Source organism: Dictyobacter sp. Z7_2, assembly GCF_057551105.1.
Window position 1 is genome coordinate 2,883,575 of record NZ_BAAJPE010000002.1, and the last position, 230,686, is coordinate 3,114,260.

Below are 230,686 nucleotides of genomic sequence, written 5' to 3' on the forward strand. Positions count from 1 at the left end.
GCCTGGACAAGTTGGAAGCTGGCATTTACATTTCCTGCGACTGGTCAATCTGTGACGCAGGGATGGACCGGTGCATTTGCTCAGTCAGGTCAAAATGTGACGGTTACTAATTTAAGTTATAATGCGAACGTTGCTGTGAATGGTTCTGTGAATCCAGGTTTCAATGGTGCCTGGACCACAAGCAATCCGGTGCCGACCAGCTTTACCGTCAATGGCAATGCCTGTAACGGCTCAACGACCTCGCCAACTCCAACCCCGGGTACGACTCCGACCCCAGGTACGACTCCGACCCCGAGTACGCCCACGGCTACTCCGACCCCGAGTACGCCCACGGCTACCCCGACGCCTGGTACTCATGTCGATAACCCCTATGCCGGAGCCAAGGGTTATGTGAATCCTCAGTGGGCTGCTGAAGCCAATGCTGACGGTGGTAGTGCGATCTCCAAGATTTCTACTGGGATCTGGCTGGATCGTATCGCGACGATTGCCCCGACCGATGGCACTATGGGCGTGGCCGCTCACCTGGATGCTGCCCTTGTCCAGGCTGCCGGACAGCCTCTGACGATTGAGTTTGTTATCTATGATCTGCCAAATCGTGACTGTTCCGCATTGGCCTCCAATGGTGAGTTGCTGGTCGCTAATGATGGTCTGAATAAGTACAAGACGCAGTACATTGATCCGATCGCCGCTATTATGGCGAATTCCAAGTACAGCAGCCTGCGTATTGTCACCATCATTGAGCCTGACTCCTTGCCGAACCTCCTTACCAATCTGAGCAAACCATTGTGCGCGGAAGCTCAGTCGAGTGGAGCTTATGTTCAGGGTGTGCAGTACGCTTTGAACAAATTGCACGCTATTCCCAATGTCTACACCTATATCGATGCAGCTCACTCTGGCTGGCTCGGATGGGATACCAATTTCCAGCCGGCTGTCAATCTTTGGGCTTCGACCATCAAAGGGACAACTGCAGGCGTCAACAGCGTTGATGGTTTCATCTCGAACACCGCCAACTATACTCCTGTGACGGAACCGTACCTCCCTAATCCAAACTTGACCGTTGGTGGTAACCAGATCCGCTCGGCCAACTTCTATCAGTGGAATCCCTACTTCGACGAGCAATCTTACGATAACGCTCTGTATAGCGCTCTCGTCGCGGCAGGCTTCCCATCTAACATCGGTATGCTTATCGACACCTCCCGCAATGGTTGGGGTGGCACGGGTCGGCCAACCGCTGTGAGTACCTCAACCGATCTCAATACCTACGTCGATCAATCTCGTATTGACAAGCGTCCAGGGCGCGGCGACTGGTGTAATCAGAGTGGAGCGGGTCTGGGAATTCGCCCGGTGGCCAGTCCAGCAGCGCACTTTGATGCGTATGTATGGGTCAAGCCTCCCGGAGAATCTGACGGCTCTAGCTCGTTGATCTCCAATAATCAGGGCAAAGGTTTCGATCAGATGTGTGATCCAACCTATGGTGGTAATTCTCTTAATAACAATCAGCCCAGCGGAGCTCTGCCAAATGCACCGATCTCCGGCGCATGGTTCTCTGCTCAGTTCCATCAACTTATGCAGAACGCGTATCCTCCACTGTCATAATCGTATCATCACCTCCCGGTGAGAGCAGTGCCGTCGTCCGTGCTGTAATCTATAGTAGATTGCAGAGTGGACGACGGCGTTTTCATGACAATATACTGGTGTTGCTTGACATTTTACGATATTTATCTGGTTAAAAAGATATTGCTTTATAGAAATAGAGGATCTTGACCGTCTATCTGTTGGTGAAAAGAATTGCTGTGACATGGAAAAGTACTAGATCCGATGTGATTGTGTTGCATTTTTAGTTCTCTGACGATGTGTCTGACGAGATCTCAAAAAAACTCTAGAGGACGCAATGGACGACTATGTGTTAAAACAATCATCTTATGATGAACTTTATACAGAACTTTATCAACGTTATGCGTTGATACTCTTTGCCTATGCGCATCAACGGCTTTCCTCGCGTGAGGATGCAGAAGATATTGTGCTTGAAGTATTTCTCTCTGTGCTGAAGAATCCACGCTTTCCTGACTTCGATGAGAAAAAGCAGGAGGCGTGGCTCTGGACTATTCTACGTAACAAACTGGTTGACCATTTTCGGCATGTGAATCGACGACAACAGGTCTCCATTGAATGGCTGGAGGAGGTGCTCCATGCCAATGAGGAAGATAGCCCGGAGGAGGTTAGCCTGCAACGTGATGAATATGCACGGCTTGCCAGTACTGTGCAAAAGCTGCCGCAGCTTCAACAGGATGTGTTGAAGCTGCGCTTTGTTTATGGCTTGAAATGTGATGAAATATCGCTGATTCTTGAAAAAAGTGGGTCAGCCGTGAGAATGTTGCTAACTCGAACCTTACGACAGTTGCGTAGTCTCTACAAAGATCAGGCGGAAGGTGGTCAATGATGAAAGAACCGAAGGATAGCTTACAAGCAGACATAATAGATCAGGTGATCGATGGCGATGGGCTGACACCTCCTGATCGCCTGACATCTCGCATGATCCAGCAGTTACACCAGGGTTCTCAAGAGGCTGCCCGTGAGAATGAGTACTCGCTCGATCGTATCTGGGAGCGTCTGGCTCAAAGTCGGGAGCATCCCATCATCCTACCAACGCAACGGACAATGCCTGATGAAAAGCGCAACGTGAAAAAGGTAAAATCATCATTAAGAACTACGCCGTCGATCAACTTCTCCGGGAGAAAATATCCTTCATCTTCCATGGCGCCGTCCAAAAAAAAACGTTCACTGCTGGGTGTGATAGGTATCAGTCTGGTGGCTGCGGTGGCCGTCATAACCATGATGAGTCTGGCGATCTTCTCGCACCTGCCGCATTCCGTCTCTTTAACTACGAACAACAAAATGGTGACGGCCAGTGCGAGCCAGACTCAACCAGTGATAAGCAAGGGGAAGCTGGTATGCAGTGCTCCTTTGAATAAGCTGCTGAGTTCAGATCGGCCATCTGGTGCACCTTTTCTAAACTGGTCGAAGCAGGGAAGTATCGATGTGGTAACCGCCTCGGATTTTGCAGCCTTTTCTGCACAGAGTTGTGAAGCTACCCCCTCTCCTGTGCCCTCTACCTTGACTGAGCCCTCGACATCGATACAGAGTTCGTTCTCTGCCTGGTCGTCTGATGGTCAGGAATTGGCGCTGGTCGATACACAAAATAGTATCCTGGACGTGCTGAATTATCAGGAAAACAAAGTAGTGCGGTTTCCTTTCGAGGATCTAGGAGCATACTCTCTCGGTCCAGTGCATTGGTCATCTGATAACCAGCAGCTTACATTTGTCTCCCTTGGCAAGAGCAAGCAAACGATGATTATGAGCGTCGACGTCGTCAGCCAGGCCAAACCTACGATTTTGATGACTCTTCCCTACACGAGCATCCAGGACATTACCTTTTCGTCCGATAGCAAGAGGATCGCACTTACGAGGTTGAATGAGCAGCAGCAGCAAGATGAGCTAGAAATCTGGAATATCGAGAGCGGAAAGATGCTCACGGATCTCTTATTTCCTTTGCAGAGCGTCTATACTCAGGTCTTCTCACCCGATGCCTCTCTGCTTGCCGTGGGAACGATCGCAGCAAGCAACCAGATACAGATTTATTCCACTACGACTGGCGGGCTTGTGAGCTCGTTTGAGGATCGCTCTGAGACCCTACAAGCCAAGAAGATCCTGAGTATAGAGGATGATGGGGTAGACCTTCCTGCGCAGAACGGTAAAAATCTTGTCTGGTCACCCGATGGTCGCTATCTTGCCGAGGGCACAACAGCTATCCAAATTTATGCTATGAGTACTCACAGTATCGTCACGACATTTGGCAAAGTAGACGATGCATCCTGGATTAACTCCTTAGCCTGGGATACCAAGAGCAAAGGATTGGTCTCTGCGACCGCTCGTCTGGGTGATAGGTCTTCTGTGGAAACTGTAAGCGTGTGGCTGCTCAATTGAAGCAGCCACACATTTTGAACGAAAGCAGAACACTATCTTTAGATGAAGCTTGCAGTGATATCTGGCATTATGACAAGATAAGCAAGATAGCGTCTTTCTCTCGTCGGATGCTCTCTCCTTTAACGTATTGACAGGAAGGTTTGTCTCTATGCAACAGGCAAGCAGTGCATCACAGAAGCATGGTCTGATGTCATTTCGGGATCGCTTTAACCATTTGACTGATCGTCTGAGTAGTTTTCTTGTACGTTATCTGTGCCTCATGTTCACTATTCTTATGGGAACTATTTTGCTTGTAGCAATTCTAGACCCAATCCTTTCCTATCTCGGATTGGATCGTATAGCCAAGGTCATCTTTTTTTGCATGCATGTGCTTTGCGCTCAGACACCGTCGCATTCTTTTTATATTTTTGGTCATCAGTGTTGCTTATGTGCACGATGCTGCGCTATCTATGGCTCAATTACGCTCTATGGCTCTCTTTTCGTACTCACAAAGAAAAAATTGCCTGCGCTTCCCTGGTGGGGCTGGGTCCTCCTCAGCTTGCCGATGGCATACGATGGACTGACGCAGATGTTTGGTTGGCGCGAAAGTACCTGGGAACTGCGTCTGATCACCGGGGCGCTTTTTGGCTTCTCAGCCTGCTGGTTTCTACTCCCACGTCTGCAAAAAGCGCTGGATGTGGATGTAAATTCTTAAGCAGAAATATTCACATATTATGCAGTCCTGTTAGATATTGAGAAAAGATCTCAGATCCTCTATGGCTATTTATATTCTCCAGACAGCCAGGCAAATTTTGCTACCCATGCTCGTTGCTCTTCTGTCTCTGGTACTGAACATCCTCTCGCCTGGCTTAAAAGCTCGAACGCTCGCTCTGGCGAGAGACCGCTTAGTACGAGCAGGCTAGCGGCCATTAGGATCGATCGGCCAAGTCCCTGACGGCAATGTAACCCAATATGCTTTCCATTGGAAAGATGCATGTGTGCTTGCGTCAGGAAGTTGTAGGTTTGGTTTGAAGCTGATGGCACACTGCGATCTATGATTGGGAACGAAAGGTAAGTTATCCCCTGGCTTGTACAATATATAGCCTCTTCTGTGAGATTCAGCTCTGCTTCTTCCTCGGCCGTCAGGCAAGATATGATAACGTCAACACCAGCCTCACGAATAGCCTGCATTTCATCAAGCAGCCAATCGCCACCTCGTGGGCGGGCCAGGATGCTGATCTTTCCATCAGAAAGTCCTTGAATAGAATATAATGTGGCACGCATGCTTCTAGCTCCTTCTTAGATTGTTTGTCTATTTGAGATGTAGATGGGGATATGTGAAGTGTATGTGGAGATGATAAGAGGTCTGGGTTTAGTTTAGCACGTATTTTTTGTGTATACAAGCATAAAATCTTCGAAAAGTTGAGATGAAGAGATTTGTCGTAAGGTTTGAAGTGAAGGGAGTCAGGCGGGGGGGTAAAGGGCATGGATAGGAACACCTTGGGTTTGTGCCGTGGTGATAGCAACGGTACGTTGCAAGGGATCAGTGTGACTTCGTCTGGTATGCAGTCTGGTCACAGCGAGATTACAAGCCGGACTCCCTACTTTTAGTGTAATCAATAAAGCAAGAAGCAAGCGGTGGCAATACCGCTTGCTTCTTGCTTTATTAAAGTTCATCTGCACCTTTAGACGACCCTTTTTCTACGTGATGAGCGAGGAATCAGTAAAAAGGATATGATCATGCCTGCAACGAGCCCGCCTATATGTGCCCAGAGGGCTATATTTGAGCCGGGGGCCAATCCGAAGAGCAGGTTAAGCACGAGCCAGAAGATCCACTGGCTGATCGCGCCTGTACCGTAGGCACCGAGGGCGCGTCGATTGATAATGTAGAAGACGCCCAGGGCTCCGAAGACGCCGAAAATGGCTCCAGAAGCTCCGACAGCTGCCTGATTGGGATCTAAGAACAGGAATGTGACTCCACCGAGAATACCTGACACCAGATAGATTACCAGATAGCGCCATTTTCCATAAAAAATCTCGACGCCTCGCCCGACAAAGTAGAGGGAAAACATATTCAGTGCAATGTGATAGATGTTGTCTGGATCATGTAAGAACATGGCGGTAAAGAGACGCCAATATTCTCCATTGTGCAGAATGGCAAAATTATCTTGTTCGCCAAAAGCGAACACCGCTGGATCAAGTTTCATCCAGATGTAGACCAGGATATTGATGGCGATCAGGATTGTTGTGAGCAGGCTCGGATATTGGCTTAAGACAAAGCGTGTTCGTATTACCTGTCGGCGCATCTGATTTGGTGGTGTCCAGTTTGGCCCTGCATCGCGCTCGGACTTTGGTGGGCTGCCCGCACTTTTGACTTCTGCTTGTTCCTGCGGCTGATCGCTGGGGGCCGCTTGCAGGATTGGGCTCTCAGGCGCTTTCAAGGGAGGAAAACAGTTTTCAAAGCGGCCTCCATAGGAGAGACGTGTTGCACGTGCGCGTGCCAGATTGGCATCATAATCCTGTCCCGTTGCGCGCAGCAAATAGGAGCGCAGTGCATGCAGGTAGCCGATGGTTGGATCGATTTCAATGGCTTTGTCGACGCTTTTGAGCGCGCGCTCATAACGCTTCTCCAGCAACTCCAGGAGTGCTTGTGCTGTCCAGCCTTCTATGCCCCCTTCGGGCTGTAATTCTTGTACGCGTCGACAGGCCATCTGCACGACTTCATTGTTGCCGAGCGCCAGGTTGGCTTCGGCCAGGCCTATATGGACCTGTGGATTATCAGGTTCAAGTTGGGCTCCATGCGCGTAGGCGATGGCCGCTTCTCTGCCTTGCCCTTGAGAGAGTGCCGTTTTTCCCTGCTCCAGGTAATTCTGGACTTCCATTTGAGCTTCCAAGAGGTTTCCTCCCCATATTGCGACCGTCGGTCTAAGCATATCTCGCGTGCCGACGATTAGTGTCCTAAATATACAGCTAAACTAGCAAGTAGTAGTGTACCTAACATTGTCAAGAGTGCCAAGGGCCAACGATATGCCAGCCCATGCATATCAACCAGTTTATTTTCTGCCGTGATCTGATAACGGGGAGCGAACTCCCAACCGAGTAGTAGACCGCTCATCAGCCCACCAATGTGTGCATAATTGTCGACATCGGTGATCACCAGCCCCGCTCCCAGATTGATGCCTATGATAAAGATCAGCCAGAGTAATACGAATAATCCGCCATACGGGAATGCGCGTCGATGAGTCAAGACAAAAATGCAGTAGATTCCTATCAGTCCAAAGATAGCTCCTGATGCTCCGACGCTGATAACCTCTGGAGCAAAAATAAAGCTGGCAATCACGCTAATTATTCCAGTGATCAGGTAGATTAAAAGAAAACGCATATGTCCGACGATGCGTTCAATGTATATCCCCACAAAGATGAGATTAAACATGTTGAGTCCGACATGAAGCAGGTTGACGTGCAAAAAGATTGGCATTACGAAGCGCCAGTATTGTCCTTGCTCGATCAAGCCATTCTCTTTGGCACCATAGCGCAGCAGGATGGTCGCAAGTGCGTTGTCGCTGGCCGGTTGCGTTGAGATTGCGTTGTTGAGTACGTGTGCGATGATCGCCGATGCACTCTGTGCTCCCGTGCCCCGGGCCACTTGATAGGCTGTAAAGCACCAGAAAAGTGTTGTCCCACTGACAATAATCCAGGTTCCCCAGGAGATACGAGCCAGGCGAGAAGCGACGCGATCCCTTGACAGGGCGGCTTGATAACTCAATTTCGCGCTCGATATACGGGACGCTGCGCGATCCTGGCCGGGAAAATTTTGCACTATTGCCTCGCTCTTAAACATACCGTTTTTATCGAAACTTTGCATCTACTCCTTTGTATCAGTATAAAATACCTCTGGTGATCTTTCACTGTTGGACTTCTTTGTATTTATTACGTTTGACTCTGGCGAAGGTGGCAAGGTCTGCTCTTTTTGAGCACTGAAGCGCGTAGGTAGGTTCTTCATTGCCTGCGTCGCTTATTTGATAAATCCGTTTGTATGAATGAATGTCGCAATGCCATTGAGTATGAATTGAATGGCAAGTGCCGCTAACAATATTCCTAATATGCGTGAGAGCACGAGAATGCCTGTTTTTCCTACATATTTGAGGAGCCAGGTTGCGCTACGCATTGCCAGCCAGGCGAGTAGTAACGCTCCTGTGATAGCGATAGCGACGGCGATTAAGTCAATGGGATGAACTGCCGCTTGCCCAACATACAGTATGGTCGTTGCAATCGTTCCGGGACCTGCGATCATAGGAATGGCCAATGGGAAGACGCTGATATCTTCACGTGTCATTGCCTCTTCTTCTTCCGCTTTCGTCTCGCGCGTTCCCGAGGGGCGTCCGAAGAGCATATCGACGGCGACGAGAAACAGCAATGCTCCGCCAGCGATATTAAAAGCATAGAGAGCAATCCCAAGACGGTCGAGCAAGAATCTGCCCACGACGGCGAAGAAGAGGATGATGCCACCACTGATTAAGCTGGCACGAGCTACAATTTCGTTGCGCTGCTCATTTGTGAAATGAGAGGTCAGTCCCAGAACGACGGGAGCGAGTCCGACCGGATCAATCACTGTCAAAAAGGTCACAAAAGTGCTGAGAGTAAAAGTGAAAATGATATCCAAAATGAAGCCTCAATACTGTGGAACAGAGTAGAATAGTCTCAGTATATCACACCGCAGAGAAGTCGAGGATTTTGCGCGTTTTGTCTGTTCTGCCTGGCGTTCTGAGCAGCGCAGATAGGATATTAGTTCTATTCGGGCAGAGCCTAATGGCTCGATTTTTCTAGCTCTGCTATATATAGTACGTAAGAACTGGTAGAATGTAATATCTTGAAGTACAAATTTCGTTACAGGTATGCAAATCAATTTTTTATCATCCTAATTTCATAGATTTTGTCGTCTTATCAGGCGACCTCTACGTATTAAAAAAGTAAGGGCACTTTCTCGCTCTCCTCTGCTTGGATAATAATGGGTTTCATCAACGATTGTGCTGTGATTGTGATTGTCCAACAAGACCTATAAGTGTCAGTATTCATGCCTATGAGTTATAATGAAACTGCAATAATAACAGAATTGTATTGGGAGGCATTTTATGCAAAAGGCGAAGCGATTTGCCATTATCGTCGGGATAATTGTCGGGCTGATTATTGTCCTTGGCATTGGCCTGGCGGCATTTTTTGGTAGGTTACCTGAATTACTCTATAGCTGTTTGATCATATTGGCACTGTTATTAGTTGCTGGTACTGTCTATCAGCTCTATTCCGTCTATAAAGTTGTGCGTGCGATTAAGACTGTACAAGCTGAAATGAAGCCATTACTCAGTTCTGTCAATGAGACATTGGTAATTGTCAAAAATACAGCTCAGACGGCCGGGAATACCGTCTCAACCATTAGCAATGCAACCAAATTGACTTCGGAGGTTGTGCTTGCTCCTGGTATTCGCGCAGTCGCATCGGTGGTAGCGGTGCAGGAGATGGCTCGTGTCTTCGTTGGGAAGGGACATGCCAAAAGTCGCGCCGATGTGCGTCGTAAACAGCAAATGGAGGCCATGTCAGCCGCGCAGGCGGCTTCTACTGATGGAGGTGGGAGATGATGGCTGCTCTCGTCCTGGCAGTGAGTCCTTTGCTGGCTGGTGCTGGTCAGATTGCTGCGATTGTGATCTGCCTGTTTGCCTTTCCTTTTGTGGTGATCGTGGTAGGTTACCATCTCGCCATGAGCTTTTTAACCTCCTTGCTCAATGAAAAAGCCGAGCTGATTAAGATATTTCGCCCATATGTGGAGAGTGTCAATACCTCAAGCTCGGAGGCTGAGAAGGGAATTATGCCTGCATCCAATGAGCAGCCAGTAGTACGAATTGCGGCTCAGATTCCTCTACGTGTCAACGCGGCTGATAAGAAGGTTGAGCAGGTCTCTGATAACGTTGTGAGCAAAGTGATCGAAGTCCGTGCTCGCTCGCTTCAGGTCAAGCAGGTGGCAAAAGCCTTTTTCCTGCCAGGTCTGACGCGCAGAGCCGCAGCGTCGGCGTCTGCACTTGATGATGGAAAGCAATTTGCGAGTCCCGGCTATCAAGCGTTAATGAATGAGCGTCCTGGTGTTGTGCCCGGACCCGATCCGAAGCCTTCACGTCGGACTCCTGAGTCACCACGAGAACAGGTCATGCGTAGTCAAGGGTAGCAAATTGTCTCTCTTCCAATACTCTCTGCAACAATTCGGGCGTTTCAGACGAAACGCCCGCTTATATTTGATCAGCAATGCCTTAAGCGGCGTCACATTGGGGATTATCCAGATCCTGTATAATCTTTATCTGGTCGCGCTGGGCTATCATACAGATTTTATCGGCCAGATCCTGTTTGTTGGGACGTTAGGAGCTGGCCTGGCGATCTTTCCGGCGGGTATCTGCATTGATCGCTTTGGCGGTAAGAGCGTGCTTATCTGGTCCAGTATCCTGATCGGTATCGCGGGCGCGGGACAGATCCTGTTTCATACACCGCTTCCTCTGCTGATTAGTTCGTTTATTGTCGGCATCGGCGGCGCTTTCGTACTGGTGCTGAACATTCCTTTTCTGGCACTGAATAGTAGTGAGGAAGAGCGCCCACAGCTCTTTAGTTTAAACATCGTGCTCTCATTGATTGCTATCGTCATTGGCGAGGCGGTTGGAGGTGTTCTACCGATCTGGTTTCGTGCCCTACCGTGGCTGATGGCTCCGCTGCCAGCCTGGGCAAGTTGGATACTGGTCTCATCATCTCTGGCGCGATCATATCAGCTAGCGCTCCTCCTGGCGGGCGTGATCGCAGCTCCGAGCTTTATCCCGCTTTTTCTGATGCAGAATGATCGCCCTCAGCAGCCAGAACAGACAGCACCTATCTCTTCTTTACGGATCTCATTACAGAAGATGCTAGCCCGTGTCTCCACATGGAGACGTATCCCGGCTCGCACGCTCCTTTTTAGTCCCCTGTCAATCATGGTATATGTGCAGATGCTGATCGGGACAGGTGCAGGTCTCTTGCTCCCCTACTTCAATGTTTATTTTGTCCAGCATCTAGGAGCGTCCTCGGCGCTATTTGGGGCCATTGATGCTGCGGCTAATATATTGAACGCCATCCTGACACTCCTGGCTCCCTGGCTCGTGCTACGCCTGGGAAAGGTGACTGCATTGATCCTACCTCGACTGCTGAGCTTGCCGATTATGCTTTTGATCGGTCTGACTGGTTCACTCCCTTTTGCGGCGACCCTTTATCCCTTACGGCAGGGCTTAATGGATATGACTCAAGGGATTCTACAAGTCTTCTCGATGGAGGTTGTGCCTCAGCAGCGTCGTGGCTTAGCCAATAGTAGTTATCAGGCCGCCTATCAGGTCATGTGGGCGATCGGAGCTTCGGTGGGAGGTGTGCTGATTGCCTGGGCAGGTTATATACCCGTCTTTGTTGGTACAACCACCCTCTATACGCTTGCCCTCGTCCTCTTATGGAGCAAATTTAGACCGACGTAGCGTCACTGATGTGGCATTGGAGCCGCGCATCCCAATAGGATGAGATGCACACCAACGTAGCGGCGCGGCTCCGCCGTGCTGTCAATGGCTCGTATGATTCGGCCTGGGGGCGTCTCGCAATGGAACGCCATGGGCAACGTGATCGTACGAGTTACAGACAGCACGGCGGAGCCGCGCCGCTACGTTTGCTGACTTTTCCCTTTGAGGGACACGATTCATTTTTTAGGCAACTTCTTCTTCGGGTGCTTTTTTGACGACGAAGTGGATCAAGATGATGCTGAATTCATACAGGATCGATAGTGATACACCGATGAAGACCGGACTGTACAGGTCTGCCCCTGGAGTCAGTACGGTCGATGCTGCCCACATGGCGACATGGGCGACGGCTCGTTTGGACTTGAGGAAATCCTCAGTCACAATATGAATCAAGGCGAGAAATGTGAGCACCAAAGGCAATTCAAAGATAGCTCCAAAGACCAGCAAGAAGTACGTGATAAACGTGAAGTAACTATCTGCTGAGATTAATTCGTTGAAACTAGACTCTCCAAATTGAACCAGAAAGCTGACTGGAAATTGTAGAATAAAGTAGCCAAGTGTTAGTCCCACTGCAAAGAGCAGGATACCCAGAACAATAAACGGTACAGCATGCTTTTTCTCTCTATCATACAATCCAGGAGCGACAAAGGCCCATGTTTCGTAAAGGATCACTGGCAGTGAAGCGATAAGCCCAAAGGCAAGTGAGAGCTTGATTGCTACTGTGAACCCTTCACCCAGACCCATCACTGTTAAACCATGCGGTAGTGCTGCGAAGATCCCACCGGATTGCTTATTTGGTAATGGTGCAGTGAGAAATGCTATGAGTTGTGTTCTGAATATGAAGGCAACCACAGTGAAGATTGCCACAAAGATCAGGCAGACAAAGATGCGTTTGCGCAACTCTTCCAGGTGATCTACCAATGACATCGCTGATTCATCGTTGTCATCATTATCATCGGAGCTCGTGAATCGGTCGTACAGGCTCTGCTGTTCGACATCGCTGGTAGCCATGAACTTCCTCTCTACTAGTTCAGCCATTGATGTTACTCAGTAGCTGAAGAGGTCCTGACCTCGGCCTGAGCAGCCTCTTGCGCGGCGAGGGCGGCTTTCTTGGCGGCTAGTTCACGCTCGATGACTTCCAGCTCTAAACGTGCTGATTCTGCTGCTGACTGCTTGGCCTGTGTCTCATGATCATCATCTTTTGGCTTGGTGAGTTCGCTCATACCATTCTTGAATTCTTTGATACTTTTACCAATGGCTGAGCCCATTTCTGGCAGTCGCTTGGGACCAAACACTAACAGCGCGATTACTATAACGACGATAAATTCGAAGCCGTGTCCACCGAGTAAACCCATGATGTTATATCCTTTTCAACTTTGTGCTTACAGCTATGTCGCACGTGAGAGATAAATAGATGTTTCTGGCCGTGTGCCAGGGTCACAGAATCTATGTGGCGCTCGTTTGAGTGCCATCGTCGCTACATTAGGACGAATAAGCTGGTTGTGATCCATCCTGGTTTGTCAGGAGTGTCTGGACGCCGCTAATGCTTGCGCTCAGTAGACCAAGACCCGCGGAACTGATTGCTACTAGTTGGATGGCTCGCCGACGGCTGATGCGTTGTTCGCTCAGACGTGTGGCGAATGCCTGCTGCTGTTTTTTCTCTCTGACTTGCTGCTGGACAGAGGCGTATAGACGGTTTTCTAATGCCTCTGGTGTTGGACTATTCTTTCCATAATGGCGTAAGAGCAAAGTCTCGATTGAGTCGTTATGCATAGCCACTCCATATCGATGGTGCCTGGGTCGCCAAAGATAAACGTTGATGCCTTTCGGACTGTTGTTTTTCAGATTGCTTTTGCTCGCGTTCCTGGCCTCCATGGTGGGCCTGTGAGTCTTGCGACTGTGAATGTATCAACTCCTCACCGGCATCCTGCGTATAGATCTCCTGGAACTGTTTACGAGCCCTGGCCAGACGTTGCCGTATGGCTGCTTCTTTCACATCCAGCGTGCGTGCGATCTCTGCTGTCGAGAGCCCGCCAATGATCGATAGCAAGAGACAAACGCGTAAGTTTTCCGGTAACTTCGCCATTGTCCGTTGGACCGCATCCTGTTCGGCTACCAGTTCAGCAGGATCATCTGTTCCCGCTGTTCCATAGCCAGTAGGTTGCACCGGCATCGCCTGCTCATGCAGTGCATCTTCATCTGGTTTTGTCTCATGCTTTCCCTCTGCCTGCGTACGCTCGTGCATACTAGAGAAAGGAATGAAACTGAAAAGAGCTCGTCGTCTCCTCTGCATGCGCACTGTATTCAGCGCGATACGGAGCAGCCAGGCCTTCGCCTGGAAGTGACTTCCACTACTGGCCCGCGCAGCATCAATACCCTTTAAGGCTTGATGAAAGGTATCCTGAGTCAGGTCCTGGCTCTCCTCCCAATTATTGGTCAGACCATAAATGGTATGGAACACCAGTTTGTAGTATTCATGAATAAGGATTTCGACAGTCTCTGCCGCAGGCATCGTGTTCACACAATAACTCTTTTCATGTTGTCGCCGTGGACTTCAAGCAGAGAATCCCGACTACAATAACAAAGATGCATGACAGTAAGGATTTGTGACATTACCAAGATCGCATAAAAATATTCGTTTCTTCCAGTGATCTTACCACGCCGAGTTGATGATCTGACAATCTGCCATTAGTGTAAACACGGCGTTGAAGATTGCTTTTTACAGCCTTCTGTAATAAAAAAAAGACGCTTGTTGCATAAAGTATATCAATATGAACAAGCGTCTGAGATGATGAAATAGAATTAGCCGCGCGAATGCTCTTCGATGTAATCCTCTGCCTCCTGGACAGTGGTGATCTTTTCGGCGTCTTCATCAGAGATCTGTAATTTGAATTCCTCTTCGAGGGACATGATAAGTTCTACCAGATCGAGTGAGTCGGCGTTGAGATCTTCAACGAATGATGCACTTGGGACGACTTCGCTTTCATCAACGCCTAGTTGATCAACGATGATCTTCTTCAGGCGATCAGGTGTTGGGGAAGATGTGGACATTAGTTCACCTCGCTTTCCTCTTTAGGAGTGGGCTGTTGTTGGGCCCGATTAAATATTGTACCGAGGACGCCATTGACGAAACGGCTGGACGTTTCACTTCCGTAGGTCTTGGAAAGTTCGACCGCCTCGTTAATAGCTGCCTTGGCTGGTACATTATTATTAAACAGAATCTCGTAGATTGCAAGTCTAAGAATATTTTTATCAATACGCGCCATCTGTTGTAGCGGCCATTCGCGTGCCGCGCTCTGGATGTGAGCATCGATATCTGCGAGTTGGTTGTACGTTCCCAGAACCAGCTCGCTAGCGTATTCTACTACCTTGGGGGGCAGATTGCGCTCTTCGGCGTGACGCTGCAAGACCTCTTCTGGGACGTGATCGGCTATATCATATTCGTAGAGTGTTTGCAGTGCGATCATTCGCGCTTGTCTGCGTATCCCTGGCATAGTATCCTCAAATGCTGACTCGCTGGTGTCTGGTGGGCTCTCAGAGGCTTCTCTTTAGCTTCTCTGATGCCGCCGGACGTTTGTTTCGACTTATTATATACGTTGCTATGCAACGTCCTGGATGTAGACATTGACGTTCTGAACTTGCATGCCGATCATATTTTCTATGGCGCTTGCAACTTCTTCTTGCACGGCAGTTCCTACCTCCACTATGTTACTGCCTGACTCTACGATCAGGTAAAGGTCGGCAGAGACAGTGTTATCTTTGATCGTCAGGTTGATGCCCTGTTGGGGGACATCACGTCCTAACAGACGCGTCCATTGATCACTGGTGTGGGCCATACGGACAACACCACGGATTTGCAGGGCTGTACTCCGCACAATGGTTGTGAGCACTGGTCGTGCGACACGTACCACTCCAGTCGGTTGTGATTCGATAGCCATAGTGCTTGATCTCCTCTGACTACAGTGATAAGGATCACTAACTTTTAGATGCTTGCTCGCAGGCTTGCTCGAAATGGCTCTTCTTGAGATTGGCAGCTGCTCTTTGGTGATACGACCTTATTTTAAGGCTTTTCTCATCATTCTGCATTGCTGCTTTACTGCAAAGATAGGCTCTTTTTAGCTTTGTGTCAAGTACATTATGCCACTCATCTGGCTGGAAATGTGCTATAAGCTCTTGATGGTTCTGAAAAAAATTGCCTATCTGCACGAAATATTACGCTAATAAATCTAGCTCTTGTATTTTTGCTTGTGCTTTTTCGATCTCGGCCATGCTGCCAATATTAATGATCGTGGCCCCTTTGACGATGCGTTTGATCATGCCTGCCAGCGCCTGTCCAGGACCAATCTCGAAAAAGGTGTTGACACCCTGACTGGCGAGGTATTCGATTATGCCGATCCATTGCACCGATTCCGCGACTTGTTGTGACAATTCTTTACGCAGTTCGCTGGCATCAGTCAGGGGCAGCGCTGTGATGTTACTGATGATGGGATAGGCTGCGTTTTGTAAATGGATTTTTTCAAGTGCCTGATTTAATTTTGCCACGGCGGGCTGCATAACTGGCGAATGAAAGGCTCCACTGACTGTTAGCGGGATCACACGTTTGGCACCGCGCTCTTTAGCCAGTTGACTGGCGAGGGCTAAGGCCTGTTCCTCTCCTGAAATGACCATCTGACCCGGTGCATTGTAGTTCGCCAATACTACCTGTCCTGTGCCAGCGTGTCGTGCTGTGCCTGTCTGGTGTGCTTGAGATTGCTGTGTCGCTTCCAGACAGATCTGTTGCACGTCATTGATCTCCAGGCCAATCACTGCAGCCATACCGCCGGGACAAGCCTCTTCTTCTTCGTGCATCACACGACCACGCTCACGCACCAGATACGCTAGCTCGGATAGGCTCAATGAGCCGGTTGCGAACAGCGAGGTGCATTCGCCGACACTATGTCCCGCAGTATAAGCAGGGATCAGTGGTGCTGGTTGGGCTGAATTCTGGGGGGCGATGGCTTCCTGGAAGGCTGCTAGATAGGCAAGACTGACTGCCACGATGGCGGGTTGGGCATTGATGGTTGAGCGTAGTGTCTCTTCTGGTCCTTGAAAGCAGAGGTCGCTAAGTGAGAATCCTAGAGCATCATCGAAGGCTGCGAAGACCTGTCTGGCGGCCGCAGAGGCTGCGAAGGCATCGGCTCCCATGCCAACTTTCTGGCTTCCTTGTCCCGGGAATAAAAAGGCAACTTGTGTCGTCATTGTTGTTCACTTCGTCTATGAGGTTGAATAGCGAAGCAGCTCTCTATAAAATGAAATATGCGGGAATGTGAAAGACAACTGAACATTCTTACGAGAGAAGTGCACGCAGTCCGTATACTCATATGTGGCGGATACCGTTGTATCCTGCACTTGCTAACTCTGACCATACGGTTTGGCGTGCATGCATCCATTTTAAAAGAGCTGATCGCTCTCGATTATTTGTTGGTCTTTGGCAAGAATACTTGACGACCACGATAGTAGCCACAGTTGGGGCAAGCATGATGCGATAAGCGTGGGCGCTTGCACTGAGGACATGCCACTAACTGAGGCAATGTAAGACTGTGATGGGCTCGTCGCTCTCCTTGACGGGCATGCGATATACGTTGTTTTGGTAAGGCTCCCATGACGTTTTCTCCTCTTCCACCAGCATTATGCCTGAGCGTTTCTCGGCTCAGGCATGGCTATGCGTGTTGCTAGTGTGGTTATGATAGTTGTTCGTTTTTCAACAATTGTTTTAGTACATCCAGGCGACTATCAATCTCAACGGGCTGACAGGCACATTGGCCAAGATTGAGATCCTGACCACACTGTGGACAGAGGCCCGCGCAATCTTCTTGACATAGAGGTACCAACGGGACCGCGAGCAACACGGCTTGACGGATTGCTTCGGTGAGATCAACCTGATGGTGTTCATCGATGGCAAAGATGTCATCTTCTTCAACAGGAGGAAGAGGTGCACCTGTCATCACATCCACTGTTGGATAGAAGCGCTCTGTAAACGTAACGTGCGTCGGCTGCTCAATTGCTTTCAAGCAGCGGGCACATTCCAGGCCCAGGACGAGATCAACCCACCCATCGATCAGGAGGCCTTGATTGACCCGGCGCATGCGAACATGGCCATTGATTGGTCCAATCAGCTTGAGATCGTCATCGAGCTGGACCTTTTCTTCATGAATATCTGCTTCATTTGAGGCCCCAGAGCCAACTGGTTCCTTCATTAACTGCGCCACATTAAAGATCATGGAATATTTTCCTTCCCCTCGAAACTCCAAAAAGAGTACAAAATTATTGCCGATAAAATACATTTTTGGCGCAAGGCGGTATTATCCCCTACTCTTCTCTGGCGCCTGCTCATTATAGACAAGGCATGAGAGGGTGTCAAGTCCCAGTGTGAAAGCGTCGGAGGAATCTCTGCGTCATTTCTGAACGATCGTTGTTTGGTTGTAGTGGAACCGTGCTAGGCTGGATAATTTGGTCCGCCCATTGTATCGGCCGCCAGCGAGGCTCGCCGTGGCAGAATGTGGGAATGAGGTGTGGCTTCATCATCATCGTCGTCTAGCGTAGATAGATTTGCAGGTGTCTCATCATCGGGACGTCCTTCCAGGCTATCCAGGCCGCGTTCAATACTCATTACGGTGCGCTCGATCTCCATCTCCACATTCAGGAGATGCTCGCGGAGATTGCGTAACGTCTCAGAGGCATAAGTATCCGCCTCAACTTGCATCTGTTCCGTATGTGTTTCCGCTCGCCTGACGATCCCTTGTGCCTGATCAGTGGCGCGGCGCAGCATATCTTGCGAACGCTCCTCCGCCACCTGGAGCAGACCCTCATGCGTCATCACGCGCTCTGTCTCTTCGCGGCTGCGAGCCAGTATCATCGAAGCATCGGACTGCGCCTGAGCCAGAATGCGGTCTTTTTCCTGGATAATCCGTCGAGCCTGCTTGATCTCTCCAGGAATCGAGGAGCGCATCTGCTCGATAATCGCCAGGAGGTCGGCCTCCTTGAGGATAATCTGGTTGACCAGAGGCATCCGCTTACTATTGGAGACAAGGTTCTCCAGTCGATCTACAAGATAGAGAATATCCATCGTATGCCTTGCCTCCTTCCCCGTGATGCCTCCACCGGTTACCGTCTTGTTATTCCAGGCAGTAGAGAGAAGATCGTAATAGAGTTAGTATTGTAATATACGTTGAGAAGGCCATCTGTGTTGCATCTCTGCCAATGATTATTTAGACTGCCCTTGTTTTAAACGCAGGGCGCGCTCGACAGAGGCCGGGAGCATATCAGTCACATCGCCGCCCAGGCCCGCGACTTCTTTGATCAGGGATGAGCTGACAAATAATTGCTCCAGATTGGTAAACAGGCAGACTGTTTCGATCTGAGGTGCAAGCTTATGATTCATCAAACCTTGCTGAAACTCTGCTTCAAAATCATTGGAAGAGCGTAGCCCCTTGATAATTGCCTGTGCCCCGGATTGGCGCACATACTCAATCGTCAAACCTGTATATGTTTCAGCCCGTACGTTATGTAAGCCCTCATCTGCAATCACCTCTTGCCACAGCGCCACCCGCTCATCTGCCGAAAAAAGTACATTCTTCTGCGGGAAGGCATATACCGCGACGACCACCGTATCAAAGAGTTTGGCCCCACGCCGCACAATATCTAGATGCCCATTCGTGAGTGGGTCGAAACTGCCTGGATAGGCAGCTAGACGGTGAAACGATTCCTGCTGGCTCACAAAAGCTCCTTTGCTAACGTCTTGCAGAATAAACATTGCCAGTAGCAATGTTTGGAAAAAGATATGCACATTAAAACACATTCATCACCGTTCGGCAATAGCCGCATAATGGATCATCCATGCGGCTCCCGACACGGCAAGAGAGACCTGTTCTCCAGGCTGATAAGATGCGGAGAACAGGTCTCTCTTTTAGGCAAGCTTATTCTGGCGCTTGTAGCGGGCGGAGATTGCTTCTCCGATGCCGATAACGCTCAGGCCAAGCAGGAGGTGGATGATCTGAATGACGATGTGTGCGTTACCCAATGAGAGCCAGTTGAGTTGTCCCAGTCCAACGATCGGTAGGAGCAGGCCCAGGACAAAAGCTCCAATGGCTAATCCCAGGCTACGTCCTTTAGGAGCTGTCCCGATGCCAAAAGCGAGCAGCCATAAAGCTATCACGGCGAGCAGACCAATGGTCATATGGGCCATCACGCCCCAATCTGGAATGGCGTTGACCCAGAGTAAAATACCAAAGATAAGTGCAAGTAGTACGCAGAGGCGTAGTGCCATAATACCAATACGAACAATCACGATGTTTCTCCTTCATAGACATGAAAATAGTGTATGCTTTGTAGCCGTTGCTTATCACATACTACTATATAATACATCGTGGGGAATGAAAAAAACACGCCGTTCTCGGCCAGTCATAACGCACAGGAGCCAAAAGTGTGAGCTACTCCATAGTAATTTTATGGGGATTCTTCTAACATAAAAAGTATGATGGAAGCATATGTTCAATTTTGGCATGTGAACATATGCATGCGTGGCCCAGATCGACTAAATAGTTGAGAATATATATAGGTATATGGTGTATAATTGTCATTATATATATCGTTGCATGTCTAAGGAGCTTGGCTATGGAGAATGATGCAGGCTTATTTTGTGTCCAGTGTGGATGTGCTAATCCATTGCACGCCAGGTTTTGTCGCTTCTGTGGCCATCCTGTGCAGGCGGCGTCAGATGATGTATCGTTATCCGCACAAAAATCCTCACCAGATATGAGCTCATCAGCACGTATGCCCGCCGTTGCTCCATCAGCACCTGTGCCAGTGCCTACCACCTCGTCTCATCCAGCCCAGGCTGGTCGCTTACTGAAGCAGCGCTATCGTATTGTGAAGCAGGTGGGAGCAGGTGGCTATGGCAAGGTATATCGCGCCGTCGATACCGAGTTTATGGATCGTCGGGTGGCGGTAAAAGAGATGATCCAGCAGGGATTAAGTTCCTCAGAATTGGCCGATGCTTCGGAAAGTTTCAAGCGTGAGGCTGTCTTGCTGGCTACATTGACGCATCCCAATTTGCCGAGCATTTATGATTATTTTTCTGAGAACGGTAATTGGTATCTGGTGATGAGTTTTATTGAAGGGGAGACCCTTAATAGTTATATGCGCCAGCGTGGGCCAGTGCTGCCAGTCGAGAAGGTCTTGCCGATAGCCATCCAACTGGCAACCGTGCTGAGCTTTCTTCATACGCGTAAGCCCATGATTATTTTTCGCGATCTCAAGCCGACCAATGTGATGCGTACTCCAGAAGGCCAATTGTATTTGATCGATTTTGGTATCGCTCGCCATTTCAAATGGGGGCAGGTAAAAGATACCATGGTTTTAGGCTCACCGGGTTATGCGGCCCCTGAACAATATGGACGTGCCCAGACGACTCCTCAGACGGATGTCTATAGCCTGGGTGTCTTGCTGCATCAGTTACTGACGGGATTGGACCCGGCGCTCTCTCCCTTTCGACATCCGAAAATTGACCTGCCACACTATCCCCAACTGAGTATCCTGATCCATTGCATGCTTGAACTGGATGCTAAAAAGCGTCCGGCCAGTATGGGCAACATCCAGCGTGAACTACAGCGTATCTTGACTGGACACTCAAATCATACGCATTCCACACATCATCAAGCGCAAGTGCAAAAACGTTTTTTTCATGCCAGCCCGCTTCATTCTCCTCAGATCGTCGTTGCCAGTCCACCTCCTGCTATCGCAGTTCCGGCCTGGAATGTTTATCAATCGCATGGTGTACATGCTGAACCAGTCGCTGCATTGCCGTTTGGGCCAATTGTTGCGCCCACCTTTGCCGATGCCCAGGTGCCAGGACCCAAAATCTGGACAAAGCTTAATGCTATGGGGACGATGTTGACTCAGGCTATCAAATTGCGTTAGCTGGTTCGCGTCGTTGCATCACTGATAGAGAACATCGACTCTCTTTTTCGTGATAGAATAAAGAGAATAGTCTTGTCGCTTCATATATATGGTAGACCTTTCTCTACTTAAAAAGAGGAGTTTTTTATGCCCAAAGCAACCTGGAATGGTGTAACGCTCGCCGAAAGCGATAAATGTATCGTGATTGAGGGAAATCAGTACTTTCCACCGGATGCTGTGCAACGCGATTACTTCCAGGCAAGTGATACTCACACAACCTGCCCCTGGAAAGGGCTTGCCAGTTACTATAGCGTTGAAGTTGATGGTAAGGTCAATAAAGATGCTGCCTGGTATTATCCTGCGCCCAAAGATGCGGCCAAGGAGATCAAAGACTACATCGCTTTTTGGCATGGTGTGACGGTAGAGGTTTAACCGCTCAGTTACGAACGTCTCATCACAACTGAGAAAAGTCAGGCCGACAGTTAAAAGAGATTCAAACTGTCGACCTGACTTTTTTGTGTATGCGTGATTGTGTCTTATGCCCCAACCAGTTCTTCATCTCCGGGCTGCTGGAGCGGCTTGGCAACTTCTGGAGCCTTCCCTTTTAAGGGATGCAGCCAGGCTTTGACGCGTAGATAGAGTGCCATAATGCCGCTGAACCAGAGTCCGCCATAGATGTAGCCGGCCGCAACGTCGCTGGGCCAGTGGGCACCGAGGTAGACCCGCGATGGTCCGATGCAGGCGATCAAACCGGCGAATATGCTGATGAGAGAATTACGAATACGCCCTGAGCGCCAGTTGGTGGCCAGGAGATAGATCAGTAATCCGTAAAAGTTCGTATAGTACATGACATGTCCGCTGGGGAAGCTGGGCTCGTTGATCACTTTGACGACCGTTACCAGCTCGGTCGTTGGACGCGGCCTCTTGATGACGCGCTTGACGATCGCGTTGAGCAGCGTGGCTGATGATGTTAATAAGATGAAGATAGCTTCCAGACGGAAACGTAGCGCCCAGAAGATGCCAGCAGCTCCCAGTGTTTGCGGGATCGCGTAGGGAGCGAAGCCGATCTCTGATAATCCGAAGAAGAAGCGTCTGAGCCAGGGCTGTTTATGCTTTTGGAGGTTTTCGGTGATCGACACATCTCCAGGGAAAAATTGTGTGCGGCGGGCGATGATGGAAAGGATCACAGCACCCGAAAGCATCCAGAGGTAGAATGCCATAAACATGGTGCCACGCGAGACGGCTCGGCGTCCCGAGACCGATGTTTCGGCGGCGACGCGCTGTACTTCGTTCACGACGGGGGCTACTTCTGGTATGATGGGCAGTGTTGGTGTGACGTTATTATTAGCATCAAGATGAATAGGACTACTGGTAGATCCATTGGTTGGCTTACGTTTAAACATTCACAGGGCCTTTCTCTGGTTGTTCTGCGCGGGTGGCTTTTTGATAGATCGTCCTTTTTTTGCGCTCCGGGGTTGTGATATTCGGTCCTTGCGCCAATTTTTTCGGTACTCTAACCTTCAACACTCCGGGCAGGACGGTAATTGTGGCCGGCGTAAAGCCTTGCGCGACTCCGTCGGCGTGCAACTCTACTGGATGCTCAGACTCAATACGAATCGTTTTGACTTTTCGGCGACTGATCCGAGGGGCCAGATCTCGTCGCCCCTTACTGATCGAGAGGGCGTGCCGAAAATAATCAAATTTACTAAATTTGCGATAAATGAGTACATTGAGCAATCCATCGTCCATCATTGCTGAGGGTGCAAATTGCAGCCGTGCCCCATAATAAGGAGAGTTACACACACTAATCTGGATAGCTTTTACATGACGAGGCTTCTTACCGTCAAATGTGACGGTAAATTGAGTGGCTGTGAAGGAGATAATGGTTCGTAATCCATGTGCAACACCATTGAATGTTGACCAGATGCCCTTACTTTTTACCTCTTCTGCTGCCGGGAAAAGGGCGGCCTCCAGACCAGCTCCGGCTACCTCCAGAAAGATAGTGTCGTTCAATTTCCCGACGTCAATCTGACTTGTCTCGCCTGTGGCGATAATCGCGCACGCGCTCTCAATATCCTCCGGGATTTTCAGGCTGCGTGCGATATTGTTCATTGTGCCCATTGGCAGAATGCCGAGTGCACTATTTGTATTGATCACGCCACTTGCTACCGCATGGAGTGTCCCATCACCGCCAGCGGCAATAATAATCTCAGCCCCATCTCGAGCAGCCTGCTGAGCCATCTCTGTACCGGGATCTTCAATTGTTGTATAGAGAACGGTTGGCTCTATATTATGAGCACGCAGGGCAGCAAGAATCAGTTCCTCGTTTGAGCCGGTCTCACTGTGAGTCGTTGCCAGGGCCGACTCCCCAGAGGTTGGATTAAGAATGAGTACGGTGCGCATCAGCATGGTTCTCCTGATTATGTGTGGCTTTGGTGGACATCCTTGTGTCTGTCGCTCTCACGAGATCTTCCAGGGCACGTCCACATGCGTAGATCGCTAAAAAGGGATTAGAGTCGGTCTTGCTTGATCGCTGGCTGTTAGCTCCAGCTGTTTTGTCACACTATACTACACGTGCAAACTGTCGAGTTAGCCTCAAAGAGAGCCTGATTGTCTGTTGACTCTCTCTCTTCCTTGATTGATACTCGTCTTAGCTATGGTAGAAACTTTTTGCGCAAAAGAAGCGTACGAAAAAGAGTAGGCAAGCCGCATTTTTATTGAAATCGCTGGTTGTTGACGATGATAAATGTTGCCACTGTATATATATACGAAGCAGTATGTATAAAACAAGAAGAGGGAGTCGTATGCTCAGTAGTGACGCGTCTTTGCAACAAGATCATTCATTTGAGAATCCATTCCATATCGACGATTTGAGCGTCTTTGATCCTGAGGCTATCCATAGCATGCTTGCCTATGACCATACGTCATTGACGATGTCCTTGCTGGCAGACAGTATGCATGATGTTTCGCCCGCGTTGAGGACACGTATCTATCAAAGCTTATCTGTCGAACAGCAGTCATACTTTCGGCAAGAACTTCAGCGCTCACTTTCTTCAGAGGAGATTGTTGAGGCTCAGCAGCGTGTGCTAAATGATCTCTTTTGGGAGCTGATCTATTGGAAGAGACCCGAGTCGTATGAGATGTTAACTGAAGGCGAGCATTTACATCAAGGAATTTTTAGGGCGATCGAAGCGGATCTGCGCGATAAAGCCGTGCTGGACGCTGGCGCTGGCAGCGGTCGTGCTACCTTTGATTGTCTCCGTTTTGGTGTCGCTCACATCTATGCAGTTGAGCCTTCACCCGGTTTGTTACGCCTGTTGCAGCGCAAAATTATGGCACGTGATGAGCAACAACGCATTATTCCTGCTGCTGGTCGCTTTGATGCCTTGCCTTTGCCCGATCGTTGTGTCGATACCGCCGTGTCTTGTTCAGCTTTTACTGCCCTCGATGATCAGGGGGGAGAGCCGGGACTGGCGGAGTTGAAGCGTGTGACCAGGCCGGGAGGTAAGATTATTATTATCTGGCCTCGCACCGATGATCATGACTGGTTTGTGGCACATGGTTTTCACTATGTCTCATTGCCATGCACAGATGAAATGTCAGTTCATTTCCGCTCCATGGACGCTGCTCTGGCATGCGCGCGTCTCTTCTATGCACATAATCCTGCCGTTGAGCAGTACTTACAGCGTACGCGCCAGCCACACATTCCCTTTTCTGTGATTGGCCTGAATCCACCTCGCGATTATTTCTGGCTTACTAACGTGTAAAGCGTATATAGTGTATATGACTCACGCGCTACAAACCGCGTTGCAATGCGTGAGGAAAAAGGAAGGAATTGAAACATTATGGCTTCAGAGACGCTCTCGACGAACTTACCAACCACGAGTTGGATGGACACACCGCCACGTTCACCTCTACTGCGCCATTATAGCGCCGGGCTGATTGCTAAAATGCCCTGGCTGGATACGATTTCTTCATCGCTACAAAAAGTCAGTCATGATGTATTTGGCGAACCGAAAGATTTCTCTTATCGTATCAAAGACTTTCTGGCGGGCGTCTGGGCGGGTCATCCAATTCATCCTGCGCTGGTCACTATACCGCTTGGATCGTGGTCGGCATCACTGATCCTTGATCTGGCCTGGCTGGCTAATGAGGATGATGGGGTTGCTCGGAGCTCGGATCTGCTGATGCTGGTCGGATTGCTTGGAGCAGCTGGCTCTGCGGCAACTGGTCTGGCCAATTGGGTCGATACCGATGGACAGGATCAACGTACCGGTATCTTGCACGCCATGATTAATAGCGGCGCTACCGTTTTAAATTTATCATCTCTGCTGTTGCGTGTTGCGGGACAGCGGCGTACGGCCATTGCTTTCGCCGGTACCGCATTCACGCTGTCGCTCTATGCGGCTTATATCGGCGGCGACCTCGCGTATGCCGATGGTGTGGGCTTTAATCGTGTGATTCCAGAGGGTGGATCAGATGATTTTGTGCCTGTTATCGCCGAGCAAGATCTGGTTCCAGGGAAACTAACACGGGTTGATGCGGCTGGTATTGCGGCTGTACTGCTCAAAGATAAATCAACTATTCATGCAATCGCTGCCACATGCTCCCATCTTGGTGGTCCGCTGGATGAGGGAACGTACGAAGATGGCGTGGTTTATTGTCCCTGGCATAACTCGGGATTTCGCATGTGTGATGGTAGTGTCGCAAATAGTCCCGCTGTGTATGCTCAGCCTACCTTCGCTGTGCGTGTCCGCAATGGGCAAGTGGAATTGCGCCGTCTTGAACACGCTTAAACTCGAAATATTCCAGATACATCTTTTTATGACAGCATAATCCTTCACAATCCATCTTTGCCTCCGATAATTCAGGTTGCTGGTTACATGGTAAGTTGTATAATCTGGCGCTGTACAGCTTACCACGTATCAGCAAACCTTTCCTCCACGAGAAAAAATTGTGCGAATTGCAATGAGTGCGATTTCTTATGCTCAAAAAAACCTGCTGAAATATGATTAAAAATAGAATTGTTGCGCTTGTTTTCATCATACTGCTATTGTAATTACTGTCAAGAATGTATATGCTAGTAACTATAAAAATAAATAAATGGTAAGATCGTGATTCTATTCATAGATGAAGAGGTTACCCGTGCAAACTCAAAAAACAATGAATGATCCAGCGTCAGAGCAACCGGATGGTTTGCTTGCTCAGATTGTTTTGGATGGCGATCAGAGTGCTTTTGAGCTGCTCGTACAACGCTATCAGACTCCCCTCTTTAACTTTGTTTGCCACTTTCTGGGCGATTATGATCTGGCTTGCGATGTTTTACAGCAGGTGTTCTTGCGCTTTTATACCTCGCTCCCAAAGCTGAGCACCACTGAACCTTTTAAAGCCTGGCTATTTCAGGTGGCTCGCAATTGTTGCGTCGATGAGCTACGTCGCAGGCATCGTTACGCGATCCATTTTTCTCAATTAGAAGTGGAAAACGGCGATGGCGAGCTCTCTGTGCTGGGCGATATTCCTGATCCTGGACCGTTGCCCGAAGAGTTATTTGAGCGGCGGGATCTGCAAATCCATCTCTGTCAGGCTATCGAGTCGTTACCTCCCAAGTTTCGTGCCGTTGTCGTACTGCGCTATGCATCGCAACTGAGCTTCTCCGAGATCGGCAGAACTTTATCTATGCCGGAGGCCACCGCAAAGACCTATTTTCATCGAGCAAAGGTGCTACTGCGGAAGATTTTGAATGCTCAAGCACAGGCATCCTACTCGTAAGCATCTTTTTGTGACACGAATCAGTGATAGAAGTGGAGTGCTATCAGTACTTCGTCGGCTTTTTATAGCTGAGAATTATGTGATGTAGAAAAGAGGAGTGTTATGAGGCATGATCTGGCAATAAAAGGTGTCATCTTTGATGTGGATGGGACTTTAGTGGATAGCAATGATGCCCATACCCATGCCTGGATAGAGGCGATGCAGGCGTTTGGTCATACTGTTCCATTTGAGAGGGTTCGACCTTTGATTGGCATGGGTGGAGATAAGGTGTTGCCTGAGGTGCTGGATATTTCAAAAGATAGCGAGCAAGGGAAGCAGATCAGTCAGCGGCGGAAAGAGGTTTTTAAGCAAAAGTATCTGTCGACTTTGAAAGCTTTTCCACAGACAAAACAACTGCTTGAACGTATCCATGGACAGGGCCTAAAGATGGTGATTGCGACATCGGCCGAGCCTGAAGAGTTAGAGGCTCTCTTGAAGATTATTGGTCCTGGAGTCGATCAGCTCTTTGAGGGTGTCACCACGGCGCAAGACGCTCCACAATCCAAGCCTGACGCTGATATTATGCATGCCGCCATCAAGAAAGCACAGCTAGATTCTCATGAATTGGTGATGCTGGGTGATACGCCTTATGATATTGAGGCAGCCACTCAGGCGGCGATCGGTACTATCGCTTTTCGCTCTGGCGGCTGGGAAGATAAAGATCTGAGTAAGGCGATTGCGATCTATGATGGACCAGCAGACCTGCTGGCTCACTATGATCAATCTCCGCTGGTGATGAGCCTGAGCAGGTCATGAGTAGGTCCATCATCGGAGTGTGAGCAACAAACAGGAGGCCGAACTTGTCCAGCCTCCTGTTTGTTGCTCGTCAATTTGAGGATGCGTTACCATCTCGTGTCAGTCTCTGGGAAGTTAGAGCCCAAAATATGAGCGATACTGCTCCCACTGAGCTGCGATACGAGCACGTACTTCTGCACCTGTCAGTGGAGTCAAGAGCAATGCAGCTACAACGCCTGCGACGATTCCAACGCGGAATAATGTTCTGGCACGTTTGCGCTTGTTCTGATAGTGTTCGTATTGTTCCTGAACGCTTGCGCTGGCTTGCTGTAAGTTCTTGTTGACCTGTTTTGCCTTTTTGTTCAGGCTATCCTGTGTCGAGACCAGTGTTGAACCGACATTGCTTTGTACGTCGTGCTGCAAGTGACTCAGCTGTTTCTGAGCCTTTTTCAGTTTTTTCTGAGCCTGGCGACTATTTACCTTGTAGGCATCCTGTGCCTCTGCCTGTAAGGCGCTCAGCTGTTTCTGCGCTTTCTCCAGCTTCTTGTTACTGCTTTTCTGACCCTGCTGGAGGAGTACTGCGGCTGTGCCTGCTCCCGCCACCAATGCGCCCTGCGTCTTTGTGACACCGGACTTTACACCATGCTGGACGTTGTCATACGTAGACTGAGCAACATCTTTGGTTGTCTCCAATGTTGATTTGGCAGCGTCCTTGGTTGTCTCCAATGTTGACTTGGCAGCGTCCTTGGTCGTTGCGTAAGTCGATTGTGCAGCATCTTTTGTGGCCTCATAGGCAGATTGAGCGGCGTCCTTGACATTTTCATAGGCGGACTGGCTAGCATCTTGAGCCTGCTTATATTTGGCTTGTGATGAAATGCGATCTAATAGTTTTGGCATTACACCCTCCTTCTTTAGCAATTTATTTTGAATATAGTGTATTAATAATGGTTACTGCTCACTATATTCACGCTTGAACAACTCAGGTAGTTTCATTTATGTGCCATGTAAGTACCAAAGTAGCGTCGGACGCTTGCGTACGCTGTCCCGGTGACGCGTATGACACACTCGATCCCGGCACTCTACGATTTCCTTACGAGGCTAGCTATGGTATACGATGGACTGGAACAGCGTACGCAAGCGTCCGACGCTACTTTTGGATAAGCTGCCAGCATTCTCTGGCAATCTCCCAATCTTCCTCTGTATGAACTACCAGGACACGCACTGAGGAGTCGGGCGTTGCGATATCCTGATCGATTGGCCTGGCGTTATTGGCCTGCTGATCCAGTGCGAGATTAAGAAATCCAAAGTTCTCACAGACTCTGGCACGTATGATGGCATCATTTTCGCCGATCCCGCCGGTAAATGTCAGGACATCGACGCCGCCCAGGGTTGCCAGCATTGCTCCTATAAAGTAGCGCAGGCGATAGATAAAGATATCCAGCGCCAATTGAGCTCGCTCGTTGCCCTCCTCGATTGCTTTGTGGATGGAGCGCACATCGCCAGAGATCCCTGAGATACCTTTTAAGCCTGACTCTTTGTTAAGCACCTGATCCAATTTATCTGCGGTGTATCCCTTTTCGCGTTCGAGATAAAGCAGGATGCTTGGATCGATCGAGCCAGAGCGTGTGCCCATCATCAAACCTTCGAGAGGTGTAAAGCCCATCGTAGTGTCGATGCTATATCCGTTGTGAATGGCCGCCAGTGAGCAGCCGTTGCCGAGATGACAATTGATCAGGCGGATCTCGCCTGGATCTTTGTCGAGCAGTTGGGCGCTCCTGCGTGTGCAGTATTGATGACTGATGCCATGGAAGCCATAGCGCCGTATGCCTTGCTCATACCATGCGTAGGGCGCCGGATAGATCTGGACTTCACGCGGTAAGTGGCTATGAAAGGCAGTATCAAAGACGGCGATCTGTGGGATATCTCTATTCATCTGTTCAATAGCTTTGATGCCCGCAAGATTGGCTGGATTATGTAAAGGTGCAAAATCGCTGAGTTTGTCGATTGTATCTTGAACATGCTGATCTATGCGAACACTTCTGCTAAAATCTGCGCCTCCGTGCACGACGCGATGTCCAACGACGGCGATATCGGTCAGATCGTTGATGACCTTTGTCTCGCCGGTCCAGAGCGTTTGTAGCATCTGGTGAATGACTTCGGCGCGATCGTCGGTTGCCAGTTCACGTGTGATCGTTTGTCCATTGGCCTGAATCTTCAGGGATGTTTTCCCTTGCTGCTGCGACCAATCGGCTTGTGCATCCCATAGGGGCTCCGGTGGCGCATCGTGTAGCGGATTGGCCACGTCGTATAAGTTACTTTTATGACTACTTGATCCAGCATTGAAGACCAGTATTTTCATGAAACGAATCCTTTCCTACCAGGTAAGCATCCTTATCATGAACTTTGTGAGCAAGAACACCTACGCTATTTATACTATATAGAGTACATCACAATTTTGCCACGCCATGTCCATTGTGTCCATCAATCACCTCACAAAAACGATTTTACCTGTCAGCGCAAACGCTCACCGACGTAGCGGCGTCGGCTTGCTTGACCTCTTCGGTGGATACGTATTTCTCTTTGAATGTATGGGATCAATGTGGCTAGTGTGCCATATAGTTGTACCAGAAAAGATGCATCCGTTCTCGTAATGCTGCATGGGCGGGTTGAAGCAGATAAGGATCACTCTGCCAGAGACGTTCCGCAGCTCGTCGGGTCTGCTCGATTAACTTTGTATCGCTCAAATTGGCGATGCGCAGCTCGGGCATACCGCTCTGGCGCACACCAATAAAATCGCCTGGGCCGCGCAGGCGGAGATCTTCTTCCGAGAGTTTGAAGCCATCATCGGTATCCTGAAAGACGCCTAGACGATCCTGGGCCTGGATACTCGCTTCCGCGCTCAAGACATAGCAGTAGGATTGATATTTGCCACGTCCGACGCGTCCGCGAAATTGATGCAGTTGTGAGAGTCCGAAGCGGTCGGCGTCCTCGATGACCATCACGGTGGCGTTGGGGATATCGATGCCGACCTCGATGACGGAGGTCGCTACCAGGATATCCAGTTCATGATCGCGGAAGCTATGCATCACCTGATCTTTGTCCGCAGGTTTCATCGCGCCGTGCAGGAGACCGATCCGTAAGTGTGGAAAGACCTCGCGCTGTAAGCGCTCATACTCGCTGGTGGCAGCCTTGGCTGTCAGTGTCTCTGACTCCTCGATCAGAGGGCAGATGATGAATGCCTGACGCCCTTCTGCGACCTGTTGCTCGATCATAGTGTTCGATTCGCTGCGCCGTGCGCCTGTGCGCCAGCGCGTGATGATTTTCTGACGTCCCGGTGGTAGCTGGTCGATCACTGAAACATCAAGGTCTCCATAGAGCGTCAGAGCCAGCGTACGAGGAATAGGAGTCGCTGTCATGACCAGCATATGAGGATGCAATCCTTTTTTTCGTAAGGCATCACGCTGCTCGACGCCGAAGCGATGCTGCTCATCGACGATCACCAGTCCCAAGCTGTGGAATTTGACATCGTCCTGGATTAAGGCGTGAGTTCCAATTGCTATCGCCGCCTGACCGCTTTCCAGTGCCTGACGAGCGGCGGTGCGTTCGCGCTGTTTTTGACTGCCTGTCAGAAGCACTGCCTTGATGCCAAAGGGGTCGAGCATCGCGCCGATACTGCGTGCGTGCTGCTCGGCTAACAGTTCTGTGGGAGCCATAATCGCTCCCTGATAGCCGTTGAGCGTGGCAAGCAGGAGGGCAGCGGCCGCGACAGCAGTCTTACCTGCACCGACATCACCCTGGAGGAGCCGGCTCATGGGCCTGCTACGCGCTAGATCCGCAAAGATCTCATGGATCACTCGCCGCTGCGCATCGGTAAATGAATAGGGAAGTGTCGCCTCAAATGAATCATCGGTGGCGATCACGGACCAGAGCGTTGCTCCGAGTGCCGGTGTGGCCTGTGGTTTGAGACTGTTGCTAACTTTGCCATTGGTGCCTGGATCGACGAATATCCGATGATCATAACGTGTAAAGGCATTACCATCCTTGGCCTCTTGCTGCCAGCGCGAACGCCGTTCCTGCATGCCGAGTTGAAGGATGAAGAGTTCGTCGAAGGCGAGGCGATGATGCGCTGTGGCTCGTAGCTCCTCATTATCGGGATAATGGATCTGCTCGATGGCCTTCGAAAGCATCATCAACTGTCCCTCCGCGAGTACCGAGAGCGGAAGATGATCCGGGAGCATTTTTGCGTAGCGATCGATCACGTACTTGGTGAAGCGGCGCAGGACCTTGGCGCTCAAGCCCTCCGTCAAGGGATAGATTGGTACCATGCGTCCCGTGTTGAGGAGATCGCCCTGTTCTGGTAGCTCATGGCTGCGCACTGAAAACTCAACTTTATTGCCGAAGCGCTGCTTGATGCCGGTCACAACGATATAGTTGTTCTGGGCCGCCTGGAGCTGCTTTTGCAGGTATGGCTGATTGAACCAGGATATATAGAGCTTTCCCGTCTCATCTGAGATCGTCGCGATGGTACGCGTGCGCTTGTTGGCCGTGTGGACAGTTTTGACATCCCAGATCATACCCATGGTGGTCGTGATCTCGTTGAATGGGATCTGCGCAATCTTTTCCAGCTTGCTATAGTCGCGATGCTCGCGTGGAAAATAGAAGAGTAGATCTCTGACCGTGCGGATGCTCAGCGTGTTGAGGCGCGTCGCGGCCGTTGGACCAACACCCGGAACAGCCGTGATGTCGGCACTGAGCAAGGTCAATGCGCTATGCCCCTGAGACATCCCAGCCTCCAGGCGGATCGGATCAGGCTTCTCCTGGACCACACTGGCAGGCTTTACCTGCCTGGGAGCCTTGACTGGCTCGGGAGCAGGAAGATCCTGCTGGAGCCTGGATCTTGTCGCATTGTCTCTCTCATTTACGCTTTCTTTTTGAACGATTGTTTTGCTTGCATCGCTCCCCTGACTGGCTGTTTTTGTCGCAACTGATGAGCTTTCTCCTTTATCGAAGGCTTCCAACTCGTTGAGGGTCGAGAGCGCTGCCCGCAGGCTGGCCGCTCGTTGTACCGGATCTTGTTGATGATAGCTGTTGAGGTTTGTGACGAAGCGCTGGAGAAGATTAACATCCTCTTCAGGTGCTCGATAAACCGCGCTGGCATCGGCGTACCAGCGTGTGATAAACGCCTCCACACCACCAGGCTTGATCGCTTGATCTTGATGATTTAGACGCTGCTCATAGAGGAGCACTTTTCGTGCACGTTCCACATAAGTTGTAAGCGTTATTGTCTGATTATTTGCCATAAATACGTTTTGTTACTCACTACTATGATGTCCGACATCCAGTGTCCATCATAGAAGGTATATGGAACAGGTGTCAAGTAGCAGAGATACTCTCTTGCAATCCTCTCGATCCTTGCGTAGCGCCTTCCAGGCACCTCATTGCTTGCTCATACAATTTTTTGCATACCCCGGTAGATACATAAAGATGTATCAGGCTTTCTTTTTGTCCAGTGGCGTATACAGAAGCTCGATCTTCTGATAAGCTCTGCCGTTAAAGCTCACTGCTTTCATAAAGCTAGCACCTATCCGACGGCTGTCACGAGCATCTATAGTTATGATAGTCAGAAATGTTTGATCAAGGTGGTCAATCCGAATTAAACGTGGACGCTGGGTTATGGTGCCAATGGCAATATTACCTTCAAGATGTATGCTGGAGCTTCCACCTTCAATGCTTCGTATACCTATACATAGTTGCCTTTACGGCATTTCGCTTGAAGTTGAACGAGGATTTCTCATTGGCACAAATGTCTCAGCCAGGATATGTAACTGGTCTCTCTTTTTTATTACAGTAGTAAAAGACTGATTATAGTACAAAAGGAATTATTGATAGTTGTAGCATCAAAAATTAAATAAATCATTCAAGAAAAAGGTAATATTATGAATCAGCTACTTGGAAACGTTAAGAAGCTATCAAGAGTTGCATATACAATTTGGTTTGGAACGTTATTGGCATATGTAATATACGGTCATGCAAGCCCTGATCGTGCGTTGAATGCGGGACTTTTCGATGTACTGTTAATCTCTGGTTTTATCGGAGCACTTTTAATTGTGTTCAAAAATTCAAGGATCTCGAATCGTCCACAGAAATTAAAATGTACTGTTGCAGATGGCCTCATCTCAGTGATTCTGTTGGCATTAATCTATACTATACCCGATGTAATTGGATTAATAAAAGCTGCAATCATTCTCATTGTGATGTGTATTTATTTCGTTATTTACTATCGCTTATGCGATAAAACTATCTTTGAAGATTGACTTTGAGCAGACCTGAATAGTTACAAATTCTCTTCTTATGGGAAACATAACAAACTTGCAACAAATAATATGCTTTTGCTTGGAGAATTAAAATATGCGATGTTATTGATATAGATAACTTGAGATGGCTTCAGCAAATAAAAAAGGAGATTCATGGAAAAGATTTCTTCTCGACAACTTGTTATATGTGTGCTATTTCTCATTGTTGCTTTATTATGCGGAAATCTGGTTGCCTTTGCTAACCTGGCACACATTCTGAATGTAGCGCTAGAAATTGTTGGTGTTGTCAGCTTTGTGATGGCTATTTTTCTTTTGATACGTAATGGTCTTTTTTATGGGCGACAAAGGCAATGAAATCCCACTGTTGATAACACCTTGCTTTCTATTATTTATTTGTTGTAAAAAACGCAATTGGCGAAAATAGAATGCCTCTATATAAGCGTCATGAGAGTATATGATGGAGAAATAAGTATGGGAAATTCAATTATTTCGCTTGAAAGAAAACCAACCTATTCAGATTATTTGCGCTCTTACAAGATTTTTATTGATGGTAAGCAAGTGGGTGATATTCTTCATGGAGAGAAGTGCTCGTTTGCGGTCGATCCAGGATATCATGACATTTTTGTAGCTGTTGGCTGGTATTCTAGCCAGCATTTATCTCTCAAATGTATCAGTGGGGAAAATTTAAGATTAATTTGTCAGGGAAGCAATTTTCTGTTTACTCCCTACTATAGTATTACTGGTTCTGATCGCTATATTAAGTTGTACCGTGCCCCTTGGATGCTGCAGGGAGATACTTGAAAAAGTAGGGAGTAAGGATGCTCAAAGGAATTTTAAAACGAAAAGATCGGGGTCACACTTTCCGCGTCACAAACGTGGCTTGGGCTCCCGATAATCTTCATCTGGCGACAGCAAGTGGGGATCAAACTCTCCCGGTCTGGAAAAAACCTTGAAGCATGCGCTGGTAATGGTATGATTGAGGGCTTAATCATAAATGAAAGTTGATCAAACGTAGTTCGTATGGACAAGCGGATATCCCACTGCTTTAACGTCGTAGGCGGTTGGAGCGTATGACCGGAATGCCCGCCCTTTTCAAGAAAAGTAAAGCAATGTCCGTATTTCTTTATCATTACGAAAGGGCAACATACAATGGACACAATTGCTTTTGCCTGGAGGCGCATCGATGCCTGGTTTGAGACCTTCGCACCTTCACATGTGCATGATCTCCTTCCGGGCGCTACGGAAAAAGAGTTGGCAGAGGCCGAAGCGATCCTTGGCATCGCTTTGCCGGCAGATGTGAAAGCTAGCTATCGGATTCACAATGGGGTTTCAACCTTGAACGAGGGCTTCCTGTATGGCAAAAATTTTTATCGGTTGGAGGGGATGATCGGAGTGTGGAAAATGCTGCAAGATCTCTGCAAGAGCGATCCAGCGTGGCCACGCCGTGTGCCTATCTGGGTGAGGGAGAGCATCTACTCATCCCAGCCAGTCCAACCTGTCTGGTGGCATCAGGCATGGTTGCCCTTTCTGGGCTATTCTGGCAACTACTGGTGTCTTGACCTGGCCCCTACCTCGGCTGGTCAGCTCGGCCAAATTTTGGAGTGGGACCATGAAGTGGGTCCCTGGGAGGTCCACTTTCCCAGTATTGAAGTATTTCTATCGACCTTTGCCGATCAGTTAGAAGCGGGCCTTTATGTCCAGAATGGCTCCCCGCTCATTGCCCTGGAAGAGATTACTTATCTCAAGGATCGGCAGGCAGCGTTCCAACAGCGATCGCCAGCCAAGCCGGCGCTTGAGCAAGCCATCAAAATCGCCTGGAATTTACATTTAGAGAATGAATCCAGTATCACTGCCTACGACCCGACCTTTCAGGAAAAGCCTTCTTTCTACGAGAAGGATTTAAACGACTGTGGCGCTCTCTACAGAGGGGTATTGCAGATGCCCGAAGCAACTTCAGACGACCACTTCTTCGCCTATTATGGGCTTATCTCTCTCATAGAGAGTGAGATAAGTTTTTTCTATGATTCAACCTCATCGCTTTTTGAGCAGTGGGAAGTTGAAGCATCGAACATGCCCACTGCCCATTGGGTCCATAAGGAAGTTGCCTTATGGAAGAAAGAGCTAATAAAGGGATTGTCTATATCATTGATACCTATCCTGCTGCTGTCTTACGCGGATTTATCCGTCTGCGTGACCGGCGCTGTGAAATGAATCTCCAGGGAATTATTGACGAATTTGGCCACGGTCGCTTCCTGATTTGCCAGTAGCGCTGGTAGAGAGATGTCGCGCTTGAAGTTCCCAATTTCAACCACCATCTCATCGCCTTTTTTGCTCATGCTGACTTTATTCATTTCGACGTGCGGCAGGGGTAAGCGTAGGATGTAGATATCTCCTTCGTGTATAATCTCCTGCACAGGACCTCTATGGAAGACCTGCGTTGGATCTGTTTCGCCAAAGATGGTATTGGCGAGTTGCCCAAGTGCGTCGATGCCCAGTATCTCGCGTGAGTTATATGGAGCTTCCCAGACTGGCAGGGGAGCGAAGGTTTGATGGATGTTCTTACGGAGTTTTTCCTGCGTACGATAGATATCCTGCATGAAGGCGTCTTGATAATCTCCTGGCTGGATTACTCTGTTGCAGACCACAGCATCAATGGGATAGCCAAAGAGTGCCAGATAGGTCTCTGCGCGTAGGGCTTCTTTGATTACCATGCGCTCGGGATTGAGAACCGGGCGATATGAGCTTACTTCAGGATCGCTGAGTACTTCTCGTAAGGCTTTGACGCGCTCACTCAAGGTTTTCATCGCTTCGAGTGCCTGCGTGGTCGAGACTGGCAGGAAGGCTTTGAGCAGCGGACGGGCCAGATTAAAGCCTGCTCCCGATTGCATACTCATGAGGCGACTGGCGTACCATTGGAAGGTATCCGGCATGCTCAGGAGGCGCACCGTTTCGCCGGTTGGAGCGGCATCAATGATCACAGTGTCGAAGTTTCCATCGCGGGCGTTGCGATAGATGTTGATCAGGCTGACGATCTCATCCATGCCTGGGATCAAAGCGAGTTCGTCGGCCATGACTGCGTTTATCCCTTGCTTGCGCAGTGTCTTTTTCATCGATTCCTGGACTTTTCCCCAGCCTTGCCGCATTTCGTCCAGGGCGTTGATCTCCTGCGCCCAGAGGTTGGAGGCCAATTCCTGTGGCTCCGATGTGAGATTGGTCTGTAAGCAATCCGCGAGGCTGTGAGCAAGATCCGTACTTACCACGAGCGTACGTTTTCCATCCATGGCGGCCCGCACCGCTGTCGCTGCCGAAATGGTGGTTTTGCCCACGCCACCTTTACCGAGATAAAGAATAATACGCATAGAATTCCTTGTTCTAATTTCTTTCGTTCTGTGAGGCTTTGACTGTATTTACAGTCTATCACTTACGCGTTCTTCAGTAGTATGTACGTAAACTCTATCCTCTAGGTTTTATGCTGCGTTCTGACAACCACATCCACCAGATGTTACCCATTTCTATCAAGAACTTGCATCTATGTTATTGATATCATCGCTTTAAGAATCGTGCCATCGCTCATTTGAGGTATGGCACAAATACTGGACAGTAGGTGTATCTGTGATTGTAATCCTGGATGTGTTATGCAGGTGATATTCTTTATTTTTACCTATTGACAGGACATATTCTCTATTTGTTTATCTTCGCCGTTGAAGGTACGTATCCGATGAAAAAATGAACAGGAGATATATACATGCGTCAGGTACCGCAGGTGACAGATGCTTATGAATACTGTCGTCAAGTGACGCAACGAGCATCTAAAACCTTTTATTGGGGCTCGGTCTTTTTGCCGTCGGCGAAAAGACAGGCTATCTGGGCGGTTTATGCCTTTTGCCGTAAGGTCGATGACCTGGTTGATGAGGCTCCCCAGCAGGATGCTTTGCGCATTGGACATCTACAAGGATCATATTCGCCTGCGCAGGCCATTGATAGTTGGCGTGAGTCGTTGACGCGTTTGTATGATAAGGGCGTTGCCGGCAGCGATCCTATCCTTGTGGCCTGGGAACATATGTTGCAGGAGTATGCTGTTCCTCTGGCACCAGCGCTGGAACTCCTTAACGGTGTGGAGATGGATCTGACTCAGACCCGCTATCAGAATTTTGATGAGCTTCGCCTCTATTGCTATCGCGTTGCTGGTACAGTCGGACTTTTGACGTCGGCCATCTTTGGCTATGAGCATGAGGAAGCGCTTGATTATGCCGTCGATCTGGGGATTGCTCTCCAACTGACCAATATTTTACGCGATGTGGGAGAGGATGCTCGTAACGGTCGTATCTATCTTCCCCTGGATGAGATGGAGCAGTTTGGCTATAGCGAGGCTGATCTGATGGATGGGGTGGTCAATGATGCTTTTTGCTCTCTGCTCGCTTTTCAGATGCAGCGTGCCGATGAGTATTATCGCCGTAGTTTGCCTGGCATCGATCTTCTGAATGCCGATTGTCGCCTGGCCATTCGCTTAAGTAGCACGCTCTATCGGCGTATCCTGGATCGTATCTGCGCCAACCATTTCGATGTCTTTACGACGCGCGCCAGCGTGCCTCTGCCTACCAAGTTGATGACTGCTTCATCTCATTGGCTGATGCAGCAATTTGAAGTTTGCACGAAAGGATTTCATAGCTCGCGCAGTCAGAGTATTGTCACGACGCCTCGCTAACAGTAGAAGAGACATGGGATGGGATGTGTAGAACAAGAAAGCCTGATACAGGTGATAGTATCAGGCTTTCTTGTGTTTAAATAGAGCTTCAACACATAAATAAAAGGTTTTTGGAGACGCCGAGGCGGCTTGAAAATTAAAGATCTACTTTGCCATTCACTACTAACAATTTCAAAAATTCGAAATGGCGTAATACTTCTACGCGATCACTGCCGCCGTGTTGGTACCACTGCCGAAGCCAGAGGAGCGAAATAATCTCATCCGGGTTAAAACCACGCTGAGCTAGAACATCTGTCTCGGTTTCTGTACTATTCAGGCCATTTATCATCTCTAGAGGTTGTGTATTCATGATCGTATCCTTCCACCAACGCCAATTATAGGCTCTCACCGCTGCCTTGTTCCGCTTCTATCAAGGTTTCCATTGTCTACAACTAAGAAGATAAACCTAACCTTCATATGGTAAACGTCAGATATGGGTCTTTTTTAAATACTGGTTTCCTTCTATACATGTACTTTGAATGTACCTTTTAGCAATCCCTACTATCTTTATTCCCATCTGACCTAGTATAAGCGGAAAAAGTCTCTCTTACTATCTATATTTTGACATTCAGAGTGTGAAATAGCTCACATTGGTAGGTTTTTTCTCATCCATTCTGCCTCTGCTATGGTCGAGGTGTCTAGATGATCTATCTGCCCTATATACGTTCGACATCTTGGAAAGGTTCCACATACTCTGTCCTGTACCCTTCAATCCTATCCCTGCTGACCAACAAATAAAAATCCTTTGCGTATGTGGGATTGTGCCGATGTTCTACTTCTTATACGTGTAGACGTTACACGCTAAAAAAGAGGGGCATTACAGAAAATATGTGCCTGATTATTCTGATTATCAGGCACATATTTTACACGAATGGGGAGCTCTATTTTTTCTTGATTTACGGCTTTCTGGCGAGCAGAGCAACGAAAGCCTGCTCTAGAATTTGTTGCGGCTCGGATAGCATGGTCTTCGCACGGTAAGCTACAAAACCGTCTGGTCGAACCAGCAAGGCGCCAGCGGGATCAATGCCCGCGAGCTCCGTCCAGCGTTGTTCTGGATCGCTGAATTCGCTATCGGGAGCGATGCGATAGGCTTGCAACTCAATGTGCAGCTTCATAGCTGCTGCACGCGCAGCAGTACACCAGGCATCACCGTTGGGACCGGCTAGCAGAACCAAACTGCCGCTGGCTAGATCGATGGTTGAGAGACGTTCTCCCTTGTGAGAGAGCCACAGATGAGGGACACGGGTACCAGGCTGTCCATTGATGTTTACGTTTTCAGCATCGATAGCTTGTTCGGCTAGAATTGACTGAGAGGTATATTTGTAACCAAAACCACTTACCAGTTGTGCACCTAACCCCGACAGCATGGTTATAGCGTATTCTGAAGGTCGCTCAAAGCGTACCCTGCTAGCTAAGCCATCTTCAGCGGTCTGGGAGTAAGCGAATGTGACGGCTGCTCTACCTGCAGGTTGGCGCTCACCGTTATACGTATCGAGCAGTGCAGGACCTGCTATACCCTTAAGGACTGCGGCTAGCTTCCAGGCTAGATTGTGCACATCGGCAATACCAGTATTGGCCCCGAGACCGCTCCAGGGTGTCACCTGATGGGCGGCGTCTCCAGCCAGAAAGATACGGCCCTGTTGAAGGCTATCCGCAATACACGCTCTGGCAGTCCAGGGGAGTATGCTTTTGACCTTGACTTCAATATTGGGCAGCCCGATAGCTTGCGTGATAAGAGCCTCGCAGCGCTCATAAGGAAAGTCCTTCGGTCGCTCCCCACGCTCGGGATGGTAGGAGAGTTGCAAGGTCCAGCGATCGCTGTTATTGACTGAGAGCAGCACTCCGACCATTTCCGGGCGCTCAATCAGGCATTGACTGAACTCTCTGCCTTCCACAAAACTGCGCAGATCTGCATGAAAAAGGATGTTAAGCAGAGTACCAAATTCTTTGCTTTCACTTGATGCAATGCCAAGGGTGCGTAAAACAAGGCTATTGGCTCCATCCGCGCCGATCATATACTCAGCGCGGATCATCCTTTCTTCTCCACTTACCCGATCGCGCACGTGCGCGATTACTCCTTGCTCATCTTGCTCAAAGGAGAACAACTCAGTCGAGAAGGAGACAACGCCTCCACGCTCACGCGCCTCTTGTAGTAGGAACGGCTCGACGAGATCCTGTGTGCCACGGCTTGATTTGAATGGTGAAACATCCAGACGCATGAACAGACGCGCCATCTGCTCATCTTCCTGGTGCTTTTTGCCTTTCTGCTGGTTTTGGAGAGGATCAGCTCCTTCCAAAGCCTCACGCAGGGTTGCCCCTTTAAAAATTCCTATCGCAGGTTGCAGGTCTTTGCCAATCTCGCGTATCTTTTCTTCTAATCCCAGGCCTCGATAGATCTCCATTGTGCGTGCATTGACGCCGCGTCCGCGTGGGTGAATCGAAGTGCCAGCATGGCGCTCAATCAATAGTGAGCTGACGCCGTACTGGGAAAGGAGGATAGAGGCAGAGAGACCGACGATTCCTCCTCCAACAATTAGAACAGGGGTTGTAGCTTGTAGCATGTTTTTATTTACTCTTTCTATCTTGATAAAATTTCATATCATTCTCCTGAGCAGGGGATGATGTAGCTCTTGCTCCGTTACGGCCTGCTTGAGTGCTACAAAATTAGTATGGTCCAGATCAGCCTGTATTCCCTCATCCATGTGGATAATTGTTGAGGACGATAGAGGCTCTGGGTCAATCTGTTGGGGAATAAATGTTAGAGGAGCTTGATCTGACGTGCGAGCTCGCTCGCCTCGACGCGGTTCTTGACATTAAGCTTCTGGTAGATACTGCGTACCTGTGCTCTTACTGTATTAACTGAGACGACCAGTTCGTCGGCGATCTCTTGATTACTCTGGCCAGTAGACAGCCTTTGTAGTACACGCTGCTCCTGTCGGGAGAGCGGTTCAATCAGTACTGTCTGACCAGGCACGCCTTCCACTGCTCGTTCCTGAGCGAAGGCCCGCAGGATCTGACGAAGATAAGTTACCTGTGTTTCTTCACGCAAGGTAGGAGCAAGGGCCTGGAGCAGTGTCTGCATGGGCTCGCCTTCGTCCAGAAAAAGGCGCATATACCCCTCAGAACAGGCTTGCGCTATGACCAGATGCAGGTGCTTTCTGGCCTCTGGAAGACGCTTGGTAGAGGCGTTAGCCAACGCAAGGAGAAGATGCGCTTGCAAGGCAACGCGCCGACGACCGCCAGCGTTGGCTGATGCTGCCACACGCTCGCTTATCTCCCGTGCGCCCTCAGGCTTCTCCTGCGTTAGCAACAGGCGTGCTAGTAGTAAGTTATCCCTCTCGTTCTGTGCTAACCATCCGTGTGCAGGTTGACTCTGACTCGCCCATTGCTCAATGGCAGAGAGATTCCCGCTCTTGAGCCAGAGCCAGACCAGAGTTGCCTGGATCTCCAGGTATAGACGATGGCGGAGTGAGAGACTAGATGAGGAGGGAGGATACGTGGTCAATAACGTTCGGCAGAGTTGCTGTGCTTGCGCATGCTGGCCCTGGACCAGCTTGAGGCGTGCCAGGACTAACATGGCCTGGACATGCATCTCCTCATTGGCCAGACGCTGGCCCATCTCAGAGGCTTCCAATGCCTGTTGCTCGGCGTCCTCCAGATGGTTTCTCTCGTAGGAGATCTGAGCCAGACCCAGCTGCGCGTCGCCGATATCATCAAAGTCCTGTTCCTGTCTGGCCGATGGCAGTATCTGTCGAAAATACTCGGCAGATTGGTAGACTTCTCCATGCTCAAAATAAGCTCGGCCCAGCAGAACAGAATTTGAGCGCATAATCGGTGTGCTGCCCAGTTGCTCATAGAGCCCATGCGCCTCCAAAAAGATCTGGATAGCCTTTTCAACCTGACCTGTTAGCAGTTCTTCGGTTCCCAATACATGCAGGTGTAAACCGAAACTGCTTATTGATGCCGAGTCCGATCCTAGTTGTCTGACATAGTCAGCAGCCTGCGTAATGTTGCCGGCGTTACGCTCAACAATGGCACGCGTAAAGAGAATCTCCCTGAGCAAGGTTTCATCCTCTTGAGGGCGAAGACCATCTTCAGCCAGACGTAACATCTCCTCTATTTGAGCTTTGTGCTGTGGCGAAATCGGTTGTTGCTCCAAAATAGAGGTGGAGAGCAATCCTTTTGCTCGATTCAATGCGAGCAATGGGTGATGACGTATAAGATCAGGCGGGAGCGCTTCCAGCCAACGCTGAAGGAGATACGCCTTCTGAAGAGACCAGATGGCACTCTGAGCATGTTGGATCTGGATACTTTGTTCGATCAATGCTACTGCTCGCGAGCTGTCTCCAACCATGAGCGTCGTTTCAATCGCGTCTGGAAGCAAGCCGTGTTGTACATACCATCTACTAGCCTGCTCTGCCCCGATACTCAGGCGCTGCCCACCGAAGCGTTGCAGCGCAATGTGCAGTAGCGCTTCAGCAAAGAGAGGATGGTAATGATACCACTGTTGTATCCCCTGAGATGGCTGAAGCTCGAGAGGTCCATCAAACTGGTCCAGATAAAGGTGAGAGCGTTCCAAGGTATGGAGATGGCTCGCACTCTCGCTTCCCCCGAGCAGAGCATCGCACAGGGCGCTATTTAGACTCCCGAGTAGACACGTCTGCAGTAGGAAGTCTTGCAGCGGTGGTGGCTGGAGCAGAAAGACTTCTGAGACAAAATATTCCAGGAAAGGATGGCGCCTGCCATCCAGCAGAGTAAGTAATGACTCTCTATCCTGTGGCTTCTCAGATCCCTGAAACATTGATGAGAGCAGGCGTAATCCAGCAGCCCACCCCTGAAGGCGAGCTTCGAGGTCGTATAGTAGTCGTTCCGAAAGAGGCCATGGGATGACATGTTGCAAAAAGGTTAACGTCTCCTCCCGCGAGAAACGTAGCTCTGTTTCGGTCACCTCGCACAGCCTGCCGCTGGCACGCAATTGCGCCAACGGCAAGGATGGCTCGTTGCGCGTCAGGAGAATAAGATGGAACGATGCTGGTAAATGAGCGAGAAAAAAGGTCATACTCTCGTAGATCTGTGGCGAGCTAATGGCTTGATAGTTCTCCAATACCAGGACGGCCTCTCCCGGTAGGCGAGCCAGCGTGTTCAGAAAAGTGGTTAGCACATCCTCCAGGGTAGTTGGCTGGATGCATTGCCGGGTATCTCCGAGCAACTGCGCAAAAGCTTCCTGGTGGCTCTGACCGAATTGGCAGGCGGTCAACACGTAATTCCAGAAGCGTACAAGCTCATTATCTGCCGCTTCCAATGAGACCCAGGCCACTGGTGGAAATTGGCCGCTCGACTGAGTGGCACGTTCTTGTATCCATTGACGTACTAACGTTGTTTTGCCAGAGCCAGGAGATGCCACAAGTAGTGTTAAAGAAGACTGGCGTGTAGTATCGAGGAGGGTTAGTAGTCGCTCACGTTGAACAAGAAAAGCAGGCAAAGGAGGTGGCTGAAGCTTTGGTAAAAGAAAAGATACAGGTGGCTCATGCCTGCCAGAGTCTGGCGCAGTTTCTGTGGTGAATCTTTCCGCAAGTGCTTCCAGGCGCTCTATGGTAAGGGTAGCGCTGCGACCCGCATATTTTTTTGTCGGGCGTTTCCCCTGAGAGCGATAGGCATACCAATATCCCTCTTCGCCACGCAAGCGGGCTTCTTTAAGTAGATTGAGGTGTCCATGTTGTCCCTGAAAAGAGAAAGAACGATGAGTGCTGAGCCAGCGAAGCCACGCATCAGTATCTTGATACCAGAGTGGATTATCTATCTCTTCATCGTGCTGCCAGAAATAGGTATTATCCTCTCCTGACCAGATCAGTGCAGGAGGCGCCTGTCTTTTCATGTTTCCCTTCGTAATGGCATATTCCCCAACACGTTTTAGCAAGTAGTATACGCCTGAGGATGGGAAAAGACAAACATTCCCCAACAGGGGACAATGTGGAACAGAATATATACTACCTGGATAAGTAAAGTGAAATCACTAAACATCTGAGAAGCTACCAGAGCTTCCAGATGTTTAGTGATTTGAAAAATGAAGGATTTGACTATCTCTCAAGCAGCAATCAGGCTGGGCGAATGACGATATTAACCAGACGCCCTGGCACATAGATGACTTTTACTACTTTGGAGTTACCGATAAATGATTGGACGCGCTCATTGCTCAGTGCCAGCTGACGTACTTCCTCTTCGCTGATATCGGCAACCACCTCGATGCGTTCACGGACCTTGCCGTTGATCTGCACGACCAGTGTAAAGGCCTCATCCTGGATCATCTCCTCGCTATACGTGGGCCAGTCCGTCGTATGGATGCTTGCTGCGTGATTGCTTTGCTGCCATAGCTCTTCTGTGATATGCGGCGCAAAGGGTGCCAGCAGCTGGAGCAATGTCTCCAGAGCTTGCTGATACGTGATGCTGTGAGCGACATCGCTGTGTTGCTGTTTGATCAGAGCATTATTAAATTCCATCAAAGCTGCCAGAGCAGTATTGAAATGGAAGTTATTCAGATCGTCCGTGACGCGCTTGATCGTTTTATGGCGCAGGCGCTCAATCGCTTTCGTCTCTGCTGTATCCTGTGCGATGGCATGATCCGTCGCGGTATCGTTGATCAAGCTCCACACGCGATTCTGAAAGCGCCAGATGCCTTCCAGATTGTCAGCTCGGAAGAGTCCGCCGGCTTCGAAGGGACCGATGAACATCATATAGCAGCGGACCGTATCAGCTCCATATTTTTCAACATATTTATCTGGAGCCTCAACATTGCCGCGTGATTTCGACATCTTCTGGCCATCGGAGCCCAGGACCATCCCTTGATGGAACAGACGCTGGAAAGGCTCGTCGAAATTGATGTGTCCCATGTCGTGCAGCGCCTTGGTGAAGAAGCGCGAGTAGAGCAGATGCAGGATAGCATGCTCGACTCCACCGATGTACTGATTCACGGGCAGCCATTCCTGGATCTTTTCAGTGCTCCAGGCCTCTTCGCTATTCTTCGGATCGGCGTAGCGCAGATAATACCAGGACGAATCGATAAAGGTATCCATCGTATCGGCTTCCCGCGTGGCCGGACCGCCGCATATAGGACAGGTTGTATTGACAAAGTCAGGCTCGTAGCGCAGTGGCGATTCGCCCGTGGCTTTGAATTGGACATTGTCAGGTAACCTGACAGGCAGCTGATCCTCTGGCACCGGCACGGTACCGTGCTCTGGACAGTAAACAATCGGAATTGGAGCGCCCCAGTAGCGTTGTCGACTGATCAGCCAGTCGCGCAGACGATAGTTGATCGTACGCTTGCCAATGCCTTTTTCTTCGATCAAGTCGATCACACGTGCCTTTGACTCCTCACCAGGAGTGCCATCCAGAGGACCAGAGTTGACCAGCAGGCCCAGAGCTTCTTTGGCCTCTTTCCAGGTGGCAGGATCGCTTGGCTTGTCGCCTTCCGCACGGATCACTTCGCGTATGTTGATGCCAAATTTGCGCGCAAAGGCGAAGTCACGCTGATCATGAGCAGGCACGCCCATGATAGCTCCCGAGCCATAGCTCATCAGCACATAATCGGCGACCCAGACAGGAATCTTTTCTCCACTGACAGGATTGACAACATAGCTGCCTGTGAAGACGCCTGATTTTTCTTTGTCGCTACTCATGCGTTCAATTTCAGTCATACGACGCGCCTGGTCCACATAGGCTGTGACCTCGGCCCGTTGCTCTGGAGTCGTGATCTTGTCGACCCAGGGATGCTCTGGTGCCAGCACAAAGAAGGTTACGCCGTAGATGGTATCTGGACGTGTCGTAAAGACAGGAATCTCTTCCTGCTTGCCATCGATAGTAGCCGCGAAACGAATCTCGGCACCCTCGCTGCGACCGATCCAGTTGCGCTGCATCGTGATCGTCTTCTCGGGCCAATCAGTCACCTCAGAGAAGTCCAGCAGGCGCTCAGCATAAGAAGAGATCTTTAAGAGCCACTGATCGATCTCCTTACGAGCTACCGTGCTTCCACAACGCTCACAGGTGCCATCGGCCAGTACCTGCTCGTTTGCCAGCGTCGTATTGCAGCCTGGACACCAGTTAGCGGGCGCTTTGGTGCGATAGGCCAATCCCTTTTTATAGAATTGCAGGAACAGCCATTGAGTCCACTTGTAGTAGTCAGGCAGACAGGTGATCACCTCTCGTGACCAATCCCACTGTGCGCCCATTGCACGTAGTTGTCCGCGCATATTCTCGATATTCGCCAGCGTCCACGTGCGAGCCTGAATGCCACGCTTGATCGCAGCATTTTCAGCGGGCAGTCCAAAGGCATCGAAGCCGATCGGCTGCATGACATTGTAGCCCTGCATGCGCTTAAAGCGTCCATAGGCGTCAAACGGGGAATAGTTATACCAGTGGCCCATGTGTAGATCGCCAGAGGGGTATGGGAACATGACGAGATGATAGAAATTTGGTTTGGTTGACTCGTCGGATGTGTGATAGAGATGATCCGCTTCCCATTGCTGCTGCCATTTGTGCTCGATAGCTTTGGGATCGTATTTGGTGCGCGTAATCATTGGGCCTCCCCCGGGTTTATGAGCGATAATGTTTAGTGTACAAAACAGAAAAAATGAAACTGTGATCTATCATCAGAGAACAGAAAAAAACCTTCCATCCCAAGGGACGAAAGGTTTTTCCGTGGTACCACCCTGATTTTCGATCGCTGGCGGTGCTTGGTGGACCTGAGGAGACTCGAACTCCTGACCTCCTCCATGCCATGGAGGCGCTCTACCAACTGCGCTACAAGCCCATATCACAAAAGCGTATTGGGTTATGCAACCGACCAGCATCTACTCTTAAGTATACGCGATAACGGACGCTCCGACAAGTGCTACTGATCTGCTTCACACTTATTGCTCACAGGCGAGTTCAGTCTTCCATTGCAGCCTCACACCAACCGGCTACTCTCTGAGGTAAGATGACTTACTACTCCTGCTCAAAGCTTTCTTCTCTTGATAAATTAAACGTTGGCAACAACGATATTTGACTATCCAGATGCCATGTTTAAGTGGAGACGAGGGGGCTCGAACCCCTGACCTCGACAGTGCGATTGTCGCGCTCTACCAGCTGAGCTACGTCCCCATGTGAGGTAAATAATAGCATACTTCATCTGTGTTGTAAAGCCCCTTGTAGCGTCGCACGCTCGCATGCGATGTCCCACTCGACGTACGATCAGGCAGGCTACCGTGGCACGCCGAGATCCAACTTTCTCGTACGAGTCACAGGGACATCGCACGCGAGTGTGCGACGCTACGTCTTCGCTTCGCTCGACCTTTTTCGGCGGGAGCGCGTCCATATTACCTAACATATATGTATGTGCTATACTACGCTGCGTAGAGCTTGTTAGGTAATATGCATATATCTCTCAGGGCGAGGAGGCACATGTCCAGGCACGCAACCTATATGCTGAGATGGTCAGAGGAGCAGCAGGGCTATCAGATGATGGGGGGATCTGATGAAGAGATTCCGCAACCGGTCAGTCAGGAATGGTTGAACTGGCTGAATAATCTGAGCTCATTCGCGTTTGTCTGTCGCTCGGGAACATACTATACAGCACGAAAAGAGAAACTACGACGTGGCGGAGTATATTGGTATAGCTATCGCTCGCATCGAGGCAAGACCCTCAAGTACTATATTGGCAAACCTACCGATATTTCGCTCGGCCGTCTGGAAGAGGTCGCAGATCGTTTGACGCGTGAGCATCTACTCTCATCTTCAGAGGCGCTCCTGCATGCACCAATAACTAACGGCGCAACAGAGAGCAAGGCACTGGAGACCAGACAGCCTACGACACTCGCACAATGGGACAACGATGATGCACCTGAGTCGTTTGCAGTGCCGATAATGCCACTCCTGATCTCGAAGCTGCATCCGCCACATCTTCCATCGCCCCTGATCACGCGCCCAGATGTCTTTGCCCGACTCGATACAGGGATGGCGTACAAGCTTACTCTACTCTCAACCCCGGCCGGCTTCGGCAAAACGACTGCTGTCAACCATTGGTTGACTGAGCGTGCAACACATAGTGCCTCAACCGTGGTTGAAGAGACGAGCCATGCTATCACTACGCATACCTGGGTGACGCTGGATAGAGGAGATAACGATCCTACACGTTTCTGGCGCTATCTCATCGCAGCTTGCCAGCGCTTGCATTCTGATATTGGACATCGTACCCTGTCCCTGCTGCTCTCTGCTCTTCAGCCGCCTTTTATGCTTCCTTCGCAGGAGATGATGCTGACTTTTCTGCTCAACGACATCGCTCACTATGTCAGCAATGGATTGCTCATCCTTGACGACTATCACGTCATCACAGAACCAGGTATTCACCATATGATGACCTTTTTCCTCGATCATCTGCCCACCTCGCTACACATACTTATCCTGACACGCAGTGAACCTCCATTACCGCTGGTCCGTTGGCGCGCCAACGGCGAATTGTACGCTATCCAGACCGCTGACCTACGCTTCTCACCTGAAGAAACGGCTTCTTTCTTGCACATGGCCCTCTCGCCTGTACAGGCCCGGACACTTTCAGATGAAGCGATCAGATATATAACCAGAGGTATGGAAGGTTGGGCCGCTGGCCTGCGCCTACTGTTGCTCACGATGCCAGGACAGGCGGAACGTGGCGAGATTAAGCAGAATCAAGCAATCTTTTTGCGTAGTCCCGAGCACCTCAATGAGAATCCATCCCCTCATCCTCAACGCGTCATTGTGGAGTATTTTATTACGGAAGTGCTCAACGCTCAGTCTCAGCCTCTCCAATATTTCCTGCTTCAGACCAGCATCCTCGGCCGTCTCACTGGTTCGCTCTGCGATACTCTGACTGGGCAACAGAATGGTGCCGAGCTTCTCAGGATGGTGGAACGGGCCGGGCTCTTTCTTGAAGCTCTAGATGGTGCCGAGCAAGGATTGCAGTGGTATCGCTATCATAACTTCTTTGCCGAAGCAATGTATCGTGAAGCTCTCGTACGTCTGGGTGAAGCGCAGTTGCGTCTCCTGGCGCAGTCAGCCAGCCACTGGTATGAGCACCATGATATGTTAACGGAAGCAGTAGATTCAGCCTTGAGTGCTCAGGATTTTAACCGTGCTGCCGTTCTGATTGAGCGTATTTATGAGACAACAAATTTCTATGAAATGCAAACGCTCTTGCATTGGATAGAACGCATCCCAGAAACAGCCCGGTCCCAGCATCCTGATCTCTACTTTTACGAGGCATTGTCGCTTCTCTTTACTCATGCCGATAATGAAGCCATTCCTCTTAACCCAAGCCGCATAAATGAGCGGCTTCAATTGGCCGAGGATGGCTGGCAAGCCAGCAGAAATCAGGCCAAATTTGGGGAGGCCTTTGCCTTTCGGGCTCTGCTCCTGTGGTGGCAAGGGGAGGCCGGTCAAGCCATAACATATGCAAAGCGGGCGCTTGACTTGCTGTATGACGTACCCTTATTGTTACAAGAACGCGTCGTACAGCGGGCGCAACTAGAGAAGATGATGTGGCGCAGTATCTGTCTGGCTCATATTGGCATGGAGATAGTAGGAGGAGGTGGCAGCCTGGATGAGGCTCGCCAGATGCTTCAAGAGGCTCGCATGTATAGCGATCATTCAGGTAATAGGAATTTCACTCGTGCGGTAACTCTTATGTTTTCTTCAATCCTCCTACTCCAGGGTGAATTATCCCTCGCAGCTCAATATAGCCAGCAGGTGCTCTCTGAGGCCAGAGCAACGCAAGATTGGGGCGATAGTATCAATGCGTTACATAAATTAATGGGTATCGCATATGAATGGAATGATCTGACGACATTGGAGCAGCAAGCAAACGAGATAGAAGAGCTAAGCATGCATCCAATCAAGGAAGTATGGCGTAAAGTGACACAGATCTACTTCGCACTGTTGCACCATCTACGTGGTGAGACGAAAGAAGCTCTACAGCAGTTAACAACCTTGCAGGCGCAAGCAGACTTAATCCCTTCATCTACTGTGTTGCCACTCCTGTTCAATGTATACAGTTGGCAGATTCGACTCTATCTTCTGCTTGATGATCTGCCAGCAGCACAGCGCAGCCTGCAAGCACTGAGCCGTCACGAATCTCTCTTTTCCACGCTCTACCATGAGCAATGGCAGTTATTACAGGTTCGTCTCTTATTGGCGCGGGGAGAGACACTAGATGCCCTTGCGCAGCTTGAGTCCTTGCTAACTATTACACGCAACAGGCAACGTATACGTGAGTCGTTGGAGATCCAGGTGCAAATGGTGCTGGCCTATGCCGCCTGTAAGCGTGGACATGAAGCTCGACAAATGCTTCGTCAGACACTGAAGCAAGCTCAGAGCGAGAATTATATACGCCTCTTCCTTGATGAGGGGAGGCCATTGATGGTTGTGCTGCGCTCACTGCTCCCTACAATACAGGAAAAAGGGTTGCATGCCTATGCACAGCATCTTCTTACGGCAGCGGAGACCTCGCTACAGAGCACTCAGACAGCTCTTCCTGATGAACTGCTTTCCATACAGGAGCGGCGAGTATTACGGCTCCTGGCCGCTGGACAGACTAATCCTCAGATGGCGAATGAACTGGTCGTCTCGGTGAATACAATCAAGGATCACATTAAGAACCTGTATCGTAAGCTTGAAGTAAACAATCGCCTGGAAGCGAGCGAGGCAGCTCGCCGCCTGAAACTCTCCTGATCTTCTTACTTGCCTTTCCAAAAACCACCCGTTACAACCACCTGCATGGATGGTGCCTCATACGCCACTTACCTTCTATACTTATGCCAGATCAATAAAAAGGTGCAATGAGAATAATATAAACCTTTTGTAAGAGCCTGGTGGGCGGTTACGCCTACGATTTTTCACAGTTACTACAAGAATTCTAAGAGTATGAATTCTATCTTTTTCGGCGGAGAGCATAACGCTTACTCTGGTAAGTGTGGTAGCGCTTGCTTGAACCGTCTGCATTTTAGGGAGAAAACAATCATGATGACAACGAATAAAAACCCTCGTATCGCTATCATTGGTGGAGGCCCTGGAGGCTTGACGCTTGCACGTGTACTTCAGACACGCCATATGAGCGCCACTGTTTTTGAACGAGAGAAACACCCTGATGAGAGACCACAAGGTGGAAGCCTAGATCTACACCCCGATTCTGGTCTTCTCGCTGTCCATCTAGCCGGACTGGATGAGCAGTTCCGTTCCATTGCACGCTACGAAGATCAGGGATTTCGTATCATCAGCAAAGAGGGAACGATTCTTTTCAATGAAGAACAAAATGAGGAGCCGGGAGACCGTCCTGAGGTGGATCGTACTGCCTTGCGCAAGATGCTGTTAGACTCATTAGCTCCAGGAGTAGTGCGCTGGGGACAGAACCTCCGCTCTATTCATCAAACCGATGATGGAACGTATGAGTTGCTCTTTGAGAATGGTTTGAGCGAAACATTCGATCTGGTCGTCGGCGCGGATGGTGCCTGGTCACGAGTGCGTCCACTCGTATCGAGTGCTACACCTTACTATGCGGGCGTGACGTTTATTGAGGTCGGACTAGATGATGTAGATAACAAGCATCTCGAACTGTCTCGACTTGTCGGCCATGGCATCATGTTTGCGCTGGGCGATCAGAAAGGCATGATTGCCCAACGCAATGGGCATGGACACATTAGAGTCTATGCAACCCTACTTATTCCTGAAAATGAGGGGGCCATCACAGGTTTTGATGCCAACAATTCCCAGATGGCACGTACCTGGCTGCTTGACCAATTCTCTGGTTGGGATTCTAGTCTGCTGGATTTGATTAAAGATGGAAACGATCATTTTATCCGCAGGGGTGTGTACATGCTTCCTATTGGGCACCGTTGGGATTTTCGCTCTGGAGTGACTCTGCTCGGCGATGCAGCTCATTTAATGTCCCCATTTGCCGCCGAAGGCGTTAACTTGGCTATGTTAGATGCCGCCAATCTTGCCTGTGCACTCAGTGACTCTCAAAACTTTGACGATGCGGTGCGTAGCTATGAGCAAACAATGTTCCCACGTGCAGAAAAGGCAGCAAAAGATGCTGATGATGGCCTTAAGCTAGTCACTTCTCCAAGCGCAGCCACAGATATGACCGCTGTCTTTAGTCAAATGTCCTCTTTCGAGCCTGCTTCATAACATAAAAAAAGATTATACCGAAGGTGAATTACATGAATACTAATGCTTCTTCCGCCACAACGCGAAGAGAATCTTTTACTAATGATTTAACCGTACGTATCGACGAGCAAGGGAACGGTCGCCCCATAATTATCCTGCACGGTGCTGCCGGTCCACAAAGTGTGTCCAGTCTGGCCGAAGCCATGGCGAAAAACGCTCACGTGCTTACAATCACCCATCCAGGCTTCGCGGGAGAGCCGCGCCCGGAATGGTTCACTGGCGTTGACGATCTTGCAATTACCTATCTCAACCTGCTTGAACGTCTCGACCTGCGAGATGTTATCGTCATCGGTTTATCCTTTGGAGGCTGGATTGCCTCTGAGCTAGCTGTTCTAAGTGAGCGCCTGAGTGGTCTTATCCTCATTGATGCAGCAGGTATCCAGGTCGAGGGGATCGAGATCCAGATGCCTACCAGAGCTCCTGGCTCCCCCTCGGCCCCCGATGTTTCTCAGCCAGGTCCCGATTCTGCTCCTCGTAATCCTGGGCAGGATGCGCCACGACCCGCAGGTCGCCCGGCAATGGCGGTATATACGCAAAATGGCCTGATTAATCCGAAGTTACAGCGCCGTCTGGCCAGTGTAAAAATACCAGCCCTTGTTGTCTGGGGAGAGAATGACCCTATTCTGCCTTCAGACTATGGACGTGCCTATGCCAATGCATTTCCCCACGCACATTTTGTCCTCATCCCAGAAGCTGGACACTTTCCCCAACGTGAGCAACCTGAACGCCTCCAGGCTATCGTACAAGAGTTCATCAACGGTATCGAGGCCTCACCGATCGTAAAATAATTCCTGGTGCGATTCATACACAGTAAGGTCGAGCGAAGCAAAGGCACCGTAGCGTCGCTCGACCTCTTTCTGCCTTCTGTGCCAATTTAAAAGTCCTATGAGTGAAACATCTTTCTATGCATCGACGTAATATTGTTTGTGTACATCCGAAAAAGTATCGGGCCTCGCGTATAGTGAATGTATACAACAAAGATAAGTTTGATGTGGCAATTTTTTTAAGCCTGGGGCGTTTAGATATTCAGAGGGAGGTAGGAAAAATGATGCTTTATCGTATCGCATTTTGTATTGAGCAGGTACAAACTCCGGTTTCACATAAAGAGCAGAATACTGGTAACTGTCAGGCGTTGACCCAACAAGTATTTTGGATCTGGCGCTCGACGATACTGATGTCGCCGCATGCACTCTTGACCTTGCTGCGTGCGTACCGCTATGTGCCGCATAATCAGATCCGCATATTTTTTGCCTCCTCGGAGTCTGAGATGGATGAGATGCTGGTTCGTCAGAATTCGGGACAGATCTCTACGTCGGTGACGGCAGATCAATTTCTCACCGGCAAGTATATTAACACGATCGAGGTACGACGACTGCGCTGCGAGTTGAGCCTGGGAGACGATCATGATGAACCTTATGTCTTTGAGTTGCCGCCATCCAGTGCTTTACGCCTTGCCTGGACAAATCTGCTGGCACGCAGACAACGAGGCGAATTAGAAAGCTAAAATAGCCCTGCCATTTCCGCCTCGAACTCTGTGATGGTTTCACTTCCCTGCACGCGGATGCGCTTGAGATCAAATGGCTCTGTATTTGTCTGTTGCGTCGTGTTGATGACTGGATCATTGCTTGCTCCAACATAGCCAGTGGCGTTGAGGAGCTGAAAGACGTTTTGTACTTCGATCTGTGTCGTGATCAACGCTGTGTTTTTGTTGAGTGGATCACCGGATGGATAGCAGAATTGTTGGATGATGGTGTGCAGATGATTTTCAAGCGTCTGTTTTGATTGTGTGAGTTCATGTTGCGCGTCTGCTGGTGATGATTCCCAGACGTCACCAAGTGCTCGGTGATCGATAGTATGGGAGCCTATCTGCATGCCGTTCGCGAGCATTTCTCGTAGCTGTGTCCAGTCTGCCTGCCCTTGCCACCCCACTTTTCCTGTAATGATATAAAACATGCCCGTGAATTTGTGTGCCTTCAAAATTGGATAGGCATGGGTATAAGCATCGACGTAGCCATCATCGAAGGTGAATATGATAGGTTTTGTGGGGAGGGGGCCATGATAGTAAAGTGCGTCAAAGAGCTGATTGAATGTGATGCTGTGATATCCCAGTGATTGAAAATAGTCCATTTGCTGTGAGAAGACGGTAGGTGTGACTGAGAGGCCCGGCCTGTAACTGTAAGGATTGTCTTTGTCGGCGGCTGGCACTTCTGAAATGTAATGATACATCAGAATTGGCACATCAACTGTTTGGACGGCCGGGGCGGTTGGTGGTAGGATGGGTGCCTCCAGATCAGCTGGTCCTCCGCTCAGAATGAGCCATTGCAGGCTTTTATCCGGTCCGATCCCGATAGAGGTTTGTTGCACGATAAAGGGCACATTGCGATACAGCCTGCTGGCATGCTGGCTGGCCTCCGAGATAGACTCTGCTCCATTCCCGTTTTTCGGCGTTAGTTGTAAGGAGATGGGAAGCTGGAGCACTTGATGATACTGTTTCATTGTTTCTGGATTTGTCCAGGATGATTGTGTCGTGCTGTTGCCGAGCGAGAAGCCTTTGAGCGAGAAATCATTGAAGCGATTGTGCCAGTATGTGACAAAGGCTGCTTCGTTGGGCCACATGTTCTGGACATCAGGATGCAGCATTGACCACATGTTGTCGTAGTGTTTGCTGATCAAGGCTGTCATGTAGCGTTGTGCCAGGGGAACTGCGGCTGATTGAGAGACAGTAAGCGGCTTTTTGTGCTTGTCGTGAGGTGCGGCATCTACTTTTGTCGTGCTTGATGGCGGCTGATTTAATCCAAATAACGAGTAAGATCCGCTTGCGCTGGTCATGATCAGCAAGATGAGCGCTCCCCACATCACTATACGTGTGCTCCAGAGGCGTATCTGCGTGGAGTTTTTTGTCCTGACAACACTCATCATTTCCTCCTGAAATAGAATCCTTCCGTGCTTTTGTCTATGAAAATCATACTATAATCACATCCATATATTCCATTTTATGTACATTCCTTGGCTAAATATCCTATTGCGATCAAGCACATGTGCAGTATTTTAGTAAATCCATCTGTGATCAGGCGCGTAAGCTTTATCTTTGACATATGTCATATATACAAAAAAGCTGTATGGCACTTTTTTAAGATACCATACAGCTTGATAGACGTATTGATGATTACTATAGATAGTTGCCAGCGTTCAACCAGCACTATATCTTTAGACGTGTTACTGCTTACGACTTAGCGTGCGCGTGCGGCGACTTTCTGTTTTGGGGGAATGTGGATGGGATGCCCTTCAGCTGCCAGCACGGCTTCACGCAGTCCTTCGCTGAGCGTTGGATGCGGATGGATGGTCTCAGTGAGCTCATCGACAGTTAACTCGCCGCGCATGGCCAGCGAATATTCTGTGATCAGATTCGTGGCGTCGGGACCAATGATATGTGCTCCCAGGAATTCTCCGTATTTGCCGATGATGACTTTGGTAAAGCCCTCGGTCTCGCCCATCGCGACCGCTTTGCCGATGGCGGCCCAGGGGAAGCGCTCAACGCGTACCTCTGGATATTTTTCGCGTGCCGCTGCTTCTGTCAGGCCAACGAAGGCGATTTCTGGAAAGGTATAAATTGGATTAGGGATGACATCATAGTTCATCTTGAGCGTATGACCGGTAGCGTTATCGGCTGCAATTTCGCCTTCGGTTGAGGCAACATGAGCCAGTCCCGCGCCATGGATCAGATCGCCAATGGCATAGATGCCAGGAAGATTCGTCTCCATGTGATCATTCACCAACACGCGTCCACGATCGGTATTCAGTCCCTGCTCCATCAGCTGTTCGAGACCACCTGTGCTCGCACGACGGCTGACCGCGATCAAGACGTATTCAGCGTTGAAGTTTTCCTGACCTTTGGCGGTCGTTGTGATGACCTTTTTCTGGCCATTCTCTTCTTCAATACCTTCGACTTTAGCGTTGGTAACGATGTTGATGCCGCGTTTGCCCAGGATACGGACGAGGAGTTTGCGTACTTCTTCGTCGACGGGAGCCAGGACGTTCGGGAGCATTTCCAGGACGGTTACTTTTGTACCCAGTGCGCTAAACATGCAGGCAAGTTCAATTCCAATCACACCACCGCCGACGCAGATCAGGCTTTCCGGTGTTTTTGGCAGGTTCCAGCACGTATCGCTATTCATGACCTTGTCGCCATCGATCCCCGGCATCGCTGGGATGAATGGGACCGAGCCTGTAGCCAGGATGATTTTGTCGGCGCTGAATTTCTGTTGCTGACCATCTTTTGTCACTGTGACATTTTTGGATGCATCAACACTGCCAAAGCCATCGAACACATCGACATTATTGCCCTTCATCAGGAGGCCGACGCCGCCGGTCATCCTCTTCACCACTTTATCTTTAAAGGCGACCGCTTTCGGCATGCTAAAGACTGGAGCTTGCGGTAGCGTGATACCTAGCTCTTCGATGCTGTGGGACATTTGATAGAGTGTTTCGGCTACGTGGAGCATGGCTTTGGATGGAATACATCCCACATTCAAGCATGTGCCACCAAGGTATTGCTTTTCAACAATCGCAACTTTTGCACCTCGTTGGGCTGCTCGAATGGCAGCTACGTAGCCGCCAGGACCAGAACCAATGATCGCAACGTCATAATGAGTACTCGTCATGAATTTCTCCTCTAATTCGTATGTTCTCATTCATCTTGCAGCAGGTAGGACCTACGTAGAAGCAGAAAATTTGTCACCCTCTGATGGAAGGTGTGCCTTCGCTCATTACATTGTATGCATATGCGAAGCAATACTGTGCGTGGAATGCACATCTCTTCTGTAAATGAATGGGTACAGATGATTGTGTTGTTATTCGTCTTTATTTATATCCAGGATAAAGAATATGTTTCGTTATCCCTTGAATACATTGTCAGGTTCTTCGTCAGTATATCACTTTTCTCTCTATCTCGATATAAGCGCCCGACGGCGTGCAAACGCTATCACCTTTTTGGCCTATTGCAATGACGTAAAAGAAAATGGAACGTATGAATAATTGCAGGGAAAATTTCTTCTTTTTCTGCTTACGTTCGATTCACATTGACTGTCTGGGAAGAGAGCAGGCATATATACTGGTTGACGAATGCCTGGATGGGTGGAAGTGAATACATTTCATACGGAATTATATGACCGGGGGTTGTACGATGGCAACAACAGGTGAATTGCGTGCAATTATTGAGGATTTAGAGTTGGTTGATGTTGGTGATGCGGCGATCTATTTGGGCGAGGACGCTCTCGACGAAGATGGAGAACCCGATATGACTGCGTTAACTCTAGCCAGCTGTTTAAGCTATATTGCATCAAATGATGAGAGCGTTTTTTAATTTTTTTAGTGCATGTTCAGCTATCATTTTCTTTTTATAAAATTTATGCTGAGTTATGATGACCGGAGCCTGCTTCCATCCAGTGAAGTAGTTCCGGTCATTGCTGTATACATCCTACTCAACAAAGCATCAATATTTAGCCGATGTCAGAATTTTGATACGCCTATCTGCTGTTGGCATCTCATACTGTCTAATCTGTTTGACGACCGCTTTGATATCATAAGGGATGCGGCGATGTTCAACCTGCCAATTGTTGTTCTGCCAGCTCAGGATAGCATACGAGGCACGTATATCGCCATCTCGGGGCAGACCACAACTTCCGACATCCACCAGTAACAACTTTCGCCATTGTCGCACATAGGCCACATGATAATGTCCAAATGCCAATGTACTAATGGTTGGAGGCAACTCCTGGCACATCTCTTCGATTCTGCTATCGGTAGTGGTGGGAAAGATGGCTTCATCCTGGTTGAGTGGATTGGCATGCACTACCAATAGATCCTTTCCCTGCGGGTTTGAGACAAGATGGTAAAAGGGTAATGATGCCAGATAATCAATGCCATCAACGCCGATCTGCTCGCGTGTCCAGACGATCACGCTCTGCTTTTTGGGACCCTTTTTGGACGTCTGATTGACGATATCCAGATCAGTGTTTCCCTGAATCACGGGACAGCGCAGGCTTTGGAGCGTTTCTAAAACTTCTTTGGGACGGGGACCATTCAGGCAGAGATCCCCGGCGATAACGATCTGATCAATCGATGCTTGTTGGGTGAGGTCTTCAAGGACGGCATCGAGTGCAATCTGATTGCCGTGTATATCAGATAGGATTGCAATACGCATGTGATATCCTGATTTGAGACATTATTTTAAATGCCTCTCCTCTCTAAATTGGTGTAACTCATTAAATTGGTACAACTCATCCAGTCAAGGTCTTCAATGCTCTGAGTGAAGCGGCTATGATTCAGCTTTAGCTTAGGATTAATCTAGATTGGCCGACGTGGATAGATACCATCTCTAATATATCTCAAAATGCTGGAGGAAACAAAGATGCAACATCGAATCGGAGTCATATCGGATACCCATCTGCCCAGATTCAAAAGCATCCCGGAGGCTGTCTGGGAGCATTTTGCCGACGTCGAGCTGATTATCCATGCAGGAGACTTATCTGTTCTCTCAGTCGTGACCCAACTGGAGACTCTCGCGCCGGTCGTAGCCGTCCAGGGCAACGTCGAGCAAGATGAAGTGATCGCCACGCTACCGATCAAGAAAGAGATACAGGTCGGCGGCTGTAGAATCGGCATTGTCCATATTCTCGGCGAAGCTCGTCATTATCCTCAGACCGCACGACGCGAATTTCCCACGGCGCGCATCGTGATCTTTGGTCACAGCCACAATCCTTACAATCAGGAGCATGATGGACAACTCCTCTTCAATCCTGGCAGCGCCACCGATCGCCGACGGCAGCCCACATGCAGCATTGGATGCCTTGTCATCGACGACGAAGAGCAGTCTGTACAAGGAGAGATTATACCTTTGTGAAAAAGGGGATATTTCTTTAATATCCCCTTTTTGGGACAAGGTTATATGGCTGAAAATTACGCACCCTTAATTAAGCGCTGGACCTCTTGTTCTGACCACGGAGTAAACTTTGAGGCTTGGAGGGGATATTTGTCTTTCAATTCATATTTATTGTCTAGCACATTTCTTCCCACATAAATGTTTCGGCGCTGAAAAGGTGCCAATGCTTGCATATCGGGCTGGTTAGCGGCAGAAGGAAGAATCCAGGGCTCTTTGAGGAAGTAGACGTCCTGATTGACCCATTTCGGACAAGGGAATGATGTTCGGATGCATAATTCCTCTACAGTTGCAGCACAGAATGCAGCCCATCGCGGCTGCATTTGGATGTCATGCTCCGTAGGAGGCTCCGTGATCAACTCGTGCCGATGATCTTTTGCATAACTCCACCAATCGTGTAAAAAGTTCCCAATTGCAATCCATGGATCATCATTATTATCCTGGCTGATACTTTCTAAAACTTGTTTAATGGGATGAATGTTATAAGGAAGTGGCGATTTCATGGCGTTCTCCATGCATATGAACATCTTCTCCTACTATTATACTTTAAAACAGTACTCAATTGCATTTTTCATACGCAGACGTGCTGACTGATCTTGTAAATGTTGTGGTATATAAGAGTTTACAACCTTCCAGCATTGCTGTTGAGTCGACAATTTTAGGATCGGTGCCAGGGCCTGGATGTCTCTATAATCCTGAGCTCTGCCGGAGAAAACCTTTAACGCCATCATATAATTCAAATCTGGCACATATATTGTGAGATGGGAAAGTTGTAACCATGGCTTTAACTGTCGAGGTCGCCCTACTTGATCAGTAATAATGCTAACATCATCATTGAGCCATTGATTTGGTAAGCTCTTTTCTTTCGCTGTCGCTGCGATTGCGTTGAGAACTGACGAATATATCTTAGAGTTTGATGCAATGATTGACACATCAATGTCCTCAGTAGCATCTCGATTTCTTACCTGAGTAACCATAAGTGCACCTCCCAGCAGAAGCAGTTGGCCATGAATATTTTTCCTCTTTTAGCTTCTCATTAAGGAAACCCAGGTTTTGTGTGATCTGTTGGCTGTCCATCGTTGACTCCTTTTCACTGACATAAAAAAGGAAGCGGGAATATATTTAGTGCAGAAACGAGAGGGTGTGCTGGCTCGATCACAATCATAACCGAGCCAGCTGGCATACTAACGACCAATATATTCCTGTCCGCCCATAAATGGACGCAGGGCTTCGGGGATGCGAATGCTGCCGTCGGCTTGCTGATGCGTTTCCAATAGCGGAATCAAGATGCGTGGCGAGGCGATGGCGGTGTTGTTGAGTGTGTGGACAAATTTGACTTTGCCATCTTCGTCGCGGTAGCGAATATTGGCGCGTCGAGCCTGCCAATCGTGCAGGTACGAGCACGAATGGGTTTCGCGATAGCGATTCTCGCCGGGGACCCAACATTCGATATCATACATCCCGACCTTGCCGTCGCCCATGTCGCCTGTGCAGACGTTGACGACTCGATAGGGGAGCTCGAGTGCCTGGATCAGTTCTTCGGCGTTCTGCAAGAGTTGCTCGAACCAGTAGACCGACTCGTCGTGGTCGGCTTTGCTGATGATATACTGCTCGACTTTGCTGAATTGATGGATACGGAAGACGCCACGTGTATCCTTGCCATACGTGCCAGCCTCCTGGCGGAACGCGGGACTATAGCCAACGAACTTCATCGGCAGCTCGCTGGCTTTGAGGATCTCATCCTTGTACATACCGGTGATCGAGACTTCGGCTGTGCCGACCAGAAACAGATCCTGATCCTTGATTTCGTAGACTTGATCGCGACCTTTGGGAAACTGTCCATTGCCGACGAAGCAGAAGTCGCGAGCCATAGCGGGAACGATCAACGGTGTAAAGCCTTTGCGTGCCATTTTGTCCATGGCGAAATTGACCAGAGCCAGCTCCATGCGTGCGGCATCGCCGCGCAGGATATAGCTTCTCGATCCAGCGACTTTGACGGCGCGTTCGATGTCTACCAGATTATGCTTGAGCATCAGGTCGTAGTGATCGAGAGCCTCGAAGTCGAATTTGGGTTTGTCGCCCCAATACTTAAACGGCACGTTCTCGCTGTCGTCTTTGCCGATCGGAGCGCTTGGATCGGGGATGTTCGGTACGAGTAAGAGCAGTTGATAACGTTCTTCGATCAACTGATTGAGTGCTGGCTCCTTGGCTTTAATCTCGTCGGCCATCTTTTTGCCTTCGGCGATGAGATTGGTGCGCAGCTCGACATTCTTTTCTTTGGCGGCCTGCTGGATGCCTTTCGAGAGCTGATTCTGTCTGGCGCGTGTCTCCTCCACCTCGTGCTGTAGCGCAACGACCTGCTGATCCAGAGCCAGTAGGGCATCGATATCGATCGAGTTATTTTTTACGCGTGCGGCCTCTTTGACCACGCCTGGATTATTGCGAATAAATGCCAGATCAAGCATGTGTTTTTTCTCCTCTTCTTTTTTTCTGTGTCTTCCTGCTGGGATTGAAAAAAACTCTTTATGCCATAAAAAAACGCCGTGTCCTTCATTCAAGGACGACGACGCAGGATGCGTGGAATCGTGGTACCACCTTACTTTTTCCAATACTTTTCTCTACGAGAGCAGCTTGGAACTCTTTATACCCGCTAACGGAGGCAACCGTTGACGCTTCACGCGTAGGCTCCAGGGTGGATTTCTCTCTTGCGCGTACTGCGTTGCACCGTCCCGCAGCTCTCTGTACGCTGATGACAAGAGATACTTATCCCATTCATAGCCAGGCTATATTCTATCTGATCTGTATTTCAGCATAACAGTGCCTCTAGCATTTGTCAATCCCTGAAGTAGCTGGCTTTCAAAAATCGGGTAAAGGCTTGCATTTCTTCCTGGTACTCAATAAGCTTTTGAGCCTTCACTGATGAAAACTCTTGATAGTCAGCCCCTTGGCTTTGGAGCAAGATACGGCCTGTCCACAGTCGATTATCTAGCACAAGATGACGATCATAGACCATCGAGTGCGCCTGATAAAATCGCTCAAGAAGCGCAAACAGATCTGGAACATAGGATTGATGAAGGCGCTTGCAATCATTTGTAATGCTATCGGCTTCTTTCATCAATGCACGATAGTGATCTGGCGAATGTTGCGCCTCATGTAATTTTGCATTTGCCTGGCTTTCAAGCATAGCCGCATCTGGAGATGAAATCTGGACCCAGGGATATGCATGCCCATGATCAAGATGCCCCTCACATGACGATGACGTAGGGATGCCCAAGGCGTTGAGCACAATAACCGTTTCCAGGATACCCTCGTCGATAGTACGCCCAACTTTATCCACAACACGTGAAAATTGCGTTATTAATTCTTGCCAGGATTGTTCTTTTGATGTCTTTAGCATATACTTTAAAAAGGGAGATGGAGTCGTGCCATTGCATGTTGAATATCCATGTGTATCACCTCTCTCATGCCGTTTCTTTTTACTATACCTGATATACAGGTAATTTTCAATATGTATCGATAATAAAAAGTCTAAAAGAAGTCTATCTCTTACAAGGGATAGACTTCTTTTATGCTTGTCAGTTGGAATGTTCGACATGACTGACATTTTTAGTGAACCGGAAAGGATGACATTTCAATGAATGTTGACCTTCCTGAATGACTTTTTAGCGGACCTGCTTTATCGGAGTTTCCATACCTGCACATTCGCGAATGTGGCGTCGATCGGTGTATTGTTATCAATGACGCCAACTCCTATCTGACCTGCTGTTAATGTGCTATCGCCGATGGCTCCGAGATAGGTACTGTTGACGAGGATCGTGATAGTTGTCTGGTCGGCCATCACCATCAGCTGATTCATCTGATTGACTCCGACGTTGATCGCTGCGCTTCTCCCCTGAAGGAGCGTGGAGGCTTGATTCGCTCCGTTATAGAGATCGAGTGCATATGAGCCATCAGTGCCTACGTGAAAAAAATAATAGTTTGTTGCACCATTCCCAACGCGGAAAAGCAGTCCGGCTTGTCCCTCGTCGCCCTTGAGGATGGTCACATTGGCCTGATAGGCAAAATTGGAGACATTGGTAGCCTGCGCGATGCACGGTTGGAAATACGTCTGCTGTTCTTCCAGCGCATGATACATACTGTTAGTGAATGCGCAGCCTGTATGTGTATCGGCGCCGCCGGTATCCCAGCGATTGGTGCTGGTGTTGTCTGTGAGAGGATCGTCGATGCTCGGAGTATTAGTGGTCAGGGCCTGATATTGCGATGTGCTGGCCTGGGCCGTGGCTGTGGCGTCGTTAATGGATTGCGTGGCCTGAGCCGTTTGCATGGCTTGCGTGGTGGCTGTGGCTTCGATCTGGCCTTGCGCTTTGTTGATGTATTGAGCTGTTCCTTGTACCTGTGCCTGTCCTGTATTCTGTACGCTGATCGTTTGCTGGACCTGTGCTGTAGCTACGTGACGGATCGATGAGCGATAATTCGTTGTCGTCTTGATGAGCAAGAGGCTAATCGCTCCCAGTACAAGTACGATCGCCAGGATTGCTGCCAGGATCAGGCTGGTTGTTTTAATGGCCGAGCGACGTTTTCTCGGACGCGGAGGAGGAGGCCAGGATGGTCGAGTTGAACTGGCTGCTATCTGTTTTATCGTGGCCTCTTTGGCTAACTGTTCAGTTGGAGCGTCAGCTAGCGTATCCACTGCCAACTTCTCGGTTGGAGCGTCAGCCAGGAGATCTGCGTTTATCTGCTCGGTTGGAGCGTCAGCCAGGAGATCTGCATTTACCTGCTCGGTCGGAGCATCGGCCAGAGTATCTACTTCTAACTGTTCAGTTGGAGCATCAGCCAGAGTATCCTTATTTGATTGGGTGTAATTTAACTCTTTTTTGACCATATTATTTTCTGTCTCCCGCAAGAACTTTTAAATCAGTAGATAGAATAACATAAAAATGCCCGGCTTGCAGATAAAGCGACAAATGGCGAAATTATTTAGGACCCTGCTGGCAGAGATTCCTGCTGGGGAGGTCTATGAAGTCTGGATTATAACTTCCAGACGCGCAGATTGTTGAAGGCGACGTCGGTATGATTTTTTCTGTCGACGGCCATGATGCCAATTGAGCCAGCGCTATAGGTGTTATCGCTAGCACTGCCTACATAGTGCTTATTCATGTAGAGATAAAAGATATTATCACGGGCAATAATCGTCACAATATTTGTCTGACCGGTGCCTGTTTTGATCAGGTTGCTTTGATCGTATATCAGCGGAGTTGTATGCCCATCGCTTTGGGTCAGGATCAAGCCATAGGTGCCGTCGCTGCGGATGCGAAAGCTATAGAAGTTCTGATCGTGAGCACTGGCGCGGAAGATAATTCCGCCTTCATCGCCTTTAATGATCTTCATATTTATCTCCAGCGCAAAATTGTGGAAGCGTGTGGCGTGCGCGATGCAGGGAGAGTAGTAATTGGTCTGATAGGCTCGACTGTGAAGCGCGTTTTCATTAAATGCGCAGCCGCCTCCGTCTTTGGTTGGATAGATATCCCATTTGGCACCGGTGTTGTAGTACAGAGATGTGTCCAGGATAGGATGTCCGCTGGTGCTGCGTGTGTAAAGGTTCTGGAGGATGGTTGATGTTGCTTGTGCTTGTGCTGTATTCTTTTGTGACTGTGCTGTGCTCTGTGCAGCAGCTTGTGTTGTCGCCTTGCTCTGTGTCAGAGCTGACCGTGTGCTATTGATCCGAGCAACGGCTGTATTATGGGTATTGGCTCTCTGCATCATGTATGCTGTGGTAGTTGATTGGGCTCGCGACTGCGTAGGATGTGAAATCTCTGTATAGTAGAACATCCCTGCCATACTGATCAGCAGCAGGAGCGTTAAAACCAGGATCGCTATGATGATAATCGATGACCAGATCTTGTGTCGTTTGAGCACTCTTGCGTGAGCCGGCGTCGCTGTCGCAATCATAAGGGAGCGTTTCAGCGTAGGTTGTGTGCCTGCGTTCGTAAGATTTCTCGTAATGCGCCTATAGGCGGGTATCTGTGTCGAGCCAGTGGCGGAGGTCTGATAGCTAGGATGTGTCTCCAGAATCGGAGGAATGCTTTGTCCACAACTGGGACAGACCGTCATGCCTGGTGAAAGCTGTCTTCCACAATGTTTGCAAGGTTGCATCTCCGACTCCTCTTACCACTTGTCGCCACTATCACATCATCAGCTTATAGCTTCCATATTTTGGCATGCGTGTAGGTAACTTCTGTTGAGCTCTTATAGTTATTGGCAAGCAGGCCAATCTGTCCTGTAGTCATTGTGGCATCGGCGATGCTCGTGACGTATTTTTGGTTGATATAAAAATCGAGTGAGCTACCACTGGCCAGCACTCCGAGCGTATTTACATGGTTGTAGCCTGTTTTGATCAGGTCGCTATAGCCATCTGTCAGAGGCTGAGCAGCTTTCTGTGCGTTGCCCGAATAGTAATAGAGGCTGTAACTACTATCCTGTCCCACCACAAAGATGTAAGACTGTGTGTTCTTCTGACTGGCTCGTACAATGATCCCACCGGCGTCGCCGCTCAGGATATCCATATCCACCTGATAGACAAAGTTGTTGACGTGAATACCTTTCGCCAGACAAGGCAAGAAGAAGCCCTTCTCGCGCACGCTCGCTGTATAAGTGGAATGTGTAAATGAGCAACCGGAACCGGTCTCCCAATTGTTCGTATCGGGAGCGTGAAGTTCGTCGCTGATCGTGGGAGTAGTTTTAGTCATTTCATTGTAGCTATGCTGAAGATGCGCGACTATCGTGGCCGTTGCATGTGTCTGGAACGTCATTGTCGCCACCACCTGAGCTGTTTGTGTCACTTTCACCAGAGCCGTTTTTTCTATTTGAGCATCTCTAGCGATCGTGCGCTCCAGGCTCTGCGCATATGGTTGATAAAATCTGCTGTAGCCGATACTGCCGCCAGCCACAATCAAGATGAGGAGCACTATCAGTATGCTTGCCAGGCGCACCGTCATACGTGGCCTGTTCCGTTTTTTGTGGCGAGAGCTTGTTATTTGAGCTCTCGCGTTATCGTCGTCCTGAACTTCCATCATCAACCTCCTACCGATATTGTACCGCTAGCACATAATTCGGGTAGAAGATCGATGCAGTAAAGTAGCGTCGTATGCTACTTTACATCATACCCAGTTCCCATTTTGCATCTTCGGTCATGCGGTCGGCGGACCAGGGGGGATCAAAGGTCAGATCAACTTTGCAACTCTTTACGTTTTCGACTTGTCCAACGCGCATCTCAACCTCTGAGATGACCTCGCCTGCCATCGGGCAACCCAACGCAGTCAGGGTCATCGAGACGTCGACGTGATTGGTCTCATTATTAATATCCAGATTATAGACCAGGCCCAGGTCAACAATGTTCACCGGGATTTCTGGATCGTAACACTCACGAAGTGCATCCATGAGTTCTGCTTCATTTATTTCTGCCATTGCGTGCGGCTGCCTTTCAACTTGTGGTAGATCGCTTATCTCCCCACATGCTCTTACATATTCAAGAGGCGTTGCAAGCTCTTTTTCTGTTCACTATTAATCCGAGTAAATTAGTAGGATTACCTTTAAATGTAATATATCCCATCGCTGATAACTTGTCAAAGCCCCCTGACGTATCCGGATCATCCGTGCGCCACATGTACTTGATTTGTTGATGGGAACGCTTTTTTTGCCGCTTTCACTGGCTATCTGTGCCATTGTATAAGTAGGATGATGCTTGTGATGCTGGCATGTGTGCTGTGCTGTCCGGAGATAAAGAAAGAGGAAAAGCAATGTTCTATCAAGACGCAGGTCTAACCACGCGTGAACGCGAGTTAGTAATCTTAATCGCGCAGGGAATGGTTGTCAAAGAGATAGCTCCCATGCTCAAAGTCACTGAAAAGACTGTCCGGAACCATCTTCGTAACATTTATCGTAAGCTAGCCGTATATGATCGCTCGCAGATAGTCATCTACGCCTTAAAGAAAGGTCTGGTTGATCTCCAGTCGCTTTGAATACTGATTGTGAGCTTAGCTACTAATGTATGCTGGTTGTCATGGCCGTGTTGGTTTCTGCTACAAGCAATGTCTGCATGCTACGACAGTATTTGATCAGCCGATCAAATGTGGGTAGAGGTTCCAGTGCAGCGACGCATCCAACCAGGATGAGTTTGCGCTGGGCTCGGGTGAGCGCAACATTGAGGCGATTGGGATTGATCAGAAATTCGCGGCGTGGACTCTCCGCTTCCGGCTCGGAGGTGGTGGCGAAGGAGATGATCATGATCAGGCGTTCGCCGCCCTGAAAGCGATCAACGGTATCAACGCTGAGTGGTGTTTCAGCCGGGAGAGCCTGCCAGTTGCTGTCGGGATCGCTGGCAAAGAGATGGCGGCGGATGTTGGCCACCTGAGCGCGATAGGGAGCGATGATACCGATCTCCTGCTGTTGAATGCCACGTGCGAGCAATTCCGCCACGATCGCACGTACTGCGCGAGCCTCGGCGTTACTCTGTTTGGTGCCAGTCAATTCCTGTGGATCTTTGATATCCAGAAACACCAGCGGAAATTTGGGATCAAGCGCAGTATGGATGTTGCTGGTGAGCGCAGATGATGGAGCCTGGAGCACTGGTTTTCGTGTGTACTCGACGCGTCGATTAGCAACGGATGCGTGAGCCAGGAGTTTCTGGTCGTAGAATACCGTCGATGAAAAGTTGGAGATCCATTTGTTCATGCGATATTGCGTGCGCAGTGGCACGCTGGCGCTGATCTCCAGGGGATAGCGTTGATGATGTGTTTCGTCAGCTTCTTTGAGCAGACTAAAAAGCGAGTCTGATAGGCCATCGGCGGCCGCCTCTTTGCTCAATACCAGAGGAGGTAGCTGCTTCTCGTCGCCAACCAGTATGAAGCGTTTTGCGAAGCGCAGCGCACCGAGAATTGCCGGTACTGTCAACTGTCCGGCTTCATCGATAATCGCAACGTCGAAGATAAAGCCGTTATTATCGACCGCCTGCGAGCCGGGAAGGGCCGTGTGGGGAGCATATTTATCCGAAGACCAGGTAGCGGTCGTAGAGGCCACGACGGGCGTTGTATACAGAATCTCAAACACGTGATCCTGGTAGGATTTATCCTGATGATAGGGATCGGGACGCAAGGGGATGATTGGATGCTGCTTGTCTAATTCCAGTCGGCGTGCAATCAGCTCTTTCAGGAGCCACGGCCTGACCGCCTCATCGACACTTCTCTCGCTCCCCAATCGCAGATAATTGTTGAAGCCTTCTTTGGAGAGTCGCTTAAGCATGTTGTCGACCGCTTGATTGGTAAAGGCGGCCAGCATCACATGCTGTCCCTGATCCGTCAGGCGTTTCACAATCTCGGCGATCACGCTTGTCTTGCCGGTGCCTGGAGGTCCCTGAATGAGTAGATAATCTCTCATCTGCACTGCGCGGGTGAGCGCTAGATTCTGTTCGGCATTAAAATCTGCGCGTGGCACGACGGCCTCGCCGATAAAGCGTGGGCGGATTTTGCTCTCGACCAGATCCTGTATGTGCGCGGGCGCGTGATACCAGCGTAAGAGATTTTGGAGCGTGCGTACGTGGACCAGATCGTTATCATAGCGATCGATCAACTGTGGCTGAGCAATCAACTCTCTGGTCCAGACGGTCATGTATTTTGAGCTAATGACCGTGATTGTCCCGCTGACAACTTCTCCTGTGATTGGACTGCTATCGCTGAGCAGGATCTCATCGCCCTCACGTAGCTCTGAGGTGTTGGTGCAGCGAAAGGTCAGAGACCAGCCCTCATTCTGGATTGTCGGCTCGCCTTCCAGCTCAAGTCCTCGCAGAGCGCTTCCACGCTCGATGCGTTCCGTTACAGGAGTATTCCAGAGTTGCGCCTGTTGCTGCTCGCCAGCTCGTCCCTCGATTTGCAGTAAGCGATAATATCTGGCGAAAAAGGTCTCATGCTGCTCGGAAGAGGCTTGAGATACTTGCTGCTCTGGAGTCTCAGACTCATCTGTGTCATCAGGCTCTGCGGACGCGACAGGCGCAGGCTGTATGGATGCTTTCGTGAGTTGTTCTGTCGTTGCTGGCGGCTGCCATTGTAGTAAAGACGAAATGGTCTGACAATGGGTCAGCATCGAGCATTTGTTGCAGCGCGAGGGTCCTGGAGGTGCTGATGGGATGCCCGTGACGCGGTTCAGCACGAGGATACTGCGTGTTTCGTTGACACGTTGAATATCGCGAATGGAGGCGCGAATGCCAAAGGCTTGAGCCTGTCCCGGGGTGCCACTGTAGAGTAGCGTGGCAAAGGCTCGCTTCATTTTCGATTGACGCCGCACCGCCAGCAGCGCATGATAACCCATGACTTGCCAGCGATGATCTCGTTTGGGGAGCTCGCCGCTAGCGCCGCCTGTTTTCAACTCCAGCAAACGCTGCTGACCTGTTTGTTGCCAGAACAGATCGAGACGTCCCCGTAATCCAATCTCGGGAGCCAGTAAAAACGTTTCTGCGCGTACCTGATTGCCATCGGACCCCGCTTGATCATCGTCCCTGACCCCGGGCAAGGTCCAGAGCGTATTGCTTTCGCTCTGATACCAGCGTGCCAGACTCTCCAGATGGGGCATGACTTTTTCCCGCATCTCCTCCAACGAGACATCGGCCAGAGCGATATCGATCGCGTTGAGCTCCATGGCCTGCTCCAGATGATATTGCATCGCCTTCAATGGCGCTGCTTGCTCTCCTGCTGCTCCTGAGAACTTTCCGCGATCATGCTCTTTCAGCAATTCTTTGAAGCAATGATGGACAATGTTTCCGCGTATCGTGGCTTCGGAGGCCGATGACGGCACTAATCGATTGAGCAGATATTGACGCGTGCAATATTCGGCCTGATTGAGATCAGTAATGTTGAGCAGAATATCCGGTTCCAGCACGGCCATCGTATAGGCATTGCCCTGATAGCGTAAACGTGTCTGAGTTTTGTACTCGATACTGACCGGCTCCGTGGGCAGATGATAGATGCGCATCGTCAGATGATGCTGGCTGAGAACTTCGCTTCTGGCACTGATCTCTTTGATCAGGCTGCGGTAATAAGAGTTCTCAAGCTGGATCTCGACACGCCCGCTGGCGGTGTCAATGATGATTATGGGGATGCGCTCGCCATTGTGCTGACGTTCCAGTGCTGCCACCAGACGCCCCTCAAGTTGCGCGGTATGGCACGGAGGTTTGGGATCGAGTGTACAGAGAAAACATTCGTGTAGCCTGGGCGTTTGTTGCCCCTGAGAAGCAGGATCATTTACGTTTGCTTGCATAGTTATAGCTGTACACCCCCACAATTTACTTGGCTGTGTCAAAGTGTACGGTAAGGGGAAAACATTCGTCAAGAGATTGTTGATTTATAGCGCATTTGGTTAGCCATTTGCCCCAGACCTCTTGCCTGCTTGTAGATGTTATAATGCTCGTTAATAAGCGCGTTTCTATTGCTCTGTCAAAGGTCATTGAGCTGTGGATTTTCTGAAAATAAATGAAGCGAGGAATACATATGTCATTGCCCACCGTCCGTACCCTGACATTGGGTTTATCTGATCTCCATCCGCTTTCTGGCAAAGCGATTGAGCAGGCGCAGCAGCTATTGCAACAGGCGGCCAGGCGCTACGAGGATGCTGGCTATACGCTTCAAACGTTGCGGCTTTCGACGCGCCCCATCCTCGATGATCTTGCTGATTGGTCTCCCGCGGCGCTGATGGCATATATATTGGAGCTACAACGCATCCTGGACGATGTTGGGCTGGAATATTGTTCTCTGGGCACTGTTTTTGCAGCTCGATCAGATTTTGCTCTTGAGCGCGTACAACTGCTTGCGGATGCTTTGATTGCTACCACTCATCTGAGTGCGACCGTGAGTCTGGCTGATGCGCAACATGGTTTGCGTTTTGAAGCAGCTTTGCCGATTGCTCAGCTTATATTGCGTCTGGCGCATGAAACTGCTGAAGGATTTGGCAACTTCCGTTTTGCTATGCTAGCTTGTGTCGAGCCGGGAGGACCATTCTTTCCGGCCGCGTATCATGCTGGTCCGACCAGCCTATCCTGTGGCTTGCAGGGAGTCTCACTGGTGACAGAGGCACTTCAGCGGCTCGACGCCGATGGCAAGCATGCCTTAGATCTCAATCAAGTTACCAATCAGGTGCGTGCTCTATTGCAGGAGCAGGGCAGGCCAGTCGTCGCGTTGGGACAGAGTATCGCCGACGAGCATGCGATTCTGTTTGGCGGCATCGATCTCTCTCCGGCTCCCATGGGAGAGGCGAGTATTGTCCAGGCGCTGGAACTCTGTGGCTACGGATTGTTGGGCTCGGCCGGGACGCTGGCAGTGGCTGCTGCGCTGACCTCTGCCCTGAAAAGCACTTCTCTGCCCACCTGTGGCTATAATGGTCTGATGCTGCCTGTGCTGGAAGATAGTGTGTTAGGACAGCGTTGGGAAGAGGGAAGAGTCAATGCTCACCAATTGCTGCTATATTCGGCAGTCTGTGGCACTGGACTTGATACTATTCCTCTGCCAGGAGATAGCTCTCCTGAAAGTATAGCTCACCTCTTGCTTGACGTTGCAACTCTGGCTGTGCGTTATCAGAAGCCACTCTCGGCCCGCCTCTTCCCCGTACCGCACCGACAAGCAGGAGAGCATACCCAATTCACATCACCGTATCTGACGAATACACGTATCTAGCGCTCAGAGGATACGCTATGGATGGTCCATGCCTTCTTCTGAGGCGGGTGGATGTCCTGTGTGGGGTGTATAAAATGTCATACTCTGACGCCACAAAAAGAGCTGAAGCGTAGGATCATTTTTAGAGGCCCCAGAAGGCATTCATGACCCCATGATATGTACTTTTCATACTCTCATAGAGGCGTGCGTTTTCAATTGCCAGAGCTGCCAGGCTGGCCAGCACAGACATAAACTGAATATCATCCTCCATGAATTCTGTCAACGTTTTGGTGTAGACGCGCAATACGCCAATGGCCTTACCGTGCACTTCGAGGGGGACACATAATACGGAGACGAGCCCTTCATGGCGGGCGGCATCTTTATATTGGAAGCGGGGATCGACGCGTACGTCGGCAATGTAAATAGAGCTTCCTTTCATCACCTCGCTGTCAATATGGCTATTGACGAGGTTAATCGGCCCTTTGGCCAGATATTCTTGACTTAATCCGTGGACAGCACTCAAACGCAGTTGACCAGATTCTTCATCCAGTAGTCGCAACGCACAAGCTGCTACCTGCATCGCTTCTGTGGTGCTGGTGACCACGCTTTGGAGGACTTGATCCAGCTCAAGGCTTGACGAAATCGTCAACGCGGTCTGATAGAGTGCCTGATAATAATCTCTCTGAGGAAGTTCTGCTTGCTTCTGGACAATCGAGTCACCTGTCATCATAATCTCCTCCCATAAACTAAACATCGTCATGAGGCTTCGCTATGAACAACTGTCAGCTACACTTAGTAATACGTATGTGCGGGGCGATATGTAGCAGTTCCCGCAGGGAAAAGTCCGCATGTTTGTGCGTTCAGATGGCTTCTCCCTGTACCTGTTTGACTGACAATCGAGAAATTATGATGAAGAGAAACTTCTTGTTACATCTACATTAATTGTTGAATGGATACCACTAACGTGTACTTGGCACGGGGACTGGAACCGGATCTTGCACCAGCCAGACTCGACAAGTGGAGTTGGCTAAGACGTAAGAAACGGTCTTATTTAATTCGCTCTGGCTCTTGTTACTATTGCGTACCAGGCCAATCAATAATAATGCGCAATTATGGTCCCTTGCCTCATCGACAATCGCAGTCCCCGCATCGCGTGCCTGTACAACCTCAGCTACGGCGTCGCAACCCACGCGTTCCGCAATACCGATGGCCGTGTTCAACATTTGATCAGCGCGCTCAGATTCCTGCGTGAGGACGGCTTTGAGTGGCAATGCACGAGGCACTTCAATCACATGAACAAGATGGACCTTACGTTTGGCTCCTTTTGCCATCTGGCAACCAAGATAGACCAGGTTGGTATCAAGTTTTTCACCAGAAATGACGACCGCGATATCCCCAGCGGCACATTCTCCTAAAGCTGATTTACTTATTTCAGCATCCTCTTTGGTCTTGGAACCCCATAAGTGAACCATGATTTCTCCCCTCCTGATGGAGCGTGATAAACAGTATCTGGCACCTTCAGTTTATAGTGTCAGGTAGTCACAACGAACGCCTAAAAGCTGACATCCGAGCGATTTTTTGAATTCTATCCTCTTGGATCAGCGGCGTCAATAGCGCAAGTATACATAAAGATTACAGCACTACCAGGACGTTACTTACATAACCACACTATTACTCTCAGATTTTTCTCTATATATATGGTGGATGCTTGCACTTTAATCCGCTGTTATATTTCTACTAGTAATACGAACGACATGTACCAACGGTTATGGAACAGCCAAGTCTTTTCTGCGGGCATTTTTCCTTGCCCATATAAAATGAGGAAGCGACTCAATTGCCGCTTCCTCATTATTCTGGTTCAATCGTTGCCGTTAGATGGTAACTTAACAAACGTTCCTGGTAATATTCCGCTACTTCTTTGGGGCAAACCGCCACAATGGCTCGCCCGGTCGAATGGGCTGTCAGCATGATAAGTTCTGCTTCCTGCATGGTCAGCGTATTGACCGCTTGGACCAGGGCAAAGACAACATAATTCATTTCGTTGTAGTCATCATCATGCACAATAACCTTATAAGGCGGAAGTAGCTTGGTTCGATCGAGCACGACCTTGTCTGGTTTTACCTGGAACCGTGTGAAAGTCCATAATTCCTTGGACATGGATGTTTTCTCCGTTAGTGTAACAGTTTGGTTATGCCCTAAAGCGTTTTCCCAAAACTATTGTAACCAAGAGTTACGTATTTTACCAGTGTTCTAGCAAAGATTTCTAAAAATAACAAAATTTGAGACAAAAAATACGCCGTTTCAACGAAATGGCGTATTTTTTGTCTCTATTCTGTTGCTAATTGGTGTCCTGTCGACTGACACTGCGGTCGATCCTACCTTGATTGTTCAGGAGAATAGCTCGTGCGCGTGATTTGCGACTCACGTTTTCTGGATCTTCGAAACGCAGCGCAATGATATTGCGTGTCTCGCGTACATTTTTGCTGCTGGTGGCTGGTGGCGCTTTGGCTTGATTTTGCCCAATTGCTCCACGTACGCGACCACGTCTCAGAAGTCCCAGGATGACACCAAGTATCAGGCCGATCGCAGCACCAATCAAGAGCGTGGTTGGCTCAGGGAGATGTGGTACTGCAAAAGTGGCGGCAAAGGTCAGTCCTGTTACTATCAGACATCCGATGATGGCAAACAACAGAATCAGGATTGGTCGTGGACCCGAACGTTGTGTCTGTAGGAAAAAATCTCTGCGAGCCTGATTGGGTCCATGTTCGCGGAATTGTCCAGTGCCCACACTGCCAGTATGAAGTTGATGTATCTCTTCCTCGTTGAAGCCAGCTTTCTTCAGCTTGTTTGAAGCCTCTTCGGCCTTAGCTTCATCGGGGAAGACCGCCAGAAGATCGTAACTGACGGGTTGTTGTTTCTGCATACGAAGTCGCTCCTAAGTACGTAAGGGTACATCGATTACTCGTTCTTAATTATCTATCTATCGACGTGTCGTATCTGCTACGATTGTTTTTGTGCTTATATTATACAATCTATCTCTGGGACGCTGTCGGCGTCAAGAGTAGGGATGGCTTTGTAACGACGCCAGCACAGCTGCAATCTCCTGTCGTACTTGATCGTTGTTGCCAATCTCGGCATGCACCTTTTCCGCCCCATGCATAATCGTCGTATGATCGCGTCCACCCAGAGCTGCTCCAATTTGCAGCAAGGAGGCGGTTGTCTCTTCGCGCATCAGATACATCGCCACCTGGCGCGGCCAGACGATGTCGCGGTCGCGCTGTTTGCCGCGTAAGAGGTCAGGATTGACGTCATAGTAGCGTGACACACAGTCCAGCACATCGGCGATTGTCAGATTGGATGGCGATGATGATACTGGCGGCTTGTTATCGTAAATATTTTCCAGTGCCTTGGCCGCTATTGTGGCTGTCAGAGGCGCGTCATGGAGCGTGGCATAGGCGATGACGCGATTCAACGCCCCTTCAAGTTCGCGGACGCTACTACACGTTGGCTGGGCGATATATTCTACTACCCCGGTCGGGACCGTGAAACGTAACGAATCGCACTTCGAGCGCAAAATAGCCAGGCGATGCTCATATTCTGGTGGTTGGACATCTGCCTGGAGCCCCCATTCAAAGCGAGAGCGTAAGCGATCTTGCAATCTGCTGATCGCCTTTGGAGGACGGTCACTGGTGACCACAATCTGCTTATTCTCGTTGTGGAGCGCATTGAAGGTATGAAAAAATTCTTCTTCAGTCGACTCTTTGCCAGCGATGAACTGGATATCGTCCACCAACAGGATATCTATCTGGCGATATTTGGAGTGGAATTCTTCCGTCTTCTTGTAACGGATCGCATTGACGATCTCGTTCGTGAACTTTTCCGATGTCGTATAGAGGACATTGAGTCCCGCCTCTTCACCTGCATGACCAATGGCATGGAGCAGATGCGTTTTGCCCAATCCTACTCCACCATAAAGAAAGAGCGGATTATAGATCCGTCCAGGACTCTCAGCTACGGCCAGCGAGGTCGCATGAGCGAGCTTATTTGATTTCCCTACAATGAACGAGCTGAAGCGGTAGCGTTGATTGAGTACGCCTTCCACATTTGAATGGACTGGACTGTATTCTTTGCTCTGTTGCATGGGCCTGGAATTATAGTCAGACGACTTGTTTGGCTCATAGGCCGTCTCAGGTTCATACTGTACTGCCTCATCGGTGGCACCATCCTGTGTTGGATAGGTGGGGTATGCCTGCGCCGCTCGGGATGCCTCTTTGGTATAGGAGGCCGGCCGGCGTGGTATCTCATACTCTTCTTGTTCTCGGCTATAGGTTTTCTCTGGCGGCAGGATCGTCGGCTGTGCATTCTTCGCTGCGGCTGTGGCATCAGAGGAGTTGCGCTTGCCACGTAACGGCCCCGCTAGCCGTTCTTTTGAGAGGCGATAGGTGCGCCTTGGTGAACGGAGCGTTCGTGGATTTTCTTGCGTGTCATCGGAGTGTGCCAGCTGCTCTTTTGTTACTTCGAATTGCACCTCAACCGGGCCACCGATAATGTCCGTGAGTGTGGAGCGGATCATTTCCAGGAAGCGGGTCTCTAGCTGGGCTTTTACAAATGTGGATGGGACGCTTACTATAAATACGCCATCCTGGAAGGAGAGCGCCGAGGTTCCCTGGAACCAGCTGATAAAAACGCTCGCATTCACTTTTTGTCTAAATCGTTCAATTGCAGTTTGCCAGATTTGTTTTGCATTCACGCGCAGCACCCCTTTGGGGATTGGTTTATTTGGAGCTAGTGTTTCAAAGTGCTCTTTCGTACACTCTCCGCACGTCATTACTTGTAGAACAGGTGTTTTTTGACAAAAAATATGTTCTTGATTGTAATCTAGTGACAGCAGGATGTTATGGTAGCATTAAATCAAAACACTGTAAAGCCCTTCTTTGGTACCATGCGAGACCATTTTTTAACTGCATTTCATGCCTTTCCTGACGCCTATATCGCTAGCCAGGAGCAAGCTATGTTTGTCCACTGCCTCAGGAACCTACGAGTATAGTTTCTTTGGTACCAGAATGAGAACTAACTCATAGATTTCGTACGTTTAGTGAAATATAATCAACCCGACATGGGGCTTTATTTAATCTGCCTGAAATAGTATCATTGAAATGTAAAAATAGGCTTGCTCTCAATATGTGTCTGTATGAATCTTATAAATAAGGTTTTCTGTGGGGGGGATTGAGGTGGTGCCGCAGGAATGTAACATGAAATGTTCAATCTTTGGTAAGGAGTTTTTAATGTCTCAATGGTGTGAGATATGGCGACAGCGGATACTATGTCGTGCTGCAAGTATATATCCGAAAAAGCAATCTACTCTCTCTCTTGTTTGTATGCTTATTCTTTTGAGTATTGCGCTGGCCGCTTGTTCTAGTAGTATTTCGAATAATACGAATGTAAAGGGAACTGCCAGCGTCACTGCTGTTGCAACGGCGACTCCAACTCCGAGCCCGGTTACTCTGACGCAATTGTCCTGGTGTGGGAAGCCTCAGATGGTCTTTCGTGATCAGGCTTCTTCGAGCGTGAAGAGTACCAGCGGGCAGACCGGCTTAGGCGCGGCCGATAATACTCCTAAGACGCTGACAGATTGGAAGGTGGTGAAAGCAAATCTTGGTTTCACACTCTATCTGCCGCAGACGCTTCCGGCTGGCACCTGCCTGTTGAGCGTCTCAAGCTCGCTGCGTGATCCGGTTTTTGGCAGCAACTTTACGATCGATTATGTGCTCCCTGGTGGGGATGCTCTGAGTTTCTCTCAGGCCCCGCTTCGGAACCAGAAAGCACAAGCTTTTCAGTGTAGTGTGTCGCAGCAGGGTGAATCTTCAAAGGCTGCAACTGGCACGGCTACGGCACAGGCGACTCCAAGTGCCACGCCGGTACCGGTTCAGTTATGCAGTGGTACGCTGGATCAAACAAGTATTGTCTTTTCCGGTCGTGGCGCAACGAGTACATTGCAGAAGTTCTTTCAAGCTTTGAAACCTGATCTTGATTGGCAACCGGCTAAGTAGCCTGGACCGTATACGATAATAGAGCGAAAAATGGTTATATATAGAGAGCTTCAGCGATGCCTGCTCTTTAGCGGCTAACACTCGACGCTCAACTTGCACTTCTGCTATAATGGACAGAAGTTTTATGTGTATGCAGAATGCCATATTGATGCGTGCATACAAATGGGAGGAACTTTTATCATGGATAAGTGTCCCTATTGTGGGGCTGATACTCGGCCAGGTGACAACTTCTGTTTGAATTGTGGCAATCGCCTGCTTCCAGCAACTCCCTCACCCTCGGATCAGCAGGCAGGGATCGGTGAAGCGACCGTGGCTACACCAGAAGATTGGAATGCATCTGGATCGAATAACGCGCCCGCCAGTGGTCCATCGTGGGGAGTTGATCATGCAGCCCCAACCGCTGCATCTTCAGCGGCTGAGCCGCCGACCGTACTCGATCCTGCTCCTGCTGTGGCCACCGCTCAGGCTACATTGGAGAAGATTGAAGATCCTGGCTATCTGGTTCTACGCTCTGATAGCGGGGAAGTACTTCAGGAGTATCCTTTAGATAAAGCTGAAGTTGTGATTGGGCGTGCTCCAAACAGTGAAATATTATTATCAAAAGATAAATTGACTTCGCGTCGTCATGCAATCGTCTCTTATGAGAATGGTCAGTACCTGTTGCAGGATGAGCATAGCGCTAACGGTACATTTGTCAACGCTCAGCAGTTGGAAGAAGGTACGCCCTATCTGCTTCAGGATGGCGATCATGTAGGTATCGGTGAGCACGAACTGGTATTTCGTGCCGCAGGTGTGAAGAGTGCTGACGTTGAGGATCTGCCTACCGTGGCTGTCCCTTATAACTCTGCTCAGCCTGAGACTTCCTACGGTGGACAAAGTGGTACTGCCAACGATGAGTATAGCACCTTTGCGGCTGATCAGGATGAGCCTGTGGCTGATGAGGAGCCTGTGGCAGCTCAACCGGCTGAGCCGGTCGCTGAAATGGCTCCGGTTGCTGACTACGCGCCAGTATCGACATCCACGCCCGAGGAGCCTGTGGCAGCAGGGACATCTGATGCCGCGCCGGCTGCACTATCGTATTCGTCCGCTCCCTCAAGCAGTGAGCCGGCCGACGCGGAGGAAGCCGAGGATGATGCTGCTCCGGATGATGGGACCGTTACATTTAGTCGCTTCTCAGCAATTGCAGTGCCGCCTCTCCCAGATATGAGCTCTTTGATGGCGGCTCTTTCATCTCTGGATGGGCAGATCATGTCGCTGCAAGGTCAGTTCAATGCGACTCAGGATGCCCTCAAGCGCCACGATACTGAGATTGTGCAGACAGCCAGTGATTTGCGTGGTGGCATTAGTCGTATCTCTGATCGTCTGGAAAGCACGATTGCAGATGTGGCTCGCAGCCGTGAGGCTCTGGCCTGGGCTGAATTGTTGCAATTGATGGAAGATGTTATGAACAATCCGCGTGATATCGAATACGTGACAAAGTTGGCGCGCAAAGCACGCGAATTGAACAAAGTTTTCCAGATCCATCAAAATGTTTTGAACACGATGGCCGAATGTAACAATCAGTTACGCAGTTTGCTTGGTGATGAAAAGTAGGGATAGCCAGTCCTACCTTTTAATAGTACCTGTGAGGGCGACTATTGTGGCCGCCCTTCTCTCTCCTTCTGGTTGCTCTGCCCTGCAACGGTCTCGCTCACTCATCGCATTCTTCCAGCGCATTTTCTCTTGGTGCCGCCTGCTTGAAGGATATGATGATGTATGCCGATCGTTGGTATCATCAACCTGACTAGCTTACCGGAAAATTCATGTACGAACAAGCAGTTACGCATGTTGAGAGTGTCGCAGATGGCGCGCAGGCAGCGTCCAGTCCACGACAGATCGATGCTATTGTCATTGGAGCTGGCCTGGGAGGCCTGCTGAGCGCCGCGCAACTCTTACAGCGCGGGAAACATGTTATTGTACTAGAGCGCTTGCCCCATAGCGGGGGACGTTTTACTGCCAAAGATTTTCATGGCGTGCAGGTAAGCACCGGTGCAGTCCATATGGTTCCATTTGGAAGTAGTGGCGTTCTGGCGCATATGTTGCAGCGCTTGCATATTCCCCATCGTCTCTACGATGCAGATGTCTTTGGATCATTTCATGTGCATGGAAAGCAATACCTCTCTCCGGGTCTGTTAGGCGTGGCAAAATTTCTGGGGCCGCGCCAGTTCGGAAACTTTTTGCGCCTTGGCCGTCTCATGTTCTTTCGTCCTTTGCCCCAGGAAGAACTACATCTGCCTTTTGATCTCTGGCTGGAGCGCCATATCGATGTGAAGCGTAATGTACAATTGGTGGCTTTTTTTGCCAGTATTTCGCGCTTCGCCTTGAGTCTTGAACTGCATCAGGTCCAGACGGCCGAAGTTGTGCGTACGACGAAGAATATGTTTCGCTATGGCGCGCCAGCGATTGTTCGTGGAGGCTGTGCCGAGATTACTAATCAATTAGAGCAATGCGTGCGTCGGTACGATGGCGAGATATTTCTTTCCTGTGAGGTATTGGAGATTCTGCAAGAGGATGGTCGGGTATGTGGTGTGCGCATCAAGCATAAACGTACCGGTGAGGAGCAGACCCTCCACGCGTCGTTAGTTGTGAGCGATATCGGACCACGCGCCACCGACGGATTGTTGCAGAATCGCCTCGTGAAACAATCGGATGTGCTGAAGCCCGCTGCTAAAGATCAAGCAGCCGACTATGCTCTCCCGGATACCTTGCCAGAGGCGATTGGCTTAAAGGTCCATATTCTCAGCGATGTGTCATTGATTCCTCATAAAGGGATTATGTATTGTCTGGATACGCAACGGATCGCTGGTATGGTGCAGCCGACCAATAGCGAGCCAGCACTGGCACCTCCGGGCAAGCATTTACTGATCAGCCATCAGGTGATTCAGAGTAATAATGTTGAAGAGGAGCGGACTCTGGCTCTGGCGGATCTGCGCTTCATGTTTGGCGAGACGTTCGATAAACATTGTCAGATTTTAACCATGGGCACCTATCGCGGAGAATGGCCTGTGAATCGTATGGCTCAGGGCGAGGATGTTGCTCCACAGCTAGATGTACGTGGTTTGTATCTGGTTGGTGATGCTGTTAAGCCATCCGGTTATCTCATGGTTGAGGGTGTGGCTCAAAGCGTGAACAGTTTCCTGGACCTTTTAGATAACTTAGATAACTTTGGTACCTTGGATAGCGGGGATAATTTGGGTCAAAAACAGGAGCGGGCAGGGAAGGCGGATCGGCGTATTCGTCGCAACGTCATGTCACCTCCATCCCGTCTCAACGCGCTGCGCTGGTTATGGGAAGCGCCCGGAAATGCAAAACATTCTTAGTGTGTGCATTTTGCAGTATCCTGCGCCGGATCGGAAAGGAAACAGTCCAGGCACTGCCCCTTCTGTCCATTGTACTCGTGACACCTAACGCGTTATGTAGTAAATACATCAGGAAGGTTTGTTTTTCGTGAGTGAGCAAAAAGATCAGTTTACCCCTCATTATTTAGTTACCGGGGGACAGCCTCTGTATGGAGAAGTGACGCTCAGCGGGGCCAAAAATGCTGTCACCAAGATGTTAATCTCGTCTCTGATGACGACTGATACCTGTGTGTTACGCAATATACCGATTTTGGGCGATATGGAACTCACGGTCAAGTTGTGTGAGGATCTGGGCTCGCAGGTAGAGGTCAATCGTGAAGAGCATACCCTGACGATCCAGACGCCCGAGATTACGAACTGCAATGTCTCGAGTACCGTGGGAGGACTCAATCGCATCTGTGTGATGACGATTGGACCATTGCTCCATCGCTGCGGCGAGGCGGTGATTCCGTTGCCGGGTGGAGATCGGATTGGTCCTCGCCCCATCAATTATCATATCCAGGGCTTGCAGCAGATGGGGGCCAGGATCGTCGAAAAAGATGGCTACTATCATTGTTATGCTCCCCAACGGCTGCATGGAACGACCATCTCGCTTCCTTTCCCCAGCGTCATGGCGACCGAGAATCTCTTGATCACGGCCTCTCTGGCAAAGGGTGTGACGACGATTGAAAATGCCGCGGCTGAGCCGGAGATTGTCGATCTGATCAAACTGTTGCAGAAGATGGGCGCCATTATTGAGTATAAGGTTGATCGACGCATCGTCATCGAAGGAGTTGAATCCCTGAATGGTGCCAGGCATACCCTGTTGAGCGATCGTAATGAGGCCGTCTCTCTGGCGGTCGCCACCTATCTTACCAAAGGCGATGTGTATCTACGAAAGGCTCAACAGGATACGCTCCTCTCTTTTCTCAATACGCTCTTGAAGATGGGCCTGCGCTTTGAGGTCGATGATGAGGGGATACGCTTTATTGGGGATAGTAAAACCCCACCTGCTATCGCTCTGGAGACCGATGTGCATCCGGGTTTTATGACCGATTGGCAGCAGCCATTTACTGTCCTGCTGACTCAATCCAATGGCCTCTCGGTGGTGCATGAGACGATCTATGAGGATCGGTTTGGCTACACCAATACCTTAAATCGGATGGGGGCACATATTGGTTTGTATCCCAAATGCCTGGGTGAAGTTCCCTGTCGTTTCCGTGAGAAGCAGCACACGCACAGTTGTGTCGTCAGCGGCCCAACGCCGCTGGTGGGCACACGCCTGGATATCCCTGATATTCGGGCTGGCTGCTCGTATATTTTGGCCGCTTTATGCGCTGAGGGGACTTCTGAGGTCTATGGAATTGAGCATATTGAACGTGGCTATGAGTATCTGGATGTGAAACTTCGCGCCTTAGGGGCGCAGATCGAAAAGATTTCGGTGCCAGAGGTGTCTCAGGCGCTGTAAGAGAAGAGGATTGGCGTCCTTGCCTCGAGCGATGCACATGTTTTTGTGATTTCACCGTTGATCACAAAAACATGTGCATCGCTAGCTCTGTAGGCTGGAGCGTGCTTCACGTAGCTGCTCGGTTGTCAGAATTCTAAATACAATCAATAGATTTTCGAGATCATATTCAAGTCCAATGGCATATAGCTCTTGACGGATACGCCCCAGTGCACTGATCTGTGTGGTTGTGATCAGTCCATAACTCACAAGGCTTGCCGCTAATAATTGATCGGGCGTTAACAACTTAAACATAAGTAATATTTCACCAAGCTGATAATTTAAATCCACGCCACGTAACATCCGCTGAATATTCTGCGCCACATCCAGACGATCCTGAGGTACCAGATGACCATCGAGCAAAACTTTGTTGAGCGAGCGCGTTGCCCTTCCATTTAAGGCTTGTGCTTGGATGGATGATTGTGGCTGTGGCTGCTGTTCTCCGAGTGCAGGCATCGGTGGCAGACTTTGGACAATATCGAGCAGAACGGCGTTATTCGTCGTCATGCTCTCTGCAAGTTCTTCGGGGAGCTGGATCTGCTCCACCGGTTTTTCCTCTTCATAGGCGACCGTTTTTGCGTTGGCCTTTTCTTTTCCATTTACTTTGCTGTCTGTCTCTTCCTCCTGAGCGGGCTCGTACTGGCTCTCCGGCTGCTTCGACTCTTCTATGACTGGCTCTGCTGCTGGAGTCGATGCTGGTGCCATCGTCCCTTTGTTCGTGGGTGTAGGAGGCATCGGCGTGGCGATCGAGGCCAACTGACTGGTCCCTGCTGGTTGTGATGGCATCCCTATTTGCTGTCCATAGTTGGAACGCGAGAGAACATCTGGACGTTTAGGCTGCTCTGGAACGGCAGGTCCCGAAATGGTGCGCTCGAGGGGCAGGTCCTGAATCGGAGAGGCTCGCAATGGTTGCGCCCCGATTTTTTCATCTTGAGATGTGCGAGCGGTCGGAATGACAAACGTCGAATAGGTATGAGGCTGATTCTGCTGACCATTTGTCTGGTTACGTTCTGCCTCTCGTACAGGCTCAACTGTGGGTTGCTGTGGCTGTGCGCTTGGATTGATTGTCGACCATGGTGTGGCTGATGCTGGCGACGCTGACCATTGGGTCGCTGACTGCTGTTGTGATGGTATAGACGCCGGTTGCCATTGAGGGGCCGGTTGCTGCTGTGGAGTCGGTTGCCATTGGGGCATCGATTGCTGCGATGGCGTAGCAGGCGGCTGCCATTGGGGGGTGGATGATTGTTGTTGTGGCTGCCATTGAGGCATCGACTGCTGCGATGGCGTAGCAGGCGGCTGCCATGATGTTGCTGGCTGCTGTGGTGCCGGCGGAGTGTACGATGTCGTCTCCTCTTTCATCGGTGTAGCGGAGCGGAAGCCCTGGACAAGACGCGATAGCTGAGCCAGTCCAGATTCGTTCTGTGGATTCTCGGTATGCGGAAGTTGTCCGCTGGCAAGTCTCTGCAGCATCGGTGCATCGTTATTTGTATTGTTGGGCTGAAGCGGTGGCATTGCGTGCAACGCGGCATTGGTGGCTTCTCTCACCTCAAAATTTGTCGCAGAATTTTCTTCATCCTGCACATTCCAGGTGCGTTGATTGGGATAGAGCACCGCTCGTATCTTTTCACTGTATGATGGCTGGCTGGAGCCAGAGAGCCCTGTCGCGGGCGATGGCTGCGGATTGAGTCCCGCTGGCTGCGCTTGCCCGACTGGCGTGCCAACCGGTGTCTGTGGCAAAAAAGGTGAGCCTGAACGAGGCATAGCCTGTCTCATACCTGTGTCTGAGGGAACCTGTATCGGGAATGTGCCCGTATTGCTATTCAGTGGCATCTGCGCCGCTGGCTGGGGGACGGTGGGCATTTGTTGCGAGGCGAAGCGTCGCATACGTGGTTGAGTACTGGTATCGATCACTGCGCTTGGCACACGCGTGCGCACGGCATCTACCAGGCTCATCAAGCCCAGCATGCCATCGATCTCCATATCGATATTGGTGTTTTGAATATGATCGTCTGGATCACGTGGTCCATAGCCTGCCAGATTGGTGCACACAAACGTCAGCACCTGCACTTTGCGATCGCGGCGCTGAGAGTCCAGGGCGACCCAGAATTCGCGGCGTGCAGCGGCGGCCTGTGCCAGATCCACCAGGACCAGTCGAATTGGATAGCGCGAGATGGCATCAAAGACTTCGACGGCGGTGCGAGCTATATGATTTGTGTAGCCTGCTAATTGCAATTCACTCGTAAGCAATGTTGCAAATTGTTGGTCGCGCTCGAAAAGAAGGAGGTGTGGTCCACCTGTACTTGTATTAATATTCATCTTCTTTCAATCGCACGGATACCCCTGTCTTCAGACCTGGGGAGGGGTGCGCCTCCATTTCCTTCATCTTCTTTCAATCGCACGGATACCCCTGTCTTCAGACCTGGGGAGGAGTGCGCCTCCATTTCCTTCATCTTCTTTCAATCGCACGGATACCCCTACCCACAGGCACAATGGAGACACGTTTCAGTCTGAGGAGGTACAATGCACGGTATCCAGACATTTGGTAGTAGTGTTTTGTTGCTATCCATCTGTCTATGGAATAATAGTGGCAATGAGAGCCCTGCTGCCCTGATTTTGTGCTCTGTCCGTGTCTGTATTCGGGGCTAGTATAGCATACATCTTTTATAATGTCATAGTTATCGCGCGGGGGATGTGACTTATGACGCATCACCTGTTTACGTATTGTGTGTCTTATACTTGAGTATAAGCCATCGTGCCCTTTTCTGTTTGGAGAAAGGACTATAGTACCGTGTCTGATCTGATTTCTCGTCCTTCGTCGGCAGTGATCGCTTTGCTGACCGATTTTGGTCTGGTGGATAGTTTTGTGGGGGTGATGAAAGGAGTTATCTCTACGATTGCTCCCGGGATTCCTATCATCGATATCACGCACGATATCGCGCCGCAAGATATCTTGGCCGGCTCTCTGGCGCTGGGGAGCAGCTATCAATATTTTCCGCCCGGGACCATATTTGAGTGCGTGGTTGATCCCGGCGTTGGCAGCCAGAGGGCTCCGATTGCTCTCCATGCCGGGGAGTGGTATTTTGTGGGTCCAGATAATGGCCTGTTCCAGCGTATCCTGGAGCAGCAGACTGTCCATGAGGCGGTGCGGTTGACGAATGCCAGCTATCATCTTTCCACTGTGAGTTCAACGTTCCAGGGGCGGGATCTCTTTGCTCCGGTGGCGGCCCATCTGGCCAGAGGTGTGGCTCTGAAAGAGCTGGGAGAGCCCATCGCTGTGGCTGAGCTTTGTCGTCTGGATATCGCTCAACCGCTCTATAAGGATGATCAGATTGAGGCCCAGATTCTTTCTATCGACCATTTTGGCAACCTGATCACCAATATCCCGCTAACACTCATCCCAGACTTCTTTGAACGTCCCGCTGTGCGCCTAGAGATCCCTGAAAGGGGCGTGCTGATTACGGAGCGACGGCGCTTTTTTGCCGAAAGTACTAGTCAAAAAGAGCCCTTCTTATTGGTAGATAGTTCTGGTACGATAGCTATCGCAATCTTTAATGGTTCGGCGGCGCGGCAATTAAATGTGCAATGCGGCGCGGCAGTGACTTTATTTTTAGCACCCACTACACTTCATCGCGCTGCTTCTTTCTAGTGTATTACCGCGAAACGTGTCGGGTAGACGAGTATAATGAATAGAGGGGGCAATGTCTGGACCGTGTCTTTTTCGATCCGTTGATTAGGATACTGTAAGGTTGATAGGATACTGTAAGATTACCATGTTCCAGATATCCTAGAAGAATTGTTTCATAGAAAGAAATATGCTATAATGAGGATATACCCATATAAGATAATGGGAACTCGTGGCGGTAGCGGCAACGTAGCTGGGAAAAACAACATCCATCGTAGATATCGTTCATCTCTTGCTTGATCCAAAAGGAGTAAGAAAGGACCGATTGAAGCATCTCAGGAGCATCGCTATGATGCAACTCTTAGGTTTATCCCAAAATAATCGATTTAAAGATTGGATACAGAGTATCACACATCTACATTTAAATAACATCCTCAGAAAAGTAGAAAGGGCTGGTTTTCTCGCTACGAACGTCGGGCAAGAATCCGGTCCTTTTGGTCTTAGCGGGCCAATCCATTGGTCGAGGATCACGCTTATATGTGGAATATACTCTCAAACAGCTCACTTCTTCTCTTGATATTTCCCGATCACGTAGTGCGTTTTCTGGTTCGTACACCGTAGCAGCAGTAATAAGCGTAGTGTAGGAAGCGACCCAGGAAGGGTAGGGACTTTTTTCTTCATACACTATTAGTCATAGACAGAGAGGATGAACTATGGATCTGGTAAAGCGGTTAGAAGAATACCGGGACCGTGAGCGCGAGCTCATGTGGGAAGGGACCTTCGCGGAGTACTTCGAGATAGCCTGTAAAAAACCAGCGGTAGCTCGACTTTCTCATGAGCGCATTTATCACATGATTATGGATGGTGGTATAGAGACCAATCGGAATGGAGAGCCTCACTACAAGTTTTTCAGTGACGAGATCTTCGGCATTGAGAAACCGCTCCAACAGATTGTCGACTACTTCCACTCGGCCGCTCAACGTCTCGAAGTGAGAAAGCGCGTGCTTCTCCTGATGGGACCTGTCGGCGGTGGTAAGTCCACGATTGTGCATCTGATAAAACGTGGCTTGGAGTCTTATAGTCGTACCCCCGAAGGTGCCATCTATGCCATTACAGATTGTCCCATGCATGAAGAGCCGCTCCATTTGATTCCTTATGAACTCCGAGGCGATGTAGAAAAAGAATTTGGCATTTACGTCGAAGGTGATCTGTGCCCTCATTGCCGCTATATGGTTGACAATCAGTTCCGTGGACGGATTGAAGAAGTTCCGATCAAACGTATCAGCTTCAGCGAGAAGTATCGCGTGGGCGTAGGAACCTTTACCCCCTCGGACCCCAAGAGTCAGGATATCAGCGAACTGGTTGGTGGCATCGACCTTTCCACCATCGGTGAAGTGGGAGTCGAGAGTGATCCCCGTGCGTATCGGTTTGATGGTGAACTCAATATCGCTAACCGTGGCGTGATGGAGTTCGTGGAAATGCTCAAAACAGACGAGAAATTTTTATATGTCTTGCTGACTTTGAGCCAGGAACAGAATATTAAGACCGGACGCTTTAGCATGATCTATGCTGATGAAGTGGTGATTAGTCATACCAATGAGCATGAGTATTCTTCATTTGTTGGTAATAAAAAGTCGGAAGCGTTGCAGGACCGCATCATTCTTGCCAAGGTACCATACAACCTGCGTGTCTCCGATGAAGTCAAGATTTACGAGAAACTGCTTAAGCAGAGCGCGTTACAGAATGTACATATCGCTCCTTATACACTGCGCATCGCCAGCATCTTCGCCATTCTGACCCGTTTAGAGGCGTCCAAGAAGGCCGGTATGAGCTTGATGAAGAAGCTCAAACTCTATGACGGCGAGGATATGGAGGACTTCAAGCAGAAAGATGTGCGCGAGGTACAGGAAGAGGCCGTGCGCGAGGGGATGGATGGTATCTCACCCCGTTATGTTATCAATCGTTTATCAAATGCTCTTATCAAGAACAATGTTACCTACATCAGCCCTATCGATGCCTTACGCGCCCTGCGTGATGGCCTGGACCAGCATACCAGCATTACCCGCGAAGAGCGTGAGCGCTATCTGAATTTCATCAATGATGCTCGTAAAGAGTATGATGAGATCGCCAAAAAAGAAGTGCAGCGGGCGTTTGTCTACTCCTATGAAGAGTCAGCACATACGATGCTCAACAACTACCTCGATAATGTTGAAGCATATTGCAATAAGACGAAGTTACGTGATCCGATTACCGACGAGGAATTGGAGCCTGATGAGCATCTCATGCGCTCAATTGAAGAGCAGATTGGGATCTCAGAAAATGCCAAGCGCTCATTCCGTGAAGAGATCCTTATTCGTATCTCCTCGCTGGCACGTAAAGGTCTGACCTTCGACTACACCAGCCACGAGCGCTTAAAAGAAGCGATTGAAAAGAAGTTGTTTGCCGACCTGCGCGATGTTGTGAAAATTACGACATCGACTCGTACTCCTGATAAAGAGCAGTTGCGCAAGATTAACGAAGTCGTTGAGCGTCTGGTTGCTGAGCAGGGATATACCTACGAAAGTGCGAACGAGCTTCTTCGCTATACAGGTAGCCTCTTAAATCGCTAGTTCGCATCAGAAGCAGGATGATCGATCCGTGTAGAAAGTGTGGCCCCGTTGGCGGTTCAGTGGCGAACTTCCAACGGACATTCTCCTCTCTACCATGTGGTCTCATTGGATATTGCCTTCCATTCAGATAAGAAAGAGGCGTTGTACCTTTCTCGCAATGCACGTTGCGCTTCTGAATGCTGATGGGTTTAGTAAGGAGCATCATCCATGTCTGTCTCCCAACATGATTGGTCATTGCACCGCAAAGGTCAGGGTGACCAGGAACGCCACAAAGAAAAGATCCGCGAAGCCGTCAAAAAAAATCTGGGCGAGATCGTGAGCGAAGAGAGCATCATTCTTTCCGATGGTCAAAAAACGGTGCGCATCCCTATTCGCTCGCTCGAAGAATATAATTTTCGTTATGATCATGGCCGCCAGCAGCACGCCGGACAGGGTAATGGGAAAAGTAAAGTCGGGGATGTAGTTGCGCAGGAGCCGAAGCCTGGCAAAGGCAAAAAGGGCGAGGCCGGCAAGGAGGCCGGATATGATTATTATGAGGCTGAGGTCTCGATGGAGGAGCTTGCCGCGTTAATCTTTGAAGATCTGGGTCTGCCCAATCTTGAGCAGAAGCGCCAGCAAGAGATGGAGACCGAGTCTGTCGTCTTTACCGATGTGCGTAAAAAAGGGGCGATGGCGAACCTCGACAAAAAGCGCACGATCATGGAAAACATCAAGCGTAACGCCTCCAAGGGCGAGGCCGCCTTTAAGGATATCAAGTCGGATGACTTGCGCTTTAAAGTGTGGGAACCGACGATCAAGTTTCAGTCCAACGCCGTGGTCATCGCGATGATGGACGTCTCGGGATCGATGGGCGAGTTCGAGAAATATATCGCTCGTAGCTTCTACTTTTGGATGGTACGTTTCCTCCGTACCAAATATAATAACGTCAAGATCGTGTTTATCAGCCATCACACCGAAGCCAAAGAGGTGACTGAAGAAGAGTTCTTCCATAAAGGCGAGAGCGGTGGCACGCAGGTCTCATCGGCTTATGAATTGGCACTCCAGATTATCCAGGAGCGTTACAATCCCAACGATTGGAATATCTATCCATTCCACTTTTCTGACGGCGATAATCTCCCCTGGGATAATGATCGCTGCGTACAACTGGTCACCAAAATGATGGAGCAATGTAACATCTTTGGCTATGGCGAGATCCGCGAGGGACACTATCGCTCTCCCAGCACATTGATGTCGGCCTACAACAAGATTAGCGATAAGAAGTTCATTCCCGTGACCATTTCAGATAAAAAAGAGGTCTATCCCGCGCTGCGTAAATTCTTTGCTCAGCGTGATCCTGTGGCAGGCAGGTAGAGTCAGGAGTTCCTTCATGATTGATAATGTTGCTAGCAGTGACATTGAACGCCTGCGCGATGGCATAGATGCAGCCTGGGAAGAGGCTCGCAAGTTTGGACTTGATCCTTTTCCCACTCATTTTGAGCTTGTGCCTGCATCTATCATGTATGAATTCGCATCATACAGCCTACCGGGGCGCTTCAGTCACTGGACGCATGGAAAAGCGTATTATCGTCAAAAGATGCAGTATGACCTGGGCTTGAGCAAAATCTATGAAATGGTAGTCAATACCAATCCCAGCTATGCCTTCCTGATGGACATGAACAATTTGTTGCAGAATACCTTTGTAGCTGCGCATGTCTTTGGCCATACCGACTTCTTTAAAAATAATGCCTACTTCCAGAACACGTCGCGCCGTATGATCGATAAAGCGAGTATCCATGCCGAACGCATTGCGAAGTACGAATTTGATCATGGCAAGGATGAGGTTGAGCATTTTCTGGATGCTGTTCTCTCAATTCAGGAACACATTGACTATAACCTGCTGCTGAACAGCGACAATACGAAGCCTGATGAGGAAGCCAAGCCAGTCAGTACCGCCTACGACGACCTATGGGGTCTGGATGATAAGGCGCGTAAGGCTGAGGAGGAGCGTGATCGTCGTCCTGGCAAGACAGCCAAGTTCCCCGAAAAGCCGGAGAAGGATCTCCTCTTATTCCTGACGCGCCATGCGCCGTTGCTGGAGCCGTGGCAGCGCGATATTCTGGAAATCGTCCGCACCGAGATGCTGTACTTTATCCCGCAGATGCAGACAAAGGTTATGAACGAAGGCTGGGCCTGTCTGGTGGGTTCAAGCCTGGTGCTGACCGAGCGTGGTTTCTTGCGCTATGATGCTTTGCATCACCATCTTGCTCAGGGCGAGACCATTCTGGCTGCAAGCGGCAACGGTGTGCAGGACAAGATCAGTGATCGTCATATTCGTCGCAACGCGGCGACAATCCGCCTGCGAACGCGTCGCGGTCTCGTGCTGGAGGGCGCGGAAGAGCATAAATTGAACATTGGACCAGATCAATGGCTGGCACTTAAAGATGTAAAAGTTGGGCAGCGTGTACCATTAAGCGTGGGTGATAACATCTGGTCTACACATCTCGTTCCTGTTGCCACACCTGCTCGACGTGTTTCGTCTACCGTGTCCGACGTGGCAGAGGCGGCTGGTGTAAGTGTCAAGACTGTTTATCGCTCTATGAGTGGCAAAACCTCTTATGCACAGGATCAGATCTCCGCTGCTATGCAAACAGTGAATTATACCTTTGGCAATGCGGGTAAACCTGTTTACGCCTCTCGCTTTCCACTGAGTGCACCCACACATCTGACGGAGCCTTTCGCCGAGTTTCTGGGCTACCTGATTGGTGATGGCAACATCCACGTCTCAAAACAAGCCGTGGGTTTTACCTCGGGTGATATTGAGTGCAGAGATCGGTATGCGCAGCTGGTTTTAGAACTGTTTGCCATCGAGCCTGCTGTCTTCTGGGATGATAAGACTGTCAGCGGCGAGGGTGGTCGCTGGCGCGTGGTTTTTTACTCTGCGAATGTGCTTGATCTTTTACAGACTCTTGGCATTGATTTGAGTGCCAGGGCTGCGCAAAAGTGCATTCCAGATGCTATTCTGCAATCACCAAAATCTGTTGTCAGTGCGTTCTTGCGTGCATACTTTGATTGCGATGGGTGTGCTTCTGCTAAAGAAGGAGTGATTCTCTCTACTTTTAGTGATGAGATTGCGCAAACGCTGCAGGTGTTGCTGCTTAACTATGGCATCTTGTCGCGTCGCTATGGAGTCAATATTCGTATCAAGGGTGCTTCTGCAAAACTTTATGCTGACGAGATTGGCTTTGGCTTACCTCGTAAGCAGCAAAAGTTAGATGAATATGTGCAGGCGCATCTCTGGTTCCTCAAAGAAGATACGTCTGATGAGGTTGTGAGCGTAGAACTGTCGGTCGCCGATGTCTATGATATAACCGTGGAGGACTCGCATCGCTATATTGCGAATGGGATGCTCCATCATAATAGCATCTGGCACTCGCGTATCATGCGCGAGATGGGCGATAAGGGATTGATCTCCGACTCCGAGACGGTTGAGTTCGCCCAACTGCATTCGGGAGTACTCACCCCATCGCGTACCTCCCTGAATCCCTACTATATTGGCTTTAAGATCTTCGAGGACGTCGAGCGCCGTTGGGATAATCCCTCGCGCGAGGAGCAGGATCGGCTGGGCCGCAAGCCTGGCTTAGGTCGTCAGAAGATCTTTGAGGTGCGTGAGCTCGATAACGATGTCTCCTTCTTGCGCAACTACCTGACCGAAGATCTCATCAAGGATCTGGATCTGTACCTCTACAAAAAAGAGGGCGATGATTGGGTGATTGCCGAAAAGAATTGGGAGAAGGTGCGCGATACGATTGTCGGCAATATGACCAACTTTGGACATCCCTACCTGGTGGTCGACAACGGCGATTATAAGGGCAATCGAGAGCTCTACCTCATGCATCTCTTTGAGGGACAGGAACTCGATCTCAACTATGCTGAAAAGACGTTGCAGCATGTCTACATCCTCTGGGGACGCCCAGTCCATCTGGAGACCGTCTTTGAAGGGAAGCGTATCCTCTTGACCTATGACGGAGAGCGTAATAGTAAGAGCTCTCTAGAAAAATAAGTGCCTTGTAAAAGAGTATCCAAACAGGCTTGCAGTCCGGAAAGGTTCGGTTGCAAGCCTGGGAACTTGTTTACCAGTAGCGCTCTTCTTTCCAGGGATTGGCGCGATTATGATAGCCACGTTTTTCCCAGAAGCCAGGATTATCCTCCTCCATAAACTCCAGGTTATCAAACCACTTGGCGCTCTTATAGGCATAGAGCTTGGGCACCAGTAGCCGGACTGGACCACCATGCTCGATCGCGAGATCCTCGCCATCATGCTTGATCACAATGAGAACATCATCGTCATCCAGATCAGTCAGCGGGAGATTGGTCGTATAGCCTGTCCAGGAATGGGCCATCACAAATTTAGCGGTTGGTAACGGCCTAGCACGCTGTAGAATCTCTCGGATATGTACACCTTCCCAGGTGTTATCGTAGCGACTCCAGGAGGTGACGCAATGGAAATCAGTCGTCATGGTTGTACGAGGGAGCGCCAAGAATTCGTCCCAGGATAGCTCGAAGGGCTGTTCGACCAGTCCCGTTATTCTGAGTTTCCAACCGGCTGGCAGCGCCTTGGGCTCACGCTCATAAGTTAAGACGGGCCATTTTTTTGTCAGATACTGCCCTGGCGGCAGGCGATCCAGGCCATCTGGACGCTTCTCGATTTCTCCAGAACGGGATTTCTTACCGAATAAAGCCATAAGAGCATACTCCTTTTGTATAAGAGGATATCGAATAATTCTTCATTTGATAGCGATAATTTCATAGGTGAAAACGGAATTGTGCGTCTATTCTATTCCATCCTATGAAAAAACAATGCTGAACTCTCAGAGAGCGAAACGTTTCCCCCGAAGAGAGAAAGCAAGCAAACGTAGCGGCGCGGCTCCGCCGTGCTGTCAGTGACTCGTATGATTCGACCTGGATGCGTCTCTCAATGGAACGCGATGGACAACGTTGTCGTACGAGTCACTGACAGCACGGCGGAGCCGCGCCGCTACGTGGGTGAGCGTTTGCACTGTGAGCGAAAGGATCTTCCTCCCTGTCTGAGACAGTATTGCCCATGCTGATAGCATTGAATGGCATGATACAATTCTATCGGGCTGGATTGTGCACTTTTTTGATTGTTTGAGGCTAGAAATCACCGGTACTTCATTTGCATGCAGTTAGTTAGGAATTATGCATGACTACGTTTCAGGAAGCATTGTTGGTAGGTGCGCAGATATTGGCGCAGGCGGAGATCTCAGGCGTACGCGTTGAGGCGCGGAAATTATTAGGAGCGGCTGCCGGCGTGGATCGAGGGTATATTCTGGCACATCCTGAACGAGAGCTAACTCCTGAGCAGGAGCAGCGCTATGAGACCTGGCTACAGCAACGCGTTCAACACGAGCCGTTGGCCTACATCCTGGGTGAACAGTCATTTTACGGTCTGGATTTTAGCGTGAATCGACACGTCTTGATCCCGCGTCCAGAGACGGAGCTTCTGGTTGAGGTGGCTCTAGCGGAGATAGAGACACGCATCTCTCAGGGGATAAATCCTGTTGTGGCCGACGTGGGAACCGGTAGTGGAGCTATTCCAATTGCAATTGCTGTGACAGAGCCTCTCCTTTCATCTATCTACGCTTGTGACATCTCTTCCGAGGCACTTGAAGTTGCGCGGAGAAATTGTGAACGGCATCATGTAAGCGATCGTGTACGTTTGTTAAAGGGAGATCTGATAGCTCCTCTGCCGGAACCTGTGGATGTGTTACTGGCAAATCTGCCCTATGTCGGCCTGGATGAGATGAGTGAGATGAGTCAGGATGTGCTGGCGTATGAACCCCATCTGGCGCTATTTAGTGGCCCACTTGGGCTAGATCTCTTGTTCCGTTTATGCAAAGAGGTACACTCTTCTGGTACTCTTAGGGAAGGTGGGGTGATGCTGTTGGAGATAGGTTATCGGCAATGTGAGCCATTGACTCACGTGCTCCATACGCTCTGGCCGCACGCCCGTGTGAATTGTCATAAAGATTATGCGGGCTGGGATCGATTGGTGCAAGTCTCTCTCTAAATATTTTTTATGATGAGGTTATGTCTGAATAAATGTTGTGCGCACGTTTATTTAAGCGCACTGTATATGTGGAGCGTGTGCGTAGAATGCTGTCGATAAGGTATGCATACGTTCTGTTTCTCCGTTAATGCTTATCGGTTTGAGGGGGCACATTTATGGTAATGGAGGGTCTGTTTCACAGCCAGCCGCTATCTTCCTTATTCTCTATGCATCTATCGAGCCTGGATCATCCAGATACAAGCTTTTATTTACTGCTAGCTGGCGGGATCTGTGCATTCATTGTTTCATATTTGTTGCTGTTTGCGGTCGCCTTTCTAACGCGTAAATTCAATTTAGTCCGCCGGGCTGAACCTGGACGTAAGCAAGACAACGTGCCACGTCTGGGAGGCGTCGCTATTTTCATCGCCTTTGTCATCTCCTCCCTGATATTTTATATCCACAACGAAGACCTGCAACTGAAGGAAAAAATTATCTACTGGCTGTTTCTGGCTGCGGCAGTAGTGATTGTGGCGGTCCACGCCTATGACGATGTGAAGCCTTTACGTCCGTTGCCGAAGTTGTTGGCACAGACGGTTGCCGTCATTATCGTGCTAGGACCTTTTTTAAATGGGAAATTCAATGGAGTACTTTTATTTGGCTTTGGTAATCCATTTCAATCATTGACGGTCCCATTTTATCATGGCACGACAGTTGATATATTTATCCATAGCACCGATATTCGTCTCCTGGCCATTCCGGCTGTGCTGGTCACGTGGTTCTGGATGATTGGCATGATGAATACCGTCAATCTGATCGATGGCGTAGATGGCCTGGCCGCTGGAGTGGTAGCGATCACTGCCATATTTATCACGATCACCAGCTGGCTACTTGGTCAGTACACCATCGCCGTGCTATCGGCGATCTTTGCGGGAGCCGTCTTAGGCTTCTTGCCACACAACTGGAATCCAGCACGCATTTTTATGGGGGATAGCGGCTCCCAGTTTCTCGGATTGGGATTGGCGGTGCTCTCGATCATGGGAGGGGCGAAGATTGCTCTGGCTTTGATGGTGTTAGGCGTTCCCATCATGGATGTGGCGATTGTGGTAATCAATCGCATCCGACGTGGACAACATCCCTTGCATTACGACCGCACGCACCTGCATTATCGCCTGCAAGCGACCGGACTCACTGTCAGGCAGATCTGCTACATCTTCTACGGATTAACGATCCTGTTTGGATGTCTGGCCCTGGGCTTTGGACATTTCTTCAAGCTGATCGGGATCGCTCTCGTAATGATCACGATGGCTGCCCTGATCACCTGGATCGATGCTCGTCAGCGTCGCCGAGGCGTGCCGATGAAGCTCGACAAGAACGATCCTGGCGCAAGCGGTCAACTCCCGGTGGTCGAGAATCCGTCTGCCGCAATCGAGAGCAACAATGCTCCCGAGGACGCAGAGATTGAAGACAACGAAGAAGGAAACGTGCCCCTGAAAAAAGCAAGCTCACCGACGTAGCGTTGTCGGCGAGCTTGCCCAATACCTTTCCACCGCAGAGGTCAAGCTCGCCGACGTAGCGCCGTGGTCTTGTGCCCGGCGGACTCGTGACGTACGTAACGTTTGCTTTTGTTGCTCAATGCAGAAAGAAAAGAACGATCATGCGATGAAGATCATTCTGCCTGGTATTCTTGATTGAAAAGACAGGCAATTGTGCATACAGAGCCTGATATTGAACGTTTGCGTACGTGAACTGGTCGCCGGGCACAAGACCACGGCGCTACGTCGGTGAGCGTTAACGCCGTGGGCGAAAGAGTATTGCTTCCTATCTGAGATAGTATGTTGGATTCACGTGTACGTACGGCTATATCGAGACGGTACTTAAGATACGTTTCGATTTGTTCTCGACCTCTTCCTGGAGCATGCGCTTCAAAAAGTGTCCGGTATACGAGACCGGATTATCAGCCACCTCTTCTGGTGTGCCCTCGGCGATGACCTGACCGCCGCGATCTCCTCCGTCGGGACCGAGATCGACGAGCCAGTCGGCGCTCTTAATCACGTCCAGATTATGCTCGATGACGACGATAGTGTTGCCTGCATCGACTAATCTTTGCAGGACATCCAGAAGTCGTTCGACATCGGCGAAATGTAAGCCAGTTGTTGGCTCATCCAGAATATACATCGTGCGACCGGTGGAGCGTCTTGAGAGTTCGGTAGCCAGCTTGACGCGCTGCGCTTCTCCTCCGGAGAGTGTCGTCGCAGGCTGTCCCAGGCGCATGTAGCCAAGTCCGACGTCGTTGAGTGTCTTCATCTTGTTCTGGATCGATGGCACGTTGGAAAAGAAATCGGTAGCTTCTTCCACGGTCATATTCAGGACATCGGCGATCGTTTTGCCTTTGTAGTGAATCTCCAGTGCTTCACGGTTGTAGCGCTTGCCCTGACAAACTTCACATGGGACATAGACATCCGGCAAGAAATTCATCTCGATCTTCACGATGCCCTCGCCCTTACAGGCTTCACAGCGTCCGCCTTTGACGTTGAACGAGAAGCGTCCGGCCTGATAGCCACGGATGCGCGATTCGGGGACCTGCGCGAATAGTTCGCGGATACTGGTGAAGGCGTTCGTATAGGTCGCCGGATTTGAGCGCGGTGTGCGTCCAATTGGTGACTGATCGATATCGATGACTTTGTCCAGATGTTGTAGTCCCTCAATCGTATCATGATGTCCGGGCTTATCATGAGCGCGGAAGAAGAATTGAGAAAGTTTCTTATAGAGAATGTCCGTGATCAGAGTACTTTTTCCGGAGCCGGAGACGCCCGTGATGGCGACAAATTTGCCTAACGGGATATCCACGTCGACGTTTTTCAAGTTGTTTTCGCGGGCACCCTTGATGGTGAGCTTGTTCCCATTACCTGGACGCCTGTTGGCAGGCACTTCAATGCGGCGTCGATGTGAGAGGTAGTTACCGGTCATAGAGTTGGTATTATCAAGGAGCTCTTGATAAGTTCCAGCGGCCACAACGTGTCCGCCATGTTCGCCTGCGCCCGGACCAATATCGATAATATAGTCGGCGGCTCGCATCGTATCTTCATCGTGTTCAACCACGATCAGCGTGTTACCCAGATTGCGTAGTCGTTCTAAGGTATGAATCAAGCGCTCGTTGTCGCGCTGATGCAGTCCAATGCTTGGCTCATCCAGAATATAGAGCACGCCCATCAGGCCGGAGCCGATCTGCGTTGCAAGCCGGATACGCTGTGCTTCGCCACCTGAGAGACTGGCGGCTGCGCGATCCAACGTCAGATAATCCAGACCCACATCGAGCAGAAACTGGATGCGAGCTCGGATCTCTTTGAGAACCTGCCGAGCGATAAAGCGTTCGCGATCACTCAAGGAACTCATCAGCAATGGACCTTCAAACGGAATGGGGGCGAGCGGATCACCTAACAGCGAGCCATTACCGGTCGCTTTTTTGCTTCCTTTGCCCTTGCCCTTACCGGTTGCCACCACATGTGTGATGGGTGGAACAACCTGCGATGAACCCTCTTCTAAATCGTTGAAGAAGCTCTGCGTGCGAGCAATCGCCAGCCGTGTCACCTGAACGATATTGCGTCCGCCTACCGTTACGGCCAGTGCTTCGGGTTTGAGGCGTGCCCCATGACAATCAGGACACACACGCGATGACATATAGCTTTCGATATCTTCGCGTACCCCTTCGCTCTCGGTCTGTTTATAGCGGCGATCCAGATTGGGGAGAATACCCTCAAAGTGTGTCGTATAGGTACGTGTATTGCCATGTTGTGGTGTATAGCGAATCGTCAGTGCCTCTTCGACACCGTGCAACAGCAACTGCTGGAGATCAGAGCTGAGATCCTTCCAGGGCGTGTTGAGATCAAAGGAATAGCGTGCTGATAGTGCTTCCAAAGTTGCGGCATGCCATTGGCTGCCATTGATAACTTTGTTCCAGGGAGCGATCGCTCCTTGTAGAATACTCAGATCGGGATTGGTGACGACCAGCTCGGGATCAACTTCAAGCTGTGTGCCCAGACCAGTACAGGTGGGACACGCTCCATGTGGACTGTTGAAGCTGAAGGTACGGGGAGCAATCTCCGGCAGGCTGATACCGCAGTAGACGCATGCCGCTTTTTCTGAGAAGAGAATCTCTTCGCCATCGACGACTGAGACCAGTACGACGCCGCTACCGAGTTTGAGAGTTGTCTCTAGCGAATCGGCGATCCGTTGTCGGAACGATGGATCGATCTCCTCATGGAGGATCGCTGGGATATCTGGTTCTGCAATCCCATCCTCGTCGATATGAGTCTGTTTGGCCGCGTTGACTTCGTAGAGCGCTGCTGGCTCGGCTACTCGTTTGACCGGTGTGCTTCCATTGCTCTGCTCAGTCTCTTGTGGTTTATTTTTGCGAATGACCAGACGATCGACGACCACCTCGATGGTATGTTTCTTCTGTTTGTCGAGATCGATCTCATCGCTGAGGTCCAGGATCTTGCCATCCACACGCACACGTACATAGCCGGAACGGCGCATCTCCTCAAAGATATTTTTGTATTCGCCCTTACGTCCCTGGACCAGGGGGGCTAGTAGGAGGAGGCGTGTACCATCTGGCAGGCTGAGTACCGCATCGACGATCTGCTGGAGCGTCTGTTGGCTGACCTCACGTCCGCATTGCGGACAGTGTTGATGACCAATGCGTGCATAGAGCAGACGCAGATAGTCATAGATCTCTGTGACCGTTCCTACCGTCGAGCGTGGATTGTGCGTGGCACCTTTCTGGTCGATGGAGATTGCTGGAGAGAGTCCGTCAATGTGGTCGACATCGGGCTTATCCATTTTGTCGAGAAATTGACGCGCATAGGCAGAGAGCGATTCCACATAGCGGCGCTGTCCCTCTGCGAAAATGGTATCAAAAGCCAGACTACTCTTGCCTGACCCTGAGAGACCTGTAATCACGACAAGCTGATCCCTGGGGATGGTTACGTCGATATTTTTTAAGTTGTGCTCACGGGCACCGCGAACTATAATTTTATCCTGGGGCATACTCTCAATCCACCCATACTTTCTCAAATACATACAAAGACGAACGTATCCCGTAGAGGCATAGGCAGGGGGATATCCGCTCCTACGGTCTGCTTCTGAGTGATTTTTTACTGGGATATAGTATGTGTATTGACCGTCGATACAAACAAACGTTCCACTAACACTACTATACTTCTTCTCTTGACGTCAAGGGGTCATAGGACAGGTCATAACTTGAGGAAGGTCATCTTGTCTATACCCTTGAAAACAATCTTTGCCCCTCTTCTTATTCCATTTCGAGTGAAGCAAAATGGTAAAATGGAACAAAGATACATGTTTGTTGTCTGGCCGCTGGTCATTCCATGCGCTACCTTTATGGTAGGTATGTCTCTACTTTCGCGTCATAAGTGCTATCAGCGTGAATATCTGGCCGACTAATCGTGGATGTAGGTAGAGTCGCAATGGCGTATATGCAGGAATCTGCTTATACATGTTGAAATTGTCCACTCTTCCCTTGTAACATGAGAGGCTTTAAATCGTATACTTATACAAGTATCGGGTTTAACGTAGCGTCCGACGCTCGCGTCCGATGTCCTGTGGCTCGTACGAGACAGCTGGATCTCGGCGGGCTGATCATACGTCGAGTGGACATCGTGCCCGAGGGCACGACGCTACCAGGGATCGGGCAGGGAGCAGCCCACTTTCAGCATTATTTTTGTAATGGTTACGGAAACATATATAATAGATAGGGATACTATCCGCTTCTGCTGCCTCTGTCGGGTGATGCACCGGCTCTGGTGGCTGCCTTGATAAGATACTTGTTTAATTTACGCTATGCTAGCACAGGGGAATAGTTTGAATAAAGAAGAACAAATTCCGAAAGAACAACTTTCGCATAAGAAGCAATCTCGTCTCATCCGGGAGATCATCGAGACGGTGGTCTTAACGGCTCTGATGTTTGTTGTGATTAATCTGGCGGTACAAAACTATGACGTTGATGGCCCCAGTATGGAGCCGAGCCTGCATAATCAGGAACGGATTATGGTTGATAAAGTGTCATATCATTTTCGTAGTCCGTCGCGCGGGGATGTGATAGTCTTCGTGGCTCCTCCTGATCCCTCGCTTAATTATGTAAAACGTATTATTGCGCTGCCTGGTGATACGATTACAATTCAAAATACTAATGTCCAGATAAATGGTATCTCTTTAAATGAAAAATATGTGGATCCAAGTGATCAAGGGAACCCATATCCTAAAATTGTGAATTTGCATGTGCCTGCGAACGATTATTTTGTGATGGGTGATGATCGTAAGAATAGCTCCGATTCTCGCGAGTGGGGATTTGTGCCGCGTCAGAATATTATTGGGCGAGCTGCGCTGGTCTACTGGCCACTGGGACAGTCGAATAGTGGCTTTTTGCCCGATGTCTCTTCTGTGTTTGCGCACGTGCCTACGACAATGGTCCAGCCGTCTCGTAGCCCGCTCACAAACAGTTCATCTGGGAGTGGAGATATGCTTTTTTTTGCCATGCCTGGATTTTTCCTGGTATGTTCACGCTATCGTCGGAAATGCTGACATTGCATCATGCATGGTTGGAAATGAGCACCTCTTTGATCATAACTAGCCATGCGTATTGGTCAGATCGAACATTGTGGTTGATCGAACCAAGGGTTCAGAGGAAAATCTGGTGGATTTAGAGTTTGATTTTGAAAAGCGTTATCGTCTCGTCCGCGAAATTATCGAGACACTTGTGCTCACAGTATTGATGTTTTTGATTATTCGACTGGCGGTTCAGAATTTTAATATCGATGGTATGAGTATGGAGCCGAGCCTGCATAATCAGGAGTTAGTCATTGTAGACAAGTGGTCTTTTATGTTCAATAAGCCCTCTCGTGGAGATGTGATTGTCTTTGTAGCCCCTCCTAATCCCACTCAGGACTACATTAAGCGCGTGATTGGTCTGCCTGGAGACATTATCACGATCCATAACACGCAGGTCACAGTCAACGGTAAAACGCTTAGTGAAGCCTATGTTGCCCCTACGCGTCAAGGAAATCCCTTTGCTCCCATCACCAATATGCGCATTCCGCAAGGAACATATTTTGTCCTAGGCGATAATCGAGCCGGAAGCTCTGATTCACGTGATTGGGGATGTGTGCCGCAAGCCAACATCATAGGGCGTGCCGCGCTCGTCTACTGGCCCTTGAATCAGGATAATTTAGGCTTACTTCCTGGCGTTGTCTCCACGTATACAAGTATCACCGCGCCACCGTCATCGCTCACAGCCACATCTGTCTGTCCGTTACGCCATGTACAACCGGCCACCTCCACTGGCGCGAACACTGCTCTGGCTGCCGGGCAGATGAATCCATTGAGTGCGGCATCGACCCTCATCTTGCCTTGTGCCGCAATTGGAGTGAGTCGCCGTAGACGGCGTTCCTCCAGCGAGGTCACCAGGAAAGGGACACGTTGATCCGCTTGAACATTGTGGTTAATCGCAGCAAGGATGCAGAGGCAAACCTGTGAATGAAGATGTGAATTTTGAAAAGCATTATCGTCTCGTGCGCGAGATCATCGAGACGCTTGTCTTGACTGTATTGATGTTTTTGATTATCCGCCTGGCGGTTCAGAATTTCAATATCGATGGTATGAGTATGGAACCAAGCTTGCATGATCAGGAGTTAGTCATTGTAGACAAGTGGTCTTATATGTTCAATACTCCAGCGCGTGGCGATGTGATTGTCTTTGTGGCTCCTCCCACACCTTCTCAGGACTATATCAAGCGTGTGGTTGGTCTACCGGGAGATATTATCACAGTCCACAATACCCAGGTTATTGTCAATGGGAAGACGCTCAGTGAAGCCTATGTAGATCCGAATCGCCAGGGAAACCAATTTGCAGCAATTACAAACATGCGTGTTCCACAGGGAACGTATTTTGTCTTGGGAGATAATCGCGCTGGCAGTTTTGATTCGCGAGGCTGGGGTTGCCTACCTCAAGAAAATATTATCGGACGAGCAACGCTGGTCTATTGGCCCTTTGGTCAGAATAACTCAGGCCTGTTGCCGGGAGTCTCTTCTACCTATGCTGGTATCACAACACCACCTAAATCGTTAACCTCCAGTAGCGTCTGTCCGATTGAGCACGTGAAGCCAGCCACCTCAACAGGAGCAAGTACCGCTCTGACTACCGGGCAGATGAATCCCTTAAGCTCCGTATTCGTGCTCATTCTACCCGGTGTCGCCATTGGCGTGAGAAGGCGCAAACGCTTAACCTAATGTGAGCTGGATCTGCTGATCTTTGAGTTCAACTTTGCGGATGGTCTTTCCTAATTTATTTTGCGCGTCGGCGAAATGTTTATTGAGTAGCGTGGTCATTTCATCCGAGGACATGATGAAACCAAGTACGCCGTCGACGCTCACATTGTCCGCGACCAGCTGTCCTCTGCCGTTGAGTTTGGGAAGCAGGCTGATGGAACTGGGATATCCATAAAGCTCGAAGCTGAGCTGGACGCGCTTCGTCGTGATGGTTGTGACTGGCTTTTGCACCGGGTCTGCTGGAGCTAAATTCAGGACAATCAGGTTGTTAATGGAATCCTGATTAATCGGGAGTACCGTCCCCGATGGAATGAGCGTTGAAATGTCGGGCGGTATCTGGTTGACGCCTGAGGTGAGCGCTTGATCGAGTTGGGCTTCGGCCATGTTGTGGAGGTAGGGACGCAGCAGAAAAACCCAGCCCGCACCCAGGATAAGCACTAAGAGCAGCAGCGCTGTCAGACAACCCAGGGCACAGCCACCCTTGCTGCGCTTGCGACGTCCGGTGGTGTTTCTAGATGACCCTGCGTTAATAACCGTTGGAAGCATTTGTGACCCTTTCGTCGTTGTATTTAATTTGTAGTATAGTAACGATCCGGGGGCTTGCAGTAGTGACAGTTTTTTCGGCGGATCTTTTACTTCGTGTTCACCAGGCTCTATCGGCTCCATGAGTTCTGGATGTATGATGGTTTTAAGTGGAACAGGTTGGGTCTTTATCAGGAGTTCGTCCTGCTGCTCCGGCTGTGTAGGCGACTCCACAGGTTGCGGAGCGGGGACGCTATTATACATATGCAGTATATTTAAATCAGTCTCTGTGGCCGGCTGATCGGAAAGAAATAATTTCTCTTGCGTGGATGTTTCGGCTTGTGCCGTTGCTGGCTCTTCCTCATTCGCATCTAACTCTTCTGGCTGTGTGCTCACCAGCGTGCCACAGTGTGGACAGAATTGCGCTTCCTGATCCAGTGGAGCATCACAATGCTTACAATTCATTTCTCAATTTCGCTCCATATCAGATTCTGTTTTTGAGTATATGCCGAATAATGAGCCTTGTCTATAGTGATGATAGCGCTTTGGATAAATGGGCCATAAAAATGTCATACAGTATTCTCTGCTCATACCTATTATTGTCCAGAGTAGAGTATACATAATTTTTGTTGTCCGCATCGATTTTGTCTACTATACAGTTTTTGCCGTCCCGATAAAATCGATACGGACACATCTCTACCATTCTCGTTTAAGAATCTCGTCCATAGTCGTGATGATTTGGGCTTTGCGAGCAGGATCTTGCTCTAATTGATTGCTGATCTGCTCGATCATATACTCTTCTTGTTCTGCCGGCAATTTGTAGCCATATAACTGATGGACCGCTGTCGCCGCTGTACGTCGCACCTTTTCCTCATCGCTCAATTGAGGCGGTGGAAGGCGCTCGGCATTGTATTGATCGGTTGTTCCCGGAGGGCTGTCTCCCTGAAGTGGGGTGACGCCGTCGGCGGCGAATGGAATGTTACTATCTATCAAGTGTGCTGAGTATGGCGTGGTACGCTCTATATGGACTGTCGCGGTTTGTGCTGCTGTATCGAGTGAGACGATGCTTCCTTCCAGGTAGATGACCTCGGGGGCACCCCAGAAGACACGTTCTCCTACGTGCAAAATCATGATCTGGCACTCCTATCCTTTTTTGCTTGTATAACGTTCACCTGTAACTTTCCACCAGTGCAGTATCCTACCAACGGATTGGAAAAGAAACAGTCCAGAACATTGCCCCCCTTCTATTTATTCTACTCATGACACCGCACACGTTTTGTTGTAATACACTAGGATATACGGAAGAATGAGGAGATAGGTTCCAATCGGGGTGGGATAGAGAAGGAAGGTTATTCGCTGCAACCTTCCTTGCTTTTTTCTGTCGATCTGATTGTTTCAATCAGTCTGGTTTGGTCAGGCCATGACAGCGGGCTCGCCCAGGGGATCTTCTACTGTCTTTTGCTTACCTTTTTTAGCGGTGAGCAGGAAAACGATGATCAGAATAAGCGGAATAAATCCGATCAACCAGCCAAGCCAGAATGGAATAGCTGGAGGTGCAGTCGCTACGATCGGTATATTGACCGTTCCCTGACCCAGTGGACCGTGGGCTACAATGTTGAGTGACCAATTACCTTTGACTGTAATCTCTGCTGTTCCCTGTATGCCATGCGTCTGAGCGTCTGGGACAAGGTTGGCTCTGACCGGCGTTGCATTGACACCTTTAGCGGGGATCGTATTGACAACAAAGCTGACTTTTTCTGCATCCGTTGTATCTGGCACTATGGCAAACGGGAGAGCATATCCTGCATTGGCCGGATAGGTATAAAAGTTGACGGTGAGGGGATATGGACCTGCCTGCGTTTTGATCGTGCGAGCTGGCGTCGATCCGTGGGTCGTGGCGGCAATTGAGATTGCCAGCTCAGCGATCAGCACCACGAGCGCCAGGACGCCAACGATCAGCAATAGGCGTTGTAAAATCATTTTCATCTTATGTCAATCGCCTTGTCGTAGTAGTTTACCGGTACGTTCTCCTAAAATTGTGCCGCCGTAGCTTGCCAGCAGGCCGATCAAGAGGCTCAGGCATACTCCTACGATACCGATTTTACTGGTGAGTTTTGGGAGTGCTGTCGGATTCAAGATGAAGAGCGGGATGCCTGCTAATGAGGTCAGGATTGCGTAGGTCCAGATACGTTTCTGCGCAGACCAACGACTCTGTTGTAGCTTTCGGGCTACAAGATCGTAGAGAGGAGCAATCAATACCGGTAGCAGCGCCCACACGCTGACTGCGACAATTGAAAGATAGGCGTAGGCGTCCAGTGAGCGTCGATATTGTAGTTGCTCCTGGCTTACCAGTTGATTGGTGGCTGGTGGCACAAAGGCCGTAAAGATCAGGGCAAACACAACGTAGCAGATAATCACCGTTGTGGCGCTCCAACGTCTACCTGTAGCTATACGTGCGGTGGCGAAGATGAAGGCAGTCAAAAATCCTGCCAGCAGAGGATAAGATGTTAGTTGTGTGATGCCCAGCGGGATTAAATTGCCAGTACTGAGGGCTGCGGATAGGAACATCGTAAAAAAGCTGAGGGTCAAGCTCAAGGCGGTCAGAGTGGCGAAAGTACTTAGTTTTCCCGCCAGCTGTCGCTGCACAATCTGCATCAGATTGTGAGCCGAATAGAGCATAGAAGCTGCTCCCAACGCCATAATACCCAGGCTGCTGCCAATCATGACGTGAAATGGTGCCCAGAGCGAGACATCGATGCCATAAAGCGAATGCCAGTAGCTGTCGAGTGGAAACGCAATCCCGGCGTCTAAGGCCGCAAAGCCAGCGATATACGCTCCGAGAGATCCATAGAACATTCCAGCAAATTGTGTGCTATACTGTGTAAGTTGTGGTTTGCGCCGAACCCAGGCTGTTTCTACACAGACCGCTGCCAATGACAGGAGACCACTGAGTACTATGCCTGTAAGCATCATAATATGGGGAGGGATGAGTGTACGATCACGTCCAACCAAGGTATGCCATTGAATATCCCAACTTACACCTGCTAACGAGACGAGCGCACTGAGTATGATACCCAGGCCAACGATGAGACGGAGTGTTCCCAGGGCCTGGATAGATGGTTCATGCGTCGTAGATGGGCTGCTAAGCCGTATGCTATCGATTGCTTTCGCCATGGCGTTCTCTTCCTTCAATGAATAAGACTTGCTTTGCAGCCATGCTGCCGTTACTACATGCTGTGCTGCGCCACGTGAGTAAAAATATATGTGTTAGTTTAACGATGAACAGCGTCCAAAATACTTTTTGCACTACTGTCTTTACGTTCGAATATGCAAAACGTTCCACGACTGTTCCAGATGTTATAGAGGCCATTTGTATGTGTCTCTGAGACAGCTCATCTTTTCCATCCTGCGAGATCACGGGCATAACCCTTTTCGCTTTCTGTCTCAGATGATTTGTTGTAGAAACAGATGCGCTGCGTGTTGACGCAGGCAGATGTAAAGGATTCAAGACGAGACTATGCACGAGAAAAGTATACACACGCTAGAGTATCCTAAGATACTCGCGAAAGTGGCGCACGAGGCAGCATTTTCAGCCAGCAAGGATCTGGTATTGGCACTCGAACCCACATCTGATATCGACGAGGCCCGCCGCCGCCTGGCTTTCACATCCGAAGCGACTCGTTTGATCGATTTAAACTCTGATATTAGTGTCGGAGGAGCTCATGATATCCGCTCCCTGCTGGCTCGTGCGGCCCGCGATGGGGTTCTGATGGCTGGCGATCTGGTTGAGGTACTGGTCACAACGCGCAGTACGCTCCTCGTGGCGCGAGCTCTGGTCAAGCTGGATAGTGATGTTTTCCCCCTGTTGCATGCGCTTGGAGCGGATATCCCTCAGCGCCCGCAGATTGTGCGTCGCATTGAGGAGACGGTGAGTGAGGATGGCGAGGTGCTCGATACTGCCAGTCCTACGCTGCGTAAGCTCCGTTTTGATGTCCATAGCGCGAACCAGCGTCTTCAGGATCGCTTGCGTACGCTGGTGCGTGAGTTTGGTCCTGCTCTGCAAGAATCAATTATCACGACGCGTAACGATCGCTATGTTGTGCCTGTAAAGGCAGATTACCGGGGACAGGTCCGTGGTATCGTTCATGATCAATCCTCGAGTGGTGCCACGGTCTTCGTCGAGCCGATAGTAATTGTTGAGCTCAATAATCGTCTGCGCGAATTGCAGGTCGAGGAGCGTCAGGAAGTTGAGCGCATTCTGCGGGTCATTTCCTCTGATCTGGGGAAAGAGGCCGAGGCTCTGGATGTCGCCGTTGAGCTATTGGCCAACTTTGACCTGCACATGGCGAAGGCTCGTTACGGGCGCATGACGCGTAGCTCGGCTCCCAAACTCAACGATCAAGGCATGATTAACTTGCGCAACGCTCGTCATCCTTTGCTGACCGGAAAAGTGGTGCCGACGAATTTTTATATCGGACGCGATTTTTCTATGGTTGTGATCACCGGCCCAAACACCGGTGGTAAGACCGTCGCCTTGAAAACCGTTGGCTTGCTGTCCCTGATGGCTCAGGCTGGCCTGCACATTCCTGCCGACGACGATTCTGAGGTGACGATTTTTCAGGATGTCTTTGCCGATATCGGCGATGAGCAGAGTATCGAGCAGAATCTCAGCACCTTCTCATCCCATCTCAGCCGAATCATCGAGATTCTGCGTTCTATCGAGGAGATGCGTAAACGCAACCGGCCAGAGATCCGTGGCAAGATGGCTGAAGAGTTAGTACGTCGTCAGGCACGACCTGTGAACGTATTAGTTCTCTTCGATGAATTGGGGGCAGGGACAGATCCAAGCGAAGGCTCAGCGCTGGCGCGAGCTATCCTGACGTTCTTGCTGGATCGCCATGTGACGACCGTAGCTACCACTCACTATACCGAGCTGAAAGCTTTTGCGCATGAGCAAAAGGACGTGACAAATGCCTCGGTCGAGTTTGATCTTGAGACTCTTTCTCCCACCTACAAGTTGAGTATTGGATTGCCTGGCCGTAGTAATGCTCTGGCGATTGCTCAGCGCCTGGGTCTGGATCAGCGCATTGTACGTGGTGCCAGACGCTTTCTGGGTAGCGCTGGCGTACGTATGGAGAGCTTGCTTGAAGACCTCCAGGGTGAGCGCAAGGGAGCTGAAGACGAGCGTTTCCAGTTGAATATGGAGCGCGTTGAGGCTGAATATCAGCGCAAGAAACTGGAAGAGGAGCGGCATGCTCTGGAAGAGGAGCGGATCAGGATTTTAAATGAGGCTCGTGCTCAGGCGCGTCGTGAGCTTGATGCTGTTTTAGTCGAGTTGGCGAAAGTACGTACCGAGGTTGATCGTGGACATATCTCTCGTGAGCGTCTCAATGAGACTCGACAGCGTACACGTGCCCTTGAAGAAAAAGTAGCCCCTGTGCCAGAGCCACGCCGTCAACGCCATGTAGAGCCTTCTGAGAAGTTGGAGGGGCCACTCCAGATTGGTGATACTGTGCGGGTGCTGAGTTTTGGTCAGAATGCGGAATTGGTGGGCCTTTCAGCCGATCATAATGATGCCGAGGTACAGATGGGAGCGTTACGTGTGCGCGTCAATGTCGACAACATCGAGCGTATCAGTAAACGCAAAGCAGCCAGTGAAGAGCGACAGAGCGTGGGCACCCGACAGAGTGTCGTACGACAGGATCTGGAGGAGCGTCCCACCATTGGCTTGCAACTTGATATTCGCGGTTGGCGCGTCGAAGATGCGCTGGCGGAACTGGATACCTATCTGGATGATGCTGTGCTGAGCAATATGTCCTCAGTGCGTATCATTCATGGCAAGGGCACAGGAGCACTGCGATCGGCTGTACGTGAAGCTCTCATGCATCATCCGCTCGTCAAATCGTTTGCTCTAGCGTCCCCTCAAGAAGGCGGCGATGGAGCAACGATTGTCAAGTTAAGTTCCTGATCAAATTTTCCATAAAAATTCACCATTTAGAGACCTGTCTTCTATTGCTTGTCAGCGGACAATGGAAGCCAGGTCATGTTTTTGTGTATTTTCCTGTTCCAGAGTATCCATCCTGAGTGGCTATATGGTCCTGTATACAAGACTAATATTTGACCTGAGCAGAGGAATTTACTAAGCTAGTGTTGAGTGTGTAACAAGTGCCATGGTTTTAATTGTGACGCGCACTAAATAAATCGAAGGTGGTTAGAGTAGAGAGATGTCTCAATTTCAACCTTTGCGATCAATCAAAAAAGACGCACCGGTAAATCGAAGTGGTCGCCCTTTGTTTGTGACGCCTACTCCTAATATAACGCGTACGTTACCAGTGGAACCGGAGACGGCTCCAGTGAATGCTGCTACGCAGAGCACGAGCCTGGGGAGGCCATCGACGCAAGGTCTGCCATGGCTGCAAAAAGCGCCCCACACGCCTTTGCCGCCGACCTTTCCAACCTCTCCACTGGTCCCAGGTGAAGTACAAAACAACCAACGTTATTTACCCGTTCCTGTGAACAATGCCAACGTTCCAATGCGTCAGACGCAGACGCAGGGATGGTCAAATGATCGGTATGTATCAATATCTTTCCCAATGAGTAATAATCCCGTTTCCTTTGTGCCTGGGAGCGGGTTAACGGCGCAGAATCCGAGTCGGTCGTTGGTCATTCCTGGTGCCAGGAAGCGCGTCGTTGCGACCGATGAGTTGAGTCCGAATGGTGGACATCTGCGCTCGCATTTTCGACATTTACTGGTCATAGTGGCCACGATCGGCACCTTTCTCTTCATCATGTTGTCCCTGACGCCGCTGGAGCAGACGAACGGATCACTTTTGCTCGGCATTATTCAACCTAGAGATGTTTCTCAAAATAGCGTGCATGTGCTCTCCAGAAACGGCAGTGTCTCGGACACGAATGGTACATTCTCATCAGGTGGTGGTGGTATCGACTACGGCTATACTACGGATCAATATATCGCCATGGCGCGTGCTGACGCTGCGAAATATGGCATCAGCCCTGACCTGTATCAGAGGCAGATTCAGCAGGAAAGTCATTTTGATCCCAACGCTGTCTCGTGGGTAGGAGCGATTGGTATTGCTCAATTTATGCCAGCCACGGCGGCCTCAATGGGGTTTGATCCAAGTGATCCCGTTGCAGCCCTCGATGGCGGCGCACGCTTTATGGGCAGTCTCAGCAATTCCTTTGGAGGAGATTACGCAAAGGCGTTGGCTGCTTACAATGCGGGCTCAGGAGCTGTCGACATAGCTGTCAGCAATTGTGGAGCGGCGTGGTTATCTTGCATGGACCCGCAAGCAGAATCCTACGTGTATATCATCATGGGGTAAGTCACGTCGGACGCTGGCGTCCGACGTGCTCCCGGCTTTAGGAGTCGCTGACCAGGCCGTGCTCATAGAGCCATTTCACAAAGTGCATTCGATAATCCTCAGTCACGCGCTGGCGCATCTCAACATTCTCATAGAGATGCTCACGCAAATGCATCAGAGTCACTGCCTCATCCCATTGAAAGCCATTATCCAGCAGATAATCTAACATAAGTTGTTCGGTTGCTGTTCCTGAAGCATAATGCTTCGCCTCTATCTTATGAGCCACATATCTGGACGAGTCGAAAAATCCTTCAGATGATGGTATATCTCCCACAGCGTGTCTCCTCTTTCGTGAGTCCACATTCAGGTAGGGCTTGCTCATACTGCTCTGAATCGGCTCCCTGTTATTTTTTCTTCTATCTTAGTGTATCGGTTCAGCAATGGTCAAAATATACCTCTACGACTTCAGGACTCTTGTTTCATGATCAGGGGACCTCTATCAATATTAAGAAAGCTTGCTTGCGCGCTACACTCTAGTCAACAGTGGGAGGGGAATGTGTGGCAAAGGCTGTCTATGCAAAAAGGGGTGTCGTATGGGTACAGATGTGCCAGTAGAAGTAGAAATGCTTTGGGCAAAGTATGTCGCGCAGCGAACGTTCGAACTTCGCAATGAAATCATCACACTTTATTCTCCTCTCGTCCGCTTCGTGGTAGGGCGCCTGGGAATACCTCCAACGGGATTATTGGATGCCGAAGACCTTGTCAGCTATGGTATGATTGGCCTGATTAGTGCAATTGATCGCTACGATCCGACCCGTGGAGTTCGTTTCGAAGCGTTCGCTTCTGTGCGCATTCGCGGCGCGGTGATTGACCAGCTCCGTTCGTTGAACTGGCTACCCCGCTCAGCGATCTCGCGTGTGCGTCAGGTTGAGAGTGCATTAGCCGTACTTGAGCAGCGCCTGGGACGACCGGCAAAAGAGCATGAGGTTGCGGAGGAGATTGGAGTGTCGACAGAACGCTATCGTCAGATGCTTCTGGAAATGAATGCCACTGTGCTCTCTTTGGATGCTCCTCTTGGATCTCTTCTCCAGGATGATGAGGTAACTTCTCTCTCAGAGTTGCTAGAGGATCAAAGCTCTCCCGGCCCTGTTGAACAGACAGAGCACCAGGAGTTAACTGATACATTAGGAGTGGCCATCGATCACTTACCTGAGCGTGAGAAGTTGTTGCTCACCCTGTATTATCAAGAAGAACTAACCATGAAGGAGATCAGCAAAGTCTTAAGTGTGTCGGAATCGCGGGTCTGTCAACTGCATATTCAGGCCATCATGCGCCTGCGCAGTGCCCTCCATACGTACCGTTACGGCGAGAAAGGGCCAGCAGAAGTGCTTGAGGCGGGTCCTGCCAATAAGAAGAGAGCCAATAGTAGTAAAGAGAATCATCAGCAGAAAGCTGCTGTGCTCTCTCAAAACTATCCCGCACAGGAGACAAGAAAATTGAATGCCCTCTCTGGAAATGGAACACGCGGTCGCCGAAAAATTTCCTGAAGCCTCTCCAGATCTCCCTTAACGAAGCTCTCTTGAACGTATTGAGTGGGCCGATACTATGCTGTATGATGGTCAATGTGGAAGAGATTGGTGGAAACGATGGAACATCTGACTACAATGCGACGTATGTTCATAAAGGGGATTTCTTTTCTATGAAAGTTGAGCGTGTGGGTTCACATCTCTACCTGATCGGTACGTTAGCAGAGCCGTAGTACCAATCGACGCACCGGCAGGACAGCGCAGTCATTGTTCTGGGCAGATCAGGTGATGCGCCTGATGTATCTGGCTGTAATCAGATAGCCAGGTATTATGAAACAATTTATGCCAAAAAAATGCTCTGTCAGGGTTGAGGAATTACGAGCACAGATTCAAATTGGCTCATATGGTATTGATAGTATTACTCTAGTGAGGTGTATACTAGTAAATGAAACTCATTTTTAACGACGCACCCGGAGTGATCGTATTCGTTAGCCAGATTCGCTCTACCCACTGTGTTATCCCTTTGCGTCTTGTCAAAGTGGCATGTCGACCCAAAGTCGCTACTTGATCTTCTGATGCGGTCACGCTGAAAGAGCGCCCTTGCTAATGTTAGTCGCGGCGCAGGGACGCTTAGGCTATGCTTCTTATGAAGGGAGCTTTACATGCTTGTTTTGCGACGAAAAGTTGGTGAAAGTATTGTGTTGGCTGGGGTTATTAATGTCTCGGTGTTGGCCGTCGAAGGCGAGCGCGTAAAAATAGGAATTAGCGCTCCTCCTGACGTTACCATTGTACGCGAAGAGCTCTTACGTACGAACGAGACGGCTCCTGAGGCCAGCTCAAACCCGACTTCAAATTCAAATACGCCGACGCCACCCATACCGCCAGTACAGCCGCAGCCTCGCTAGCTTTTGCTGAACTCATACCATGCACTTCAGGATGTAATTCTCTTTCTGGGTCAGGGCCAGTCTCTCACAGGGAAAGTGGAATGATCTGAATTGATCGATGATGCTATGCTGCGGATGCCGTCTGGATGGCCTGGACTCGTTGTGCTGATTCTGATCTATCAGTTGCTGCGAAGATGTTTCTATTCGTACCCACCGCAGTGTGGGTACGAAATTTTGTTATGCTTAAATTAATCTATGGCGTTTGAGGATTGCTCTCCGTCGACCTGTTCTTGAGCTGTATCCGTGCTCTCAGCTGTTGGCTCTGTCGCGGCTTTCTGCTGAATAAAGGCTTCGGTCGCCTCTCGTGCCACGTCGTCATGATACTGTACCGGTGGCGATTTCATCAGATACGCACTTGGACCTTCAAGTGTCCCACTGATACCGCGATCTAGACCGAGTTTGACCAGTCGTACCGCATCGATCACCACGCCGGCCGAATTCGGAGAGTCCCATACTTCGAGTTTTAATTCCGCATTCAATGGCACATCCCCAAAGGTACGGCCCTCCAGACGAATATAAGCCCACTTACGGTCCTCTAGCCATGGCACATAGTCGGAGGGACCAATATGGACGTTGTCCGCTCCAATCTCGTAATCAAGCTGACTGGTGACGGCGTTGGTTTTGCTGATCTTCTTCGATTCCAGGCGATCGCGGTCCAACATATTATAGAAGTCGGTATTGCCTCCGACGTTGAGCTGCATGGTGCGCTCTAGCTTTACGCCACGCTCGCGAAAGAGCCGCGTGAGCATGCGATGAACGATAGTTGCTCCCACCTGGCTCTTGATGTCATCGCCAATCATCGGCAGTCCTGCCTCTTTGAAGCGCTCCTGCCAGTAGTTCTCGCGGGCGATAAAGACTGGAACGCAGTTCACCAGACCGACACCAGCTTTCAGGATCTGCTCCACATACCACTTGGTGGCGGTCTCTGAGCCGACCGGTAAATAATTGATCACGACATCTGTTCTGGTCTCTTTGAGAATTTTGACGATCTCATCCGTCTGCCCGGGCGCTTTGGTGATAATTTTTGACAGATATTTCCCCAGGCCATCGTGTGTCATGCCGCGATAGACTTTTGCATTCTGATAGGGGACATCGGCAAAGCGATACGTGTTATTGGGTTTCGTATAGATCGCTTCGCTTAAATCCTTGCCGACCTTGTTCTTATCTATATCGAAAGCGGCCGTGAACTCAATATCATGAATATGATAGCCGCCGAGATTGACATGCATCAAGCCCGGCACAAAGTCCTCGGGTTTGGCATCGCGATAATAATGAACCCCCTGGACGAGCGAACTGGCGCAGTTCCCTACGCCAATAATTGCTACCCGTACCTTTTTAGTACTAGCCACTACTGAAACTCCTCTACCATAAAAAAATTATAACTGTCTAATACTATACCCTCAGTGAGCATCAAATTGCTAGCTTAATTTTTTACCTCACTGTAGTAGAGTATGCCGAATGGGAAGGTGCTAACTTCAGAAAAGAAAATCGATTTTTTGTGTACATCTGCATCTCTTTTTCATACATATACTGATCTGGAGTCGAGAGCTGTTCTGACCATGAGTGCCTGTAACTATGATAACCAGGCTGCATGATAACGATAATTTATGTATATGTATATACGATGCTAAATATCTTTTGACAGCTTTAATTCCTTGAAAATATAGGCAGAATACCTATAAGGCTTGCGACTAGAGTTGCTATTTTGCATGACAAATAGACGACTCTGGACAAAATATAGTATTTAAATGCAACCGATGTTACAATATACAGAAATCAAGGCTCTTTTTGATGGATAAGACAGCTGGTATAAGCGGTACAGGAGAAATAATTTTATGGCGAACGCCGGTTTCACGATCTGGTTTACTGGATTATCTGGTTCTGGAAAAAGTACTCTGTCTGAGATTATCGAGCAGCGCTTGCTGGCTCGCGGACGCAATGTGGAAATTCTTGATGGTGATGTGGTACGCACACATTTAAGTAAAGGTCTGGGTTTTAGCAAAGAGGATCGCGACACAAACATCAAACGTATCGCTTTTGTGTGTAGCCTGCTGACCCGCAATGGAGTTGTCTGTATCTCAGCTGCCATCGCACCCTATCGTGATGCCCGCGCCTGGGCGCGTCAGGAGATTGGTAACTTTGTGGAAGTATATGTCAGCTGTCCGCTTGAGGTATGTCGTCAGCGCGACGTTAAAGGCTTATACAAGCTTGTAGACGAAGGAAAAATGAAGAATTTTACCGGCGTCGATGACCCCTATGAGGCCCCGGAGAATCCTGAGCTGGTGATTGAGACAGATAAAGAGACTATTGAAGAGAGTGTGACACGTATTCTCTCCAAACTGGAAGAGCTGGGCTATCTGGAGCCCGCAAGTGTTACGGCATAGCATGGGAAGGCATCATTTGCGGATACTTTGCCTGTGTCCGGACATCTATCGTCGTCCGTGACGGTTTGAAATCGCTGTAACACTTGTTACGGCGAGGATGAAAAGGGAATATTTACAGTATGTCGAATGGATTAATTGCCCCTCATGGTGGAGAGCTTGTCATTACTCTTGTAGCCGAAAGTGAGCGTGCTGCCCTCGTCGAACGTGCTCAAGCTTTCACACGTATCACGATTGGCTCGCGCCAGCTGGCCGATCTCGAAATGTTAGCGGTTGGTGCATACAGTCCTCTCAACGGTTTCATGACACGAGCGGATTATCTTAGCGTCGTCAATACCATGCACTTAAGCAATGGACTCCCCTGGTCCATCCCGATTACTCTGGCCATCTCTGGCGAGCAGGCGGAGCAAGTATCGGAGGGCTCTGAAGTTGCGCTGGTTAATGCTGAGAATGAGGTACAGGCTATCCTGACCGTGCAGGAAAAGTATAGCTATGATAAATCCCTCGAAGCCAGATTAGTTTATCGCACGGAAGATGCTGCCCATCCTGGCGTCAAAGTCGTCTACGAGCAGGGAGATGTACTGCTGGGAGGGCCTGTCCGTGTGGTAGCCCTACAGCATCAGGCCTTCGCTGAATATCGCTACACGCCTACCCAATCGCGAGCCTTATTTGCCGAGCGTGGCTGGAAACGTATTGTCGCTTTCCAGACCCGCAATCCAGTGCATCGAGCGCACGAATACATTCAGAAATGCGCGATGGAGACCGTCGATGGCCTTTATCTGCATCCTCTGGTCGGCGACACCAAGGGCGATGATATCCCTGCCGATGTGCGCATGCGCTGCTACGAAGTGCTCCTCAAGGATTACTATCCCCAGGATCGCGTTGCTTTAGGTGTCTTGCCTGCGGCCATGCACTATGCCGGCCCACGCGAAGCCATCTTCCACGCGTTGCTGCGCAAGAACTATGGTTGCTCCCATTTCATCGTCGGACGTGATCACGCTGGCGTCGGTAACTATTATGGCACATACGATGCTCAGCATATCTTTGCTGAATTCGATGCCGCCAGCCTGGGTATCACACCGATGTTCTTCGATCACACCTTTTTCTGCAAAGTCTGTGAAGGTATGGCATCTCTGAAGACCTGCCCTCATGGCAGCGAAAATCATATCATCCTCAGCGGCACCAAAGTGCGCCAGATGCTGCAAGCGGGCCAGATTCCCCCTCGTGAGTTCTCACGCCCCGAAGTTGCTCAGGTATTGATTGATGCTATGCGCCAACCAATCACCCAGGGATAAAAGATCCAGGATTGAAGGCTTGTCCCATCGAGATGAGCCTTCAATGCGGAGACATAGGCTCACCTCATATGTAAAAACGCTCATTTATGCACGAAGAAGTAGATTGTCAGTGCGATGCCGATGATAATGATACAGAGCCGTATCCATTTTTGATCGATCTTGCGAGCGTAGTACGCGCCCGCATAACCGCCGATGATGGCTCCGACGATCATGATAAATGAGACCTGCCAGTCGATGATACCGTTCAAGGCGAAGATGATGACGGCTACGCTACTGATACAGGCGCTGAGCAGCGATTTGAGCCCGTTGACGACGTGGATATTATCCAGGCCAATCAATGCCAGCAATGCTACCATCATGATGCTGCCGCCGCCTCCGAAGTAGCCACAGTAGATCGCTATGACTAATTGCGCCAATGTGATAAAAAGCAGTTTTTGGCGTGTCAGCGGCGCTTTATCAATCGCTTTGCGGCGTGAGCGTGTGGCGAGGAGATCGCTCAATGCAAACAGACAGGTGGCGAATAAGATCAGGTAGGGCAGCAAAAAGACAAAGGTTGCTTGCGATGTCTTGAGCAGCAAGATGGCTCCAAAGACGCTTCCGATCAGGCTGATCATGATCAAAAAAATGAGGACAGTTTTGTTCACAAATGCGATTTCGCGTCGATAGGCTACCGCGCTCGCAATCGATCCTGGCCAGAGCGCGACCGTGCTGGTGGCATTGGCGATAGTGGGAGCAACTCCCGTGAAGATAAGTGCTGGAACAGTGAAAAAACTTCCTCCTCCGGCTATCGCATTGCTGGCACTCGCAACCATAGATATGAAGAATAGAAAAAGTAAGTGTAAGAACGTCATCAATCTCTTTCCTTGCAGGGAAAAGTTAGCTACCTGCTAACTGTTGGCGGAGCTGCCAGCACTGATTGCTGGTGCCGCCATAGGTGGACCTCTAAGACTATTGGCATGAGCATATAAGGATACTCGTAGAAATGAGGAGGTCGCCGTGTTATCAAGATGGATTTCCGTGCGGAATCATCATGTTTTCTATTATAGCAGCTAAACATCCAATCCTGTTCAGAGAACGAAGCGTTTTCCCCGAAAAGATCAAGCAAGCCGCGCCGCTACTACACTGTCAAAGGTCATCATGTCTCTATCGCATGGGAGGCATGTTTCCAAAACAGGTCCGAAAGGCGATGGGGTTGAAACGCTCACCGACGTAGTACTCTGTCAAAAGTCATCACGCCGATGCGGTATCGGTGATGTGTGTCCAAAACAGCTCCAGAAGGCGATGGGGTGAGAGGCTCACCGACGTAGCGGCGCGGCTCCGCCGTGCTGTCTGTGACTCGTCCGACCACGCTCCCCATGGGGTTCCATTGCGTGATCTTCCCACCGTGGATCGTCTCGTCTGCGTTGCTTTCAGATGCGCATGGGACGTTTTCGTGCGTCGAGTGACAGCACGGCGGAGCCGCGCCGCTACGTCGGCGAGCCTGAGCGCCTGGTTCAAGGGGCCATCCTCCTTTGCCACGCAACGTCCTTATGTGTCTTGGCAGAGTAGTAGCGGCGCGGCTCCGCCGTGCTGTCTGTGACTCGTCCGATCACGCTCCTCATGAGGTTCCATTGCATGATCTTTACACTGCGTAGCGTCTCGTGTGCGTTGCTTTCAGATACAGGTGGAACGTTTTACGTGCGTCCAGTGACAGCACGGCGGAGCCGCGCCGCGTTGATACTGTGGGCGAAATTATGGACGAAAGTAGTCCAGAGTGGCTTTGGCACCTTCTTCAAACGTGACGGCTGGCTTCCAGGAGAGGATGCGTTCTGCCTTATCAGAGTTGAAGAATGTTTTGTAGATATCTCCTGGACGCTTCGCTGCTCGTGTGATGGGTGCTTCAAAGGCTGTCAAATTGACCATGGTGCGATAAATTTCATTGACGGATACCGCACGGCCAGTGCCGATACAGAAGCTTTCGTTGTCGCCTCGATTGAGCGCCTGGACGTTGGCCTGTGCCACGTCACCGACATAGACATAATCCTTACTCTGTTCGCCATCCCAGTCGATACGTACCCCTTCATGCGCCAGGAAACGTCGCGCAAAGATCGCTACGACACCCGCCTCTCCGTTAGGATCTTGACGTGGTCCGTAGACGTTTCCATAGCGCATGGCGGTAAATTTCAGTCCGAGGGTGTTGCTCCAGTAGCGTAAGTAGTATTCGCCGACCAGCTTGCTGATGCCGTAGGGGGACTCTGGTCGTTGGGAGGTGTCTTCGTCGATGGGAAGGCGTACCGGTGTGCCATAGGTGGCTCCCGATGACGCAAAGATAATTTTCTTTGCTTCGATCCGCTTGGTCTGAGTCAGGACGTTGATGAGGCCAATCACGTTAACCTGTGCGTCAAGCTTGGGATTGGCCGTTGATACGGCGACGCTGTGCTGCGCGGCATGGTGGTTGACCACTTCGGGCTTAAATTCGTCAAAAGCGCGTCTCAAGGAATCTTCGTCGGTGATATCCACCTGATAAAGGCGGGCAGCAGCGGGGATATTTGTCGTTTTGCCACCGCCTTCACCCCATAAATTATCCGCGATCGCGACTTCGTGACCGAGAGCGATATACTGGTCCGCAATATGTGATCCAATGAAGCCTGCTCCACCAGTGATAAGGATTCTCATAGTAATGCCTTTCGCATGCAATTCTGTCTGCCTGGGAGATACATTCGCTGCGAGATACGCAGTTTCTGTGGATAGTATAGCAAAGATCGCAATGCGCTGGCCGTTTCTTCAGACAAATTGTTCCAGGGCTGTCTGTAATTCTTGTGGGGCGACGACGACGGGGAAGATGTGTAGACCGGTCTCCTGTTCTAAACGCGTCAATGCTTGCTCGTCGCGTGGATCAGACATGGCAACGGTCAGAGTATCGCGTGCTCGCCCGACAGGATAACAGCGTAGCTCCTGGGCCAGTTCTGGCCGTACTGTCTGGAGGATGTGTGGAGATAATCTGCGTGGAAGGAGTGAGAGGTAGGGGATGCCTAACTGGCGTGCGAGTGTATACGCTTCGTTGTCTTTGTTCTGAACTGGTGGTTCTGGCTGGACCTCGAAGCGGAGCTGTATCTCTTCCGCGGAGCGGATGCAGCCTGCAATATCTGTGCTGGGTGTGGGATAAGCGCTCCGTCCAATACTCATGAACGAGGGCTGGAGCATGTTCTGCTCGCCAGCATTATGGATACGCCAGAGCATGGCCTCCCAGAGCCGGTTTTGGACGAGCTCTGCTCCTGCCAAATGTGCTTTGGGGAGTAAAATATAGATGGTACTCTCCTCGATGAGTATGATCTGGTCGGTTTTTCTAATGAAGCGTCGGAGATGCTCTTGATAGTAGGCGATGCTCTGCTCGATCTGAGTTGCTGCCTGTGCGTGGGATGCGGCGTTGAAGCGGAGTGTAAGGATGATCAAGGCCATCTGCTCCGCTCCATTGGCGCTAAGACGGTTCATTGAAGTCACGACGGATTGTGGGTCTTCGCTCTGCATATGAGCATGTATGCATGTCAATGCAGGAAGTGATAATGCCTTCTCGCGCATAGAGCAGCTCCTTACATAATATATGGTTATATATTGCTAGTAATCATACTTTGCGCCTGGCTGGAAAATGGCGTGATTGTGGTTATGATTGTGTTAAGACACCGCTCCTCTGGTTAAGATCACTGCAATTGCCCATCTTGATTATCCTGTTGTATTAGTACACGAACCGCTTCCAGCAAGGTATCTAGATAGGATAAAAGTAAGTCTGTATATTGCATCAGGTTGAGTAATATGGCTGCCACTGCCTCATCATCTCCGCGTGCCACTGTGTGGAATTCTGGCAGGATGGTGCCAAAGAGGGTAGCAATACTCTTGCGGGCTTCGTTCATGGCGCTATCGATATGTTCCTGTGCGGGATGAATGCTGTTCTGAGTGCTGAGCAGCGTGGTAAAAACTGGATAGGTTTGATGCTGTTCTTGCCAGTTATTGATCCGGGCTGTCAGGGATCTCAATGCCTGCATCCACTGATAATAGGTTGTTGCGGGAATCTGTGCCACTTCAATGGCGGCAAAGATCTCGGTGCACTCTTCGTCCTCGCCCTCTCGTTGCAGACGTTTTTTGATCTGGGCCGTTCCATAGATGCTGCAACTTCTATCGAGTGCCTCAAGGGCGGTTAATGTCGTTGTGATCAGCAACTGGCTCAGTGCCTCCAGACGCTCTAAGACTGCTTCAATATCCTGGAGCACACTCTTGATCCAATAGTGGGGAGTCGTCTCATAGGCAGCGGCTGAGGGTGTATTTGAGGCGATAATATGCAGGGTGGATTGTGTCATTTCTGGCAGCAGGACGCTGTAGAGGATATCGGCGTTTTCAAAGATATGCCTCAGGCTCATATCAAGGATTTCTCTATCGCCTGCCTCAATCCGACCAAGTAGGCAATGTTGTAAGCGTTCCAGGACAATATCAAGCTCAGATGAGCTTGCTGGCTCTGCACGCAGGCGGGAGGTGGTTGGCGCTGCGAGTTTCGCGTTGCTTGCCGGGTACTCGGGAGTGCGTGCCGATTGTTTCCTCTCCGTGATATGATCAGCACGTTGTAGTGCTATCTTGTGTGTATGCTGGTTTTTCATTCACATCTCTTCCACTTTTATGCGGACATTTCCTACTAGCATTGTACTTTTTGTGCATATAAGTGAGCATGGATGTTTGAATGATTTGTTCTGCCTCCGGACGGTACGCAGAACCCGACGAGGCCGCCTTATAACAGGATCTATCCCTTTTTGGTCCGCTCAAAGAATATGCAACAGAAAAGGCCCGCTCACGTAGTATAAGTGAATGGTATAATAGGGTAGACACATCTATTTGATCACATATTGGATAGAGTATCCAATCAAAGAGACTTATAACAGTATCGATGCTGGTCTGTAGGAGAACACGCGCGTATGCAATTGCTAGGAAAAATCCTGGGCGACCCCAATAAAAAAGAATTAAAAGCTATCCAGCCTCTTATTGACACAATTGAAGAGTTTGGCCCTAAGTTTGAAAAGTTGAGCGATGAGGAACTGGCTGCCAAGACGGTCGAGTTTCGTTCACAGCTTGTGCTTTATCAAAAAGGCGGCATGGTACTGGAAAATGAACTCGTCAAACTGTTTCAGGAGGTCCTGGAAAAAGTAGAGCCATTGGCTGCTCAATGCAGCGAAGAGCAACTACATCAGGCGGCCAACGAACCGCGTCAGAAAATTGATCGCAACGATCCAGAAGGCTCGCTGAAAGATCATTTGCAGAACACACTCTCTGAATTCTTTGAGAAAGCCTACGAAAAACTGTCGGGTATTCTCAACCCACTGCGCTCCGCCGAGGCACTCAAGCTGGTTGAACAGCGGAAGCAGCGTCCCGATAAGGCAACCGACCCCAAAACTGCGATCATTGCTCTCCTTACAGATGTAGAACCTGTGCTGAAAGATGTTGATGAAGATGAAGCTTCCGAGATCTTTGATGAGCTCTGGTCTCAGTTTGAGTCTGTAACGAGCTCGATGAGTGATGACGCTGATGTGCTGCAACAGCTGTCGCGCCTCTTTACCGAATTTTATCGTCGCCTCCAGCCTGAGATTGTCGCTCTGAAAGCCAATCAGATCGATAAACTGCTCCCGGCTATCGTGAAGCGCTATCATAAGCAAGGGAAGACGCTGGATGACCTGCTTCCAGAAGCGTTTGCGGTGGTACGTGAAGCGAGTTGGCGGCGCATTAAGATGCGTCATTACACAGTTCAGCTGATCGGTGGCATCGTGCTGCACCAGGGTAAGATCGCTGAGATGCGTACCGGTGAAGGTAAGACATTAGTGGAGACCTTGCCTATCTATTTGAACGCTTTGACTGGCAAGGGTGTGCATCTGGTCACTGTGAATGACTATCTGGTCCGTCGTGATGCGGAATGGATGGGCCAGATTTATAATTTTCTGGGATTAAGCGTGGGCGTGGTCGTGAATGGTGTGGACCCTCAATCGGCAGAGCGTCACGCGGCGTATCTGGCGGATATCACCTATGGCACGAATAATGAGTTCGGATTTGATTATCTCCGCGACAATATGGTGACCTCCCTGGATCAAATGGTCCAGCGAGAACTGTACTTTGCTATCGTCGACGAGGTTGATAATGTCTTGATTGACGAGGCGCGTACACCGCTGATTATCTCGGGACAGGGACAGGAATCCACAGATACGTATGCGCAGTTTGCACGCTGGGCCAAGCGCCTGGATGGCGAAAACGACTATACCGTTGAGGAGAAGACGCGCGCCGTCATGCTGACTGAGTCCGGTATCGATAAGATTGAGAAACTGGCGGGCGTGACCAATATCTACGAGGAAGAGAATATCGACCTCACGCGCTATATGGAAAATGCCATCAAAGCGCAAGTTATCTTCAAGCGTGATAAAGACTACATTGTCAAAGATGGCGAAGTGGTAATTGTGGATGAATTCACTGGCCGCCAGATGCCGGGACGGCGCTACAGCGAAGGTCTCCATCAGGCGATTGAAGCCAAAGAAGGCGTCAAAGTGCAGCGCGAGAATCACACGCTGGCTACCATCACCTTCCAGAATTTCTTTCGCCTCTATGATAAGCTGGCTGGTATGACCGGTACCGCTTTGACCGAGGCCGAAGAGTTTATCAAGATCTATGAGCTCGATGTGGTTGTTATTCCGACCAATAAGCCGACACAGCGGCAGGATATGCCTGATCTGATCTATCGAACCCAGGAAGCAAAATATAATGCGGTCGTCGAAGAGATCAAGGAACGCTACGAAATTGGTCAGCCGGTACTTGTCGGCACGACCTCTGTCGAGACCTCTGAGATGCTGGCGCAACTGTTGGAGCGACAAGGTGTCCCACACAACGTCTTGAACGCGAAATATCACGAACGCGAGGCGCAGGTTGTGGCGCAGGCGGGCCGTAGCGGCTCGGTGACGATTGCGACCAACATGGCTGGTCGTGGTACTGACATCGTGTTAGGAGGCAATCCTACAGGTTACTTTGAGAGCATCCTGCGCAAACACGCCGAGCAGGTCGATTATATCCGCGAGATGCCCTACAAGACCGATGAAGATCGCCTGGACCGAGAAGAGGCGATTCAACAATACATCGCTGGCATGACAGAGCCTGAGAAGGAAGAGCTCTTGCAGGCGAAAATTAAAGAATGTGATGAAGATCATGATCACGTTGTCGAAGTTGGCGGCTTACATATCATTGGCACCGAGCGTCACGAGTCACGGCGTATCGACAATCAGCTACGCGGTCGTTCCGGTCGTCAAGGAGATCCTGGGAGCTCCCGCTTCTTCCTCGCTCTCGACGATGAACTGATGCGTCGTTTCGCCGCTGATCGCGTGGCAGGTATCATGGAGCGCGTCGGCATGGATGACGAGACTCCTCTGGAAAGCAAATTTGTCTCTCGCTTCATCGAGAGTGCTCAGACGCGTGTTGAAGGCTACAATTTTGATATGCGTAAAAATGTCGTGGAATATGACGATGTGATTGCGAAGCAGCGTGAAGTTATCTACGCTGATCGTCGTAGCGTCCTTGAACACGGCGATATGCATGACCGCATCATCACCATGATTCGCAACGAGGTAGGACGTCTGGTGAATGCTGCAATCCCGGGTCCTGTGCTGACCGAGGAAGAGCAGCTCGATACTCTGTTCAAGACGCTGGAAGTCTATGTGGATATTCCGGATGATGTGTTGCCGGAAAATATTCACGCTGTGCGTCGCGACCAGATGAAGCAAGAACTGACGGATCTTGTCTTGAACCATTATGAAGAGCGTGCGGCCAGTATGCGTAAGCAGGCTATTGCTCAGGGAGCGGATACCTTTGATCCTATTCGCGAGTTTGAGCGCACATATCTGCTGCAAGTCGTCGATCGTCTGTGGATGGATCATATCGATGCTCTCGATGTCATGCGTGCGGGTATCGGCTTCCGTTCGGTTGCCCAGCGTGATCCGCTGGTGGAATTTAAAAACGAAGCCTTCCGCATGTTTGATGACCTCAAGCTGGCGATTCAGCATTATACTGTGGACTCCTTGCTCAAACTGCTGCGTAGCGATGTCACCATCACCTTACAGCGTCCAGAACCGCAGCATAAGATGCCTACCAATGTACGCACCAATGTTGATGCCCTGGCGGAAGCCAGTGGTCAGGCAAAAAGTGATGAGCCTGAAGTTCAGCAGCCGAAAGCTGGCCAGAATCGTAAGAATGGCTCAAAATCTCAATCCTCGAATGGAAGAGTGCAGTCTAACCAGTCTGGCGGAGCTCGCAGCGCAACGCATCAGAGCGGCAGCAGCGTTGGTGTTGCCACCCCCATGACAAAGGTGGGACGTAATGATCCATGTCCTTGCGGTAGTGGCAAGAAGTTCAAAAAATGTCATGGCGCTTAAGCCAAGCGTCAGTTTTGGAGCATCGCCCTGGTATCTTGATGATGCCAGGGCGATGTTTTGTTTGATGTGAGACAATGAACTTGAACATATGCTTATGAGTCTTCTTTGTTTTGAAAGGACAGCTGAGATGACAGACCAACATCATTCGGTAGAGGGCGTGGAGATCCATGCGCCAGTGACTCCAGAGTTTGCTGAGATTTTGACGCCGGAGGCACTGAGCTTTCTCGCTGTACTCTCTCGTGCTTTTGAGGGTCGCCGTAGAGAATTATTGCACAGACGCGAAGAGCGGCAGCACGAACTCGATGCTGGACAGTTGCCACATTTTTTGCCGGAGACTGCCAGCATCCGTGAGGATACATGGACGATCGCTCCACTGCCTGCTGACCTCTCTGATCGTCGCGTCGAGATCACCGGTCCGGTAGAGCGCAAGATGGTCATTAACGCCTTGAACTCGGGAGCCAAAGTCTTCATGGCCGATTTCGAAGATGCTCATGCTCCTACCTGGGAGACCACGATCCAGGGGCAAATCAATGTGCGCGATGCCAATCGACGTACGATCTCGTTTAGCAGTCCAGAGGGGAAGCAGTATCAGCTCAAGCCTCAGATCGCGGTACTGTTTGTGCGCCCGCGTGGGTGGCATCTGGACGAAAAGCATGTCCTGATCGATGGTCAGCCGATCTCCGGTAGCCTCTTTGATTTCGGACTCTATTTCTTCCACAATGTACGACAGTTGTTAGCGAATGGCTCTGGCCCTTATTTTTATCTGCCCAAGCTAGAGAGTCATCTCGAAGCGCGTCTGTGGAACGACGTCTTTGTCCTGGCGCAAAAAGAGCTGGATATTCCGCAGGGAACGATCAAAGCAACTGTGCTGATCGAGACGATCCTGGCGACCTTTGAGATGGATGAGATTCTCTATGAGTTGCGTGAACATTCTGCAGGCTTGAACTGCGGACGTTGGGACTACATTTTTAGTGTGATCAAAAAGTTGCACGCGAATCCCACTTTTATGCTGCCGGATCGTGCTCAGGTGACCATGACCACCCACTTTATGCGCTCCTACTCGCTGCTCACGATCAAGACCTGCCATCGACGTCATGCACCGGCTATTGGTGGTATGGCGGCGCAGATACCGATCAAGAACGATCCTGTGGCCAACGAAGAGGCGCTTGGACGCGTCCGTGCCGATAAGCATCGCGAGGCCACCGATGGGCATGATGGCACCTGGGTTGCGCATCCGGGCCTGGTACCTATCGCGCTCGAAGAGTTCAACGCCGCCATGAAAACTTCCAACCAGATCGAGCGTCAGCGGCCAGATGTTGAGGTCAGTGAAGCCGATTTGTTGCAGATGCCCGAGGGGACGATTACCGAGGCTGGCCTGCGCAATAATATCAGCGTCAGTTTGCAGTATCTCGAATCCTGGTTGCGCGGCAACGGCTGCGTGCCTATCAACAATCTGATGGAAGACGCCGCCACCGTCGAGATCTCGCGTGCCCAGATCTGGCAATGGATTCGTCATCCACAGGGAATTCTCGACGATGGTCGTAAGGTCACTCTTGATCTTTTTCATCAGTTTATGAGTGAAGAACTTGAACGCATTAAAGCTCAAGTTGGCGAGTCTGCCTATGCTAAACGTCGATTCTCTGATGCAGCTCAAATTCTGGATGAGATTATCGGTAGTGATACCTTTATCGAGTTCTTGACCTTACCGGCCTACAAATATCTTGATTAGAGGGTATAGTCATTATCTTTTTATTATCTATACAGGCATTTCTTAGGAATCATGTGATGTAAGGTAATAAAAAGATAATTAATCTTCATGGGGGATGCTCGCCGTGGATATAGAATTATCTGAATACTTGATGAAATCTTCTAGAAAGCGCACAATGACCTGCAATTCATAGCCTTGATACCTATCTAGAAATTGCAGGCTTTGTTCTTTCAGTTCTTGATGTAACTGTTGATGGACGAGAAAAAGCTCTCTTCCCTCAGGTGTCAGGCGAAAATAGACCTCTTTTTTATTGGTGGGATAGGTCTCTCTTAGTAGTAGCCGTTTCTCTAAAAGCTTCCTGGTAATTTTTGTTACTCCGCCTTTTGTGATCGCTAATTGTTTGGCAACTGTAATTCCATTCACTGGTTCGTATTGCCCAATTATATCCAGTACGTGTAACATAGTTACCGTCATCCCCTCCCAGACAGTCGCTGACACCTTCGTCGCTCTCTCTTTCATTTGAGCATGACGCTCTTCATCGGCTGTTTCTATCTCATGCATAAGTTTGATAAAAAGAGGAAAAATCTGCTCCTGGGCGGCGATAACTTCTGGTCTGTTTACTTCCCTTTGCTCTTGTGTCATTACCATTGCGTCTTTCTTACACTTCTTTAGTTTCTTGCATAGTATATCAAAAAGCTTTCTCCATAATTATAAAGGTTTCCTGGAAACTATATTGCTATATTGCTAAAAGTGTGTTAGGATACAGATAGTTTCCAGGAAACCATATTGTCTGACTAAATCAAAGGAGAAATCTGTATGACTTCAACATCATCCTCACAAGGGAAACAGCTACTTGAGATAGTATTTCAGCAATTTATGGAAAGTGGTACCTTTCCCGTTGAGCGTTGTTTTGCTCCCGAATATAAGCAGTGGTCAGATGGAGCTTTTCTCGACTACGATGCTTTTGTACAACATTCGCAAGCTTTACTCAAACGCAAGGAGCAAGGATATTCTGTCGACAGCTTTACTCTTCATGAAACTGTCGAAGAAGGAAACACCATCGTCTCACGACATAGTTTAGCTTGCCGAACGCCTGATGACCAGCCCTTTACTATAAATGTGCTCGCTCTTTTCGAAATCAAGGATAATCGTTTTGTGCGCTGTTGGGAACTTTCTCATGCGGACTCAGCAAATGAGAGTGATCAATCATTGGCGTCTATTCGTTAACAGAAAGCGTCCTGGAGATCTTCTCTACTCAGTTAGCAAGGCCCCATCGTCAGGAATCAGGCGTGAGTCAGTCCCCATCGTCAGGAATCAGGCGTGAGTCAGTCCATGTCCAATGTAGATTCTCTGATGCCTCGCACATTCTAGATGAAATTATCAGTAGCGACACCTTTATCGAGTTCCTGACCTTACCCGCCTATAAATATCTCACATAGTCAATGAGAGTTATGAAGCTGTAATACCTACGCTGATCTTCTTGCAGAATGGTCGGCGTGGGGTTTACTTATAGATTTAAACTTTCTGTCAAACGATCTCTAAACGACGCATAACGATCTATCAAAATGATCTACTTATGCCCTATACTTTTCCTATGAATCTTTTTTTTACAAGGTATTATATTTATTATCTAATACGGAACGATAAACGTAACATCTACGGATGTTGTTTTCATTCCACGAAGTACTTACTCAGATAATCTCTGAAGGAAAATTTTTGTGGTTTCGTAGAAAGGGACCTCTCTTTTATGTCACAGTATCCTCGTGGGTCGCGTAGGGATAGTAGTTCTGCGCCACTAGAAGAAGTGGATTCTTCACCACATAAACGCAGCACTTTTAATGTAATTAAAGATTGCTTGCGCTGCGCTTCTAATAATTCAAGCGGTGATGGATATAATCAGGGTCATGGTGAAAGACATGCCCTGTCGACAAGAGGAGGCGTTACTGCGGAACTGAGACGCCATCAGCCTATGGAAACAGGTGAAAGGCATGAATTGCCCACAAGCAGAGTTATCGATGCTTTTATTGCCGAGAAAAAAATTAGAAGTTTAACTCCACAGCAAATTCTCTGGAAAAATCACCATTTTGATACACGTTATATGCATGTGATCACTGATAAGGGAAATAATATTTACGATGTCGATGTATATTTAAAGGGAACAAAAGTTGATAATGAAAAAATACCTCTTTATAGTAATTCTATCGATTTAGATAAAAAAGAGATTATTGGTGGATATAATTTTCCATCCCATGGTGACGGAAATGTTAGGGGCCACTCTGATGATCTTACGAAGCGTATGAGTCTTTCCGATATCAAAGGTCAGGCTTTGCGTCTAGTAATTGATCATGTGAATGGTGTTGACCAGAGTACATCCGACCAGAGTACATCCAGGCACCAATCTTTGAATATCAAAGACTTTCAACCCAGGTTGCTTGCGGATAAGGATGTTGAGGAAGGAGAAATGTTCTCTGCTATAAAACAATTAGTAGAATCTAGAGATGAAAATGCTTTTACTATCCATAGAGGTACAGAAGAATTTGATAAGCTAATGATGACTCCACTAGGTAAAAGTGCCATCTTCTTAACTGAAAATTATTTTTCCGGACGCCAGATTTCCCATCTAGAGATTCAAAGAGGTTTTCAAAAAGGGTGTATCGCGTCGGTGGAGTATCATCTCACGCCTGTTACCATTTCCAATGCTTTTGTGTCTGCTACTTCACGTGTAAGAAAAGTCACTCTAGATTTATAGATGGCCATAGTCCCACTCGACGTACGATCAGGCCCGCCAGCGAGGTGTGCCGGGATGCTGCTGTCTCATACGTCGAGTGGGACATCGCACGCAAGCGTGCGACGCTACACGGTCTTCGCTGCGCTTGACCTTTGGCTGCAAAAGATGAAGCACCTTTAGATGGCTCTTTGGAGGTGCTTCATCGTATGTTTTGATTATATGCAGAACAATGGAAACAAGAATCTACAATTCCATGCTTTTCGTCGTTGCGATATCGGAGACGCGCTTGATCAACTCCGTGACCGGAATCGATTTCAGGTCCACGTTTGTGCGCAGGCGAACCGAGACCGCATCGGCAGCAGCTTCTTTATCGCCCACAACGAGCATATAAGGGATCTTCTGCAACTGTGCGTCACGGATCTTGAGATTCATGCGCTCGCTGCGGATATCAACTTCGGAGCGGATACCGGCGGCTTTGAGTTGCTCAAGCACTTTGTTGGCATACTCTTGATGACGATCCGCGATCGGAATGATCATCGCCTGCACTGGCGAGAGCCAGACAGGGAAAGCACCAGCAAAATGTTCGATCAACATCGCCATGAAACGCTCCGTCGAGCCTGTCACAGCGCGATGGATCATGACTGGACGATGGGGCTGACCATCTTCACCGATATACTCAAGCTCAAAGTTCATTGGCTGGATAAAGTCGAGCTGAACCGTGGCGCACTGCCATTCGCGACCGAGGGCGTCACGGACCATGAAGTCAACTTTGGGGCCATAGAAAGCGGCCTCGCCGATGCCTTCTTCGTACTTGATGTTCTTGCTCTCGACCGCGCCACGCAGAGCTGATTCGGCTTCGTTCCAAACCTCATCGCTGCCGACGTAATCTTCTTTTTTCTGCGGATCGCGCAACGAGAGACGTACCCAATAGTCTTGCAAGCCGTATGTCTCGAAGACTTCCTGTGTTAGATTGACGGCGTTATTGAACTCTTGCTGCACCTGATCGGGACGCAAGAAGACGTGAGCATCGTCCTGTGTCACGCTGCGAACGCGTGCCAGACCTGTCAGCGTGCCAGCTTTCTCATAGCGATAGAGCGTGGCGAACTCGGCATAGCGGACTGGTAGCTCGCGATAGCTATGCATCTGCGACTTGAAGAGCAGAATGTGATGCGGACAGTTCATGGGCTTGAGAATATAGGCATCGTCCTCAGATAGTTCCTGATCGCCCTTCATGACCGGGAACATATTCTCGCGATACGTGTACCAGTGCTTCGATGTTTTATACAGGCGCACCTTGCCGATATTTGATGTCCACACATGCTGATAGCCATAGCGCTCCTGCGTCTCGCGGACATATCCTTCCATCAGATGGCGCAGCATCTCTCCTCGTGGATAGAAGAGTGGGACTCCCGGGCTGACATCTTCGCTGAGCGTAAAGAGCTTCAGTTCACGTCCGAGTTTGCGGTGATCGCGCTTCTGAGCCTCTTCCAGACGCCACAGATACTGATCAAGCTCCTCCTGTGTGAACCAGGCTGTCCCATAGATGCGCTGCAACATAGGACGATGCTCGTCACCGCGCCAGTAAGCTCCGGCGACGCGCATCAGCTTGATCGGACCAATCTCGCCTGTGTTGTTGACGTGAGGTCCACGACACAGATCCAGAAATGTATCCTGCTGATAGATGCCAACTTCCGCGTCGGAGAGATTCTCAATGATCTCAACCTTATATGTTTGCCCTTTATCGCGGAAGTACTCTAAAGCTTTCTCGCGGGGCCAGCTATCGTGGATGAATGGGAAATTTCCCGCAATAATTCGTCGCATACGCTGCTCGATATCCGGTAGATCCTCGGGTGTCAACGAGCGTGGCAGATCGAGATCGTAATAGAAGCCATCTTCGATGGCGGGGCCGATGGCAAGCTTGGCGTCCGGAAAGATTTCCAGGATCGCTTCGGCCATGACGTGTGCCGCTGAGTGGCGCATACGTTGAATCGGTGTATAGTGTACCGATTCCTGGAGTTCTACTTCAACTGACATGCTTCTAGTCTCCTTTGTGAACAAGGAATTTTTTATCGACATTGCATCCAGGGATGAGCGCTATTTTTTTGTAGAGATGTTTTTATAGACAACAAAAAACCTCCTCATCCCTCACTGGGACGAAAAGGTTGTAATACTTCTCGTGGTTCCACCCTGCTTCCACGTTTCTTGACTTTTTGGATAGCATCAAGCTAGCCGCGCTATCCGTGCAAGAAAAACGTGCTCGTGCACCTTTAACGCAGGTGAGACGTGTACTTTACTGACTCAGTACCGGCTAGCGAGGGGTATCTGCTTCTGTCTGGCGATGGGAGCACTCTCAGCCGCTGATGCTTCCTCTCTGTTAACCTTTTGAGAAGGGACATGTCTCGCGTAAAAGCCATGTTCTCTTTTGTATCTATTACTTGCAATCATAACATAGTGCCTGCAACCTGTAAAGAGGCATGCACCTTTGATAAAAAAAGATACATGTAACCATAAAGTACTACATAATACACAAGAATTCTGTAGCGCCGAGGCGGAGAAGTGCTATAATACAAGAGTTATTCAAGTATGTCAGCACCTTTTTTTCAGCTATGGTTTTCTCATAGTCATGCATCAGGAGCACATAGGCTTTGATGAGCTCTACCTTCACTCATAAACCACATATTTCCACCTATCGGGTCGCTGCCATTCAATATGCGCCAACGCTCGGTGAGAAAGAGAAGAATGTTCGGGATCTTCTTCGCCTGGTGGAAAATGCTGCCTCGCATGATGCGCGGCTGATCGTTTTACCCGAAATGGCGACGACTGGCTATTGTTGGGTTTCTAGCGAGGAGATCGCACCTTATACGGAGTCGATCCCTGGCCCAACCACAGAGCGTTTTCAAGTTGTAGCAAGCAGATATAATTGTTTCATCGCTTTCGGCCTGCCGGAGGTGGATCTGGAAACTGGTATCTATTACAATAGCATGGTTTTGCTCGGGCCGGATGGCGTGATTGGTACGTGTCGCAAACTACATATGGATCTTGGCGATCAACGCTGGGCGCGTGATGGAGACCTTGGTATCCCTGTCTGGGATACTCCGATCGGACGTATCAGTGCGCTTATCGGTGGGGATGCCAGGTATTTTGAGGTTGCCCGCATCGCTGCTTTACATGAGGCCGATCTTCTTCTGGCTCCTGTGAACTGGACCGATGAGACAAGTCCCAGCTGCTGGTGGATGACGCGTGCCCTCGAAAATAAACTCACTGTTGTGGCTGCCAATCGCTATGGTCGAGAACGTGGTGTCTTATTTCGGGGTGGGAGTTGGATACTGAATCCTGATGGATCAATTCAGTCTTTCCTTGAGGAAGGTGAAGGCATTGTTTATGGAGAAGTCGATGTGCAGCAGAGCCGCGATAAGCGCTGGATACAGCACAATACTGTGATTGGTTATCCTCTGGCAGATCGGCAGCCGGGAGAATATCGAGCAGTCGTGCAAAACAGCTACTTGTGGGAACCGTTGCGCTATCATAACCTGTATGATCTGGGCGAGCTTCCTCCTGGACAACTTTCTTGTGCTGGTGTACTCCAGATGGATCTGTCCTCGTTTATTCAGTCATCTGAGCACACAGCTGGCGAGCGTATCGAGCGCTTACTGCATTGGATTCAAGCCTTGATGCGCGATAATGCTCCTGCTGTGCCCGATGTGATGGTCCTGCCTGAACTTTTACTCCCTGGCCCTGTTCCTCCTCGGATAGTCAATCGTGGAGATCCTGCTGAGCTCGTGGCTCATTTCCGCAGTGGCGCTATCCAGGTGCCTGGACCGGAAACTGAGGCTCTTGTCTCTCTTGCGAGTGCCTTGCAGATTAGCCTGGTGCTGGGGGTCGCTGAGCGCGTCGGGGATACATATTACAATACTGTGTTGCTGATGGACCCGGAAGGGGTCTATGGTATCTATCGCAAAATCCACCTGAGCCAGCAGGATCGCTTGTGGGCTACTCCGGGTGATCTGGGTTTTCCTACCTTTGATACTCCCGCCGGCCGTATTGGTCTGGCAACAGGCTATGATGTCCTTTTTCCTGAGACGATGCGTGTCCTGGCAAGTAAAGGAACCGATCTGGTTTGTGCTCCGGCATGGCTTGATTTTCCCACGCCCGTTGGTCCGACTGTCTCCAATCCAGCGGCGAACCTGTGGGGAAATACTGACAATGAGAATCCTTATCATTTCTTGCTCTGGCGTACACGCGCCGCTGAGCAGAACGTTTATCTGGTCCTGGCGAACTGGTTTGGGTCTCATCAGGGGATGCAGGCGAATGGGTTTAGCGGTATCTTTTCGCCGGGTGGGAGCAATTACGTGTTGCCTGAGGTTGTGGCGGATGAGGATGAAGAGGGTCTGTTGATGATGACTATCGATACTCGTGAGCAACGGACTGGTCGTCGCACGACACGCATGCTGGAGTACAGTCCTGGCGATATGGCCGGATCATTGACCGGAGAATTAGCCTACAATATTCTTGATTCTATTCCTGGCAATCTCGTACGTAGTAAGCCAATGTTACGAAAACGTCAGCCATTCTGGTATATGGACCTTGTGCGCACTCATGTCTCAAAAGGATAGCGGGGTTGCGGAAAGCTTGACCCCGGGCTGCTGGTCGAGACCTGTGAGGCGAATTGTGCTGTAGTCAGGACATGAACAGGAATGGTGTATCCGCGCAGCTTATGTATGTGGGTGTAGGTACACTTTTGAAAACTCTTGCCTTAGATAATGTCAATGCAAAATTTATCCGCTATGTGCATCGCTACAAAGTGGTAGCGACACTTTTTGCTGGCATTTTTTTTCTCAGCCTGCTGGGCTGGATGTTTTGTATTAGCTCTTATCATAATATTCCTCTGGCTTTTGCTACGCTGGCAGTTTCCTCTCTGGTGAGCTCGATTGGAGCCTGGCAGGGATGGTATTGGGCACGTTATGGCCCTGTCGAATTCAGGATGCGTCAACATATCGCGGGTTTTATTATTGGCATGAGCTTGCTGCTCTTCTGCCTGCGCTTCATGTATGTCTATGACCTTGGCTTTACCTACACACAGTATGAGACCTTTCCACTTAAATATGGCCTGCTGGTGCTTTTTTTTCCTCTCTTGTTAAGTATTGGCCTCTTTTGTCTCTCTGAGACTGCACATATACGGACCAGTGCCATTGTTGACATCGTGATTACCACCTGCTGCCTGATTGGTCTCTGCTGGTATTTTGTGACGAATTATCCTACCTTTGTCCATTTGCCAGAGAGTGTCGAAGATATCTGGTTATCGCACTTACGCGTCGCGCTGCTATACGTCTCGGGCGATATCTTCTTACTGCTCTTTGTGCTGCTACTCGTAAAGTATGGCCTGGGGAAAACGACTTCTAAAGCGGTTTGGTTGCTGCTGATCGGTGTGCTGGTCTATCTACTGATTGATGTAATGTGTGGCTGGATGAATATCTTTCATGGGATTTTCTCTTATACCGGCTTACAGATAACGCTCTGTGGATGGATTGCGGGTCTCCTCTTGATTGGTCTCTATCCAATTTATCATTATGCTGCCGTGTTACGTGACCATGTACAAAATGATGTCTTTAATCTCTCCGAGCCGCTGCAAGCCACGGCGCATCAGCAGGAGCGTATCTATAAGCGTTGGCGTATTCAGACGTTATATGTGCCTCTGGCTTTGATTCTGGGTGGGATGACTCTGTTCAATGCACTCCGTCTACACGATGTCAATAATGCCTCGGTTGCCGGTCTCTTTATGATTAGCGCTGTCGTGGGGATGCTGATCGTTATGCGCCATTTCTTTGCCACACGCGAAAATGAGGCACTTCTGCGTGAACGCGATCAGCTTTTTAAGGAAGCTGAGCAGGTTCGCGAGTTGGTTAATCGGTTGGCCGATATCCCAGACCTGGATCTTTTGCGCGAGCGCATTATGGATATTGTGATTTCTCAATTTGGCTTTACGTCTGCTATGTTGTTGCTGGTCGATGAGTACGATGTGCCTCTCGACGTGACTTCTCATATCTGGATTAGTACGGCCTCGCGTCTGGTGTCGTCATTGAAGTGGAGGGTGACCGGCGATACGATGCTCTATCGTATGGTGGCTGCCGGCAAAGAGTGCGAATTATACTGGTCCTATTATGCGGAAGAGGAGATGCCAGTTGAGGTGTATCGTTGGCAGGAACGGCAACATGTGCCATCGATGACTTTCTTCCCGATTATTTATCGTGGGAAGATTCTGGGAAGTTTAGGCGTGGCACGCCATGCCCTCTCACGTGTGGATTCATTGACGCTCTCGATCGTTCGTAACTATGTCAATCAGCTCTCAGCTCTGCTGGAGCATGCCTATCTCTATCAGGAAGCTCATGGGCGCGAGATGTTTGCACGCGCTATGATCAACATATCAACACGTTTAAATTCAGCGGTTGTTGAGCCCGTTGAGATTAGTCAGCTGATTTGTTCTGAAGGGGCAAGCGCTTTAGATGCTGATTATGTTGTCTTCTATAGCCGTAAAGATGAGGGGCTACTGGAGCCGTTGGCGGCCTCAATCGCAGATTCACAACAAATGGGGCCGCTGGATGATTGGCCGCTACTGCGTCTGGCTGATTATGAAGCCTATGGGACTCAACCTTATTTACTGAAAGTCAGTCCTTATGGTAAGCAGCCGAAGATCCCTGAACAGCCGTCGAGCGAAGCAGCGGTGCAGGAACATAATCCTGGCTTGCATCAATTTGCCTTACGAGCGAAACTGATTCGTCATCATATCTATACTGCGATTGTTGCCCCCCTGGTCACGGGAGGCCAGATCAATGGATTGCTGATGCTGGCTCGTTCGGTCCCGTTAGGGAGTAATAGCGACCCTTCGTTTGATGACTCTGATCTGGAGAACGCTCAAGATTTTGTCGAGCAGGCGAACGTGGCCTTTACGAATGCGCAGCTTTATCAGCGTTTAAGCTCTGCTAACGAGCAGTTGAAAGAGCTGGATCAATTAAAAGATCAGTTTATGATCACGGCATCGCATGAGTTGCGTACTCCCCTGACTGCCGTTCAGGGCTACATTGAGCTGATTGTCCAGTACGATGATACTCTACCGCCTGATCAGCGACGTGAGTTTTTGCGCAAAGCTCAACTGGGCTGTGAGGAACTGACGATCCTGCTGCGCAATGTGATGGATGCCAGTCGCCTGGAAGCGGAAGCGGCTCTCAAGCCAGCCTTAATCAGTCATGTCGTTGTCAAAGACATACTCGATAAAGTGAGCATGATGATTGAGCCACAGGTCACCGTTGGTCAAAGAAAGGTCTTTTTCGATGTTCCAGAGCAGCTTGTGGTACTGGCTGATCCACTACGACTCCATCAAGTATTGATGAATGTCAGCACCAACGCCTTAAAATATTCGCTTGAAGGAACACCGATTACTTTCTCTGCCGCACCCTCCACTGAGAGTGAGAAGTCAGTGGTGATCAGTATTCGTGATCAGGGCAAGGGGATCTCCCCACAGGATCAGGGAAAGCTCTTTCAGCGTTTTTATCGACTGGAAAGTGATATGAACAGTCCAGTGCGCGGCTCGGGATTGGGCTTGTATATTTCACGGCGCCTGGTTGAAGCCATGGGGGGAAAGATCTGGATTGAGAGTAGAGGGATTCCAGGTGAGGGGTCTACTTTCCATATACTGCTACCCATGGCTTAGCTGGCTAACTTCACTTGTTGCTGTTGGCACTTGCGGCTGCCTCGGCTTGTTTTTTGACAAGTAATGGGGCATGCTGTTCACAAAAACGGAAGCTGCGTCCGCCTGCTAACAATTGTGCATAGGCTGCTGGTTCGCTGCACGTATCGCAGCGCCCAACATGAGTTTTTACTGCTTTCATCGCGAAGAGAATCTCCTCAAATCGTCTACTATGCAGAGCCGAGTATGACCAGGCTCTGTGGGATCTATCTACGCTTATCATACCACAAAAAGCGTGCCTGATGATGCCTCGACGAGTTTTTACGTCATCACTAAGACATATTTGTCTTCTCTAAGACTTCTATGGATTTTCTTCTCTAGCGATGGATTTTCTTGTGGCTGCAAAAATGATAAAACGGCTTGCGAAGCGATTCGAGGCTGGTAATTGGTTGCAAAGGATCGCCAAAGGATATGCACAGCAGGTCTGTGTATACTGATTATAGTTGTGAGGGGTGATCGTTGGGGTGCCAGTCCAGTTTGTTGAGCAGAGTTCCGGCTTTAGTGAAACGGATACAGCACTGAGCTGTATGTGCCAGGCTCCAAGTGTCCTGTATCGCTTGAGAGTCCGTTGCGGAGCCGTAGTAGCTTTGTTCCGAACAGCTTCGATCACAACTCACAGAAGACCATCTCCTGATGTCTTGCCCACCAACAGCAGAAGGGCAGTCGCTTTCAACTATCTGAAGGTGACTGACCTTCTGTTTATTGTATTGCTCTGTCAAAGGTCATCGCGTCGATGCTGCATAGGAAACATGTCTCCAAATGTGCCCAGGGGCGATGGGGTGTGATGCCCACCGACGTAGCGGCGCGGCTCCGCCGTGCTGTCTGTGACTCGTACGACCACGCTCCCCATGGGGTTCCATTGCATGATCTTCCCACCGTGGATCGTCTCGTCTGCGTTGCATTCAGATGCACATGGGACGTATTCGTGCGGGAAGTGACAGCACGGCGGAGCCGCGCCGCTACGTCGGCGAGCCTGAGCGCCTGGTTCAAGGGGCCATTCTCCTTTGCCACGCAACGTCCTTCTGTGTTTTGACAGAGCAGAGGCAGACAAGTGGCAATGCTCATCTCCCGCCTGTTTTTGCATCGATGAGATACATTGCTGTGGTGCCGCTCTCGCTTTGTCTCTAGGATTGGGCATCCCAGTTGGCTCGATCACCAGAGAAGATGAGTTTTTTCTCCTCGAACGGTTGGTGTTCAATGCTACGTCAGAGACGACTGATCCCTATACCACATTCGCTGCTCAATATCCAGTATGAATGTGGCGGTGTTCTCAGAATAGCTCATTACCCCGTCTGAGAGGGTGGCGATCTTGCCTCCCATAACCCGAATCTCATGGCTCCCAGATTGCATTGCCCGGTGATCATGAATCCAGCCAGGTGGACTGCCAGTGGTTTCCAGGCGCTCTATCTGGAAGGTATGGGTACCAAGCCGATAGACCGGCGTCTCTCCATAGTGCCTTTTGCCTGCATATCCTAATGACCCGATCAGGTAGATCGAGCTACCAATCAGGGTCGCCGAATGAAAATCAGTCGGTGGAAATACTGCCTCTGGATAGCCATAGATATGGATGGTTCCGTCAGGATCATGGACAAACACATCGTTGTAGATGCAAAAATCTGGATCATAATAATCCTCATGCTCACCTGCGACTTGGACAATGCGGTCATCAGGTAACAAGGTCAGCGACTGCCCAAAGCGTTCAGCACACCAGGTTGGCTGTCCACGGCCCCACGAACTGAAGTTAAACCTCTTTCCCGCCTGATACGCATTTATTCCTGAGCGGATCATGGCTTCCCAGAAAGGAGTATTCATCTGCTCTGGATTATGCGCCCCAAAGCGAGCTGAACGGTCTTTGAAGAAGTCCTCTTGAGAGACATCGAAGAGCTTCTCATCTGGGTCCTCAGGATATCCCAGGAGCATCCGTTGCGCCTGGAAAGTGAATTCACGCGGGTGCGCCCCAGCTTTCAAAAGGATCTCAATGCACTCTTTATTGCGGCACTCACACGCAGCCACCAGGGGGGTGCGGTCAAAATCGTCCGTCTGCTCAAGAGGGGTCCCGATTTCAAGCAGCCATTGAAGCATGGGTTCATGGCCATATTCGATGGCGTAAAACAAGGAAGACTTGCCATCAGAACCTCGTGCGTTCCCATCGGCACCATGCTCCAGAAGAAGCCTGGCCTTGGCTATGTCGCCGATTTGAGTAGCAAGAAGCCACGCCGTTCTTTCCCAATAGTCGCGCTCCTCAAAATCGATGCCACCCTTGATGAGCGCTTCAACATCAGCAAAGGAACCAAAGGCAACAGCCTCAAAAAGGGGCGTGAAATTCGCATCGTGTGCATTGGCTCCGTGCTGAAGAAGCAGGTGCGCCAGTGCGAGATCGCCTTCTGTTGCATAGACCAGAGGAGGTAGCCCCTTCTCATCGTGCTCATTGACATCAATGCCTGAACGTTCTGAACTCAGAAGCTCGCGAACGTGACGCAGATCTCCCTTTTCGACGGCTTGATGAAGTTCATATTGGGTCATGAGGTCCCTTCTTCCCTTCTCGGTACACGGCAAAGTAGCGATGGCTTGCCAGAAAGAGTGAGGAGTCCCTTTTCGTGGTTGTGGCCACGATGTTTCATGAGGTCTTCCTTCTGTCACGAAATACTCGGATTTCTTCGATGATAACTCATATGGCTTGCTCTTGTAAAGGGGACACTGATTGGGACTGAGCTTGACCCACTTTTTAGCACAGCTAGTAATGTGATTGGAGAGGCTAGGAGGACATTCTGGCGAATCGAATATTCTAGAAGCGTTAAATTGTTTTCTATGGCGGCTCTGAACATACCTTCTATGGTTGATGTATCCAATGAAAACTTACATCAAATTTATCTGTAGTTCTATTCTGATAAATTTATTCTTCTAACCAATCGCTCCTATCCTAGAAGAGTTGACATGTATATAGCAATCAAGATATTTATAATTAATAGAGGCTATCCGTCTGCCCCACATCTAAATCATCCAGGACATAATGTCTGGCCGTGACTTCAATCGACTTATGTCCCAGGGCTTTCTGTGCTTTCCTGATATCGATCTTCGCCAGTTCTGTCCCGACGAAGCGCCTGAAGTCGTGCGGCTTGATATTTTCTATCTCACACTGCTGCGCATATTTTTGCACCACTAACCAGACGCCAGCTTCAGAAATAGGTTTTGTGGTTGGAATGGCGGCTCGCGTGGTGAAGCTGGTGAAAATATAGCTACTCGTAATGGGACGTGTCGCCAGCCAGATATCGATCAGCTCTTTTGCCTCGATCGAGATATTGGCATCTCTGTACTCGATATCAGTTTTTCCACGGACGCGCAGAATATAGCCTCGACCTCTTCTCTCTATCTGCCTGATCGTCAGTGTTGCCAGTTCGGACGCTCGCATGCCGGAGGAGGCCAGGGTGGCAAGTAATGCTCGATCTCTGGTGCCGATCACGGTATCCCCGGGAGGCGAGCTACAGAGTCGTCGCATATCTTCTCGGCTGATGCGCGTGCGGGAGTTCTTTTTGAGCTTGTCTTTCATTGCCTTCAGCTTGACGCCAGGCACATCATTAAATTGCATGCGCAGCGCGGGATCGATCAGGTTTCTGATGGATGCCTCTTTGACGACGCGCTTTACCGCACTCAGCATCCTGTTGATCGTATTGGGAGATTTATCGCCGGCAAGAGCCATCTCATCGCGCCAGAGCGCCAGCGTCTGGGAGCTCAAAGGTTGATGTCCATGAGCGTCGCAGAAAGCTTGATAGGCGTTGACATCGCGTTTATACATCGCAATCGATGAGGCTCCTAATTGCCCGGCTAGCATGCGCTCAATATTGAAGTCTTGCTCACCAATCTTGAATACAGTGCCTTGATCCTGAGAAGGGACTAAGTCCATAGCTATCTTCATCCTTATAATCATCCGAATAAAAGGTAAATTAAATCGTCATTTAATCAAGCTTTATAAAAGTGATTATATCAGAGCCTATCAAGTCTTCAAACAACAGTTACTTTTGGCATATGTCCCGATTGTGTCTTTTTATACTTCCTCCTTCCTGGCTTGTGATCCTATACTGTACTCAATCCTGAATATAAGACTGCTATTGATATAAGGAGTTATTCAATCGTGTCAGAATCGTCCTCGGAAACGACGCAGACAACAAAAACCGGCTCCATCCATCCGCCTGAAGATGGTCGTGCCGTTGAAGTTGATGTACAGAATCTGGTAAAAACCTTTGGAAAATATGAGGCGGTGAAAGATCTCTCATTTACTATCGGCAAAGGTGAAATCTTTGGACTGCTTGGTCCGAATGGAGCCGGGAAAAGCACCACAATCAATATGATGTGTGGCTATCTCGCAGCGACCTTTGGTGACACGCTTATTGCCGGACAATCAATCACCAGGCATCCTCGTCAGGTGAAGCGCATGATCGGAGTTGTGCCGCAGGAGATCGCACTCTATCAGGATCTGACCGCACTGGAGAATCTGGAGTTCTTTGGCGAGATCTATGGCCTCTCCTCGCGAGAGCGCAAGGAGCGAGCACCCTTACTCCTGCACTTTGTTGGACTCTATGGACGCCGCAAAGAAGCCGTCAAAAAATTCTCTGGCGGCATGCAGCGTCGTGTCAACATGGCTGTCGCGCTGATGCATCAGCCGACTTTTCTGATGATGGATGAGCCAACCGTTGGTGTTGATCCACAATCTCGCGAGCACATCTTTAGCATGATTGAGCAACTGCGTGATCAGGGAATAACTATCCTCTATACGACTCATTATATGGAGGAGGCCGAGCGATTGTGTGATCGCATTGCTATCATGGACGAGGGAGAGATCATTGCTTCCGGTACGCTGGAACAATTATTGGAACTACGTGACCAGAAACGCGAAGTGCAACGACCTCATGGGTTGCAAGAACTATTCATCCAACTGACTGGAAAAACATTGCGTGACTGATAGCTCGAAATGGCAGAGTATATAAAGATATATAACAATAAGGCGATAAAAGAGGAGATTATGAAGACACTCTGGTATATCACTAAAAAAGATTTATTGCAGCTAACGAAAGATAAAAGTGGACTGATATTCATGTTGATTGTGCCCTTGATCCTCATCTCGGTTGTCGGCTTTGCCTTTGGCAGTCTCTATGGGGATGGAAGCAGTCAGATCCAGATCAGGGTTGCTTTAGCCAATCAGGAGACCGCGCCCGATGCTTTTATCGGTAAGACTATCGCCAGTGCGCTCAAGTTGAATACGAAGCAGTACGCTATCACTATCGATGAGTATCATACTTCAGAGCAAGTGACTGAGCAGGTATCAGCGCCCAACAATGCGGCCAATGTTGGAATTGTGATCCCGCCAGGAGCCAGCCAGACACTGACCAACGATCTGCAACACAACATTACTCCCAGGCATCTGGTACAGCTTTACACATTGCCATCTAATAATGACTTGCGTATTACTGTGGTACAAACGATTGTGAATCATGTTGTACAGGCGCAGTTGGCTGGCAGTGCAGCTGTTGGTCAGGTCTCTCTCATCTGTCAGCAGACGGGTAATCACTGTGCTCCAAACACCATTGATACTACTGCTATCAGTGCCTCTGTGGCCAAAGCTGATGTTGAGGCTGATCAGGCGATTGAGTCAGTGACTGCGGGGAGTGTGATCAATATTGGTCCATTTGATCAGGTGCTTCCTGGTTATGCTATCTTCTTCTCTCTCTTTGGGCTTAATGCGGTCGCGGCGACAATCTTGCAAGAGAAGGAAAACGGAACCTTCCGACGCTTATTGATCACGCCCATTCAGAAATATTCTTTGCTGGGCGGCAAAATGCTGGCACAATTTATCGTAACAATGGCGCAGCTCTCCATCATTTTTCTCATTGGCTACTTTGTCTTCAAAGTGCATATTCACGATTGGCTGGCGGTGAGCCTGCTGTTGATTGGTACCAGTTTCGCGGCGACCGGTCTGGGTATGCTGCTGGTTTCAGTGGTCCAGACACGTGCCCAGATTAATCCGATCGTGAGTCTGGTTGTGCTTATCACCTCAGCGATAGGGGGGGCGTGGTGGCCGCTCTTCCTTGAGCCAACCTGGTTGCAGCAACTGGCTAAAATCGGCATCACCGCCTGGGCCATGGAAGGTCTTAATGGCTCAATGATTCTGGGGAAAGGCTTTATGGATGTCCTGCCCGATATTCTGGGCTTACTGGCCTATGGCTTGATCTGTCTGCTGCTGGCGTTACGGCTCTTCCGCTTCCAGCAAAAGACAGCAGTTGTGAAGTAATCGTCGGGTATCCTGCATCGCTGTAATGTTGTGCGGGATACCTGGTGGCTTGTTGAACGAGCGTCGTTGACAGAGCTTATCTTATCCAGCCATAATGGAACATATGAGCATATTTTAGTGTAGGGAGAAGCATATTCATGACCGACTTCATTCGTATTCTGCTCTGTGAGGATCAGACCCTTATGCGTCAGGGATTGCATACCATCCTTGAACTTGAGCCGGGTCTGCAAGTTGTTGGCGAGGCTGCCGATGGCATAGAGGCGGTGAACCAGTACCATAAACTTCGTGAGCAGGGTGATGGTCCTGATGTTGTGCTCATGGATATTCAAATGCCGCATATGAGCGGTGTACAAGCTACGGCTGTGCTTACAACCAGCGACGCTGCTGCTCGTGTGATTATCCTCACCACCTTCGACTACGAGGATTATGTCTTTGATGCTATCAAGGCTGGAGCTATGGGATATCTGCTCAAAGATGTACCTGCTGAAGAACTGGTGGCGACTATTCGTCAGGTCTATGCGGGTGAGCCATCTATTCAACCCAGGATTGCTAACAAGCTGCTGCTCGAATTTGGGAGGAAGGGTCGTTCTCCAGGCGATGTATCTCGTTCTTCACAACAAGAGGACCTGAGCCCTCGAGAGATTGAGATCCTCAGATTGCTTAGCGAAGGAGCAAGTAATCGCAAGATTGCTGAGAAGCTTGTGCTGGCTGAGGGGACGGTCAAAAATCACGTCTCGAACATCTTGAGCAAACTTCATACCAAGAATCGCACTCAGGCAGTCTATCTGGCTCGTGAGCGCAAACTGCTTTAAAAGGGGGAAGCCATGTCCGTACCTTTTGATATCGAGAAAGATAATGCTCGCTTTTTTCGTATCGCTCGCAATATGAACACGATGATGGCGATCCTTCTATCTGTCTACCTGACTGTATCGACCTACTCCATCCTGATAGATAATCCCTCCTATATGCATGATTGGCGCGGTGGAACCTGTATTTTTCTGACTGTTTTAGCCTGCCTGATCTATCTTGCTCAGTTTCGTGTGAACTGGAAGAAGCCTTGGCCGCCTCGTTTGCGTGATGCCATCGTCCTATGGAGTAGCTTATATCTTGTTGTACTTCTTCTTACGCTTATCAATAGTGCCTTTTTCTGGGATTTATATGCGGTATATGCGATCAGCTTTAGTCTATTTGGGGGCGTGCGCCTATTGCTTGCCGTGAGCACTATGCTTCTTACATTACTGGCCTTTCAGGGGCTGCTGGTCTGGCCGCTAGCCGCTGATAGACTGGTGAGTATTGTCAGTCAAGCTTTGACGCTCTTGAGCATCACAGGCTCTAATATGCTCTTTCAGCATCTGATCAGTGAGCGATTTGAGCGCAATCGGCTTTTTAATCATCTGGCTCAGGCGAATGACGAGCTAGAGGCTGCTCATCGCCAACTGGCGCAATCGGTGGTTCAGGAACAGGAGCTCGCCGTCCTACGGGAGCGTACCCGGCTGGCACGCGAGATGCATGATACTATCGGTCATGCCCTTGTGCTGATCTCGGTCAAGCTCGAAGCGGCACAGCGGCTGCGCGAACGCGATCCTGAACGCTGTGATCACGAACTGGATGCTACCAAGCAGATTGCACGCGAAACCATGACCTCCTTACGAGCCTCCATTGCCAATTTGCGTTCTCCAACGCTGGAGCACGAACATATCAATCAGGCGCTCAGCCGCTCCGCCAAAGAACTGGCTCAGCGTACCAAATTAGCTGTCACCTACACTCTTCAAGCAGATATTGACTTTCTCCCTGAAGCCGTCGAAGAAACATTATGGAAAGTAAGTCAGGAGGCGTTTACCAATATTGAAAAGCATGCGCATGCCAGTCGGGTACAGGTCTGTACCAGTCGCAAGGGTGGGACATTGTTGATGCGTATCCAGGATGATGGTATTGGATTACCCGCAGCATTGCAACAGCTCGATAAAGATGGCTGCCCGATATATATCAGCCCTGATGGTCATTATGGATTGAGCGGCATGTTTGAACGCATAGAAGCTATTGGAGGTCATCTGACACTACAATCCGACAAAGGGCAGGGAACATCGATTGAAGTCGAGCTACCGCTTGCACACAACACGCAATAGTTATCCTTGACTAATCATTCCAGCATGATGTATACTGATGGAAGTAGAGGAGGCAGATAAGCATACTATGGCAGGCAAGAAAGCATTTATTCCAGAACTGGCTTTGGATAAGGCGATGAATTTGTTTTGGGAACGTGGATATGAGGGATCGTCGATTGAAGATCTCGTACAGTGTACTGGCGTGGGGCGCGGCAGCCTGTACGATACCTTTGGTGATAAACATGCCTTGTATCTGGCGGCCCTTGATCGCTATCGAGAGAAGTCGGTGCGGACTATGACAGCGTTTCGGCAGCAAGAAGGATCTCTGGTGGAGGTTTTGGAGCAACTCTTTCAGACCTATATTGAGATCCTGGTCAGCGATCCTGCCCATCGTGGATGCTTTCTGGTGAATGCAAATGTTGAAATGGCTTCTCATGACGTGGATGTCTCCCAGAGAGTTCAGTCTGGCTATAATAGTCTGGAGGAAGTGTTTTATTTTCTGCTGATCAAGGCACAGGCCACTGGGGAGTTCGCCTGGACGCGTGATCCTCATCAGTTTGCCCATTTTTTGCTGGGAACTCTGATCAGTATTCGCGTGTTGGCCCGTGCTAACACTGATCGTGAAACGCTCCAGAATATTGTAAAAACAGCCTTGCTGGTCTTCCAATAATTTTTTTGCTTTGATGTTGGAATAATCATTCAAACATCAGTGTTTACTATGGAAATGTGAAAATTTTTGTACATACCACATTTCTCTGGCGTTGTTGGATAGAGAGATCTCAAATTCAGATTTCTCATGAAAGGATAATTTGCGATGAATATCAATGGATCAATCGTACTCGTTACAGGCGGCAATCGTGGACTTGGTAAGGCCTTTGTACAGGCTCTGCTCGCTGCGGGAGCACAGAAAATCTATGTAGGTGCTCGTCGGCTCACAGAGACCAGTGATCCCCGCCTGCATCCTTTGAAGCTGGATATCACTAATGAGAGAGATATCGCTGCGGCCGTTGAGACGTGTCAGGATGTTAATATTCTGATCAATAACGCTGGCATCTTTTTCAATACTCCTTTGCTTGGAGCAGCATCAATTGATAATGCTCGTCAGGAGATGGAGACGAATTATTTGGGAACGCTGGCAATGGCTCGGGCCTTTGCTCCTATTCTTAAAAAGAATGGTGGTGGAGCACTGGTGAATATGTTATCGGGTCTGAGCTGGTTTGTTAATCCGGGAATGGGCTCCTACAGTGTCTCAAAGGCGGCTGCCTGGGCGATGACCAACGGCATACGTATAGAGCTTCGTGCTCAAGGGACGCTGGTCTCGGGCGTCTTCGCGGGCTTCATCGATACCGATATGATTGCTGCTATCGATGCTCCGAAGAGTCGTCCGGAAGATATCGCTGCAAGAGCTATTGAGGGTATTGCGGCTGGTCAAGAGGAGATCCTGACTGACCAATTTAGCCGGGATGTCAAAGCTGGTCTTGCTGCTGACTCACAAGCTTTCTATCGGCAGGTACAGGAGCAGTGGGATAGTCGCTTGCAGCATGCATAGCAGCCTGATTATCATCTCGATTGTAGTCACGCTGATTTTTAAGACAAGTCTCTGATGAAAGGAAGATTTCTATGGATATTCAAGGATCGGTTGCATTTGTGACCGGTGGAAACCGTGGTCTTGGTAAAGCCTTTGTACAGTCATTGCTGGATGCGGGAGCACAGAAAATCTATGTAGGTGCTCGTCAGCTCACAGAAACCGGTGATCCTCGGCTTCAACCCGTGAAACTTGATATTACAAATGAGCAAGATATTGCTGCCGCCGTTGAGAAGTGTCAGGATGTTAGTATCTTGATCAACAATGCTGGCGTCTATGACGGCGCTCCCTTGATCGGAGCACTATCCATCGATGCTGCCCGTGGAGATATAGAAACGAACTATCTGGGGACGCTGGCGATGTCTCGAGCCTTTGCCCCAATCCTTCAAAAGAACGGTGGCGGAGCGCTGGTGAATATGCTGTCGGTTGTGAGCTGGTTTATCAATCCACCATCTGGTTCCTATGGGGTCTCAAAGGCTGCGGAATGGAGTATGACTAACGGTATACGCATCGAACTGCGATCGCAAGGAACGCTGGTCGTGGGAGTGCATGCCGGGTATATCGATACCGATATGGCGGCTAGTATAGATGGTCCAAAGAGTCGCCCTGAAGATATCGCGACACGCACAATTGAGGGCATTATTGCCGGCCAAGAGGAGGTTTTAGCTGATCAGAGAAGTCACGAGATCAAGGCTGCACTTGCAGCTGATCCACAGTCTCTCAACCGGCAAATGCAGCAGATCTGGGATAATCGCAAGGTGCAAGTATAGCCGCCCAAGACTTATGACCGATGGGCAGATATCTTACTTTATCATTTGAAATCGGATATCTGTCCTGTCGGATGTTTCTAGTACCGGTACTTTTTTGAGCTTGCGGAGTTCTATCAGGCTGATCGGTGTGACTTTAACTGGGAACTTCTACATATACATTGCCATTTTCAATTTTTGTATTCAGACTGGGTAAGGGGGGGAGCGTATATTTGTAGTTGGTGATGAGCTGTGCTCCTTGAGTGCCAAAGAGTGCTCCATGACAGGGACAAGCGAAGTTACGCTCTGTATTTTTCCATTGAACCAGGCAGCCCATATGTGTGCAGGCGGCTGACAGAGCAATAACATTATCTGTGCTCTGGCTTGTATCTGAGGCGTTGGCAGGTGCTCGCAGAACGTAGCCAACGATTGTGTCCGTCGTAAAGCGTACAGCTTCATTTCCCAGATCTGCGAGTGCCGTCACAAAGTGCCAGGTGGTGGCCGCACCTGCGATTATGTGCAAGCGTTGGCTGTTGGCTGGCGGTGATGGATATTTTAGCTCAGGCTTATCTGCCACGCGGGCATTTTCACTCTTTTGTTCCTCATATCCCACCCCTGCCCCGACGACCAGTGAAGCGGCAGCAATGGCTCCGCCTGTCAGGAGACCCCGACGTGAGAAGAAGCGCACCCGTTTGGCGTTGCTTTTCCCTGGAGTCGTTGCTCTCTCGGGTTCGGAGTTGATCTCTAACTGAGTATTGGTAGGTACGGAGGATGGTTTCTCAACTATGAGGTTGGGTTTGGGTTGTGTCACTGGCGCTTGTACGCTTGTTTCAAGTAGTTGAGCTTTCAAGCGCTCGACAAACTCTGGATCTGGTTCCGCATTGTCATCTGTTCCAGCACGAAAGAGAGCCGCCATTTGATAGACACGCGCCTGTTCTGGTGTGATATTTGTTGGAGGATGAGCCACTTTCCCTGCTTGTAAGGCCTCGATATAGTTTGCTAGCTCTACGTAATCCTCAAACCGCTCCTGGTCTTCGTCAGGCATGGTTGCTCTCCACTGCAATGATTAGAAACTACTGTCACTTGTTGATGATCGGCTCAAGCTCGGCTGCACGTTTAAGTGCGCGAAATTGCGTCACTTTGACGTTCGCTTCTGTGATGTTCATGCGCAAGGCCGTCTCTTTAATTGAGAGACGTAACAAGAAACGGCATGTTAATACTTCTTGTTGCTGTTCGGACAAGAGATGCAGGATGGCCTGCACTTTTTCTGTGGGCGTCTGACTTACTGGACGGGCTTCCTCCTCGACTGGACCTTCCCAACCGGCATCTAAGAGTTCTTCCAGAGAGCGTACATCTGTACGGTAATATTGACGCCAATAATCGGTCACGGTCGTGCTGGCAACTCGAAAAAGCCACGCTTGCATACTCTGCTGTCCGCGTTCCATATCGACACCACGGACAGCCTTCATAAATATTTGAGTCGTGAGATCCTCAGACTCTTCGCGGTTACCCACCTTGCTATAGACATAACGATATATCATACCAAGATGTTCCTGGTAAAATGTTTGAAACGCCTGCTGCTCTTGTCCTGATGGGTCGCCTGATGTCTTCAAAAGGTTTCCTCGATCTCTCATGAGCGAATTTGGTCTCCCTAAAAGGGAATACGCATGCAGGTTACAGCCAGGAACAATTAGATGGAGGAAAAATCAGATATCCAGGATTTTGCCTGGATATCTGGATTGCAAAGCTACTCATGGCTGGCGGGATGCCGACTTTTGGAAGAGATTTCTGCCGTACTTATAGATATAGTGTTGCGTATCAAATTTGCGCTTCATGCCATCGGCCGACATATAGCGTATCATGCCGAAGATGGATCGCTCTTTCCAGGGCCTGTCATGAAGACCTCCAATGGCCCAGCCGATGCCCACATAGCCACCGGCATCGCGACCATCCAGCTCATATTTGTCATTCAGGTAGACAGAAGTAGTGAAGGCCTCTTCAGGAGTCTGGCTCCATTCCAGAATCTTCTTTCCCCAGTACATTCTCATATAGCCATGCATCCGACCGGTGTGCACCATTTCAAGCTGACAGGCATTCCATAGCTCATCATGAGTGCGTGCCTCCTCCAACTCCTGCTGTGTATAAACCCAATCCCTTGGATCATTGGCATGCTTCTGAAGCGTTTTTCTGCCCCAGTCAGGACAGCCCTCTAAAGAATCATATTTGGGATTATAATAGGCAAAATTGATAGCGAGCTCTCGGCGGACAATCATCTCTTCAAGATAGGCGGCTTTTCCGCCGCTGATATCGATATGAGGACTACCACTTCCGGCATTTTCCGGTTGATACTGATTAACATCCCAGGCTAATTGCTGCGCTGATATCTGTCCAAAGTGCAGATAAGCCGACAACTCACTTGTCCCGACCAACACTGGATCATTACGCTGCTCGCCATAGCCCTGTAAACGATCTTGCAGCAGCGTCTTAACGCGCTTTTGTCCTTCTGTATATCCTCCATGCGCTATGCTTGATGGCGTGACACTTGTATCAATCTGCAAGCTCTCCAGATAGCGCAATGGTTGCTGGATCTCTCCTTGATCGCATGGGGCCTCTTTGAGTGGATACGCGGTTTCAATATCGACCATTGGCTGTAAGTAGGTAGGGAGCAGTTTTTGTATCTTTGGACGTATGGTGCGGGCCGCATATTCCTGATGGGGAATACATGTCATTGGTACGACAGTATCAGTGTCTACACAAAGAAAAGGGATCTGCAAATGCTGCTTGAGATCCTCACGCCATTGCCGTGGCACTCTGAGCTCACACATATCGCTGACAACCGCCGCCGCCTGCAACTCCTCGCTGAGACCGGCTATTGTACTGGCAGTATTTCCCTTCCTGATCACAAAGGGTATACCTCGCGTTTGTAACTGCCTGGCTGTATCCTCTAAACCCTCTAGCATAAAGGTATAGTGGCGTATGTTGGCTGCTGGATATGCGGTGACAACAAAGATGCTTATGACGGGTAGATGTAACGCGTTTCCCAGTATAATGGCGGTATTTAAGGCGTGATTGTCTTTTCCTCTTTGTGCACGCTGCATCCAATAGATAACGCATCTGGCGTTCTCTTTGCAGGCTCCTGCACGGTATACATGGATGCGCTGCTGGCCTGCTTGTCCCTTAACAAACGTATCAATATCAATCATCTAAGATACTCCCTTTCCACTTGGATATATCTTAGATGTTTCGTTGCTCTTAAATGGGTAATAGGTGCATGAGCTAACGGGCTTCTATTTCTACGTCAACGGGAACGGCGACCTTTTCGGCTGGCTCGCGGATATCGATCTGGAGCTTGCCATCGAGGGCGCTGACATGCACCTCGCCATTTTGTGGGATGTTGGCCAGCAGGATGCGTAAGCTTAATGGGACAGTCAACAGGCGCTCGATGATACGACGTAGAGGACGAGCTCCTTGTGTCTGGCTAAAGCCTTCTTTACAGAGCAGGTCGATGGCGCTCTCATCCGTATGCAGGATCAAGCCCTGCTCCAGCAGGCGCGAGGCCAGATCGTTGATCTGCAAGCGTGTAATCTCGTGTGTCTGGTCAGGCGTGAGCGGATGAAAGATCACGACGTCGTCGATACGGTTGAGAAATTCGGGACGGAAGGTCTGCCGTAGGCGATCCATCAAGCGGTCGCGCTGCATCTCCTCCTCGACTCCCTTGATGCTGGCGCGGAAGCCGCTGGGCATAGAGCGTCCAAGCATCTCGGTGCCGACATTTGAAGTCATAATCCAGATGGCATGTTGCGCATCGACGGTATGACCCTGAGCATCGGTCAGGCGACCGGCATCAAAGACCTGTAGGAATAGATCAAAGACCTCTGGATGCGCTTTCTCCAACTCATCGAGCAGAACGACGCTGTGGGGACGTCGTCGCAGCTTGCCAGTCAATTGTCCCTCTTGATCATAGCCGACGTAGCCGGGAGGCGCTCCGATCATGCGCGAAATCGAATGTTTCTCCATATACTCAGACATATCGACGCGAATCAAGTGGTCATCTGAACCAAAGACCTCTGCGGCCAGAGCTCGTGCCAGCTCGGTCTTGCCGACACCGGTTGGTCCTAAAAACATGAAGACGCCTGCGGGTCGATTGTGTGGCTTGAGCCCTGCTCGCGAGACCTGGATCGCCTGTGCGACGCGGGTGATAGCCTCGTTTTGTCCAATGACACGGGATTTCAGGCGTGCATCCAGACTGAGTAAGCGATCGCGCTCCTCGCGTCCGGGTGCGCGTACAGGAATACCTGTGCGTGCTGAGACAACTTCTGCGATCATGCCTGCCGTGATTACTGGCGACGCGCCAATCTCATCAAGATCATCCTGTTCCTGCGAGTCGTCCTCAATCGAGAAGACGCGAGCCTGTGAGCAGGCCTCATCCAGGACGCTACAGGCTTTATCGGGCAGGCGCAGGTTGGGCAGGTATTGGACGGAAAGATTGACGGCCGCTTGCAGGGCTTCGTCGGTGATTTTTGCGTGATGATGGTCTTCATAGAGGTCGCGCATGCCTTTGAGAATGACAAGGGCATCTTCTGGCGATGGCTCTTCGATCATGATTGGACGTAAGCGCCGCTCCATGGCCGCGTCTTTCTCGATCAAGCGATACTCTTGTGGAGTGGTGGCTCCGATGCAGCGTAAGCGACCTCCAGCCAGCGCGGGCTTCAGGATGCCTGCGGCGTCGATACTGCCATCTGCGGCGCGCCCGGTACCGATCAGCAGATGCATCTCGTCGATAAAGAGGATCACATTGCCGCTCGTCTCGGCCTCTTCCAGCACCTTGAGCAAGCGCTCTTCAAATTCTCCGCGATACTTTGTGCCTGCCACGAGCGAGCTGGCGGATAACTCGATGACGCGTTTGCCACGTAACTCCGGTGGAACTTTACCGTCGACGATACGTTGGGCCAATCCGGCCACGATCGTGGTTTTGCCGACGCCGGAGTCGCCAATCAGAATTGGATTATTGCGATCTTTCAGCATCAAGGTCTGCATCAATTGACGGATCTCTTTTTCCCGTCCAATCAAAGGTGTGAGCTGTTTATTGGTGGCCTGTTTCGTGAGATCGCGTCCTAACTTCTCGAGGGCGGAATTGTTGCCCTTGGAGATGATGTCAGGATTGATTGGACCTCCAATATCATCGGGGACCGCCTCTGGACTGGTGGTGGCCGATGGTACAAGCTCCAGTAAGGCGTGTGCGTTACTGGTCAGGATCATTTCGGTGAGCTGGTTTGGGTTGATGCCTAATTTGGTGAGCAGCTCATGTGTCACGCCATCACCTTCGCTCAAGACGGCCTGCGCGATGGCTCGCTCGTCGACAGAGCTTGAGCCAGCGTTGACTGCATTGCGCTCAGCGGTCTGCAAGATTTCTTTACAGCGTCGCGTTGGTAAAATAGGCGTATCGCTGGTAGCTTTACCTGATCCAAGGGCCAGGCGAATGACGTCGCGTACCTGCTTGGATGAAAATCCCAGATTGCGTAGAGCGTCCTGTGTACAGCCGCCATCGAGCTTGGTCAGAGCGATAAAGAGGTGGGGGGTTCCCAGATAATCCTTATGCATCCGACGTGCCTCGCCGAGCGCGAACTCCAGCACCGCCTTCATGAAGCGGCGATCCGGCGCGTTGGCAGAGGAGAGCAAGGGCGACATTAATTGACTGTCATCGAACGGGTCAATGTGTTCAAACTGGCGTTCCTTGTTCGTGAGCGAGCTGACGACCAGGCGTTGCGTGGGATCTCCGTAAAGGATGAATGAGAGGCAGGAGGTGTCATCAAGATAATGTTGTGCCATCGATAAGCGTGCGCGGCGTAATGCCTCGCCTAACGCCACTCCATCGGCGATATCCTGATAGAAGAGAGTCATGAATTCGCGGGCGCGAGCGGCCTGGATTGGCCAGCGTTGGATGATGACTGAGCCTGCTCCGGCTGCGAGTATTGAGCCTGCGAGCTTCTCCATCTGCTCATCGCGTTCCTGTGCCGCAGGCAGCAAATTGTTGGTCGAGCGGGTTGGACGGTCGTCTTCGTGATAGCTCAGAAAGACGAGCGGATGTTTGGGAAGTCCCTGTAAAAGCTGCTCAAAGGCGGTTGTATCCAGTCGGGAATTGCCTGCCAGCGCGAGAGCCGACTCATTATCATTGGTGAACGCTGGCATGGGACCAGCATAATGGAGCACATGAGGAGCATCGGTGCTGATCCGTACGCGCATCTCAAGTTGATTGGCTTGCTGACGATACAAAATAATTCTTGTGACAGACTCGGGGAGGCTGGTACAGAGCGATGCCACTTCTTCTTCCGCACCTGGTCGCTCGCCAGTTGGATTGACTAAAAAGAGGACTGACAGTCCTTGCGTCTCACGTTTCGTGGCTTTGTTGCGGGTGACACGGTCCAGGTTAGATGTGCGTGCGGAGGCTTCACGATCCTGTAGCAGAATGCGACCGATACTGAGTCCCTGACAGAGGAAACGCCTGGTTTTGGAACTATTATCAAACATCAGTTCCCAGGGGATATCTGGCGTATTCGTGCTGAAAAGCAGGGCAGAATCGAGTCGACGTACCGTTTCCTGAAGTGGAATTGGAAGTAAGGAGTCGAAAAGAAAACGTCCTAGTGTTAGAATGGCATCACTGGTCGGTCCGGCCTTGGTGATCTGGCGTCTGGTCTCGCCCAGTTGACCTGTCATGCCGATTGCTTGTAACATGCGGCGGAGGCGATCGCGGTTCTCGTTGGTTAGATCCGTGCTATACTCCTGGCCGACAGGGCCATCGGGAAGATCAAGGCGAAACCGATAATTTGTGTCTGTACGTATGATGCTTAATAGGGCTGGTTGTTCCATGAATAACTTCTCTTCCACAATCTTCCCGGCGATCGTAATATCTACGACTGCTACAAAAACACACACGAGTTCTCGGCAAAAGCAGTATACGTGTCTTAACCTCTATGTGTCAATAGTTCGGATTCTAAGAGATTGTTTTTGCTTCTATCGATATTGGACAGGGCGAGGAAACGTCTACTTGTCCGGTTTCCATTATACCACCACCGCAGACGTTTTCGGACTCTATTTTTTGTATCTTCTTTTTTCCTATTGGAGTGTAAAAGAGGAAGAATACGTTGCCAGCTATGGTAGAAAGGCTATCTTGTTATGAGCGCAGATCTTTTATGGAAAGTCGCTGAAGGCGATACGGTAAAACTCAGTAAATATGATCCAGATTATACCCATCCACACATCAAGCGCGTAGAGGCCGATGCTGAATTGGCGCAACTCACGCAGAAGCTCTCTGATTTGCAGGAGCTGTTGTACGCGGCACAGCATCAGAGCGTGCTGATTATTGTGCAGGGGATGGATACCAGTGGCAAAGATGGCACCATCAGACATGTATTTGGGACCTTGAATCCGCAGGGATGTGTCGTGCATTCATTCAAAGTACCGACCGCTGAAGAGGCGTCGCATGATTTCCTCTGGCGTATCCACAATGCGGCTCCTCCCAAAGGAGTGCTGGGCATTTTCAATCGCTCGCACTATGAAGATGTTCTGGTCGTGCGCGTCCACGATCTGATCCCGGAGGATGAGTGGAGCAAGCGCTACAAAGCCATTAATCACTTCGAAAAATTACTGACACAGAACAGCACAATCGTGCTCAAGTTCTTCCTGCACATCAGCAAGGATGAGCAGACCGAGCGGCTACAGGCTCGTGTGCAGGATAAAAAGAAATCCTGGAAGATATCGAGCGGAGATTTCGCCGAGCGACGCTATTGGGATGCCTATCAGCATGCCTACGAGGACGCCCTGAGCAAGTGTAGTACAGATGATGCTCCCTGGTACATCGTGCCCGCGAATCATAAGTGGTACCGCAACATAGCGATCGCCCAGACAGTGGTTGATACCCTCCAACGCTACAAAGATGAATGGAATTCCGATCTCGAAGCTCGCGGCCGCAAAGCCTTAGAGGAGCTTCAACAGATGCGCGACCGCAACGAGCTCCAAGATCTGTAACGTTGGCCGCTTGCGTCCAACACGCTAAAGTTAAGGAGACATCACCCCAAAGAGATCAAGCAAGCAGACGTAGCGGCGCGGCTCCGCCGTGCTGTCTGTGGCTCGTACGGTAACGTTGCCCATGGCGCTCCATTGAGAGACGCTCCCAGGCCGAATCATACGAGCCACAGACAGCACGGCGGAGCCGCGCCGCTACGTCTGTGAGCGTTGACGCCGTAGGCGAACGGTTTTTTATTCTTATCTTAACCGTATTGGATGCAAGCGTCCGACGTTATTGGCTTGGTTGGAGTTTGCGCGTGGGGCGGCCTCGCGAGCGAGCTGGCGGCGGATAATAGCTGGTTGGTGCGGTTGTGATGATATCTCCGATGCGGAGCTGTACCTGGAGGTAGCGCGTGCCTGCACGATGATAATGTGCGAAGAGCATCAAGCTGTGATGGGAGATAATATCGGTTTCATCGGTATGTCGATCGAGCAGCATCTGTCCGCCGATCGTCTCCTCGGCCGCCGTCACCGCCATCTCTTCGCCGTCATCGTTCATGATCAGCTTGCGCGTGTCGCGATGGATACGATTGGGCCAGAGGATCAAGGCGATGGATTGTCCCTTGAGTCTCTGCTCCTGGAGGCGATCACCCAGGTACTCCGATAACTTATTCAGAGCGCTACACGTCTCGTCGGCGTCGGCTTGATGGTTGAAGCGTACGCGAGCGTTCTGACTCAATGGAGGCGCATCGGGGATGACCAGACTATCGTCATCGCCGCTAGCTACGCGATAGAGCCAGCCTCCCAGATATCCCAGGCGGCGGATAAGCCCCTCTTCTGAGAGCGCTGCGACCTGCGCGAATGTGCTGATGCCAAAGTCGCGCAGATGAGCAATCATCTCAGCCACAGCGACCGCATCGATCTGCTCACTTCTGCCCTCAATTACGGGAGCATGCGAGTTTTGACTCTCGTTCCGCTCAGCGAGCTCTGGGATAGAGCCAGGCTGTCCGGTCCCGGCCGCACGCAGCTTCAGCAGGAGCGAGAGCGGCAAGGTCTGCACAAATGAGGCCTCTCGTCCATGTGGAATGTAGAGTACTCCCTGACGATTATCTTTGCGACTCATCAAGGCGGCCAGCTCGGCCGTCGACTTGCCGTTGGCAACGCCGATTAACGCATCGAGTCCTAATTCTGCGATCTCTGCGCACAGCCGTTCGGCCAGCGTGACGGGAGAATTGAATTGTAACTCGCATCCGCGCAGATCGATAAAGGCATCTGAGATGGGGATCGACTCAATGATGCGCGAGTAAGTGCGATAGCGCTCCTTCAACTGCTGGATGATTGGCTGATAGCTATCATAGGATGCTGGCAAGAAGCGCGTCCGTGGAGCGATGCGATGCGCTCGTCGCAAAGGCATGCCGGGAACCAGACCCAGACGAGCGGCGGCGGGAGAGACGTCGATCACGCGTCCGGGCTCATTGGGACGGCCGGTACCTGTGCCAACCAGGAAGCTTTGTCCGCGCAGCGATGGATCAAGTTGCTCTTCCAGCGTGCAATAGAAATGGTCGATGCGCACGTGCATGATGCCCTGACGTAAGCGGGCTCGTTCCGCTGCGTGGGCGGCCTCATTCATCTCGCTGTTGGGACGAATTGGACGCTGCTCGTCCGCTATCTGCGCCGAGCCTTGTAAGAGATGTCGGGATGGTCGGGATGGTGACGATTTGTGAAATTGTTGCATAGCATTCTTCTACAATATATAAGCTGGCGAGTGCGAACGACGAAAAGGATATTACTATTTCTACTATATAATACACAGTCTGGAATTTTTTTTGCCTACGTGGGTTTTACGCTGTTCTATCTTGCTTGTATGTTTCTCTATTATAGCATCAAACATCATGAAGAGATAGATAGAAGTGGTTTTGTTCGTGACACTCTCAACGCTCTAATGTCGGCTGGGAGTGCCATACTTGATAGGTGGAATATTAATTGCTCAGTACAGAGAGATTGGAGAAGGCCGCTTCTGATTTTGTCTGGCTGACTCCCATACCAAGGCCCCCTCCAGAGAAGGAAGTATCTTTGACTGTTCCAACCTTTGTTCCATTTACGCTAAAGGTAAAGATGCCATTTTTGTCAGAGATACTATATACATTCTTTTGAGAGCGACCTTTGAATTCGTGAAATGTGCCTTTACCATTAATACCAGCATCATTATCTGTACTGGGAAATAGTTGCTTCCAGGGGCTGTCATTGTCAGCATGGCGATCATCATATTTATCAAATTCATAGGTGACATTGGTGCCGTTGTTGACTCTGAAAACATAGAATGTAGAATTTTTGTTGTTATTATAACTTTGATAATTAAAAACCATGCCGTAGAAACTGAGGTTGCTTGTGTTATCCTGGTCATAATGGATGTTCTGCATGGTCAAATTATATGTGTAACCCTTGGGTGCTTCAAAGCCAGGTATGAGGGCATAGCCGAAGTACTTACCATCTTGTCGAATATGATAAGCTCCATTTGCAAATGCGAAATTAATGTCATTTTGTTCTCCTCGTGCCCAGTCGCGATCAGCATAAGCCAGAGATTCAGAGACTATCAGGGAGGCGTTAGTGACAGCTGTTGCAGTGGCATTCACGGCTGCGGTTGCAGCTGGATTGTTTGTTTGTCCCTTATTGGAGGTGTTGGCAGGGTTTGTGGTTTTCTGAGGTGTGGAAGCGGTTGTATGCAATAGATAGTAACCGCCTGTAGTTACTACTATGAGGAAGATCAGAGCAATCAGCAAGATCATCTTGTGATTGAGTTTTGTTTTGCTGGCGAAGGGGCTATTAGGCGTTTGTGGTGGTGGTAGGGCTCCTGTAGGTGATTGGGGGAGGATTGGCAGAATGCCTGTTTTGAATTCACCGGGCCTGCCCGGAACCGGCATACGTACGACCTTCACATTTTGATTCAGTGTGAGCATACCGGTATCGCTTCTATAGTCTCCCAACTGTCCTGTTGGAGAACCGAGCTGCGCTGTCGAATAACCTCCCAACTGTCCCGTTGGAGTACGTGGAGCGTCAAATTGCCCATTTCCTGGATTCCCTGATTCCTGATCAGTCCAGCTGGTTTGATCGTGGGGCGTTTGGAAAGCATTGACTGGTGCAAATGGTTGCGGGATCTCTTGCGTTTTGTCATTGGAGTTATCAGGATTGAAGTTGTCCATGGGGGAGATGGTATGCGCCGGCGTTTGAGCCGGATTATTCCAGGCATCTTCGCTGGCTATCGAGCTCGTTAAAGGATTACGGTTGCCAAAGAAGTTCTTTTTTGGTGGAGTTGATCCTGGTTGGCTGCCATCTTCTGAAAATGGTATTTGATTAGTGGACATAAATAATAGCTTCCTTGCTTGTTCATCGCATAAATAGAATGTGTTTTTGTTTGCTTATCCCCTAAAATCCCCCACCGGTCCTACGTGCCCTTGATATAGTAACTGCTTTCAATATTCTTGCCAAGCATATCAGGCCAATGGATGACTAAAATCTCATAATTATCGATGAACTAAACAAGGAAGCTAGCTACGAGCCACTGATGCTGATCAAGGTCACTTTGTAACTGAATTGGCGAGCTCTCTAACCAATGGATCAATCTGCTCGGCGGCTAAAATATCCTGTGCCCGTAAATAGAAAAGAAAGTTTTGGAAGGCCAGACGCAGCGCGGTATACATCTCGGCGTTGGGGACTACATCTCCCTCCCACCACCAGTTAAGGATATTCCAGGTTGTGCCGATCAGGCGTGAGTCGAGGCGAGCGACAAAGCGATCTCCATAGAAGACCGGGAGCACGTAGTAGCCCCAGCGACGTTGTGCGAGCGGCTTATAGACTTCCCACAGATACTGAAAGTCAAAGATCTGCTGGAGCGCCTTGCGATCCCATAACAGACTATCCAGAGGACCAAAAAAGGTGATGTGCGGTGGCGGCAATGGTGCATCGAGTGAGGAGAGTAAGTTGCTGGGCATGTAGTAGAGCGACTTTTTTGCTCCGACATAGACAGGTGTTAGCGTTCCGGCCTCCACCAATTGAGCAATGGCTGCCTTGCGCTGTGCAGTATCGCCGCAGGCGCTCCAGATGGCGGCTTCGGCATTTGGACGGAGCAATCCGACGGCTTGAAAGCGACGTGCAATGATCCAGCGATGATAGGTGTCGGCATCGCTGATCTGCTGCGTGTAGTACTGTGCGGGAATGACGCGCTCAGGCCGATCGTAGTAATGGCGACCGTTTTTGCGATGATGCGTGACAAGGATGCCACTGACCCATAAGGCTCTCAGGACACGCTTGATATCCGTTTGACCGGCCCAGGAATGTGGCTCACCGCCTACGCGTACACGATCTTCGAACTCCAGCGAGGAGAGTGGTCCGCGCTCGTCGATGGCAGCCATGATGCGAGGAGCTGTCTCAGGTTTCGCCTGTAAAATCTCACGATCGTGATAGGGACGATACATCTCACGCGTATATGTGCGCATCCCCCAGTCCTCGGAGGGAATCAAGCAGGCTTGTTTATCCCAGGCGTCGTATATCAAACGATCGCTATAAGCCGCCTGCTGCCAGTCATCGACGCGATAACCGGGGATGCGTGCCTGTAGGACCAGATCCGGGTTTCTCCCCACAGGATTCAGCGGATCATATTGGACCGTCCCGAGGCGTGCGAAGACGCCTGGGAGGTCGGTGAGCGCTAGATGATAGTTGGCAAGAAAGCGTCGAGCCTGTTCCTGCGAAATGTCGATACTCATAATTTCTCAGTTCCGCCAGTACTTTTCTTACTGTTGCTTAGCAAGCCATCGCTGGATAATTTGTGTGTGTTCCTCGAAATGCTCGGTGGTGTCGACGAGGATTTTTTCCCAGATTGCATGTTTCTCATTTCTGGGCAGAGGATGATTAATTTGAGCTTCTGTAAGCTCTTGTATACTGGCAAGCACTTGTTGGTTGACTGTGCGGAGTTCGGATTGGACATCTTCAAGCGTGCGTTCCCGATTGGCTTGATAAAATTGTTCGTTGATTTCATCATCATCCATACCTGGAGTAGGATTCACATACGTAGTATTGTCACGTACCGTATGTAAAATATCCACTGTGCGTTTCTGCCAGGCACTCAGATGGGCGATATTATCTTTTATCGACCACTTCCCATTTACACCGGGCGTTGTTAATTGATCACGATCCAGTGTAGCTATCAATGAGGAGAAAGCTGTGTAACCATCCTGTACTTTTTGCAGGAGAACATCTTTTTTCATATATTCGGTCATGATAAAAACTCCTTGCATCACTATTTTTTAGCTCAAAATACTTGCTGTTGGCTGCACTCTTATCACGGCTTTATCCGAGGAGAAGCCGTTGAGCGTATAGTTATAGAACTCGATAATTTGAGCTTCATTTAGGAGGCTATTATCTTCAGTCAGATGGGCATCGCTAGCCAGAACTACCGAATAGCCAAAGGTGGTTGCACGTCGGACGCTTGTATCGACACAGTATTCTGTCTGAGCACCAGCCACAATCAGATCTGTAGCCCCATAGCTATCTAGAATCTCTTTGAGCGTCGTATTGTAGAAAGCGTCGGAGGCGTCCTTGTTCACGACCGGCTCCCCCTGCTGAGGTGCAATGGCGGGATGGATCGGCCATCCATCTGCCCCAGCCTCTATGCTATCTCCCTTCCGACCGTTGTGCTGGACATAGACGACCGGGATGCCAGCGGCACGCGCTCTGCTCAAGAGCGTATTGATGTTTTCCAGGGTCTGGATATGATGGCTGTTGTTTTCATCGATCAGACCAATCTGAACGTCAATGATCACAAGTGCTGTTTTGTTGCTCATTATTTCTCCTCATCAGACATATGTCTGGCGTATTCAAAACGAAATAGCTGCCTTTGGTGCTACCTGTCTTGAGTTTACCAGTCAAAGAGGATAAAATGTGTCCTGATTGAACAAATTTTCGGATACTTCAAAAAATTCGCTCTGTGAGGGGATGGCATTATGTATTTTCCTACTACACGCGTGCTGACTGTACTGGAATTATTGCAATCGCGTCAGAGGATGAGCGGACAGGAGTTGGCTGAGCGCTTAGAAGTTGATCCTCGCACCGTCAGACGCTATATTGTAATGCTACAAGATTTAGGCATTCCTGTCGAGGGCACGCGGGGACGTTATGGATCATATTTTTTGCGACCAGGCTATAAGTTGCCTCCCTTGATGTTCAATAATGAGGAGGCGCTGGCTTTGACGCTCAGTCTGCTGATAGGACGCAAGCTGGGCTTGAATCTGACCACGCCAGCCACGGAAGGCGCGCTGGCAAAAATCGAGCGTGTCTTGCCGCAGGAATTGCTTAAAGGTATCCAGGCGGTGCAAGAGACCCTGATTGTCGACGTTATTCCTGCCAAAACCTCGCCCCGGAGCGAAGTCGTCGTCTCCTTGAGCGAAGCCACCTTACATCATCGTCGAGTCAACATGCGTTACCGTGCCTATGAGGGGCAGGAGACCGCTCGCGAATTTGATCCCTATGGACTGGTCTATCGCTCGGGCTTCTGGTATGTCGTTGGTTATTGTCATCTGCGCCAGGATATGCGTACTTTTCGCTTAGATCGTATTGTTGAAGTCACGATCGGAACAGACTCTTTTCTGCCTCCTGCTGTCTTTGATTGCCTGGACTTTGTCATACAATCGATTGCGCGTACACCTGGCACCTGGCTGGTCGATGTGCTGCTGGAGACGACTTTGGCCGAGGCCCAAAGGAGGCTTCCTCGTACGATGGCGACTCTGGTGCAAGGTGCCAATGGTGTTGAGCTCAAGTGCAACGTTGAGAGTTTAGAATGGCTGGCGTCCCTCCTGGTCGATCTTCGATGTCCATTTATTGTGCGCCAGCCAGCCGAATTACGGACGGTGTTACGGGAATTGGCACAGCATATCGCTGCGCAGGCCGAACGTATGGAAGAATGTTTATGATAACTCTTCGAGGAGTTCGCGCAGGAAGAGTTCGACATCGGTGACCAGTCCGGCGGCTTGAAAGCTGCCGCGATCGGCCAGTTTGGTGACGACCGATTGGTTGATGTCTACGACGACGGTGCGCACATGCGCTGGTAAGAGATTGCCTGTGGCGATAGCATGCAACATCGAGGCGACCATGATAGCCATCTCTACGCCATTTTGAACTTCTTCGCGCATCAGAGCCTGAGCTTCTTGCATATCGGAGATCACGCCAGGCATAGGACCATCATCGCGCACCGAGCCAGCAAGGATCATTGGAATGTGGCGCGTATGCGCTTCATACGTGATCCCTTCGCGTAGCAGACCGACCTCAATGGCTTTATCGATCGAGCCGACTGTCCGCACCGCATTGATCGCGCGTAAGTGATTACGATGTCCACCTTCCATCTGTTCTCCGCTTGCCAGATTGACTCCCAGCGAGGTGCCAAATAAAGCGGATTCAACGTCATGTGTGATCACGGCGTTGCCGCCAAAGATCACCTGAATGTATCCTTTGCGTATCAATTCTGCCACATAGCGTCCCGCGCCTGTGTGAATCACGGCTGGTCCGAGCACGAAGAGGATTTTGCCGTTGCGCGCTCTGACTTCTTTCATCTCTTTGGCGATGTTGTGGATGGTGCGTACCTTGGCTTTTTCGGATGAGACATCGCTTTGCATAAAGGCAAAGGTGTCGCGCTCACGGTCGCGTTCGTAAGGCTGGACGCGAATGCCATCATGCCCAATTACAACCTCATCGCCTTGTTTTACCTCGTGCATCGGACGGCAGAAGGCGCGTCCATTTTTGCGATCCAGCACGACTGCCACATCCATCTCGATCCGCTCGACCGTGATCCACTGTCCATGCAGGCGCACCTGCGTTGGCAGATTTGTCGTCGAATAGAACTTCTCAGGCAGTACACCATCCTGCTCAACGCTGGTGGTGTGAGCATCATCCGCGTGTAGCAAGACGGCTCCAGATTGTTGCAACTCTGAAATAATCTGCTCTAATACTTCGTCATTGGGAGCTGAGATCTTGAGTCGCACATAACTGGTATCATCTTTTGTGTGACCGACGTGCATCTCTTCAACGTCAAAATTGCCTCCGCGATCCATAATGGTATCCCAGGCACGTGGAAGCGTCCAGGAATCGATAATGTGGCCGCTCATCTCAATTACTTCATGTACTGTCTGCATCTATTACGCTCTCTTTTCTTTAAAAAGGTACAAATTTGAGCCGTGTGATTGTTGCTGCTTAGTGTATGTGGATGTCCCTTGAATGTCAATGTGTATGGCGGGCGTAGATGCTCTCTGTTCTCGTGGGAATGACGCCTGGATGGAAAAGGAGATTTTTATCTATCGAACGAGAAAGAGAATATCCAACCATCAGACAGAAAAGGAAAATATCTATCTATAGTACTGTAAAGATGTTATAATGATTATAGCTATGAGGTGATAAATAATCAATTTTTATTTACTCACTTATATAATAAAGGGAGGTTTCAATGCTGAAATATGTAACCCGTAGTACGTGAGCAATCCTTGTTTGCTATACGTAAATATATTGTTTGGATGCAATTATTCGGTATAGCTACATAGCAGTTTAATGCGACTGCCAGATAAGCAGGTGCTCTTCATAGGCGCAATAAAGATGCCATTGAAGAGATACTATTTAAGACGCTATTGGGGAGCGTTATATGTATAATTTTAGCCTCGAAACATTACTGCATTTTGCTAAGATCCGTCAGTTAAAAGGTATGTTTCGTTCATCTGCTTTTAATGGTTTTGGGGATTATCATGATCCCTGTGTTGTAATGATTACCGTACAATCTGGCGCGATGCTTTCTTGTACTATTTATAATCGTTACTCGCAAGTTTTGGAAATGAATAAAGCTACGATGAACGTGTTGCAGCATACTATCGTCGAGTGGACATTCGAGGGTGCCACGCATGAACCTCCACATGGACATGCATCATCCTTTCATTCGCCATCATCACCATCATCGCCACCCTTACCAAATCTTAATCGACCCTTATCAGATCCCGGTTTACAGCCGGGAAACCCACAATATCAATGGACACCACCTACCAACGGCATCAGAAATCCGCAATATTCAGATCCCGGGCGAACTTACCCATCTTCTTATGAGACGACCATCAAAAACCCGAGCGGGCCATTCCCGTTTGTTTCCGAACCTCAATATGCTATGCCTCCTCATAATAATGGGTCAATGCTCGATCGTTTTTCCCATCTTATCCCGTTGCGTTTAAAAGCTGTCCCGAGGTCTGAGGTGCTCCAGTGGAAAGGAAACGTCAAAAGTATCTATATGCGTACCAACGGTATTAATACTATTTCTCAAATCGCCACCATGCTCTCTCTTCCTATTTCAGATGTACTACAAATCCTGGTGCAGCTGGAGCAAGATGGCTTGATATCGTTGGGGCGCTAGGTAAGACCAAGAGTGAAAATTCACATGTTTCTTTATAGTATTTACTAGTATATTTTTAGGAGTTCTTATTTATGACTGCGACCCCCAAAAAGAAGTTTCGCTGGTCATCAACCTCGATCGTTGTGACATTTGCATTTGTTCTCGCGATTATTATTCCCTTCATTGCTATACTCAGCTTTACTTATGCCTATTCACGACCTGCCTTGATTACTGATTCGGAGCAGCGTTTACAAAATGATGCAGAGACGCGTGTGCAATTAATTGATGCCTATATTAATGAGCGTGTCCTTGATATCAAGACATTGGCTCAGGTTCCCAGCGTCCAGACCTTTATGGTTGAGCCTCCACAACCAACTCCCGCTTACAAAAATGATGCTACCCATGCGACGTATTCGTTGGCCGCCGGTATTTTTCGCGATAAAAATTATCAGACCTGGACGCTATTTGATACCAAAGGGCAGGTGATTCTCTCTTATCCCTCGTCACCGACGATACGTGGTAATGCCCTGATTCCCATTGAGGTTCAAAGTGTCATGAGTGGTCAGACAGTGATCTCGCCTGTTTACTATAACCCGACAACAAAGGTGGCAAGTATTGATCTCTACTCCCCTATTAACGCGCTCACAGCTCAACCGACGAAGCCGGGACCGATCATTGGGTGCATTCGGGCGACATTGAGCTTAAATTATATTTGGAAAGAGATTATTCAGCCCGATAATGGTAGCAATGGTACAGGCAGTACCGCTTTTATGTTAGATGAGAATGGCGTGCGTATTGGGGATGCCAGTCAACAAGATTTATTTACGACGGTCAAATTGCTTGATGGTACACTGTCCAACACGATTGCTCAAGAGCGACGCTATGGGACAAATAATCCGCCAGATGTCCAGTCTAATGTCGATATTGCTCGTATGCTCAATGCTCAATCCTCATCGCTGGCGGTACAAACACAGCCCACCGGGAAAAATGAGCCTTATCAGGTGGTTGGGCAGAGAACAAAAAATTTATTTGTCCACTGGTATTATTTCGTGCTCAGTCCGGTCAGTACCGTGACAGTGGTAGCTAATCAGCAATTGCAGGCAACGATTGGCATTGCACTGTTGGAGGCGTTCGTCGTTGGTATTATTGCCATCTTCGCCCGCCAGAGTCTTGTGCGTCCGATTCTGAGCGCCGTTGATCGTTTGCGCAGTAACAGTACCATGCTGAGTTCACTGGCGGAAAGGCAGCAACAGGCAGCCGAAGAGCAGATGTTTGTGATTGATTCCTCTCAGGGGAAACTTCAATCCGTTCAGTATTATACCGATGCGACCAGAGCTGCCTTGCAACGCTTGAATAACATTTCCACCCAGCTGGCTGCAAACTGGAGCCAATATGATGAGCGGACTATGGAGAACGTTATTCAGCAGTTATATGCAATTATTAACTACCTGGAAGACGCCTCCGCCTATCAAGATACCAGTAATCGCCGACTATCAGAGGTGCTCAATTCCGCCACCCTTACCAACGAGATATTGCATTCAGGCTCCATCTCCGCCACAGATGCCGTTGAACAGGCACGCCTGATTGTGATGCAACTGCTCTCTATTATTGGTAAGACAAGCTGATCTCTTTGGGAGAGATGGTCTCTTAACTTAACGGCAACATTATTTATTTCCCCTGTCCCACGGGGCAGATCGGCTGGTAGATGCAGGCGCGACACTTCGCCGGCTTCTGCTTTTTGAGAGCGGGAGGTTGTTGAGCGGTGCAGAGATCCATCTCTTTAACAAGGCGAATGACTTTTTTGCGCAGCGCGGGCGTATATTCGACGGTAAATTCGCGGTCGAGGTAGCGTATAATGCCGTGTGTGGGAGGCTGTTCGGCGTATTCTTCGAGGATGAGGCAGTAGGTGATCAGTTGCAGGACATGATGAGGTGCGGGCGTCATGGCATTTTGCTCGACTGGCTTGAGGTCGATAGGGAATAGGAGACCATTGAGAAGCTTGACAACATATGATGGTTTGCCAGTCAGTGGATAGATGTCTGAGGTGATTGGTTCGCCGAGGCCGTCGGTGTTCTCATAGACGAGTTCGCCTGGTGGAAGTCCCAGGGCTTGATGGCGTTCTTCGACCAGACGCTCGCGCTGCATGCGGCGTTCGTTGAAGAGGAGCAGGAAACAGGCAACCGAAAACAGCAGCAGGCCGATACCGCCAGCAAACAGAACATTCTCAATTAATTTTGCTGATCCCTCAACAAATGTCCACATAGTCTCCCCTATTTAATGATGAATACTGTGAGTGCGGATAATAGCACCAGGAGGATGCCCGATCCAAGTGTGAAGAGGGCCAGACGTAGCAGGCGGCGTACTTTGGGAAGTCGCTCAACGGTCTCGGCATCATCTTCATCGCTAGAGCCAGCATACTCGTTCTCTTCGGAGAGATTTTGGGACTCGCGGAAATCCTCCTCGAAGGCTCCACGACGCACGAGAATTTGCTCGATAACCTGATAATCAGGAATATCGGGTGCCTGCGATCCATATTCGTGCTCCAACGCAACAAGTTGGGCAAAGAGTTTGTCGCTATCAGCCAGAACGGCTGGATCATATTGTTCGTGCCACCAGACAAGTGGGCAATATTCGTATTGCGAGATTTCTTTGGCTGTGTAGTTGCGTTGAAATGCACCCGGAATCTGATTGTTACGTTGTTGCATTACGTCTCTTGCTTCTACCTACTCCTGGATCGCAGCTTCTTGTATCTCCGCGGAGGGACCAGCGAGGCCGAGTGTGTCGGCGATGGTTGTCATAGCCTGAATCACAAACGTAATATGATCATTGAGATCCACACCCAGTTCTTGAGCGCCATTGACGAGATCATCCCGATTGACTCCAGCGGCAAAGCCTTTGGTTTTCATCTTCTTGCGTACAGAGGATGCCTGGAGCCCCTGAATCTTATCGGGCCTGACCAGTGCCGTAGCTGTCACCATGCCTGTCACCTCATCGCAGGCGTAGAGCCCTTTGGAGAGTAGATCGGTGCGTGGATGGGTTGCCAGATTGAGATCATTATGGGCCAGAATGGCGTAGATAATCCTCTCATCGTAGCCGCCGTCGCGGAGCCACTGAGCCGCCACCTGAGTATGTTCGTGCAGGTCGGGGTACTCTTCATAATCGCTATCGTGGAGTAAACCTGTGATGGCCCAGATCTCTTCATCCTCGCCGAACTTACGAGCGTACGCCCGCATCGCGGCCTCAACGGAAAGCATATGTTTTTGCAAGCTTTCATTTTTTACATGATCTGTCATCAATGCATAAGCATCATTACGTGTTGGCATTCTTTCCCTCTTACTACATACAAGTGTGGCGAAAATTTGCCGCCGTTAGCTTTATTATAGCATAGGTTGCTCAGAATGCGGAACAGAGTAGGACAGTCGTGGATCGGCCTGGGCGTGTTGTTTAACCGCAGATCGGCCAACTTTTTGTTGTGTCATTGTGTTTCAGAATGCCCTGCGGACTTTGCCGTACATGTTATGATGATGTGGAGTTCCAAAATGGGAACGATGATACAAATATGCTTTAAGTAAAGGATCTGTCTTATGCTCCATATCGATGCGAAACCGATAGATTTACAGCTGACGACTCCCTTTAGAATTTCGCGCAGTGTGCAGAATACGGCGTCTAATGTCGTTGTGCAGGTGCGTCATAACGATTTTGTTGGCTATGGGGAAGCTGCTCCCAGCAACTATTATGGCGAGAGCGCTGAGACGGTGATGGCCTGTATCGCCATGTTTGCGGGCAACCTCGGCGACGATCCATTTTTGATTGAAGACATTATGCAGCGCCTCACCAATGTGATCCGTTTGCATCCAGCGGCCAAAGCGGCAGTGGACATGGCTATCTATGATATTGTGGGCCAGGCGCTTGGGGTGCCACTCTATACATTGCTGGGATTGAATCCGGCCCATACGCCGCGTACCTCGTTTACGATTGGCATTGATACTCCCGCCGTGATGGTGCAGAAGGTGCTGCTGGCTCAGGAGTATCCTATTTTGAAGATCAAGGTTGGCACAAAGCACGATGTCGAGATTCTGAAAGCTATTCGCGATGTTTCGTCGGCGGTGATTCGTGTCGATGCCAATGCTGCTTGGACTCCTAAAGAAGCGATTAAGCACATCAATGCGCTGGCTCCCTATGGACTTGAGTTTGTGGAACAGCCTGTGGACGCTCATGATCTGGCTGGTCTAAAACTGGTGCGTGACAATGTCTCTCTGCCGATTATTGCAGATGAGAGCTGTGTGACGATTGAGGATATTCCGCGCTTGAGTGAGTGTGTGGATGGGATCAATTTTAAGCTGATGAAAAATGGCGGCATCTATAATGTCTGGAAGATGATTCATGTAGCGCGTGCGTATAACCTGCGTACTATGCTGGGCTGCATGATTGAGAGCTCGTTGGCGATTACTGCGGCGGCTCATCTGACTCCTCTGGTCGACTATGCCGATCTGGATGGGCATCTCTTGATCCGTGATGATCCTTTTGTTGGCGTCACCGTTGAACACGGTAAGCTCATCTTACCGCAGAAGGCTGGTCTGGGTGTAAGCGTGCGTCCAGAGACTAAATGATTGGGAATATATGTATCAGAAATCGGTAAAGATAGAGCAGAAGATTCGACCTCCGCGTTTGCCTAAAAAGATGCTGGCGAAGGATATTCCAGGTGGCTCGGTGAAATATCATGAGCGTTATACGTCGTTGGCTTTAACGGGAACCGATCTGACTGGTCAGATGGCGATCCGTCCGGCTTTTGAGGAGACGTCTCTCACACAGGTGCGCCTGACTGCCTCCGAATTTGAGGAGCTGCAATTCGATGATGTACGTCTGGTCGGCTGTGATCTGGCGACTGCCAGCTGGTACAAAACGACCTGGCATCGTGTGGAGCTGGTCGGCTGTCATATGACTGGCTTTCTGGCTGGAGAGGCGCTACTCCAGGATGTTTTGTTTAAGGATTGTTTGATCGATCTGGCCCAGTTTCGCTTTGCGACGCTGAAAGCGGTGCGCTTCGAACATTGCGATCTGCATGAGGCCGACTTTTTAGAAGCGGATCTGTCCTCTGTGAGCTTCGTTGATTGTAATCTGCGCCAGGCAGAGCTATCCGGCACGCATCTGACCGGCATGGATCTCAGTACTTGTTCAATTGATGGAGCACATGTAAGCGTGAAAGAGCTGCAAGGTGCAACTCTGAATATTACGCAGGCCATGGCGCTGATTGAAGCCATGGGTATTACGATCACATCTGCTCAGGGCTCCTGAGTAGACCATTTAACGCAATTGTGACTAATATTACGATCACTATAGACATACTGTTATGCCTATAGATGATTTATCTGATGATAATATCTATCAATTATATATAGGTGCGGGCCGAATTTCCTCTAGTCTTTCCTTACAATCTGGTGCTGTGGGGAATGTCCTGAAGGGATATTTTGCCTCCATCTGATGGTGAATTTTGTTTTACCTTGAAAATAGAGAGGCAACTTGTGATTATCTCTTTATCTCGTTACAAGTTGCTTCTTGTTATAGAGCTCAACCATATTTTTTTTAGCTACAAATCCTCAAAAAAACCGTGCATATTGCCTATAAACACTGATGCTATTAAGCGTAATTTCTCTTTTATCCGGGCTATAGCTGCCATTTTCTTGTCAGGAGGATGCTTTTACTATAGTTATTTTGTACAGAATTGAAGCAAATAGCATCAAGAAAGTATCAAAGAAGTGGTCGCCATTCTCAAAAAAACCTTAAGTTTTTGTCACGTATAGATAAAAATGTATTAAATATTTGGTTGTTTTGTACATAATGCACAAAACAACCATACGTATTTGTGTTATATTAGCTCTATAAGTTGGGCTGTGTAATTTCCTATAATCTATATAGAACGAGATCGTACAAATTAAATACATCAATGATGATATGTCTAATCCTCAGTTAGAAAATCGATGTTGTTCGATTGCCTATCTTTTGCTCACCGATGAGAATTTGTCGCCTTCCTGATGTCTGAGATACGTGTTAATCCTATTTCGGTTGAAAGGACTAATCGCCTTATGACGACTATTCTTAGTGAAACCTGGAAGCGTCTTCGCACAAATTTCAAAGATCCTCTGTTGCGGAAGAACGTGGCGCTGTACATGGGTGGCAAGTTGCTTGGCCTGGCACTTGTACTCCTGGTTATGATCTGGGTGATTCCAACTGCCGTTCATGCCGCAACGCATGCTGATGGTCCCACTCCGACGATGAATGCGGTCAATACCGTTTGGACGTTGGTTGCTGCTTTCCTCGTATTCTGTATGCAAGTCGGATTTGTGATGCTAGAAGCGGGCTTTGCTCGTTCGCGTGAGTCTGTCAATATCCTGGTAGAAGGTATTGCGGATACCTGCATCTGCGGCATTTTATTCTGGGCATGGGGCTTTGCTTTCATGTTCGAATCTGGCACACCTATTATCGGTACTCATGGTTTCTTTTTAAGTGGTCTCGCTGACACCTATGGAACGACTGGTATTCCGCTGCTGGCTTTCTGGGTTTTCCAGTTCGCCTTTGCTGATACCGCTTCCACTATCACATCCGGCGCCATGATTGGACGTTGTGGCTTCTGGGGCGATATCGTTTATAGTATTGGGGTGACTGGTTTTATTTATCCGATTATTGGTCACTGGTCCTGGGGACCTGACGGCTGGTTAGCGCTGCAAGGTTTCCATGACTTTGCTGGTTCGACCGTCGTACATAGCATCGGTGGAGCTATCTCCCTGGCTGGTGCTCTGGCTCTTGGCCCTCGGTTGGGACGTATCTTCAAACGGGACGGTGGTGGCCCTCCTCCTCCCCACGATCTCATCATCGGCGCAGTCGGAGGTCTGATCCTCTGGTTCGGCTGGTATGGGTTCAATCCTGGTAGCACACTCTCGGCACTGGATATGATTGGCATTGGTCGTGTCTCATTTAACACGACGCTCGCCGCCTGTTCTGGTGGTCTGGCAGCCCTGTTCTACTCATATGCCCGTACTAAGAAGTGGGATCTGGGACTGACAGTGAATGGCTTCCTCGGTGGACTCGTTGCTATCACCTGTCCATGTTACTGGGTAGATCCGACAGGCGCATTCTTCATCGGTATCGTCGCAGCCTTCGTGGTAATCGGCGGACTGGAATTGCTGGAATACTTACGCATCGACGATCCAATCGGCGCGGTACCTGTCCATCTGTTTGGTGGTATCTGGGGAACGTTGTCGCTGGGTCTATTCGCAACGGGCACGTTCGGTTTGCCGACGCCAACAGGTGCTGACACAACCACAGTTGTTAGCGGTCTGTTCTACGGCGGCGGTGTCAACCAACTTGGCTTGCAGGCACTTGGATCATTCTCAACTGTGGCTGCGACCCTGGTCGTCTCCTTGCTGATGATGTACGGGCTAAAAGCTGTCGGCATCCTGCGTATCTCCAAGGCGGGTGAGCTTGAAGGGATGGATCTGTCTGAGCATGGAGCCGTGGCTTATCCAGAGTATGCTCTGGCTGGACTGGCTGAATCGCTCGTCGGCCCTGAGGGACATGTGGCGGTAGCTACAGCGTCCTCTATGGCTGATACAACAGTGGGTGACGATTAGGGACAGACTTTTTCTCTGCTTCTGATACCTCTGTACAGAGAAATATCCCTCGCACTATTACCTATGTGTAGTGTGGGGGATATTTCTTTTTGTCCTGCTTTGGACAAACTTTGCTAGCTGAGATGTTTCTCCAGTGCATCCATGAGGGGGCCGACGCCGTAACGGAATGGATCGGTGACTGGTAGCCCGGTCTCTTGCTCGATCTGTTTGATCGTGGCTTGTGCATCCTGATCACTGAGATGGTTGGTGATCAGGGCGATGCCCACAATCTTGCTGGCACGCTCAGGATTGGGCCAGCTGCTCGCGTCTTCATTGAGGGCAATTAAGCGTTTCAGTGATGGTAATGGGCAGTTTTCATAGCCCTCGATGGTTGTTTGTCCCGCGATATGACAGAGGATCATCGCATCGGGCATTGAGCCATGTATCAGGCTGAGCGTGACCGGGGAGTAGCCTGGATGGTTCAGCGCCCCCTGACCTTCTACAAAGACCCAGTCGTGCTCCTGGGTAAATTGAAGAACTTGTTCCTCCATAAGACCAGCCGCGAAGTCGCAGATGAGGCGATCGACTGGCAGACCCTTATTGGAGATCATAATGCCTGTTTGACCGGTCGCAAGAAAGGCACTCTTCAAATGGCGTTTCTGCGCTTCCACGTTGAGATCCAGCGCGGTTGACATCTTGCCGGACGCGCAATCTGAGCCGACAAGCAACACTGTATGGCTGCCGGCGCGATGGGGGGTAAAATCGGCGACGCGTGTTCTCTCTGGTGGGCGACGGACATCCCAGATTGTGACTCCTTGTTTGGCAGCGGCGCTCCGTAATTCTTCATCGTCTCCGAGAAAGGAATGGAGTCCGCTGACGATATTGAGCTTGTGCTCGATGGCCGTCAGTAATTGCCAGCGCCAACTGGCTGGTAGTGCGCCACCGCGTGGAGCGATGCCTATTAAAAGCGTATCGGGCTCAAATTGGAGCGCAGCATTGATATCAGTGACCACTGGAATCCCCTGCCCAAGCGGACCGCCAAGCGCTTGCGAGACATCCTGTCCAGCTTTCGTGCTGTCTATGACTGCCAATACAGTATCTTCGCTATAGCGGATGACACCGACAGCTGTTTTAGCGTCATGCCACTCAAATGCGCCTTCGGCCAGGATAACTATTCTACTCATATGTGTACTCTACCTTTGCTGGTTTAATCATGATGGCGAAAAGAAAATAGATAAGATATTCTCTATACGTATAGGTTAAGCAAACTATAGACTATTAATCGTGGTTCTGCCAGTTCTTTCTGGGGAGTTTTGATGCTTTATGCATCTCACTTCTGCGTGAAGATATAAGATATTCTGATTCCGAAGATTTCATCTCACTTCTGTGTGAAGATGCAGCGTGTCCCGAAGGTTTCATGTGGGGCAATCATTAATGTGTTGGGGCCGCCTGCATCCATCACATATTCAATGCCGCGTTGCTTGAGGAAGGCGCAGGATTGTTTGAGATTATTGACCGCGAAAAAGACTTCAAAGACACCATCTCCCAGTGCAGCCATCTCTGTTCGCAGGAGTCCTTTTTTTTGTGGCGTGATCAGGTCGATGAGTGAGTTGCCAATTTTGAATGTTGCTCGATCGGCATCCAGACGTGCCAATGTATCTCTCTGCTGGAGTTTGAGTCCGAGGTTACGCTGATAGAGGTTGATAGTATCTGAAAATTTATGGACTCCTACTGATACACGTACGATCTCTGTGACACCATTTCTGTGCGCTTGCAGATGGTCCCTTATTGGACGTTGGGCGTCGGGTGTCTCCCACTGATAAAGAAATGGCCACGGACGTCGCCAGGGAAAGCCTCCAGGCATGAACACCTGGATATTTAATGGTGGGCCACTTGCTAGCTCACTCTTTATCATATAAGGTGGCGTGACAACCAGATCGGTACCAGCTAATTGCTTAATATCATCTTCCATATTCGTTGTGGTGAGCGCAAACCCTACCATGGCACCATCGCGCTGATCCAGGATATTTAATACGATCTCTATACCAGGAATGACACGCATGGTGCGTACTGGATTAAAGGTTGATATGAGTTCAATGTACGTAAGGCCTAGATGAATAATGGCGTTGTGTGTCCCTAATGCTTCATGGGTGCCCCCGGCAGTCACGGAAAAGCCTAGACGCTGATAATGGTCAATCGCTGTGTCCAGGTCACGAACTGCTATCATGACGTGATCAAGTCTGGTAATCATGTTGTATTCCCCCCGATCTGAAGAAAGAAATATCCAAAATTGGATACTTTCGTTTTTCTCAACTCCCACAAGGTAAATAATTATCTTAATACAAGACTAAATGTTATCAGGACGTATTGTCAACAGAAAAGTAAGGACATTTTGTAGCTATGATGATTTTATACATAGGCAGAAAAGAAATATCCGCACGTATCTTGAATAAAAACTCTACCGTATGATATCGTATTCTACTGGTACTCTGTTTGTACGTTCAATGAATGACTCATGCATTCTGTGCACCACAGTTGAGAAATCTGTTCACCGTCTACTACAGTATGAGTAATGAATGAATTGCTTTAGAATCTAACTTGAGAAGAAAAAAGCTTTATCTCGTCTATTTCTACTGGCGCAAAAGGGTCTTGAGGCATACAATGGAATCAGTGTCTCTTGACACGCTTGGTACTGCTGTAAGGTGACAAGTTTTGCAGTGATGACGATAACCCTTGATTTTTAAGTCTAAATATGTTATTTTCAATTCAATGAAACTGTGTCTGTTTCATTGAATTGAAATGGCAAAGTTTTGTTTTAACCGTTTTTTATTTGATCGTTACGTTAATGTCTGCGGTCATAGTAGAAAAGAGTCTCTTTTCCGCTTGATGAAATAGTTCTCGGTCATAAAAAATGGGGAAGGAATGTTGGATGTGGAAAGCTCAGTAACAGTAAAGGATGTGGCACGCATCGCTGATGTCTCGGTCGGGACAGTCTCTCGTGTTTTTAATAATCATAGTAACGTTACAGATGAAATTCGGCAGCGTGTCCTCAAAGCTGCTGCTGAACTGGGATATGCTCGTTTGGTGAGCTCAGAAGTTGGCCGTACGAGCTATCGGATGATCAAAGAGGTTGGATATCTGTATTGCTCCAGCCTGGATATGTCAGCCTTTACCAGTAACCCGTTCTGGTCATATATTCTCAACGGTGTTGAGAGCGAGGCGCGTAAGTCGAATCTCAAGGTTACCTATCGTGCGGTCGGAGAACTGGTGCAGTCACCACAATTATTACTCTCAACTGTGCAAGAGATGAAGTTGGGTGGCATCTTACTGGTAGGTCCAACCGAGCCCGAAACGGTACAGTTATTCAAAAGCCTGCAAACTCCCCTGGTTCTGGTTGATAACTATGTTCGCGGTCTGGCGGTCGACTCTGTCCTGAGTGACAATTTCGAAGGAGCCAGAATCGCTGTTGAGTACCTGATTGAGCAAGGACATCGGGAGATCGCTTTTATTGGTGGACCGATCGTACACAAGTCCAAAACACATCTTGTGAACCAGATTTATACCTTTGAGCGTCGTGCGTCCGGGTATCGTACAGCTTTGCTGGATGGTGATCTGCCGATCAATTATGAGCTATTTGAGTCCTGTAATCTGTCTACTGAAGGTGGATACGAGGCATGTAAGCGGCTGATTGAGCACGGGCATACCTTTACGGCCATCTTTTGCGCCAACGATAGTATCGCCATTGGGGCTGTTAAAGCTCTACATGAGGCTGGGCTCGGCGTTCCTGACGATGTTTCTCTGGTTGGCTTTGATGATATCGATGTAGTAAAGCATTTAACCCCCTCTCTCTCTACCGTGAGGGTGAATAAGGAGGCGATTGGCGCTGTCGCAATTCGTAGCCTGCTATCGCGCGTCGCTGATCCTGAGAGCACCAGTGTCACCAGCATCATCGATGTTGAACTTATCATACGTGCTTCGGTAGGCTCGCCTCGCCGTTGAGGCTTTCATCCCTACCGTTCGGGCGTAGATCGAATTTATTGTATTTTTAAGTACCGAACAGTTGAGACATAGACTGGATCGGTGACTGGCACCGGTCTTTACACAAAGGAGTGAATAGCATGGATTTGTCAATGACGCGGCGCAGTTTTCTGGCACAGAGTGGTAAGGCTGCGCTTGCCGCAGGTGTTGGTGGTACTTTATTGGAAGCGTGTGGTGGGGGATCGTCATCATCTTCTGGCCCGACAACTATTTCATTGGGATGGTGGAGCAATACTCCTGCGAAAGATAATGCGATGAAGGCCTGGGTGCAGACTTTTGAGAAGGCTCATCCTACCATCAAAGTCAAATTTGAGATTATCAGTTGGGCAAACTACTGGGATAAATTGAAAACGACCACGGCTGGTGGCAATGCGTATGATGTGATTGGTCTGGCCAGTAGTATGGCGGGCGCTTACTATAATGAAGGGGCTCTGACTGATCTGAGCACGTTCCCTGATTATACGACGGCTTCAGGTATTGTGTCGCCAGCCTCTCTCGAATTGGGCAAGTGGAGTGGCAAGACCTACTCGCTTCCCATTGGCACATCTGTTTCACTCCTTGGTTACAACAAAAAACTCTTGAAAGACGCTGGCGTTGACTATCCTTCCGCTACTGTACCGATGACCTTTGATCAATTCAAGGCGCTGGCCAGCAAGTTGAGCGTGAAGAAGAATGGTCAATATTCTCAGTACGCGATTAATCCCCTGGATATCCTGACCTATGATGCGTTTGCTCGTATGAATGGTGGTTCGACCTATGATAATCCAGTGAATCCGACCAAAATCACCATTAACAATGCGGCTGGTATTCAAGGCTTGACCGATTATATGAGCTTATTTAGCGAGAATCTTGCCCCTGCTTATGATACTTTGACGACTGGTCCCTGGTCGTTTGACCTGGGGGCTCTGCAAACCGGGAAAATTGCCTTCGCTCGTGTAGGTGCGTGGCTCTTCTCTGATATGGCGTCCGACGCTGATTACGCGGTGGCACCACTTTTCAAAAAGCAGAACTTTGTGACGATCGGTACCGTCAACAGCCTGGCCATCTATAAAGGGAGTAAGAATCAGGATCAGGCCTGGACGTTCCTTAAATGGGCCACACAAACGCAGCCAGAGATCAGTTTTGCTAAATTTAGTGATGTCCCTTCAAATAAGGAGGCGTTCTCACAACTGAACACGTATATCACTCCTGCATCGTATATTCCGGCTCTCCAGACGGCCTTTCCGTCTTTCCAGCCAGACCTTATTAGCGCGAAATCTGATCAGGTGACGGCGGCACTTGGCGATGTGATTACGGATATGACTGGCGGAAAACTGACACCTGCTCAGGCGGCCGCCAAAATGGAATCGCAAGGTAATGCCATTTTGTCCAGCGCCTCCTAGCATGCCACGTTCTCTTCTATTGAATTCATAGTGATGTATGTATTCATTGAAACAGAGCTGTGTTCATCGATACTGGCGGGGGACAAGCAGCAATTCTGCTCTTGTCTCCTCTCCTATACGCTTAATTATGACGTATCTGCATGTTCGCGCGTTTAAGTTGCTGATAAGAAAGAGGAATAGTATGATTTCTTCCTCACGATCAGGGTCCGTCAAGATAGAAAATATTACCAGTAATCGGGGCCGTATGCCACAACTGTGGCAACGTATCCGGCGTAGCGAAGCCGCGAAGGGCTACCTGTTTATCGCTCCCTGGCTGATTGGATTTCTTTTCTTTGCCCTATGGCCATTGCTCAATGTCATTTACGATAGTTTTTCAACCTATAATCTTTTCACCTCTCCAACCTGGATTGGCTTGAAAAACTATCAGAATATTTTTCTGCATGATCCCATCTTCTGGTCCATGCTGCTCAATATGTTGATCTATGTGCCTTCTGCAACCCTGATTACTATTGTGGGTGGCTTATTGCTGGCTCTGGCACTCAATCGTAAGTTTCCAGGCAGCCACTTCTTCAGGACGCTTTTTTATGTACCGAGTTTAATGGTCGGTGTTGCCATTGGCAAGCTCTTTAAGCAAATTTTTGCCAGTGGTCAGAATGGATTAGCGAACGAGTTCCTTGCGCTCTTTCATATTCCACCATTGAACTGGTTAGGTGATCTGAACCATCCTCAACTGGCTTTGTTGGCGCTCGTGCTTGTGAACTTATGGTTTATGGGCAATACGATGTTGATTTTTATTGCGGGACTGAAAGGTATCTCCGGGACGTATTATGAGGCTGCTCATATCGATGGTGCTGGCCGTTGGGAGACGTTCTGGCGTATTACCTTGCCTTTGTTATCGCCAACTATCGTGTTCAATCTCATCTGGGCCTTGATCAGTAATCTGCAAGTGTTTGATACACCGCTCGTTTTTGCCGTTGCTCAAGGATCAGTGAGTGGCGGCGGTAGTAATCCGCTTGGCCATAATAATATTCTGGCTGTCTTCCTGACCTATATCTATGAGAAAGCTTTTATCGAGCTGGATTTTGGATATGGTGCTGCGTTAGCAGTTATTCTGTTTGTTCTTGCTGTGCTTCTTATCTGTCTGGTGTTTTTTGCGAGCCGCTTTACCTATGCTGGCGATCAAGAAAGTAGCAACTAATTGATACCGAAACATCAGCAGAAAGCAACGCAGTCAATGAGTATGGATGGTAGGATGCTTTGTCTACTGCTATACTCGTACGATAGAATGAAAGAAGGACAAGATTTATGCGTATTATGAATCAACAGCAAGAGCTCTCACCGCAGATGTTGGCCTCCGCACGTCGTCCTTCCAATAATAAGGGAGATCGCTATCAACGTGGCCTCCTGTTGAAGCGTTTGAGCCTCTGGTGGACCTATGCTCTTTTGATTGTAGTTGGATTGATCTTCGTTTTTCCCTTTTTATGGCTGCTGACCTCCTCGTTGAAGAACGAGTTTCAGTACTACGCCATTCCTATTCAATGGATTCCCAATCCGGTACAGTGGACGAACTATGTGCAGGTGTTTGTCGATTATAATTTTGCGCACTACGTTGTAAATAGTGTCTGGCTGGCGGCCTATTGTGTGGTTGCCGCAACGTTGAGTTCTTCGATTGTGGCCTATGGCTTTGCACGTTTTCGTTTTCCTGGGCGTGGAGTTCTGTTTGTCATTCTCATTTCGACCATGATCCTGCCTGTACAAATTCTTACGATCTCGTTATATACTATGTTTCGAAGCTGGGGATGGATCGATACATTCTTACCGATCATGGTGCCCAGGCTCTTTGGCGATGCTTTTAGCATCTTTCTCTTTCGGCAGTTTTTTATTGGTTTACCCCGAGAGATTGATGAAGCAGCTCGTATTGATGGCTGTGGAAGTTTTCGCATCTTTTGGAATATTGTCTTACCACAGTCCAAACCGGTTATTATTGTTGTTGCGATCTTTGCGTTTCTGAGCAGTTGGCGTGATGCATGGAATCCTCTCATTTACTTGAGCAGCGATGCCAATCGTACTGTGCCACTTGGTCTGTTTTACTTTACGAATCCATTCCAATCGGTCGATCCGCAACTGATGGCGGCGACTCTGGTCGCACTGGCAGTTCCTGTTGCGCTCTATGCGCTGGGACAACGGTATATGGATAGTGGGGTTTCGATCGCCGAAATAAAGTAGAAAAATCTAGTTTGTGTTTTTTTGCTCTTACAACTGACGAGATAAAGCCAAAAACACAAATTTGAAGCATTAGAAAGATGTCCCATGTCACACAATGAGGCTCCTGCCGAAGTCGTTCTTTTTCATGATGATACCTATCCGTTGGCTTGTTCTCAGGTAATATTAGATCAGTTTCTGCGGGACGTGTGTGAGGGGCTTCCGGTTCGGGTAGTCCGCGCCACCGAATTGGCTGCTCGCTTAGATAAACCATGTGCTCTGTTTATCTCGTTGCATGGAGCCTATTTCCCGAAGCAGGCGTGGTCTGCAATTGAACGGTATCTTATCCGAGGTGGTAAGCAGGCTATTTTGGGAGGCATGCCCTTTACTCGTCCGGTTCGTGAGGATGGAACTATCGAACCGGAGCAGCAGACATATACCGATCGTCTGTGTCTGGGTCCCTTCTTTGAACTCGATCTTCCAGCTGAACACTTGTGTATGACGGCATCTCGTGATGCTGCGTTCCTGAGCGGGAGCGGCTTCTTGCTATCCCAAGAGCAACAAGGAACGTTCTGGTCTTTTTATCCTAAATGTACGCAGGTAGATGATCATCCTGAGGATATGGGTTCGTCTGGTCCCCTTGATACGGTGATCACGCCGTTACTTTTTGCCGATGCTCACGCTTCTAGCGCCAGCGAAGGTTTTCATCTGGCAACGCCTGTGGTTCTGCTGGATCAGCAGTCCGGACTTTTTAAGGGCGGACGTTGGTTGCTCGTGCCCTGGCAACCAGCGTCCGAGCACATTTGGATTGAACAAGCTGCCCTATTACGTCAGCTCCTCTATCTGGCGAGTGAAGAGAGTATTATTTTTGATGTCCATCCCTTGCAGGCTTGCTACCAGCCAGGAGAGGCTCCGACTCTTGTGCTTTCGGCTCGTACGGGGACACTCATTACCACGCACATTCGTGTCTATACGCCAGCTGGTGAGCAACTCACTGCCTTTGAACATCTATTTGAACCCGGGGCTGTGCGGCAGGAGATGCGTCTACAGTTGCCTCCACAGATAGATCCTGGACTCTATAAAGTTGAAGTATCTTATCAGCAAACCGTGGCGCTCTTTCAGGAAACAGGCTTCTGGATCTGGAATCCTGCTCTGGTAGCTCAGACAGCTGGCAAGCGCTTGACGGCTGGGCGTGACTATTTTTATCAGGGCGAACATCCGTTTTTGCTGTTCGGCACAACGTATATGGATAGCCGTGTCCAGCGCAAATTTCTCGACGTGCCCAATCCGGCTCGTTGGGATGCTGATTTCGCCGAGATGAGTCGCTCAGGTGTGAATGTGTTGCGTACAGGTATCTGGTCTGGCTGGCGTAACATCATGCCCATGGTTGGAGTCGCCAACGAAGGAGCACTCAGAGCTCTGGATGCCTTTGTGATGACTGCTTGTACCTATAACTTGCAGCTCATCTTCACTTTTTTCTCCTTCTCACCCCCGCTCTTTGAGGGGATAAATCCCTGGCTTGACCCGCGTTCGCTGGAGGGACAGCAGGATTTCGTGGACGCGATTGTACGTCGCTATGCCGACGTCGAGTTGGTGAGCTGGGATCTGATTAATGAGCCGAGCTTTGGTAATCCCAAAACTATTTTTAGTCAACGTCCATTTCCCAATTATGACCGCTTCGAGCTGAAAGCCTTTCAGGACTGGCTGGCTGAGCACTATACGACTATTGAGGAGCTACAACTACGCTGGCGTCAGTCTCCAAGCGATTTTTCATCCTGGAATCAGGTCCCGCTGCCGCTTGTGGCTGATTATGATACCTACGTGCGTAACAACACTTCTCGTGCGCTGTTTCAGGTGATGGATTATACACGTTTCTCCCAGGATATGTTTAACGCCTGGGCTACCACGATGCGTCAGACCATCCATGCTGCTGGCAGCTTGAGCCTGGTCGGAGTAGGTCAGGACGAAGCTGGAGCACGTATCGCGCCCCAATTTTATGCGGAAGCAGTTGACTATACTACCACCCATCCCTGGTGGAATAACGATGATCTGCTCTGGGATATGGTCATGGATAAGACATTGGAGACGCCCAATATTATCCAGGAGATTGGCATCATGCTGACACGCGACAGCGATATGCGTCCCTGGCGTACCGAGTGGGAGTCTGCAGATCTGTTGGAGCGTAAATTGATCACTGGTCTGGCCGCACGCGGAGCTGGATTGATCCAATGGCTCTGGCACCTCAATGCCGGTATGACAAGCGATAACGAGAACAGCATTGGCCTGCTGCGGCCAGATGGAAGTATCAAGCCCGAGCTGATGACCATGTTGGAGATCGGCCGACTGGTACGTGAACTTGGTCCATCCATCGTCGAGACCGATACTGTCCCCAACGTTTGGCTTATCGCCCCATATTCGCAGTGGTTTCAGCGACCAGATCCAGCCATCGCCGCCACACGACAAGCCATCCGCGTCCTTGGATATGATCTTGGTATCGTCCCACAAGTCATCAACGAATACCATCTTTCCGAGATCGATAGACAACACCATCAACCACGCTATATTATCCTGCCCGCTGTCCAGGTATTATCCCTGGCTGCCTGGCAAGCGTTGCTGAACTTTGTCGCTGCGGGAGCGACTCTGTTGGTCAGCGGTGCTCTCTCGCATGATCAGCATAACCTGTTCACTCATTTTCAATTTAGCGATGATGATACAACTACCGAAGTAGTTAAGACCGTTCCCGTCAGCCGCTTTGAACGCTTGCAGGTGCTCGAAGATCTCAGCAGCCAGTTGATCTTTGATCATGATAAGATTGGTCATATCAGGAAAGCTCATAATCAGCTCATGAGCTATAGCAGAGGTGCAGGGAAAATCTTCTGGTCCGGCCTACCGCTAGAGCTATCAGAAAATTCGCAGGCCACACGACAGGTCTATCAGCATGTCTTGCAAGTGCCATATCAGCATGATAACTGTGAAGATAGCTCACTCTTAATTGTCAAACACGCTCTGGTGGATGCCGAAGTGACCTTCTTCGTGTCTGAAAGTTCAGCGAGTCGTCAGGTGCAGTTGAATGAGCAGGTAGTGATAACTGTGGCTCCCAATCGTGCTGGAGCTGTCATTGTTCGACATGATGGCACACGCAAGCTCTTTGGTGGCGTCATATAATCCCCTCAATTTATGATGCACGCTTGAAGCCACTCACGTTTGTGGTTAAAAAACACGAACGTGAGTGGCTGCTTGGTATCAGGTGGCACGATATCTATCAAGCCTTAATTGCGATATGTTTGAGTGATAGCTTTGCCCAGAGGTGTAAGAATGATAATTTGAGTCGTAGCTTTGTCGCTTGCGAAGAGGGTGATGGCAGGTTGTCCTTGTTCAGTCTGAGTATGTATAATACCGAAGGCTTGATTGCCAGACATTTTTGCTGTATATTGCCACTGAAGCTTTCCTGTTCTGGCATCTAATGTAACTATTTTGTTTCCCTCTCCTAATGAGACACTCACAGTTTTGCCATCGACGGATAGTATACCTACCACAAATTCAGTAAAAGCTTTTTGCCAGATTTCTTTGCCAGATTTTGTGTCGTATGCGTGGACGGTGGTTGGTCCATCTGTATCATGCTCAACATAATAGATGACATCGTTGCTGGCGATGAAAACTGGAATTGGTGATTTGAATAATGGCGTTTGCCCAATTTTTACCCCGGTCATCGCATTTAATGCCAGAATAGATTGTTCTGTTGCTTGTTGGTTGGGCAGGTTTTTGATATACAGGGTATTATCATTAATGTAGACTGCTAATGCTATTCCCGAGTCAACGCTAGCCTTTTCAACGATCGGTTGTGTCCAGAGAAGTTGTTGATTATCCAACTGGATTGCTTCCACTTTAGAAGCATTCCAGACGTAAAGTATGCTGTTGGCCACAGTAAAGTATGAGTTATCTAGAGGGATAGTGTAGGATTGTGCAAGCTTGCCGTTTGAGAGTACGTAGGCGTTAACTTTATGCGTCATACCATCTGCAATATAGAATCTGTCATCGACTATGATTGGGCGTTGCTGTAACGCTGTATTTGTATAGCGTTTTGACCATCGTAAGGAACCATTCGTGTTATTAATAGCGTATTCAGTTGTATTATTTACGATATAAACGGTGTCTCCTTTGATGATGAATGGTATACCCAGAACAGGTTGGTCTGAACCTAACTTGATAGTATACGTCCAGCGAATAACTCCACTTTTGACATCTACACGGACGAGATGTCCATTTATAAATGAATAATAGTCTGGAGACGGAGCTGGAGGGGTTGAATGGCTTGTAGGTACTCTGTTTGCGATGAGTATTGTGAAGACGCTCCCTATAACCAGAGCTGCGACGAGTCCTGAAAGCAGTTGAACCATACGTCGTTTTACGGGTTGTTTCTTTTCTGCATGCTCCAGGAATGGTGCCAGTTGATGCGGAGTCTCTTGCTGCGGCTGTGTGATAACCTCACTTTCTGCAAAGGTATGCGCAAGACGTGTCCTAATCTCTGCCAGGAGCTGTGTGTCATTACGTGTCAGCGTCTGTAAATCATGAATAAGTTGCGTGTCTGTTGCGTCCAGCGTCTCGGCGGTTTGGGATTGAGGGCTGCTTGCTTTGTTCATGAGCAGATCAGTTTGTTCGTCGATCGTTTCGGCTGAGAAGCGTTCTTCGGATGATCTCATTGCTGTTTTCCTTTCGGCTGGAGATAGATTTGGCGTAGATGGTTGAGGGCGCGTGAAAGTAAGACACGCACCACATCATCGCTTTTGTGGAGCCGCAGGGCGATCTCTTTTGAGCGTAAGTCGTATCCAAAGCGCAGGCGTATTATTTCTTGCTGAAGCTCGGATAGATTGGAGAGATTTTCACGCAACTGCGCATGTTCTTCGTGGAGCATGACGATATTTTCTGGCGTTTTTTGCTCGTCTTCGTGGAACAGGTGTGAGATGTTTTCCAGCGATATCGCTGGACGACGAATGCTGCGTCGATAATGATCGACTCCTTTGTTACGTGCAATCCGGCGTAGCCAGGCCACTTGTTCTTGCTCGTTCCAGGTGTTCCAGATTTGATTCTCTAATGCCGCCATAAATACTTCCAGCACCAGATCGCGAGCATCCTCTTGCGAATGGGTGTAGCTGGATACAGCGTTCAAAATGATATGGGCATAGCGATCGTAAAGAAGTGCGAGCGGTGAGTCATCAAATGACATTTTATTCTCTTTGTTATACATACATTATCCTTAACGAAGCCTGCTTCCTGCTATTTATTTATCTGTTTCTTTATCGTTGAGGAGGTGATAAATGTGAATGGCTATGGTAGTATTTCTGTAGAAAGTGAGGTGCTTTTATGTCTTCGATTGATTTAACCTCTATTCCTGTGGTTGATAATCATTGCCATAGTCTCTATCGTATCCAGGGGCCACAAGATATCGGCTCGTGGCGCAAGCACTTGACCGAAGCTCAGGGACTGTCTATGCGGCGAGAGCATGTAGCGACGACTTTATTGTATCGCCGTGTCATGCGTGCGATGGCAGACTTTTTCTCCTGTGCATCAACGGATGAAGCGATTCTGGCCGCACGTAATCAGCAGGATGATCATACGTTGATACAAAATTATTGGCGCGAGGCCAATATCGATGTTTTGTGTCTGGATAAAGGTCATCCACCTCTGGATGAAGTTTTGTCCGAGGCTGATCATGCGCTGCTTGGCAACTGTCGCGTTGCTCCCATGCTGCGTGTGGAGCTGATTATGCAGGCGCTGATCGCTGCTCAGCCAACGCTGGTGGCTGTGATAGAGGGGTTGCGTGCGGCCCTTCAGGATATTCGTGCTCAAGGCTATGTTGCTCTCAAAAGTATTGTGGCATATCGTACGGGTCTGGATATTGCACTGTGGTCGGCGGGCGATGTGCAGGCAGCTTTCGTTGAGGCTCGTCAGGAGGCTAGCGCTAAGGGTTCGGTACGCCTGGGCTATAAGCCTCTACTGGATACTATGTTGCACGTTGTCTTTGAGGAAGCAGCTCGTCAGGAAGTGCCGATCCAATTTCATACCGGCTATGGCGATGAAGATGCAGATATGTTGCTGGCCAATCCTTTGCATCTGCGTGCTGTGCTGCGTGAAAAGAAGTATCAGACGATGCCGGTCGTGCTGCTACACGAGGCGTATCCCTATACGCGGCAGGCGGCCTATCTGGCAGCTATCTATGATAATGTCTATCTGGACCTCTCCTATGGTATCCCGTTTCTCGGCTACAACGAAATGCTTGAGTTTACACGCGCCGCTTTTGACGTGGCGCCATCATCTAAACTCCTCTATAGCTCAGATGGTATTGGCATTCCCGAACTGCACTGGATTAGCGCCCGCGATGGACGTCGTGTGATTGGACAGGTGTTGGGTGAACGTGTTGCCAGTGGTGAATTATCCCAGCCTGAGGCTGAGCAGGTCGGTGTGGCTGTTTTGCGACAGAATGCTTTGCGCCTCTATCAAATCTAGCTATTCTTCTGTCTGAAAAGTGGCTTGTTGGCTGTACTTTTGTGGTTTGCGATGGGCAGTCAGATTTTTGGGAATGCATTTTTGCACAGTCAAAACTACCAGCCACTTGATTCTGCTTTCTCCTCTCAAGTGCTACTTTGGCCAAGGTAGACGACGCACCGAACTGAATTTTTTCACATAATAGATGTAAAATCTACCAGATAGTCACGCTTTTCTTGTCTTTGGTAAAAATGCTTGCTTAGAAACGTGAAAAGAACATGACAAGCATTGATGGTTCGGCGAAGCGTTTCCTCTCCTGGGTGTCTGATTGAAAGATAGATGACCTGTGGCAAACGTTGCTCCAGCAGCGTGTAGGGTATATGCTATCGCGTCTCCTTTGCCACTATTGCTCCAGCAGTGAGTGCAAAGGATAGAAGCTTCGTTCCCATGCAATGTTTCTGTTTAGACACAAGCAGATGGCGCGGACCATCGGTCTGGTTGGCCATATTCGGAGGAGGGTTATGATGCTAACTACTGGTCTGCTACCGTACTCACTTTGTCTTGAATGATGCCCAGAATCACCAGCGAAGTGTCCATAGTTCTTTGTGCTCTATGACACGTTGTTTTTGTGCTACAAATGCGGTGAATTATGCGGGAAACTGTTCCTTTGGATGGATACTTGAAAAGATGAAGTTTGAGTCTTTTTTAGAGCGCTACTACTTCGAGAAGTATCTTCTCGACGTGTGTATTGCCACGATTGAACAAGGTGGCGTCACCTCAAAACTGGATACCTATCAGTTTTTGTCGCCGATTGACGCGTGGGCTGTTCCTAAATATCCGGATAAGACTGTGATACTTTCATCGTGCGCTGATCTGCAACAGGAAATTGCGTCCTTCATTCTCGAGAATGAGGCGTACTTGCGTTATCCTGATTGTTGGCTGGGCACCTGGATTGAGCCCGTGACGCGTAATTGTTATCTCGATATTGCTACGCTGTACTTTTGCCTTGATGATGCAGTACAAGAGGCTCAGGCCTTAAGTAGCCGGGGGCAACGCAAGATTGTTGCTCTCTACGATTTTAAGCGTGGACAGGCGATCTACTTGTGAGTTGTGAAGGAGAAGTTGACGATTGAATAAAGTGTCTATAAGTGCACCCTCGATTGCATTAGTTATTCCCGCCTGGAATGAGGAAGATGCGTTACGTCAGCTCTTGCCAGAGATTCCAGCCGATTTTGTGCGCTGGATTGTGGTGGTTGATAATAATAGTACGGATGCGACGGCTCAGGTTGCCCGGGCGGCAGGAGCGCAGGTTGTCAGCGAGCCGCTACGCGGATATGGTCGGGCATGCCGACGTGGCTTTCAGACGGCTTGCGAGCTGGGAGCAGAGATCGTTGTCTTTATGGATGGTGATGGCAGTGATAATCCTCTCGATTTGCTGGCGATGCTTGATCCTATTCTTGCTGGTACAACCGATTTTGTGATGGGATCACGCGTGGGTGAGCATGCCGAAGCTGGCTCAGTACCTCCACAGGCACGTCTTGGCAACTGGTTGATTAGTCGTCTGGTAAGTCGGATGTACGACGTACGCTTGCATGATATTGGATCGTTCCGGGCTGTGCGTACATCTCTGTTGATGTCTCTGAATATGCAGGAGATGACTTTTGGCTGGCCGGTAGAGATGTTGGTCAAGGCCGGTCGCGCTCGCCATGCCATCGTGGAGGTTCCATTACATTATCGCCGCCGGAGTCATGGGCATTCCAAGGTCTCTGGCACGCTCTGGGGCAGTATCCGCGCTGCCTATTCGATGCTGAGTACGATGGCTCGCTATGCTTGGAAAAGAGATCTGAAGTATGTCTGATGCCGCATTGGTGATTATGGCACGCTATCCCGAACTGGGAAAGGTCAAGACGCGCCTGGCGCAATCTCTTGGTGCCGATAGAACGTTACGAGTGTACCAATCATTCTTGCGTGATCTCGCCGAGCGCTTTGCGGACGGCCATTACGCTCTCCATTGGGCCTATACGCCTGTGGATTGTGACTTCGCTGCCTTTGCTCGCACCCTGGTACCTGAGCGTGAGGTTGCGATGCATGCCTTTCCGCAGCGTGGTCCCGATCTGGGAGATCGTCTCTATCATGCCTTCCAGGAGACGAAGCAGGGTCATTTTGAGCGTACGATTCTGATCAGCTCGGACTCGCCGCAGGTGAGCCGTGAGATTATCTCGCAAGCAGATCAGGCTCTGTCCTCTGCCGATGTGGTCCTGGGGCCAGCCGAAGATGGCGGGTACTATCTGATCGCTATGCGTGAGCCTCATGAGGTCTTCCTCGATATTCCCATGAGTACTGAATATGTGCTTGAAATGACCATTGAGAAAGCTCGGCGCCAGGGTTTACAGGTGGCCTTGCTGGAAACGCTATTCGATATTGATACGCAGTCGGATCTGATGCGCCTGATGGCGTTATTGGACCAAGATGTGACTCTGGCACCGTATACTGCGTCTTGCCTGAGTGAATTGATGAAACGAGGAGTTATCGCATGACGACCGCTATTTCGACCTTACCACGCTCGATTTATCTAGAGCCTACCAGTCGCTGCAACGAATTTTGCCAGCAGTGCCCACGGACGTTGTTGACGCGTGAGGATGATCGTGATCTTACCTATGAGAATTTTCTGACGATCGTGGAGCAATTTCCTGTATTGGATCGTGTGGTCTTGCATGGTCTGGGCGAGCCTCTTCTCAACAAAGAATTGCCACGTATGGTACGTTATCTCAAAGATCGTGGCACATATGTGTTGTTCAACTCCAATGGTATTGCACTGACTGAGTCCCGTGGCCAACAGTTGATCGATGCTGGCCTGGATGAGTATCGCCTTTCGATGGATGGTTCGACACGCGAAACCTATGCTCATGTGCGTGGTGTTGATGCCTTCGATAAAATCTGGCGTAATATCAGCGCCTTTGTGAAGCTGCAACAGGCGCAAGATGCCAGTAAGCCAGCCGTCTCCCTCTGGTTTACGGCGATGCATGAGAATCTCCCAGAGCTTCCAGGATTGGCTGAGAAAGCGGCCGAAAATGGTGTGCGTGAGATTTATTTGCAGCGCCTCGTCTATTTTGAGGAAGGTCTGGCCTCCTCTAATCAGGCGCTCTTTCATCGCTCATCGGCCGAGGAGCTGGCGATTATCCGCCGGACGCATGAGCGCTGCAAGGAGCTTGGCATTAGCTTTAAGGCAGCAGGAGCGGCCTCCCCGCTTGAGAGCGTCGTGCGTGACTTTGGAGAACGTCCCTGGTCTGGATGTCGACGACCATATGAATTGACATATATCACCTCCAGCGGCAATGTCCTCTCCTGCTGCTTCGCCCCATTTGGACATAGGAGCGCGAAAGAGTATCAGGAAGAGCGCGTGCTGGGTAACGTCTTTAAGGAGCCGATTGAGCAGATCTGGAATGGTAATCGCTATCATGGTTTCCGCGATGCTTTTGAGAGCGATCATCCCGCCCGTCATTGTGCACAATGTGGTGTTAATTGGAGCTATTAGAGGTTAATGCAAAACATGTCAACTTTGGAAGTAGCTACATCTGTTCAGCAGGCCCTTGCTGTTCGCCGCCCCGAACAGAGATGGCGTTTCCCGGTCCTTTGTGGCTGTTTGCTCGTGGCGATCGGGTATAACGTCTTTCTGGCTTTTGTCTCACCACCGCCGGATCTGCGAGCGCAATCTGTCATGTTTGTGTGGCTCTGGTTGATAAGTTTTGTTCCGTATCTGGTAGCCAGTATCCTGATCGTGGCTACCAGAGGACCCGTTGGGCGCAAACGTTGGCTTGAGTTGGCCGTTATTCTGGCCGGTGCGCTTGTCTTGCGTGGGCAATTGGTGTTTCTTCAACCAAGCCTCTCGCACGATTCCTGGCGCTATTTGTGGGATGCACGTGTGACTTTGAACGGTTATAGTCCCTACGTGTATCCACCGGGTAGCCCTGCTCTCAAGCATCTTGTCAATATACTCTATCAAAATAGTCGTTTTCGCAATGTTCCGACTATCTATCCTCCAGGAGCGCAGGCGTTCTACCTGATGAGTTATCTGCTGGCCCCGGATAATCTGGTGTTTCTTAAAGGTATCTTTATTGTCTGTGAATTGATTACTATTGCTGGTTTGGCTGTTCTACTGGCCAGAAAAGGACTTGATCCGGCTCGCTGTATTCTTTATGCCTGGTGCCCTCTGCCCATCGTGGAGTTTGCGATCCAGGGACATGTCGATGCTCTGGTCGTGATGTTTATGGTGCTAACGCTTGTCAGTGCTCAGAGCCAACGGCGTGGCGCACGTGTTCTGACTGGTTTCTTTCTTGCTATGGCGACGCTAACCAAGTTATATCCCATTCTCATGTTAGCTGTGGTCTGGCGGCGACGCGATTGGGCTATGGTCGGCACTTGCCTGATTACTATTGCGCTTTCTTATCTTCCTTACATAATTCTGGGAAATGGACAGATTTTTGGCTTCTTCGCTTCCTATGCGAGTGAGCAGAATGCTACCAATGCTGGTTCGGTGACGATGTTAATGTCTTGGCTGAGCTCGTTGTTTGGTTTGCCCCTGTTTGTAACATATCTAGTAGATGTTTTATTCGTTGGGGGTGGCACACTGTTAGTCTGGTTCTGGCGTCAACGTGAACGCATCTCGATGGAAGCGGGGATGCTGGTTTTGATCGGATTGGTATTTCTTGTTTCAACGCATATCTTCCCGTGGTATACGACTGCTCTACTGCCATGGGTTGCCCTGCTGATTGGATCACCTGTATCCGCAGGCTTTACCTGGCACGGACGACCACTGGTGGCGATCATGATATGGTATTTTGTCTGTCTTTCGATTGTGTCTTATCTGGCTGATCTTTTAAATATGTGGGGCTTGTATTATGAAATTGTTTATGATGTAACCTTGCTAGGTCTGGCGTGCGCATGTGTTGTGAATTGGCTCCCTAAGATAGAGATTGTGAGGAGCATAAGTTATGTCAGGAGAAAAAATCGTGCAGAGTAGAGCTGTGGTACCGCCTCCACCCTCATCAGAAGACGAAGACCGTTCCTCTTCTTCCTTTTCTCGTACACGTACAGTGTTGATTTCGATCCCGTTAGCGCTTTTAGCGGGATTGATCGCAGGACTCTGTTCTGTGCTGGTGATGGTGCTGTTACGCTTGTGGGCGGGCATTCCAACGCCGATGGAGCTCTTTGGTGATTACTATCTACAGCAGATTAATGTGAGTACGTTTATCCATTTGTTGATGACTTTCGGGGCGCATGCGAAGACGGAACCGCTTGGTCTGGCTCTTCTGGCCATGCTTGGTATTGGTACTGCACTGGGTATACTTTATGCTGTGCTGGTACGCCTTAAGCTACCCACACAGGGCTATCGCTTAAGGCGTCGTGAGTGGCTGACCGTGCTCGTTTTTGCTCTTGCGATGACGCTGATGGCTGTCATTCTGTTTTGGGAGCAGATTCGTCAGAACAATCTGGGCTTTCCTGTCGATACCTCACGCATTCTTACCATACTGGGATTATTGCTTAGTTTTGGTGTCTATAGCGTGTCACTGGGGCTTATCTATCGTGCCTGGTTGCCCAAATCTTTTCGCGCCCATGCTGATGTCTCTGTGGCGCGGAGAAGGCTGTTGCTGGCTCGCAGTGGTTCGATGGTGTTAGGTCTTGGGGCTGGCCTGGGAGCAGTATCCGCTATCAATGAATTTTTGAAGAATTCTACTGTATATGATGGCATGAAAACGTCATTTCAGAATCATATTATCCATCCTATTACCCCCAACAATGAGCACTATGTTGTCACGCAAAATGTCGTTGATCCTGCTCCCGATATCGATCTCTGGCGCCTGGAGATCACTGGATTGGTGAATAAGCCTGGTAGTTATACGTATGCGGAATTGCAGCAACTCCCATCGACCTCGCGTGCGATCACATTAGAATGCATCGCAAATGGTCTGTCAGATCATCTGATTGGGAACTCTATCTGGCATGGCGTATCATTTAGCTCCCTGCTGGCCCTCCACGGTGGAGCGCAATCGACGGCTCAATATGTAGCTTTCTATAGCATCGATGGCTATACAGTCAGCCAGCCCCTGAAAGATGTCCTTGAGGCTGATACCTTACTGGCATATCGTATGAATGGCGCTGAAATCCCTCATCGCCATGGCTATCCCTTACGTGTCCTGATCCCTGGTCGCTTCGGAGAAGAGAATCCAAAGTGGCTCACACGTATCGCGCTCACGAACGACTTTGTTGGTGGACTCTATGCTAATCAAGGCTGGTACCACGGCCCGCTGCATACAATCAGCCGCATCGATCAGCCGTACCAAACGAGCGTGATCACCGTTGGAGAGACGGTACCTCTGGGCGGGATCGCCTTCGCTGGCAATCGAGGTATCCAAAAAGTTGAAGTGAGCGTCGATGGAGGAACATCCTGGCGCCCGACAACGCTCGATCCAGCGGCTTCCAAAGATAGCTGGGTCTTCTGGAAAGCCACCTGGCGTCCGACGTCCGCAGGTGCTTATACGCTGAAGTGTCGTGCCGTGGATGGGACCGGTACGCCTCAGATCTCGCAAAAGCAAGGAACTGTCCCCAATGGAGCCACTGGATACGATGAAGTGACTGTGGTGGTTAAATAACAATTTTGAGTGCAACAGTGTCAAGCGTAGCGAAGACACCGTAGCGTCGGACGCTTGCGTACGATGTCCCTGTGGCTCGTATGAGACGGCAGGATCTCGGCACACCACGCCGGCGGGCCTGATCATACGTCGAGTGGGACATCGCACGCGAGCGTCCGACGCTACGGTGTCCAAATATGAATCACATCCCCCTGGTGGCGCTTCATTGCTTATCTTGATACGAAATGATATACTAAGACATTATCCCATGCTGTTTATGCGAAATAAGTTATTCCATACGATGTAATTTGTGACGGTGCGCGATGCGGATCATTGTTGGATCGCTGAATGCACAACTAGCACTGTAGGTAGTAATTTGGCACGATGCATTTCCCTCTGGAATGAAGGAGAACAGCGATGGTTGAACATTCGGCCTCAGTTATTGTCAAAGCGCCTCTACATCAAGTTTATGAGCTTTTTACGCACTTCAATGATTTCCCCAAATTTATGGGTTTCGTGGAGGAAGTTACGTATCACGACGAACTGCGCAGCCATTGGGTTGTAAAAGTACTTGGCCGCTATGAGTGGGATGCCGTCAATGAGGATTGGATCCCTGATCAGCAAGTTGGTTGGCGTTCGACACGTGGCCTACAGAATTCTGGTAGGGTCAAGTTTCATCCTCTCGGACCCGGGCGTACTAACGTAGCAGTCTACATTCGCTATACGCCTCCGACCGGTGTGCTGGGCGAGTTGGGACAACATTTTGGAGGAAATGCTTACTTCGATGAGGTCCTCCATAAAGATCTACAACATTTTGCACGTATGGTTGAGGAAGCTCCAATGGGTGCTCTTGATCCGATGTCCTCGCATTATCTTTTCCATGAAGAGAGTGCCACCATGAAGGGCGAGATTACTCCCAGGCAAAAAGCTGTTATGGCTCGCGATCCGATGATGAGCCCGCAGGCGATGGCTGAGCGCAATCAGAGGATTGCCCGGGAAGCGGAAATGAAACAGCGTATCACGGCTGAACAAGCAGCCATTCGTCAGCAGAAGATAGCCCAAGAGCGTCAATTGCATCAAGAGCAGGATGCCATTCTGGCAGAGGAGACGAAAAAGCGTCAGCAGGAACGCCTTGAGCGTGAACTGGCTCAAAGCAAAGCCGACGCGATCCCGTTAGATCCTCGTCATAGCTATGCCGCACGCGCGCGTGGCCTGGGAGATAAGGATGGTTTACGCGCTCGCTTCCCCAATTTCGCGATGGACCCCATGACATCGCGACGTCCCCGTAGGCCATCGACCGGTGTACCGCCTGCACTGAACGTAGCGGCGAAGCCTCGTACTGATGAGTAAATAATCTCTAAACCGTTTTGTCTTCTCTTACGTATCAATATATACAAGAGACCTTGAGATCGTATCGCGCCAGCAGGGCCAGGCGTACCCGTGGATAGGCTCGCTCCAGGCTGATTAACAGTTGAGAGCGAGCCTATCTACTCGAGCGTATCCAGCACCGACTCGCCTGCGATTAAGAGAGAATATCCTCTTGTCATGTGGTTATAGGAGGAGACAGGAATATGTCAGAACATCATGAAACAGTCACGGTTGAGGCTCCGGCCCAGCAAGTATACAAATTTTTCACCCATTTCAACGATTTCCCGAAATTTATGACTTTCGTTAAGGAGGTCACATATATCGATGATCAGAGGAGCCACTGGGTGGCCCAGATCGCTGGTACCCAGGAATGGGATGCCGTCAATGAAAACTGGGAGCAGGATCAGCAGGTCGGTTGGCGCTCGACAGATGGATTGGAGAATAATGGGATTGTCCACTTTACTCCGCTGGATGCCGATAGAACGCGCATCGACGTCTACATCTCCTACACACCGCCAGCGGGCCTACTCGGACAGGCCATCGATAAGCTGAGCACCGAGCATCGCTTCTCCGATGTCTTGCAGCGGGATCTCAACAACTTTGCGAAAATGGTAGAAGCTGCCCCTCCAGGAGCCCTTGATCCTATGCAATCGCATTACCTCTTTCACGAGGACAGCGCAGCCGCGCAAAGCAAATTGACTGCTCAGCAGACAGAGTCGATGCAATCTGATCCCATGATGAGCGAAGAAGCCCTTCAGCGACGTTCAGGAACGCTCCAGAGCCAGCAACAGCAGCAGGAACAAGATCGTCAGCAGCAAGCAGCCACGCTTGAGCAAGAGCGTCAACGTCAGGAGAATGCGGCTCAACAACAGGATCAGGCTCTACGCCGCCAGGCTGAATTAGATGTTGCGCGGCGCTCTGAGGAGATGCAGCAAGAGGTTGCAGAGCCAGTGAGAGAGCTCCATCCAGTCTATGATACTATTGGCGGGCGCAACGCCTCAATGGATCGCACAGCCATTGGAGATCAAGACGGTCGTACCGAACGCTTTCCGGAGCATCATCAAGATCCAATGACCTCGCGAGCTCCCAAAAAAGCCACTCAGGAAGACGAGGAAGCCGTCGAATCCCCCTGGCGAGCCAGCATCCTGGGCACAGATAGCAGTTCTGATGAATCCTCTCACTCTTGACCAGAAGATTTTAATCTGCTATCTCTGATTTTCTCGCTGTTCGTTTCTAACCATCTGCTAACTAGCACAAGCTGGCAGAGCGTGCCAGGAAAAACATGTTCTTATACTATTCGTATGAAATGCTTTTCCTGGATTTTTCATGCCTTAGATGGAGTGATGAATGTATTATTTTGTTGACTGTATTAAACGTTTACACAACTATTGTATATATTCTATAATGTATACAATAAAGTAATCAATATTTAACATTTTTTAAATATTTCAAAAATGAATTTAACATTGTTTTGCTTGACAATTTATATTTATTCTGTTATACACATTCATATAATGTTGTTTGGATTTCGTATAATCCTTCGTTTTTTCTCTCTTTAATGCCAGAAAGAAAGGAAACGGCTTCATGACGGGTAGCGAAGACTTTCATTCTACTCAGACGTTAACCCATGAGGATGCTATTAGTCGTGTGAAGATACTCGCACCAACTATTGGTGAAAGAGCAGCCAACGCTGAAAAACTTCGTCGTCAGCCTGATGAAACTATTGCAGATATTGCAGAAGCAGGTCTGTTACGTATTCTTCTCCCCAAACATTGGGGGGGCTCAGAGCTTGCTTTTGATACCCTTATTGATACGACGATCGAGATAGCTAAATACGATGCATCAGCTGGATGGTGTTATTCTTTTCTAGCCTCTCAACCCTGGTTGCTCTCCTATTTTCCAGCGCCAGCTCAGAAAGATGTCTGGGAGAATACTCCCGATGTAGCCTTAGCGGCAGCAGTCTTTCCTGCTGGGCGTTTTACCCGCGTAGAAAACGGTTTTCAACTGAGTGGTAACTGGCCTTGGATCAGCGGCATCGATTATTGTCAATGGATTATGTTAATGGCAATGCCTGCTGAAATGGATTCTCCTCCGCTTTTATTTTTGCTCCCCAAAGCAGATATTAAAGTTATCGATACCTGGTTTGTTTCAGGATTGAAGGCTAGTGGCAGTAAAAACGCTGTCGTCGAACAAATTTTTATTCCAGCCCATCGCGCTGTGCCCTTTCCTGCTATTCTTGCTGGCAAAACTCCAGGTGGAGCTCTTAATACAGGCCCTAACTACCAGCTTCCCATGATTGCTGCTTTTCCTCTTGGCCTTGTCGGCCCTATTTTAGGCGCAACTATGGGTGCATTTGAACTCTGGAAAGATATGAGCCGGAGTGCGGTTACGGGGCTGACGCGCGAGCAAGTTGCGACAAAAACTCAGCAACAGATTCTTATATCTGCACTTGCAAGTCAGATTGATATGGCTGAACTGCTTTTACGTCGCTGCCTTAACGATATACGCCAGCCTGTTTCTGTAGATGTGCTTGTGCGTCTCCGACGCGACTATGCGACGATTTCCAAGACTTGTGTCGAGGTGATTGAGCAGATTTATCTCCATAGTGGGGGAAAAATCAATTACGAATCTCATCCTTTACAACGTTACTGGCGTGATATTCATGCTATGGCAGCCCATGCTGCGCTTAATTTTGATACTACAAGTGAGTCATACGGTCGTTTCCAGTTACATCTTCAGAGTAACCCGAATGACAGTGTACGTTTCTAATTCTTACATATAATGAGTCCTTATGAGCGTCTAAATTAGAAAGCTTATCTGAGGTTTTATCCTGAAAGTACTACCTTAGCAGAGAACCCTCTATATCTGTTTAGACGCTCTCTATGCCACTCTACTGCGCGTTTTTTCTTTGTAGAGTTTTTTTACCTTTTTGTACATGTATACTAGGAATAAAAAAGAATAGAATAACACGTTAAGCAGTTTCTTTCAATATTTTCACGTATTTTTCAATTGATACGCTTTTTATGTTGAAAAATGCTGTTTGCTATTGCAATACTATCTATCAAATGTTTATGAAATTTAATTTATAGTTGACAATACCTATGGGGTGTGGTATTTTGTAATCATCTAAAGGACGGTCCTTTTGATAGGGTATTGTGTATTAAACATCACTTGCCTCTTGAAAAAGCTTTCTCACAACTTAATCTAGGCGGTGGTTCAAAAAATGGAACAAAAATACACCACCACGCTGAAAATTGTTGAAACTATTCTATCCTCTCACCGTCTGAGCGGTGAACTCGTCACACAAGTAAATAATATTCCTACGCTGAGTGGGGTGTGTGACGTGAAAATCACTGTTGAAAAAGGAAATATAGTTTTTTGCAGTATTCATAATAGTACGAGCTATATATCCGGCCAAGATGCTTTGAAGTTCATCTACTCAAAAGGGAAGCTTGATTGGACGTTAACATCTGTTTTTTCTGCGCCAGCAGAGAAACCAGATGCTGGTCGCATTAGTCCGCAAACGGATCCTGAACAACCTTCTTATTTAAATCCCATTAGATCCGTGCCTCATCCGCGCCAATATTCTAAAGGGAATAGTAGTCCACTACAGTCATACTATAATGAGAATAGTCGCCTTGCGAACCAATACACGCCTGATCCACAGCAGCACTACAATGAGAATGGTCGCCCTGTGAATCAATTTACGCCTCCACCACAGCAATATCATAACGGAAATGGTGGTAGCCCTCCTAATTCGTTTACACCTAACCCCGAACAAGCTCCTTTCTATCAAAAAGGGAATGGTAGTTTGCCTGACCAACAACCTCCGGCTCAAACTCATATTTCCTCATTTCTTAATGAATTGCTTTCTAATGATCAGTTTACAGGAGCCCAGACCGATCCTCATGCGGCCATACCTCCACTTTCGGCACATTCATTTGTTATTTATGAGACAACGATTATTCAAAAAAACCCTTTGCAACAGCCTCATCAAAATGTAATGCAATCCTGGCCTCACTGGCAACGTCAGATTTTTCTTATGCTTGATGGTAAAAGAACCATTCAACAAGTTATTGGCCTTGTTGCCAAAAATCAACCTGAGCGTGCTATTCAAGCTATAAAGGAGATGCTTTCATATGGATACATTACTATTTTATGAATGATATCTGTTTGCGATCTGTTTTGTGTGTAGCATAAAATTTTTATCGAATGAAGAAAAGGACCTGATATGCAGCAAGATTCTTCAAGTGAATTTTTAGCAAATCTGATCGAAGAAGAAGGAACTAAGCGTGGGCCTCTTGAGTGGTGGTACAGGTTGGCAGCAGTACCTGATGTCTCGTTGAATGCTAAACTCGATGCCCGCGAAAAAATGCGCCGCTCTCGTTTAACGGCAACTATTCTTTTTAGCGTGCTTTGTATCGTAACTATCACTTTTTTTGTCGGTATTGTAATCCACAACTATCTTATTTCAGCTATCATGATTGGGGGAGTACTTTCTACTATTTTTTGCTCTTTCCTTAATCATAAAGGGTTTAATATCATTGCCGGCACATTGCTTATTTTACAGGTAGATGGGGGTCAATTGATGGCTTTTACCCATTTGCCTGGCGGCCTGGATCTTGCTCACATGCTTTTACTTGATATGCTCTTTGTGATTGGCGAGATTGCAGCCATCTCCTTCTTTCCTTCGGCAGCGATATTTATCTGGGCTCTCTTTAACTGTGTTGTTTTGACACTTGTTTTACGCTTTGGTCCTACTACCCCCGAGCTCTTTCACATTGCTACAACCTCTGCGGGTGTTCAATATTATATGGACGCAGTTCTTGTACAAGGTCTGGTAGCTATTATCTCTTTTCTCTGGGTAAGAAGTATCAATCAAGCTATTGAACGTGCGGATCGTGCGCATGTGATTGCCGCTTTGGAACATCAAATTGCCACGCAACTACAACGTATCGGCGAGGAAAAGCAAGTGCTTGAAGAGAGTATTCAAAGTATTCTGGATACCCATGTGCGTTTTGCTAATGGGGATTTGAATGCGCGTGTTCCTCTGTCCGAAGATAATATTTTGTGGCCTCTGGCTGGCTCTTTGAATATGTTGTTGACACGTTATAAGCATAATCACCAGCTTTCTCAGAATTTGCAGCAATTGCAAGCGCAGTCTCAGGATTATCAACAAGTTCGTAAAGAGGTGCAGACATTAACTCAGTCAATCCAATATGCGAAGCGTAACTCCGTTCCTATTCCATGGGTTAAACATAGCGCTGCGCTGGACCCATTATTTCTTGAACTTAATGGTAATGTACTTGTGTCTTATAAAGGTGGATCTGCCTCTCCTGGTAAAGCTCCGCTCCAATCTACTGGACCGATCTCCTATCCTACCGCGAATCCAAATAGCTTTAGCGGCATTGGACAGGGACCAGCGAACCCAAATAGCTTCAGCGGCATTGGGCAGGGACCAGCGAATCCGAATAGCTTCAGCGGCATTGGGCAGGGACCAGCGAATCCGAATAGCTTCAGCGGCATTGGGCAGGGACCAGCGAATCCGAATAGCTTTAGCGGCATTGGACAAGGACCAGCGAATCCGAATAGCTTCAGCGGCATTGGACGGGGACCAGCGAATCCAAATAGCTTTAGCGGCATAGAACAAGTTCCCACAAATCCCAATAATGGATTGGGAGAGATGCCCATTCGTTCGAACTCCGCATCTGATAGAGTATCTCGTAGATCTAATTATGATCCTGGCCTGCCAGGTCAATCTGGTATGCCTGATGAACGGGCGGAGCAGGATGATTTCGAGATTCTATTAGCCAAATTTAAAGCTGAAAAACGATTTCCACTGAAATAATTGTGTATGTGTTTAAGGAGGTTTACTATGCAGCAGCATACTTCAGAAGCTCAGAAGCCACCTCTTCCCAACATAATTCTTGATCTTAACTATGCGTTCTCTAAAACTGCACTCCTGATCGCAGCGGTACGCCTTCATCTATTTACCCATCTTAATCAGAAGGTCCTCACCGTGTCTCAGATAGCGCCTCTTATTGGGGCTCAAATAGAGCCGACAGAGCGTTTTCTTGTCGGTCTGACATCTATTGGGATGCTGGAACATGAGAGCGATACTTACACGCTAACACCTCTCGCGGCACATTTTCTGGTTGAAGATAAGCCTTCTTATCTGGGGGGTGATACTCTGGGTATGGTGGATTATATACCTGCCTGGCTGGCGCTGGATCAAGTTTTGACGACCTCCCAGCCATATCGGGATCTTGGAGATGCAGCTGACTCTGAAGCCTTTTTTGCACCACGTGTCCATGATCTTTTTCCACTTGTCTATCCTGTTGCTCAACGTACGCTCGAACGGTTAGCATTGGATGTAACACCTGATATTCCTTTGCGTATCCTTGATGTTGCAGCTGGAAGTGTTCCATGGAGTGCTCCATTTGCGCAGCGGTATCCACAGTCGCAGATTACGGCCGTCGATCTTCCCGCCGTAGTTGAACAAGGTAAGCAACAAGTGGCAAAACTTGGTCTACAAGATCGCTATACATGGATGGCACAGGATATCGAAACTGTTGATTTCCTTGAGGAGCACTACGATCTGGTCCTCATCGGTCATTTATTTCGCTTTATCGGGCCGGAACGTGCGCGTGCGCTCCTGTCTCAATTAAAACCCACCTTGTCAACACAGAGCGTAATGATTATTTCAGATGTCTTTCAAAATGATGATCGTTCTGGGCCTCCGGCTGCGGTCAATCTTAATCTATCCATGCTTGTGAATTCGGCTCATGGCTTTGTTCCGACATGCCAGGAAGTCACGCAATGGCTTACCGACAGTGGTTTTTCTAATGTTCAACGTCTTACTGGCGTTGGTCCTTTTCCCGTGCTGGTTGCACGTGCCTTTCAACCTTAGCTAAACAATCCTCTGTTTCCTTAAACAGTTTACATATATTTTTACTGGACATGAGTGTCAGGAGGTATTGCATATATAGTTCTGCTTTATGAGCACAACTAATTTGTGTTTTGTCAATTAATTGTTTATCAATGTATAGTTTGATTTTTCAATGGTATTCTTTCAACATATCAGGAGGAACATAGAGTTATGGAAGACGTAACTATTCAAGGGATTCAGCAGCAAAGTGGTACGCTCGCTAGCGTGACTCAGATTGTGCAGGACCATGTTGGCGATGAGGTCGCTGTTACACCGCAGACCTCTTTACATAACGACCTTGCAATCGATTCTATTGAAATGGTTGAAATAGGCCTTCGCCTTGAAAAAAGTGCCGGGGTAATCATCCCTAATGATGCTTTACGCGAGTGTTCAACGGTCTCTGACTTAGCCGATCTGGTTACGCGAGCCAAGCGCTAGAAAGCTGAAGGCTATTTATGAGTATTCATCATTGGCCCGCTCAGACTCTTTACGAGGTTGCCGATGGTATTACGACTATTGTTCATGGTCAAGGAGAGGTTGGAGTATCAAATTCAACCATTATCGTTGAGGGTAAACGGGCCTTTGTGATTGACACTATGACGTTTCCTGAGATGGCTTCAGGTATTATGCGCGAAGTGAAGCGGCGCAATGCCGATGTCCAGACAGTAATCAATACCCATCATCATATTGACCACACTGGCGGGAATATCGTCTTTGCTGATAACGCACAGTTGATTGCACATTCGGGTACTATTGCCACACTCCAAAAGCTGGGTCTGCCGGCGAAAATCTATGACAATTTGATGCCACAATTTCGTGGCCACTTTTCACAACTAGAACTCGTTATTCCCGAAGCGTTACCCGAATCACTAACGCTTCCCTTCGGTGGTGAGCTCAAGGTTTTTACGCCTGCTCATACCGCCGCAGATACGACTCTCTGGTTCCCTGAGTCTCATGTGCTTATCGCAGGCGATATCGGTTTCATTGGTGTAACCCCGCTAGCCGTGAATGGCCTTCTTTCTGGTTGGATTGAGGCTCTTGATACCCTGATTGATCTACAGCCGGGGGTAGTTGTTCCTGGCCATGGATCGGTTGGTACGTTGCAAGATCTTCTTCTTTTGAGAAAGTATTTAACACAGGTCCTTTCTCTGGGCAACTATGCTGTTGCTAATCATCTTGAACAACGTGATGCCCTGGCGCTTTTTGATGCTTCTCCTTTTGCGCATTGGCTGGAACCGCATCGTACTGCGATTAATCTGGAGCGAGCTATGCAAGAAGCTCGTGGTGAGATTAGTCGGCAGGATCTTTCAGCTATGCCGAAAAGAGCTTTACAGGACCAGGGTCAGTAATCAAAATACAAGAAAGAAACACACTATCATGCCTCAAGCCATTGCATCTATCACAATTAAAGGTGATATTGACCAGATTTTTGCTGTCTCTAATGATATCGCACGTTGGCCCGAACTCTTTGCAGAGTATAGTGAAGCCAAAATTCTCTCTTTTGAGCGCTTTGAGCGCTTTGCCCGGATCGATTTTCAATTGACCAACGCCCAGGGAGAATCCTGGCGCTCCTGGCGCATCCTTGATTACAAAGAACATGTTGCAATTGCTCAACGCGGTGCTCCAATGTTCCCTTTTGCGTATATGCATTTGACATGGACCTATCAAGCGAATGAAGAAGGGGTTGTGATGACCTGGATTCAGGACTTTGATGTCGATCCTAAGGCACCTTTGACTGCCGAGCAGGTTCTCGCAAACATGACCAATCATATGCAAAAGAATCAGGTACGCTTCAAAGATATATTGGAGCAATTAGCCCAAGCGTAATTTTCACCTCTACCTGGACATATTTCAAAGGGACAAGCTAAGAGTTTTTGTTGCCAGAATTCTCTGTTTTGTTGTTTGAAGCTTCTTGCTAGATGGATGAGTTTAGAGAGGGAAATGTGTGGGATATCTCTTTTCTGATGCTTTCCCTCTCTCAGGTATAAATTCATAGGATGAAGTGGTATTATGACTGATATCTTTGCACATGATCTGCGACCTCATACAGTGATGGAATGGTTATTCTCTACACTGGTTTTTCCTATTTATGACATTAGCCGTGCTACGGGCATACTTAACATGCTTCGTGAGCAGCAGGTGTCGCCGCAAGAATTGGCTAAACAGCTTGAGTTAAGTGAACGAGGTGTACTGTGCGTGCTTAATTGTCTGGTGGCGGCTCGGATACTCTCACCTGCTTCCGAGGGATATAAACTACTTACAGAGGGTGTTCCAGCTGATTTTTCGCGCGTGCAAGACGCTCTTGAGGTGCTCCTCGACCTGATCGATTCAGGGGTTCTCAATCGCATCCAGGATGATGGTGTTTTACCTGCATCAACTCCAGAGATTTTGACTACCCTGGGGATTACAGAGATGGCTGGTACGCAACAAGTTCTTAATGTGGCTGGTCGGCATTATTTTACTCCTGGTCTGGATACATATCTGGGGAGCTATCTCTTCTATGCGCATCGTTTATTTCAGGAGCTTATCCCTCATCTACCTATGGTCGTGAAAACGGGCCTACCTGCACTGCGTGCAGAGAAAAATCCCGCCTTTTTCGCTCCCCTGGTAGAAGTTCTTTTCCCTGTCAACTTTGAAGCGGCATCTCAGATTGCTGATTATGTGGCTGCGTTGCCAGACGTACGTACTGTCTTAGATGTAGGCGCTGGGTCGGGTGTCTGGAGTATTGCTCTGGCAAAAAAGGCACCGCGCATACAAGCATATGCCCTTGATCTTCCTCCAGTGCTTGATACAACCCAGGCTTTTACCAGACGCTATGGTGTTCATCATCAGTTTCGTTTCTTGCCGGGAGATCTCTTACAGGAAGATGCCTGGGGCGATATGCTTTATGACACTATCTATATCTGCTATATTTGTACCGGCTTTACAGAGCAAGAATGTCAGCAAATCTTTACTTTAGCTGCTCGCCATTTACGTCCCGGCGGAAGCTTGATCTCTTATGATTATTTGCCGGCCGCAGAGCGAACCGGTCCAATTTTAGACGTTTTCTTTGCTGTCCTTATGCTTGGGGTAACAGATTTTGGCACAAGCTATCCAGCCTCCTTCTATGAGAACTGGTGTAAAAATGCGGGACTGCAAGAGCTCGAGTGGATTACGGTTCCCGCCTCCAGTGTTCCTCTACTTAGTGCCAAACAACCTGCTCAAGTAGCGGATTCCTCTGTGTTGCCACAGGAAAAGAAAGCGGCGTCAGGGGCCATTCCCTTTGTACCTCCAACGGCCATTATCGAAGCCACCTTCGCCTTTGCTCAAAGTTGTATGCTTCTGGCGGCTGTTGAGCTTCAAGTTTTCACTGCGATTTCAAGAGGCGCTCATACCCTGACAGAGATAGCTCAGGTAACGGAGTCGGATCCTTCGGCTTTAGAGAGATTGTTAGGAGGCTTGCACGCCTTAGGTTTTGTCCTTCAGGCGGGTCCCCGATATGAGTTGACGCCGATCAGTACGCGCTATCTTGTACTTGATCAACCATCTTATATTGGCGATGTCCCACGGCAGATACGTCAGGAATGGGATGCCTGGATTCATCTGACAGATGTTATCCGTACAGGCAAATCGGTGCGTGCTATCGATAAAGAACCTCTGGGTGGCACCTTCTTTGCTCCACTCTCAGAACATCTCTTTCCACTGCTTTATCCACTAATGCAGCAAATTTGTAAAAGACTTGAGATTGGCGTAAGCACGCATGGGGCTCGTGTCCTTGATCTTGGGGCTGGTACTGCCCCCGGGGCTATTGCGGTCCTGGAAAAAGATCCAACGGCTCAGGCTGTGGTGGTTGATTTTGCTAATGTGCTGGAACATGCTAAAGCGCATGCGCTAGAACATCAAGTACATGCGCGTATTGATTATATGTCGCTTGACCTTGAAGATCTTGTAGTTGAGCCAGCACAATTTGATCTCGTTATCGCTAGCCATGTCTTTCGTATTATCGGCGCACGTTTGACACAGCGTTTGATTGAACAATCCTTTGCTACCTTGCGTCCAGGTGGGCGCTTTGTGATTATTGAAACCTATCAAGAACCTGAGCGAAACTGGAAATTATTTCCTCACACCGTCTCGGTTAATATGTTGGTGAATAGCAGCGAAGGAGTTACTTTTACAACACAGCAAATGCGTGGATGGTTGATTTCTGCAGGATTTTCTGTGGAGGATTGGCCCAACGTTGGTCCTGACCTCATCCTGGTGGCAACACGCACGTGAGTAGTAATTTGAGCAAAAAGTAGATAAAAGCAATATATTGTTTTATTGCTTACTGTTGCGATTCTTTTAAATAATTCATGTACGCGTTAAAATGCAGGTCTCCAGTGACCTGCTATGCACACGGTAATCATTTGTTGATAAGGAAGGTTGCGATGCGTAGAGTTGTAATTACAGGCTTAGGAGTGGTCTCACCCGTTGGCATAGGTAAAGACGCTTTCTGGCAAAATTTGTCAGATGGAGTATCGGGGGCGACGGCTCTGGAAGATGCTACATGTTGTAATTTGTTCGGTCACCATCAATTTGGTGCGCAGGTCGTTTGTGAAGCTTCTGACTTTGACCCAGCTACTCATCATGTACCGTCAGGTTATCATACGGCCGACCGCTCAATTCAATTTGCCTTTGCAGCGGCGCATCAGGCATTTCAAGATGCTCAGCTTGATCAATCAAGCTGGGAGGCTCCACGCTTTGGAGTTACTCTTGCGACAGCGATTTGTGGAACACAGACGCTTGATCTCGAATTTACAAAAACGACGAATTGGGGACAAGAGCCTTTCAAGGCAGAGAATGTTTCGCCTCAACTTTATCTGGCTGCTATGGGGAATTCGGCCGCACTGGCTGTTGGCGCCCATTATGGGTTACAGGGCGAGTGCATGACTCTTTCTACAGGTTGTATTGGTGGCCTGGATGCTATAAGTTATGCCTATGAAAGCATTGTCTATGGTGAGCATGATCTGATGCTCGCTGGATCAAGCGAGGCTCCGATTACGCCGATTACTATCGCTGCATTTGACATTATTAATTGTTTATCTCACCACACTGAGCCTAAGTCAGCCTCGCGTCCTTTTAGTTATGATCGCAATGGCTTTGTTCTTTCTGAAGGATGCGGTTTCGTCATTTTGGAGGAACTTGAACATGCGCTTAAGCGTCATGTGCCTATTTATGCTGAGATCACCGGGTGCGATGTGACTGAGCATGCTGTTCATATGACGGATATGTCCCCCGAGGGACGAGATTTGGCGCGTGCAGTCAGGAATGCGCTTAATAATGCTCATCTGACACCTGCTGATATCGATTTTGTGAATGCCCATGGCACTTCAACCCCACAAAATGACCATTTTGAAACGCTCGCGTTAAAGCAATCTCTTCAACAGAGAGCGTACGAAATCCCGATTAATTCGACCAAGTCAATGGTTGGGCATGCATTGGCAGCGGCAAGTGCAGTCGAAGTAGTCGCTTGCGCCTTAAGTATGCAAGCTCAGCATGTTCACCCAACGATTAACCTTAAGACGCCTGATCCAAATTGTGATCTGGATTATGTTCCCTTACAGGGTCGTGATCACACAATGCAGCGTTTACTTACAACCGCCAGTGGCTTCTCTGGTTTGCACGGGGCCATTGTGATGGAAAGTTGTCTACCAGGGAGCACAAAATAAGCATGGATACAAAAATTGTGATTACTGGTCTTGGTGTGCTCTCCCCCTATGGCTTTGGTCCGGATGTGTTATGGGAGCATCTTCTGGCAGGCCATAATGCTGTCACGCCAATTGAACACTTTGATACTTCTCATATTCATTGCCGCGTTGGTGGACAACTGCTGGATTTCCGTGCGGAAAAGTTTCTTCCTCCTCGCACTGCTCGTAAGATCGATCGTTTTACTCAGTTCGCTCTGATTACAGCCGAGGCGGCTTTACAACAAGCCGGTCTGCTTAATGATGCTCGCAAGCCAGTCTGGATGCAACAAGAGAATGCCGGTCATCGCGTTGGTCTTTGTGTGGGAAATAATCTGGGAGGCTGGGAATTCGCAGAACGTGAGTTACGTAATCTTTGGAAACTGGGTCCACGCGATGTGAGCCCTTATATGGCGACTGCCTGGTTCCCAGCTGCTGTCCAAGGGAGCTTATCGATCCAGTTTGGAGTGAAAGGAGTTGGTCGTACGTTTCTCTCAGATCGTGCCAGTTCTGCACTGGCAATGATTCATGCTGCTGAAAGTCTCATAAGAGGCAAGGCTGATATTATGATCGCTGGGGGGACGGAGGCGCCATTTTCTCCTTACGCAGCTCTTTGCTATGAAACGTCTGGCCTGATGTCTCAGCAGGCTGAGACTAAAACGCCATATGCTTATCGACCATTTGATAGAGATCATGATGGGTTGGTCACTGCTGAAGGGGCTGCCTTCTTTGTGCTAGAAAGAGCTGATGATGCTATTAAACGTGGGGCTCCTATTTTGGCTGAGTTGGCCGGTTGGGGATCAACCTATGATGGCTACGATGTGGTGAAGGCCGCTCCTAATGGCGAGCGCTATGCGGCAGCTCTGCAAAAAGCTTTACAGCGAGCCAACAAAAATCCTGATAATGTTGATTGTGTCTTTGCAGCAGGCTCTTCTGTGCCCGACGAGGATGTTTCTGAAACAAGTGCGATCCGTCAGGTATTTACAACCTTTGCCGATAAGGTGCCAGTAAGTACTCCCAAGTCCGCCTTTGGCAATTTGTTTGGTGCCGCGACTGCTCTCGACACTGTGATTGCTTTGCAAGCCTTCGAGCATCATATCATTCCGGCTACGCTCAATCTGGAGCACCCCGCTCCTGCATGTGACTTGGACTATGTTCCATTGAAACCTCGCTCAGTCGATCGCTTTAAGACTTGCTTAATTAATGCTCGAGGGATGGGTGGTACCAATGCTGCCCTTGTCTTGCAAAGCTGGTAATCACAGACATCATTTTTTTGCTATTGATAAGAAGCTTGAGGGCTTGTAGATAAGTGGGTTGTTCTATTGTAGAAAGAAAGCATCCTTTTTCTGATTAGAAAGAGGATGCTTTCTTTCTACATAAACGTTATCTGAGGGATTGGTTGCAGGGGACGGCTGTGAGGGGGAGGGAGAACCAGAAGGTTGAGCCCTGCCCCATGCTGCTCTCGACGCCGACGTGCCCGTTATGACGCTCGACGATCGTGCGACAGATATGTAATCCTAATCCAAGTCCGACACCAGAGCCGCTCTGGACGACAATGCCTGGGACACGATAGAAGCGTTCCCAGAGTTTTTCCTGTTCTTCGAGTGGGAGTCCTGGCCCCTGGTCACGTACAGAGACCCGAGCGCTGTCGCTGTCGGCCTGGATACGAACTTCGACCGGTAGATGGGGGGCTGAGTATTTGAGGGCGTTGGTGAGGAAGTTGGTGATTACCTGAGCGATGCGGTCGGCATCGGCGACAATGGGGATGTGCAGGTTCTCTGGAATATCGCTCGATAGGATGATGCGTTCTCCAGAGGATGAGCGCTGGTCTTCAATCACTTCACGAACAATGACCGCCAGATCGGAGCTATTCATGTTCAGGTCCAGGCGGTTGGCCTGGATGCGTGAGACGTCTAGCAGATCGCCGACCATGCGGTTCTGCACGCGTACCTGGCGTTCGGCTCGATTGAGCAATTCTTCGATTAATGAGATTTTTTCGATGATGTTCGGAGGCGCTTGCAGCGATATCGGCAAGGCTTTGACACGTCTTTTGGCGAGCTGGATGTTGCCGTTGATGGTGGTTAATGGTGTGCGTAGTTCGTGGCTGGCGATGCTTAAAAACTCATCCATGCGGTGATTGGACTCTCGTAGCGCGAGCTCTTTGGCTTGTGAGGCTGCACGCTCTTGGAGCAATCTCTCACGCTCCAGGACGAGTACGACTAACCGAGATATTGCTGCTGTCAGGACTACTTCGTCCGATGATAACTTATGCTCATGGGGACCGTAATCTAACGATAGGATTCCGATGAGTTGTGTTCCAGCGAGCATTGGGACAAGTAGATAGGTATGCTCTTTTGCTGCGCTGTCAGGTTGTCTATCAACGATCCTGGTCACTTGACCGTTGCGGAGAGCGTTGACCATCATTTGATCGGGTAGCATCTGTTCCAATATGATTCCTGCCAGCTCAGATTGCCACTTATGCATCTCAGTGCTTGATGCATCAAGGATCGTAATGGGATACATGGAGGCTGTTGCTGTATCGAGTAAGATAATGCCAGCACCTTCACAATGGAGGATACGTTGTCCTAGTTGGAGTAAGCGTTGAAGAATAGGCTCAAATAGCGATGAACGTTCGTCGCTGGAGGATTGATCGCTGCCCTGGACAAGCACTTCGGCCATCTCAAGGAGAGTGTTGAGCACTTCGTTGGTGCGTCGCTCAATGATAGTGCGCTGCGTGATATCGTGAAAGACGATGACGGCTCCCACAATGTCTCCTGCTTTGTTGTGGATTGGAGCTCCACTGATTGCGGTCTGTACTGCGCGTTTATCTGGTGTCAGAAAATTGGCGTCCGTTGGCTGAGCGTGATCGATGATCTCGCCACCAAGTACACGTGTGGCGGGCCAATGTGTTTGAGGTAAATGGTGACCACTGCTATCCGTCACACGTAACAGTTGACCGCGCTCATGCAGTGAACGGGAGCTAAAATCGCTTTGCGGATCTATATCGAAGAGCTGAAAGAATGCTGCGTTGGCTCGGATTATATCTCCTGATTGGTCATAAACGACTATGCCATCGGTGATTGCTTCAAAGATTGCTTCCAGGGAGACCATCTGTTCTTCAAGGCTGGGATCTGCCCCTGCCGTGTGACCTGTTGGGGGAGAGAGATCCTTCAATCGATTCTGGACTGTGTCGGCGGTACTTTCATTCTCGTGAGCTCGTGTTTGTTGGCGCATATTGGCCAGTGTTTGCTCTAGATCTGCCACCTTTGAGCGTAATGTGCTGAGCTCTCTCAAGATTTCTTGTTCCGTGTGCGTTGAAGCTTCCAAAAAACTCTCCTCCAGAGACATACCTTTAGATGGCATAATAAGGATTATAGTCTTAAAGTACCCTCATTATACATCAAGTCACGCCTATTTTGTACGACACATACACATATGGACTATCGGCCATATCAATTATTAAGGAGATTGTTATGACAACAACAGAAACCATGCATCGTCAGCCCGTTCGGATCGCTCTTATTGGTTATGGACTGGCGGGCTCCGTTTTTCATGCTCCCCTCATCCATGCGACCCCGGGAATGGTCGTCGCCGGGATTGTGACAAGCAATCCTGAGCGTCAGAATCAGGCTCGTCAAAGCTATCCCCAGGCCAGTATCCTGAGCAGCGTAGAGGAATTGTGGCAAGACGCTGCTCACTATGATCTGGTGGTCGTAGCAACTGCAAATAACGTACATACCGCGCAAGGTATCGCTGCTATGCAAGCTGGATTGCCTGTCGTGATCGACAAGCCGATGGCTGCAAACGTTGCCGACGCTCAGCGGTTGATCGAGACCAGTCGCGAGACGCATCGGCCTCTGACCATCTTTCAGAATAGACGCTGGGACAACGACTTTCGGACCGTTCAGAAACTTTTAGCTGCTGATCTGCTTGGACCTATCATCAGCTTTGAGTCCCGCTTTGAGCGTTATCGACCGGAGCCGAGGGCGGGCGTCTGGCGTGAGGATGCCGATCCGCAGAGAGCTGGAGGACTGCTTTATGATCTTGGAAGTCACCTGATCGATCAGGCGCTCGTGCTCTTCGGAGATGTCAGCAGCGTCTACGCTGAAATGTCGCAGCGACGGCCGGGAGCCAGAGTCGATGATGATAGCTTCGTGGCTCTGCGCTTCTCCAATGGGGTCACTGCTCACCTCTGGATGAGTCAGATCACACGCATCGCCGGACAGCGTATGCGCCTGAGCGGCCTGCGGGGTGCCTACGAAAAATGGGGATTGGACCCTCAAGAAGATGCTTTGCGTGCTGGCAAACGTCCCGGCGATGCCGGTTGGGGGATTGAGCCTCAGGAGTTGTGGGGACGACTTTCTACGGATCTGAACGGCCTTCACATCGATGGACCGATCGAGACGCAGCCAGGGGCCTATGAGCAATATTATGCTCAGGTAAGAGATGCGCTCACCACCGGGAGTCCGCTGCCGGTCGATCCGAGCTCAGTGCTGAAAGTCATGCAGGTGATTGAAGCCGCGCAACTCAGTGCGCGTGAAAAGCGTCTTATCCTCCTCTAGCTGAACTGGCTTGAACAGTAGCACGAGATAAGTGGAATGTGTTATAAATGGTATATATGAGTATGCATCAATAGGAAGTACCGTACCATTTATAGCACCCACTCACACCCGTGGCCGTCTGGAGGATTCTTGTGAAGAAAACAGTGCTCATTACCGGGGCAGAAGGCGTCTTAGGATCGATCTTATGCCAGGAACTAGCACCGGAATATACGCTTCGTGCACTCTCTCGTTACCCTATTCCCGCTCGCGATTCGATTGCCGCTGATATTAACGATCTTGATGCGCTCATCTCTGCTTTCAGAGGTGTTGATAGTGTGATCCATCTGGCCGCTGAAGGTTCACCTCATGCCTCCTGGGAGAAAGTTCTTCACTCGAATATCACAGGAGTATATACAGTCTTTGAAGCTGCTGTGCAAGCTGGTGTCAAGCAGATCATTGTTGCCAGTTCAAATCACGCTGTAGGCACGTATGATCTTGAGCAGGCACCGGATATTTATCGTACTGGTGAGCCGCTCATTGATCACCGCGTGCCGGAGCGTCCAGACAGCCTGTATGGAGTCAGCAAATGCTTTGGCGAGACGTTGGGACGCTTTTATGCCGATACAAAGGATCTGCACATTATTTGTTTACGCATTGGCTGGGTCAATCGCACAGATTACATTCCCAGGCACATCACTTCCAATCAGGATCTTGATAAAGATTTCGGCGAATCTCCTGAACGTTTAGCTGCTCTCTGGCTTAGCCAACGTGACTTTGTCCAGCTTATCCAGAAGAGCCTTCAGGCTGACCACGTCGTTTTTGATATCTTCTACGGAATCTCAAATAACGTTCCGCACTATTACGACATCGAGCATGCTCGTGAGATCCTGGGCTATCAGCCACAGGATGGCGCGCACGTGAGCGAAGTGTTCGTATAGATCGACACAAAGGTATCATTTGATACGGCATGGGATGAGGTTTTCGTGTATAATGGGACAGTATATTACCGATACTCATGCGGCTGGCTTTCTGGGCCTGCCGCATTTCTACCATGCACTGATAATGGAGCTTCCCGATGACGATATCCCCTCCGCCGATAAGGCTGATTGCTATTGATATTGATGGTACCCTGTTGACACCTCAGAAGTCTATTTCACCGCGCACGCAGATGGCGATCCAGGCTGCACAAGCGGCCGGTATTGTTGTGACGCTGGCGACGGCGCGGCGCTATGAGAATAGTAAGCATTTTGCCGATCAGCTGGGGATTCAGATTCCTATCATCACGTGCGATGGTGCATTGATTATCCAGCATCCGAGTGGGAAAGTCATCCACACGCAACTGCTGGACGCCGAGCTGGCACAGGAGGCGGCCAATCTGCTGGTCGAATATCAGATCCAGCCTGTGATTCATCACTTACATGGTGAGGTCGAAGAGACATGGAGTGGTCCTGCTGAGTATGATAATCCGGAGCTTGCCAGATATTTTCAGGAGTTTCCACGCGTGCAACGTATGTCTCATCATATGCTTTGTAGCGGACAACCGCATCACATTCGTGTTGTCTGCTTTGCCTCGGAGGAAGCGATCGAGCGTGTGGCTCCGGCGATTGCTCAGTTGCCCTGCTCCTGGAATAGGATTAAGCGCGGCAATTATGACTGTGCGGAGATTGTGGTGATGCATCCTGGCTGCTCGAAAGCGAGTGGCGTGGAGATGCTTGCCGCTCATTTGCAGATCCCCATGGCTCAGGTGATGGCGCTGGGAGACAATCATAACGATTTTGAGATGCTTGCCGCGGCTGGCTGGGGAGTGGCGATGGGACAAGCTCCAGAGCGTGTCAAAGCCATCGCCAATGCAGTTACCAGCAGCAATCAGGATGATGGCGTAGCTGTAGCGATCGAGCGCTATGCTTTGCCTTCACGCGTCTGAAACGCCGTTTCAAAATCTTTCAGCCGCTCCACCTGCCGATGATTGGGAGCCGCTTGCCAGCGTTTGGCCTGGACCAGATGAAGGGCATCGCTGGCATTCATGCCACCGTAGACGAGTGTGGCGCAGGTTAAGAGGACGCTGCGTCCGATGCCATGTTCGCAATGAATTAAGACGCGTCCGCCATGACTGATCTGCTCATTGGCCCACTTGGCGCCCTCCATCAACTGCTCAACTGTTAGCGGATAGGTATCAGGAGTTGGCAGATAGAGTAGATCGATATGCTCTTGCGCGAGCGCTTCCTTATCATCGCAAAACTCTGAGCGTGTATCCACCACAGAGGTGATGCCGACCCGGCTGACCGCCTTGATGTCTTCTGGACGAATGCGTCCGCCCACCGCCAAATGATCTGTGACCCAGCTCATATTTAACGTATCGGGCAACGGAATATGCATTTTTTGAGCCAGGTCGGCCGCTCGTGAGTTCTCTGGAAAGAGCACCACAGCTATACGTGTCCACCTGCGATAGAGCAGGCGAAGAACCCCCATCGTGGCCCAGTGGATAAACGAAAAGTGTAACTGCGGAGCTTCAGCCGCCGCAGTGGGAGGAGGTGTTCCTCCAGGCTTGCTCTCCTCTACCTGAGGAGACGCAATTGGATCTGACGACATATTTCTTTTCCTCTTCTTCGTGACAAGACAATGTAACCAGGATGACCCATTGGCTCCCGGCGTCAACGCTCACCGACGTAGCGGCGCGGCTCCGCCGTGCTGTCTGTGGCTCGTCTGATTCGGCCTGGGGGCGTCTCTCAATGCAACGCCATGGGCAACGTTGCCGTACGAGCCACAGACAGCACGGCGGAGCCGCGCCGCTACGTCGGTGAGCCTATCACCCCACAGATCCGCAAACCTGTTTTGGATGTACGTCTCCGATGCTACATCGGCGCGGTTTACGGGTCAGGCATTGGCGGCGAGCGGTGCTGACGTCTCATCTTTCTCGACGCTGGCAGGCGACTCTTCTTCGGCGTCTCTGGCCATGACGCATTCTAACGAAGCGATAGCACACTCGATCATGCTATCATCGGGCTCACGCGTCGTAAGACCTTGCAGGGCCAATCCGGGAGCCATCAGCCAGCGGACGATCCGAAAGCGATAATTTGCGGCTCCCAGACGCATAATCTCATAAGCGATCCCTGCCACAACCGGGATCAGGACGATGCGCGAGATGATCTTGATCGGCAACGATGGCGCTCCCACCAGGGCAAAGACCACGATCGATACGACCATCACCAGCAGGAGGAAGCCTGTTCCGCAGCGTGTGTGGACCCGCGAAGCCTGACGCACATGTGCCACATCCAGCGGATATCCCTGCTCCATGGTGTTGATCGCCTTATGCTCCGCTCCATGATAGCCAAAGACGCGTTGGATGTCGGCTAGCCGACCGATCAGGATCAGATAGATGAGCAATAATGCCAGACGAATAAGTCCTTCAACCAGTACATTGAGCCAGCCCGTGCCGATCTGATTATGAAGCAGACTGGTGAGCAGCAGAGGTAGTACAAAGAATATCGCTACAGCAAAACCCAGTGGGATAACCATCGCCAATGCTAATGCCGCTCCACCGAGGGCGGCAGGTTTCTCCTCATCCTGAGCCTCGCTCGCAGTGGGAGTCGTAGCGGCTTGAGGTTGCTTATCCTGAGTGTTCTCGGCCGCTAGGGTGGCAGGATCAACGGCACCTGTTGCAATATTAGCAGAAAAAGTCATCAAGCGCGTCCCAAGTACCAACATTTCCCATAAGAGTACGATGCCACGTAGGAAAGGTAGGCGTAAGTATTTGTTCTGATAAATCTTTGGCTCAAGAGCCTCTTTATGCAGATAGATATCGCCTTCTGGACGCCTGATCGCTACGGCTACCGATTTGCGGCCGCGCATCATGACGCCTTCGATCATTGCCTGACCGCCATAATAAAATTTTGCCATAACAGCAGATCCTTTCGCTTCCTCAGATCCAGTCGATGATCTTACGTAATGATGGCTTTGGCAATTGCTCAGGCCCCTCCGTAGAGATATCGCGTGTCTTGGAGAAGAGACGTGCAACCGAGCGCTTCGCACTGACTTTCGGTATGCGGGTTTTTAACGTGATTGCTCTGGGTATCTGGTTGTGCGAGCGGCGTAGACGGATCGCTGATTGTAACCGTCCAGACATGCGCTGCCGCACAATCTGGGAGCCCCGCGATTGCCAGATGCTGGGTTTACCAGGCTCCGGCAAGAACTTGATGATGTGATGGGCGATGTCAAATGATGATGACGGTCGACTGAGCTTGCGTGCGTTGGCCAGCCGACGTCGCAACTCGGGCGAGCCTGGTTTGATCAAGCGACGCAACTCATCGACCAGCGTCACAGCATCCATCGCCAGCACGCCAACATCATTATGGACGACGTAATCGATATTGCCCTCTTCCTGACCGGGAACATAGCCGCTCAAGATGATGGGTAGATTACAGGCCAGAGCCTCGCAGATCGTGCCTGGACCAGCCTTGGTGATAATCACATCGGATGCATGCATCAGTTCGGGCATATTGTTGACAAAGCCTAGAATACGTGCGGGTACATGTAAACGCGCACGGGTCCTTTGTAACTGGGCGTATAATTTTTTATTACGTCCGGTCACCACCAGGAGTTGCACGGGCAGATGAGCCTGTGAAATTGCGCGTACCGCTGCATGGAGTCCGCCGGCCCCATCGCCGCCGCCCACCAGTAATACCACGGGCAGATCATTTTGGAGACTGAATTTGCGTCGCAGATCGGCCTTTGATTCTACTTCGAGCGTGTATTTGGGATCGATGGGCATGCCAAGCATCTGGACACGTTTCGGATCAAGCTTTCGCTTGAGATAGAGTTGTTTGGCCTGCTCTGTGGGGACAATATATTCATCTGCGCCGGGCGCAAACCAGGAGAAATGCAAGCTGACGAGATCCGTGACGACCGTAATGAATGGAATACGTAGATCAAGTTGGCGCAAGGCACGGATCGTGACAAAATTAATGATGGGATGAATAGAGACAATGACATCAGGTTGGATTGTAGTGAAGAGTCGTAGTAAGCCATTCAAAATAAGTGGGCTGGCGAGGGAAGACATCGTCATTACTGAGCCTTCGCGATTACTGCGACGAAATACCTCTCCATAGAGCTTGGGGTTGTAACGAATCGCCGGGCCGTAGAGCTTGACGGCTTCGCGTAATGGGAAGCGGCTATACTCTTCAAAGACGTCAACAATCTCGACGCGATACGTCGAGGGTGGTGGATCGTTTTTTGTTGTTTGTGAGTCGTCCTGGTCTGAAGCAGCGCCATCCACTAACGAGTCCCCTTGATGACGTGCGAGCCAGTCCTCCTGCTCTTGTTGCGCAATCAGACGGATGGCGTTATTGATCGCATTAGCCGCACTACGATGTCCAGCACCAGTATCGGCAATCAGGAAAAGAATTGTTCTTTGGGTTGGATCGCTCAGTTGACTCACCCCCTATAGTGAATTCGAACGTTCTACAAAGCGAAATAGGGATAAAGGTGTCCATAAATACACCTTTATCCCTATAAACTTACCGCCCACGTGTCGATTATTCATCCTGCAAATTGAAACGCTTGCGGAAACGATCAACACGACCAGCAGAGTCAAGAATACGTTGCTGACCTGTGAAGAATGGATGGCACTTCGAGCACACATCGACCTTCAGAACAGGCTTCGTACTCATTGTCTTGAAGCTGTTGCCACAAGCACATTGTACTGTGGACTCGATATAATTTGGATGGATCGCTGCTTTCATCATATCTCCCGATTTATTACCTATGGCTGCGCTGCGTGGAAGGACCAACCCTATCATGTTCCTTATAGAGCGCTCTTCCCCACCTCGTCTACCTTACCAAATGCTTATAGCAATGCAAGCATGATTGTACATGGAAGGCACCTCTTAGTCAAGGTGCATTCTCGTATCAACATCCTATGCCTCACTAGAGATCGGCTATTCTTGCTGAGAACAGACTCCAGTGATACTGATCGCAATTGTCTTTACGTTATTCTATCATATATAACACCGATGGTCTCTAGTTTATGCCCTCAAGATTTCCTTCCTCAAAAGTCGTCAATCGCGCTCAACAGATCCGGCTTCTTTGAAAGGATACGCTCATCAGGAAGACGAGAGGAGCATATTTCGCTTGTGTGATACACTACAACAGGACAACACAGCTGAGATTTTACAGAGGTTTTTATGATTTGTGTGAGCGCTCCAAGTAGCTTGCCGCTGATTATCTCTAGAGATCAGGCACATTTGCAGTTAGCACATTGAGGGATTTAGCTTTTTATGATTGAACGATATTCACGACCAGAAATGGCAGCCATCTGGTCATCCAAGCACAAAACGGACAAGTGGCTGGAAGTTGAACTGTTGGCCTGTGAGGGATGGGCTCGCGAAGGAGTGATTCCCCAGGATGCCATTGAGAAGATTCGTCAGGCACAATACAACGCCGAGCGCATGCAAGCGATCGAAGAAGAGACGCATCACGACGTGATCTCCTTTCTGCGCTCCATTCAGGAGCAGCTCGGACCCGAAGGACGCTTCATCCATCTGGGCCTGACCTCTTCGGACGTTCTCGATACTGGCCTGGCCGCCCAGCTCAAAGAAGCCGGAGCGCTCCTGACGCAGGGACTCGTCGAGCTGACCGATGCTGTAGCCAGGCAGGCTGTCGAGCACAAATACACTTTGATCACAGGACGCTCACATGGTATCCATGCGGAACCAATGACTTTTGGACTCAAATTGGCTCTCTGGGTCGATGAACTGCGCCGTCATCAGACGCGTCTGGCCGCCGCCATCGAACAAGTCTCTGTGGGCCAGATCTCAGGACCGGTTGGCACGCACGCCTCTGTTCCACCTCAGATCGAGGAGTTCGTCTGCGAGCAGATGGGACTGGGCGTCGCTCCGATCTCTAATCAGATCATCCAGCGCGACCGCCACGCCCACTTTATGACAGAGCTGGCTCTGCTTGGCAGCTCACTTGAGAAGATGGCTCAAGAGATCCGTCACCTGCAACGTACGGAGCTCAGCGAAGCCTTCGAGCCGTTCAGTGCTGGACAGCAAGGCTCCTCCTCGATGCCTCATAAGCGCAATCCCGAACTCTGTGAGCGTATCTGCGGACTGGCTCGCCTGCTGCGTGGATACTCTATTACCGCTATGGAGAACGTCGCCCTCTGGCATGAGAGAGACATCAGCCACTCATCGACCGAGCGTATCATCATCCCGGATGCCTGTACCTTGCTCGACTACATGTTGCACATCTTCACCCGCGTCATCAGTGGACTCCAGGTCGATCCCGAACGCATGCTTGCCAACCTGAACATGACCGGTGGGCTTGTCTTCTCGCAGCGTATCCTGCTTGCCCTCATCGACAAGGGTGTAGGACGCCAGGAAGCTTACAAGATCGTCCAGCGCAACGCCAAGAAAGTCTGGGCGCAGACCAGTCAGGGAGCCATCAAAGGGGCCGCATTGGTCGACGCACTCAGCGAAGATCAAGAAGTTGCCGGATATCTCACACGCCCGGAGCTTGAAGAGCTCACCAACACCGATTATTACACCAAATACATCGATGTCTCTTTTAAACGCATTAATTTGTAAGTAGCAAAAAATTGTGCTTCGCCTGCTTGCTTGACTCTCCCACCGAAGAGATCAAGCAAGCAAACGTAGCGGCGCGGCTCCGCCGTGCTGTCACGTCCCGTACGATAACGTTTCCTATGATGTTCCATTGAGATCGCCTTCCTTGAGAGACGCAGCGAACCGTTTCGTACGAGTCACAGACAGCACGGCGGAGCCGCGCCGCTACGTCGGCGGGCTTTCGTTCCGTGGGGTGAAAGGTATCTCGTGTGCCTGAAGTGAGGGAATCTACATACGTAAAACTCCCTCGCCGCGTTCCTGACTACTCTTTATGGCAGTTTCGTGCGTCACATTACTGAGAGATAGAGAAAGGATCGTTAATCAATTATGGCGAACGAAGTCACGCAGCGCAAGATTGAGCATGTCAACATCGCTCTGGAACGCGACGTATCGGCTCCACAGCGAGCGAACTGGAACGATGTTACCTTTGTGCATCAGGCTCTGCCGGAGGTTGATCTGGATCGCATTGATCTAAGCACACGTTTTCTGGGACATACATTACGTTATCCCATCTTCATGTCCTCGCTTACTGGAGGGCATCCCGACGTCAAAAACATCAACCGCAACCTCGCACGTGCGGCCGAGCACTATGGATTAGCACTCGGTGTGGGCAGTCAACGCGCCGCTATTCTCAATCCCGAGCTTGCCGATAGCTATGTCGTGACGCGTGAAAATGCTCCCAACGCCTTTCTGATCGCCAATATTGGAGCGCCTCAACTCATCCCTCAGACAGGACATCATCCCTTCACCACCGAGCAGGTGCGGCAAGCGATCCAGATGATCGGAGCGAACGCTCTGGCTGTCCATATGAATAGCTTGCAGGAGGCTGCGCAACCGGAGGGAGATCATAACGCCTTCGGTGAGGCGGCTGCGCTCAAAAGACTCACTCAGGAGATTGAGCTGTCTGTGATCGCCAAAGAGACGGGGGCCGGAGTGAGTCGAGAGCAAGCGTTCCTGCTCCGCTCCTGTGGAGTCTCGGCGATCGACGTCGGCGGTGCTGGCGGGAGTAGTATGTCGGCGCTGGAGGCGGCTCGCTCACAGGCGCGAGGCGATGAGCAGACGATGACGACTGGCTTGCTCTTCAAGGATTGGGGGATTGCTACACCTATCGCCATCGTTGAAGCCGGGACCGCTCGCCTACCGCTCATCTCCACGGGAGGTGTCCGCAACGGACTCGATGCCGCTCGTGCGCTCTCTTTAGGGGCCTCCTTAGTTGGCATCGGCTTCCCGTTCCTGAAAGCCGCCAGCCAGAGTTATGAATGTGTCTGCGAGGTGATTGAGAGCACTATCAAGCAGATGAGAGTTGCGATGCAACTCAGTGGAGCAGCCAATCTTGACCAGCTACAGGAGGTCGATGTTGTGGTGACTGGCGCTACGCGTGAATGGCTCTCTTTGCGCGGCTTCGATGAGGAGCTCAAAGCGATGGCGCAACGACGCTGGCGACGTATGCAACAAGAGACAGCAATATTTATCCCCGAAGCGCCAAAACTTGTCGAATAGGGCATGGTCATGCCCTGACCGTTTTTTCTCTCCTTCCTGAGAAGAGATCTCCAGATTGCATTTTTTATATGCATGTAAGGATTTATCGGGAAGGATATCCATGAACATATCTGATATTACCAGTACTATCACTGTCGAAGCCAGGATTATCGGGCAACGCTCCTCACTCCAGCCTGCCTGGCAGATTGAATTACCCGCCGCCATTCCCTCACAACCATCCACAGCAGCTAGCTCCCTTTTTCGACTACGTGACCTGATTGCTTATATCGTGCAGAGCGAGGTCAACGCTTTTCGTCAGCGGCAACAAGTGCATCGCCTGCTCAGAGTACTGAGCCCGCAGCAGATTGCTGATGGTGCCTCCAGGGGCAAGATTACGCCCGGAGGACCACCAGATCTGGTCTCGACACGTCCTGAGCATCTGATAGATAAGCAGGAAGCTATTGTGACTGCCTGGCAAGCCTTTGATGATGGCCTCTACTTTGTCTTTTTCAATGGTCTGCAACAGCGCTCACTTGACGACGAGGTCCTGATTAAGCCCGGGAGTACTGTTACTTTTATTCGCCTTGTCGCTCTCATCGGTGGCTAGAAAGAGATTTTATCTATGCTTACGCGCCAAGAGGCCAGGCAATATCTGCAAGATGAGCAAACCCCGCATTGGTTACAAAGTTGCCTTGATGCTATTCGCGCCGCACTCCCTGCTGATCTACAGCCCATCGCCTACGCGTTGCTGGATCATGATGAACATGGCAAACCTTATGTATATCTGGGTAATAAAGAAAAAACCATTCAATATCAGCAATCTATCGATCATAACTTTCATTTACTGCATAAGCTTGCTGCGAAAAGTCGCCTGGCTATCTTCTCATCGATCGTGCCCGGGACCGCAGTCGCATTAGAAGCTGCCTGGCAGTTATTGGGGCAGCGCAATTATCAGGCTGGCCATCTTTTTCGCGCTCCCGGCGACAACGATGCGGTCTTTCATAGACGTGTCACCTGGCTTAAATCTATGCTGAGTTTTCTTCCTTTGTATCGCGATAAAGACTTTCAGTGGTTGGCCGACAACTCTCATTATTTTACTGATCAACGCAATATCGGTATCCTTTTTGCCGCTATTATCGATACAGAAGCATCGGCAGAGGCTACATTCTTTGATACCCTGTTAGCTATAGCTCATGGCAAGCATGCAACGAGCGTAATCAACAGAGCGATCACCATTGCGCTACTCACAGCCTCACGTCCAGAGGGCTGGTCTTGCATTGAGCAATTGCTGCTCGCGGCTCAGCGCGAGGAGGGTCTGCGACTCATGATCCTGGAGAGTGCAGATAATGCACATCCTCAAGCGTTTCGCCGTCTGCTCCAATTGATTTTAGAGCATAATTTATTGCGTTTTAGTGCGGTTGTGCATATTCTCAATGCCTGGTTGGGGATGCGTTGGGAGGCCACGGAGGGTAACGCTATCCGTGATAGTCTTATAGTCATTCTGAAGCTGTTTGATGATGCTGAATTGCGTCAGGAATTTTTAGCACTGGGAGATCCTCAACAGCTCTATTTTGCTCTCTGGGTGAGCGCTTTTGAAAATGCTACCACGGCTGTCACGATTGCATCGCCACTTCTCTCTGATCCGCTGGCTGTGCGTCGTTGTGTCGCGACGTATGTGCTGAATGCATTGGCACTGCCCGCCACTCTGAATCTCCTCGCATCACAGTTGGCCGATCCAGATTTGCGTGTGAGCTTATTGGCAGTTCGTGGTATCGCCCACCTTCTCCGAGCACGAAATATGCCCGCTTCCTCAGCCAATGACGATCATACTTCTGCCTCGTTTATTCCCCCGGACCTCTTTGAGCGATTGGAACTGCTGCTGCCACGTCTGAAGGCCAATGCTAAAACTATCGCCAGTGGTATCTGGCCATGGTTGCGTATCCAGTCGGACCCGGCAACTGTTCTCTCACTGATGTGTACCGTGCTTGGCGATCGCTCCCCCCGGCGACTGATTCCTTATTTTTCGCGCATGGATGAGCACTGTCGCCTCTCTACCGCCTACTTGCTGGCTGCATTATCTGTATGGGATGATGCTGTCCTTAGCATACTTTATCGTCATGTTGGGAATCGCACGACCTGGGTGAGATCGCACATCCTCGATATTGTTTCTGAGCGTCCACTTGTACCTGCGGCGATCATGATTTTAGAGGATCTGCTCACGCGCAAGAGTAGTGATGTACGTCAGGACGTGATTAAATTGCTCAGCAAAGCGACCGATGATCAGGTGTTGGCCAGTGCTGATCGTTTGCTTGCCTCCTCGCACGCGCTACAACGACTCGCTGGCCTGGATTTGCTGCATACGATTAGTCATGCGGGACGCGCTATCCGGGCTTGCCAGGAGCGTGTCCGGACCTATCAACAGAGCCGGGAGATCCTTTCTCCTGAAGAGACTCCTCTGGTTGGCGCGCTGCTCATGCTTGCTGGATCTCAGGAAGTGCCAATCCGTACCCGCGAGAATGTCTTAGGCCTTATCTCTCTGGCTGATTGCTCGCCACGTATTGCGCCCCAGAAGCCTACTTTTGAGCTCCGGACTGCTGCGGCTCTGGCTTGCTTGAGCGCACTCGATGCTCTGGTTGAAGAGCATCAGGCGACCCCTTTGGTGATTCATAATTGGCAAGGTCGCCATGAGGTGCTTTTGGGCAATTCGCCTCATGAATTTAATGGTATTGTCTATGAAGCACAACGATCTGAAGACCCTTGTGCCAACTTCCCATTAGCTCATGTATGGCAGCGATGGGAGAGTACTCGCCCTGCTGATCAGCGAGATAGTGATGGTTTAGAGTTGCTACGAGGCTCACTATATGCGCATCAACAAATCATAGTAAATTTCTTTATGCCGTGGTTTCAGAATCTGCCAGGAGAGGAACGTATTGCTATAGAGCCAACTCTGGATTCGCAATATATTCAGATCGTGAGTGCTCTGCTCGAATGGCTGCTTCACCTGCGTGGTATATCGGGCGCCATGCTAGACTTTTTGCTTGATGTTGCAGAAACCCGCATGGCTGCTATTTCTCCTGAAGGCCTGAAGTTAGAGTTGATACGTCAGGAAGAGAAGGTTGAATTTCCGAGTGCCTATCTCCGTAGCGAACGTCGTAAAGTGGTGGAGAGCGAAGCAAGTCTGGCTATCCTCAAGCGTTATATGAGTTTGTACGCGGGCGTCTGGACTCCTTCCCATTATCAGCGTTACTGGCGTCTTCTTCATTGGCTCGACCAACCCTTAGATGGTTTGGAACGCCAGCGTCCTCATCTGGAGGTTGTGCTAGCGGCCTATCATGTTGGAGCGGCTACCGAGGCTGATCTCCTCGAGCAGTTAAGCTACTCCTCCGTAGGAACTCATAATGTGTGTAGTCCAGATCTGATACAACTCTCGCAGCGTCCTCCCGATCCTCTTTTAGAGACGTATCCCATCTTGCAAAAGTTGCTTCCCATTATCAGCACCCGTATTTTGGAGGTGGAGCTAGAACGTGGTGAGCTACCAACCGCAGCGACAGATCTGGCGTTATCATTGCGCTCTATTTATGGAGCGGCTTTCTTTGTGCGTATCCTTTCGTTGCTCTCTCCTGCTGAATTTTCTCGTAACAACCTTGATTCTGATAACGGTAAGGGTGTAGTCTTCAATCGTTTGTTGCGTATCTCTTATCCCACATCCGAAGATACTCCTGCTGAATTTGCTCGTCTCATCAAGGCTATGAATATCGATATTGAGCGTTTGATTGCTGTTGCTGTCTACGTTCCCCAATGGGCAAGTTTGATCGAAGCATTTCTGAACTGGCCCTGTTTTGAAGATGCTGTCTGGTGGATCTTGGCTCATACTAGAGATAGTTATTGGAGTATTGATGAGCAAGAGATACAAGCGGCTCGGCAGGCACAAATTGCTCAGCGTACATCTTTGACAGCACAAGAGTTAGGGGATGGGGCTGCCGATGTAGATTGGTTCTGGCGTTGTTATACCGCTCTGGGGGAAGCTCGCTGGGAGCGGCTCTATGCTGCGGCTAAATATGCATCCGAGGGATCAGGATATGGGCGTGCACGTCTCTTTGCCGATGCTATGCTTGGGAAGCTCATAGAGAGTGAGATCCTTCAGAGACTCAATGTGAAGCGCATGCAGGATGCTGCTCGTGCTCTCGGACTATTGCCTTTACCGGATGATGATACACGTCAGGCTACTATCCAGGCCCGCTATACGGCACTGCAAGAGTTCTTGCGTGGCAGCCGTAAGTTTGGAGTGCAGCGCCGTGAGAATGAGAAGATTGCTGTGACGATTGGACTGGAGCATCTGGCGCGTACAGCAGGCTATCCTGATCTTATTCGCCTGCAATGGGCTATGGAGACGCTGGTCGGGGGCGAATTGCGCTCAGATTCTCATCGTGTAGTCGTTGATGATATACAGGTGACCCTGACACTCGATCAGATCACAGCAGAGCCCTCTCTGAACATTATCAAAGGGGCGTCCAGATTGCTTAAATTGTTGCCGACCGCGCTCAAGAAGCGGCCTGAGATCGTGACGCTGTTGGAACACAAGAGCGAGATTGAGCGTCAGATCTCGCGTATGCGCTCAGGATTGGAAGCTGCGATGTGCCGTGGAGATCTCTTCACTGCCTCTGAGATGCTGAAGCTGTTGGAGCATCCCGTTCTCTCTCGCCTGCTGCGTAGCCTTGTTTTTCTGCGCGCTACCAGTAAAGATATCCTTGGTTACCCTCGGCTTCTGGAGGGATCAGCAGGTCCAGAGCTCTCTTTTGTTTCGCACGATGGAAGTCTGAGACAGATCGATCAGCTCGCCACAGATCTGCGTCTGGCGCATCCAACCGATCTGTTTGAAAGCTCTACCTGGTCTGACTGGCAGCATGAATGCTTTACGGCCAGGCGGACACAACCCTTTAAGCAGATCTTTCGTGAGCTTTATCTCTATACGGCCAACGAGGTCCGTAATGGTGATGATGCTTGTTCCTGGCGGTATAGTGGCCATCAGGTCCAGCCCAGGCAAGCGCAGGCGCTGCTGGGACAGCGTGGATGGATCTCCTCTTATGATTCCTGTGATGCCAATCGTACTTTCCAGCGTGAAGGCGTGACAGTCTGCGTCGTTTCTCAATCCGATTTTTTCTCTGCTGACGGGACGGGGGAGGCTCTGGATTATGTTTACTTTACAAAACGCTCTGGTGGACAAAATATTCCGTTGGTACAGGTGCCACCACGCATCTTTAGCGAGGTGATGCGCGATCTGGATCTGGTTGTCAGCGTGGCAGCGAGCTCGGGTGTTGATCCTGAGAGCAGCGCCTCGACCGTTGAAATGCGTACCACGCTTGTGCGTGAGATGTGCCTGTTGCTGGGACTGCAAAATGTCACCCTTCAAAGCGCTCACGCTCTGATTAAGGGAACGATGGGCAATTATAGTGTGCATCTGAGCAGTGGAACTGTCCACCGGCAGCCGGGTGGAGCGCTCTGTATCATCCCTGTCCACACGCAACATCGAGGCCGTCTCTTCCTGCCATTCGCCGATGATGATCCTAAAACGGCCGAAGTGGTCACCAAAATTGTCACGCTGGCTCGTGATCAGGAGATCAAAGATCCAACAATCCTGGAGCAGCTACGCTGAGAGGTCACGCAGGCTATTAAAATAGGGTGGAGAATTCTTCCGGCGTGTTGATGAGGACAAAGGAGCGCAGTTGAGGATCGATGAGTCTCAATTGCGCTTCATCGATATGATGGACATGGGGAGCCATCTGTAGTAATGAGCGAGGATCACGTCGTCCTTCGGCGAGGCGTGCCTCGATCAGAGGAAGCAGGCTGCGTGGATAGATGGCAAGCAGGACCTGGGGCGTGTTGGCGATGATGGGGACAACAATAGTGTCGTCAGCGCTTTGTGAGAGCATATATTCAAGCAGGGCCGGCTGGAGCAGTGGCATGTCGACGGCGATGACGAAGGCTTGCGCCGTGTGAGTAGCAGCCAGACCGCTATAGAGACCCATCAGCGGCCCTATATCAGGGATCTGGTCGGTGACGATGCGGACCGTATCTGGAATCTGGGGGATATAGCTGGCAGCTTGATTGGCATCGCGGGCGACGAGAATAACGTCCTGACAGGTATTGTGGAGCTGTATGGCTAGCTGGGAGACAAATGTGGTGGATTGCATACCGGTCAGGGGCAGAAGTGCTTTATCGCGTCCCATGCGGGAACTCTGCCCCCCGGCGAGTATGATGCCTGTTACATGCGTGTTTTGCATAAGGTACTCTATGGTATGTCACAGTGAGTACTGTTGGTTAGCGGGATGCTGTACGTAATTTACGTTTATTGCCTTTGCGAATGTATTGTTGTCGTCTCTGATAGGCTTCAAATTCTGCTCGCTCGGCTGGATACTTGCGTATGGCATAGACAAGCCAGACGACGGCCCAGACGACCAGTGCCAATAACCAGAGATAACGCCAGGCACGCCAGGCAAAAAAGTAGTCATTGAGGGCGACACGGGCACCAATCAAGGGTAAGCCGATAAAGCAAATCACGGCAAACCAGCCTAAATAACGATCCAACATATATTTGATCAGTGGCCGATTTTTGACGAAGCGTTTGCGACCTTCGACCGAATAATAGAAGGTGATCAGTAACCCGGCCAGACAAAATATAAGCCAGGGCCACAGATAGTGAAAGGTTTCCGCTCCCGAAAGTCCTGCGTTTGATCCCGCTGTTACAGGATCAGTAAAGAGCCACTGAAACAAGTTAGTGCTCATAAAGCACAACTCCCTTCTTCAGGTAATCCACACAGTATGATTGAACACCATGATAGCATGGATACGTGCTAGCGTCTAGAGTAAGTGACACTGCCAGACGCGACGATCAAAGTTCCTTTTTGATTGCATAAGAAGAGTCATTTGGTCCAGACCAGACCTCAGAGCGCTCATTCCACTGCCAACCAGCATATGCCATATCCAATGGCGATTTTTTGTGCTTGCTCTTTAAGAGCAGGCGAGGCCAACCAGCAGCGATCCGCTCGAGTGTTTCAGGCCAGCTCTTGATCGCACTCACCGCATCGGCGGCTTCGACGCTACAGGCTCCCACCGCGCAGGCTGCTGAAAGCGTTGCCACGGGAGTCATTCCGCGCATCAGACCGAGCAGGAAGCCCGCAATCGTTGCATCACCAGCACCGGTTGTGCCGACAACCTGGGTGGTAAAGCAAGGAGCCCAGAGCTCACGCTCAGCCCATGTGCGCAACTGCGTTGGTTGAGCGCGTCCCATATGTTCCAACTTCTCGACTGTGGTCGTACGGAGATATAAGCCACGATGTCCAGCCTTCAGGCCAACCACCTTTGTCCCCATATCCAGTAGCGTCTTACCCATCTCAGAGATTATCTCGGGCGTTACCAGATCGAGCAGACCAGTGCTACCCCCCTTACTCGAAAGCTTATCGAATAAGGGACGCTGCAATACCTGTAACATTTCTTCTACACCAGGCAAAAATACATC

At 49.7% G+C, this 230,686-nt stretch carries 192 protein-coding genes, 2 tRNA genes, 1 pseudogene and 1 other annotated feature (2 of these 196 cut by a window edge); of the genes and pseudogenes, 102 read left to right on the forward strand and 93 right to left on the reverse strand.

The genetic code is table 11. The features are described 5' to 3' along the window. The 4 genes from AC27N8_RS25640 to AC27N8_RS25655 all read left to right on the forward strand — a co-directional run. Positions 1 to 1,596: the 3' portion of a glycoside hydrolase family 6 protein gene (locus AC27N8_RS25640; RefSeq protein ID WP_487070734.1), read on the forward strand. Its footprint begins 186 nt before the window's first position; only the last 1,596 of its 1,782 coding nucleotides appear in the window; its start codon lies beyond the left edge, outside the window; its stop codon occupies positions 1,594 to 1,596. Between the two features lie 307 nt (positions 1,597 to 1,903). After that, positions 1,904 to 2,440: an RNA polymerase sigma factor gene (locus AC27N8_RS25645; protein ID WP_487070736.1), complete on the forward strand. Its 537-nt coding sequence runs from the start codon at positions 1,904 to 1,906 to the stop codon at positions 2,438 to 2,440. Next, complete coding sequence (locus AC27N8_RS25650; protein WP_487070738.1) at positions 2,437 to 3,984, forward strand: WD40 repeat domain-containing protein; 1,548 nt, start codon at positions 2,437 to 2,439, stop codon at positions 3,982 to 3,984. Before AC27N8_RS25645 ends, AC27N8_RS25650 begins: the two co-directional genes overlap by 4 nt. A 148-nt stretch (positions 3,985 to 4,132) precedes the next feature. After that, the gene (locus tag AC27N8_RS25655; protein ID WP_487070740.1) at positions 4,133 to 4,678 is read left to right on the forward strand and encodes a DUF2085 domain-containing protein; all 546 of its coding nucleotides are present in this window, start codon (positions 4,133 to 4,135) and stop codon (positions 4,676 to 4,678) included. Positions 4,679 to 4,743: 65 nt separating this feature from the next. On the opposite strand, the gene AC27N8_RS25660 is transcribed toward AC27N8_RS25655, so the two are convergent. After that, entirely contained in the window at positions 4,744 to 5,247 is a 504-nt protein-coding gene (locus AC27N8_RS25660) for a protein-tyrosine phosphatase family protein (protein ID WP_487070742.1), read from the reverse strand. 201 nt (positions 5,248 to 5,448) lie between these two features. Between AC27N8_RS25660 and AC27N8_RS25665 the strand changes: the two genes are divergently transcribed. Next, positions 5,449 to 5,574 carry a hypothetical protein gene (locus tag AC27N8_RS25665; protein WP_487070744.1) on the forward strand — a complete coding sequence of 42 codons (126 nt, stop codon included), beginning with the start codon at positions 5,449 to 5,451 and terminating at the stop codon, positions 5,572 to 5,574. A gap of 74 nt (positions 5,575 to 5,648) precedes the next feature. Here AC27N8_RS25665 and AC27N8_RS25670 read toward each other — a convergent pair whose 3' ends face one another. The 3 genes from AC27N8_RS25670 to AC27N8_RS25680 all read right to left on the reverse strand — a co-directional run bounded on the left by AC27N8_RS25670 (position 5,649) and on the right by AC27N8_RS25680 (position 8,626). After that, positions 5,649 to 6,857 carry a rhomboid family intramembrane serine protease gene (locus AC27N8_RS25670; RefSeq protein ID WP_487070746.1) on the reverse strand — a complete coding sequence of 403 codons (1,209 nt, stop codon included), beginning with the start codon at positions 6,855 to 6,857 and terminating at the stop codon, positions 5,649 to 5,651. A 56-nt stretch (positions 6,858 to 6,913) separates the two neighbouring features. Continuing rightward, positions 6,914 to 7,828 (reverse strand): rhomboid family intramembrane serine protease, encoded by a 915-nt coding sequence (locus tag AC27N8_RS25675; RefSeq protein WP_487070748.1) that lies wholly within the window; start codon positions 7,826 to 7,828, stop codon positions 6,914 to 6,916. Between the two features lie 150 nt (positions 7,829 to 7,978). Continuing rightward, positions 7,979 to 8,626, reverse strand: coding sequence for a MarC family protein (locus AC27N8_RS25680; RefSeq protein ID WP_487070750.1), 648 nt, complete (start codon positions 8,624 to 8,626; stop codon positions 7,979 to 7,981). 469 nt (positions 8,627 to 9,095) lie between these two features. On the opposite strand from AC27N8_RS25680, the gene AC27N8_RS25685 reads away from it, so the two are divergent. Genes AC27N8_RS25685 through AC27N8_RS25700 form a run of 4 tightly spaced genes read left to right on the forward strand, consistent with a single transcriptional unit; the run spans position 9,096 to position 11,746 of the window. After that, entirely contained in the window at positions 9,096 to 9,596 is a 501-nt protein-coding gene (locus AC27N8_RS25685; protein WP_487070752.1) for a hypothetical protein, read from the forward strand. Beyond that, a complete protein-coding gene (locus tag AC27N8_RS25690) occupies positions 9,593 to 10,177 on the forward strand; it encodes a hypothetical protein (RefSeq protein WP_487070754.1) in 585 nt (194 codons plus the stop codon). The genes AC27N8_RS25685 and AC27N8_RS25690 overlap by 4 nt, the downstream gene beginning before the upstream one ends. Before the next feature lie 4 nt (positions 10,178 to 10,181). After that, positions 10,182 to 11,492 carry an MFS transporter gene (locus tag AC27N8_RS25695; protein WP_487070756.1) on the forward strand — a complete coding sequence of 437 codons (1,311 nt, stop codon included), beginning with the start codon at positions 10,182 to 10,184 and terminating at the stop codon, positions 11,490 to 11,492. A gap of 44 nt (positions 11,493 to 11,536) precedes the next feature. Further along, positions 11,537 to 11,746 carry a hypothetical protein gene (locus tag AC27N8_RS25700; RefSeq protein WP_487070758.1) on the forward strand — a complete coding sequence of 70 codons (210 nt, stop codon included), beginning with the start codon at positions 11,537 to 11,539 and terminating at the stop codon, positions 11,744 to 11,746. Here the strand turns inward: AC27N8_RS25700 and tatC are convergent. From tatC to AC27N8_RS25765, 13 genes are all read right to left on the reverse strand, one after another. Continuing rightward, complete coding sequence (gene tatC / locus AC27N8_RS25705; RefSeq protein WP_487070760.1) at positions 11,715 to 12,539, reverse strand: twin-arginine translocase subunit TatC; 825 nt, start codon at positions 12,537 to 12,539, stop codon at positions 11,715 to 11,717. The two genes, AC27N8_RS25700 and tatC, sit on opposite strands and share 32 nt — an antisense overlap. Positions 12,540 to 12,571: 32 nt before the next feature. Then, positions 12,572 to 12,883 carry a Sec-independent protein translocase subunit TatA/TatB gene (locus AC27N8_RS25710; RefSeq protein WP_487070762.1) on the reverse strand — a complete coding sequence of 104 codons (312 nt, stop codon included), beginning with the start codon at positions 12,881 to 12,883 and terminating at the stop codon, positions 12,572 to 12,574. 127 nt (positions 12,884 to 13,010) lie between these two features. Next, the gene (locus AC27N8_RS25715; protein WP_487070764.1) at positions 13,011 to 13,301 is read right to left on the reverse strand and encodes a hypothetical protein; all 291 of its coding nucleotides are present in this window, start codon (positions 13,299 to 13,301) and stop codon (positions 13,011 to 13,013) included. Continuing rightward, positions 13,294 to 14,040: an RNA polymerase sigma factor gene (locus tag AC27N8_RS25720; protein WP_487074751.1), complete on the reverse strand. Its 747-nt coding sequence runs from the start codon at positions 14,038 to 14,040 to the stop codon at positions 13,294 to 13,296. Before AC27N8_RS25720 ends, AC27N8_RS25715 begins: the two co-directional genes overlap by 8 nt. 290 nt (positions 14,041 to 14,330) lie before the next feature. Further along, entirely contained in the window at positions 14,331 to 14,579 is a 249-nt protein-coding gene (gene acpP / locus AC27N8_RS25725; RefSeq protein WP_487070766.1) for an acyl carrier protein, read from the reverse strand. Further along, a complete protein-coding gene (nusB, locus tag AC27N8_RS25730; protein ID WP_487070768.1) occupies positions 14,579 to 15,022 on the reverse strand; it encodes a transcription antitermination factor NusB in 444 nt (147 codons plus the stop codon). Before nusB ends, acpP begins: the two co-directional genes overlap by 1 nt. Positions 15,023 to 15,127: 105 nt before the next feature. Further along, positions 15,128 to 15,466, reverse strand: a complete 339-nt coding sequence (locus tag AC27N8_RS25735) for an Asp23/Gls24 family envelope stress response protein (protein ID WP_487070770.1) — start codon at positions 15,464 to 15,466, stop codon at positions 15,128 to 15,130. Between the two features lie 274 nt (positions 15,467 to 15,740). Further along, complete coding sequence (fabD, locus tag AC27N8_RS25740) at positions 15,741 to 16,766, reverse strand: ACP S-malonyltransferase (protein WP_487070772.1); 1,026 nt, start codon at positions 16,764 to 16,766, stop codon at positions 15,741 to 15,743. Positions 16,767 to 16,981: 215 nt separating this feature from the next. Continuing rightward, positions 16,982 to 17,170 carry a 50S ribosomal protein L32 gene (gene rpmF / locus AC27N8_RS25745; protein ID WP_487070774.1) on the reverse strand — a complete coding sequence of 63 codons (189 nt, stop codon included), beginning with the start codon at positions 17,168 to 17,170 and terminating at the stop codon, positions 16,982 to 16,984. Positions 17,171 to 17,248: 78 nt separating this feature from the next. Beyond that, entirely contained in the window at positions 17,249 to 17,788 is a 540-nt protein-coding gene (locus AC27N8_RS25750; protein WP_487070776.1) for a YceD family protein, read from the reverse strand. Positions 17,789 to 18,003: 215 nt separating this feature from the next. Further along, positions 18,004 to 18,633 carry a hypothetical protein gene (locus AC27N8_RS25755; RefSeq protein ID WP_487070778.1) on the reverse strand — a complete coding sequence of 210 codons (630 nt, stop codon included), beginning with the start codon at positions 18,631 to 18,633 and terminating at the stop codon, positions 18,004 to 18,006. Between the two features lie 138 nt (positions 18,634 to 18,771). Further along, complete coding sequence (gene coaD, locus AC27N8_RS25760) at positions 18,772 to 19,284, reverse strand: pantetheine-phosphate adenylyltransferase (protein WP_487070780.1); 513 nt, start codon at positions 19,282 to 19,284, stop codon at positions 18,772 to 18,774. A gap of 189 nt (positions 19,285 to 19,473) precedes the next feature. Further along, on the reverse strand, positions 19,474 to 19,854 hold the full coding sequence (locus AC27N8_RS25765; RefSeq protein ID WP_487070782.1) for a hypothetical protein: 381 nt from the start codon (positions 19,852 to 19,854) through the stop codon (positions 19,474 to 19,476). Positions 19,855 to 20,180: 326 nt separating this feature from the next. Here AC27N8_RS25765 and AC27N8_RS25770 point away from each other — a divergent pair, with 326 nt between their 5' ends. Together AC27N8_RS25770 and AC27N8_RS25775 are read left to right on the forward strand one after the other, a co-directional pair. Continuing rightward, positions 20,181 to 21,485, forward strand: a complete 1,305-nt coding sequence (locus AC27N8_RS25770; RefSeq protein WP_487070784.1) for a protein kinase domain-containing protein — start codon at positions 20,181 to 20,183, stop codon at positions 21,483 to 21,485. Positions 21,486 to 21,611: 126 nt separating this feature from the next. Next, a complete protein-coding gene (locus AC27N8_RS25775; protein ID WP_487070786.1) occupies positions 21,612 to 21,896 on the forward strand; it encodes a DUF427 domain-containing protein in 285 nt (94 codons plus the stop codon). Between the two features lie 104 nt (positions 21,897 to 22,000). Here the strand turns inward: AC27N8_RS25775 and AC27N8_RS25780 are convergent, their stop codons facing one another. Further along, positions 22,001 to 22,867, reverse strand: a complete 867-nt coding sequence (locus AC27N8_RS25780) for a phosphatase PAP2 family protein (RefSeq protein ID WP_487070788.1) — start codon at positions 22,865 to 22,867, stop codon at positions 22,001 to 22,003. Continuing rightward, positions 22,860 to 23,867 carry a diacylglycerol/lipid kinase family protein gene (locus tag AC27N8_RS25785; protein WP_487070790.1) on the reverse strand — a complete coding sequence of 336 codons (1,008 nt, stop codon included), beginning with the start codon at positions 23,865 to 23,867 and terminating at the stop codon, positions 22,860 to 22,862. The genes AC27N8_RS25780 and AC27N8_RS25785 overlap by 8 nt, the downstream gene beginning before the upstream one ends. A 401-nt stretch (positions 23,868 to 24,268) precedes the next feature. Here AC27N8_RS25785 and AC27N8_RS25790 point away from each other — a divergent pair, with 401 nt between their 5' ends. The 4 genes from AC27N8_RS25790 to AC27N8_RS25805 all read left to right on the forward strand — a co-directional run bounded on the left by AC27N8_RS25790 (position 24,269) and on the right by AC27N8_RS25805 (position 28,028). After that, positions 24,269 to 25,231 (forward strand): class I SAM-dependent methyltransferase, encoded by a 963-nt coding sequence (locus tag AC27N8_RS25790; RefSeq protein WP_487070792.1) that lies wholly within the window; start codon positions 24,269 to 24,271, stop codon positions 25,229 to 25,231. 78 nt (positions 25,232 to 25,309) lie between these two features. Beyond that, on the forward strand, positions 25,310 to 26,260 hold the full coding sequence (locus AC27N8_RS25795; protein WP_487070794.1) for a Rieske (2Fe-2S) protein: 951 nt from the start codon (positions 25,310 to 25,312) through the stop codon (positions 26,258 to 26,260). A 349-nt stretch (positions 26,261 to 26,609) separates the two neighbouring features. Next, positions 26,610 to 27,233, forward strand: a complete 624-nt coding sequence (locus AC27N8_RS25800) for an RNA polymerase sigma factor (protein WP_487070796.1) — start codon at positions 26,610 to 26,612, stop codon at positions 27,231 to 27,233. A gap of 102 nt (positions 27,234 to 27,335) precedes the next feature. Next, positions 27,336 to 28,028: an HAD family hydrolase gene (locus AC27N8_RS25805; RefSeq protein ID WP_487070798.1), complete on the forward strand. Its 693-nt coding sequence runs from the start codon at positions 27,336 to 27,338 to the stop codon at positions 28,026 to 28,028. A 114-nt stretch (positions 28,029 to 28,142) separates the two neighbouring features. On the opposite strand, the gene AC27N8_RS25810 is transcribed toward AC27N8_RS25805, so the two are convergent. The 3 genes from AC27N8_RS25810 to recG all read right to left on the reverse strand — a co-directional run bounded on the left by AC27N8_RS25810 (position 28,143) and on the right by recG (position 33,307). Continuing rightward, a complete protein-coding gene (locus AC27N8_RS25810) occupies positions 28,143 to 28,904 on the reverse strand; it encodes a hypothetical protein (protein ID WP_487070800.1) in 762 nt (253 codons plus the stop codon). Between the two features lie 250 nt (positions 28,905 to 29,154). Further along, complete coding sequence (locus AC27N8_RS25815) at positions 29,155 to 30,366, reverse strand: acetate/propionate family kinase (protein ID WP_487070802.1); 1,212 nt, start codon at positions 30,364 to 30,366, stop codon at positions 29,155 to 29,157. Between the two features lie 244 nt (positions 30,367 to 30,610). Next, the gene (gene recG, locus AC27N8_RS25820; RefSeq protein WP_487070804.1) at positions 30,611 to 33,307 is read right to left on the reverse strand and encodes an ATP-dependent DNA helicase RecG; all 2,697 of its coding nucleotides are present in this window, start codon (positions 33,305 to 33,307) and stop codon (positions 30,611 to 30,613) included. 636 nt (positions 33,308 to 33,943) lie between these two features. Between recG and AC27N8_RS25825 the strand changes: the two genes are divergently transcribed. From AC27N8_RS25825 to AC27N8_RS25845, 5 genes are all read left to right on the forward strand, one after another. Next, positions 33,944 to 34,321, forward strand: coding sequence for a hypothetical protein (locus tag AC27N8_RS25825; RefSeq protein ID WP_487070805.1), 378 nt, complete (start codon positions 33,944 to 33,946; stop codon positions 34,319 to 34,321). Between the two features lie 153 nt (positions 34,322 to 34,474). Further along, positions 34,475 to 34,675 carry a hypothetical protein gene (locus AC27N8_RS25830; protein ID WP_487070807.1) on the forward strand — a complete coding sequence of 67 codons (201 nt, stop codon included), beginning with the start codon at positions 34,475 to 34,477 and terminating at the stop codon, positions 34,673 to 34,675. 117 nt (positions 34,676 to 34,792) lie between these two features. Then, positions 34,793 to 35,122: a hypothetical protein gene (locus AC27N8_RS25835; RefSeq protein ID WP_487070808.1), complete on the forward strand. Its 330-nt coding sequence runs from the start codon at positions 34,793 to 34,795 to the stop codon at positions 35,120 to 35,122. 17 nt (positions 35,123 to 35,139) lie between these two features. After that, positions 35,140 to 35,274, forward strand: coding sequence for a hypothetical protein (locus AC27N8_RS25840; protein ID WP_487070809.1), 135 nt, complete (start codon positions 35,140 to 35,142; stop codon positions 35,272 to 35,274). Positions 35,275 to 35,470: 196 nt separating this feature from the next. Beyond that, on the forward strand, positions 35,471 to 36,532 hold the full coding sequence (locus AC27N8_RS25845; RefSeq protein ID WP_487070810.1) for an SMI1/KNR4 family protein: 1,062 nt from the start codon (positions 35,471 to 35,473) through the stop codon (positions 36,530 to 36,532). Here AC27N8_RS25845 and AC27N8_RS25850 read toward each other — a convergent pair. Next, on the reverse strand, positions 36,490 to 37,680 hold the full coding sequence (locus AC27N8_RS25850) for an ArsA family ATPase (RefSeq protein WP_487070812.1): 1,191 nt from the start codon (positions 37,678 to 37,680) through the stop codon (positions 36,490 to 36,492). The genes AC27N8_RS25845 and AC27N8_RS25850 overlap by 43 nt on opposite strands. Positions 37,681 to 38,066: 386 nt before the next feature. On the opposite strand from AC27N8_RS25850, the gene AC27N8_RS25855 reads away from it, so the two are divergent. Continuing rightward, on the forward strand, positions 38,067 to 39,026 hold the full coding sequence (locus AC27N8_RS25855) for a phytoene/squalene synthase family protein (protein ID WP_487070813.1): 960 nt from the start codon (positions 38,067 to 38,069) through the stop codon (positions 39,024 to 39,026). A gap of 136 nt (positions 39,027 to 39,162) precedes the next feature. Here AC27N8_RS25855 and AC27N8_RS25860 read toward each other — a convergent pair whose 3' ends face one another. The 6 genes from AC27N8_RS25860 to AC27N8_RS25885 form a co-directional block, all read right to left on the reverse strand. Continuing rightward, a complete protein-coding gene (locus tag AC27N8_RS25860) occupies positions 39,163 to 39,375 on the reverse strand; it encodes a hypothetical protein (protein ID WP_487070814.1) in 213 nt (70 codons plus the stop codon). Positions 39,376 to 39,961: 586 nt separating this feature from the next. Then, positions 39,962 to 41,626 (reverse strand): FAD-dependent monooxygenase, encoded by a 1,665-nt coding sequence (locus tag AC27N8_RS25865; protein ID WP_487070816.1) that lies wholly within the window; start codon positions 41,624 to 41,626, stop codon positions 39,962 to 39,964. Positions 41,627 to 41,823: 197 nt separating this feature from the next. Further along, a complete protein-coding gene (locus AC27N8_RS25870; RefSeq protein ID WP_487070818.1) occupies positions 41,824 to 44,940 on the reverse strand; it encodes a winged helix-turn-helix domain-containing protein in 3,117 nt (1,038 codons plus the stop codon). A 220-nt stretch (positions 44,941 to 45,160) separates the two neighbouring features. After that, positions 45,161 to 47,635 carry a leucine--tRNA ligase gene (gene leuS / locus AC27N8_RS25875; RefSeq protein ID WP_487070820.1) on the reverse strand — a complete coding sequence of 825 codons (2,475 nt, stop codon included), beginning with the start codon at positions 47,633 to 47,635 and terminating at the stop codon, positions 45,161 to 45,163. Positions 47,636 to 47,792: 157 nt separating this feature from the next. Next, positions 47,793 to 47,868, reverse strand: a tRNA-Ala gene (locus AC27N8_RS25880). Positions 47,869 to 48,127: 259 nt separating this feature from the next. Continuing rightward, positions 48,128 to 48,200: transfer RNA gene (locus AC27N8_RS25885), tRNA-Ala, on the reverse strand. Between the two features lie 300 nt (positions 48,201 to 48,500). Here AC27N8_RS25885 and AC27N8_RS25890 point away from each other — a divergent pair. The 4 genes from AC27N8_RS25890 (at position 48,501) to AC27N8_RS25905 (ending at position 54,798) form a co-directional block, all read left to right on the forward strand. Beyond that, positions 48,501 to 51,800 carry a winged helix-turn-helix domain-containing protein gene (locus AC27N8_RS25890; RefSeq protein ID WP_487070822.1) on the forward strand — a complete coding sequence of 1,100 codons (3,300 nt, stop codon included), beginning with the start codon at positions 48,501 to 48,503 and terminating at the stop codon, positions 51,798 to 51,800. Positions 51,801 to 52,088: 288 nt separating this feature from the next. Further along, the gene (locus AC27N8_RS25895) at positions 52,089 to 53,255 is read left to right on the forward strand and encodes an FAD-dependent oxidoreductase (protein ID WP_487070824.1); all 1,167 of its coding nucleotides are present in this window, start codon (positions 52,089 to 52,091) and stop codon (positions 53,253 to 53,255) included. Between the two features lie 32 nt (positions 53,256 to 53,287). After that, positions 53,288 to 54,082, forward strand: a complete 795-nt coding sequence (locus tag AC27N8_RS25900; protein ID WP_487070826.1) for an alpha/beta fold hydrolase — start codon at positions 53,288 to 53,290, stop codon at positions 54,080 to 54,082. A 257-nt stretch (positions 54,083 to 54,339) separates the two neighbouring features. Continuing rightward, complete coding sequence (locus AC27N8_RS25905; RefSeq protein WP_487070828.1) at positions 54,340 to 54,798, forward strand: hypothetical protein; 459 nt, start codon at positions 54,340 to 54,342, stop codon at positions 54,796 to 54,798. On the opposite strand, the gene AC27N8_RS25910 is transcribed toward AC27N8_RS25905, so the two are convergent. Both AC27N8_RS25910 and lpdA read right to left on the reverse strand, forming a co-directional pair. Next, complete coding sequence (locus tag AC27N8_RS25910) at positions 54,795 to 56,213, reverse strand: polysaccharide deacetylase family protein (protein WP_487070830.1); 1,419 nt, start codon at positions 56,211 to 56,213, stop codon at positions 54,795 to 54,797. The two genes, AC27N8_RS25905 and AC27N8_RS25910, sit on opposite strands and share 4 nt — an antisense overlap. A gap of 311 nt (positions 56,214 to 56,524) precedes the next feature. Next, a complete protein-coding gene (lpdA, locus tag AC27N8_RS25915; RefSeq protein WP_487070832.1) occupies positions 56,525 to 57,955 on the reverse strand; it encodes a dihydrolipoyl dehydrogenase in 1,431 nt (476 codons plus the stop codon). A gap of 521 nt (positions 57,956 to 58,476) precedes the next feature. Here lpdA and AC27N8_RS25920 point away from each other — a divergent pair. Then, on the forward strand, positions 58,477 to 58,656 hold the full coding sequence (locus AC27N8_RS25920) for a hypothetical protein (protein ID WP_487070834.1): 180 nt from the start codon (positions 58,477 to 58,479) through the stop codon (positions 58,654 to 58,656). Between the two features lie 129 nt (positions 58,657 to 58,785). On the opposite strand, the gene AC27N8_RS25925 is transcribed toward AC27N8_RS25920, so the two are convergent. Continuing rightward, on the reverse strand, positions 58,786 to 59,496 hold the full coding sequence (locus AC27N8_RS25925; RefSeq protein WP_487070836.1) for a metallophosphoesterase family protein: 711 nt from the start codon (positions 59,494 to 59,496) through the stop codon (positions 58,786 to 58,788). Positions 59,497 to 59,703: 207 nt separating this feature from the next. On the opposite strand from AC27N8_RS25925, the gene AC27N8_RS25930 reads away from it, so the two are divergent. Continuing rightward, a complete protein-coding gene (locus tag AC27N8_RS25930) occupies positions 59,704 to 60,195 on the forward strand; it encodes a metallophosphoesterase family protein (RefSeq protein WP_487070838.1) in 492 nt (163 codons plus the stop codon). 56 nt (positions 60,196 to 60,251) lie between these two features. On the opposite strand, the gene AC27N8_RS25935 is transcribed toward AC27N8_RS25930, so the two are convergent. From AC27N8_RS25935 to AC27N8_RS25970, 8 genes are all read right to left on the reverse strand, one after another. Next, positions 60,252 to 60,734: a hypothetical protein gene (locus tag AC27N8_RS25935; protein WP_487070840.1), complete on the reverse strand. Its 483-nt coding sequence runs from the start codon at positions 60,732 to 60,734 to the stop codon at positions 60,252 to 60,254. A gap of 36 nt (positions 60,735 to 60,770) precedes the next feature. Next, positions 60,771 to 61,208: a hypothetical protein gene (locus AC27N8_RS25940; protein WP_487070842.1), complete on the reverse strand. Its 438-nt coding sequence runs from the start codon at positions 61,206 to 61,208 to the stop codon at positions 60,771 to 60,773. A 207-nt stretch (positions 61,209 to 61,415) separates the two neighbouring features. Next, positions 61,416 to 62,696, reverse strand: coding sequence for a serine--tRNA ligase (gene serS / locus AC27N8_RS25945; protein WP_487070844.1), 1,281 nt, complete (start codon positions 62,694 to 62,696; stop codon positions 61,416 to 61,418). Between the two features lie 88 nt (positions 62,697 to 62,784). Then, positions 62,785 to 63,016: a binding site (T-box leader), on the reverse strand. A 48-nt stretch (positions 63,017 to 63,064) separates the two neighbouring features. After that, entirely contained in the window at positions 63,065 to 63,628 is a 564-nt protein-coding gene (locus AC27N8_RS25950) for a hypothetical protein (protein WP_487070846.1), read from the reverse strand. 279 nt (positions 63,629 to 63,907) lie between these two features. Beyond that, on the reverse strand, positions 63,908 to 65,113 hold the full coding sequence (locus tag AC27N8_RS25955; RefSeq protein WP_487070848.1) for a hypothetical protein: 1,206 nt from the start codon (positions 65,111 to 65,113) through the stop codon (positions 63,908 to 63,910). A gap of 146 nt (positions 65,114 to 65,259) precedes the next feature. Further along, the gene (locus tag AC27N8_RS25960; protein ID WP_487070850.1) at positions 65,260 to 66,384 is read right to left on the reverse strand and encodes a zinc ribbon domain-containing protein; all 1,125 of its coding nucleotides are present in this window, start codon (positions 66,382 to 66,384) and stop codon (positions 65,260 to 65,262) included. A 44-nt stretch (positions 66,385 to 66,428) separates the two neighbouring features. Continuing rightward, the gene (locus AC27N8_RS25965) at positions 66,429 to 67,304 is read right to left on the reverse strand and encodes a hypothetical protein (RefSeq protein ID WP_487070852.1); all 876 of its coding nucleotides are present in this window, start codon (positions 67,302 to 67,304) and stop codon (positions 66,429 to 66,431) included. 79 nt (positions 67,305 to 67,383) lie between these two features. Further along, entirely contained in the window at positions 67,384 to 67,695 is a 312-nt protein-coding gene (locus tag AC27N8_RS25970) for an iron-sulfur cluster assembly protein (protein ID WP_487070854.1), read from the reverse strand. Between the two features lie 332 nt (positions 67,696 to 68,027). Between AC27N8_RS25970 and AC27N8_RS25975 the strand changes: the two genes are divergently transcribed. Beyond that, positions 68,028 to 68,249 (forward strand): response regulator transcription factor, encoded by a 222-nt coding sequence (locus AC27N8_RS25975; RefSeq protein ID WP_487070856.1) that lies wholly within the window; start codon positions 68,028 to 68,030, stop codon positions 68,247 to 68,249. 22 nt (positions 68,250 to 68,271) lie between these two features. On the opposite strand, the gene AC27N8_RS25980 is transcribed toward AC27N8_RS25975, so the two are convergent. Next, a complete protein-coding gene (locus AC27N8_RS25980) occupies positions 68,272 to 71,535 on the reverse strand; it encodes an AAA domain-containing protein (protein ID WP_487070858.1) in 3,264 nt (1,087 codons plus the stop codon). Positions 71,536 to 71,765: 230 nt separating this feature from the next. Here AC27N8_RS25980 and AC27N8_RS25985 point away from each other — a divergent pair, with 230 nt between their 5' ends. Next, entirely contained in the window at positions 71,766 to 72,944 is a 1,179-nt protein-coding gene (locus AC27N8_RS25985; protein ID WP_487070860.1) for a DUF711 family protein, read from the forward strand. Between the two features lie 121 nt (positions 72,945 to 73,065). On the opposite strand, the gene AC27N8_RS25990 is transcribed toward AC27N8_RS25985, so the two are convergent. The 5 genes from AC27N8_RS25990 to dnaA all read right to left on the reverse strand — a co-directional run bounded on the left by AC27N8_RS25990 (position 73,066) and on the right by dnaA (position 77,673). Further along, positions 73,066 to 73,653, reverse strand: coding sequence for a GAF domain-containing protein (locus AC27N8_RS25990; protein WP_487070862.1), 588 nt, complete (start codon positions 73,651 to 73,653; stop codon positions 73,066 to 73,068). Positions 73,654 to 73,882: 229 nt separating this feature from the next. Further along, complete coding sequence (locus tag AC27N8_RS25995) at positions 73,883 to 74,395, reverse strand: universal stress protein (protein ID WP_487070864.1); 513 nt, start codon at positions 74,393 to 74,395, stop codon at positions 73,883 to 73,885. Positions 74,396 to 74,771: 376 nt separating this feature from the next. After that, the gene (locus tag AC27N8_RS26000; protein ID WP_487070866.1) at positions 74,772 to 75,080 is read right to left on the reverse strand and encodes an ATP-dependent Clp protease adaptor ClpS; all 309 of its coding nucleotides are present in this window, start codon (positions 75,078 to 75,080) and stop codon (positions 74,772 to 74,774) included. Between the two features lie 181 nt (positions 75,081 to 75,261). Further along, positions 75,262 to 75,846: a hypothetical protein gene (locus tag AC27N8_RS26005; RefSeq protein WP_487070868.1), complete on the reverse strand. Its 585-nt coding sequence runs from the start codon at positions 75,844 to 75,846 to the stop codon at positions 75,262 to 75,264. Between the two features lie 132 nt (positions 75,847 to 75,978). Then, a complete protein-coding gene (gene dnaA / locus AC27N8_RS26010) occupies positions 75,979 to 77,673 on the reverse strand; it encodes a chromosomal replication initiator protein DnaA (protein ID WP_487070870.1) in 1,695 nt (564 codons plus the stop codon). A gap of 535 nt (positions 77,674 to 78,208) precedes the next feature. Here dnaA and AC27N8_RS26015 point away from each other — a divergent pair. The 4 genes from AC27N8_RS26015 to murA all read left to right on the forward strand — a co-directional run bounded on the left by AC27N8_RS26015 (position 78,209) and on the right by murA (position 83,818). After that, positions 78,209 to 78,973 (forward strand): hypothetical protein, encoded by a 765-nt coding sequence (locus AC27N8_RS26015; RefSeq protein ID WP_487070872.1) that lies wholly within the window; start codon positions 78,209 to 78,211, stop codon positions 78,971 to 78,973. 180 nt (positions 78,974 to 79,153) lie between these two features. Next, complete coding sequence (locus AC27N8_RS26020) at positions 79,154 to 80,566, forward strand: FHA domain-containing protein (RefSeq protein WP_487070874.1); 1,413 nt, start codon at positions 79,154 to 79,156, stop codon at positions 80,564 to 80,566. A 209-nt stretch (positions 80,567 to 80,775) separates the two neighbouring features. Then, a complete protein-coding gene (locus tag AC27N8_RS26025) occupies positions 80,776 to 82,332 on the forward strand; it encodes a phytoene desaturase family protein (RefSeq protein ID WP_487070876.1) in 1,557 nt (518 codons plus the stop codon). 127 nt (positions 82,333 to 82,459) lie between these two features. Further along, positions 82,460 to 83,818: a UDP-N-acetylglucosamine 1-carboxyvinyltransferase gene (murA, locus tag AC27N8_RS26030; protein ID WP_487070878.1), complete on the forward strand. Its 1,359-nt coding sequence runs from the start codon at positions 82,460 to 82,462 to the stop codon at positions 83,816 to 83,818. Between the two features lie 81 nt (positions 83,819 to 83,899). On the opposite strand, the gene AC27N8_RS26035 is transcribed toward murA, so the two are convergent. Further along, entirely contained in the window at positions 83,900 to 86,170 is a 2,271-nt protein-coding gene (locus AC27N8_RS26035; RefSeq protein ID WP_487070880.1) for a hypothetical protein, read from the reverse strand. A gap of 472 nt (positions 86,171 to 86,642) precedes the next feature. On the opposite strand from AC27N8_RS26035, the gene AC27N8_RS26040 reads away from it, so the two are divergent. From AC27N8_RS26040 to AC27N8_RS26055, 4 genes are all read left to right on the forward strand, one after another. Beyond that, the gene (locus AC27N8_RS26040; protein ID WP_487070882.1) at positions 86,643 to 87,500 is read left to right on the forward strand and encodes an SAM hydrolase/SAM-dependent halogenase family protein; all 858 of its coding nucleotides are present in this window, start codon (positions 86,643 to 86,645) and stop codon (positions 87,498 to 87,500) included. Positions 87,501 to 88,189: 689 nt separating this feature from the next. Continuing rightward, positions 88,190 to 90,085 (forward strand): PrkA family serine protein kinase, encoded by a 1,896-nt coding sequence (locus AC27N8_RS26045; RefSeq protein ID WP_487070884.1) that lies wholly within the window; start codon positions 88,190 to 88,192, stop codon positions 90,083 to 90,085. Positions 90,086 to 90,292: 207 nt separating this feature from the next. After that, the gene (gene yhbH, locus AC27N8_RS26050; RefSeq protein ID WP_487070886.1) at positions 90,293 to 91,435 is read left to right on the forward strand and encodes a sporulation protein YhbH; all 1,143 of its coding nucleotides are present in this window, start codon (positions 90,293 to 90,295) and stop codon (positions 91,433 to 91,435) included. A 16-nt stretch (positions 91,436 to 91,451) separates the two neighbouring features. After that, positions 91,452 to 94,124: a SpoVR family protein gene (locus AC27N8_RS26055; protein WP_487070888.1), complete on the forward strand. Its 2,673-nt coding sequence runs from the start codon at positions 91,452 to 91,454 to the stop codon at positions 94,122 to 94,124. Between the two features lie 70 nt (positions 94,125 to 94,194). Here the strand turns inward: AC27N8_RS26055 and AC27N8_RS26060 are convergent, their stop codons facing one another. Then, entirely contained in the window at positions 94,195 to 94,806 is a 612-nt protein-coding gene (locus tag AC27N8_RS26060; RefSeq protein WP_487070890.1) for a sulfite oxidase-like oxidoreductase, read from the reverse strand. A gap of 479 nt (positions 94,807 to 95,285) precedes the next feature. On the opposite strand from AC27N8_RS26060, the gene prmC reads away from it, so the two are divergent. Further along, entirely contained in the window at positions 95,286 to 96,152 is an 867-nt protein-coding gene (prmC, locus tag AC27N8_RS26065; RefSeq protein WP_487070892.1) for a peptide chain release factor N(5)-glutamine methyltransferase, read from the forward strand. Between the two features lie 155 nt (positions 96,153 to 96,307). Then, positions 96,308 to 97,645: an MraY family glycosyltransferase gene (locus AC27N8_RS26070; protein WP_487070894.1), complete on the forward strand. Its 1,338-nt coding sequence runs from the start codon at positions 96,308 to 96,310 to the stop codon at positions 97,643 to 97,645. Positions 97,646 to 97,988: 343 nt separating this feature from the next. On the opposite strand, the gene uvrA is transcribed toward AC27N8_RS26070, so the two are convergent. Further along, positions 97,989 to 101,177, reverse strand: coding sequence for an excinuclease ABC subunit UvrA (uvrA, locus tag AC27N8_RS26075; RefSeq protein WP_487070896.1), 3,189 nt, complete (start codon positions 101,175 to 101,177; stop codon positions 97,989 to 97,991). A gap of 834 nt (positions 101,178 to 102,011) precedes the next feature. Between uvrA and lepB (AC27N8_RS26080) the strand changes: the two genes are divergently transcribed. The 3 genes from lepB (AC27N8_RS26080) (at position 102,012) to lepB (AC27N8_RS26090) (ending at position 104,434) form a co-directional block, all read left to right on the forward strand. Next, positions 102,012 to 102,731 carry a signal peptidase I gene (gene lepB / locus AC27N8_RS26080; RefSeq protein ID WP_487070898.1) on the forward strand — a complete coding sequence of 240 codons (720 nt, stop codon included), beginning with the start codon at positions 102,012 to 102,014 and terminating at the stop codon, positions 102,729 to 102,731. Between the two features lie 112 nt (positions 102,732 to 102,843). Beyond that, complete coding sequence (gene lepB / locus AC27N8_RS26085; RefSeq protein ID WP_487070900.1) at positions 102,844 to 103,629, forward strand: signal peptidase I; 786 nt, start codon at positions 102,844 to 102,846, stop codon at positions 103,627 to 103,629. 49 nt (positions 103,630 to 103,678) lie between these two features. Next, positions 103,679 to 104,434 (forward strand): signal peptidase I, encoded by a 756-nt coding sequence (gene lepB, locus AC27N8_RS26090; RefSeq protein ID WP_487070902.1) that lies wholly within the window; start codon positions 103,679 to 103,681, stop codon positions 104,432 to 104,434. Here the strand turns inward: lepB (AC27N8_RS26090) and AC27N8_RS26095 are convergent. From AC27N8_RS26095 to AC27N8_RS26110, 4 genes are all read right to left on the reverse strand, one after another. Continuing rightward, positions 104,426 to 105,460, reverse strand: coding sequence for a zinc ribbon domain-containing protein (locus AC27N8_RS26095; RefSeq protein WP_487070904.1), 1,035 nt, complete (start codon positions 105,458 to 105,460; stop codon positions 104,426 to 104,428). The two genes, lepB (AC27N8_RS26090) and AC27N8_RS26095, sit on opposite strands and share 9 nt — an antisense overlap. Before the next feature lie 231 nt (positions 105,461 to 105,691). Further along, positions 105,692 to 106,126 carry a hypothetical protein gene (locus tag AC27N8_RS26100; RefSeq protein ID WP_487070906.1) on the reverse strand — a complete coding sequence of 145 codons (435 nt, stop codon included), beginning with the start codon at positions 106,124 to 106,126 and terminating at the stop codon, positions 105,692 to 105,694. Between the two features lie 282 nt (positions 106,127 to 106,408). Next, on the reverse strand, positions 106,409 to 106,981 hold the full coding sequence (locus tag AC27N8_RS26105; protein WP_487070908.1) for a hypothetical protein: 573 nt from the start codon (positions 106,979 to 106,981) through the stop codon (positions 106,409 to 106,411). 6 nt (positions 106,982 to 106,987) lie between these two features. Further along, positions 106,988 to 108,169 (reverse strand): hypothetical protein, encoded by a 1,182-nt coding sequence (locus AC27N8_RS26110; RefSeq protein WP_487070910.1) that lies wholly within the window; start codon positions 108,167 to 108,169, stop codon positions 106,988 to 106,990. A gap of 343 nt (positions 108,170 to 108,512) precedes the next feature. Here AC27N8_RS26110 and AC27N8_RS26115 point away from each other — a divergent pair, with 343 nt between their 5' ends. Continuing rightward, positions 108,513 to 110,963, forward strand: coding sequence for an endonuclease MutS2 (locus AC27N8_RS26115; RefSeq protein WP_487070912.1), 2,451 nt, complete (start codon positions 108,513 to 108,515; stop codon positions 110,961 to 110,963). 256 nt (positions 110,964 to 111,219) lie between these two features. Beyond that, positions 111,220 to 112,338, forward strand: coding sequence for a lytic transglycosylase domain-containing protein (locus AC27N8_RS26120; RefSeq protein WP_487070914.1), 1,119 nt, complete (start codon positions 111,220 to 111,222; stop codon positions 112,336 to 112,338). A gap of 37 nt (positions 112,339 to 112,375) precedes the next feature. Here AC27N8_RS26120 and AC27N8_RS26125 read toward each other — a convergent pair whose 3' ends face one another. Further along, complete coding sequence (locus AC27N8_RS26125; RefSeq protein WP_487070916.1) at positions 112,376 to 112,651, reverse strand: hypothetical protein; 276 nt, start codon at positions 112,649 to 112,651, stop codon at positions 112,376 to 112,378. 259 nt (positions 112,652 to 112,910) lie between these two features. Between AC27N8_RS26125 and AC27N8_RS26130 the strand changes: the two genes are divergently transcribed. The 3 genes from AC27N8_RS26130 (at position 112,911) to AC27N8_RS26140 (ending at position 114,748) form a co-directional block, all read left to right on the forward strand. Further along, positions 112,911 to 113,864, forward strand: a complete 954-nt coding sequence (locus tag AC27N8_RS26130; RefSeq protein ID WP_487070918.1) for a sigma-70 family RNA polymerase sigma factor — start codon at positions 112,911 to 112,913, stop codon at positions 113,862 to 113,864. A 65-nt stretch (positions 113,865 to 113,929) separates the two neighbouring features. Next, the gene (locus AC27N8_RS26135) at positions 113,930 to 114,076 is read left to right on the forward strand and encodes a hypothetical protein (RefSeq protein WP_487070920.1); all 147 of its coding nucleotides are present in this window, start codon (positions 113,930 to 113,932) and stop codon (positions 114,074 to 114,076) included. Positions 114,077 to 114,505: 429 nt separating this feature from the next. Beyond that, complete coding sequence (locus AC27N8_RS26140) at positions 114,506 to 114,748, forward strand: carbon storage regulator (RefSeq protein WP_487070922.1); 243 nt, start codon at positions 114,506 to 114,508, stop codon at positions 114,746 to 114,748. A 227-nt stretch (positions 114,749 to 114,975) separates the two neighbouring features. Here the strand turns inward: AC27N8_RS26140 and AC27N8_RS26145 are convergent, their stop codons facing one another. After that, on the reverse strand, positions 114,976 to 116,136 hold the full coding sequence (locus tag AC27N8_RS26145) for an inositol-3-phosphate synthase (protein ID WP_487070924.1): 1,161 nt from the start codon (positions 116,134 to 116,136) through the stop codon (positions 114,976 to 114,978). Between the two features lie 480 nt (positions 116,137 to 116,616). Here AC27N8_RS26145 and cysC point away from each other — a divergent pair. Next, positions 116,617 to 117,171: pseudogene (cysC, locus tag AC27N8_RS26150) on the forward strand (adenylyl-sulfate kinase); the annotation flags it as partial. Between the two features lie 119 nt (positions 117,172 to 117,290). Further along, positions 117,291 to 118,463, forward strand: a complete 1,173-nt coding sequence (gene sat, locus AC27N8_RS26155) for a sulfate adenylyltransferase (protein WP_487070926.1) — start codon at positions 117,291 to 117,293, stop codon at positions 118,461 to 118,463. A gap of 80 nt (positions 118,464 to 118,543) precedes the next feature. Here sat and AC27N8_RS26160 read toward each other — a convergent pair whose 3' ends face one another. The 5 genes from AC27N8_RS26160 to AC27N8_RS26180 all read right to left on the reverse strand — a co-directional run bounded on the left by AC27N8_RS26160 (position 118,544) and on the right by AC27N8_RS26180 (position 123,088). Next, a complete protein-coding gene (locus AC27N8_RS26160) occupies positions 118,544 to 119,314 on the reverse strand; it encodes a sulfite exporter TauE/SafE family protein (RefSeq protein ID WP_487070928.1) in 771 nt (256 codons plus the stop codon). A gap of 379 nt (positions 119,315 to 119,693) precedes the next feature. Then, positions 119,694 to 119,981: a hypothetical protein gene (locus tag AC27N8_RS26165; RefSeq protein WP_487070930.1), complete on the reverse strand. Its 288-nt coding sequence runs from the start codon at positions 119,979 to 119,981 to the stop codon at positions 119,694 to 119,696. Between the two features lie 213 nt (positions 119,982 to 120,194). After that, positions 120,195 to 121,118 carry a GDP-mannose 4,6-dehydratase gene (locus AC27N8_RS26170; protein ID WP_487070932.1) on the reverse strand — a complete coding sequence of 308 codons (924 nt, stop codon included), beginning with the start codon at positions 121,116 to 121,118 and terminating at the stop codon, positions 120,195 to 120,197. A 108-nt stretch (positions 121,119 to 121,226) separates the two neighbouring features. Next, positions 121,227 to 122,021, reverse strand: a complete 795-nt coding sequence (locus AC27N8_RS26175; RefSeq protein WP_487070934.1) for a GspE/PulE/PilB domain-containing protein — start codon at positions 122,019 to 122,021, stop codon at positions 121,227 to 121,229. 119 nt (positions 122,022 to 122,140) lie between these two features. Continuing rightward, the gene (locus AC27N8_RS26180; RefSeq protein ID WP_487070936.1) at positions 122,141 to 123,088 is read right to left on the reverse strand and encodes a hypothetical protein; all 948 of its coding nucleotides are present in this window, start codon (positions 123,086 to 123,088) and stop codon (positions 122,141 to 122,143) included. A 903-nt stretch (positions 123,089 to 123,991) separates the two neighbouring features. Here AC27N8_RS26180 and secA point away from each other — a divergent pair. Both secA and aceB read left to right on the forward strand, forming a co-directional pair. After that, a complete protein-coding gene (gene secA / locus AC27N8_RS26185; protein WP_487074753.1) occupies positions 123,992 to 126,883 on the forward strand; it encodes a preprotein translocase subunit SecA in 2,892 nt (963 codons plus the stop codon). A 127-nt stretch (positions 126,884 to 127,010) separates the two neighbouring features. Next, positions 127,011 to 128,612 (forward strand): malate synthase A, encoded by a 1,602-nt coding sequence (aceB, locus tag AC27N8_RS26190; RefSeq protein ID WP_487070938.1) that lies wholly within the window; start codon positions 127,011 to 127,013, stop codon positions 128,610 to 128,612. A 78-nt stretch (positions 128,613 to 128,690) separates the two neighbouring features. Here aceB and AC27N8_RS26195 read toward each other — a convergent pair whose 3' ends face one another. Further along, positions 128,691 to 129,239 (reverse strand): winged helix DNA-binding protein, encoded by a 549-nt coding sequence (locus AC27N8_RS26195; RefSeq protein ID WP_487070940.1) that lies wholly within the window; start codon positions 129,237 to 129,239, stop codon positions 128,691 to 128,693. A gap of 168 nt (positions 129,240 to 129,407) precedes the next feature. Here AC27N8_RS26195 and AC27N8_RS26200 point away from each other — a divergent pair, with 168 nt between their 5' ends. Beyond that, complete coding sequence (locus AC27N8_RS26200; protein WP_487070942.1) at positions 129,408 to 129,818, forward strand: nuclear transport factor 2 family protein; 411 nt, start codon at positions 129,408 to 129,410, stop codon at positions 129,816 to 129,818. Between the two features lie 520 nt (positions 129,819 to 130,338). Next, entirely contained in the window at positions 130,339 to 131,340 is a 1,002-nt protein-coding gene (locus tag AC27N8_RS26205) for a hypothetical protein (protein ID WP_487070944.1), read from the forward strand. 222 nt (positions 131,341 to 131,562) lie between these two features. Here the strand turns inward: AC27N8_RS26205 and thrS are convergent, their stop codons facing one another. Further along, positions 131,563 to 133,353 carry a threonine--tRNA ligase gene (thrS, locus tag AC27N8_RS26210; RefSeq protein ID WP_487070946.1) on the reverse strand — a complete coding sequence of 597 codons (1,791 nt, stop codon included), beginning with the start codon at positions 133,351 to 133,353 and terminating at the stop codon, positions 131,563 to 131,565. A gap of 614 nt (positions 133,354 to 133,967) precedes the next feature. Here thrS and AC27N8_RS26215 point away from each other — a divergent pair. Both AC27N8_RS26215 and AC27N8_RS26220 read left to right on the forward strand, forming a co-directional pair. After that, a complete protein-coding gene (locus AC27N8_RS26215; RefSeq protein WP_487074754.1) occupies positions 133,968 to 135,932 on the forward strand; it encodes a nitrilase-related carbon-nitrogen hydrolase in 1,965 nt (654 codons plus the stop codon). 125 nt (positions 135,933 to 136,057) lie between these two features. Then, a complete protein-coding gene (locus AC27N8_RS26220) occupies positions 136,058 to 139,024 on the forward strand; it encodes a sensor histidine kinase (protein ID WP_487070948.1) in 2,967 nt (988 codons plus the stop codon). Positions 139,025 to 139,034: 10 nt separating this feature from the next. Here the strand turns inward: AC27N8_RS26220 and AC27N8_RS26225 are convergent, their stop codons facing one another. The 5 genes from AC27N8_RS26225 to AC27N8_RS26245 form a co-directional block, all read right to left on the reverse strand. Further along, positions 139,035 to 139,202, reverse strand: a complete 168-nt coding sequence (locus tag AC27N8_RS26225; protein ID WP_487070950.1) for a hypothetical protein — start codon at positions 139,200 to 139,202, stop codon at positions 139,035 to 139,037. Between the two features lie 557 nt (positions 139,203 to 139,759). Further along, on the reverse strand, positions 139,760 to 140,071 hold the full coding sequence (locus AC27N8_RS26230) for a hypothetical protein (protein ID WP_487070952.1): 312 nt from the start codon (positions 140,069 to 140,071) through the stop codon (positions 139,760 to 139,762). A 189-nt stretch (positions 140,072 to 140,260) separates the two neighbouring features. Beyond that, the gene (locus AC27N8_RS26235; protein WP_487070954.1) at positions 140,261 to 141,583 is read right to left on the reverse strand and encodes an ankyrin repeat domain-containing protein; all 1,323 of its coding nucleotides are present in this window, start codon (positions 141,581 to 141,583) and stop codon (positions 140,261 to 140,263) included. Positions 141,584 to 141,696: 113 nt separating this feature from the next. Next, on the reverse strand, positions 141,697 to 141,885 hold the full coding sequence (locus AC27N8_RS26240) for a hypothetical protein (RefSeq protein ID WP_487074755.1): 189 nt from the start codon (positions 141,883 to 141,885) through the stop codon (positions 141,697 to 141,699). Between the two features lie 137 nt (positions 141,886 to 142,022). Next, a complete protein-coding gene (locus AC27N8_RS26245; protein ID WP_487070956.1) occupies positions 142,023 to 142,961 on the reverse strand; it encodes a tyrosine-type recombinase/integrase in 939 nt (312 codons plus the stop codon). 228 nt (positions 142,962 to 143,189) lie between these two features. On the opposite strand from AC27N8_RS26245, the gene AC27N8_RS26250 reads away from it, so the two are divergent. The 7 genes from AC27N8_RS26250 (at position 143,190) to AC27N8_RS26280 (ending at position 149,803) form a co-directional block, all read left to right on the forward strand. Continuing rightward, the gene (locus tag AC27N8_RS26250; protein WP_487070958.1) at positions 143,190 to 144,017 is read left to right on the forward strand and encodes an ABC transporter ATP-binding protein; all 828 of its coding nucleotides are present in this window, start codon (positions 143,190 to 143,192) and stop codon (positions 144,015 to 144,017) included. Positions 144,018 to 144,077: 60 nt separating this feature from the next. Continuing rightward, on the forward strand, positions 144,078 to 145,343 hold the full coding sequence (locus AC27N8_RS26255) for an ABC transporter permease (RefSeq protein WP_487070960.1): 1,266 nt from the start codon (positions 144,078 to 144,080) through the stop codon (positions 145,341 to 145,343). A gap of 137 nt (positions 145,344 to 145,480) precedes the next feature. Further along, positions 145,481 to 146,155, forward strand: coding sequence for a response regulator (locus AC27N8_RS26260; protein WP_487070962.1), 675 nt, complete (start codon positions 145,481 to 145,483; stop codon positions 146,153 to 146,155). A gap of 12 nt (positions 146,156 to 146,167) precedes the next feature. Continuing rightward, entirely contained in the window at positions 146,168 to 147,469 is a 1,302-nt protein-coding gene (locus AC27N8_RS26265; protein WP_487070964.1) for a sensor histidine kinase, read from the forward strand. Positions 147,470 to 147,536: 67 nt separating this feature from the next. Further along, the gene (locus AC27N8_RS26270) at positions 147,537 to 148,118 is read left to right on the forward strand and encodes a TetR/AcrR family transcriptional regulator (protein WP_487070966.1); all 582 of its coding nucleotides are present in this window, start codon (positions 147,537 to 147,539) and stop codon (positions 148,116 to 148,118) included. Between the two features lie 144 nt (positions 148,119 to 148,262). Then, a complete protein-coding gene (locus AC27N8_RS26275; protein WP_487070968.1) occupies positions 148,263 to 148,997 on the forward strand; it encodes an SDR family oxidoreductase in 735 nt (244 codons plus the stop codon). Positions 148,998 to 149,068: 71 nt separating this feature from the next. Then, on the forward strand, positions 149,069 to 149,803 hold the full coding sequence (locus AC27N8_RS26280; protein ID WP_487070970.1) for an SDR family oxidoreductase: 735 nt from the start codon (positions 149,069 to 149,071) through the stop codon (positions 149,801 to 149,803). A 133-nt stretch (positions 149,804 to 149,936) separates the two neighbouring features. Here AC27N8_RS26280 and AC27N8_RS26285 read toward each other — a convergent pair whose 3' ends face one another. The 4 genes from AC27N8_RS26285 to AC27N8_RS26300 form a co-directional block, all read right to left on the reverse strand. Further along, complete coding sequence (locus AC27N8_RS26285; protein WP_487070972.1) at positions 149,937 to 150,824, reverse strand: Rieske (2Fe-2S) protein; 888 nt, start codon at positions 150,822 to 150,824, stop codon at positions 149,937 to 149,939. A gap of 34 nt (positions 150,825 to 150,858) precedes the next feature. Beyond that, positions 150,859 to 151,392 (reverse strand): RNA polymerase sigma factor, encoded by a 534-nt coding sequence (locus AC27N8_RS26290; protein WP_487070974.1) that lies wholly within the window; start codon positions 151,390 to 151,392, stop codon positions 150,859 to 150,861. Between the two features lie 138 nt (positions 151,393 to 151,530). Next, positions 151,531 to 152,982, reverse strand: coding sequence for a deoxyribodipyrimidine photo-lyase (locus AC27N8_RS26295; RefSeq protein ID WP_487070976.1), 1,452 nt, complete (start codon positions 152,980 to 152,982; stop codon positions 151,531 to 151,533). Between the two features lie 73 nt (positions 152,983 to 153,055). Then, positions 153,056 to 156,646, reverse strand: coding sequence for an AAA family ATPase (locus AC27N8_RS26300; RefSeq protein WP_487070978.1), 3,591 nt, complete (start codon positions 156,644 to 156,646; stop codon positions 153,056 to 153,058). Positions 156,647 to 156,952: 306 nt separating this feature from the next. Between AC27N8_RS26300 and AC27N8_RS26305 the strand changes: the two genes are divergently transcribed. After that, positions 156,953 to 157,804: a polyphosphate kinase 2 family protein gene (locus AC27N8_RS26305; protein ID WP_487070980.1), complete on the forward strand. Its 852-nt coding sequence runs from the start codon at positions 156,953 to 156,955 to the stop codon at positions 157,802 to 157,804. 271 nt (positions 157,805 to 158,075) lie between these two features. On the opposite strand, the gene AC27N8_RS26310 is transcribed toward AC27N8_RS26305, so the two are convergent. From AC27N8_RS26310 to AC27N8_RS26330, 5 genes are all read right to left on the reverse strand, one after another. Beyond that, positions 158,076 to 159,518 carry a DNA polymerase Y family protein gene (locus AC27N8_RS26310; RefSeq protein WP_487070982.1) on the reverse strand — a complete coding sequence of 481 codons (1,443 nt, stop codon included), beginning with the start codon at positions 159,516 to 159,518 and terminating at the stop codon, positions 158,076 to 158,078. A 244-nt stretch (positions 159,519 to 159,762) separates the two neighbouring features. After that, positions 159,763 to 161,145: a hypothetical protein gene (locus tag AC27N8_RS26315; RefSeq protein ID WP_487070984.1), complete on the reverse strand. Its 1,383-nt coding sequence runs from the start codon at positions 161,143 to 161,145 to the stop codon at positions 159,763 to 159,765. Positions 161,146 to 161,358: 213 nt separating this feature from the next. Then, positions 161,359 to 162,543, reverse strand: a complete 1,185-nt coding sequence (locus tag AC27N8_RS26320; RefSeq protein ID WP_487070986.1) for a DNA glycosylase AlkZ-like family protein — start codon at positions 162,541 to 162,543, stop codon at positions 161,359 to 161,361. Positions 162,544 to 162,570: 27 nt separating this feature from the next. Beyond that, positions 162,571 to 163,056 carry a ClbS/DfsB family four-helix bundle protein gene (locus AC27N8_RS26325; RefSeq protein ID WP_487070988.1) on the reverse strand — a complete coding sequence of 162 codons (486 nt, stop codon included), beginning with the start codon at positions 163,054 to 163,056 and terminating at the stop codon, positions 162,571 to 162,573. Between the two features lie 27 nt (positions 163,057 to 163,083). Beyond that, positions 163,084 to 163,620, reverse strand: a complete 537-nt coding sequence (locus AC27N8_RS26330) for a cysteine hydrolase family protein (protein WP_487070990.1) — start codon at positions 163,618 to 163,620, stop codon at positions 163,084 to 163,086. A 159-nt stretch (positions 163,621 to 163,779) separates the two neighbouring features. On the opposite strand from AC27N8_RS26330, the gene AC27N8_RS26335 reads away from it, so the two are divergent. After that, on the forward strand, positions 163,780 to 164,745 hold the full coding sequence (locus AC27N8_RS26335; protein ID WP_487070992.1) for a helix-turn-helix transcriptional regulator: 966 nt from the start codon (positions 163,780 to 163,782) through the stop codon (positions 164,743 to 164,745). On the opposite strand, the gene AC27N8_RS26340 is transcribed toward AC27N8_RS26335, so the two are convergent. Further along, the gene (locus AC27N8_RS26340) at positions 164,740 to 165,960 is read right to left on the reverse strand and encodes an ornithine cyclodeaminase, nickel-pincer nucleotide-dependent (RefSeq protein WP_487070994.1); all 1,221 of its coding nucleotides are present in this window, start codon (positions 165,958 to 165,960) and stop codon (positions 164,740 to 164,742) included. The two genes, AC27N8_RS26335 and AC27N8_RS26340, sit on opposite strands and share 6 nt — an antisense overlap. Positions 165,961 to 166,460: 500 nt before the next feature. Here AC27N8_RS26340 and AC27N8_RS26345 point away from each other — a divergent pair, with 500 nt between their 5' ends. Next, positions 166,461 to 167,213, forward strand: a complete 753-nt coding sequence (locus tag AC27N8_RS26345; RefSeq protein ID WP_487070996.1) for a hypothetical protein — start codon at positions 166,461 to 166,463, stop codon at positions 167,211 to 167,213. 71 nt (positions 167,214 to 167,284) lie between these two features. Next, positions 167,285 to 168,817: a cache domain-containing protein gene (locus AC27N8_RS26350; protein ID WP_487070998.1), complete on the forward strand. Its 1,533-nt coding sequence runs from the start codon at positions 167,285 to 167,287 to the stop codon at positions 168,815 to 168,817. Positions 168,818 to 168,860: 43 nt separating this feature from the next. On the opposite strand, the gene AC27N8_RS26355 is transcribed toward AC27N8_RS26350, so the two are convergent. Genes AC27N8_RS26355 through AC27N8_RS26365 form a run of 3 tightly spaced genes read right to left on the reverse strand, consistent with a single transcriptional unit; the run spans position 168,861 to position 170,515 of the window. Further along, positions 168,861 to 169,454: a CRISPR-associated protein Cas4 gene (locus AC27N8_RS26355; RefSeq protein ID WP_487071000.1), complete on the reverse strand. Its 594-nt coding sequence runs from the start codon at positions 169,452 to 169,454 to the stop codon at positions 168,861 to 168,863. 8 nt (positions 169,455 to 169,462) lie between these two features. After that, complete coding sequence (locus AC27N8_RS26360) at positions 169,463 to 169,897, reverse strand: hypothetical protein (RefSeq protein WP_487071002.1); 435 nt, start codon at positions 169,895 to 169,897, stop codon at positions 169,463 to 169,465. 18 nt (positions 169,898 to 169,915) lie between these two features. Further along, a complete protein-coding gene (locus AC27N8_RS26365; protein ID WP_487071004.1) occupies positions 169,916 to 170,515 on the reverse strand; it encodes an HDIG domain-containing metalloprotein in 600 nt (199 codons plus the stop codon). A gap of 261 nt (positions 170,516 to 170,776) precedes the next feature. Between AC27N8_RS26365 and AC27N8_RS26370 the strand changes: the two genes are divergently transcribed. The 3 genes from AC27N8_RS26370 to AC27N8_RS26380 all read left to right on the forward strand — a co-directional run bounded on the left by AC27N8_RS26370 (position 170,777) and on the right by AC27N8_RS26380 (position 174,820). After that, a complete protein-coding gene (locus AC27N8_RS26370) occupies positions 170,777 to 171,802 on the forward strand; it encodes a dipeptide epimerase (protein WP_487071006.1) in 1,026 nt (341 codons plus the stop codon). A 10-nt stretch (positions 171,803 to 171,812) separates the two neighbouring features. Then, on the forward strand, positions 171,813 to 172,487 hold the full coding sequence (locus AC27N8_RS26375; RefSeq protein WP_487071008.1) for a pentapeptide repeat-containing protein: 675 nt from the start codon (positions 171,813 to 171,815) through the stop codon (positions 172,485 to 172,487). A 788-nt stretch (positions 172,488 to 173,275) separates the two neighbouring features. After that, a complete protein-coding gene (locus tag AC27N8_RS26380; RefSeq protein ID WP_487071010.1) occupies positions 173,276 to 174,820 on the forward strand; it encodes an ammonium transporter in 1,545 nt (514 codons plus the stop codon). A 113-nt stretch (positions 174,821 to 174,933) separates the two neighbouring features. Here AC27N8_RS26380 and AC27N8_RS26385 read toward each other — a convergent pair whose 3' ends face one another. Both AC27N8_RS26385 and AC27N8_RS26390 read right to left on the reverse strand, forming a co-directional pair. After that, positions 174,934 to 175,983 carry an N-acetyltransferase DgcN family protein gene (locus tag AC27N8_RS26385; protein WP_487071012.1) on the reverse strand — a complete coding sequence of 350 codons (1,050 nt, stop codon included), beginning with the start codon at positions 175,981 to 175,983 and terminating at the stop codon, positions 174,934 to 174,936. A gap of 194 nt (positions 175,984 to 176,177) precedes the next feature. Next, positions 176,178 to 177,050 (reverse strand): VOC family protein, encoded by an 873-nt coding sequence (locus AC27N8_RS26390; RefSeq protein ID WP_487071014.1) that lies wholly within the window; start codon positions 177,048 to 177,050, stop codon positions 176,178 to 176,180. Between the two features lie 671 nt (positions 177,051 to 177,721). Here AC27N8_RS26390 and AC27N8_RS26395 point away from each other — a divergent pair. From AC27N8_RS26395 to AC27N8_RS26415, 5 genes are all read left to right on the forward strand, one after another. Continuing rightward, positions 177,722 to 178,798 (forward strand): LacI family DNA-binding transcriptional regulator, encoded by a 1,077-nt coding sequence (locus AC27N8_RS26395; protein ID WP_487071016.1) that lies wholly within the window; start codon positions 177,722 to 177,724, stop codon positions 178,796 to 178,798. A 119-nt stretch (positions 178,799 to 178,917) separates the two neighbouring features. After that, positions 178,918 to 180,219 carry an ABC transporter substrate-binding protein gene (locus AC27N8_RS26400; protein WP_487071018.1) on the forward strand — a complete coding sequence of 434 codons (1,302 nt, stop codon included), beginning with the start codon at positions 178,918 to 178,920 and terminating at the stop codon, positions 180,217 to 180,219. 181 nt (positions 180,220 to 180,400) lie between these two features. Further along, positions 180,401 to 181,417, forward strand: coding sequence for a carbohydrate ABC transporter permease (locus tag AC27N8_RS26405; protein WP_487071020.1), 1,017 nt, complete (start codon positions 180,401 to 180,403; stop codon positions 181,415 to 181,417). A 107-nt stretch (positions 181,418 to 181,524) separates the two neighbouring features. After that, the gene (locus tag AC27N8_RS26410; protein WP_487071022.1) at positions 181,525 to 182,445 is read left to right on the forward strand and encodes a carbohydrate ABC transporter permease; all 921 of its coding nucleotides are present in this window, start codon (positions 181,525 to 181,527) and stop codon (positions 182,443 to 182,445) included. A gap of 84 nt (positions 182,446 to 182,529) precedes the next feature. Beyond that, complete coding sequence (locus tag AC27N8_RS26415; RefSeq protein WP_487071024.1) at positions 182,530 to 185,586, forward strand: beta-galactosidase; 3,057 nt, start codon at positions 182,530 to 182,532, stop codon at positions 185,584 to 185,586. 104 nt (positions 185,587 to 185,690) lie between these two features. Here AC27N8_RS26415 and AC27N8_RS26420 read toward each other — a convergent pair whose 3' ends face one another. Together AC27N8_RS26420 and AC27N8_RS26425 are read right to left on the reverse strand one after the other, a co-directional pair. Beyond that, the gene (locus AC27N8_RS26420; protein WP_487071026.1) at positions 185,691 to 187,121 is read right to left on the reverse strand and encodes an outer membrane protein assembly factor BamB family protein; all 1,431 of its coding nucleotides are present in this window, start codon (positions 187,119 to 187,121) and stop codon (positions 185,691 to 185,693) included. Continuing rightward, positions 187,118 to 187,645 carry an RNA polymerase sigma factor gene (locus AC27N8_RS26425; protein WP_487071028.1) on the reverse strand — a complete coding sequence of 176 codons (528 nt, stop codon included), beginning with the start codon at positions 187,643 to 187,645 and terminating at the stop codon, positions 187,118 to 187,120. Before AC27N8_RS26425 ends, AC27N8_RS26420 begins: the two co-directional genes overlap by 4 nt. A gap of 137 nt (positions 187,646 to 187,782) precedes the next feature. Between AC27N8_RS26425 and AC27N8_RS26430 the strand changes: the two genes are divergently transcribed. The 19 genes from AC27N8_RS26430 to AC27N8_RS26520 all read left to right on the forward strand — a co-directional run bounded on the left by AC27N8_RS26430 (position 187,783) and on the right by AC27N8_RS26520 (position 210,787). Further along, complete coding sequence (locus tag AC27N8_RS26430; RefSeq protein ID WP_487071030.1) at positions 187,783 to 188,925, forward strand: amidohydrolase family protein; 1,143 nt, start codon at positions 187,783 to 187,785, stop codon at positions 188,923 to 188,925. A 666-nt stretch (positions 188,926 to 189,591) separates the two neighbouring features. Next, the gene (locus AC27N8_RS26435; RefSeq protein ID WP_487071032.1) at positions 189,592 to 190,011 is read left to right on the forward strand and encodes a hypothetical protein; all 420 of its coding nucleotides are present in this window, start codon (positions 189,592 to 189,594) and stop codon (positions 190,009 to 190,011) included. A 31-nt stretch (positions 190,012 to 190,042) separates the two neighbouring features. Continuing rightward, the gene (locus tag AC27N8_RS26440) at positions 190,043 to 190,762 is read left to right on the forward strand and encodes a glycosyltransferase family 2 protein (protein ID WP_487074756.1); all 720 of its coding nucleotides are present in this window, start codon (positions 190,043 to 190,045) and stop codon (positions 190,760 to 190,762) included. Then, positions 190,755 to 191,441: a TIGR04282 family arsenosugar biosynthesis glycosyltransferase gene (locus AC27N8_RS26445; RefSeq protein WP_487071034.1), complete on the forward strand. Its 687-nt coding sequence runs from the start codon at positions 190,755 to 190,757 to the stop codon at positions 191,439 to 191,441. The genes AC27N8_RS26440 and AC27N8_RS26445 overlap by 8 nt, the downstream gene beginning before the upstream one ends. After that, complete coding sequence (locus tag AC27N8_RS26450; RefSeq protein ID WP_487071036.1) at positions 191,438 to 192,439, forward strand: radical SAM protein; 1,002 nt, start codon at positions 191,438 to 191,440, stop codon at positions 192,437 to 192,439. The genes AC27N8_RS26445 and AC27N8_RS26450 overlap by 4 nt, the downstream gene beginning before the upstream one ends. Before the next feature lie 15 nt (positions 192,440 to 192,454). Next, a complete protein-coding gene (locus tag AC27N8_RS26455; protein WP_487071038.1) occupies positions 192,455 to 193,924 on the forward strand; it encodes a glycosyltransferase family 87 protein in 1,470 nt (489 codons plus the stop codon). Beyond that, entirely contained in the window at positions 193,896 to 195,554 is a 1,659-nt protein-coding gene (locus AC27N8_RS26460; RefSeq protein ID WP_487071040.1) for a molybdopterin-dependent oxidoreductase, read from the forward strand. Before AC27N8_RS26455 ends, AC27N8_RS26460 begins: the two co-directional genes overlap by 29 nt. Before the next feature lie 396 nt (positions 195,555 to 195,950). Continuing rightward, positions 195,951 to 196,883, forward strand: a complete 933-nt coding sequence (locus AC27N8_RS26465; protein WP_487071042.1) for an SRPBCC family protein — start codon at positions 195,951 to 195,953, stop codon at positions 196,881 to 196,883. 221 nt (positions 196,884 to 197,104) lie between these two features. After that, positions 197,105 to 198,088 (forward strand): SRPBCC family protein, encoded by a 984-nt coding sequence (locus tag AC27N8_RS26470; RefSeq protein WP_487071044.1) that lies wholly within the window; start codon positions 197,105 to 197,107, stop codon positions 198,086 to 198,088. A gap of 397 nt (positions 198,089 to 198,485) precedes the next feature. Then, a complete protein-coding gene (locus AC27N8_RS26475; protein WP_487071046.1) occupies positions 198,486 to 199,670 on the forward strand; it encodes an acyl-CoA dehydrogenase family protein in 1,185 nt (394 codons plus the stop codon). A gap of 454 nt (positions 199,671 to 200,124) precedes the next feature. Then, entirely contained in the window at positions 200,125 to 201,063 is a 939-nt protein-coding gene (locus AC27N8_RS26480) for a hypothetical protein (protein ID WP_487071048.1), read from the forward strand. A gap of 69 nt (positions 201,064 to 201,132) precedes the next feature. Then, positions 201,133 to 202,749: a hypothetical protein gene (locus AC27N8_RS26485; RefSeq protein WP_487071050.1), complete on the forward strand. Its 1,617-nt coding sequence runs from the start codon at positions 201,133 to 201,135 to the stop codon at positions 202,747 to 202,749. Between the two features lie 27 nt (positions 202,750 to 202,776). After that, entirely contained in the window at positions 202,777 to 203,811 is a 1,035-nt protein-coding gene (locus AC27N8_RS26490) for a class I SAM-dependent methyltransferase (RefSeq protein ID WP_487071052.1), read from the forward strand. A gap of 189 nt (positions 203,812 to 204,000) precedes the next feature. Beyond that, entirely contained in the window at positions 204,001 to 204,267 is a 267-nt protein-coding gene (locus AC27N8_RS26495) for an acyl carrier protein (protein WP_487071054.1), read from the forward strand. 17 nt (positions 204,268 to 204,284) lie between these two features. Beyond that, positions 204,285 to 205,178: an MBL fold metallo-hydrolase gene (locus AC27N8_RS26500; protein WP_487071056.1), complete on the forward strand. Its 894-nt coding sequence runs from the start codon at positions 204,285 to 204,287 to the stop codon at positions 205,176 to 205,178. 28 nt (positions 205,179 to 205,206) lie between these two features. Beyond that, a complete protein-coding gene (locus AC27N8_RS26505) occupies positions 205,207 to 205,656 on the forward strand; it encodes an SRPBCC family protein (protein WP_487071058.1) in 450 nt (149 codons plus the stop codon). A gap of 183 nt (positions 205,657 to 205,839) precedes the next feature. Beyond that, complete coding sequence (locus AC27N8_RS26510; RefSeq protein ID WP_487071060.1) at positions 205,840 to 208,083, forward strand: methyltransferase; 2,244 nt, start codon at positions 205,840 to 205,842, stop codon at positions 208,081 to 208,083. Positions 208,084 to 208,235: 152 nt separating this feature from the next. Then, entirely contained in the window at positions 208,236 to 209,516 is a 1,281-nt protein-coding gene (locus AC27N8_RS26515) for a beta-ketoacyl-[acyl-carrier-protein] synthase family protein (protein WP_487071062.1), read from the forward strand. A gap of 2 nt (positions 209,517 to 209,518) precedes the next feature. Beyond that, positions 209,519 to 210,787, forward strand: coding sequence for a beta-ketoacyl-[acyl-carrier-protein] synthase family protein (locus tag AC27N8_RS26520; protein WP_487071064.1), 1,269 nt, complete (start codon positions 209,519 to 209,521; stop codon positions 210,785 to 210,787). A gap of 127 nt (positions 210,788 to 210,914) precedes the next feature. On the opposite strand, the gene AC27N8_RS26525 is transcribed toward AC27N8_RS26520, so the two are convergent. Next, positions 210,915 to 212,858, reverse strand: coding sequence for a sensor histidine kinase (locus AC27N8_RS26525; RefSeq protein ID WP_487071066.1), 1,944 nt, complete (start codon positions 212,856 to 212,858; stop codon positions 210,915 to 210,917). A 146-nt stretch (positions 212,859 to 213,004) separates the two neighbouring features. On the opposite strand from AC27N8_RS26525, the gene AC27N8_RS26530 reads away from it, so the two are divergent. The 4 genes from AC27N8_RS26530 to AC27N8_RS26545 all read left to right on the forward strand — a co-directional run bounded on the left by AC27N8_RS26530 (position 213,005) and on the right by AC27N8_RS26545 (position 215,996). After that, positions 213,005 to 214,093: a Gfo/Idh/MocA family oxidoreductase gene (locus AC27N8_RS26530; RefSeq protein WP_487071068.1), complete on the forward strand. Its 1,089-nt coding sequence runs from the start codon at positions 213,005 to 213,007 to the stop codon at positions 214,091 to 214,093. 131 nt (positions 214,094 to 214,224) lie between these two features. Beyond that, on the forward strand, positions 214,225 to 215,010 hold the full coding sequence (locus AC27N8_RS26535) for an NAD-dependent epimerase/dehydratase family protein (RefSeq protein WP_487071070.1): 786 nt from the start codon (positions 214,225 to 214,227) through the stop codon (positions 215,008 to 215,010). 52 nt (positions 215,011 to 215,062) lie between these two features. Next, positions 215,063 to 215,188, forward strand: a complete 126-nt coding sequence (locus AC27N8_RS26540; protein ID WP_487071072.1) for a hypothetical protein — start codon at positions 215,063 to 215,065, stop codon at positions 215,186 to 215,188. Then, positions 215,148 to 215,996, forward strand: a complete 849-nt coding sequence (locus AC27N8_RS26545) for a Cof-type HAD-IIB family hydrolase (protein ID WP_487071074.1) — start codon at positions 215,148 to 215,150, stop codon at positions 215,994 to 215,996. The genes AC27N8_RS26540 and AC27N8_RS26545 overlap by 41 nt, the downstream gene beginning before the upstream one ends. On the opposite strand, the gene AC27N8_RS26550 is transcribed toward AC27N8_RS26545, so the two are convergent. Then, positions 215,972 to 216,661, reverse strand: coding sequence for a protein-tyrosine phosphatase family protein (locus AC27N8_RS26550; protein ID WP_487071076.1), 690 nt, complete (start codon positions 216,659 to 216,661; stop codon positions 215,972 to 215,974). The two genes, AC27N8_RS26545 and AC27N8_RS26550, sit on opposite strands and share 25 nt — an antisense overlap. A 41-nt stretch (positions 216,662 to 216,702) precedes the next feature. Here AC27N8_RS26550 and AC27N8_RS26555 point away from each other — a divergent pair, with 41 nt between their 5' ends. After that, complete coding sequence (locus AC27N8_RS26555; protein ID WP_487071078.1) at positions 216,703 to 216,873, forward strand: hypothetical protein; 171 nt, start codon at positions 216,703 to 216,705, stop codon at positions 216,871 to 216,873. Positions 216,874 to 216,946: 73 nt separating this feature from the next. Here AC27N8_RS26555 and AC27N8_RS26560 read toward each other — a convergent pair whose 3' ends face one another. The 3 genes from AC27N8_RS26560 to rpmE form a co-directional block, all read right to left on the reverse strand. Next, complete coding sequence (locus AC27N8_RS26560; RefSeq protein ID WP_487071080.1) at positions 216,947 to 217,969, reverse strand: DUF1385 domain-containing protein; 1,023 nt, start codon at positions 217,967 to 217,969, stop codon at positions 216,947 to 216,949. A gap of 22 nt (positions 217,970 to 217,991) precedes the next feature. Next, positions 217,992 to 219,506, reverse strand: a complete 1,515-nt coding sequence (locus tag AC27N8_RS26565) for an MGDG synthase family glycosyltransferase (RefSeq protein ID WP_487071082.1) — start codon at positions 219,504 to 219,506, stop codon at positions 217,992 to 217,994. Positions 219,507 to 219,603: 97 nt separating this feature from the next. Then, positions 219,604 to 219,810, reverse strand: coding sequence for a 50S ribosomal protein L31 (gene rpmE, locus AC27N8_RS26570; protein WP_487074758.1), 207 nt, complete (start codon positions 219,808 to 219,810; stop codon positions 219,604 to 219,606). Positions 219,811 to 220,344: 534 nt separating this feature from the next. Here rpmE and purB point away from each other — a divergent pair. Then, positions 220,345 to 221,655 (forward strand): adenylosuccinate lyase, encoded by a 1,311-nt coding sequence (purB, locus tag AC27N8_RS26575; protein ID WP_487071084.1) that lies wholly within the window; start codon positions 220,345 to 220,347, stop codon positions 221,653 to 221,655. Here purB and AC27N8_RS26580 read toward each other — a convergent pair. Continuing rightward, on the reverse strand, positions 221,610 to 221,783 hold the full coding sequence (locus tag AC27N8_RS26580; protein ID WP_487071086.1) for a hypothetical protein: 174 nt from the start codon (positions 221,781 to 221,783) through the stop codon (positions 221,610 to 221,612). The two genes, purB and AC27N8_RS26580, sit on opposite strands and share 46 nt — an antisense overlap. Positions 221,784 to 222,018: 235 nt before the next feature. Here AC27N8_RS26580 and fni point away from each other — a divergent pair, with 235 nt between their 5' ends. The 3 genes from fni (at position 222,019) to AC27N8_RS26595 (ending at position 228,823) form a co-directional block, all read left to right on the forward strand. Next, positions 222,019 to 223,191 (forward strand): type 2 isopentenyl-diphosphate Delta-isomerase, encoded by a 1,173-nt coding sequence (fni, locus tag AC27N8_RS26585; RefSeq protein WP_487071088.1) that lies wholly within the window; start codon positions 222,019 to 222,021, stop codon positions 223,189 to 223,191. 100 nt (positions 223,192 to 223,291) lie between these two features. Next, entirely contained in the window at positions 223,292 to 223,777 is a 486-nt protein-coding gene (locus tag AC27N8_RS26590; protein WP_487071090.1) for a hypothetical protein, read from the forward strand. 15 nt (positions 223,778 to 223,792) lie between these two features. Then, complete coding sequence (locus tag AC27N8_RS26595; RefSeq protein ID WP_487071092.1) at positions 223,793 to 228,823, forward strand: DUF5724 domain-containing protein; 5,031 nt, start codon at positions 223,793 to 223,795, stop codon at positions 228,821 to 228,823. Positions 228,824 to 228,839: 16 nt separating this feature from the next. On the opposite strand, the gene AC27N8_RS26600 is transcribed toward AC27N8_RS26595, so the two are convergent. The 3 genes from AC27N8_RS26600 to AC27N8_RS26610 all read right to left on the reverse strand — a co-directional run. Continuing rightward, a complete protein-coding gene (locus AC27N8_RS26600) occupies positions 228,840 to 229,451 on the reverse strand; it encodes a molybdenum cofactor guanylyltransferase (protein ID WP_487071094.1) in 612 nt (203 codons plus the stop codon). A gap of 37 nt (positions 229,452 to 229,488) precedes the next feature. After that, the gene (locus tag AC27N8_RS26605; protein WP_487071096.1) at positions 229,489 to 229,953 is read right to left on the reverse strand and encodes a hypothetical protein; all 465 of its coding nucleotides are present in this window, start codon (positions 229,951 to 229,953) and stop codon (positions 229,489 to 229,491) included. 106 nt (positions 229,954 to 230,059) lie between these two features. Beyond that, positions 230,060 to 230,686 carry the final stretch of a carbohydrate kinase family protein gene (locus AC27N8_RS26610; RefSeq protein ID WP_487071098.1) on the reverse strand. 672 nt of this gene lie beyond the right edge of the window, so only the last 627 of its 1,299 coding nucleotides appear in the window; its start codon lies beyond the right edge, outside the window; it ends in the stop codon at positions 230,060 to 230,062.

What these genes read in the sequence shown, in the direction of transcription:
- AC27N8_RS25980 (WP_487070858.1), bottom strand. Translation starts at nt 71,535, where the DNA reads ATGCAAGCAAACGTAAATGATCCTGCTTCTCAGGGGCAACAAACGCCC.
- AC27N8_RS26215 (WP_487074754.1), top strand. Translation starts at nt 133,968, where the DNA reads ATGAGCTCTACCTTCACTCATAAACCACATATTTCCACCTATCGGGTC.
- AC27N8_RS26590 (WP_487071090.1), top strand. Translation starts at nt 223,292, where the DNA reads ATGAACATATCTGATATTACCAGTACTATCACTGTCGAAGCCAGGATT.
- AC27N8_RS26305 (WP_487070980.1), top strand. Translation starts at nt 156,953, where the DNA reads ATGAGCGCAGATCTTTTATGGAAAGTCGCTGAAGGCGATACGGTAAAA.
- AC27N8_RS26445 (WP_487071034.1), top strand. Translation starts at nt 190,755, where the DNA reads ATGTCTGATGCCGCATTGGTGATTATGGCACGCTATCCCGAACTGGGA.
- AC27N8_RS26390 (WP_487071014.1), bottom strand. Translation starts at nt 177,050, where the DNA reads ATGATTACCAGACTTGATCACGTCATGATAGCAGTTCGTGACCTGGAC.
- prmC (WP_487070892.1), top strand. Translation starts at nt 95,286, where the DNA reads ATGACTACGTTTCAGGAAGCATTGTTGGTAGGTGCGCAGATATTGGCG.
- AC27N8_RS25720 (WP_487074751.1), bottom strand. Translation starts at nt 14,040, where the DNA reads ATGCCTGCGGCAGAGACTGTCGAAATCCTTATTCATGAATACTACAAA.
- AC27N8_RS26430 (WP_487071030.1), top strand. Translation starts at nt 187,783, where the DNA reads ATGTCTTCGATTGATTTAACCTCTATTCCTGTGGTTGATAATCATTGC.
- AC27N8_RS25965 (WP_487070852.1), bottom strand. Translation starts at nt 67,304, where the DNA reads ATGATGGAAGTTCAGGACGACGATAACGCGAGAGCTCAAATAACAAGC.
- AC27N8_RS26600 (WP_487071094.1), bottom strand. Translation starts at nt 229,451, where the DNA reads ATGCAAAACACGCATGTAACAGGCATCATACTCGCCGGGGGGCAGAGT.
- AC27N8_RS26540 (WP_487071072.1), top strand. Translation starts at nt 215,063, where the DNA reads ATGGGACAGTATATTACCGATACTCATGCGGCTGGCTTTCTGGGCCTG.
- AC27N8_RS25735 (WP_487070770.1), bottom strand. Translation starts at nt 15,466, where the DNA reads ATGGCTATCGAATCACAACCGACTGGAGTGGTACGTGTCGCACGACCA.
- AC27N8_RS25940 (WP_487070842.1), bottom strand. Translation starts at nt 61,208, where the DNA reads ATGGTTACTCAGGTAAGAAATCGAGATGCTACTGAGGACATTGATGTG.
- AC27N8_RS26545 (WP_487071074.1), top strand. Translation starts at nt 215,148, where the DNA reads ATGACGATATCCCCTCCGCCGATAAGGCTGATTGCTATTGATATTGAT.
- AC27N8_RS26005 (WP_487070868.1), bottom strand. Translation starts at nt 75,846, where the DNA reads ATGCAGAAACAACAACCCGTCAGTTACGATCTTCTGGCGGTCTTCCCC.
- AC27N8_RS25750 (WP_487070776.1), bottom strand. Translation starts at nt 17,788, where the DNA reads ATGATCTTTAATGTGGCGCAGTTAATGAAGGAACCAGTTGGCTCTGGG.
- acpP (WP_487070766.1), bottom strand. Translation starts at nt 14,579, where the DNA reads ATGTCCACATCTTCCCCAACACCTGATCGCCTGAAGAAGATCATCGTT.
- AC27N8_RS25910 (WP_487070830.1), bottom strand. Translation starts at nt 56,213, where the DNA reads ATGATGAGTGTTGTCAGGACAAAAAACTCCACGCAGATACGCCTCTGG.
- AC27N8_RS26325 (WP_487070988.1), bottom strand. Translation starts at nt 163,056, where the DNA reads ATGACCGAATATATGAAAAAAGATGTTCTCCTGCAAAAAGTACAGGAT.
- AC27N8_RS26410 (WP_487071022.1), top strand. Translation starts at nt 181,525, where the DNA reads ATGCGTATTATGAATCAACAGCAAGAGCTCTCACCGCAGATGTTGGCC.
- AC27N8_RS26455 (WP_487071038.1), top strand. Translation starts at nt 192,455, where the DNA reads ATGTCAACTTTGGAAGTAGCTACATCTGTTCAGCAGGCCCTTGCTGTT.
- recG (WP_487070804.1), bottom strand. Translation starts at nt 33,307, where the DNA reads ATGGCAAATAATCAGACAATAACGCTTACAACTTATGTGGAACGTGCA.
- AC27N8_RS26285 (WP_487070972.1), bottom strand. Translation starts at nt 150,824, where the DNA reads ATGCCTGACGAAGACCAGGAGCGGTTTGAGGATTACGTAGAGCTAGCA.
- AC27N8_RS26105 (WP_487070908.1), bottom strand. Translation starts at nt 106,981, where the DNA reads ATGAAAATGATTTTACAACGCCTATTGCTGATCGTTGGCGTCCTGGCG.
- AC27N8_RS26020 (WP_487070874.1), top strand. Translation starts at nt 79,154, where the DNA reads ATGGATAAGTGTCCCTATTGTGGGGCTGATACTCGGCCAGGTGACAAC.
- AC27N8_RS26380 (WP_487071010.1), top strand. Translation starts at nt 173,276, where the DNA reads ATGACGACTATTCTTAGTGAAACCTGGAAGCGTCTTCGCACAAATTTC.
- AC27N8_RS25790 (WP_487070792.1), top strand. Translation starts at nt 24,269, where the DNA reads ATGCTCAGTAGTGACGCGTCTTTGCAACAAGATCATTCATTTGAGAAT.
- AC27N8_RS26505 (WP_487071058.1), top strand. Translation starts at nt 205,207, where the DNA reads ATGCCTCAAGCCATTGCATCTATCACAATTAAAGGTGATATTGACCAG.
- rpmE (WP_487074758.1), bottom strand. Translation starts at nt 219,810, where the DNA reads ATGAAAGCAGCGATCCATCCAAATTATATCGAGTCCACAGTACAATGT.
- AC27N8_RS25845 (WP_487070810.1), top strand. Translation starts at nt 35,471, where the DNA reads ATGGACACAATTGCTTTTGCCTGGAGGCGCATCGATGCCTGGTTTGAG.
- rpmF (WP_487070774.1), bottom strand. Translation starts at nt 17,170, where the DNA reads ATGGGAGCCTTACCAAAACAACGTATATCGCATGCCCGTCAAGGAGAG.
- AC27N8_RS26595 (WP_487071092.1), top strand. Translation starts at nt 223,793, where the DNA reads ATGCTTACGCGCCAAGAGGCCAGGCAATATCTGCAAGATGAGCAAACC.
- AC27N8_RS25850 (WP_487070812.1), bottom strand. Translation starts at nt 37,680, where the DNA reads ATGCGTATTATTCTTTATCTCGGTAAAGGTGGCGTGGGCAAAACCACC.
- AC27N8_RS26435 (WP_487071032.1), top strand. Translation starts at nt 189,592, where the DNA reads ATGAAGTTTGAGTCTTTTTTAGAGCGCTACTACTTCGAGAAGTATCTT.
- AC27N8_RS26095 (WP_487070904.1), bottom strand. Translation starts at nt 105,460, where the DNA reads ATGAATTGTAAGCATTGTGATGCTCCACTGGATCAGGAAGCGCAATTC.
- AC27N8_RS25830 (WP_487070807.1), top strand. Translation starts at nt 34,475, where the DNA reads ATGGAAAAGATTTCTTCTCGACAACTTGTTATATGTGTGCTATTTCTC.
- AC27N8_RS25855 (WP_487070813.1), top strand. Translation starts at nt 38,067, where the DNA reads ATGCGTCAGGTACCGCAGGTGACAGATGCTTATGAATACTGTCGTCAA.
- AC27N8_RS26175 (WP_487070934.1), bottom strand. Translation starts at nt 122,021, where the DNA reads ATGCGCGAGAAGGCATTATCACTTCCTGCATTGACATGCATACATGCT.
- AC27N8_RS26025 (WP_487070876.1), top strand. Translation starts at nt 80,776, where the DNA reads ATGTACGAACAAGCAGTTACGCATGTTGAGAGTGTCGCAGATGGCGCG.
- AC27N8_RS26495 (WP_487071054.1), top strand. Translation starts at nt 204,001, where the DNA reads ATGGAAGACGTAACTATTCAAGGGATTCAGCAGCAAAGTGGTACGCTC.
- AC27N8_RS25685 (WP_487070752.1), top strand. Translation starts at nt 9,096, where the DNA reads ATGCAAAAGGCGAAGCGATTTGCCATTATCGTCGGGATAATTGTCGGG.
- AC27N8_RS25955 (WP_487070848.1), bottom strand. Translation starts at nt 65,113, where the DNA reads ATGGTCAAAAAAGAGTTAAATTACACCCAATCAAATAAGGATACTCTG.
- AC27N8_RS26205 (WP_487070944.1), top strand. Translation starts at nt 130,339, where the DNA reads ATGTCACAGTATCCTCGTGGGTCGCGTAGGGATAGTAGTTCTGCGCCA.
- AC27N8_RS25710 (WP_487070762.1), bottom strand. Translation starts at nt 12,883, where the DNA reads ATGGGTTTACTCGGTGGACACGGCTTCGAATTTATCGTCGTTATAGTA.
- AC27N8_RS26140 (WP_487070922.1), top strand. Translation starts at nt 114,506, where the DNA reads ATGCTTGTTTTGCGACGAAAAGTTGGTGAAAGTATTGTGTTGGCTGGG.
- AC27N8_RS26500 (WP_487071056.1), top strand. Translation starts at nt 204,285, where the DNA reads ATGAGTATTCATCATTGGCCCGCTCAGACTCTTTACGAGGTTGCCGAT.
- AC27N8_RS25780 (WP_487070788.1), bottom strand. Translation starts at nt 22,867, where the DNA reads ATGTTTAAACGTAAGCCAACCAATGGATCTACCAGTAGTCCTATTCAT.
- AC27N8_RS25815 (WP_487070802.1), bottom strand. Translation starts at nt 30,366, where the DNA reads ATGAAAATACTGGTCTTCAATGCTGGATCAAGTAGTCATAAAAGTAAC.
- AC27N8_RS25870 (WP_487070818.1), bottom strand. Translation starts at nt 44,940, where the DNA reads ATGAAAAGACAGGCGCCTCCTGCACTGATCTGGTCAGGAGAGGATAAT.
- AC27N8_RS25925 (WP_487070836.1), bottom strand. Translation starts at nt 59,496, where the DNA reads ATGCGTATTGCAATCCTATCTGATATACACGGCAATCAGATTGCACTC.
- AC27N8_RS26295 (WP_487070976.1), bottom strand. Translation starts at nt 152,982, where the DNA reads ATGATTGATATTGATACGTTTGTTAAGGGACAAGCAGGCCAGCAGCGC.
- AC27N8_RS26195 (WP_487070940.1), bottom strand. Translation starts at nt 129,239, where the DNA reads ATGGTAATGACACAAGAGCAAAGGGAAGTAAACAGACCAGAAGTTATC.
- yhbH (WP_487070886.1), top strand. Translation starts at nt 90,293, where the DNA reads ATGTCTGTCTCCCAACATGATTGGTCATTGCACCGCAAAGGTCAGGGT.
- AC27N8_RS26350 (WP_487070998.1), top strand. Translation starts at nt 167,285, where the DNA reads ATGACTGCGACCCCCAAAAAGAAGTTTCGCTGGTCATCAACCTCGATC.
- AC27N8_RS25865 (WP_487070816.1), bottom strand. Translation starts at nt 41,626, where the DNA reads ATGCTACAAGCTACAACCCCTGTTCTAATTGTTGGAGGAGGAATCGTC.
- AC27N8_RS26045 (WP_487070884.1), top strand. Translation starts at nt 88,190, where the DNA reads ATGGATCTGGTAAAGCGGTTAGAAGAATACCGGGACCGTGAGCGCGAG.
- AC27N8_RS26400 (WP_487071018.1), top strand. Translation starts at nt 178,918, where the DNA reads ATGGATTTGTCAATGACGCGGCGCAGTTTTCTGGCACAGAGTGGTAAG.
- AC27N8_RS26520 (WP_487071064.1), top strand. Translation starts at nt 209,519, where the DNA reads ATGGATACAAAAATTGTGATTACTGGTCTTGGTGTGCTCTCCCCCTAT.
- AC27N8_RS26035 (WP_487070880.1), bottom strand. Translation starts at nt 86,170, where the DNA reads ATGAATATTAATACAAGTACAGGTGGACCACACCTCCTTCTTTTCGAG.
- purB (WP_487071084.1), top strand. Translation starts at nt 220,345, where the DNA reads ATGATTGAACGATATTCACGACCAGAAATGGCAGCCATCTGGTCATCC.
- AC27N8_RS26490 (WP_487071052.1), top strand. Translation starts at nt 202,777, where the DNA reads ATGCAGCAGCATACTTCAGAAGCTCAGAAGCCACCTCTTCCCAACATA.
- AC27N8_RS25660 (WP_487070742.1), bottom strand. Translation starts at nt 5,247, where the DNA reads ATGCGTGCCACATTATATTCTATTCAAGGACTTTCTGATGGAAAGATC.
- AC27N8_RS25860 (WP_487070814.1), bottom strand. Translation starts at nt 39,375, where the DNA reads ATGAATACACAACCTCTAGAGATGATAAATGGCCTGAATAGTACAGAA.
- AC27N8_RS26345 (WP_487070996.1), top strand. Translation starts at nt 166,461, where the DNA reads ATGTATAATTTTAGCCTCGAAACATTACTGCATTTTGCTAAGATCCGT.
- AC27N8_RS25690 (WP_487070754.1), top strand. Translation starts at nt 9,593, where the DNA reads ATGATGGCTGCTCTCGTCCTGGCAGTGAGTCCTTTGCTGGCTGGTGCT.
- AC27N8_RS26605 (WP_487071096.1), bottom strand. Translation starts at nt 229,953, where the DNA reads ATGAGCACTAACTTGTTTCAGTGGCTCTTTACTGATCCTGTAACAGCG.
- AC27N8_RS26330 (WP_487070990.1), bottom strand. Translation starts at nt 163,620, where the DNA reads ATGAGCAACAAAACAGCACTTGTGATCATTGACGTTCAGATTGGTCTG.
- AC27N8_RS26115 (WP_487070912.1), top strand. Translation starts at nt 108,513, where the DNA reads ATGCACGAGAAAAGTATACACACGCTAGAGTATCCTAAGATACTCGCG.
- AC27N8_RS26055 (WP_487070888.1), top strand. Translation starts at nt 91,452, where the DNA reads ATGATTGATAATGTTGCTAGCAGTGACATTGAACGCCTGCGCGATGGC.
- AC27N8_RS26340 (WP_487070994.1), bottom strand. Translation starts at nt 165,960, where the DNA reads ATGCAGACAGTACATGAAGTAATTGAGATGAGCGGCCACATTATCGAT.
- AC27N8_RS25935 (WP_487070840.1), bottom strand. Translation starts at nt 60,734, where the DNA reads ATGAAATCGCCACTTCCTTATAACATTCATCCCATTAAACAAGTTTTA.
- leuS (WP_487070820.1), bottom strand. Translation starts at nt 47,635, where the DNA reads ATGATTACGCGCACCAAATACGATCCCAAAGCTATCGAGCACAAATGG.
- AC27N8_RS26130 (WP_487070918.1), top strand. Translation starts at nt 112,911, where the DNA reads ATGGGTACAGATGTGCCAGTAGAAGTAGAAATGCTTTGGGCAAAGTAT.
- AC27N8_RS25805 (WP_487070798.1), top strand. Translation starts at nt 27,336, where the DNA reads ATGAGGCATGATCTGGCAATAAAAGGTGTCATCTTTGATGTGGATGGG.
- AC27N8_RS26255 (WP_487070960.1), top strand. Translation starts at nt 144,078, where the DNA reads ATGAAGACACTCTGGTATATCACTAAAAAAGATTTATTGCAGCTAACG.
- AC27N8_RS25905 (WP_487070828.1), top strand. Translation starts at nt 54,340, where the DNA reads ATGATGCTTTATCGTATCGCATTTTGTATTGAGCAGGTACAAACTCCG.
- AC27N8_RS26510 (WP_487071060.1), top strand. Translation starts at nt 205,840, where the DNA reads ATGACTGATATCTTTGCACATGATCTGCGACCTCATACAGTGATGGAA.
- AC27N8_RS26000 (WP_487070866.1), bottom strand. Translation starts at nt 75,080, where the DNA reads ATGTCCAAGGAATTATGGACTTTCACACGGTTCCAGGTAAAACCAGAC.
- AC27N8_RS25895 (WP_487070824.1), top strand. Translation starts at nt 52,089, where the DNA reads ATGATGACAACGAATAAAAACCCTCGTATCGCTATCATTGGTGGAGGC.
- AC27N8_RS26355 (WP_487071000.1), bottom strand. Translation starts at nt 169,454, where the DNA reads ATGTGGACATTTGTTGAGGGATCAGCAAAATTAATTGAGAATGTTCTG.
- AC27N8_RS26265 (WP_487070964.1), top strand. Translation starts at nt 146,168, where the DNA reads ATGTCCGTACCTTTTGATATCGAGAAAGATAATGCTCGCTTTTTTCGT.
- AC27N8_RS26425 (WP_487071028.1), bottom strand. Translation starts at nt 187,645, where the DNA reads ATGTCATTTGATGACTCACCGCTCGCACTTCTTTACGATCGCTATGCC.
- thrS (WP_487070946.1), bottom strand. Translation starts at nt 133,353, where the DNA reads ATGTCAGTTGAAGTAGAACTCCAGGAATCGGTACACTATACACCGATT.
- AC27N8_RS25900 (WP_487070826.1), top strand. Translation starts at nt 53,288, where the DNA reads ATGAATACTAATGCTTCTTCCGCCACAACGCGAAGAGAATCTTTTACT.
- AC27N8_RS26515 (WP_487071062.1), top strand. Translation starts at nt 208,236, where the DNA reads ATGCGTAGAGTTGTAATTACAGGCTTAGGAGTGGTCTCACCCGTTGGC.
- AC27N8_RS25930 (WP_487070838.1), top strand. Translation starts at nt 59,704, where the DNA reads ATGCAACATCGAATCGGAGTCATATCGGATACCCATCTGCCCAGATTC.
- AC27N8_RS26200 (WP_487070942.1), top strand. Translation starts at nt 129,408, where the DNA reads ATGACTTCAACATCATCCTCACAAGGGAAACAGCTACTTGAGATAGTA.
- AC27N8_RS26110 (WP_487070910.1), bottom strand. Translation starts at nt 108,169, where the DNA reads ATGGCGAAAGCAATCGATAGCATACGGCTTAGCAGCCCATCTACGACG.
- AC27N8_RS26240 (WP_487074755.1), bottom strand. Translation starts at nt 141,885, where the DNA reads ATGTTCAGAGCCGCCATAGAAAACAATTTAACGCTTCTAGAATATTCG.
- AC27N8_RS26555 (WP_487071078.1), top strand. Translation starts at nt 216,703, where the DNA reads ATGACCCATTGGCTCCCGGCGTCAACGCTCACCGACGTAGCGGCGCGG.
- AC27N8_RS25995 (WP_487070864.1), bottom strand. Translation starts at nt 74,395, where the DNA reads ATGGTTCACTTATGGGGTTCCAAGACCAAAGAGGATGCTGAAATAAGT.
- AC27N8_RS25890 (WP_487070822.1), top strand. Translation starts at nt 48,501, where the DNA reads ATGTCCAGGCACGCAACCTATATGCTGAGATGGTCAGAGGAGCAGCAG.
- AC27N8_RS26550 (WP_487071076.1), bottom strand. Translation starts at nt 216,661, where the DNA reads ATGTCGTCAGATCCAATTGCGTCTCCTCAGGTAGAGGAGAGCAAGCCT.
- serS (WP_487070844.1), bottom strand. Translation starts at nt 62,696, where the DNA reads ATGCTTGATCTGGCATTTATTCGCAATAATCCAGGCGTGGTCAAAGAG.
- AC27N8_RS25840 (WP_487070809.1), top strand. Translation starts at nt 35,140, where the DNA reads ATGCTCAAAGGAATTTTAAAACGAAAAGATCGGGGTCACACTTTCCGC.
- AC27N8_RS26580 (WP_487071086.1), bottom strand. Translation starts at nt 221,783, where the DNA reads ATGGAACATCATAGGAAACGTTATCGTACGGGACGTGACAGCACGGCG.
- AC27N8_RS26335 (WP_487070992.1), top strand. Translation starts at nt 163,780, where the DNA reads ATGTATTTTCCTACTACACGCGTGCTGACTGTACTGGAATTATTGCAA.
- AC27N8_RS26375 (WP_487071008.1), top strand. Translation starts at nt 171,813, where the DNA reads ATGTATCAGAAATCGGTAAAGATAGAGCAGAAGATTCGACCTCCGCGT.
- AC27N8_RS25785 (WP_487070790.1), bottom strand. Translation starts at nt 23,867, where the DNA reads ATGCGCACCGTACTCATTCTTAATCCAACCTCTGGGGAGTCGGCCCTG.
- AC27N8_RS26465 (WP_487071042.1), top strand. Translation starts at nt 195,951, where the DNA reads ATGGTTGAACATTCGGCCTCAGTTATTGTCAAAGCGCCTCTACATCAA.
- AC27N8_RS26370 (WP_487071006.1), top strand. Translation starts at nt 170,777, where the DNA reads ATGCTCCATATCGATGCGAAACCGATAGATTTACAGCTGACGACTCCC.
- AC27N8_RS25775 (WP_487070786.1), top strand. Translation starts at nt 21,612, where the DNA reads ATGCCCAAAGCAACCTGGAATGGTGTAACGCTCGCCGAAAGCGATAAA.
- AC27N8_RS26480 (WP_487071048.1), top strand. Translation starts at nt 200,125, where the DNA reads ATGGAACAAAAATACACCACCACGCTGAAAATTGTTGAAACTATTCTA.
- aceB (WP_487070938.1), top strand. Translation starts at nt 127,011, where the DNA reads ATGACAGACCAACATCATTCGGTAGAGGGCGTGGAGATCCATGCGCCA.
- AC27N8_RS25970 (WP_487070854.1), bottom strand. Translation starts at nt 67,695, where the DNA reads ATGGCAGAAATAAATGAAGCAGAACTCATGGATGCACTTCGTGAGTGT.
- sat (WP_487070926.1), top strand. Translation starts at nt 117,291, where the DNA reads ATGTCGAATGGATTAATTGCCCCTCATGGTGGAGAGCTTGTCATTACT.
- AC27N8_RS26070 (WP_487070894.1), top strand. Translation starts at nt 96,308, where the DNA reads ATGGTAATGGAGGGTCTGTTTCACAGCCAGCCGCTATCTTCCTTATTC.
- AC27N8_RS26180 (WP_487070936.1), bottom strand. Translation starts at nt 123,088, where the DNA reads ATGAAAAACCAGCATACACACAAGATAGCACTACAACGTGCTGATCAT.
- nusB (WP_487070768.1), bottom strand. Translation starts at nt 15,022, where the DNA reads ATGCCAGGGATACGCAGACAAGCGCGAATGATCGCACTGCAAACACTC.
- AC27N8_RS25650 (WP_487070738.1), top strand. Translation starts at nt 2,437, where the DNA reads ATGATGAAAGAACCGAAGGATAGCTTACAAGCAGACATAATAGATCAG.
- AC27N8_RS26015 (WP_487070872.1), top strand. Translation starts at nt 78,209, where the DNA reads ATGTCTCAATGGTGTGAGATATGGCGACAGCGGATACTATGTCGTGCT.
- AC27N8_RS26360 (WP_487071002.1), bottom strand. Translation starts at nt 169,897, where the DNA reads ATGCAACAACGTAACAATCAGATTCCGGGTGCATTTCAACGCAACTAC.
- AC27N8_RS26280 (WP_487070970.1), top strand. Translation starts at nt 149,069, where the DNA reads ATGGATATTCAAGGATCGGTTGCATTTGTGACCGGTGGAAACCGTGGT.
- AC27N8_RS25675 (WP_487070748.1), bottom strand. Translation starts at nt 7,828, where the DNA reads ATGCAAAGTTTCGATAAAAACGGTATGTTTAAGAGCGAGGCAATAGTG.
- AC27N8_RS26365 (WP_487071004.1), bottom strand. Translation starts at nt 170,515, where the DNA reads ATGCCAACACGTAATGATGCTTATGCATTGATGACAGATCATGTAAAA.
- AC27N8_RS25975 (WP_487070856.1), top strand. Translation starts at nt 68,028, where the DNA reads ATGTTCTATCAAGACGCAGGTCTAACCACGCGTGAACGCGAGTTAGTA.
- AC27N8_RS25655 (WP_487070740.1), top strand. Translation starts at nt 4,133, where the DNA reads ATGCAACAGGCAAGCAGTGCATCACAGAAGCATGGTCTGATGTCATTT.
- AC27N8_RS25755 (WP_487070778.1), bottom strand. Translation starts at nt 18,633, where the DNA reads ATGGATATTCTCTATCTTGTAGATCGACTGGAGAACCTTGTCTCCAAT.
- AC27N8_RS25665 (WP_487070744.1), top strand. Translation starts at nt 5,449, where the DNA reads ATGGATAGGAACACCTTGGGTTTGTGCCGTGGTGATAGCAACGGTACG.
- AC27N8_RS26530 (WP_487071068.1), top strand. Translation starts at nt 213,005, where the DNA reads ATGACAACAACAGAAACCATGCATCGTCAGCCCGTTCGGATCGCTCTT.
- AC27N8_RS25950 (WP_487070846.1), bottom strand. Translation starts at nt 63,628, where the DNA reads ATGCTAAAGACATCAAAAGAACAATCCTGGCAAGAATTAATAACGCAA.
- AC27N8_RS26470 (WP_487071044.1), top strand. Translation starts at nt 197,105, where the DNA reads ATGTCAGAACATCATGAAACAGTCACGGTTGAGGCTCCGGCCCAGCAA.
- AC27N8_RS25920 (WP_487070834.1), top strand. Translation starts at nt 58,477, where the DNA reads ATGGCAACAACAGGTGAATTGCGTGCAATTATTGAGGATTTAGAGTTG.
- AC27N8_RS26120 (WP_487070914.1), top strand. Translation starts at nt 111,220, where the DNA reads ATGTCTCAATTTCAACCTTTGCGATCAATCAAAAAAGACGCACCGGTA.
- AC27N8_RS26485 (WP_487071050.1), top strand. Translation starts at nt 201,133, where the DNA reads ATGCAGCAAGATTCTTCAAGTGAATTTTTAGCAAATCTGATCGAAGAA.
- AC27N8_RS26170 (WP_487070932.1), bottom strand. Translation starts at nt 121,118, where the DNA reads ATGAGAATCCTTATCACTGGTGGAGCAGGCTTCATTGGATCACATATT.
- AC27N8_RS26225 (WP_487070950.1), bottom strand. Translation starts at nt 139,202, where the DNA reads ATGAAAGCAGTAAAAACTCATGTTGGGCGCTGCGATACGTGCAGCGAA.
- AC27N8_RS25985 (WP_487070860.1), top strand. Translation starts at nt 71,766, where the DNA reads ATGTCATTGCCCACCGTCCGTACCCTGACATTGGGTTTATCTGATCTC.
- AC27N8_RS26460 (WP_487071040.1), top strand. Translation starts at nt 193,896, where the DNA reads ATGTCAGGAGAAAAAATCGTGCAGAGTAGAGCTGTGGTACCGCCTCCA.
- AC27N8_RS26315 (WP_487070984.1), bottom strand. Translation starts at nt 161,145, where the DNA reads ATGTCCACTAATCAAATACCATTTTCAGAAGATGGCAGCCAACCAGGA.
- AC27N8_RS25715 (WP_487070764.1), bottom strand. Translation starts at nt 13,301, where the DNA reads ATGCATAACGACTCAATCGAGACTTTGCTCTTACGCCATTATGGAAAG.
- AC27N8_RS25770 (WP_487070784.1), top strand. Translation starts at nt 20,181, where the DNA reads ATGGAGAATGATGCAGGCTTATTTTGTGTCCAGTGTGGATGTGCTAAT.
- tatC (WP_487070760.1), bottom strand. Translation starts at nt 12,539, where the DNA reads ATGGCTACCAGCGATGTCGAACAGCAGAGCCTGTACGACCGATTCACG.
- lpdA (WP_487070832.1), bottom strand. Translation starts at nt 57,955, where the DNA reads ATGACGAGTACTCATTATGACGTTGCGATCATTGGTTCTGGTCCTGGC.
- AC27N8_RS26395 (WP_487071016.1), top strand. Translation starts at nt 177,722, where the DNA reads ATGTTGGATGTGGAAAGCTCAGTAACAGTAAAGGATGTGGCACGCATC.
- AC27N8_RS26320 (WP_487070986.1), bottom strand. Translation starts at nt 162,543, where the DNA reads ATGAGTATCGACATTTCGCAGGAACAGGCTCGACGCTTTCTTGCCAAC.
- uvrA (WP_487070896.1), bottom strand. Translation starts at nt 101,177, where the DNA reads ATGCCCCAGGATAAAATTATAGTTCGCGGTGCCCGTGAGCACAACTTA.
- AC27N8_RS26385 (WP_487071012.1), bottom strand. Translation starts at nt 175,983, where the DNA reads ATGAGTAGAATAGTTATCCTGGCCGAAGGCGCATTTGAGTGGCATGAC.
- AC27N8_RS26415 (WP_487071024.1), top strand. Translation starts at nt 182,530, where the DNA reads ATGTCACACAATGAGGCTCCTGCCGAAGTCGTTCTTTTTCATGATGAT.
- AC27N8_RS25795 (WP_487070794.1), top strand. Translation starts at nt 25,310, where the DNA reads ATGGCTTCAGAGACGCTCTCGACGAACTTACCAACCACGAGTTGGATG.
- AC27N8_RS25960 (WP_487070850.1), bottom strand. Translation starts at nt 66,384, where the DNA reads ATGCAACCTTGCAAACATTGTGGAAGACAGCTTTCACCAGGCATGACG.
- AC27N8_RS25990 (WP_487070862.1), bottom strand. Translation starts at nt 73,653, where the DNA reads ATGATGACAGGTGACTCGATTGTCCAGAAGCAAGCAGAACTTCCTCAG.
- AC27N8_RS26300 (WP_487070978.1), bottom strand. Translation starts at nt 156,646, where the DNA reads ATGGAACAACCAGCCCTATTAAGCATCATACGTACAGACACAAATTAT.
- AC27N8_RS26420 (WP_487071026.1), bottom strand. Translation starts at nt 187,121, where the DNA reads ATGAGATCATCCGAAGAACGCTTCTCAGCCGAAACGATCGACGAACAA.
- AC27N8_RS26275 (WP_487070968.1), top strand. Translation starts at nt 148,263, where the DNA reads ATGAATATCAATGGATCAATCGTACTCGTTACAGGCGGCAATCGTGGA.
- AC27N8_RS26270 (WP_487070966.1), top strand. Translation starts at nt 147,537, where the DNA reads ATGGCAGGCAAGAAAGCATTTATTCCAGAACTGGCTTTGGATAAGGCG.
- AC27N8_RS26475 (WP_487071046.1), top strand. Translation starts at nt 198,486, where the DNA reads ATGACGGGTAGCGAAGACTTTCATTCTACTCAGACGTTAACCCATGAG.
- fni (WP_487071088.1), top strand. Translation starts at nt 222,019, where the DNA reads ATGGCGAACGAAGTCACGCAGCGCAAGATTGAGCATGTCAACATCGCT.
- AC27N8_RS26135 (WP_487070920.1), top strand. Translation starts at nt 113,930, where the DNA reads ATGATGGTCAATGTGGAAGAGATTGGTGGAAACGATGGAACATCTGAC.
- AC27N8_RS25835 (WP_487070808.1), top strand. Translation starts at nt 34,793, where the DNA reads ATGGGAAATTCAATTATTTCGCTTGAAAGAAAACCAACCTATTCAGAT.
- AC27N8_RS25700 (WP_487070758.1), top strand. Translation starts at nt 11,537, where the DNA reads ATGCACACCAACGTAGCGGCGCGGCTCCGCCGTGCTGTCAATGGCTCG.
- AC27N8_RS26450 (WP_487071036.1), top strand. Translation starts at nt 191,438, where the DNA reads ATGACGACCGCTATTTCGACCTTACCACGCTCGATTTATCTAGAGCCT.
- AC27N8_RS26310 (WP_487070982.1), bottom strand. Translation starts at nt 159,518, where the DNA reads ATGCAACAATTTCACAAATCGTCACCATCCCGACCATCCCGACATCTC.
- AC27N8_RS26405 (WP_487071020.1), top strand. Translation starts at nt 180,401, where the DNA reads ATGATTTCTTCCTCACGATCAGGGTCCGTCAAGATAGAAAATATTACC.
- AC27N8_RS26260 (WP_487070962.1), top strand. Translation starts at nt 145,481, where the DNA reads ATGACCGACTTCATTCGTATTCTGCTCTGTGAGGATCAGACCCTTATG.
- AC27N8_RS26060 (WP_487070890.1), bottom strand. Translation starts at nt 94,806, where the DNA reads ATGGCTTTATTCGGTAAGAAATCCCGTTCTGGAGAAATCGAGAAGCGT.
- AC27N8_RS25825 (WP_487070805.1), top strand. Translation starts at nt 33,944, where the DNA reads ATGAATCAGCTACTTGGAAACGTTAAGAAGCTATCAAGAGTTGCATAT.
- AC27N8_RS26560 (WP_487071080.1), bottom strand. Translation starts at nt 217,969, where the DNA reads ATGGCAAAATTTTATTATGGCGGTCAGGCAATGATCGAAGGCGTCATG.
- AC27N8_RS26160 (WP_487070928.1), bottom strand. Translation starts at nt 119,314, where the DNA reads ATGACGTTCTTACACTTACTTTTTCTATTCTTCATATCTATGGTTGCG.
- AC27N8_RS26100 (WP_487070906.1), bottom strand. Translation starts at nt 106,126, where the DNA reads ATGATTTTGCACGTAGGAGAACGTGTCTTCTGGGGTGCCCCCGAGGTC.
- AC27N8_RS26245 (WP_487070956.1), bottom strand. Translation starts at nt 142,961, where the DNA reads ATGGACTTAGTCCCTTCTCAGGATCAAGGCACTGTATTCAAGATTGGT.
- secA (WP_487074753.1), top strand. Translation starts at nt 123,992, where the DNA reads ATGAGTGATGACGCTGATGTGCTGCAACAGCTGTCGCGCCTCTTTACC.
- fabD (WP_487070772.1), bottom strand. Translation starts at nt 16,766, where the DNA reads ATGACGACACAAGTTGCCTTTTTATTCCCGGGACAAGGAAGCCAGAAA.
- AC27N8_RS25810 (WP_487070800.1), bottom strand. Translation starts at nt 28,904, where the DNA reads ATGCCAAAACTATTAGATCGCATTTCATCACAAGCCAAATATAAGCAG.
- AC27N8_RS26235 (WP_487070954.1), bottom strand. Translation starts at nt 141,583, where the DNA reads ATGACCCAATATGAACTTCATCAAGCCGTCGAAAAGGGAGATCTGCGT.